General features: G+C 62.9%; 173 protein-coding genes, 1 tRNA gene and 10 pseudogenes (1 of these 184 running past the window's edge). 93 read left to right on the top strand and 91 right to left on the bottom strand.

The genetic code is table 11. The features are described 5' to 3' along the window. Positions 1-828 precede the first annotated feature (828 nt). From SKC41_RS28625 to SKC41_RS28615, 3 genes are all read left to right on the top strand, one after another. On the top strand, positions 829-1212 hold the full coding sequence (locus tag SKC41_RS28625) for a hypothetical protein (protein WP_330981065.1): 384 nt from the start codon (positions 829-831) through the stop codon (positions 1210-1212). Positions 1213-1615: 403 nt separating this feature from the next. Further along, complete coding sequence (locus SKC41_RS28620; protein WP_145010566.1) at positions 1616-1798, top strand: hypothetical protein; 183 nt, start codon at positions 1616-1618, stop codon at positions 1796-1798. An 11-nt stretch (positions 1799-1809) separates the two neighbouring features. Beyond that, the gene (locus SKC41_RS28615; RefSeq protein ID WP_330981064.1) at positions 1810-2448 is read left to right on the top strand and encodes a Fic/DOC family protein; all 639 of its coding nucleotides are present in this window, start codon (positions 1810-1812) and stop codon (positions 2446-2448) included. A gap of 1663 nt (positions 2449-4111) precedes the next feature. Here SKC41_RS28615 and SKC41_RS28610 read toward each other — a convergent pair. Next, complete coding sequence (locus tag SKC41_RS28610) at positions 4112-4702, bottom strand: nucleotidyltransferase domain-containing protein (RefSeq protein WP_330981063.1); 591 nt, start codon at positions 4700-4702, stop codon at positions 4112-4114. 264 nt (positions 4703-4966) lie between these two features. Further along, positions 4967-5107: a type II toxin-antitoxin system Phd/YefM family antitoxin gene (locus SKC41_RS28605; RefSeq protein ID WP_330981062.1), complete on the bottom strand. Its 141-nt coding sequence runs from the start codon at positions 5105-5107 to the stop codon at positions 4967-4969. A 436-nt stretch (positions 5108-5543) separates the two neighbouring features. On the opposite strand from SKC41_RS28605, the gene SKC41_RS28600 reads away from it, so the two are divergent. Both SKC41_RS28600 and SKC41_RS28595 read left to right on the top strand, forming a co-directional pair. Next, positions 5544-5738, top strand: a complete 195-nt coding sequence (locus tag SKC41_RS28600) for a helix-turn-helix transcriptional regulator (protein ID WP_442931854.1) — start codon at positions 5544-5546, stop codon at positions 5736-5738. A gap of 700 nt (positions 5739-6438) precedes the next feature. Beyond that, entirely contained in the window at positions 6439-6882 is a 444-nt protein-coding gene (locus SKC41_RS28595; RefSeq protein WP_330981060.1) for a hypothetical protein, read from the top strand. Positions 6883-6972: 90 nt separating this feature from the next. Here the strand turns inward: SKC41_RS28595 and SKC41_RS28590 are convergent, their stop codons facing one another. From SKC41_RS28590 to rpe, 7 genes and pseudogenes are all read right to left on the bottom strand, one after another. Next, a complete protein-coding gene (locus tag SKC41_RS28590; protein WP_330981059.1) occupies positions 6973-7284 on the bottom strand; it encodes a hypothetical protein in 312 nt (103 codons plus the stop codon). Then, positions 7281-7616 (bottom strand): AbrB/MazE/SpoVT family DNA-binding domain-containing protein, encoded by a 336-nt coding sequence (locus SKC41_RS28585; protein WP_330981058.1) that lies wholly within the window; start codon positions 7614-7616, stop codon positions 7281-7283. The genes SKC41_RS28590 and SKC41_RS28585 overlap by 4 nt, the downstream gene beginning before the upstream one ends. Positions 7617-8207: 591 nt before the next feature. Beyond that, a complete protein-coding gene (pyk, locus tag SKC41_RS28580) occupies positions 8208-9626 on the bottom strand; it encodes a pyruvate kinase (protein WP_330981082.1) in 1419 nt (472 codons plus the stop codon). Positions 9627-9821: 195 nt separating this feature from the next. After that, a pseudogene (locus SKC41_RS31945) lies at positions 9822-10418 on the bottom strand (HAD-IA family hydrolase); the annotation flags it as partial. Further along, positions 10405-11346 carry a phosphoribulokinase gene (locus SKC41_RS28575; RefSeq protein ID WP_330981057.1) on the bottom strand — a complete coding sequence of 314 codons (942 nt, stop codon included), beginning with the start codon at positions 11344-11346 and terminating at the stop codon, positions 10405-10407. The pseudogene SKC41_RS31945 and the gene SKC41_RS28575, both read right to left, overlap by 14 nt. 9 nt (positions 11347-11355) lie before the next feature. After that, on the bottom strand, positions 11356-13389 hold the full coding sequence (tkt, locus tag SKC41_RS28570; RefSeq protein WP_330981056.1) for a transketolase: 2034 nt from the start codon (positions 13387-13389) through the stop codon (positions 11356-11358). Beyond that, complete coding sequence (gene rpe / locus SKC41_RS28565; protein WP_330981055.1) at positions 13386-14072, bottom strand: ribulose-phosphate 3-epimerase; 687 nt, start codon at positions 14070-14072, stop codon at positions 13386-13388. Before rpe ends, tkt begins: the two co-directional genes overlap by 4 nt. A gap of 145 nt (positions 14073-14217) precedes the next feature. Between rpe and SKC41_RS28560 the strand changes: the two genes are divergently transcribed. Both SKC41_RS28560 and SKC41_RS28555 read left to right on the top strand, forming a co-directional pair. Next, positions 14218-14883 carry a response regulator transcription factor gene (locus SKC41_RS28560; protein ID WP_330981081.1) on the top strand — a complete coding sequence of 222 codons (666 nt, stop codon included), beginning with the start codon at positions 14218-14220 and terminating at the stop codon, positions 14881-14883. Between the two features lie 80 nt (positions 14884-14963). After that, complete coding sequence (locus tag SKC41_RS28555; RefSeq protein ID WP_330981080.1) at positions 14964-16124, top strand: GAF domain-containing sensor histidine kinase; 1161 nt, start codon at positions 14964-14966, stop codon at positions 16122-16124. Here the strand turns inward: SKC41_RS28555 and SKC41_RS28550 are convergent. Continuing rightward, positions 16087-16512: a BlaI/MecI/CopY family transcriptional regulator gene (locus tag SKC41_RS28550; protein ID WP_330981054.1), complete on the bottom strand. Its 426-nt coding sequence runs from the start codon at positions 16510-16512 to the stop codon at positions 16087-16089. The two genes, SKC41_RS28555 and SKC41_RS28550, sit on opposite strands and share 38 nt — an antisense overlap. Positions 16513-16844: 332 nt before the next feature. On the opposite strand from SKC41_RS28550, the gene cbbX reads away from it, so the two are divergent. The 17 genes from cbbX to nuoN all read left to right on the top strand — a co-directional run bounded on the left by cbbX (position 16845) and on the right by nuoN (position 34626). Beyond that, positions 16845-17723: a CbbX protein gene (cbbX, locus tag SKC41_RS28545; protein WP_330981053.1), complete on the top strand. Its 879-nt coding sequence runs from the start codon at positions 16845-16847 to the stop codon at positions 17721-17723. Then, complete coding sequence (locus SKC41_RS28540) at positions 17720-18601, top strand: LysR family transcriptional regulator (RefSeq protein WP_330981052.1); 882 nt, start codon at positions 17720-17722, stop codon at positions 18599-18601. Before cbbX ends, SKC41_RS28540 begins: the two co-directional genes overlap by 4 nt. A gap of 85 nt (positions 18602-18686) precedes the next feature. Then, positions 18687-19124 carry a protein UsfY gene (gene usfY, locus SKC41_RS28535; protein WP_330981051.1) on the top strand — a complete coding sequence of 146 codons (438 nt, stop codon included), beginning with the start codon at positions 18687-18689 and terminating at the stop codon, positions 19122-19124. A 429-nt stretch (positions 19125-19553) separates the two neighbouring features. After that, positions 19554-19916: an NADH-quinone oxidoreductase subunit A gene (locus SKC41_RS28530; protein ID WP_330981050.1), complete on the top strand. Its 363-nt coding sequence runs from the start codon at positions 19554-19556 to the stop codon at positions 19914-19916. A 9-nt stretch (positions 19917-19925) separates the two neighbouring features. After that, positions 19926-20483, top strand: coding sequence for a NuoB/complex I 20 kDa subunit family protein (locus SKC41_RS28525; protein WP_330981049.1), 558 nt, complete (start codon positions 19926-19928; stop codon positions 20481-20483). Further along, positions 20480-21130 (top strand): NADH-quinone oxidoreductase subunit C, encoded by a 651-nt coding sequence (locus tag SKC41_RS28520; RefSeq protein WP_330981048.1) that lies wholly within the window; start codon positions 20480-20482, stop codon positions 21128-21130. The genes SKC41_RS28525 and SKC41_RS28520 overlap by 4 nt, the downstream gene beginning before the upstream one ends. Next, positions 21130-22455 carry an NADH dehydrogenase (quinone) subunit D gene (gene nuoD, locus SKC41_RS28515; RefSeq protein WP_330981047.1) on the top strand — a complete coding sequence of 442 codons (1326 nt, stop codon included), beginning with the start codon at positions 21130-21132 and terminating at the stop codon, positions 22453-22455. Before SKC41_RS28520 ends, nuoD begins: the two co-directional genes overlap by 1 nt. After that, on the top strand, positions 22452-23174 hold the full coding sequence (gene nuoE, locus SKC41_RS28510) for an NADH-quinone oxidoreductase subunit NuoE (RefSeq protein ID WP_330981046.1): 723 nt from the start codon (positions 22452-22454) through the stop codon (positions 23172-23174). The genes nuoD and nuoE overlap by 4 nt, the downstream gene beginning before the upstream one ends. 1 nt (position 23175) lies before the next feature. After that, the gene (gene nuoF / locus SKC41_RS28505) at positions 23176-24495 is read left to right on the top strand and encodes an NADH-quinone oxidoreductase subunit NuoF (protein WP_330981045.1); all 1320 of its coding nucleotides are present in this window, start codon (positions 23176-23178) and stop codon (positions 24493-24495) included. Further along, positions 24441-26792 (top strand): NADH-quinone oxidoreductase subunit G, encoded by a 2352-nt coding sequence (locus SKC41_RS28500; RefSeq protein WP_442931853.1) that lies wholly within the window; start codon positions 24441-24443, stop codon positions 26790-26792. The genes nuoF and SKC41_RS28500 overlap by 55 nt, the downstream gene beginning before the upstream one ends. Then, positions 26789-28042, top strand: a complete 1254-nt coding sequence (gene nuoH / locus SKC41_RS28495; RefSeq protein WP_330981043.1) for an NADH-quinone oxidoreductase subunit NuoH — start codon at positions 26789-26791, stop codon at positions 28040-28042. Before SKC41_RS28500 ends, nuoH begins: the two co-directional genes overlap by 4 nt. Beyond that, the gene (gene nuoI, locus SKC41_RS28490; protein WP_330981042.1) at positions 28035-28559 is read left to right on the top strand and encodes an NADH-quinone oxidoreductase subunit NuoI; all 525 of its coding nucleotides are present in this window, start codon (positions 28035-28037) and stop codon (positions 28557-28559) included. Before nuoH ends, nuoI begins: the two co-directional genes overlap by 8 nt. Then, entirely contained in the window at positions 28556-29398 is an 843-nt protein-coding gene (locus SKC41_RS28485; protein WP_330981041.1) for an NADH-quinone oxidoreductase subunit J, read from the top strand. The genes nuoI and SKC41_RS28485 overlap by 4 nt, the downstream gene beginning before the upstream one ends. Further along, a complete protein-coding gene (gene nuoK, locus SKC41_RS28480; RefSeq protein WP_330981040.1) occupies positions 29395-29694 on the top strand; it encodes an NADH-quinone oxidoreductase subunit NuoK in 300 nt (99 codons plus the stop codon). Before SKC41_RS28485 ends, nuoK begins: the two co-directional genes overlap by 4 nt. An 8-nt stretch (positions 29695-29702) precedes the next feature. Next, the gene (gene nuoL, locus SKC41_RS28475; protein ID WP_330981039.1) at positions 29703-31580 is read left to right on the top strand and encodes an NADH-quinone oxidoreductase subunit L; all 1878 of its coding nucleotides are present in this window, start codon (positions 29703-29705) and stop codon (positions 31578-31580) included. Then, entirely contained in the window at positions 31574-33109 is a 1536-nt protein-coding gene (locus SKC41_RS28470) for an NADH-quinone oxidoreductase subunit M (protein WP_330981038.1), read from the top strand. The genes nuoL and SKC41_RS28470 overlap by 7 nt, the downstream gene beginning before the upstream one ends. Continuing rightward, positions 33106-34626, top strand: coding sequence for an NADH-quinone oxidoreductase subunit NuoN (gene nuoN, locus SKC41_RS28465; RefSeq protein ID WP_330981037.1), 1521 nt, complete (start codon positions 33106-33108; stop codon positions 34624-34626). Before SKC41_RS28470 ends, nuoN begins: the two co-directional genes overlap by 4 nt. 68 nt (positions 34627-34694) lie before the next feature. On the opposite strand, the pseudogene SKC41_RS28460 reads toward nuoN, so the two are convergent. From SKC41_RS28460 to gap, 3 genes and pseudogenes are all read right to left on the bottom strand, one after another. Then, positions 34695-34778: pseudogene (locus SKC41_RS28460) on the bottom strand (triose-phosphate isomerase); the annotation flags it as partial. Further along, a complete protein-coding gene (locus SKC41_RS28455) occupies positions 34775-36013 on the bottom strand; it encodes a phosphoglycerate kinase (protein WP_330981036.1) in 1239 nt (412 codons plus the stop codon). The gene SKC41_RS28455 and the pseudogene SKC41_RS28460, both read right to left, overlap by 4 nt. A 2-nt stretch (positions 36014-36015) precedes the next feature. After that, complete coding sequence (gene gap, locus SKC41_RS28450) at positions 36016-37035, bottom strand: type I glyceraldehyde-3-phosphate dehydrogenase (RefSeq protein ID WP_330981035.1); 1020 nt, start codon at positions 37033-37035, stop codon at positions 36016-36018. A gap of 445 nt (positions 37036-37480) precedes the next feature. Between gap and SKC41_RS28445 the strand changes: the two genes are divergently transcribed. Further along, on the top strand, positions 37481-38020 hold the full coding sequence (locus SKC41_RS28445; RefSeq protein ID WP_330981034.1) for a phosphate-starvation-inducible PsiE family protein: 540 nt from the start codon (positions 37481-37483) through the stop codon (positions 38018-38020). Between the two features lie 12 nt (positions 38021-38032). On the opposite strand, the gene SKC41_RS28440 is transcribed toward SKC41_RS28445, so the two are convergent. Beyond that, positions 38033-39031: a class I fructose-bisphosphate aldolase gene (locus SKC41_RS28440; protein ID WP_330981033.1), complete on the bottom strand. Its 999-nt coding sequence runs from the start codon at positions 39029-39031 to the stop codon at positions 38033-38035. 170 nt (positions 39032-39201) lie between these two features. Between SKC41_RS28440 and SKC41_RS28435 the strand changes: the two genes are divergently transcribed. From SKC41_RS28435 to SKC41_RS28425, 3 genes are read left to right on the top strand one after another with little or no spacing between them, the layout of a single operon-like run. Beyond that, entirely contained in the window at positions 39202-40632 is a 1431-nt protein-coding gene (locus tag SKC41_RS28435; protein ID WP_330981032.1) for a form I ribulose bisphosphate carboxylase large subunit, read from the top strand. A gap of 17 nt (positions 40633-40649) precedes the next feature. Then, a complete protein-coding gene (locus SKC41_RS28430) occupies positions 40650-41069 on the top strand; it encodes a ribulose bisphosphate carboxylase small subunit (protein WP_330981031.1) in 420 nt (139 codons plus the stop codon). A gap of 3 nt (positions 41070-41072) precedes the next feature. Beyond that, entirely contained in the window at positions 41073-41669 is a 597-nt protein-coding gene (locus SKC41_RS28425) for an alpha/beta hydrolase (RefSeq protein WP_330981030.1), read from the top strand. A 119-nt stretch (positions 41670-41788) separates the two neighbouring features. Here the strand turns inward: SKC41_RS28425 and SKC41_RS28420 are convergent, their stop codons facing one another. The 5 genes from SKC41_RS28420 to SKC41_RS28400 all read right to left on the bottom strand — a co-directional run bounded on the left by SKC41_RS28420 (position 41789) and on the right by SKC41_RS28400 (position 46150). Further along, positions 41789-42688 (bottom strand): phosphoribulokinase, encoded by a 900-nt coding sequence (locus tag SKC41_RS28420; RefSeq protein WP_330981029.1) that lies wholly within the window; start codon positions 42686-42688, stop codon positions 41789-41791. 5 nt (positions 42689-42693) lie between these two features. Beyond that, positions 42694-43767, bottom strand: coding sequence for a class 1 fructose-bisphosphatase (locus SKC41_RS28415; RefSeq protein ID WP_330981028.1), 1074 nt, complete (start codon positions 43765-43767; stop codon positions 42694-42696). 79 nt (positions 43768-43846) lie between these two features. Further along, positions 43847-44641 (bottom strand): hydrogenase nickel incorporation protein HypB, encoded by a 795-nt coding sequence (gene hypB / locus SKC41_RS28410; protein ID WP_330981027.1) that lies wholly within the window; start codon positions 44639-44641, stop codon positions 43847-43849. Between the two features lie 3 nt (positions 44642-44644). Next, entirely contained in the window at positions 44645-44983 is a 339-nt protein-coding gene (locus SKC41_RS28405; RefSeq protein ID WP_330981026.1) for a hydrogenase maturation nickel metallochaperone HypA, read from the bottom strand. A 45-nt stretch (positions 44984-45028) separates the two neighbouring features. Continuing rightward, a complete protein-coding gene (locus SKC41_RS28400) occupies positions 45029-46150 on the bottom strand; it encodes an AraC family transcriptional regulator (RefSeq protein WP_330981025.1) in 1122 nt (373 codons plus the stop codon). Positions 46151-46286: 136 nt separating this feature from the next. Between SKC41_RS28400 and SKC41_RS28395 the strand changes: the two genes are divergently transcribed. The 17 genes from SKC41_RS28395 (at position 46287) to SKC41_RS28315 (ending at position 62267) form a co-directional block, all read left to right on the top strand. Then, complete coding sequence (locus SKC41_RS28395; protein ID WP_330981024.1) at positions 46287-46895, top strand: DUF1641 domain-containing protein; 609 nt, start codon at positions 46287-46289, stop codon at positions 46893-46895. Between the two features lie 56 nt (positions 46896-46951). Further along, positions 46952-47923 (top strand): hydrogenase, encoded by a 972-nt coding sequence (locus SKC41_RS28390; RefSeq protein ID WP_330981023.1) that lies wholly within the window; start codon positions 46952-46954, stop codon positions 47921-47923. 49 nt (positions 47924-47972) lie between these two features. Continuing rightward, the gene (locus SKC41_RS28385; RefSeq protein ID WP_330981022.1) at positions 47973-49580 is read left to right on the top strand and encodes a nickel-dependent hydrogenase large subunit; all 1608 of its coding nucleotides are present in this window, start codon (positions 47973-47975) and stop codon (positions 49578-49580) included. After that, the gene (locus SKC41_RS28380; protein WP_330981021.1) at positions 49577-50434 is read left to right on the top strand and encodes a hydrogenase maturation protease; all 858 of its coding nucleotides are present in this window, start codon (positions 49577-49579) and stop codon (positions 50432-50434) included. Before SKC41_RS28385 ends, SKC41_RS28380 begins: the two co-directional genes overlap by 4 nt. Before the next feature lie 5 nt (positions 50435-50439). Continuing rightward, positions 50440-50706 carry a hypothetical protein gene (locus SKC41_RS28375; protein WP_330981020.1) on the top strand — a complete coding sequence of 89 codons (267 nt, stop codon included), beginning with the start codon at positions 50440-50442 and terminating at the stop codon, positions 50704-50706. 106 nt (positions 50707-50812) lie between these two features. Next, the gene (locus SKC41_RS28370; protein WP_330981019.1) at positions 50813-51985 is read left to right on the top strand and encodes a hypothetical protein; all 1173 of its coding nucleotides are present in this window, start codon (positions 50813-50815) and stop codon (positions 51983-51985) included. Further along, entirely contained in the window at positions 51985-52908 is a 924-nt protein-coding gene (locus SKC41_RS28365) for a NifU family protein (RefSeq protein WP_330981018.1), read from the top strand. Before SKC41_RS28370 ends, SKC41_RS28365 begins: the two co-directional genes overlap by 1 nt. Then, positions 52905-54098: an NHL repeat-containing protein gene (locus SKC41_RS28360; protein WP_330981017.1), complete on the top strand. Its 1194-nt coding sequence runs from the start codon at positions 52905-52907 to the stop codon at positions 54096-54098. The genes SKC41_RS28365 and SKC41_RS28360 overlap by 4 nt, the downstream gene beginning before the upstream one ends. Next, entirely contained in the window at positions 54095-56485 is a 2391-nt protein-coding gene (gene hypF / locus SKC41_RS28355; protein WP_330981016.1) for a carbamoyltransferase HypF, read from the top strand. Before SKC41_RS28360 ends, hypF begins: the two co-directional genes overlap by 4 nt. Next, the gene (locus SKC41_RS28350) at positions 56476-56727 is read left to right on the top strand and encodes a HypC/HybG/HupF family hydrogenase formation chaperone (protein WP_330981015.1); all 252 of its coding nucleotides are present in this window, start codon (positions 56476-56478) and stop codon (positions 56725-56727) included. The genes hypF and SKC41_RS28350 overlap by 10 nt, the downstream gene beginning before the upstream one ends. Further along, on the top strand, positions 56724-57434 hold the full coding sequence (locus tag SKC41_RS28345) for a HypC/HybG/HupF family hydrogenase formation chaperone (RefSeq protein WP_330981014.1): 711 nt from the start codon (positions 56724-56726) through the stop codon (positions 57432-57434). The genes SKC41_RS28350 and SKC41_RS28345 overlap by 4 nt, the downstream gene beginning before the upstream one ends. 5 nt (positions 57435-57439) lie before the next feature. Continuing rightward, on the top strand, positions 57440-58120 hold the full coding sequence (locus SKC41_RS28340) for a D-sedoheptulose-7-phosphate isomerase (RefSeq protein WP_330981079.1): 681 nt from the start codon (positions 57440-57442) through the stop codon (positions 58118-58120). A gap of 8 nt (positions 58121-58128) precedes the next feature. After that, complete coding sequence (gene hypE, locus SKC41_RS28335; RefSeq protein ID WP_330981013.1) at positions 58129-59241, top strand: hydrogenase expression/formation protein HypE; 1113 nt, start codon at positions 58129-58131, stop codon at positions 59239-59241. A 12-nt stretch (positions 59242-59253) separates the two neighbouring features. Continuing rightward, positions 59254-59526: a HypC/HybG/HupF family hydrogenase formation chaperone gene (locus tag SKC41_RS28330; RefSeq protein ID WP_330981012.1), complete on the top strand. Its 273-nt coding sequence runs from the start codon at positions 59254-59256 to the stop codon at positions 59524-59526. 13 nt (positions 59527-59539) lie between these two features. Then, the gene (gene hypD / locus SKC41_RS28325) at positions 59540-60685 is read left to right on the top strand and encodes a hydrogenase formation protein HypD (protein ID WP_330981011.1); all 1146 of its coding nucleotides are present in this window, start codon (positions 59540-59542) and stop codon (positions 60683-60685) included. Continuing rightward, on the top strand, positions 60682-61431 hold the full coding sequence (locus SKC41_RS28320; RefSeq protein WP_330981010.1) for a DUF6390 family protein: 750 nt from the start codon (positions 60682-60684) through the stop codon (positions 61429-61431). Before hypD ends, SKC41_RS28320 begins: the two co-directional genes overlap by 4 nt. Then, positions 61428-62267, top strand: a complete 840-nt coding sequence (locus SKC41_RS28315; RefSeq protein WP_330981009.1) for a hypothetical protein — start codon at positions 61428-61430, stop codon at positions 62265-62267. Before SKC41_RS28320 ends, SKC41_RS28315 begins: the two co-directional genes overlap by 4 nt. A gap of 4 nt (positions 62268-62271) precedes the next feature. Here SKC41_RS28315 and SKC41_RS28310 read toward each other — a convergent pair whose 3' ends face one another. Continuing rightward, positions 62272-63291 (bottom strand): HAD-IIA family hydrolase, encoded by a 1020-nt coding sequence (locus tag SKC41_RS28310; protein WP_442931852.1) that lies wholly within the window; start codon positions 63289-63291, stop codon positions 62272-62274. 292 nt (positions 63292-63583) lie between these two features. Here SKC41_RS28310 and SKC41_RS28305 point away from each other — a divergent pair, with 292 nt between their 5' ends. Further along, a complete protein-coding gene (locus SKC41_RS28305) occupies positions 63584-64642 on the top strand; it encodes a HoxN/HupN/NixA family nickel/cobalt transporter (protein WP_330981007.1) in 1059 nt (352 codons plus the stop codon). A gap of 521 nt (positions 64643-65163) precedes the next feature. Here the strand turns inward: SKC41_RS28305 and SKC41_RS28300 are convergent. The 3 genes from SKC41_RS28300 to SKC41_RS28290 form a co-directional block, all read right to left on the bottom strand. Continuing rightward, on the bottom strand, positions 65164-65430 hold the full coding sequence (locus tag SKC41_RS28300; RefSeq protein ID WP_330981006.1) for a hypothetical protein: 267 nt from the start codon (positions 65428-65430) through the stop codon (positions 65164-65166). A 296-nt stretch (positions 65431-65726) separates the two neighbouring features. Then, positions 65727-66566 carry a mycofactocin-coupled SDR family oxidoreductase gene (locus SKC41_RS28295; RefSeq protein ID WP_330981005.1) on the bottom strand — a complete coding sequence of 280 codons (840 nt, stop codon included), beginning with the start codon at positions 66564-66566 and terminating at the stop codon, positions 65727-65729. A 211-nt stretch (positions 66567-66777) separates the two neighbouring features. Continuing rightward, entirely contained in the window at positions 66778-67323 is a 546-nt protein-coding gene (locus SKC41_RS28290; protein ID WP_330981078.1) for a TetR/AcrR family transcriptional regulator, read from the bottom strand. Positions 67324-67548: 225 nt separating this feature from the next. Between SKC41_RS28290 and SKC41_RS28285 the strand changes: the two genes are divergently transcribed. Genes SKC41_RS28285 through SKC41_RS28275 form a run of 3 tightly spaced genes read left to right on the top strand, consistent with a single transcriptional unit; the run spans position 67549 to position 70586 of the window. After that, a complete protein-coding gene (locus tag SKC41_RS28285) occupies positions 67549-67755 on the top strand; it encodes a ferredoxin (protein ID WP_330981004.1) in 207 nt (68 codons plus the stop codon). Between the two features lie 55 nt (positions 67756-67810). Further along, the gene (locus SKC41_RS28280; RefSeq protein ID WP_330981003.1) at positions 67811-69091 is read left to right on the top strand and encodes a cytochrome P450; all 1281 of its coding nucleotides are present in this window, start codon (positions 67811-67813) and stop codon (positions 69089-69091) included. 40 nt (positions 69092-69131) lie between these two features. Beyond that, a complete protein-coding gene (locus tag SKC41_RS28275; protein ID WP_330981002.1) occupies positions 69132-70586 on the top strand; it encodes an aldehyde dehydrogenase family protein in 1455 nt (484 codons plus the stop codon). Positions 70587-70611: 25 nt separating this feature from the next. Here SKC41_RS28275 and SKC41_RS28270 read toward each other — a convergent pair whose 3' ends face one another. Genes SKC41_RS28270 through SKC41_RS28250 form a run of 5 tightly spaced genes read right to left on the bottom strand, consistent with a single transcriptional unit; the run spans position 70612 to position 75462 of the window. After that, the gene (locus tag SKC41_RS28270; protein WP_330981001.1) at positions 70612-71433 is read right to left on the bottom strand and encodes an NAD(P)-dependent oxidoreductase; all 822 of its coding nucleotides are present in this window, start codon (positions 71431-71433) and stop codon (positions 70612-70614) included. Between the two features lie 47 nt (positions 71434-71480). Further along, positions 71481-72956 (bottom strand): aldehyde dehydrogenase family protein, encoded by a 1476-nt coding sequence (locus tag SKC41_RS28265; protein WP_330981000.1) that lies wholly within the window; start codon positions 72954-72956, stop codon positions 71481-71483. Beyond that, positions 72953-73768, bottom strand: coding sequence for a carboxymuconolactone decarboxylase family protein (locus SKC41_RS28260; RefSeq protein ID WP_330980999.1), 816 nt, complete (start codon positions 73766-73768; stop codon positions 72953-72955). The genes SKC41_RS28265 and SKC41_RS28260 overlap by 4 nt, the downstream gene beginning before the upstream one ends. A gap of 30 nt (positions 73769-73798) precedes the next feature. Next, positions 73799-74635, bottom strand: coding sequence for a mycofactocin-coupled SDR family oxidoreductase (locus SKC41_RS28255; RefSeq protein ID WP_330980998.1), 837 nt, complete (start codon positions 74633-74635; stop codon positions 73799-73801). Then, positions 74632-75462, bottom strand: a complete 831-nt coding sequence (locus tag SKC41_RS28250) for a mycofactocin-coupled SDR family oxidoreductase (protein WP_330980997.1) — start codon at positions 75460-75462, stop codon at positions 74632-74634. The genes SKC41_RS28255 and SKC41_RS28250 overlap by 4 nt, the downstream gene beginning before the upstream one ends. Before the next feature lie 98 nt (positions 75463-75560). Between SKC41_RS28250 and SKC41_RS28245 the strand changes: the two genes are divergently transcribed. The 5 genes from SKC41_RS28245 to SKC41_RS28230 all read left to right on the top strand — a co-directional run bounded on the left by SKC41_RS28245 (position 75561) and on the right by SKC41_RS28230 (position 78306). Then, positions 75561-76259 carry a TetR family transcriptional regulator gene (locus tag SKC41_RS28245; protein WP_442931851.1) on the top strand — a complete coding sequence of 233 codons (699 nt, stop codon included), beginning with the start codon at positions 75561-75563 and terminating at the stop codon, positions 76257-76259. 25 nt (positions 76260-76284) lie between these two features. After that, positions 76285-76500, top strand: coding sequence for a carboxymuconolactone decarboxylase family protein (locus SKC41_RS28240; RefSeq protein ID WP_330980995.1), 216 nt, complete (start codon positions 76285-76287; stop codon positions 76498-76500). 748 nt (positions 76501-77248) lie between these two features. Next, positions 77249-77452, top strand: a complete 204-nt coding sequence (locus SKC41_RS28235) for a zinc transporter Slc39a7 (protein WP_330980994.1) — start codon at positions 77249-77251, stop codon at positions 77450-77452. A 301-nt stretch (positions 77453-77753) separates the two neighbouring features. After that, the gene (locus SKC41_RS31940) at positions 77754-78149 is read left to right on the top strand and encodes a DUF4440 domain-containing protein (RefSeq protein ID WP_442931843.1); all 396 of its coding nucleotides are present in this window, start codon (positions 77754-77756) and stop codon (positions 78147-78149) included. Continuing rightward, a complete protein-coding gene (locus SKC41_RS28230; protein ID WP_330980993.1) occupies positions 78058-78306 on the top strand; it encodes a hypothetical protein in 249 nt (82 codons plus the stop codon). The genes SKC41_RS31940 and SKC41_RS28230 overlap by 92 nt, the downstream gene beginning before the upstream one ends. 48 nt (positions 78307-78354) lie before the next feature. Here the strand turns inward: SKC41_RS28230 and SKC41_RS28225 are convergent. Next, a pseudogene (locus tag SKC41_RS28225) lies at positions 78355-79913 on the bottom strand (FAD-dependent monooxygenase). A 519-nt stretch (positions 79914-80432) separates the two neighbouring features. Here SKC41_RS28225 and SKC41_RS28220 point away from each other — a divergent pair. After that, positions 80433-80936, top strand: a complete 504-nt coding sequence (locus SKC41_RS28220) for a hypothetical protein (RefSeq protein ID WP_330980992.1) — start codon at positions 80433-80435, stop codon at positions 80934-80936. A gap of 106 nt (positions 80937-81042) precedes the next feature. Here SKC41_RS28220 and SKC41_RS28215 read toward each other — a convergent pair whose 3' ends face one another. Together SKC41_RS28215 and SKC41_RS28210 are read right to left on the bottom strand one after the other, a co-directional pair. Further along, positions 81043-81321, bottom strand: coding sequence for a DUF732 domain-containing protein (locus SKC41_RS28215; RefSeq protein ID WP_330980991.1), 279 nt, complete (start codon positions 81319-81321; stop codon positions 81043-81045). Positions 81322-81803: 482 nt separating this feature from the next. Beyond that, positions 81804-82421 (bottom strand): annotated as a pseudogene (locus SKC41_RS28210) (aldehyde dehydrogenase family protein); the annotation flags it as partial. Here SKC41_RS28210 and SKC41_RS28205 point away from each other — a divergent pair. Both SKC41_RS28205 and SKC41_RS31935 read left to right on the top strand, forming a co-directional pair. Continuing rightward, a pseudogene (locus tag SKC41_RS28205) lies at positions 82421-83374 on the top strand (hypothetical protein); the annotation flags it as partial. The pseudogenes SKC41_RS28210 and SKC41_RS28205 overlap by 1 nt on opposite strands. Before the next feature lie 23 nt (positions 83375-83397). After that, entirely contained in the window at positions 83398-83592 is a 195-nt protein-coding gene (locus SKC41_RS31935; protein ID WP_442931850.1) for a DMT family transporter, read from the top strand. Between the two features lie 189 nt (positions 83593-83781). On the opposite strand, the gene SKC41_RS28200 is transcribed toward SKC41_RS31935, so the two are convergent. Both SKC41_RS28200 and SKC41_RS28195 read right to left on the bottom strand, forming a co-directional pair. Further along, a complete protein-coding gene (locus tag SKC41_RS28200) occupies positions 83782-84381 on the bottom strand; it encodes a helix-turn-helix domain-containing protein (protein WP_330980990.1) in 600 nt (199 codons plus the stop codon). A 134-nt stretch (positions 84382-84515) separates the two neighbouring features. Next, complete coding sequence (locus SKC41_RS28195) at positions 84516-85727, bottom strand: trans-sulfuration enzyme family protein (protein ID WP_330980989.1); 1212 nt, start codon at positions 85725-85727, stop codon at positions 84516-84518. 181 nt (positions 85728-85908) lie between these two features. On the opposite strand from SKC41_RS28195, the pseudogene SKC41_RS31930 reads away from it, so the two are divergent. Further along, positions 85909-86591 (top strand): annotated as a pseudogene (locus SKC41_RS31930) (ATP-binding protein). A 10-nt stretch (positions 86592-86601) separates the two neighbouring features. Then, positions 86602-87390: a sulfite exporter TauE/SafE family protein gene (locus tag SKC41_RS28185; RefSeq protein WP_442931842.1), complete on the top strand. Its 789-nt coding sequence runs from the start codon at positions 86602-86604 to the stop codon at positions 87388-87390. A gap of 191 nt (positions 87391-87581) precedes the next feature. Here SKC41_RS28185 and SKC41_RS28180 read toward each other — a convergent pair whose 3' ends face one another. From SKC41_RS28180 to SKC41_RS28170, 3 genes are all read right to left on the bottom strand, one after another. Next, positions 87582-88631 (bottom strand): NAD(P)H-dependent amine dehydrogenase family protein, encoded by a 1050-nt coding sequence (locus SKC41_RS28180; RefSeq protein WP_330980987.1) that lies wholly within the window; start codon positions 88629-88631, stop codon positions 87582-87584. A gap of 631 nt (positions 88632-89262) precedes the next feature. Then, positions 89263-89613 carry a hypothetical protein gene (locus SKC41_RS28175; protein ID WP_330980986.1) on the bottom strand — a complete coding sequence of 117 codons (351 nt, stop codon included), beginning with the start codon at positions 89611-89613 and terminating at the stop codon, positions 89263-89265. A 30-nt stretch (positions 89614-89643) separates the two neighbouring features. Next, complete coding sequence (locus tag SKC41_RS28170; protein WP_330980985.1) at positions 89644-90207, bottom strand: nuclear transport factor 2 family protein; 564 nt, start codon at positions 90205-90207, stop codon at positions 89644-89646. Between the two features lie 142 nt (positions 90208-90349). Between SKC41_RS28170 and SKC41_RS28165 the strand changes: the two genes are divergently transcribed. Beyond that, positions 90350-90997 carry a TetR/AcrR family transcriptional regulator gene (locus SKC41_RS28165; RefSeq protein WP_330980984.1) on the top strand — a complete coding sequence of 216 codons (648 nt, stop codon included), beginning with the start codon at positions 90350-90352 and terminating at the stop codon, positions 90995-90997. Positions 90998-91134: 137 nt separating this feature from the next. Here SKC41_RS28165 and SKC41_RS28160 read toward each other — a convergent pair whose 3' ends face one another. From SKC41_RS28160 to SKC41_RS28120, 9 genes are all read right to left on the bottom strand, one after another. Further along, positions 91135-92511 carry an LLM class flavin-dependent oxidoreductase gene (locus SKC41_RS28160; protein WP_330980983.1) on the bottom strand — a complete coding sequence of 459 codons (1377 nt, stop codon included), beginning with the start codon at positions 92509-92511 and terminating at the stop codon, positions 91135-91137. A 69-nt stretch (positions 92512-92580) separates the two neighbouring features. Continuing rightward, on the bottom strand, positions 92581-93627 hold the full coding sequence (locus SKC41_RS28155) for a hypothetical protein (protein ID WP_330980982.1): 1047 nt from the start codon (positions 93625-93627) through the stop codon (positions 92581-92583). Next, positions 93624-94391, bottom strand: a complete 768-nt coding sequence (locus SKC41_RS28150) for an SDR family NAD(P)-dependent oxidoreductase (protein ID WP_330980981.1) — start codon at positions 94389-94391, stop codon at positions 93624-93626. The genes SKC41_RS28155 and SKC41_RS28150 overlap by 4 nt, the downstream gene beginning before the upstream one ends. Before the next feature lie 2 nt (positions 94392-94393). Next, complete coding sequence (locus SKC41_RS28145) at positions 94394-95449, bottom strand: sulfotransferase family protein (protein WP_330980980.1); 1056 nt, start codon at positions 95447-95449, stop codon at positions 94394-94396. 152 nt (positions 95450-95601) lie between these two features. Then, positions 95602-96465: an SDR family NAD(P)-dependent oxidoreductase gene (locus SKC41_RS28140; RefSeq protein ID WP_330980979.1), complete on the bottom strand. Its 864-nt coding sequence runs from the start codon at positions 96463-96465 to the stop codon at positions 95602-95604. A 41-nt stretch (positions 96466-96506) separates the two neighbouring features. Then, positions 96507-97874 carry a cytochrome P450 gene (locus SKC41_RS28135; RefSeq protein ID WP_330980978.1) on the bottom strand — a complete coding sequence of 456 codons (1368 nt, stop codon included), beginning with the start codon at positions 97872-97874 and terminating at the stop codon, positions 96507-96509. Continuing rightward, positions 97871-98110, bottom strand: coding sequence for a ferredoxin (locus SKC41_RS28130; protein ID WP_330980977.1), 240 nt, complete (start codon positions 98108-98110; stop codon positions 97871-97873). Before SKC41_RS28130 ends, SKC41_RS28135 begins: the two co-directional genes overlap by 4 nt. A 54-nt stretch (positions 98111-98164) precedes the next feature. Continuing rightward, on the bottom strand, positions 98165-98908 hold the full coding sequence (locus SKC41_RS28125) for an SDR family NAD(P)-dependent oxidoreductase (RefSeq protein ID WP_330980976.1): 744 nt from the start codon (positions 98906-98908) through the stop codon (positions 98165-98167). Positions 98909-98996: 88 nt separating this feature from the next. Continuing rightward, the gene (locus tag SKC41_RS28120) at positions 98997-99767 is read right to left on the bottom strand and encodes an SDR family NAD(P)-dependent oxidoreductase (RefSeq protein ID WP_330980975.1); all 771 of its coding nucleotides are present in this window, start codon (positions 99765-99767) and stop codon (positions 98997-98999) included. Between the two features lie 182 nt (positions 99768-99949). On the opposite strand from SKC41_RS28120, the gene SKC41_RS28115 reads away from it, so the two are divergent. Both SKC41_RS28115 and SKC41_RS28110 read left to right on the top strand, forming a co-directional pair. Next, positions 99950-101137 (top strand): cytochrome P450, encoded by a 1188-nt coding sequence (locus SKC41_RS28115; protein WP_330981077.1) that lies wholly within the window; start codon positions 99950-99952, stop codon positions 101135-101137. A 1-nt stretch (position 101138) separates the two neighbouring features. Then, positions 101139-101951 carry a mycofactocin-coupled SDR family oxidoreductase gene (locus tag SKC41_RS28110; RefSeq protein ID WP_330980974.1) on the top strand — a complete coding sequence of 271 codons (813 nt, stop codon included), beginning with the start codon at positions 101139-101141 and terminating at the stop codon, positions 101949-101951. Between the two features lie 111 nt (positions 101952-102062). Here SKC41_RS28110 and SKC41_RS28105 read toward each other — a convergent pair whose 3' ends face one another. Then, positions 102063-102692, bottom strand: a complete 630-nt coding sequence (locus SKC41_RS28105; RefSeq protein ID WP_330980973.1) for a carboxymuconolactone decarboxylase family protein — start codon at positions 102690-102692, stop codon at positions 102063-102065. Between the two features lie 44 nt (positions 102693-102736). On the opposite strand from SKC41_RS28105, the gene SKC41_RS28100 reads away from it, so the two are divergent. Further along, a complete protein-coding gene (locus SKC41_RS28100) occupies positions 102737-103552 on the top strand; it encodes an SDR family NAD(P)-dependent oxidoreductase (protein WP_330980972.1) in 816 nt (271 codons plus the stop codon). Positions 103553-103618: 66 nt separating this feature from the next. Here the strand turns inward: SKC41_RS28100 and SKC41_RS28095 are convergent, their stop codons facing one another. Further along, entirely contained in the window at positions 103619-104797 is a 1179-nt protein-coding gene (locus SKC41_RS28095; RefSeq protein WP_330980971.1) for an acyl-CoA dehydrogenase family protein, read from the bottom strand. A 346-nt stretch (positions 104798-105143) separates the two neighbouring features. On the opposite strand from SKC41_RS28095, the gene SKC41_RS28090 reads away from it, so the two are divergent. Continuing rightward, entirely contained in the window at positions 105144-105410 is a 267-nt protein-coding gene (locus tag SKC41_RS28090; RefSeq protein ID WP_330980970.1) for a hypothetical protein, read from the top strand. A gap of 626 nt (positions 105411-106036) precedes the next feature. On the opposite strand, the gene SKC41_RS28085 is transcribed toward SKC41_RS28090, so the two are convergent. Together SKC41_RS28085 and SKC41_RS28075 are read right to left on the bottom strand one after the other, a co-directional pair. Beyond that, positions 106037-106555, bottom strand: coding sequence for an AMP-binding enzyme (locus SKC41_RS28085; protein ID WP_442931841.1), 519 nt, complete (start codon positions 106553-106555; stop codon positions 106037-106039). A gap of 1182 nt (positions 106556-107737) precedes the next feature. After that, positions 107738-108910, bottom strand: a complete 1173-nt coding sequence (locus SKC41_RS28075) for a mandelate racemase/muconate lactonizing enzyme family protein (RefSeq protein WP_330980969.1) — start codon at positions 108908-108910, stop codon at positions 107738-107740. Between the two features lie 620 nt (positions 108911-109530). Here SKC41_RS28075 and SKC41_RS28070 point away from each other — a divergent pair. Next, positions 109531-110997, top strand: a complete 1467-nt coding sequence (locus SKC41_RS28070; RefSeq protein WP_330980968.1) for an aldehyde dehydrogenase — start codon at positions 109531-109533, stop codon at positions 110995-110997. Positions 110998-111045: 48 nt separating this feature from the next. Next, the gene (locus SKC41_RS28065; protein WP_330980967.1) at positions 111046-112335 is read left to right on the top strand and encodes an amidohydrolase family protein; all 1290 of its coding nucleotides are present in this window, start codon (positions 111046-111048) and stop codon (positions 112333-112335) included. 54 nt (positions 112336-112389) lie between these two features. Here SKC41_RS28065 and SKC41_RS28060 read toward each other — a convergent pair. The 5 genes and pseudogenes from SKC41_RS28060 to SKC41_RS28040 all read right to left on the bottom strand — a co-directional run bounded on the left by SKC41_RS28060 (position 112390) and on the right by SKC41_RS28040 (position 117334). Continuing rightward, positions 112390-112869, bottom strand: a pseudogene (locus SKC41_RS28060) (NADPH-dependent FMN reductase). A gap of 51 nt (positions 112870-112920) precedes the next feature. Then, complete coding sequence (locus tag SKC41_RS28055; RefSeq protein WP_330980966.1) at positions 112921-113406, bottom strand: hypothetical protein; 486 nt, start codon at positions 113404-113406, stop codon at positions 112921-112923. A gap of 333 nt (positions 113407-113739) precedes the next feature. Beyond that, a complete protein-coding gene (locus SKC41_RS31925; RefSeq protein ID WP_442931840.1) occupies positions 113740-114828 on the bottom strand; it encodes a Zn-dependent alcohol dehydrogenase in 1089 nt (362 codons plus the stop codon). A gap of 2 nt (positions 114829-114830) precedes the next feature. After that, entirely contained in the window at positions 114831-116048 is a 1218-nt protein-coding gene (locus SKC41_RS28045) for a cytochrome P450 (protein WP_330980964.1), read from the bottom strand. A 101-nt stretch (positions 116049-116149) separates the two neighbouring features. After that, on the bottom strand, positions 116150-117334 hold the full coding sequence (locus tag SKC41_RS28040) for an amidohydrolase family protein (RefSeq protein WP_330980963.1): 1185 nt from the start codon (positions 117332-117334) through the stop codon (positions 116150-116152). A gap of 164 nt (positions 117335-117498) precedes the next feature. Here SKC41_RS28040 and SKC41_RS28035 point away from each other — a divergent pair, with 164 nt between their 5' ends. Beyond that, a complete protein-coding gene (locus tag SKC41_RS28035) occupies positions 117499-119127 on the top strand; it encodes a thiamine pyrophosphate-binding protein (protein WP_330980962.1) in 1629 nt (542 codons plus the stop codon). Positions 119128-119272: 145 nt separating this feature from the next. On the opposite strand, the gene SKC41_RS28030 is transcribed toward SKC41_RS28035, so the two are convergent. The 6 genes from SKC41_RS28030 to SKC41_RS28005 are packed head-to-tail and all read right to left on the bottom strand — an operon-like array spanning position 119273 to position 125824. After that, positions 119273-120895, bottom strand: coding sequence for an AMP-binding protein (locus SKC41_RS28030; RefSeq protein WP_330980961.1), 1623 nt, complete (start codon positions 120893-120895; stop codon positions 119273-119275). Continuing rightward, a complete protein-coding gene (locus SKC41_RS28025) occupies positions 120888-121667 on the bottom strand; it encodes an enoyl-CoA hydratase/isomerase family protein (protein ID WP_330980960.1) in 780 nt (259 codons plus the stop codon). Before SKC41_RS28025 ends, SKC41_RS28030 begins: the two co-directional genes overlap by 8 nt. Beyond that, complete coding sequence (locus SKC41_RS28020; protein ID WP_330980959.1) at positions 121667-122821, bottom strand: acyl-CoA dehydrogenase family protein; 1155 nt, start codon at positions 122819-122821, stop codon at positions 121667-121669. The genes SKC41_RS28025 and SKC41_RS28020 overlap by 1 nt, the downstream gene beginning before the upstream one ends. A gap of 12 nt (positions 122822-122833) precedes the next feature. After that, positions 122834-123736, bottom strand: coding sequence for a TIGR03619 family F420-dependent LLM class oxidoreductase (locus tag SKC41_RS28015; RefSeq protein ID WP_330980958.1), 903 nt, complete (start codon positions 123734-123736; stop codon positions 122834-122836). After that, positions 123733-124956, bottom strand: coding sequence for an amidohydrolase family protein (locus SKC41_RS28010; protein WP_330980957.1), 1224 nt, complete (start codon positions 124954-124956; stop codon positions 123733-123735). The genes SKC41_RS28015 and SKC41_RS28010 overlap by 4 nt, the downstream gene beginning before the upstream one ends. 52 nt (positions 124957-125008) lie before the next feature. Continuing rightward, the gene (locus SKC41_RS28005; RefSeq protein ID WP_330980956.1) at positions 125009-125824 is read right to left on the bottom strand and encodes an enoyl-CoA hydratase/isomerase family protein; all 816 of its coding nucleotides are present in this window, start codon (positions 125822-125824) and stop codon (positions 125009-125011) included. Positions 125825-126091: 267 nt separating this feature from the next. On the opposite strand from SKC41_RS28005, the gene SKC41_RS28000 reads away from it, so the two are divergent. Both SKC41_RS28000 and SKC41_RS27995 read left to right on the top strand, forming a co-directional pair. Next, positions 126092-127258: a thiolase family protein gene (locus SKC41_RS28000; RefSeq protein WP_330980955.1), complete on the top strand. Its 1167-nt coding sequence runs from the start codon at positions 126092-126094 to the stop codon at positions 127256-127258. A 118-nt stretch (positions 127259-127376) separates the two neighbouring features. Further along, entirely contained in the window at positions 127377-127568 is a 192-nt protein-coding gene (locus tag SKC41_RS27995) for a ferredoxin (RefSeq protein ID WP_330980954.1), read from the top strand. Between the two features lie 26 nt (positions 127569-127594). Here the strand turns inward: SKC41_RS27995 and SKC41_RS27990 are convergent, their stop codons facing one another. Beyond that, positions 127595-128215 carry a TetR/AcrR family transcriptional regulator gene (locus tag SKC41_RS27990; RefSeq protein WP_330980953.1) on the bottom strand — a complete coding sequence of 207 codons (621 nt, stop codon included), beginning with the start codon at positions 128213-128215 and terminating at the stop codon, positions 127595-127597. Positions 128216-128456: 241 nt separating this feature from the next. Here SKC41_RS27990 and SKC41_RS27985 point away from each other — a divergent pair, with 241 nt between their 5' ends. Then, positions 128457-129389, top strand: coding sequence for a helix-turn-helix transcriptional regulator (locus SKC41_RS27985; protein WP_330980952.1), 933 nt, complete (start codon positions 128457-128459; stop codon positions 129387-129389). An 11-nt stretch (positions 129390-129400) separates the two neighbouring features. On the opposite strand, the gene SKC41_RS27980 is transcribed toward SKC41_RS27985, so the two are convergent. Together SKC41_RS27980 and SKC41_RS27975 are read right to left on the bottom strand one after the other, a co-directional pair. After that, complete coding sequence (locus SKC41_RS27980; RefSeq protein ID WP_330980951.1) at positions 129401-129817, bottom strand: Zn-ribbon domain-containing OB-fold protein; 417 nt, start codon at positions 129815-129817, stop codon at positions 129401-129403. Beyond that, positions 129814-130977 carry a thiolase C-terminal domain-containing protein gene (locus SKC41_RS27975; RefSeq protein ID WP_330980950.1) on the bottom strand — a complete coding sequence of 388 codons (1164 nt, stop codon included), beginning with the start codon at positions 130975-130977 and terminating at the stop codon, positions 129814-129816. The genes SKC41_RS27980 and SKC41_RS27975 overlap by 4 nt, the downstream gene beginning before the upstream one ends. Before the next feature lie 464 nt (positions 130978-131441). Here SKC41_RS27975 and SKC41_RS27970 point away from each other — a divergent pair, with 464 nt between their 5' ends. Continuing rightward, complete coding sequence (locus SKC41_RS27970; RefSeq protein WP_330980949.1) at positions 131442-132626, top strand: CaiB/BaiF CoA transferase family protein; 1185 nt, start codon at positions 131442-131444, stop codon at positions 132624-132626. 20 nt (positions 132627-132646) lie between these two features. Here the strand turns inward: SKC41_RS27970 and SKC41_RS27965 are convergent, their stop codons facing one another. The 6 genes and pseudogenes from SKC41_RS27965 to SKC41_RS27945 form a co-directional block, all read right to left on the bottom strand. Next, the gene (locus SKC41_RS27965) at positions 132647-133429 is read right to left on the bottom strand and encodes an enoyl-CoA hydratase/isomerase family protein (protein WP_330980948.1); all 783 of its coding nucleotides are present in this window, start codon (positions 133427-133429) and stop codon (positions 132647-132649) included. A gap of 43 nt (positions 133430-133472) precedes the next feature. After that, the gene (locus SKC41_RS27960; protein WP_330980947.1) at positions 133473-134558 is read right to left on the bottom strand and encodes an acyl-CoA dehydrogenase family protein; all 1086 of its coding nucleotides are present in this window, start codon (positions 134556-134558) and stop codon (positions 133473-133475) included. Continuing rightward, the gene (locus tag SKC41_RS27955) at positions 134555-135763 is read right to left on the bottom strand and encodes an acyl-CoA dehydrogenase family protein (RefSeq protein ID WP_330980946.1); all 1209 of its coding nucleotides are present in this window, start codon (positions 135761-135763) and stop codon (positions 134555-134557) included. The genes SKC41_RS27960 and SKC41_RS27955 overlap by 4 nt, the downstream gene beginning before the upstream one ends. Continuing rightward, positions 135760-136668, bottom strand: coding sequence for an SDR family NAD(P)-dependent oxidoreductase (locus SKC41_RS27950; RefSeq protein ID WP_330980945.1), 909 nt, complete (start codon positions 136666-136668; stop codon positions 135760-135762). Before SKC41_RS27950 ends, SKC41_RS27955 begins: the two co-directional genes overlap by 4 nt. A 71-nt stretch (positions 136669-136739) precedes the next feature. Then, positions 136740-137072: pseudogene (locus tag SKC41_RS31920) on the bottom strand (acetyl-CoA hydrolase/transferase C-terminal domain-containing protein); the annotation flags it as partial. Further along, positions 136961-137371, bottom strand: coding sequence for a hypothetical protein (locus SKC41_RS27945; protein ID WP_330980944.1), 411 nt, complete (start codon positions 137369-137371; stop codon positions 136961-136963). The gene SKC41_RS27945 and the pseudogene SKC41_RS31920, both read right to left, overlap by 112 nt. A 143-nt stretch (positions 137372-137514) precedes the next feature. On the opposite strand from SKC41_RS27945, the gene SKC41_RS27940 reads away from it, so the two are divergent. Beyond that, positions 137515-137760: a hypothetical protein gene (locus tag SKC41_RS27940; RefSeq protein WP_330980943.1), complete on the top strand. Its 246-nt coding sequence runs from the start codon at positions 137515-137517 to the stop codon at positions 137758-137760. A 91-nt stretch (positions 137761-137851) separates the two neighbouring features. Here SKC41_RS27940 and SKC41_RS27935 read toward each other — a convergent pair whose 3' ends face one another. The 4 genes from SKC41_RS27935 to SKC41_RS27920 all read right to left on the bottom strand — a co-directional run bounded on the left by SKC41_RS27935 (position 137852) and on the right by SKC41_RS27920 (position 141374). Next, complete coding sequence (locus tag SKC41_RS27935) at positions 137852-139039, bottom strand: acyl-CoA dehydrogenase family protein (RefSeq protein WP_330980942.1); 1188 nt, start codon at positions 139037-139039, stop codon at positions 137852-137854. Continuing rightward, positions 139017-140192 (bottom strand): acyl-CoA dehydrogenase family protein, encoded by a 1176-nt coding sequence (locus tag SKC41_RS27930; protein ID WP_330980941.1) that lies wholly within the window; start codon positions 140190-140192, stop codon positions 139017-139019. The genes SKC41_RS27935 and SKC41_RS27930 overlap by 23 nt, the downstream gene beginning before the upstream one ends. A 125-nt stretch (positions 140193-140317) precedes the next feature. Continuing rightward, the gene (locus SKC41_RS27925) at positions 140318-141088 is read right to left on the bottom strand and encodes an IclR family transcriptional regulator (RefSeq protein WP_330980940.1); all 771 of its coding nucleotides are present in this window, start codon (positions 141086-141088) and stop codon (positions 140318-140320) included. A 4-nt stretch (positions 141089-141092) separates the two neighbouring features. Then, positions 141093-141374: a helix-turn-helix domain-containing protein gene (locus SKC41_RS27920; protein WP_330980939.1), complete on the bottom strand. Its 282-nt coding sequence runs from the start codon at positions 141372-141374 to the stop codon at positions 141093-141095. Positions 141375-141842: 468 nt separating this feature from the next. Between SKC41_RS27920 and SKC41_RS27915 the strand changes: the two genes are divergently transcribed. Beyond that, a complete protein-coding gene (locus SKC41_RS27915) occupies positions 141843-142547 on the top strand; it encodes a TetR/AcrR family transcriptional regulator (protein WP_330980938.1) in 705 nt (234 codons plus the stop codon). A 36-nt stretch (positions 142548-142583) separates the two neighbouring features. Here SKC41_RS27915 and SKC41_RS27910 read toward each other — a convergent pair. The 3 genes and pseudogenes from SKC41_RS27910 to SKC41_RS27900 all read right to left on the bottom strand — a co-directional run. Then, positions 142584-143027 (bottom strand): annotated as a pseudogene (locus SKC41_RS27910) (CAP domain-containing protein); the annotation flags it as partial. A 63-nt stretch (positions 143028-143090) separates the two neighbouring features. After that, positions 143091-143762: a hypothetical protein gene (locus SKC41_RS27905; protein WP_330980937.1), complete on the bottom strand. Its 672-nt coding sequence runs from the start codon at positions 143760-143762 to the stop codon at positions 143091-143093. Further along, positions 143759-144226, bottom strand: a complete 468-nt coding sequence (locus SKC41_RS27900; protein WP_330980936.1) for a mammalian cell entry protein — start codon at positions 144224-144226, stop codon at positions 143759-143761. Before SKC41_RS27900 ends, SKC41_RS27905 begins: the two co-directional genes overlap by 4 nt. A gap of 596 nt (positions 144227-144822) precedes the next feature. Between SKC41_RS27900 and SKC41_RS27895 the strand changes: the two genes are divergently transcribed. From SKC41_RS27895 to SKC41_RS27845, 11 genes are all read left to right on the top strand, one after another. Then, positions 144823-145617 (top strand): MlaE family ABC transporter permease, encoded by a 795-nt coding sequence (locus tag SKC41_RS27895; RefSeq protein WP_330981075.1) that lies wholly within the window; start codon positions 144823-144825, stop codon positions 145615-145617. Beyond that, positions 145614-146468, top strand: a complete 855-nt coding sequence (locus tag SKC41_RS27890; RefSeq protein ID WP_330981074.1) for an ABC transporter permease — start codon at positions 145614-145616, stop codon at positions 146466-146468. Before SKC41_RS27895 ends, SKC41_RS27890 begins: the two co-directional genes overlap by 4 nt. A 6-nt stretch (positions 146469-146474) precedes the next feature. Beyond that, complete coding sequence (locus SKC41_RS27885) at positions 146475-147959, top strand: MCE family protein (protein WP_442931839.1); 1485 nt, start codon at positions 146475-146477, stop codon at positions 147957-147959. A gap of 46 nt (positions 147960-148005) precedes the next feature. After that, entirely contained in the window at positions 148006-149043 is a 1038-nt protein-coding gene (locus SKC41_RS27880; protein WP_330980935.1) for an MCE family protein, read from the top strand. Further along, on the top strand, positions 149040-150398 hold the full coding sequence (locus tag SKC41_RS27875) for an MCE family protein (RefSeq protein ID WP_330980934.1): 1359 nt from the start codon (positions 149040-149042) through the stop codon (positions 150396-150398). The genes SKC41_RS27880 and SKC41_RS27875 overlap by 4 nt, the downstream gene beginning before the upstream one ends. Next, positions 150395-151720 (top strand): MCE family protein, encoded by a 1326-nt coding sequence (locus SKC41_RS27870; protein ID WP_330980933.1) that lies wholly within the window; start codon positions 150395-150397, stop codon positions 151718-151720. Before SKC41_RS27875 ends, SKC41_RS27870 begins: the two co-directional genes overlap by 4 nt. Then, positions 151717-152850: a virulence factor Mce family protein gene (locus SKC41_RS27865; protein WP_330980932.1), complete on the top strand. Its 1134-nt coding sequence runs from the start codon at positions 151717-151719 to the stop codon at positions 152848-152850. Before SKC41_RS27870 ends, SKC41_RS27865 begins: the two co-directional genes overlap by 4 nt. A 1-nt stretch (position 152851) precedes the next feature. After that, positions 152852-154333, top strand: a complete 1482-nt coding sequence (locus SKC41_RS27860; protein WP_330980931.1) for an MlaD family protein — start codon at positions 152852-152854, stop codon at positions 154331-154333. A gap of 240 nt (positions 154334-154573) precedes the next feature. Beyond that, the gene (locus tag SKC41_RS27855; protein ID WP_330980930.1) at positions 154574-155761 is read left to right on the top strand and encodes a cytochrome P450; all 1188 of its coding nucleotides are present in this window, start codon (positions 154574-154576) and stop codon (positions 155759-155761) included. A 129-nt stretch (positions 155762-155890) separates the two neighbouring features. Then, positions 155891-156754, top strand: a complete 864-nt coding sequence (locus SKC41_RS27850) for a cysteine hydrolase (protein ID WP_330980929.1) — start codon at positions 155891-155893, stop codon at positions 156752-156754. Between the two features lie 46 nt (positions 156755-156800). Further along, entirely contained in the window at positions 156801-157169 is a 369-nt protein-coding gene (locus SKC41_RS27845; protein WP_330980928.1) for a DUF732 domain-containing protein, read from the top strand. A 392-nt stretch (positions 157170-157561) separates the two neighbouring features. Here SKC41_RS27845 and SKC41_RS27840 read toward each other — a convergent pair whose 3' ends face one another. The 4 genes from SKC41_RS27840 to SKC41_RS27825 all read right to left on the bottom strand — a co-directional run bounded on the left by SKC41_RS27840 (position 157562) and on the right by SKC41_RS27825 (position 163822). Continuing rightward, positions 157562-158653, bottom strand: coding sequence for a GGDEF domain-containing protein (locus SKC41_RS27840; protein WP_330980927.1), 1092 nt, complete (start codon positions 158651-158653; stop codon positions 157562-157564). A 510-nt stretch (positions 158654-159163) separates the two neighbouring features. Next, positions 159164-160399, bottom strand: a complete 1236-nt coding sequence (locus SKC41_RS27835; RefSeq protein WP_330980926.1) for a hypothetical protein — start codon at positions 160397-160399, stop codon at positions 159164-159166. A gap of 85 nt (positions 160400-160484) precedes the next feature. Next, on the bottom strand, positions 160485-163397 hold the full coding sequence (locus tag SKC41_RS27830; RefSeq protein WP_330980925.1) for an MMPL/RND family transporter: 2913 nt from the start codon (positions 163395-163397) through the stop codon (positions 160485-160487). Continuing rightward, on the bottom strand, positions 163394-163822 hold the full coding sequence (locus SKC41_RS27825) for an MmpS family transport accessory protein (protein ID WP_330980924.1): 429 nt from the start codon (positions 163820-163822) through the stop codon (positions 163394-163396). The genes SKC41_RS27830 and SKC41_RS27825 overlap by 4 nt, the downstream gene beginning before the upstream one ends. A 303-nt stretch (positions 163823-164125) precedes the next feature. On the opposite strand from SKC41_RS27825, the gene SKC41_RS27820 reads away from it, so the two are divergent. Then, positions 164126-164791 carry a TetR/AcrR family transcriptional regulator gene (locus SKC41_RS27820; RefSeq protein WP_330980923.1) on the top strand — a complete coding sequence of 222 codons (666 nt, stop codon included), beginning with the start codon at positions 164126-164128 and terminating at the stop codon, positions 164789-164791. A gap of 639 nt (positions 164792-165430) precedes the next feature. Here SKC41_RS27820 and SKC41_RS27815 read toward each other — a convergent pair. After that, positions 165431-166432, bottom strand: a complete 1002-nt coding sequence (locus SKC41_RS27815; protein WP_330980922.1) for a hypothetical protein — start codon at positions 166430-166432, stop codon at positions 165431-165433. Between the two features lie 1149 nt (positions 166433-167581). Here SKC41_RS27815 and SKC41_RS27810 point away from each other — a divergent pair. Further along, positions 167582-167770 (top strand): hypothetical protein, encoded by a 189-nt coding sequence (locus tag SKC41_RS27810; protein WP_330980921.1) that lies wholly within the window; start codon positions 167582-167584, stop codon positions 167768-167770. A gap of 613 nt (positions 167771-168383) precedes the next feature. Here the strand turns inward: SKC41_RS27810 and SKC41_RS27805 are convergent. Further along, positions 168384-168692, bottom strand: a complete 309-nt coding sequence (locus SKC41_RS27805; protein ID WP_330980920.1) for a hypothetical protein — start codon at positions 168690-168692, stop codon at positions 168384-168386. A gap of 389 nt (positions 168693-169081) precedes the next feature. Between SKC41_RS27805 and SKC41_RS27800 the strand changes: the two genes are divergently transcribed. Together SKC41_RS27800 and SKC41_RS27795 are read left to right on the top strand one after the other, a co-directional pair. Continuing rightward, the gene (locus tag SKC41_RS27800) at positions 169082-169297 is read left to right on the top strand and encodes a helix-turn-helix transcriptional regulator (RefSeq protein ID WP_442931836.1); all 216 of its coding nucleotides are present in this window, start codon (positions 169082-169084) and stop codon (positions 169295-169297) included. Positions 169298-169383: 86 nt separating this feature from the next. Continuing rightward, entirely contained in the window at positions 169384-170553 is a 1170-nt protein-coding gene (locus SKC41_RS27795) for a site-specific integrase (RefSeq protein WP_330980919.1), read from the top strand. Between the two features lie 44 nt (positions 170554-170597). Here SKC41_RS27795 and SKC41_RS27790 read toward each other — a convergent pair. Continuing rightward, positions 170598-170671, bottom strand: a tRNA-Ile gene (locus SKC41_RS27790). A gap of 223 nt (positions 170672-170894) precedes the next feature. Between SKC41_RS27790 and SKC41_RS27785 the strand changes: the two genes are divergently transcribed. Further along, a complete protein-coding gene (locus SKC41_RS27785; protein WP_330980918.1) occupies positions 170895-171056 on the top strand; it encodes a hypothetical protein in 162 nt (53 codons plus the stop codon). Between the two features lie 173 nt (positions 171057-171229). On the opposite strand, the gene SKC41_RS27780 is transcribed toward SKC41_RS27785, so the two are convergent. After that, a complete protein-coding gene (locus SKC41_RS27780; protein WP_330980917.1) occupies positions 171230-173590 on the bottom strand; it encodes an arylsulfatase in 2361 nt (786 codons plus the stop codon). 140 nt (positions 173591-173730) lie between these two features. Beyond that, positions 173731-174318 (bottom strand): DUF4232 domain-containing protein, encoded by a 588-nt coding sequence (locus SKC41_RS27775; protein ID WP_330981071.1) that lies wholly within the window; start codon positions 174316-174318, stop codon positions 173731-173733. An 886-nt stretch (positions 174319-175204) separates the two neighbouring features. Between SKC41_RS27775 and SKC41_RS27770 the strand changes: the two genes are divergently transcribed. The 3 genes from SKC41_RS27770 to SKC41_RS27760 all read left to right on the top strand — a co-directional run bounded on the left by SKC41_RS27770 (position 175205) and on the right by SKC41_RS27760 (position 180791). Beyond that, complete coding sequence (locus SKC41_RS27770) at positions 175205-177490, top strand: arylsulfatase (protein ID WP_330980916.1); 2286 nt, start codon at positions 175205-175207, stop codon at positions 177488-177490. 269 nt (positions 177491-177759) lie between these two features. Next, complete coding sequence (locus SKC41_RS27765) at positions 177760-180087, top strand: arylsulfatase (protein WP_330980915.1); 2328 nt, start codon at positions 177760-177762, stop codon at positions 180085-180087. A 32-nt stretch (positions 180088-180119) separates the two neighbouring features. Beyond that, positions 180120-180791 (top strand): GAP family protein, encoded by a 672-nt coding sequence (locus SKC41_RS27760; RefSeq protein WP_330980914.1) that lies wholly within the window; start codon positions 180120-180122, stop codon positions 180789-180791. A gap of 18 nt (positions 180792-180809) precedes the next feature. Here the strand turns inward: SKC41_RS27760 and SKC41_RS27755 are convergent, their stop codons facing one another. From SKC41_RS27755 to SKC41_RS27730, 6 genes and pseudogenes are all read right to left on the bottom strand, one after another. Continuing rightward, on the bottom strand, positions 180810-181340 hold the full coding sequence (locus SKC41_RS27755; RefSeq protein WP_330980913.1) for a nitroreductase family deazaflavin-dependent oxidoreductase: 531 nt from the start codon (positions 181338-181340) through the stop codon (positions 180810-180812). A gap of 77 nt (positions 181341-181417) precedes the next feature. After that, positions 181418-181624 (bottom strand): DUF3072 domain-containing protein, encoded by a 207-nt coding sequence (locus SKC41_RS27750; protein ID WP_330980912.1) that lies wholly within the window; start codon positions 181622-181624, stop codon positions 181418-181420. A gap of 82 nt (positions 181625-181706) precedes the next feature. Next, positions 181707-182081, bottom strand: a complete 375-nt coding sequence (locus tag SKC41_RS27745; RefSeq protein ID WP_330980911.1) for a hypothetical protein — start codon at positions 182079-182081, stop codon at positions 181707-181709. A 93-nt stretch (positions 182082-182174) separates the two neighbouring features. After that, positions 182175-183031: pseudogene (locus tag SKC41_RS27740) on the bottom strand (carboxymuconolactone decarboxylase family protein). A gap of 16 nt (positions 183032-183047) precedes the next feature. Further along, entirely contained in the window at positions 183048-184421 is a 1374-nt protein-coding gene (locus SKC41_RS27735) for a metallopeptidase TldD-related protein (protein ID WP_330980910.1), read from the bottom strand. After that, positions 184418-185935 (bottom strand): TldD/PmbA family protein, encoded by a 1518-nt coding sequence (locus tag SKC41_RS27730; RefSeq protein ID WP_330980909.1) that lies wholly within the window; start codon positions 185933-185935, stop codon positions 184418-184420. Before SKC41_RS27730 ends, SKC41_RS27735 begins: the two co-directional genes overlap by 4 nt. Positions 185936-185995: 60 nt before the next feature. Between SKC41_RS27730 and SKC41_RS27725 the strand changes: the two genes are divergently transcribed. Continuing rightward, positions 185996-186433 carry the start of a carbohydrate ABC transporter permease gene (locus tag SKC41_RS27725; RefSeq protein WP_330980908.1) on the top strand. It continues 438 nt past the right edge of the window, so 438 of the gene's 876 nt are visible here — the first part of the coding sequence; it begins with the start codon at positions 185996-185998; its stop codon lies beyond the right edge, outside the window.

The following is a 186433-nucleotide window of genomic DNA, read 5'->3' as shown; positions in this document are numbered from 1 at the left end:
CGTTCGAAGTAGATGCGGGACAGATCATCGGATGCCGCAGGAATGACTTTGACCGCGACAGTGCGACCGGCCTGCTGGATGTCGGCGGCCTGGAAAACGTCACCCTGGCCTCCGGCCCGCCGCGTGTTCGCGATCTCCACGTACCGCTCAGCAATCACCTGCATCCAAAGTCCCCGTCCGCTCGACCGGAGAGAGAATACTGGCTGCTGCCGACAGAGCTGGGCGAACGCGCAGCCACTGCCCGGCAAATGTCGATCCGCGTCTCCGCGGGAGCAGCGTTGCCTGGCACCGAGAGCGCGTGAGCAGACATCACGAAATGCGGGCTGGAGCGCGGCGTGCGCGCCCGCTGTCCCGATTCGTCGATGTAGGCGCGATAGCCAGGTTGGGCCACCTTGGTGAGGCTAGACCTCTCACCGGACAGTAGAAACCGGCTGCTGTGCGTGCCGTGTGGATCGTTTGGGGTAACTCCGTCTGTCGGCAGCAACAGCTTGTGGATGAATCACAAAGGTGTCATTTAGGCTGTGGATAAAGCCTAGGTCGGACGCCATCGCAGCACGTCAGGCCCTGTGGGCAGTTATGAACTCTCCGTTTGGTACAGAACCATCACGTTGTTTCGGCGCGTCGCGATGTCGTGCCTGTCGTCTTCTCGACCAGGAGGTCGGTGCGCTCACAGGCGGTTACCCCGAGAGAGCCGACATGGCTATCTGTTGCGCACCCCGAAGCCGCCAGAAGCCAACAGTTTTCGATGGTGTCTCAGCTGAACTCTTGCATCACGCCGCCGCCTGGACAGTGACAGTTGGTTGCACCCCGGTTTCCTACGCTTCTGACATGACATTCGAATGGACACCCGAACTCCAGCTCCAGGCCGCGCAAAACGCCCTCGCCTACGTCTCTATCGTCCAATTCAGTCGAGCGACCAATGACGCCGCCGGCCGCGACGCAGTGCTCACATCGGTGCTCAACGACTTCACCGACGCAGGCGTCTCGGAGGAAGACGCCATGTCCCAGCTGTTCTCGGGGCTGACTACGGTCGCGAACCTCGCCGTGGAGGTAGGGGCCAGGAGGTCCGGCGTGAGCCCAGGCCATTCTCGAAGAAATGGGTGCGCTTCTTGCCCAGGTGGGCTAAGCCCGCGCTGGCCACGAGAAACCGGCCAGGAGAACCTCGGCCACCACATTGCCGATGACTGCCGACTTGTCGGTGCCGAGCCATGAGCCCTATGTCTGTACACGCCCATTAACCGCTGGCCTTTGCAGCACAGGCGGACCAGTTAGTCGCCAGTGCGGAAATGACGACAGCATTGAGACGAACGAGCGGTCAAGCGTGCACGATCCCGAAGCCAGAGGACATCGATGCGGTCGATCCCGTCGGCCGACTCGTGACATGAACAGCAGAGCGTCGGTGAGCGCGCGGTCGCGCCGGCAACATGAAGGCTCAGGTATTCGATATAGACGACACCGGATAACCCGGACCCGCAGGCACGCCGTACGACATCAGCGCGCACCCGGTGCCAGCGTTGATGAACGCCGGCCACCTGCTCGCCGCGTATCCGCGCTTCCATCCGATGTCAGCCGCGTCGACTATCCTGGAGGGACTCCATTGAAGGTGGTGTTCCGAGTGACCGAGCTGCAGAAGGCCAAGCGCCGGGTGAAGGCCGTGCGGGCGATCCGCCGTAGCACCGAGCTTGAAGGTTCCCGCAGCACCAACGCCACGCGCGCCGACCAGGTTGCCTACGCCCGTGGAACCATCACCGCCGCTGAGCTGCGCGATCGCGTTCGGCGCCGGTACAACCTGACGTAACCGAGCCTGGAGTGCCGCATCCCTGGGATACCGGCGATCTCGAACAGAATTGGCGGGGCTATTTCATTCCTGGCACGAACGTTCTGAGGAATCGTGTCGGTGCCCAGACAATGGAGGCGCTGCGGGACGCGGAGAACGATCTCGTCGAGGCGCGGGTTATCGAACTTCGTGAGGCCCCCGAAATTCTGGGTGACCGTACATATGATTTGTCGTATCTGCGCGCGATCCACCGTCAGCTCTTTCAAGACGTGTACGTCTGGGCGGGTGATCTGCGGACAGTCGGCATCGAGAAGGGCGGCGAGTCATTCTGTCCCCCGGGCAGCATCAGCCAGCCGATGACTCATGTCGCCGCTGAGGTTCACCGGCTCGATCGGCTTAGGGATGTTCCCGAGGCTGAGCTCGCCCGCACCGTCGCCTACCTGTACGACTACACGAACTTTGCCCATCCCTTCCGCGAGGGCAACGGCCGCTCCACCCGCGAGTTCTTCGACCTCCTCCTCTCAGAACGCGGCGCCGGCCTCGACTGGCAGAAGACCGACTTGACCGAGTTGCACAGCGCGTGCCACGCCGCGCGAGCCGAATCCGACCTCGCAGGGCTGACAGCGATGTTCGCGAGAATCCTCGACGCTGACCCTGCATACGATTTCTGATCGGGCAGGGCGGCTGCCTGGCGTCTTGACTCGACCGCCGCTCGTGGACCTCGGCAATAGCCACGGGTCCTGCGGACGCGGCGGCCGTCGCTGAACGATGAAAAGTGTTGTCGCTATTAGTGTCCCTTCAGTTCACGGTCGAAGGGTGATCGTCGGGGTGGCAATGAGATGCCTCTGATCCGTGCTCGGCTCGGGCCGGGTAGCCCTGGACGGCCTGGTGGTGATGCGCAGGGCCGAGGAATTGCGGTCTTGGTCCTAGAACGCTGGGACACTCCCCTGCCCCCAGGCGACACGCCCCAAATTCATGGATAACCGCTGGTATCCACGAAGAGCTCCGATGGATCGCTGAGGCGCGCACCACGCAACTGGCGGAGCCAGAACCGACGACAAACGGACCCAGCCGACTTGACGAAGCTAAGCCGCACAACGCCCGCACGACGACTTGGCGGCACGTCTCGGCAATGTACAAACAGTGGTATCCAAGCTGGACATCTGGCCGGCGCGACACGATGCACTGACCCAGCTACCGACTGTCTCCGAACAAGAATTCGTCGATTGCCAGTTCGGTAGCGGTCTTCGTCACCTGACTATTGGGACTCGCTGGATGCGCATCGGGCGGTTCTTTCGGACCATGGTTCACAACAGCATCGAGTAGTCGGAACGCGGCGGCCCGTACCCGCTGATCGATCGTTTTGCGTCGCACACGCTCGGCTAACGCGTCGAGCAACTCCACACACGCATCGATATCGACAGCAGCCGTCGCATAACTCTGCGGCTCCGCGAGCGATGGCCAAGACGGCCACGCCAACGCCGAGCGCGGCACCTCAACTACGCGCACCGCCAGCCCCGCTCGGGCCGCTGCTTGACGTTCTGCATATGCGCGGCTACGGCAGTCATCCGAGCACCAGATGCGCCGCCGGCCTCGCCGTTGCGGATCGGTCTGCGGCGGCAGTGAGTCACCGCATCGAGGGCATTTTGGATTCTGCGACACCCCTCAATACTAATTGCGTCAAACGAAAATATATCGTTTTGTGACCTAAGTGCATGAGGTGTGTGGTGCGAAGGGGTCAAAGCGGGAAGCTCCTGGTGGACCTGATGCGGTAGGGACGGTGGGAGAAACGCAACGGTGGGAGAAAAGCAATAGTGAGCGCAGACACGACGAATCAGGACGACGACGTAGAACCGCGGTGAGCTCACAGCTGGGAGGCGTACGGGTTCGGCGGAGTGAGCGCGCCAACGCAGCAGACGCGGCGGCGGCTTGGGCGCCGAATAGCTCGAGAACGAGCGAGGGCGCTGCGGCACCGCACGGCTGCAGTTAAGGCATTGAACGCGATGCTAGTTAAGCGGCGAGAGCATCGGCGGTGCGCCGCAGATCTGATTGTCCCAAGCCCAGGCCCGTTAGCACTCAGGTGTAGCCGCGACAACAGAGGGCACCGCGCACGACGAGACGGAATTAGCGGTGGCGGAGGTCGTTGAGACGCCCAATCATGCGGGTGTTCCTTCTGATGGGCAGGTCCGGAGTGCGGCCGTCGCGGGCGCCCAGTAGTTCGTTCGGCGAGACAAGTTGGGCGTCGGGGAATCCGGGCCATATGACGCGCGACGACCTTTGGCTGTCAAACCAGTTGAACATCGTTGGGAGTGTCGTGCCCGTGGATCCCGCTGCTCATTGATTGTCCCGGGAGTACACCGTAAGGAAGGGGCGTTGCTTGATCTCGATCAACAAGCTCGAGTCACCTGGGTCTTCCCATCGGGCGGGTCTGGTCTGCACGGGATTGACGGGTCTGCCAAGGCGGCGCTCGGCGCGATCGGCAGCGTCGAAGACCTCCAGCCGACTGGTGTCGCCGATGACCAAAACGTCGATGTCGTTAGGCGGGGGTCCGGGCTGGCCGGCGTAGCGGGCTGCCCAAGATCCGAAGATGACGATCTGCTCGGCGCCGAGGAGGTCGGCAAATTCGTCGCCGATGATCTGGTGAGGTCCGAAGCTGAGCAATGCGAGCTGGGTTAGAGGTCCGGCCGCGGGATGATCGAGGTTAGCCGACACCAGTCGGTTCTTGCCCTGCCGTCGATCGGTCAGGAGGTCCGCGGCAATGAGGCGTTGGGCCTCGCCGTGGAGGCCGGCTTTAGATACACCGAGATCGTTGGCGAGATCGGTGAGCGTGAATTCCTCGCCGGGACGCAAAAGAACCCGGCTGAGCAGCTCGCCCTGCAGGCGGGAGCGGAAGATCGGAAGCAGCGCCGGCGCTTCAGTTCGCATTCTGCAATCAGATGTTCGCTAATACCGAACAGTCAAGGCAACGCGCGAACACGTGCCCACGAAATACGTACGATTTTGAGCGCCATCTAGCCACCGCAGACGGCAGATTCACCGCCTCGGCATCCTCAAAGGCGCACCGATCTCGTACAGCGAGCCGCAGAGAACATCGGGACCGGCTCGCGCCGAAAGCCTCGACGCTGGCCGCGACCGCCCGCGCCGACGCGTGGTTCACTTAGACGCTCAGGATCGCCATCACGACGCGGGTCACCCGCGTGCGCTCACGCGGCGGTACTTCTCGGCCGGGACGAGCAGCGCGATTTCGCGCCCGTGCCGGGTGATGACAAAGGTTTGTCCCTGTTCCACCTCATCGATGATCCGGCCGAAGTGGCGGCGTAGTTCGGTCACGCTGACTCGTGGCAACGAAGGATCGATCATCAGCCGCTACAACAGGTGGGATGCAGGGACGCGCGACGGTGGCGCGTTGCCGCGTCCCTTCTCGGGTGGACCTTCAATGTCGATCGCGTGCGTTGCGTGGAGACTGGACCTGACCAGAGCACCCACGCTCATTCCGAGCGCCTGGGCGGCAACCTCGAGGGCCGCTTTTTCCGCTGGCAGAAACCAGACGCCGACGAATTCAGTGCGGCGACGAACGCCCGACGAACCCATAGGACCACCCGCCTTTACAGTGCGTTTTATATAGCTGAACTATAAACGTTGGACTAGTACTGCAGACGTAATGCCTCGGCGCGCCGTAACTGTGTGCGTGCCCACGCGACCCAGTCAAAACGATCCTGAACGTGCCAGAGCCTGGGCGGCGGTCCGCGAGGCGGTTGGGCGCCGCATTCGGGATCTCCGTCTTGAGCGCGGAGTGACTCAGGAGGAGCTTGCTCTTTCCGCGGACATCGACCGGTCGCTGCTGATTGACCTTGAAAAAGGCCGCCGCAGTTTACTGTTCGAGCGCTTGTACGACCTAGCGGCGGCACTCGGTGTGCCGATCTCAGAGATCGTGCGAGATGATCCCGTACCGCCATCCTGAAATCAGGCCGAAAGCACCCAGCACACAAGCAGATTGAATTTCGACATTACCGAGTGGCCGGCTGCCTTAGCCTGGGCCGGCGCCTCGCGGCTAGGGATGCCGGCAAGCGTCTTTGGCGATTGCATCGCTTGCGCCGCTGGGGCTCCCGGGCACGATCGGCAACAGTTCTGGGGTGGAAGGCCCAAGCCCCGTCTCCGGTGTGCGTAGGTGGTCGACTGCAGAGCTGCACGTTCAGAGACGCCTTATGTGTCGACGTCCGAAGCTACAATTGACGAAAAGCGTTGCAAAATCTTGTAACTGAACAAGATGAGCAACATCAAGCAATAGGTGAACAGTAAGAAAGGCAGGCGGGTAATGACGTCGGAAGAGGAATTGCGCGCGATAGTGGATCCACCCGTTGACAGCCCTAGATGGCCTAGCGATGACGGCGAGCCGCTGGATCCGATCTCGGCAGCGGTGAAAGGCGCACTCGCGCATTGGCCAGCGGTCATGGATCACAGGCGGCGCGACCGTGCAGCAGCCGCTGAGGACTTGGCTATCGCGCTAGCGAAACATCGACAGGATGGCGATGATTGCCCAACAACGTCAGTTTGAAGACTGATAGCCCGTGCGTGATCATTGCCGGGTGGAGTGGGCATGCGTTGACCGCGGTGCATCGCATCCTGCCAAAGAGCTCTAATCACAACTGTTCCAGCAACCGATGACCACCGAACAGCATGGGGGCTCGGGCAGTGCCAATGAGTCTGCGTTTGAGGTCGCCGGTACGGTCTGTAGCGGAATTGACGAGTCGCTGTCAGCTGACGACGTCAGTGTGGATTCGTCGATTTCAACCGGATTCAGGGGATTGTCGCCCAGTTGGGCCAAGCCACAAAATCTCGAAGCTGAGGAGCGCCCCGGCGGCGATTTGATCGAGGCCGCGCGTAAACGCGCGGTGCTCGCCTCCCAAATCGCGTGCCACCACTTTCGGCTGCTAGCCGCGCTAAAAGCAGCAGCCGAGTATGCGCGCCGTAAGGACGACTTAAATGCCTTCGAGGATCTGGACTACCAGCGCACAGTGGTAGCCGCGTTCTCCCGACGGGTAAGCAGCGAGGCTGATAATGCCCATGCTGAGTGGCTGGGCCTGAGAGACAGCTGCAGGGCGTGACTTGAAGGCCAATTTGTTCGCCCCGTCACAGTGATCCAAGGCGGACCGGAAAAGGCCAACTGTGAAGATCGATGCCCTCCCAAGTCGGCCTTAGGGGGATTTGAAGACATCGTGGTCTCCGACACGACGCCATCGGCAGCGCAACTCGGCATCGACGGTAACCACTTCGAAAGTGGCTCGCCCGTCGGGACTGGCGAACGACCACGTCATTTCCAGGACACCTGGCGCGGCTTGCACGGACTTGACGCGCAGTGACCGCGGCCATGGGGTCGCCGGATCTGCCGCGTAGGCATCGCAGGCTGGAATGAACTTCGTCTTCACCACGTCACGGAAGGCTGTTCGGTGCTCGGCCTTGAGCTTGCGATAGTCCGCATCGAACGCCGGTGTGGTCTCGAACTTCACGACTCGAGCTCGGCGTCGGCCGCCGCTTCGTCGGCCTGGGCGTCGAGCTGATCGAGATGGTCCAGGAAGGCGTCACCGTCATCGTGAACGGTGACCCGTCCGGCCGCCACGTGCTCGTCGACCTCCTTTTCCCGCTGCTGCCAGCGGTCCTGCCAAAACCAGCGTTGATCAGCCGGGATCGGCAGCGCGGGCCGAAGCTCCAGAACCCCGTCCTCGCGTTCGGTGATCTCGACTTGTGCCCCCGCCTCATCGAGATGCAGACGCCGACGAACCTCGGCCGGCAGGGCCACCACACCGCGGCCCTGGACCGCCACGAAACCATGAAATGCCATAGCTCATTGTGCCGGACGGGCTGCTTAGCCGTAAAGCAGTAATGCCGCAAAACGGAATTACCGATAATCTGCGTATGGTCAACCGGTGAGGGACGCCTACCGACCAGATCGTTCGCGCATGATGGATCTCCACGCAGGGGTCGTGCCCGCGAGCGGCAGTACCGCGGGAAAATACACGCGTCGCCCGCGACGACAACAAGAACCAACAGCGAACCAGAAAGCCCGGATTTGCTGCGAAGGCCCAAGTGGCCTGGCAAGCAGTCGATACGTCACTGTGACGGTTTAGACGCCCAATCCGACTGTGCGCCAGTGTGTTTCGTCATGCTTCATGAACAATCTACATTATCCATGAGACAGCTACCCGGGATCTCTTTGGTTCAGCCGTCGGCCTCACCTACCACCTGACCGACGGCCGGGTGGTGCTATGCGATCGCATCGGCGACATCGGTGAAGAAACCCAACGTAGTTAAGGGGACGGATGCCCGACGTCACAGTCGCGGCCATGCGCCTCTACCTCCGTGACGACGGTATAGCCGTCCTAGCCGTCCAACTAGGCCTCTGCCATCGGGTGTTGTCGCACAACCTCGGGCGTTAGAGGTCGTCCTCCCCGATTCGGTGGACGTGGATCAAGTTGGTCGACCCTACTGTGCCAGGTGGCGCGCCGGCGACGATCACCACCAGGTCACCCCGCTTGTAACGGCCCAGCTCGAGCAGCGATTTGTCGGCCTGCCGGATCATCTCGTCGGTGGAATCCATGATCGGGACGATGAACGTCTCGGTGCCCCATGTCAGCGCCAGCTGGCTGCGCACCTCGGGCCAGGCGGTGAACGCCAGCAGCGGCAGCGGGGTGTGCAGGCGCGCCAGTCGCTTCACGGTGTCACCGGACTGAGTGAAGGCGACCAGCGCCTTGGCGTCGAGCCGCTCGCCGATATCGCGGGCGGCGTAGGAGATCACTCCGCGCTTGGTGCGCGGCACGTGGGTCAACGGCGGGGCGGCGGTGGAATTGTCCTCGACCGCGGTCACGATGCGCGCCATCGTCCGGACCGCGGCCAGCGGGTACTTCCCCACCGACGTTTCGCCGGACAACATCACCGCGTCGGCGCCGTCGAGCACGGCGTTGGCGACGTCGGAGGCCTCGGCCCGGGTCGGTCGCGAGCTTTCGATCATCGACTCGAGCATCTGGGTGGCGACGATGACGGGCTTGGCGTTCTCCCGGGCCATCTGAATGGCCCGCTTCTGCACCAAGGGGACCTCTTCCAGCGGCAGCTCCACACCCAGGTCGCCGCGGGCCACCATGATGGCGTCGAAGGCCAGGACGACGGCCTCGAGATTGTCGATCGCTTCGGGCTTTTCCAGTTTGGCGATCACCGGCACCCGGCGTCCGACGCGATCCATCACCTCGTGAACCAGCTCGACATCCGCCGGCGAGCGCACGAAAGACAGTGCGACCAGGTCGACGCCCAGGTCCAGGGCAAAGATGAGATCGTCGATGTCCTTTTCCGACAAGGCCGGTGCGGACACGTTCATCCCGGGCAACGACATGCCCTTGTTGTTGCTGACGGGGCCACCCTCGGTGACAGTGCAGATCACGTCGTCGCCATCGATGGCGTCGACGATTAACCCGACCTTGCCGTCGTCGACCAGAACCCGGTCACCGACCACGGCGTCCGTGGACAACCTCTTGTAGGTGGTCGACACCCGGTCGTGGGTGCCTTCGCAGGCCTCGACGGTGATCCGGATCGTTTCCCCGTCGGCCCAGTAGGTGGACCCCGTGGCGAAGCGCCCGAGCCGGATCTTCGGGCCTTGCAGGTCGGCGAGCACACCCACGGCGCGCCCGGTGGCGTCCGAGGCGGCACGCACCCGCTCGTACGCGGTTTTGTGATCGGCGTAGTCGCCGTGGCTGAAGTTCATTCGGGCGACGTCCATTCCGGCCTCAACCAGGGCCAAAATCAACTCGTCCGACTGAGTTGCAGGGCCAAGGGTGCAGACGATCTTCCCGCGTCGACGAATAGCCGACCGACTGTCACCTGTTTCGTGTGTCGCCGATGCCCGCAGCGCATCCTGCGCGGCGCATGCGTGGACCGCGCGATGGATCTGCCTGCATGTGCTGCCCCTCAATGGATCGGGACCGCCGAAGCCCGATCGCACCATTGACGCGCCGGTGAAATCCTGGCTCGCCGTGTAGTTGTTGCTGACAACGATGGTCGCCAACCCGGCGGCTGTGGCAGCGCGTAACCCGATTTCCGAATCCTCTACTGCTAAACCATTTTCGGGCTGAATCCCGAGCCTTTGCAACGCGATCTGATAAACCTCGGGGTCGGGCTTCAACCGACTAACGTCGTCGCCAGTCACGATCGTCTCCGCTACGTCGCTACCAAGGAGCCGACCTACTAGCGGTTCCACCCACGCCCTCCGCCCAGTGGTGGCGATGGCCACCCGAATCCCCTCATGGGCTAGGCTTCCTACCAGATCCACTAGTCCCGGGCGCGGCGTCAAATCGCCGGAAACGACTCGCTCCCGAAACAGCTCCGTCTTAGTCCGATGAATGTCGGCAGCCAAGTCATCGGCCAGTTCGCCAAAGCCATGCTCCCGCAGGGAAGCCGCGATACGGCGCCGACCACCGGTGATCTTCAGGAGCCGTCCGTATTCCTCAACACTCCAATTGATTTCAAGTCCGTGAACTGCAAACGCCTCATTGAATGCCGGCCGGTGGCCGTCGCGCTCCGTGTCGGACAGGGTGCCATCTACATCGAAGATCACCGCCGCCAAGGATTCGGCGCGTGCGACGCTATCGCGGTCCATGAATCACATGGTGTAGCAGGAGTATCTGCGTCATCGCCAACGGGGTGCTCCGGACCCCTGGGGAGATCAGGCCAAGGCAGGCCGGCACGTCGGTGCTCGGGTCCCCCAGCGCGTGCCAAAAGATCTTCTCAGCAGCCGCGTTTTCTTCCGGTGTGGCATACCCATGGATGTGCAGGCTGTCGACGGGTCTGCCATCGGTATCGCGGCCAAGTCGAAGATGAGCCGTATGAGTCAGGTCGGGCCGCAAGATATCAGTCAGGTCGGGCTGACGAATGGTTGGGCGCAACAACACCTCGACCGAAAGCGGCGTCTCCGGCGGATCCGCACGCGACGGGATCGGAGCGAAGCCAACGACGATGTCGGCGTGTGCTCGTTGCGGCTCGATGAATTGTACGTATTCGGCTTGGCTGGCTTCGATTTCGGCGGTCACCTGATCCGGACAGCATCCCCACAGCGCGGTGTCGCGCTTCATCTTCCAGTCACGTCGTACGTCCTCCGGCGTATCGAGGAACACCGCGACATCGAAACAGGCGCGCGCAAGCTTGCTGTGCAACGGCAGCACACCGTGCACGATGATGAAATCATTGGGCTCGACGAGCGCAGGGCGCATCCGGCGACCGGTCGAGTGCTCGTAAACCGGTTTTAGCACCGGTTGACCCGTGGCGAGCAATTGCAGATGCTGTTCGAGGATCGCGACGTAGCTGCAGTCGGGATGTAGCGACGTGAATGGCTTGTCTCTCCGCTCCTCGCGATCGAATCGTTGATAGTCGTCGGTGGATATCGAAACGCACCGATCTCGCCCCAGAGCCTCTACCACACCGGAGGTGACCGTGGTCTTGCCCGCCCCACTGTCACCGGCGACCGCCAACATGACGGGTCGGTGACGTTCACCAGACGCGCGACCTATCCGGAAGCTCTTCTCGGGCAACCTAACCAATCACTCCCAACTGGGCGTATAACCAAGGGCGGTGAAGGCGGCATTGGCGATCGCAGTCGGCGTCAAGCCCAGATGAGCAGCCACCTGCGGGCCTGGCCCGCTTTCGCCGAACCGACTCAACCCCACGACCTCGTCCCGGTCACGCGCGATCGCGCGCCACCCGGTTGCAACCCCGGCTTCGGCCCACACCACCGGGACGTCTTGCCACAAGCACGGATCACCAGATAGCGCCATTTGCAACCGTTCTCGCCACATAACCGAGATGACCGCGGCATCCACACCCCGAGCCGCCAGCAGCTCGGCCGCGTCCAGGGCGAGCGACACTTCTGACCCACTGGCGGCGATCAAGACAGCAGGGTCGTTCTTGGCATCGCGTACTACCCGGAATCCGCGCTCGCGAACGCTCGACAGATCACCACTGAGCGCTGGAAGGTTCTGCCTGGTCAAGACGAGAGCCGTGGGACCCGACAGGTTCCGTAGGGCGATGTCCCAGGCCAACGCGGTTTCGGCAGCGTCTGCGGGCCGCAGCACAGTCAGCCCGGGAATCAGGCGCATTGATTCGATCTGCTCGATCGGCTGATGCGTCGGGCCGTCTTCCCCCACGTAGATTGAATCGTGCGTAAAGACGTACACGACGGGCTGCTCCATAAGAGCGGACAACCGCAACGCAGGCCGCAGGTAATCGGAGAAGACGAGAAATGTGCTACCGAAGGGCCGTAGGCCGCCGTGTACCGACATGCCGTTCATGACCGCCGCCATTGCATGCTCACGGATGCCGAAATTGATTGTGCGACCGGCATAGTCGCCGGCGCTCACCTGCCCGCCGGGAATGGCTGTGTTGGTGGAAGCTGCCAGGTCCGCCGAACCCCCAACCAGGGCGGGGTATTCGGGGGCGAGAGCATTCAGCGCGGCACCCGACGCCTGGCGTGTGGCAAGCCGGCCCGTCGGCGCCGCATCGATCAGCGGCGCAAGGACTTCCGTGCCGGGCGGGGAGGGCACTCGATTAAGCGGGAAGTCGACGGCCAGCTGCGGGTGATCGGCAGCCCAGTTGGCGTATGCGCGAACCCATTCCGTCCGCGCCGCAGCGCCTTCCGCTGCCAGGACGGCCATCGCGGAGCGCAGGTTGCCCGGAACATAGAACGCCGTCGCGGGCCAGTCCGCGTTGTCGCGCATCGCGGCGATGGTCTCAACGCCCAGCGGACTGCCATGCACTTTCGAGGTTCCCTCGAGCCCGGGCGCACCGTACCCGATCGTCGTGCGCACCTTGATGAACGTGGGAGCCGACTCGACGGCACGAGCTTCGGCCAGCGCCCGATCAATGCTGGCGACGTCGTTGCCGTCGTCCACGGACAGCGTGTGCCACCCGTATGCGGCGAACCGGCCGATCGCGTCATCGGCACAACTGACGTCGGCCGGACCGTCGATCGTGACGTTGTTGTCGTCGAAGATGACGGTCAAGCGTCCAAGCCCAAGCCGTCCGGCCAGCGACGCGGCTTCGTGGCTGATGCCCTCCATCAAATCACCGTCACCGGCCAGCACCCAGGTGCGGTGGTCGACAACACGATGCTCACCGGTGTTGCAGCGCGCCGCGAGCATCCTCTCGGCAAGAGCCATCCCCACCGCGTTCGCCAGTCCCTGTCCCAGCGGTCCGGTCGTGGTTTCGACGCCCGGCGTCACCCCGTACTCCGGGTGCCCAGGTGTACGCGAGCCGAGTTGTCGGAACTGCTCGAGCTCGGCGAGCGACAGGTCATAACCGAACACGTGCAACAAGGCGTACAACAGCGCCGAACCGTGACCTGCAGACAGAACGAACCGATCCCGATCAGGCCACTGGGGATCTGCTGGGTCGTGGCGTAGGTGCCGCGACCAGAGCACCCACGCCGCCGGGGCGGCTCCAAGCGGCAGTCCCGGATGGCCACTGTTCGCGGACTGCACCGCGTCAGCAGCCAAGAACCGCAGTGTCGTGACTGCCAACCGGTCAACTTCCTCGGTCAATGCCTCAAGGCTGCCAGCTGCGCTCTGCGCCAAGCTCATCGCTTCTCCATTTCCGCCACCGCAGCGGCGCGCAGGGCTTCCGCGCGGTCGGCGAGGTCGCCTTGTCCGGTTAACAGCGCCGAGCCGGCGCAGAAGACATCCGACCCCGCTCGTGCCGCCGCACCTATGGTCGCGGCGGTGATACCGCCGTCGACCTCCAATTCGATATCCAGTCCGCGCCGGTCGATCTCGCTACGCGCGGCGGAGATCTTACTTTCCATGGTTGCCAGATACCGCTGTCCGCCGAATCCAGGGTTCACCGTCATCACCAGAAGGAGATCGACGAGATCGAGCACGTTGGTCACCGCTTCCAGTGGAGTGGCGGGGTTGAGAGCGACGCCGGCGCGCGCACCGAGGTCGGCTATGGCCGCGAGAGTTCGATGCAGGTGCCGAGTGGCCTCGGCGTGAACGATGACGAGTTCACAACCCGCTTCGATCCACCGGTGCAACATCGGGTCGGGGTCCTCCACCATCAAATGTGCCTCGAAACCCATCGACACATGGTCGCGATTGGCGGCGATGACGTCAGGGCCAAAGGTGAGATTTGGGACGAAACGGCCGTCCATCACGTCCCACTGAATTCGGTCCACCCCTGCCTTCTCCAACTGCCGGACTTCGTGTCCTAGATCCGAGAAGTCCGCAGGCAGAACTGACGCGACGAGGGTCGGCACGCGCGTGTTCATCCAACCTCCTAGTTGTTGGCAGCGATGCTAAAGCGGCGACTCCCACATCCGTTCCCCCTGCCAGGGGGATTGAGCGGGTTATCCGCGACCGCACTCAGGAAAAGCCATATGACTGCGCGGTGGTGGCCTCTATGGTGTAGCCATGATGTCGGCGGCCACGGGTCCAGTACGCCTTGTGCTGGTCGATGACCACGAGATGGTCATCGAAGGTCTCAAGGCGATGCTCGCCGGTTTTAGCAGCAGGGTGCGAGTCGTGGGACAGGCTGTCGGCGTAGAACAGGCGGTAAGCGTTGTCGACAGCCTCGATCCCGACGTTGTGCTCTGCGACGTACGTATGCAAGGTTCCAGCGGCCTCGATTTGTGTTTGCTGCTGCGCCAACAGGATCCCAACCGCAAAGTGGTGATGCTGTCGGTCTACGACGACGAGCAGTACCTCTTTCAGTCGTTGCGTGTGGGCGCATCGGGCTATCTTCTGAAAAGCATCAGCAGTGACGACCTGATTCGGCAGTTGGAGTCGGTGCGCAACGGCGAGACCGCCATCGATCCCGGGCTGGCCGCGCGCGCCGTGGATACCGCCTCCCGGTTGCAGCGCGACGAGTTCTGGCCGGGCGCCCGACAGGGTCTGACGCAGCGGGAAAGCGAGATCCTGTCATTCATGGTGACCGGGCTGTCGAACCGCGGCATCGCCAACAAACTGGTGATCGGCGACGAGACCGTCAAGAGCCACCTGAGGTCCATTTACCGCAAGCTCGGGGTGAGCGACCGGACCAGTGCCGTGGCCACAGCGCTCCGCGAAGGTATCTACCAGTGAGCAAAGTCGCGCCCACACCGGCGGCCGGCCGAAACGAACGAGCAAATGCCGTCCGCGATCTCGTCGAGGCAGACCGCGAGCTGGCGCTGCTGCGCGAACTGATCCAGGCGGCATCGAGCGGGCCTGGGGTCGAGCCACTGGCCGCTGCTGCGGCGCGCATGATCACCGACGCGACTGGCACCGATGTCTGTTTTGTGTACGTGCTCGACGACACCGACCGGTCTCTGACACTGGCAGGCGCCACCCCGCCGTTCGACCGTCAAGTCGGGCAGATCCGGCTGCCGCTGGGATCGGGCATCTCGGGGTGGGTGGCCAGCCATCGCGAACCGGTCGTGATCACCGAGCGCAAAGAGTCCGATCCGCGATACCTTCGCGTCGACGACTTGGACGATTCGAATTTCACATCCATGGTTTCGGTACCCATGGAAACCGACCCCGGCGGACTTGTCGGAGAGCTGACCGTACACACCGTAAAGCGTCGCGAATTCACGTCCGGCGATGTCGAGCTACTGCTGGTGATCGGGCGCCTAATCGCAGGTGCACTGCACCAGGCGAGGCTGCATCGCCAATTGGTAGTCAGAGAACGCACCCACGAAAACTTCGTCGAGCAGGTCATCGAGGCGCAAGAGATTGAGCGGCGGCGCCTGGCAGGCGACATCCACGACGGGATTTCGCAGCGACTCATCACCCTGTCTTACCGTCTGGATGCGGCGGCGCGGGCAGTGGGCAACGATCCGGCCGAGGCCTCCGTCCAGCTGGAGGCCGCACGTGAATTGGTCGTGCTAACCCTTCAGGAGGCTCGCGCCGCCATTGGCGGCCTACGGCCACCCGTGCTCGACGATCTCGGTCTTGCCGGCGGACTGGCTAGCCTCGCACGTGCGATCCCCCAAATCCAGCTCGACGTCGACCTGGCCGATACCCGGCTGCCCGAGCACATCGAACTCGCCCTCTACCGGATTGCGCAGGAGTGCCTGCAGAACGTCGTGAAGCACGCCAACGCCTCGCTGGCGCGACTTGTCTTCGCTGTAGACGACGACACCGCGCGACTCGAAATCATCGACGACGGAATCGGTTTCGATACATTTGAGCATCCGTTGGGGAACGACGAGACACGCGGGTACGGCCTGCTGTCTATGTCAGAACGCGCCGAACTCGTCGGCGGACGCCTCCATATTCGGTCCAGGCCCGGTTCGGGCACGTCGGTCACCGCGGCGATCCCGCTCCCGCCGATGCGTGCCTGATTTCCAGTTCATCGAGCGCGCTCTGCAGCGCATGCGCGTCCTCTGTCCGGACGCTTTCGACGAATTGAACCAGAACGGCGCGTCGGTCCCCCGAATCGGCAAGCTGGTCGAACACATCCAACATCAATTCGGCGACCAACTCATCGCGGCTTCGCACCGCCACGTAGCGGTGCGCGCGGTCATCGCGCTGCTGGAGGACAAGCCCCTTGTCGGCCAGCCGGCGCAAGACCGTCATAGCGGTGGTATAGGCGAGATCGCGACTCATTGAGAGGGCGGCGTGCACCTGACGTACTGTCTGCGGCTCTGAGCTGCTCCACAACTGCTCCATCACGCGGCGCTCAAGCTGTCCCAAGAGCTTCCAACGAGGCATCCAGTTGGGCACGACCATAACTCCCGCCCAGTGAGTCGCACGTCTGACCGCACAACGATAGAGACCAGCGCTGCCGTCAGGCCTCACCCATGGGGTGGATGCACGGGGTGAGGATGTTAAGTATTTGGTATAGTTTGCACGACTGATTCTCAATAGACATCTTCACATTTGAGTGGCAGCATGCGTGCTATGACTGAACGATTGGGCACGGCACTCCGGGGGGGTCGATGACACAGCAAGCGACCGAAATAGTCCGCCGTTCTTTCGGTTTCACCCCCGGTCAATCCGGTCCGTCACCGGATGCAGATCTTGATCTAGCGAAAACGGCCGTGCTGCCACCGCATTCGGTAGTGGACCTGGCAGCTGCGCGTCGTGACGCCGGGGTCGATGACGTGCTGGCTAAACTCGACACCGAGCTCGTGGGCCTTACACCGGTCAAGACCCGGATCGCGGAGATCGCTGCGTTGCTGCTCGTCGATCAGACGCGTGCGCGCTACGGTCTCACCGCACCACAGCCCACGTTGCACATGTGCTTCACCGGCAATCCCGGCACCGGAAAGACGACCGTGGCGCTCAGAATGGCCGACCTGCTTCACAGACTGGGATACCTACGCCGGGGACATCTCGTGAGCGTGACCCGCGACGATCTCGTAGGCGAATACATCGGACACACCGCGCCCAAGACCAAGGAAGTGATCAAACGAGCGATGGGCGGAGTGCTGTTCATCGACGAGGCATACTATTTGTTCAAGGCGGAGAACGAACGTGACTACGGGGCCGAAGCGATCGAAATCCTGCTTCAGGTCATGGAGAACAACCGCGACGACCTTGTCGTCATCTTGGCGGGCTATGCCGACAAAATGGATCAGTTCTTCTCTGCGAATCCCGGAATGCAAAGCCGCGTCGCCCACCACATCACCTTTCCCGACTACACCGTCGACGAACTCGCACAGATCGCAACCTTGATGACCGAGCAGCTCGACTACACCTTCTCCGACGACGGCCGCACCGCGCTGAACCAATATCTCGAACGGCGGATCGGTCAGCCCTGGTTCGCCAATGCCCGCAGCGTGCGTAACGCGATCGAACGGGCAAGACTGCGGCACGCACGACGCTTACTCGAAGATGCCGACCCGCGTGTCGATCTCGCGGCACTGACCACCATCCAGGCTGCGGACCTGCTGGCCAGCCGGGTATTCGACGACCCGGAACACACCGAGACACCATGACCACGAACGCCCGACTACGTGCACTCGTAGAGCTCGCCGACACCGGGTCGGTCCGCGGAGCAGCCGAGCGGCTGGTGGTCACCGAGTCAGCGATCTCCTCGGCAGTCGGCAGCCTCAGCGCCGAAATAGGCATCCAGCTGATCGACCGGCATGGCCGCGGCGTTCGGCTCACGCCAGCCGGACAACGCTACGTCGAGTATGCGCGAAAGATCCTGGGGCTGCACCGCGAGGCTGTGCTCGCAGCGCGCGGGGAGGCCGACCCAGAGCATGGATCGATCCGGCTGGCCGCGGTGACCACTGCGGGTGAACTTTTGTTGCCGGCATTGCTGGCCTCATTCACCGCCAAATATCCGGGAGTCGATTGCAAGCTCGAAGTAGCGTCTCGATCCGCAATCTGGCCCATGCTGGCCCGCCACGAAGTAGATGTCGTTGTCGCCGGGCGTCCACCGGCAGACCTCGAACAAGTCCAGGTGCGCGCAGTCAGTCCAAACACGCTGGTTGTCGTCGGCCCGCCCGAGACCGCACAGCGTTTCGACCCCGCGAACGCGACATGGCTTCTGCGCGAATCAGGTTCGGGCACCCGCGCGACGACGGCGGCGCTGCTCGAGGAACTCGAGGTTACTCCGCCACAGATGGTCCTGGGTTCACACGGCGCCGTAGTCGCCGCTGCCGTTGCGGGGTTAGGTGTAACGCTGGTGTCTCGCCAGGCAGTGCGCCGCGAGCTCGATTCCGGCGCGCTAGTCGAATTGGTTGCACCTGGAACACCTTTGGATCGGCCTTGGCACATTGTCACCCAATCACCCTGCACGGGTTCGACGGAGCTGCTGATCTCCCACCTACTCGCCCATCGCGAAGTCGGCTGGACTCCAGTGGAGTGACCCCACCCGGCCGGACACCTATGTGGGGGATGGCTCACGCGTGTTCCCGGACTAGTCCTCCAGGTAGATCTACCTAGGAGAAAACATGGCTGACAGCCGCGATCCGATTGACCATTTTCGCACAACCCAGCAACATGCTGGTGAAGCGTTCATCGATATCTATTGCTGGCCCGGTCTACTATCCATCGCGCTGGGGGTGATGTCGTTGATCGGCTGCGTCGCCGCTGCCGCCTACCGGCACCCCGAGTGGTTGCTCACCATGGGGATCGTCGGAGCGATGGCCATTGCCGGCGGCACCGCATGGCTCATGGTCGAGCATCATCGCGTGCTGCGAATTGAAGACCTTTGGCGCGCTGAGCATTCTGAAACTCCGCCAGCGCTCTCGCGGGTACCGTTTCGACCCACCTCAGCGGTCAGCCGCCCGTACAGCAGGGGCACAACCGCCTGCGTCAATGCCACAGGGTCGAGGCCTCGCGATACCACTGCGTCCGCTCCCGACCAGACGGCTAACCAGGTGTCGTGACTTCGCGCGGTAATGACTGCGATCGGCGGGCATTGCGGCAGTTCGTCTTTGAGTTGCTTGGCCAATCCGATTCCGCCCGCCGGCGACGCCTCGCCATCCGCGATGATCAGGTCGACCCTCCCCGACCTAATTTCACAAGCGACTGCAGAATGCGTTGCGAAATCAACGAAATCGATTGCTGGGAAACGGCTGTCAGGGGTAGCGGCGAGAGCATGGCGCACCCTCTTGCGGACGCTCACATTGCTGCTGTAAACCAGCACTCGTAGCCGAGCGCACTCATCTGTCCGGCTACCGTGTCGAATCACTCGGCCAATACTAACGATTGCCCCCATCGGAGTGAATCCCCTTACCCGTCCCCCAAATCGGGGTGCAATCCTGCCGTGTCATTCGTCAGCGTGGAACCCAGCTACGGCATGAAAGGCCCGACGGTTGAACGCGTACATACCCATCCTGGTTCTCGGAGGGATCGCCGCCGCCTTCGGCGTGGGTTCACTCGGCATCGCGGCATTCGTCGGACCAAAGCGCTATAACCGTGCCAAGTTGGAAGCCTACGAGTGCGGTATCGAGCCGCACAACCAAGGCGCAGGACCGTCTCAGCGGTTTCCGATCCGCTATTACCTGACCGCAATGCTTTTTATCGTGTTCGACATCGAAATCGTGTTCTTGTATCCCTGGGCAGTCGCCTTTGACAGCTTCGGCGTGTTCGCGTTGATAGAGATGGTGGTGTTCATGCTCACGGTCTTCGTGGCCTACGCCTACGTGTGGCGCCGCGGCGGCCTGACATGGGATTGAGGTAAAACCGTGGGCCTGGAAGAACAGCTACCCGCCGGCATCCTGCTCGGGACTGTCGAGAAGATCGCCGGGTACGTCCGCAAGAACTCGCTGTGGCCGGCAACATTCGGATTGGCCTGTTGCGCGATCGAGATGATGGCAACGGCCGGACCACGGTTCGACATCGCACGGTTTGGGATGGAGCGGTTTTCGGCGACACCGCGCCAGGCCGACCTGATGATCGTGGCCGGGCGGGTGAGCCAGAAGATGGCCCCGGTGCTGCGCCAGATCTACGACCAGATGGCAGAACCGAAATGGGTGCTGGCCATGGGTGTCTGCGCGTCGTCCGGCGGGATGTTCAACAACTATGCGATCGTTCAGGGCGTGGACCACGTGGTGCCGGTGGACATCTACCTGCCCGGCTGCCCGCCTCGTCCCGAGATGCTCTTGTACGCAATTCTCAAGCTGCACGAGAAGATTCAGGAAATGCCGCTCGGCGTAAACCGGGAGCAGGCCGTCGCTGAAGCCGAGCAGGCGGCACTGGGCGCCACGCCCACCAACGAGCTCAAAGGTCTGTTGCGACAATGATCAACGACGGCAGCCGGGGCATGTTCGGCGTGGCAGGTAGCGGCGACACCTCCGGATATGGTCGATTGCTACCTTCGAACCCACGGGCAGAAGACGCTTCTCGTCCCTACGGCGGCTATTTCGACAAGCTCGTCGATGCGCTGGCTACCGCGCTCGGCGAGCATGCCTATCCTGCCGCGATCGAACGCGTCGTCGTCGATCGCGGTGAACTCACCCTGCACGTGAGTCGGGATCGGTTGCTGCAGGTGGCCCAACGCCTGCGCGACGAACCGGAACTGCGCTTCGAACTGTGCCTGGGCGTCAACGGTGTGCACTACCCGCACGACACCGGCCGGGAGCTGCACGCCATCTACCCGCTGCAGTCGATCACCCACAACCGCAGGCTGCGGCTGGAAGTGTCTGCGCCAGACGAGGATCCGCACATCCCCTCACTGTTCGGGATCTACCCCACCAACGACTGGCACGAACGCGAGACATACGACTTCTTCGGGATCATCTTCGACGGCCACCCCGCGCTGACCCGAATCGAGATGCCCGACGACTGGCAGGGCCACCCGCAACGCAAGGACTACCCACTCGGCGGCATCCCGGTCGAATACAAGGGCGCGCAGATACCCCCGCCCGACGAGCGGAGGGCCTACCACTGATGACTACCTCCAAGATTCGAGTCTGTGACGGTGTCGACGAGGACACGATCGTCGCCGTCGCCGGTCACGATTGGGACGAAGTGGTGGCGGCATCCCAAGAACACGCCACCGGGCGGATTGTGGTCAACATGGGACCCCAACACCCTTCTACCCATGGGGTTTTGCGCCTGATCTTGGAAATCGAAGGCGAAACAATAATCGCGGCGCAATGTGGTATTGGCTACCTGCACACCGGCATTGAGAAGAACCTTGAGTTCCGAAGCTGGAATCAGGGTGTCACGTTTGTGACCCGGATGGATTACCTGTCACCGTTTTTCAACGAGACGGCGTACTGCCTGGGCGTGGAGAAGCTGCTCGGCATCACCGACGAAATACCCGAGCGCGCCAACATCATTCGCGTGATGATGATGGAGCTGAACCGAATATCGAGCCATCTGGTGGCACTGGCAACCGGCGGAATGGAACTAGGCGCGATGACTCCGATGTTTGTCGGGTTCCGGGGCCGCGAGATCGTGCTCACGCTGTTCGAATCGATCACTGGCCTGCGGATGAACAGCGCCTACATCCGGCCCGGCGGCGTGGCGCAAGACCTGCCGCCGGGTGCCAAGGACGAAATCGCCGAAGCGCTGGCGCAATTGCGGCAGCCGTTGCGCGAGATGGGCGACCTTCTCAACGAGAACGCCATCTGGAAGGCCCGCACCGACGGCGTGGGCTACCTGGACCTGGCGGGCTGCATGGCGCTGGGCATCACCGGTCCGATCCTGCGTTCCACGGGCTTGCCGTACGACCTACGCAAAAGCGAACCGTATTGCGGCTACGAGAACTGCGATTTCGACGTCATCACCGATGACGGCTGTGATGCCTACGGGCGCTACATGATTCGCGTCAAAGAGATGTGGGAGTCGGTCAAGATCGTGGAGCAGTGTCTGGACAAACTGCAGCCGGGTCCGACCATGGTCGAGGACTGCAAGATCGCCTGGCCCGCGGATTTGAAGGTGGGCCCGGATGGCATGGGTAATTCGCCGGAGCACATCGCCAAGATCATGGGCGGCTCGATGGAGGCGTTGATCCACCACTTCAAGCTGGTGACCGAGGGCATCCGGGTTCCGGCCGGCCAAGTCTACACGGCGGTGGAATCACCGCGCGGCGAGCTGGGCGTGCACATGGTCAGCGACGGCGGCACTCGGCCCTACCGGGTGCATTACCGCGATCCCTCCTTCACCAACCTGCAGGCGGTGGGAGCTGTGTGCGAGGGCGGCATGGTAGCCGACGCCATCGCCGCGCTGGCCTCCATTGACCCAGTGATGGGCGGGGTCGACCGATGACCGTATACCTGCAGCTGGGATCCAAACACCAAGAGCCACAACACCTCGACGGGCCCGACTCCTATCCACTCGAGACACAAACCCGCCTCGAGGCCGAAGCGCTCGAGATCAGCAAACGCTATCCACACAGGCGCTCGGCGTTGCTTCCGTTGCTGCACCTGGTTCAGGCCGAAGACGGCTACCTCACCCCCGCGGGCATCGAATTCTGTGCCGGTCAAATAGATTTGACCAGCGTCGAGGTCCTCTCGGTGGCCACGTTCTATTCGATGTACCGACGCAACCCGACCGGTGAATACGTCGTTGGTGTCTGCACCAACACGCTATGCGCAGTCATGGGCGGCGACGCGATACTGGACGCCCTGCAACACCACCTCGGCGTGCGCCCTGGACAAACCACCGGAGATGGTCAAGTCACCCTCGAACACATCGAATGCAATGCCGCATGTGACTACGCCCCCGTCATCATGGTCAACTGGGAGTTCTTCGACAATCAAACGCCCTCAACGGCCCGCAGCCTCGTCGACGCGCTGCGCGCAGGCGACCCCCCCAAGCCGACCCGCGGCGGACCCCTGTGCACCTTCCGGCAAACCGAGCGGCTCCTCGCGGGCACCGCGCCACCGAACACCGACACCACGACCGCCGGTGCTGCGACGGTCGCCGGGCTGCAAGCCGCTCGCCAAAACGGAATGGCCGCAGATGGTTTGGAAGGCGAAGACTGAGATGGCGCTTTCCCCGGTACTGACCCGCTACTGGGATCACCCGACATCGTGGACGCTCGACGTCTACCGCAAGCACGGTGGCTACCAGGCGCTACAGAAGGCGCTGGCCATGAACCCCGACGAGGTCATCCAGGCAGTGAAGAGCTCTGGCCTGCGCGGCCGCGGCGGTGCGGGCTTTCCAACTGGCGTGAAATGGTCGTTCATCCCACAAGGTGACACCGGCGCGGGAGCCAAACCGCACTACCTTGTCGTCAACGCCGACGAGTCCGAACCCGGTACGTGCAAAGACGTTCCGTTGATGATGGCGACGCCACACGTCCTGATCGAAGGCACCATCATTGGTGCCTATGCAATCCGGGCACAGCACGCGTTCATCTATATCCGCGGCGAAGTGGTTGCGGCGCTGCGGCGGCTGCAAACTGCGGTGTCTGAGGCCTATGCCGCAGGCTTGCTCGGTTCGAACATCATGGGCTCCGGCTACCGGCTCGACGTCGTGGTCCATGCGGGCGCGGGTGCTTACATCTGTGGCGAGGAAACCGCATTGCTGGATTCGCTGGAAGGTCGCCGCGGCCAGCCGCGCCTGCGGCCGCCATTCCCCGCCGAAGCCGGGTTGTACGGGTGTCCAACTGTGGTCAATAACGTCGAGTCGCTGGCATCGGTCCCGTCGATCATTCTCAACGGCACCGATTGGTTCCGGTCGATGGGTAGCGAAGACTCCCCCGGATTCACCTTGTATTCCCTGTCGGGACACATCAATCGTCCCGGCCAGTACGAGGCCCCATTGGGGACGACACTGCGCGAACTGCTCGAGTACGCCGGCGGTGTACGCGGCAATCATCGACTGAAGTTCTGGACGCCGGGCGGCTCATCCACGCCAATCCTGACCGCAGAACATCTTGACGTCCCCCTTGACTACGAGGGAGTGGGCGCTGCCGGATCGATGTTGGGCACCAAGGCACTACAGATCTTTGACGAGACGACCTGCGTGGTCCGCGCGGCACGGCGCTGGACACAGTTCTACGCCCACGAATCGTGCGGCAAGTGCACTCCGTGCCGGGAGGGCACGTACTGGCTAACCCAGATTTATGAGCAGCTGGAGACGGGTTCGGCAACTCCCGATGATCTCCAGCGACTGTTGGATGTCGCGAACAACATGAATGGAAAGTCGTTCTGCGCATTAGGAGATGGGGCGGCGAGTTCGATCCTCTCGTCCCTGCAACATTTCCCGGAAGAGTACGAGGCGCACATGTCCACCCGCGGGTGCCCATTCGACCCGCACGACTCGATGCTGCAGACCCCCGAACTGGCGGTCCGGCCTTGATAACTCTGACCATCGACGGCACCAAGATCACAGTGCCCAAGGGAACCCTGGTCATCCGGGCCGCCGAGCAAGCGGGAATCCAGATTCCACGATTCTGCGACCACCCGCTCCTGCAGCCGGTAGGCGCATGCCGCCAGTGCCTGGTGGAAATCGAAGGTCAGCGTAAGCCGATGGCGTCGTGCACCACCGCTGCCGCCGATGACATGGTGGTACACACCCAGCACACATCAGCCGCCGCGGCCTCCGCGCAGGAGGGCGTGATGGAGTTGCTGCTGATCAACCACCCACTCGACTGCCCAGTCTGCGACAAGGGTGGCGAATGCCCGTTGCAAAACCAAGCGATGTCGAACGGCCAGGCCGAATCCCGCTTCCTCGGCACCAAACGAACATTCGCGAAACCGGTTCCCATCTCGTCTCAGGTGCTGTTGGACCGGGAGAGATGTGTGCTGTGCGCGCGCTGCACCCGCTTTTCCGACCAGATCGCCGGCGACCCTTTCATCGAGCTGCTGGAGCGCGGCGCCAATCAACAAGTGGGGATCTATAGCGAAGAGCCTTTCACGTCATATTTCTCGGGCAACACAGTCCAGATTTGCCCGGTCGGCGCCTTGACTGGCACTTCTTACCGATTCAGAGCGCGCCCATTCGATCTGATATCCAGCCGCACAGTGTGCGAACACTGCGCGTCGGGGTGTGACCAACGCACCGATCACCGTCGCGGAAAAGTGTTGCGCCGCTTAGCCGGCGATGACCCTGAGGTCAACGAGGAGTGGAATTGCGACAAAGGCCGCTGGGCCTTCTCCTACGTCAATCAGCCCGACCGGATCACGACCCCACTGATCCGTGGATCCGATGGCGTGTTGCAGCCGGCGTCGTGGTCGCAGGCGTTCAGCGTTGCCGCCGCCGGACTCCGCGACGGGCACAGCCGAACCGGAGTACTGCTCGGTGGACGGCTCACCTACGAAGACGCGTACGCATACGCGAAGTTCACGCGACTTGCCCTGGATAGCAACGATATTGACTTTCGTGCTCGCCCGCACTCTGCCGAGGAGGCCGACTTCTTGGCTGCGCGCATCGCGGGCCGGTCGATGACAGTGACCTACAACGACCTCGAGGCGGCACCGGTCGTTGTGCTGGTGGGGTTTGAGCCCGAAGAGGAGTCGCCGATCGTCTTCCTCCGGTTGCGGAAAGCCGCCCGAACCCGAGGGTTGCCGGTGTTCTCGATCGGACCGTTCACCACCCGCGGGCTGACCAAGATGGCGGGCACCCTGGTACGGGCGGCACCGGGCGACGAGCCCTTCCGACTCGACGAACTACATCGCGGGCACGTGAGTACGCTGCTGCGCCAACCGGGCGCGGTAATCATGGTCGGTGAGCGGCTGGCATCCGTCGCCGGCGGGCTTTCGGCGGCGGCGCGGTTGGCCGATGCCACCGGGGCGAGGCTAGCGTGGGTGCCGCGGCGCGCCGGAGAGCGAGGCGCGATCGAGGCAGGCGCCCTACCAAACATTTTGCCCGGTGGCCGCCCGACTTCCCGACCCGGCCGCGACACCTCCGCGATCCTGGCCGACGCGTTCGGTGGCGCCTTGCACGCACTCGTGGTCGGCGGGGTCGAAATCACCGATCTTCCCGATCCGGTCACAGCCCAACACGCCCTGTCGAGGGTGCAGTTCCTTGTCAGCCTAGAACTGCGCCGAAGCGACGTGACAGAGCACGCCGACGTCGTCTTTCCGGTGGCCCCGGTCACCGAAAAGTCCGGCACGTTCATCAATTGGGAAGGGCGCGAGCGGATTTTCGAGGCCGCGCTGACGGGTTCAGATGCCCTTACCGATCTGCAGATACTCAACACGATCGCGACCGAAATGGGGTGTGGGCTCGGCCTCCCAGACGCAGCCGCCGCCCGCGACGAACTCCGCAGCCTTGGCCCCTGGACAGGCCAGCGCCGCAACGAATCCCCGACACCACCAGCCGAGCCGCCGACCCTCGTCAGGGGGCAAGCGATTCTTGCTGGGTGGCGGATGCTGCTCGACAACGGACGGTTACAAGACGGAGAACCCCACCTAGCCGGGACGGCGCGACCCGCCGTGGTGCGACTTTCGGCCACGACTGCGGCGGAGATCGGTGTGGCAGAAGGTGATCCGGTCACTGTCAGGACTGACCTCGGCGCAATTACGTTGCCGCTCAATATTTCCGACCTGCCATACCGAGTTGTGTGGCTGCCGATCAATTCCGGCCCATGCAGCGTGCACGACAGCCTCGGTGTCTGCAGCGGCGCCGTGGTGGCGATCAGAGCCTCGCGATGAACGCAACATGGTTGGTTGTCACCGTAAAGGCGATCGCGATATTCGGATTCTTGCTCGCGACCGTCTTGCTGGCAATTCTCGCTGAACGACGGATACTCGCCCGGATGCAATTGCGGTGCGGTCCGAACCGGGCGGGACCCGCCGGGCTCCTCCAAAGCCTAGTCGACGGCACAAAACTGGCACTCAAAGAAGGCATCATGCCCACGAGCGCAGACCGGGGACTGTACTTGCTCGCGCCGGTCATCTCCGTGGTTCCGGCCATCACGGCGTTCGCGGTCATCCCCTTCGGCCCGGAGGTTTCCATCTCCGGCTACCCCACACGGCTGCAACTAACCGACCTCCCGGTAGGCGTTCTTTACGTTCTCGCAGTCGCATCCATCGGCGCCTACGGATTGGTCCTAGGCGGTTGGGCGTCTGGCTCCACGTATCCGTTGCTCGGCGGCTTACGTTCGACCGCACAAGTGATCTCCTACGAGATCGCGATGGCGTTGTCGTTCACGGCGGTATTCCTGTTCGCCGGAACAATGTCGACCTCGGGCATCGTCGCCGCCCAACATCGCATTTGGTACGTGTTCCTGCTACTCCCATCGTTCCTGATCTACCTGACCGCCATGGTGGGCGAGACGAACAGGGCGCCGTTCGACCTGCCCGAGGCCGAAGGCGAACTGGTGGGCGGGTTTCACACCGAATATTCGTCGTTGACATTCGCAATGTTCATGCTCGCTGAATACGTAAATATGACAACGGCTTCGGCGCTTGCGGCTACGACGTTCTTGGGCGGCTGGCACGCGCCGTGGCCAATCAGCATGTGGGACGGCGCCAATACCGGCTGGTGGCCGGTGATTTGGCTCATTGGAAAGATATGGGGCTTCCTTTTCTTGTTCATCTGGCTTCGCGCGACCCTGCCGCGGATGCGTTACGACCAGTTCATGGCACTGGGCTGGAAGGCACTGATCCCAATCTCGCTTGTCTGGCTCATGATTGTCGCGGCGGCACGCAGTCTTGGGGCCAAGTCGCACACGGCGGAGTGGCCCGTCGGCATTGGTGAACTCTGCCTGATCATCGGTGTCCTACTCGCCGCGAAAACCTCCGGTGCCAAGGCGAGGCGACCGGGCACCGGGGTCAAACGACGCGCGTCTTCGGTCGACGAGATTGCCCATGCCAGCCGTGACTTTCCGCCCCCGACGTCGCCGGGCCGGACCGCACTCGATCCCGTGATCATCATCCGTCAGGAGGAAACCGATGCCTAGATGGTTCGATGGGATCGCCGGATTTGCAGTCACTTTCGGTGCCATGTTCAAGAGGCCGATCACCGAACAGTATCCCGAAGAGCCCGGTCCGGTCGCCTCGCGCTACCACGGACGACACCAGCTCAATCGCTATCCCGACGGGCTCGAGAAGTGCATCGGCTGTGAGCTGTGTGCGTGGGCCTGCCCGGCCGACGCAATATACGTCGAAGCTGCCGACAACACTGCGACCGAACGCTATTCCCCCGGTGAGCGTTACGGTCGGGTGTACCAGATCAATTACCTGCGCTGCATCGGATGTGGCCTGTGCATTGAAGCCTGCCCGACGCGGGCCCTGACAATGACCAACGAGTACGAGATGGCCGATGACAACCGCGCCGGTCTCATCTGGGACCGGGACAAGCTGTTGGTCCCGCTGCAACCCGCAATGCGGCCGCCGCCACACCCGATGGCGCCGAACACAACCGAAAAAGACTACTACCGCGGAACGATTGCAAGCGAGATGGAGGCAACTCAATGACCATTGTGCTTGCGACCGAAGGTATTACGAGAACATCGACCGGCGAAGCAGTGCTGTTCTGGGTCCTCGGCACGATTGCCGTGGCCGCCGCGCTGGGCGTGGTGATGGCCGCCAGGGCGGTGTACTCGGCGATGTTCCTGGCCACGACTATGGTCATCGTCGCTGTTTTCTACACCACTCAAGATGCTGTGTTCCTCGGTGTCGTGCAGATCGTGGTCTACACCGGTGCGGTGATGATGCTGTTCCTATTCGTGTTGATGCTTATCGGCGTCGACTCTGCAGAATCTCTGAAAGAGACCCTACGCGGGCAGCGCCTCGCGGCCGTCGCCATCGGCGTCGGCTTCGGAGTCATCCTCATCTGCGGGCTCGGCAACCTCGCAGGGACCCGGTTCGCCGGCTTGGCGCAGGCCAACGCGGGCGGCAACGTACAAGGTCTGGCCGCATTGATATTCACCCGCTACCTGTGGGCGTTCGAGCTGACAAGCGCGCTGCTCATCACGGCAGCAGCCGGCGCGATGGTGCTCGCCCACCGCGAACGATTCGAGCGCCGTAAGACCCAACGGGAGCTCTCCCGAGAACGGTTCCGGCCCGGTGGACACCCGACCACCTTGCCCGGCCCCGGCGTCTACGCCCGTCACAACGCCGTTGACACCGCTGCTTTGCTCCCAGACGGCTCTCCGGCCCCGCAATCGGTCTCCGCGACCTTGCGGCCGCGTCACGTCGGCGTTCACCCAACACTCACTGCCGCACAGACGCGTCAGCGACCGGTCAGCCCGCCGCTGACCGTCGACTGGGTCGACGCATGGGCGACCGGCTCCGGAGAGGACTCCCAGCCATGAGCCCGGCGAACTACGTCTACTTGTCCGCGTTGCTATTTACGATCGGCGCATCCGGAGTGTTGTTGCGCCGCAACGCCATCGTGATGTTCATGTGTGTCGAGCTGATGCTCAATGCAGCCAACTTGGCGTTAGTCGCATTTTCCCGAATGGATGGAAATCTGGACGGTCAGATGGTGGCCTTTTTCACCATGGTGGTAGCCGCAAGCGAAGTGGTGATCGGCCTGGCGATCATCATCACCATCTTCCGAGGCCGTCACTCTGTGTCCGTCGACGACGCGAGCCTGCTGAAGAACTAAGGCGCACAATGATTCCGATATGGCTGGTGATCGCGACACCGCTAACAGGCGCCGCGCTCTTGTTGCTGGGGGGCCCGCGCTGGAATGGCCGGCATCACCTGCTCGGGTGCGCAACCGCGGTCACATCGTTCGTCTTGTGCACAACACTATTCGTCGAGATGACGCACCGCGATTCCGAACACCGCGCCATAGACGAACCCCTGTTTTCCTGGCTGCCGGTTGCCGCGCTGCGGGTGAACTTCGGTCTAGAACTCGACCAGCTATCGATGTGCTTCGTGTTGCTGATCACCGGTGTCGGTTCACTAATCCAGATCTACTCGATCGGCTACATGGCCGAGGACCCGCGCCGTCGACAATTTTTCGCTTACCTGAACTTGTTTACGGCCGCGATGCTGCTGCTCGTACTCGCCGACAATTACATTGGTCTCTACGCCGGCTGGGAAGGCGTCGGCCTCGCCTCCTACCTGCTGATCGGGTTCTGGTCGCAAAGGCCCTCGGCAGCTGCGGCAGCGAAGAAGGCCTTCGTCATCAACCGCATCGGTGACCTCGGTCTCGCCATCGCGCTGATGCTGATGTTCGACTACATCGGATCAATGTCTTTCTCCGATGTGTTCGCAGCAGCGCCACAACTAAGCGAGCGCACACTCACCGCGATCGGCCTGCTGCTCCTCTTGGCTGCCTGCGGAAAGTCCGCGCAGGTTCCGCTGCAGTCGTGGTTAGGCGACGCCATGGAGGGCCCGACGCCGGTTTCGGCCCTAATCCACGCGGCGACCATGGTGACCGCGGGCGTGTACCTGATCGTGCGGTCGCATGCCGTCTTCGACCTCGCCCCAACCGCGCAACAGGGCGTCACGATCGTCGGCGCGGTGACGTTGTTGTTCGGAGCGGTCGTCGGCTGCGCGAAGGACGACATCAAGAAGGCGCTCGCGGCCAGCACCATGTCCCAAATCGGCTACATGATGCTAGCCGTCGGGCTGGGACCGGCCGGTTATGTTTTCGCGATCATGCATCTCTTGACGCATGGGTTCTTCAAGGCGGGGTTGTTTCTCGGTGCGGGATCGATCATGCACGCGATGAACGACGAGGTGAACATGCGCCGCTACGGCGGGTTGCGCAGGGAGCTGCCGGTCACCTACGCAACGTTCGTACTGGCATATCTGGCGATTATCGGCATGCCCCCGCTAGCGGGATTCTTCTCCAAGGACGCGATCATCGAGGCCGCGTTCAGTGCCGGCGGCGCAGAGGGTTTCGTGCTTGGCGCAGCAGCAATCCTGGGTGCCGGCCTCACTGCGTTCTACATGACGCGCGTGATGCTGATGACGTTCTTTGGAGACAAACGCTGGGCACACGACACCCAACCCCACGAGTCCCCGCCTGTGATGACGTGGCCGATGATCGTGCTCGCTCTAGGCTCAGTGGCGTCGGGAGGCGCATTGACGATCGACGGGACGCTGCAGCGTTGGCTGGAGCCCATCGTCGGCACCCATGCAATCGACCACACGACGACGGCATGGGCCGTCGCGGTGGGGACCCTGGCAGTCGTTGCCGCCGGAACCGCCATCGCCTACCTAAGGTATGCGATCAGTCCGTTGCCCACGCGGGCGCCGACCGCGTCTGCCCTGACCATCGCGGCCCGCAACGACCTCTACGGCGATGCGTTCAACGAGCGCATCGTCATACGTCCCGGTGCGCGCCTGGCGCGCGCATTGGTCGCGATCGACCACAAAGGCATCGACGGTGCAACGATCGCGGTCGCCGCCTTGATAGCGGAGGCCTCGGTTCGATTGCGACAGTTGCAGACCGGCTTCGCACGATCCTATGCCGCGTCGATGTTGGCGGGCACCGCGCTGGTGATCGCCGGCGTGTTCGTGGTGACGTCATGGTGACGGGTGTTCCATGGTTGACCATTCTGTGGCTGACACCAGTCATCGGTGCCGCGATTGTGCTACTTGTGCCTCCCGCACAGCGCAATGCCAAGTGGGTGGGTCTGGGTGTGGCGCTGGCCACGCTGGCCCTGGCGGTCGAGCTCATATCCGGGTTCAGTAGCGGCGCCACGCAATACCAATACGTCGAATCCCAGCGGTGGATACCAGCATTGGGCGCCGGGTACACGGTGGGACTCGACGGTATCGCATTCGTTTTGGTGCTGCTGACGGTCGTGTTAGTGCCACTGCTGATCATTGCCGGCTGGAGTGATCCCACCGATCGCCCACGGGCGGCCCAGACCTATGTCGCGCTGATCCTGACCGTCGAATCACTAGCCCTGCTCTCGTTTATCGCGCTCGATATCGTGCTCTTCTATGTCGTGCTGGAAGCGACATTGGTCCCGCTGTACTTCCTGATCGGTCGATTCGGAACGCCCGGTGGTCGACGGGCTTCCCTGAAGTTCCTGCTGTACAACCTGTTCGGTGGTCTGACCATGCTCGCGGCGGTAGTCGGGCTTTACGGGTTGGCGACGAAAGCCGGTGTAGCCAGCTTAGACATCCGCGACCTACTCGGTACCGCGCAGACTGCGAATCCCGTTGTCCAGCAACTATTGTTCCTCGGCTTCATGACGGCCTTCGCTATCAAGGCGCCGCTCTGGCCTTTCCATACCTGGTTGCCAGGCGTAGCGACATCGGCGACGCCTACGACCGCGGTCCTGATGGTGGCGGTCGTGGACAAGGTCGGCACCTTTGGCATGCTGCGCTACTGTCTGCAACTGTTTCCCGGCGCATCAACACATTTCAGGCCGCTGATCATCACCCTGGCGGTGATCGGAATCATCTACGGCGCGATCGTGGCGATCGGCCAGACCGACGTGATGCGCCTGATCGCTTATGTATCGGTAAGCCACTACGGGTTCATTATCTTGGGCATCTTCGCGATGACCAGTCAGGGTCAGTCCGGCGCTGTCCTCTACATGGTCAACCACGGCATCTCGACTGCCGCACTGTTCCTCATCGCCGGTTTCCTCGTCTCGCGCAAGGGCACTCGCGCAATAAATGATTACGGCGGCGTACAGAAGGTCGCGCCGCGGCTGGCGGGCACCTTCTTGGTGGCGGGGCTTTCGGCCCTCGCATTGCCCGGCCTGGCCCCGTTCATCAGCGAATTCCTCGTTCTGATCGGCACCTTTACGCGCTACCCCGCCGCCGCCGCAGCAGCCGCGACCGCGCTGGTGTTTTCGGCCATCTACATATTGTGGATGTATCAGCGAATGATGACTGGGCCTGTGAAGGTCAGCGACGAAAAGTTGCAGGACCTCGTGGCCGCCGAAATCTTCGTCGTCACACCGCTGATGGCGCTTTTAGTCGTGCTGGGTGTCTACCCGAGGGTGGCTCTGGACGCGATCAATCCAGCGGTGACACGCACCCTGACCATCATCGACCAATTCGATCCCACCCCCCGAGGCGTCCCGGAGGCGATAGCGAAATGACCCTTCCAGCACCGAGTGTCGAGTACGCCCGGCTCTCACCAATGCTGATCGTATTCAGTGCCGCCGTCATAGGCATCCTCATCGAGGCTGCTCTGCCGCGGCGCCATCGGTACACCGCGCAACTCACGCTGGCTGCGGGCTCCCTGGTCACCGCCCTCCTCGCCGTATTTTTGCTCAGCGGTGAGCACGGGGCTGCCGTTATGGGATCGATGATGGTTGACGGGCCCACCTTGTTCTTTCAGGGTGCCGTTGTAGTAATCGGCATGGTTGGGCTGGCGCCGATCGCCGAACGCCGCCTCTCGGCCTTCGCCCCGCAGGGGTCCACCGTTCCGGGCAGCAAAGACGAGCAGCTCTGCGCAGACCGCGGAATCATTCAGACCGAGGTCTTTCCGCTCTTCATGTTCACCCTTGGCGGCATGCTGGTGTTCTGTGCCGCCGCCGATCTGCTGACGATCTTTGTTGCTCTCGAAGTGTTTTCGCTGCCGCTATACCTGCTATGCGGCCTCGCGCGGAGTCGCCGACTCCTGTCCCAAGAAGCTGCGCTGAAGTATTTTCTGCTGGGCGCGTTCTCATCCGCACTATTCCTCTACGGTGCCGCGCTGCTCTACGGGTATGCCGGAACACTGTCGTTTTCTGGCGTCGCCGGCGCTCTGGGCGGCCACGGCGGTCCGGCGTCGCTGGCGATGACCGGAGTCGGATTGCTCTTGGCTGGTTTGCTATTCAAGATCGGCGCGGTCCCGTTCCACTCGTGGGTGCCTGATGTGTACCAGGGCGCGCCCACGCCGATCACCGGGCTTATGGCTGCAGCGACGAAGATTGCCGCATTCGCGGCCTTGGCGCGGATCTGCTATGTCGCCTTGCCCAGCCTACTGCGGGACTGGCGGCCGATACTTTGGGCGGTCGCCGCGCTCACGATGATGGTGGCCGCGACACTTACGGTTACTCAGACTGACATCAAGCGCTTGCTTGCGTATTCGTCGGTCGCCAATGTCGGATTCCTGCTGCTCGGATTATCCGGAACACCAGCCGGCCTGGCCTCGACCATGTTCTATCTGGTCACCTACGGCATCAGTACGGTCGGCGCCTTCGGCGTGGTTACCATGATCCGGCTGCCGAACGGCGAAGAAGATACCGACACCTCGCGATGGGCAGGGCTCGGCCGGAACTCGCCCGCTGTCGCTGCGGTGCTATCACTGTTCCTCTTTGGGATTGCCGGCATCCCGCTGACAAGCGGCTTTGTGAGCAAGTTCGCGATCTTTCAGGCCGCCGCAAATCAAGGGGCAATCGGACTCGTCGTCGTCGGTGCGGTGAGCAGCGCGATAGCGGCATTCGCCTATGCCCGGGTAATCATGACAATGTTTTTCCGCGAACCCGATTCATCGACGCCCCAAGCGATTTTCCCGATGCGAGCTACCGGGGCGGCCGTCGCGATAGCCGCATCGGCGACCATCCTGCTTGGCGTCGTGCCCCAGCCGTTGTTCGATCTTGCGTCTAAAGCCAACCAGTTTCAGCGATAACGCGGACTGCCAAGAGTTATGTTCGACAGCCGAGTCTTCGGGTCATCACGACTTGCCGACTAGCGCGACGCGATCTTCTGCACCAGCGCGATCGCCTCGAAGTGGTTGAGGTTCATCTTCCAGTTGCCGGCGATCAGTGGCTTGCGACTCACGACGCTCCTTCGCTCGCCTGCGGGCGGCCCAACACCTCGATGCCGGGCAGCTCCTTGCCTTCCAGGTATTCCAGTGACGCGCCACCGCCGGTGGAGATGTGCGAGAAGGCGTCTTCCGGGATCTTCAGCGCCCGCACGGCGGCGGCGGAATCCCCACCGCCCACCACACTGAACGCGCCCTTGGCCGTCGCCGCGACAATGGCCTCGGCGACACCTCGGGTGCCGGCGGCGTACGCCGGGAATTCGAAGACGCCCATCGGCCCGTTCCAGAAGACGGTCTTGGCGTTGGACAACAGCGTGGCGAACCGCTTGACCGAACCCGGGCCGATATCCAGACCTATCTGGTCGTCTGGAATCGCATTGGCGGCCACGAACTGCGGGGGCGAATCGGCGCTGAAGCGTTCGGTCACCACGATATCGCCGGGCAGGCGCAACACGTCGGCGTAGGTGTCCAGCAGGTTGCGACAGGTCTCGACCATGTCCTCTTCGAGTAGCGAATCGCCCACCGAATATCCCTGTGCGGCAAGGAATGTGAAGCACATCCCGCCGCCGATCACGATGCTGTCGGCCTTGGTTGCCAGCGACTCGATGACGCCGAGTTTGTCGGACACCTTGGATCCGCCGAGCACGACGGCGTAGGGCCGCTCGGTGGAGCTGCAGAGCCGTTCCAGCACCTCGATCTCGTCGGCCACCAGCGTGCCCGCGTAGTGCGGCAGCAGGGTGGCGACGTCGTACACCGAGGCCTGCTTGCGGTGCACCACGCCAAACCCGTCGGAGACGAAAGCCCCTCCCGGCGAGACCAATTCGGCCAGCTGCTTGGCCAACGCCAAGCGCTGACCGTCGTCCTTGCTGGTCTCGCGCGGGTCGAAGCGGATGTTCTCCAGCAGCAGGATGTCGCCGTCGGTCAGACCCTCAGCACGCGCCAGCGCATCGGTGCCGACAACGTCGCCGGCCAGCTGCACGTGCCGGCCCAGCTGCTCGCCCAGCGCGGCCGCGACCGGCGCCAGCGACAACATCGGATCCGGTCCTTCGGTGGGACGCCCCAGGTGCGCGGTCAGCACGACCTTGGCGCCGGCATCCAACAGCGCCTGCAACGTCGGCACCGACGCGGTGATCCGGCCGGGGTCGGTAATGACACCGTCGCCGTCGAGCGGCACATTCAGATCGGAACGCACCAGCACGCTGCGACCCGAAACACCTTCGGAGAGAAGGTCTTCGAGGTTTGGGACGCCCACGGCTACAGCGACTTGCCGACCAGCGAGACCAGGTCAACGAGCCGGTTGGAGTAACCCCACTCGTTGTCGTACCACGAGACCACCTTGGCCTGATTGTCGATCACCTTGGTCAAACCGGAGTCGAAGATCGAGCTGTGCGGGTCGGTGACGATGTCACTCGACACGATCGGCGCGTCGTAGTACTTCAGGATGCCCTTCATCGGCCCCTCGGCCGCGGCCTTCATCGCGGCGTTGATCTCGTCGGCCGTGCCGGATTTCTTCAGCTCCGCGGTCAGGTCGGTGACCGAACCGGTGGGAATCGGCACCCGCAGCGCATACCCGTCGAGCTTGCCCTTCAGCTCGGGCAGCACCAGACCGATGGCCTTGGCCGCCCCGGTGGAGGTCGGCACGATGTTCAGCCCGGCGGCGCGGGCGCGGCGCAAGTCCTTGTGCGGCCCGTCCTGCAGGTTCTGATCCTGCGTATAGGCGTGGATGGTCGTCATCAGGCCCTTGACGATGCCGAACTCGTCGTTGAGGACCTTCGCGATCGGCCCGAGGCAGTTCGTGGTGCACGACGCGTTGGAGATGATGTTCTGGCTGCCGTCGTACTTGTCGTCGTTGACGCCCAGCACGATGGTGATGTCCTCGTCGCTAGCGGGCGCCGAGATGATCACCTTCTTGGCGCCGGCATCCAGGTGGCCCTGCGCCTTGGCGCGGGCGGTGAAGATGCCGGTGGATTCGACGACGACGTCGACGCCCAGGTCACCCCACGGCAGTGCGGCCGGGCCCTCGCGGACCGCCAGCGCCTTGATCTTGGCCGGGCCCACCACGATGGTGTCCTCGCCTTCGAGGCTGACGTCGTGCGGCAGCCGGCCCAGGATGGAGTCGAATTTCAGCAGGTGCGCCAGGGTGCTGTTGTCGGTGATGTCGTTGACCGCCACCACTTCGATGTCAGCGCCGCCCTTCTCCTGCTGGACCAACAACGCACGGTAGAAATTGCGTCCGATCCGACCGAAGCCGTTGATGCCTACTCGGACAGTCACACACGCCTCCACTGGTGATTCATATTGTCGGAATCCCATGCTGCCCTGATACTCTCGCTGAAGTATCCCCCGATCAGGGGCAACGACGTGGGAGTGATCCACTCGGGATCGACGTCGTGGGCGTTACGCCGCGCCTCGCTCAACAACACCCCGACAACCCCCCATCGGGGCGTCCCCCATGGCCGGTAAACCCGAAACAATGGGGCCCAAACCTCCCCTTCCCGCGAAAGGAGCTGCGAAATGCCCCGGACTACTGGCGGTGTCAATGGTCTCGCCCCAGCGGGCCGTGTCCCCTCGGCCGGCGATCGGGTGCGAGTGGCCTCAGGTGTGTCCGGCCGACTCGCGCGAGTCCGCTCAACCTCACCCGGCCACGTGCTCGTCGAATACGAACAGGGTGGTCGCGACGTGGTCGATCCGACGCGACGCTCGGTGCGGATCATCGAACATGCTGCTGCACAGCCCCATTCCCCGCGAGTGGACCATGTCTGACTCCACGGACCACCCATCCAGGCGTCGACTCAATGATCGACTCGGCAGCCTGGTTACTCATTATTTCGAGACGCTGCTCAACGGCTTTGCCTTGTTGCTGTTGATCGCAGCGGCGGCGTTGGTAATCGTCGGCAGCGTGCAGGCCATCACCGAATCGGTGGCAACCAAACAGAACGCACTCGAGGGTGGAGTGCTGGTTCTTGACCGTATTCTGTTGGTACTCATCATCGCCGAGATTGCCTACACCTTGCGAACGGTTATCGAAAGCCATGAAATCGCCCCGGAACCGTTTCTGTTCATCGGTCTGATCGCCACCGTGCGCCGGATATTGATCGTAACGGCACGGTTCGAGCAACCCCAATCGAACGAGCGGCTCGACCAATTGATGGTGGAACTCGGGGTGCTTGGACTGCTAGTGCTCGCCATCGCCACAGCCATCTTGATTGTCCGCGTCAGCTCGTCCAAAGTCTCACATAGCCCGGAGGTAGGCAGCTAGCAAGGCCGCTCGTCAGACCGACTCAAGTTCGGCACGTCGGCGTGCCGCAGCGCCGTTGGCGGCAACGCGCTCGATCAGCGCAGCCTGCCCCTCAGCAACCCGGCTCGGCTCGCCGCGCCACGCAGAAAGAGCAGGCGTTACCAGCGCCCGGCCGAAGGAGAAGGTGAGGGGCCACGGTGTCCGATGGTCCTGCATCGCTTCGAGATTCGCGGTTGCTCGCTCAGGCGGCTGGCCTCCGGACAGGAAGGCGACACCGGCGAGATCGCCGGGCCATTGCCGCAGTACGCCGACAGTGAAGTCGGCGACTTCAGCTGGAATGGATTGTCGGGCGTAGCTCTCACCTTCGAGAACCATGTTCGGCTTGAGAACGATGCCAGCCAGATCGACATTAAGCAGCGCGAGTTCGGTCCGCACCGCCGTATGCACAGCACTAGTCACTTCCCTGCAGACGCCGCGGTTGTGTTTGCCGTCCATGAGTACCTCTGGCTCCACGATCGGCACGATTCCGGCTTCCTGGCAGGCGGCAGCGTAGCGCGCCAGGGCACTGGCATTGACCCGCATTGCGCCGCGGCTGGGGGTGTCGGTGGTTATCGTGAACACCGCCCGCCACTTGGCGAACGCCGCACCCATCTTCGCGTACTCGGCGAGGCGCGCCGGTAGCCCGTCGAGCCCCTCGGTGACGGTCTCGCCGGGCAGACCGGCGCATGGCTTGGCGCCAGTGTCCACCTTGATGCCCGGCAGTATGCCCAAGTCGCGCACCGCTTGCGCGAATGGCCTACCGTCGCTGAAGGTCTGGCGCAGAGTCTCGTCGCAGAAGATGATGCCCGACACGCTCTCGGCGAGGCCCGGCGCAGTGGCGAGGAGCTCGCGGTATAGGCGCCGGTTTTCGGCCGTCGGCTCGACGCCGGCCTCCTCAAGGCGTTTCGACATGGTGGCGATGCTTTCATCGGCGGCCAGAATGCCTTTGCCGAGCTCCATCATGCGTGCAGCGGTCTGTCGACAAATCGTCATTGAGTTGCATCCTTCGGTACGGGGTTGTCGAGTGGAACTTATCGGCCCCCAAAGCCCGGGGTCCTCACCAAAGTGGTGGATGCGCCGGGTGAAGTTATAAAGTGATAAGTTCAGAGTTCATGGCAGATTCTCAATAGACATGTTGATAATTCACTGGCAGCATTCGGGGCATGACAGATCGATGGAACGCTGGAGTTATCCCCTACGCCGAAATGGGTTACTGGCAGCCAGATTACGTCCCGAAGGACTCAGATGTTCTGTGCGCCTTCAGGATCACACCGCAACCGGGCGTCCCGCCCGAGGAAGCAGGAGCTGCGGTTGCCGGAGAATCCAGCACCGCCACATGGACCGTCGTCTGGACGGACCGGCTCACCACGTTCGAGCACTATCAAGCCAAGTGTTATCGCGTGGACGCGGTGCCCAATACGCCCGGGCAGTGGATCGCCTGGATCGCCTATGACCTGGACCTGTTCGAGGAAGGCTCGATCGCTAATCTCACCAGCTCCATTATCGGTAACGTCTTCGGCTTCAAACCGCTCAAAGCGCTTCGCCTGGAAGACATGCGCATCCCGACTCAGTACGTCAAGACTTTCCAAGGCCCTGCACACGGGGTGGTGATGGAACGCGAGCATCTGAACAAATTCGGGCGGCCCCTTTTGGGCGCGACCACCAAGCCCAAGCTTGGCCTTTCGGCACGCAATTATGGCCGCGTCGTCTATGAGGCTTTACGGGGCGGGCTCGATTTCACCAAGGACGACGAGAACATCAACTCCCAGCCGTTCATGCGCTGGCGCGATCGGTTCCTGTTCTGCATGGAGGCAGTCAATCGTGCGCAGGCGGCCACAGGTGAAATCAAGGGTCATTACCTCAACGTCACCGCCGGAACAATGGAGCAGATGTACGAGCGGGCCGATTTTGCCAAGGAACTCGGCTCGGTGATCGTGATGATCGATCTGACGATCGGATACACCGCAATCCAGTCGATGGCGAATTGGGCCCGCGCCAACGGTGTGTTACTGCACCTACACCGTGCCGGGCATGGCACCTACACTCGCCAGAAGAATCATGGCGTCAGCTTCCGGGTGATTTCCAAGTGGATGCGCCTCGCCGGTGTCGATCACATTCACGCTGGAACGGTCGTGGGTAAGTTGGAGGGGGACCCGCACGCGATCGCCGGCTTCTACGACACTCTGCGTCTGGATCAAATCGGAGCCGATCCGGTCAAAGGCCTTTACTTCGACCAGAATTGGGCCTCGATGCCCGGTGTCATGCCGGTCGCGTCGGGCGGCATCCACGCCGGCCAGATGCACCAGTTGCTCCACTACCTCGGCGAAGACGTCATCCTGCAGTTCGGCGGCGGCACCATCGGTCATCCCATGGGCATCGCCGCGGGCGCAGAAGCCAACCGGGTCGCTTTGGAGGCGATGATCAAAGCGCGCAACGAGGGTCGCGACTTCTACAAAGAGGGGCCCGAGATCTTGAAGAAAGCTGCATCCAGCAACCGAGCGCTCGATACTGCCCTGGCGACCTGGGGCGACATCTCGTTCAACTACGAATCGACCGACACCCCCGACGTCGTCGCGACGCCCACTCATTCCTGAACCGGATCGGAGTTCATATGCGTATCACCCAAGGCACCTTCTCGTACCTGCCAGAATTCACTGACGACGAGATCACAGCCCAGATCAACTACGCGCTAGACAATAATTGGCCGCTATCGGTCGAATTCACTGATGACCCTCATCCGCGGAATGTGTATTGGGAGATGTGGGGGTTGCCGATGTTCGACCTAAAAGACGCGGCCGGCGTACTTTTGGAAGTCAACGCATGCCGCAGCGCGTATCCGACGGCCTACATCCGTCTTAACGCCTACGACGCGCGCCTGGGGCGACAAACCACTGCCTTCTCCTTTATCGTGCAGCGCCCCGTCGAGGAGCCCGGTTTCCGGCTCGACCGCGCCGAAGGCTCAGACCGCCGTATTAGTTACACGACATTTGCGTACGCCACCCAACAGCCATCGGGCCACCGTTACGGATGACTCATGGTCGATGGGTACCCGCCCGTGTGCCGCGAGGACGTCTACATCGTTGAGACCGTCGACGGAGACCGGGTGTCGGTGGAACTGGATGGCCCGGAAAACGGTCGCCTCGTCATTATGTTGGACGAGGCGCGACGTCAGCTGAGCACTTTTGAGGTTGTTCGCAGCCGACTGCATGTCGCCATGTTCCGGACGCTGACTATCCGGGCGCATCGCGGTCTGAGCCCAAAGTCGGTGGTCGACATCTTGGGCCAGTTGAGAGTAGGCAGCGGGCTGCTCGTCGGTGACCGGACCGCAGGCCAGTTGGCCTGGGACCTTGCCGCGAGCCAACGCGGCAGGTTCACGGGCTTAGTTGTACTGGATTGCGGTCATCCCGGCGTGCCCGATGTCAACGGCTTGATCCGCGACAAGGATTGTGGGGCAGTGGAAGTCGATACGACTGCCCTAGTGAGTTCAAAGGCTGACGATTCCGTCGCCCGGTCAAGCCGGCGACACGTAAATGGCGAGTTTCGCTTGGTCGACTTCGCAGGCCCGCGCGGCTCGCGCCACTTCACCGCACAGCTAGTTGCTGAAATCGTCGTTCGCGCGCTCTCTCAATAGGCGGAGTTGGCCGCACGGATCCCAAAAAGCCGCAACGACCACTCGTTGGTGCCCGTCGCCTTACTGATGGTCTTGGCCCCAAGCTCCGGGGCTGCGGTTCATCGTGCCTTCCAACTTGATCATCGGCTGATCAGGTCGGAGTTGCGGAGTTCGGCGTTTCGCCGGTCTACCAGCCGCAGAATCATGGGCGTGAAGATTAGCTGCATCGCGAGATCCATCTTGCCACCCGGACACACGATCGTATTGGGCCGCGACATGAACGAATCATGCAGCATCGACAGCAGATACGGAAAGTCGATTCCGTGTGGATCACGGAATCTGATAATCAGCATCGACTCGTCCGCTGCTGGAATCGCCCTAGCTATAAACGGATTCGACGTATCGACCACTGGAACACGTTGAAAGTTGACATCGGTGTTGGAGAATTGCGGACAGATGTAATTCACGTAGTCGGGCATCCTGCGCAGGATTGTATCGGTGACCGCCTCGGAGGAATAGCCACGAACGTTCTTGTCGCGGTGCAGTTTTTGGATCCATTCGAGATTGATTACCGGTACCACGCCGATGCGCAAGTCCGCGTGACTGGCGACATCTACCGTTTCTGTGGTGATCGCACCGTGCAGGCCCTCGTAGAAGAGCAGGTCCGTGCCGTCGGTGATCTTCTCCCACGGTGTGAAGGTGCCGGGCGCCAGATCGTAGGGCTTGGCTTCCGCCTCGTCGTGCAGGTACTTGCGGAACATGCCGCTGCCTGTCTCTCCGTAGGTCCGAAACAACTCTTCGAGATCCTCGAAAAGGTTTGCCTCCGGACCGAAATGGCTGAACGAATGGTCCCCGCGAGCGTGGGCCTCGGCGATCGCCTCCTTCATGTCGAGCCGATCGAACCGATGGAAACTGTCACCCTCCACATAGGCAACGTGGACGCCTTCACGACGAAAGATTTGTTCGAATGTGCGCATCACAGATGTGGTGCCCGCTCCCGAGGAGCCCGTGACCGAGACGATGGGGTGTCTGCGTGACATGACGCTCAGCCCGCCGCTGTGCGGAACAAGCCGCGGGTGCCGTACAGGGGCAACGTGGGGGTCAGCTCGTAGCTCTCTTCGTGGTACTCCTCGATACGGCTGACTTCCTCGCGGGCCCCGAAGATGAGTGACACGCGTTGGTGCAGCTCGCTTGGAACCACGTCCAGCACCCGCTTTCTTCCGGTGCTGGCCGCGCCGCCGGCTTGCTCGATCAAAAACGCTACGGGATTTGCCTCGTAGAGCAGCCGTAAGCGGCCCGGCTTGACGGGCTCGCGCGAGTCACGCGGGTAGAGGAAAACTCCTCCACGGGTGAGAATCCGGTGTGTCTCAGCCACCAGCGACGCGACCCAGCGCATATTGAAATCCTTCTGCCGGGGCCCAGAACGGCCGGCGAGACACTCCTGAACATACCGCTGCACCGCCGGTTCCCAGAACCGCTGATTCGAAGCGTTGATCGCGAATTCCTTGGTAGTTTCTGGGATTTGGATCGACTGACGAGTCAGAATGAACTCTCCAAGATTCGGGTCCAGAGTAAAGGCATGGACACCGGTACCTACGGAAAGGACCAGCATCGTCGACGGACCGTAGATGGCGTACCCGGCGCAGACCTGGCGCGATCCTGGCTGCAAGAAATCCTGCGGTTCAGGGTCCGCACCGGGGCTCGCGGCCATGACAATCGAGAAGATGCTGCCAACCGAGACATTGACGTCAATATTCGACGAGCCATCGAGGGGATCGAACATCAGCAGGTACTTGCCTCTTGGATATTCGACCGGCAACGGGTAGGGCTCCTCGAGCTCCTCGGAGACCATCCCGGCCACGTGACCGCCCCACTCCGTGGCGCGCAAGAAGTAGTCGTTGGCCACGACGTCCAGCTTCTGCTGCACCTCGCCTTGGACGTTGGTGTTTTCACTCGAGCCAAGCACCCCGCCGAGAGCTCCTGCGGCCACACGCTTCGCGATCGCCTTGCAGGCCAACGCAACGTCGAGAATAAGGCCGTTGAGGTCCCCCGACGCGTCTGGGTGACGGCGTCGCTCCTCGATCAGAAACTGGACCAGGGTCGTGTGATCAGTAAGCATGCCCGCAGGGTGCCGGACCGGTTAGGACTAGCCATCCCCCTTTTAGGTGGGCGGCTGGGTGGCTGTCGGATGAGCCCGCTCAGGCGGTTGCCGTCGTCGCATGGGTCGCGCGGTGCAGGTCGGTTAGCCACTCGCACCACTTGTCGATCCCCGAGCCAGTCCGGGCGCTCGTCTCGATCACCGTCACGCCGGGGTTAACCGAGTTGAGGTTGGCGTAGAACGTCGGCAGGTCGTAGTCGAGGTGGGGATTCAAATCCAGTTTGTTGACGATCACGACATCTGCCGCGCGAAACATCACCGGGTACTTCAACGGCTTCTCTTCGCCCTCGGTGATGGAATACACCATCGCACTCGCGTGTGCTCCAACATCAAATTCCGCCGGGCACACAAGGTTTCCAACATTCTCAATGACAAGCAAGTCTAGGTCGGCTAACTGCAGTCGAGCCAGAGCTGAACGCACCATCGGCGCATCCAGATGGCATTCCCCACCGAATCCATTGGCGGTGTTGACAAGCGAAATCGCAGCCCCGAAGCCGCTGAGTCGGTCAGCGTCGATGCTGGTTTCAATGTCACCCTCAATGACACCAATCCGCAACTGGTTATGCAGCTGACGGAGAGTCTCTTGCAGCAGCGTCGTCTTGCCTGCGCCCGGGGAGGACATGAGGTTTACTGCTGTCAAACCCGCAGTGCCGAAGTCGCTGCGGTTGGCCGCCGCGGTCTTGTCGTTCTCGTCGAAGATTCGCTCGAGTACTATGAGCCGTTCGCTGCCGGTCGCGTAGCCGGTGTGGTCACCGTGGTCGTCCAACGCGACCGACTCATCGTGGTGCGGATGGTCGTGATTGTGGTCGTGGTCGTGCCGGTGGAATCTACCCATCTGTCAGACCTCCGCCAAATCGAGTGAAGTGATGAGGAATTCATCCCCCTCGACCAATTCGACTGCAGTCCCGGCGCAGGATGCACATGCCATGACGGCCACGTCGAGTACGGTTTCCCGACCGCAGGCGCTACACCGGATCTTGGCGGATATGCGTTCCACCCGTAACTTGACGCCCGCCAAATCGGAGTCTTCTGTGATCAGGGACCAGCAATAGACAAGGGTCTCAGGGACGATCTGACGCAGAGCCCCGATTCGCACATGCACCGTATCGATTCCCCGGCCCGCCGCGTGCTTGCGCACGATGCCGACCATCGAATTGCAAATGGAGAGTTCATGCATGGCCAGCCTCCTCGACTCAAACGAGACCATACACCCGTCGCCTGGCTACTGGCGCAACGTTTCTGACGGACTCATCCCCCAGCGCTTCCGGTATTCGACGGCGAAACTGCCGAGATGATTGAAACCCCAACGGGTTGCCACGTCAGTTACCGTCACGCCATCGCTCGGCAGTGCGTCGGCGAGCTCGGCATGCACACGCTCGAGTCTGCGGTCGCGGACGTAGGCCATCGGGGACACCCCCAATTCGTCCCGGAAGCCCTGCTGGATCGAGCGGACGCTCATGTGAACGTTGCGGGCGATGGACTGCATGCTGATGGGTTCGGCCAGATTTGCCTCGATGTATTTCATCGCTTCCTGCACGACCTTGCGGCCTGAATCCACTACCGGACGGATGAATTCCTCATGATAGTTCGACGGCTGGATGTACAGGAGGCTGTTCATGAGCAAATCCTCGATTCCGCTGATTCCATGCCCACGCTGCACGAGGGAGCCGGCGTGGTAAACCTCCGTGTGCAGCAACTGCACTGCGGCATGCCAGCGCACGGCGACATCGCTAGTCAGGTCAAATTCGGGGTGAAACACCAGCGCCTTGGGTAGTCGTCGGCCGCGAAGTCGCGTCAGGTAGTCGAGCAGCGCGGGTTCCTCGATGCGGATCATCAATTGAGGCGAATCGTCATCGAAACGCATGGTCAGCGCGGCTCCCGGGCTGGTGACCAGTGCCTTGATCGTGTTCGCTTCGAACTCGTGTCCGTCGTGTTGACACAACGCTCGCCCATTCATCGGCATGTGCACGGCGAAGTACCTACCGAGGACAGGGATTTGGAGTGTCGAATGTACGTGAAGATCCAGATAGAGCATGCTGACGTTGCGGAACCGAACCCCGTGCATGGTGGCGGCAAAACCGGATGTCTCCTCTCCCAAGGTAATCCATCCGGGTGCGAGCACTTTGCCGAGCAGTGCACCCGCCTGTCGGACGGATTCGGTGTAAAAGATCTCGTTGTCCGCCAAGGCCGGCGGCACACCACGGGAACGAACTTTGCGCCGGACCGGGTTACCAGTCCGCCGCGTGTCGATGAAGCCCAGTCTGGCGAGGCGCGACATTAGCGTGAGCCAGGCCTGGGGTGCGTGGATTGACGTTTCGTTAAACATTTCGCGGCGTTCATTCAAGACTCCTTGTCGTACTGAGCGCATTAGCGCGTGCAAGTTTGCGCAATTCTGACAGTCATTGCGCGAATGCGATAGGCCGATGCCCCTACCGGGGCTAGCGTGTGTGACCACCAACACATCGGCCTAGGAGGAATGGGTGACTTCACACGCTTCGCTGATCGAGAGTCTCGACACCGATGCCTTCGTCGCCGAATCCCCTGGGGACGAGGTAATCGCTCGGCTAGACGATCCTGCGATTGCTTCGTCGCTTTCACTGATCCTCGACCACGCCGACCTGTTGGCCACCATCGTCGTCGGCCTGGATGGGCTGCTGCGTCGCGCCGAGGTCATCGGTGACAGTGTGGCGTCGGGGGTCGCTGAAATCCGGGAAGTTGCCGTCGCCCGAGGCAGTCAGCAGACATGGCCGAGCATCGATTTGGCGGCGCTGAGCGATACCGCTACCCGACTGTCTGCGGCTGTCGTCGATGCAACGCCAGCGCTCGATCGGCTACTGCACTCGCCGCTGACTGACCCACAAACCGCGGAGATTCTCGCAGATGTCGGCGAGGCGCTGCTCGAAGGCAAGCGAGCCGCCGACGCCGACCCGCGCGGTCCAAAAGGCGTCTTCGCCCTCATGCGGGTGGCAAAAGATCCTGACGTCTCACGCGGTTTGGGTTTCATGATTCAGATCGCGCGGGCCTTCGGTCGGAGGCTGGCGCCACCCGAGCCGCCCAAAAAAGCCGCTGGCCGGCACGCCGCCGAATAGTCGCTACACACAACCAGCCCAACCTGCGTATTCCCGGGGAATTGAGAGGAGTTTTCATGGCGTCCGTGCTCTGGTTACAAGGAGGAGCGTGCAGCGGCAACACGATGTCGTTCCTCAACGCCGAGGAACCCAACGTCGTTGACCTCATCGTTGACTTTGGCCTGGACTTGCTATGGCATCCGTCGCTCGGTCTCGAGCTCGGCGAGAACGCCCAGAAGGTGTTCTGGGACTGCGCCCGAGGCGAGCGGCCCCTGGACATCTTCGTTTTCGAGGGCAGCGTCATCGAAGCGCCCAATGGCACCGGTCGCATGGACATGTTCGCCGACCGCCCAATGAAAGACTGGGTCACCGATCTGTGTGCGGCCGCTCAGATAGTCGTGGCGATCGGTGACTGTGCATGCTGGGGAGGCATCCCAGCCACTGAACCCAACCCGTCCGCTTCGACTGGCCTGCAATTCCACAAACGGCGCAAGGGCGGGTTCCTCGGTCCTGATTTCCGCTCCAAGATGGGCCTTCCCGTCATCAACATTCCCGGCTGTCCGGCACACCCCGACTGGATCACCCAGATCATCGTCGCGTTAGCCACTGGCCGCGCTGGCGACATCGCCCTGGACGAATTGCACAGGCCCGAAACCTTTTTCAAGACGTTTACCCAGACCGGCTGCACCCGAGTGCAGTTCTTCGAATACAAGCAATCAACCCTGTCCTTCGGCGAGGGCACCCGCACCGGATGCCTGTTCTATGAATTCGGTTGCCGTGGCCCAATGACCCACTCCCCATGCAACCGCATCCTGTGGAACCGCCAATCGTCGAAGACAAGAGCCGGCATGCCCTGCCTGGGCTGCACCGAGCCTGAATTCCCGCATTTCGACTTAGCGCCTGGAACCGTGTTCAAGACGCAGAAGGTCAGCGGGATGATCCCCAAGGAAGTTCCCGAGGGCAGTGATCACCTCACCTACATGGCCCACGCCGCGGCCGCACGCATTGCGGCGCCCCAGTGGTCCAAGGAAGACATGTTCGTCGTCTAGCCCAAGCCCTTTTCGACAACCCAGCCCAAGTCTTGAAAGGACTCACCGAATGACCTCGTTAGACCTATTTGTCAGCCCGCTGGGGCGAGTCGAGGGTGACCTCGATGTTCGCGTCACGATCGACGACGGGGTCGTCACCTCGGCATGGACCGAGGCCGCGATGTTCCGCGGCTTCGAAATCATTCTGCGCGGCAAGGACCCCCAGGCCGGACTGGTGGTCACCCCGAGGATCTGTGGCATCTGCGGCGGCAGTCACCTGTACAAGTCCGCCTACGCTTTGGACACCGCGTGGCGCACTCACGTGCCACCGAATGCGACGCTGGTGCGTAACATCTGCCAGGCCGCGGAGACGCTGCAGTCGATTCCGCGATACTTCTACGCGCTCTTCGCAATTGACTTCACCAACAAGAACTACGCGAAGTCGAAGCTTTACGCCGAAGCAGTACGTCGATTCGCGCCCTACGTGGGTACCAGCTACCAGCCGGGTGTCGTGCTGTCGGCCAAGCCCGTTGAGGTATACGCGATCTTCGGCGGTCAGTGGCCGCACTCGAGTTTCATGGTGCCAGGCGGCGTGATGTGCGCTCCGACCCTCTCAGACGTCACTCGGTCGATAGCGATCCTTGAGCACTGGAAGGACCAGTGGCTGGAGAAGCAATGGCTCGGCTGCTCGGTGGACCGCTGGCTGGCCAACAAGACGTGGCAGGACGTGCTGGAATGGGTCGACGAGAACGAAGCCCAGCACAATAGCGACTGCGGGTTCTTTATTCGCTACTGCCTGGATGTCGGCTTGGACAAATACGGTAGCGGCGTCGGCAATTACATTGCCACCGGTACCTATTTCGAGCCATCGCTGTACGAGAACCCGACGATCGACGGCCGCAACGCCGCGCTGATCGGGAGATCCGGAATCTTTGCTGGCGGCCAGTGGTCCGAATTCGACCAGGCCCGCGTTCGGGAGGACGTGACCCACTCCTTCTACGAGGGCACCGGAGCCCTACATCCCTTCGAGGGTGAGACCAACCCGATCGACCCCGAAGACGGACGCAAGCAGGGTAAGTACAGCTGGGCGAAGTCACCGCGCTACGACGTGCCGACGCTTGGGCACATTCCGCTGGAAGCCGGACCGTTGGCACGGCGGTTGGCTGCAGGCGGTCCCAATCCCGCGTCTCATCAGGACGACGACCCGCTGTTCGTCGATCTCTATAACGCAATCGGGCCAAGCGTTTTCGTGCGCCAGCTCGCCCGCATGCATGAGGCCCCGAAGTACTACAAGTGGACTCGCGAGTGGCTCAACCAGCTCGACCTCAAGGAGAGCTTCTACACCAAGCCCATCGAGCACGCCGAGGGCAAAGGTTTCGGATCGACCGAGGCTGCCCGTGGGTCGCTGTCGGACTGGATCGTGATCGAGGACAACAAGATCAAGAACTATCAGGTCGTGACTCCCACCGCGTGGAACATCGGACCTCGCGACGGCGCCGAGACCCTCGGCCCGATCGAGCGGGCCTTGGTGGGGTCACCGATCGTCGATCCTGAAGACCCCGTCGAACTCGGCCACGTGGCCCGCAGCTTTGACTCTTGCCTGGTCTGCACCGTCCACGCGTATGACGGAAAGACTGGGCGTGAGCTCTCGAAATTCGTCATCAACGGAATGGTGTGATCCCTACCTCGAGCAGCCGCGACGAGACGGCGCAGCCTGGCCGGTCCACTCCCACCCCGGACCCGCCGGGTTGCGCCGTCCTAGTGATCGGCTGCGGCAACCTGTTACGCGGTGACGATGGCGTGGGACCAATCCTGGTGCGCCACCTGTGGGAACGCGGCGTGCCCGATGGGCTAAGGCTTGTCGATGGCGGCACCGCGGGCATGGACGTGGCGTTTCAGATGCGAGGCGCCCAACGGGTCGTGATCGTTGACGCCTCGGCCACGGGCGCCCGTCCCGGGACCATCTACCGGGTGCCCGGTGCGGAGTTGGCCGAGTTACCGCCGTTGGAGGGTCTGCACACTCATTCCTTCCGCTGGGATCACGCGATAGCGTTCGCGCGGTGGGCGCTGGCTGAGGCATGCCCATCCGACATCACGGTCTTTCTTATCGAAGCGGCCAACATCGCCATGGGTGCCGACCTATCAACTGACGTGACCGCGGCGATGGAACAGGTCATCGAACTCATTGAGCGGGACTACATTTCGGCGCTTCGGCCGCCGGAACCCAGCGACGCCGAAGACCTCACAGTGCAGTTCACCGAGGACGGGTACCTCCGACTGGGCGCTGCGCTTGCCGCGGCGCATTTCCCCGCGCACGTCGCCGTCGGCGACGTGCGCGAACATCAGCTTTGGCTGCTACCCCTGCGCGGGCCACGCAACGGTGGACTACTCCTCAAGCAGCGTAACCCCGCCGGCGATCGCGCGGTCCTGATCCGCGAGCTACTGGCCGATATCATCCCAATCGGTGTCCGCCAAGCGTTCTGGGACGATGACCATGGCGCGCTCCGGATCCCGCTGGAGCAACAAAAGTGATACTTGTGGCCGAACAACCCGACTTAGATCCGGAACCGAATCGCCCGCACACGCAGCGGCGCCAGGACAGCTCAGCGGATGAAGCCCTAAGTGTCGACACCGTCGTGTCCGAAGAGCGAGGGCGCTGGGCAATGGACGTCGTGGTCATTTTTGCTGACGGCGTCGTGCGAAAGCGGATCGACACGCACCCGACCAAGGCCCGTGCCGAGTTATCGGCCCGGATGATCAAGCGGGCCGCCGAACGAGACATTAGGGGGCTGCTGAATGGCTGAGGCACTGACACCATCGACATCAGTTGTAGACGATGCCGTTACCGGTGCACCGCAGTTGACACTGCCACCGCAACCATTGGGCCTGTTTCCACTTCCATTGGGTTACATGCTGATTCCCGCTCATGCGGATACCGAGGCCGCGCGTCAGGCAATGTTGGCCGGGCAACTCCCTGAAATCTGGCCGCCGACCCTGCGCGCCCATGAGCTTGCCGCCGCAGGCCAGCGAGACGCTGCACTTGCTGTCCTGGACGGGCAAGCAGATCCGGTGGCTCGTTACAACCGCTTCGTATTAGATCCCGACGGCGTTGCCCCAGAAGAACTCCGGGCAACATTGGGCGAGTTCGCGATCCTCGTCGACGTAGTGCTTTTCACGCTTGGGCGCACCGACACGCCGCCGCGTTCCGAGACCACCGTGGGCGAGCTGGCCGCCACCTTACTGTCGGTGCAGGCGGGTCATGCGCTCGCGGAAGGAAGCCCCCAAACCGCAATCGAATTGCTCGACCGTGCCGCCGAGGCCGCCGAGCCGGTGTCGGCGCCGCTGGCCGGTAGCATGCTCGCCGCTGCCGGCGCGATCGGCCGGGACACCCACGACGCCAGCTGCGCGGTGCGACTGCAGAAGGCACTGACCGTTCTTGCGGATGCCGACGGCTTGCGTGTCGCGCGGGCGGAAATCCATTCATGCCTGGCAAGTCTGCTGCACGAACAGGCCGCAACTCGACCCGAGCTGCTTGCCACCGCTATCCCCCACTACCACTCGGCGCTGCAGCTGATTAAGTGCGCCGACGCGCCGCTGCAATGGGCGGCAGCGCATGCCGGGCTCGCTGCGGCATACCTGACCATGCCGATGGTTGAGGCATCCGGCCAGTTGCGCCTGGGCGTGGCGGCTCAGTCGTTGCGGTCGGCTCTGACGGTCTACACCCGCGAGGACCATCCCGACGAATGGGCCAGCGTGCAGCTCAATCTCGCCAACTCTCTGGTATATACGCCGTCGCGCCACCACAAAGAGAATCTTGTCGAGGCCGTCGAAATCTACGAAGCCATCCTGCAAACACGCGACCGCACAACCCAACCCCTCGGCCGGGCCCGAGTGCTGGCAAACCAGGGCAACGTTCTTGCGCACCTGGGAATGTTCGATGACGCCAAAGCCAAGCTATACGAGGCTCGGTTCTTATTCGAAGAGCTGGGCGATGACGACTCGGTGCGTACCGTGCGCGGAGTGCTCGACGAAATCGCCCGGCAGCGGGTGCTTTCCGCTACCGAGCAAGCTGGGAGGCCGTGATGCCCACAGCCGTGTCGGAGACCTCCCAGCCACAAACCACACCCACATCCGCACCGGACCCCACCTTCGAAGAACTCGCAACACGCGTCGACGATGCCGTCGCGGCATTAGCGGAACTGGAACCATCCGCACGCGCTGTCGCCGAGGAACTGAAGGCCGCGATCGAGGCGATTCACCGAGCGGGCTTGGTGACCATAGTGCGCCGGTTGCGCGTCGACAGCGCCGCGCAACCGGCCCTCTTCGAACTCGTCGACGATCCCATTGTCCACCTCCTGCTCTCACTGCACGAGATCGTGCGGCCCGACCCGCTGACACAGGCCACCAAGGCGCTCAACGAGGTACGACCACAACTGCAGGGTCACGGCGGTGACGTCACCCTCGTACGGATCGAGGACGGGACAGCGTTCGTACGCTTGCGGGGCGCATGCAACGGGTGCTCGATGTCGTCGGTCACGCTTCGCAACCTCGTCGAAAAGGCACTCGTCGAAGGTATCCCGTCAATAAACCAGGTCGAAGTACTGCCCAATGAGCCCGAACCGACGCTGATTTCGGCCGATTCACTGTTCCCTGCTCGCCATCCGCTCGATGAGGAGGGCTGGGCACCGGCCGGGGCGCTCGGCGAGGTGCCCGACAACGATTTCGTCACGGTGGACGTGACCGCACCGCACTCGGCGGAGCAGGTCTCGGTTCTCCTGGTCAGCCTCAATCAACAGCTCACCGCCTATGTCAACGAATGCGCCCACGAGGCCTTGCCGTTGGACAACGCGGTGCTCGATACCGACAACGGCACCTTGATCTGCCCCTGGCATGGCTTTTGTTACGACGCGGCATCCGGTGAGTGCCTCACCGCGCCGGCAGCCCAACTCGAGCAGCTGCCACTGCGGGTCGATGATGGGCAGATCTGGGTCCGGGTCGGCAGATGACCGGCCTGACCGTACGGACCAGCATCCTGCCGCGGCCCACCCGCATCGCCTCCCCCATCGGAACGGAAGCCTCCGGGGGATGGGTGCCCGACGTGTGGCTGGGTGCACCGGCACCCGGCGGCCTGGCATTACCGCCGGCCGCTCCGACACTGGCATGGATGTATTCGCCGCGCGGCGTGTTTTTTGACGAACGGCATCTCGTGGTGGCCGATTCCGGCAATCATCGAGTGCTGATCTGGCACGGATTGCCCACCCGCGATGAACAACCCGCCGATGTCGTGCTTGGTCAGGCCGACGCCACCACCGAGGGACGCGCCGCGGCCGGACGGGGCCCCGAGAATGGCATGAACCTGCCGACTGGCGTGCTCGTGCACGACGGGCGACTCATCGTTGCCGACGCCTGGCACCACCGAATCCTGGTGTGGGATACGGTGCCCGAAAACAGCTCGATCCCACCGGATCTGGTGATAGGTCAACACGACAGCACAGCGGCCGAGCCGAACGCCGGCGGCCAGTGTTCGGCGTCATCGCTTTACTGGCCATTCGGCATTGCGGTCGTCGGCTCGGTGTTCTGGGTAGCCGACACCGGCAACCGTCGAGTACTCGGATGGGAGTCCGGCCCGCCCGAACCAGGCAGGCCAGCCGACGTCGTGCTCGGCCAGCCTGACCCCGACAGCCGAGAAGAGAACCGCGGGGACTGCGTCGGACCCGCCAGCTTCCGTTGGCCGCACGACATCACCGGGCTCGACGATCTGCTGTTAATCGCCGACGCGGGTGATCACCGGGTGCTCGGTTGGTCACCACTGCCCGATCGCGATCGGCCGGCCGACCAGCTACTCGGTCAACCCGATTTCGCTACCGCACGTGAATGGCCATATGGGCCGCAGTGCGGCAACCGGTTCCGTTTCCCCTACTCAGTCTGCACCGACAGCGCCGGTCAAGGCGGCAACCGGCTGGCGGTCGCCGACACCGCCAACAACCGAATTCTGCTCTGGGATGGCGTACCGACCGATGATCGTCCCGCCGACCACGTCCTAGCCCAACCGACGTTCGAGTCCAACGGCGAAAACCGTTGGAGCGCAGTCACTCACGATTCGCTTTGTTGGCCGTACGGAGTCTGGCTGCGCGGTGATCGGCTGGCGGTGGCCGACTCGGGCAACAACCGCATTGTCATGTGGCGGTTCACGTGACGCGTCGGGGGGGTACTGCACCCGTCGCGTCCCACCGGCGGCGCTACACGGTGACAGGGGTGGTTCAGGGGGTGGGCTTCCGCCCGTTCGTTCATCGTGTGGCCACCGACCTCGGATTGGATGGCTTTGTAGGAAACGATGCGTCCGCAGTGTTCATTGAGGTGCAGGGAACGGCCCCGGCAGTCGCAGAATTCAGCCACCGGCTGGTCACCGAAGCTCCCCCGCTTGCGGTGATCACCGACGTGTCCTGCACGGTCCTGACCGTGCGGTCCGAGAAAAACGAGGGTTTCCACATCGTCGCCAGCCGTGCCGCCGGCGTCACGGCGACCACGGTCCCCCCCGATGTCGCAGTATGCGACGACTGTGTGGCCGAGCTATTCGATCCCTTAAACCGCCGATACGGCCATCCGTTTATCACGTGCACTAACTGTGGTCCGCGGTTCACCATCATTCGCGAACTGCCCTATGACCGGCCAGCAACCACTATGTCGGACTTCGCGATGTGCGACAACTGCTCCGCCGAGTATCGTGACCCGACCAATCGCCGATTCCACGCACAGCCCATAGCGTGCCCGGACTGTGGTCCGTCGATTTGGTTCGCCGACAGCGACATTCGCATCACTCAGGTCGACGCAGCGCTGGCCGCCACCCAGCAGGCCCTGGCCCACGGCCGCACCGTCGGGATCAAGGGTATCGGTGGCTACCATCTTGCCTGCGCGCCTAACAACGGCAAAGCAGTCGCGGAAATCAGACGGCGAAAGGCTAGGCGCGGCAAGGCTTTCGCGGTGATGGTCCGGGATCTCGATGTGGCGCGGCGATACGCGCACATCAGCCAATCCGAAGCAGCAGCGCTGTCCAGTCCGTCGCGCCCGGTGGTGCTACTTCAGCGCAGACGCGACGCCCCGCTCGCGGCGGGTGTGGCACCGGGCAATCCTCTGATCGGCCTGCTCCTGCCGTACTCACCGATCCATCACTTATTGCTGGCTGTCGTGCCGGGCTCGCCCACACCCCCGACCGAAGCGATCGTCTTGACCAGCGCCAACCGATCCGATGAACCCATCTGCTACACCGACGAAGACGCGGCCAAACGACTGCCCGCGCTCGCCGATGCGGTCCTCGACCACAACCGACCGATTCACGTGCCCTGCGACGACTCCGTCGTGCGCGTGATCGACCACAGCCGGGGGACTCAGCAACTGCCAATCCGTCGCTCCCGCGGCTACGCACCGCTCCCCGTCGACCTCGGCCGGAACGGCCCACCGGTGCTCGCGGTCGGCGGGGAGCTCAAAAACACCTTCTGCCTGACCGACGGCCGGCGCGCATACTGCTCGGCACATATCGGCGACATGGGTACCGTCGCCGCCCTGAGGGCGTTCACCCAGTCCGCGCAGCAGCTGTGCGACATGCGAACTCAGCCAACGCGGCTCGCCGCCGATCTGCATCCGCGCTACGTGACGCGTAACTGGGCCGAGCGCAACGCCGGTGACCGACCACTCGATCTCGTTCAACATCACCATGCCCACGTGGTATCACTCCTTGCCGAGCACGAGATGCTCAACGAACCCATCATCGGCGTCGCCTTCGACGGCACCGGCTACGGCTGCGACGGTGCCGTGTGGGGAGGCGAAATCCTGCGACTCGGCACACAAAGCCACCGGTTCACCCGGGTCGGACACCTCGCCGAGGTCCCCTTAGCCGGCGGTGACGCCGCGGTGCGAAACCCATGGCGGATGGCACTGGCCCACCTGTGGCACGCAGGTGTGCCGTGGCAGGCCGAATTGGCTCCGGTCAAAGCAGCCAGCTCCGCTGAATTACGTTTATTGCGAACGCAATTCACCACAAGGCGCGCCTGCACACCGACGACGAGCGTCGGTCGGCTGTTCGACGCGGTGGCCTCCATCCTCGGGGTCCGCCAACACGTCACCTACGAGGGTCAGGCTGCGATCGAAATGGAAATGCTGGCAGCATCCCTCGGCAACCGCAAACCAGACCTTCGATTTCGCATGGCGGTAAGTGCGGACGGCATCATAGATCCCGCGCCAATGATCGCCGCGTTGGTCAGCGCGTTGCAAGGAGGCGCCGAAACCCACGATCTGGCTTCGGCGTTCCACCACGCCCTAGCAGAGGCCGTCACTGAGGTGATTGGCCACGTTGCCGGCGGCATTTCAGCCGTCGGGTTGACTGGCGGAGTATTTCAAAATGTCCTGCTGCTAAATGCATGTCGTCAACGACTCGAAGATGCCGGTTACACCGTGCTCACCCACCGCCTGGTGCCCCCCAACGATGGCGGACTGGCACTCGGCCAGGCAGCGATCTCGGTATTGACCGCAGTCGAAGAAGCCCATATCGCCGAAGAGAAGATCGGAAGGACCGCCCAATGTGTTTAGGGATTCCCGGCCGGATCACCGAAATCTGGGACGCCGCTGACGGCGGTCGGTTTGCCTCGGTCGCGTACGGAGACCAAGTCAAGAAAGCATGCCTGGCTTACCTTCCCGATCTGGCCGTCGACGACTACACCATCGTGCACGCCGGCTTCGCGCTGACACGTATCGATGAACAGTCCGCACAGCTAATGCTCGCGACGATGCGTGAATACGGTGTGTTCGGCGACACGGAGGCATTGCCATGACGGCTGGCCCTGCCCTAACCACAGAGGTAGCGGCGGATCTTGCGAAGGCTTCTTTGGCCCTGGCACAGCGGTTCTCAGCAGGAGCAACCATGTGGTGCATCGCTCCCGCCTTGACTCCGCATGCCCAGCACATCGCCGTCGAATTCGTACACCCGGTGATCGTCGGGAAGCGGGCCTTGCCAGCCGTGGCGTTGACTGGGCATGACCTGGTGAGCCAAACGCGGGTATCGGCCCGCGCCGGCGACGTGATCATTGCCGTCGCCGGCGCTGCGGACCCCGATGTGCGTGCGATCATGCGCCGCGCTAGTGCCTGGGGCGTCACCACAATCTGGATCGGCAACGGCGAGCGGCCCGAGTTCGGGGCCGCCGATCATATTCTCTGGCTTGACAATTCCGATCCGCAGCTGCCGGCGACGGGTGAGTTCGTGTTGATGTATCACTTGCTGTGGGAGTTGACCCACGTGTGCTTCGAACATCCGGGCCTCTTGACGGCTCCGTGGCCGGACTGCACGGAGGATGTCTGCATTACCTGTAGCGACGAAGGCCGACCCGGCGAAGTCCTCGCCACCGTGGACCGCACGACGACTTCGGTACGCACCGCGAAGGGCACCGAGACAATCGCCACCGACTTGACCGGGCCTCTACAGCCCGGTGATCTCGTCCTCGTCCACGCCGGTATGGCGCTCAGCAAACTCAGTGACGACTAAAAGTGATGAACGAAAATCGTGTCGCCGAACCGACCAATTTCCTCTATCCGTTCATCGACGGTGATGAAAGCGATGCGGCCACACTGCTGACTGATTTGGCAGAGTCCGCGGCGGCGAAGGCTGTCGATAGCGCCGCGCTTCGCACCGCCACGCTCGATGCTTGCGCCGCCACCATCGCAAGCGCCGCCGCCGAGATGGCGCGCCGGTTCGCCGCGGGAGGTCGACTTTTCACCTTCGGCAATGGTGGAAGCTCCACCGACGCAGCCATTTTAGCGACGCTATTCGCCCAACCGGTTAGTGCCGAACCGTTGCCGGCGTGGTCGCTGACGTCTGATCAGGCGGTGTTGACTGCGCTCGGCAACGATGTCGGGTTTGAGTTGGTGTTCGTGCGGCAGCTGATCGCCAGGGCGAAGGACAACGACATCGCCATTGCAATGTCGACCAGCGGTAACTCGGCGGATCTGCTGCTGGCGATGCAGGAAGCCCATCGCCGGGGCCTCTACACGGTCGGGTTTACCGGATACGACGGAGGCGCCTTCGCGAACAACACGTGCGTCGACGTATGCTTCGCCGTTCGCTCCCAGAGTGTGCACCGAATCCAGGAATCACAAGCCGCGTTGGGCCACCGGCTGTGGGCCACGGTTCAAGCGGAAATGCGTCGGCTGAGCGCTTGCGCTGAAAGCTAAGGAGTTTGATGAGAGAGCACGTCACCGAATACTTGGCGTCCGGGCCTTCCTTTGCTGAGGGTGAGGTGATCGAACGGATTGAGGCGTTTCGCAAACGGCGACCTCGGTTGCGCGACGACTATGTGACATTGGCGCACGGTGCGGGGGGCAAGGCGTCGGCTGCGTTGGTGGACGCTGTCTTCGTCGAAGCGTTCCGCAATCCGCATCTGGAGTCGCTCGGCGATGGGGCGGTGATCGCATTGCCTGATGGGCAGCGCATCGCGATGTCTACCGATTCTTTTGTCGTACAACCGCTTCGCTTCCCGGGTGGATCAATCGGAGATCTCGCCGTCAACGGCACCTTGAACGATCTTGCGATGGCCGGCGCGGTGCCGTCGTGGATTACGGCGGCATTCATTCTCGAAGAAGGCTTTGCAGTAGACGAGCTCCGCAGCATCGTCGCAGACATGGCAGCCGCTGCGCTGGCTGGCGGTGTCCAGATTGTCACCGGGGACACCAAAGTCGTCCCGAGGGGGGCGGCCGACGGCCTGTTCATCACGACGGCCGGAGCGGGCGTCGTCCCACCCGGCCGGGAGCTGTCCGCGCAACGGGTACAGCCCGGTGACAAGCTGCTTACCTCGGGCACGATCGGTGATCACGGTATGGCGGTGATGCTGGCCCGCGGTGATCTGGCGATTGAGGCCGATATCCACTCCGACACCACCTGCCTGAGCCCATTGGTGGAACTCCTGTTGCAAGCGGCGCCGTCAACACGTTGGCTGCGCGACGCGACCCGCGGCGGGGTGGGCACGGTGTGCAACGAACTGGCCCAGGCGTGCGGGCTTGCGGTGGTGCTGGAGGAAAGTCGGCTGCCGGTGCGTTCCAACGTGGCGGGTGCTTGCGAGCTGCTTGGCATCGATCCGCTTTATGTCGCCAATGAGGGGAAGTTCATTGCCGTTGTCGCTTCGGGCGAGGCCGAGGCCGGGCTGGCTGCGCTGCGGTCGCATCCACTAGGGGCCCAGGCGGCTGAAGTCGGCGAGATCGTCGCCGAACCGCCGGAGACCGTCGTGCTGCGTACTGGGTTCGGGGGCACCCGCATTGTGGACATGCTCGTCGGCGACCCACTGCCCCGAATCTGCTGAGAGGATTGGATCATGTGCCTAGGAATTCCCGGACAGATCATCGAAATCACCGACGCTGCAAACTGTCTGGCCAAAGTGGAGGTCAGCGGTGTGCGCAGAATCATCAGCGTGCGCCTGCTCGAGGACGACATGCCCGAACCAGAAGACTGGGTGCTAGTGCACGTTGGCTTTGCGATGGCCAAAATTGACGAAACCGAGGCGTTGCTGACCCTGGCTGCGGTTAAGAATCTAGGCCAAGCCTATTCCGACGAGATTGAAGCGTTCGACAACTCGTCGATCGTCTGACCTGGAGTTGACAATGCGATTTGTAGACGAATTCCGTGATCCTGCGGCCGCCCGAAAACTGTTAACAGCCATTGGCACACTGGCCAATTCCGGTGGCGGGGACGAATCTTTCAAGTTCATGGAGGTGTGTGGAGGGCACACCCACACGATCTATCGGCATGGCATCGAACACCTGCTACCGGACAACGTCGAACTAGTACATGGCCCAGGTTGTCCGGTGTGTGTGATCCCGATGGGCCGCATCGATGACGCGATGTGGCTGGCGCGCCAGCCACATGTGATCTTCACCTGCTTCGGGGACATGATGCGGGTTCCTGGCTCGAATGGCAGTCTTCTCGACGCCAAGGCCGGCGGCGCCGACGTGCGGTTCGTCTACTCGCCACTGGACGCGCTGAAGATCGCAGTGGAAAACCCTGACAAGCAGATCGTCTTCTTCGCAATTGGGTTTGAAACGACTGCCCCGTCGACCGCGGTCACTCTCGTGCGCGCACGAGAGCTCGGGATCAACAACTTAACCGTGTTCTGCAACCACGTCACGATCGTGCCGCCGATAAAGGCGATCTTGGAGTCGCCTGATCTGCGGCTGTCCGGATTCATCGGCCCCGGGCACGTGTCGACCGTGGTCGGCAACCGGCCTTATCGGTTCGTGCCCGAGGTCTATCGAAAACCGTTGGTGGTAGCCGGATTCGAGCCGCTAGACATCTTGGCGTCGGTCGCGATGCTGCTGCGCCAGATCCGCGAGGGCCGCTGCGAAGTCGAGAACCAGTACAAGCGCGTAGTTCACGAAAACGGCAACCCTGCGGCACTGGCGCTAATGGGTGAAGTCTTCGCTCTCAGGCCGCACTTCGAGTGGCGGGGACTCGGGTTCATCTCGCAGAGTGCGTTGCGGCTACACGACGATTTCGCGGAGTTCGATTCAGAGCAGCGATTCGCGCTGCCCGGGGTACGGGTGGCCGATCCGAAAGCCTGCCAGTGCGGCGAGGTCCTCAAAGGTGTCCTCAAGCCGTGGGAGTGCAAAGTATTCGGGACGGCATGCACACCCGAAACCCCGATCGGCACCTGCATGGTCTCCCCTGAGGGCGCGTGCGCCGCCTACTACAACTTCGGCAGGCTGCATCGCGACGCAGCTACGCTGATCGGGCAGGGCACGCGGACATGACCGGGGGGGACATCACCCCCTGCGGTGCAGCAATGTTCGCGCGCTACGCCTATGCCCCCAACCAGCTCGGCTACTGCGGGCCACCGAACTCGCCCGGGCTCCGCGGCGGTACGCGGGACGAGATTGGCAAGGCGGCAAGGCAATTCACCGGGGCATGGCCCTACCTCCAAGTGATGTCGCGGATGACAGGAATCCCGGATCCTCTCGACTACCGCCTCGTTGATTCCTATTGGCTGGGAGGCGGAGTCTGCGCCGAACTGCATCCGCCGACGTTCACCAGGGAACTACTGGCGATTCTCGGTCCCCGGGCCGGTCACTACTGGGCCCACCTCACCGAGGATCTCGCCGGTGAAGCTGCACCGAATCACAGCTTTCACGTGTTCGGCGTCTATCCGTGGTCGCGGTTGCTCGGCAAAGGCCCAGAACAACATCCACTGGCCGTGCTCGATAACTGCCGAATAACCTGGGCCACAGTATTGTCGAGCGTTGGAGCGACTGCGCTGGTCGAGTCGCGGCGACTCGTTTGGACAGGAACCTCCTTGTCGTTATCAGCACCCGAAGTCCACCAAGTCGGCGTTGACGCAGAAGAGGCACGACAAGGCCCGCTGACGCGAGGTGCCATCGTCGCCACGCACTGGGGACGGGTGTGCGATCGCCTCAGGCCCGAACAGGTGGCCAGGCTCAAGGACAGCACCGACCGGCAGTTGGCAGCCACCAATCGCCGGCTCAAGGCGAACATGCCATGAGGCCACGAATCATCCAGTCCGAGGGGCAGATCGGGTTCTACTGGAACACCTCAGATGGTGCACCCACGACCCTGCCGGACCTCGTCATGGGAGATGACGAGGCCGACCGTTTGATGGCGACTCATCTCGAGGCCCTCGACGACGCATTGATCATTGCGGCGGGCCGATTCGGAGAACTACTTGGTGGGGGCAGGCGCCCCGACGCAGATGAACGTTCCCACTTGGTATTTCTGCACCGGAGTTTGGATCTGCTGATGCGGGATTACGCGTCGGCCGCAGAAGTCACCGGGATCGTCCCGGATACGCGGGCTGGCAAGATTATTGGCACTGCGGCCCTGCTCTCGATACGCGCTCGCTTCGCTGTCGGCCTCTTAGGGCCGGCCCCGTTCGACGGTGAGCTCGACGAGCCCTCGCTGGGAGTAACCAGTGGATTCGGGCAGATGGTTCTGGTCGACCCGGAGCAACCCTGGAGGGGCGGCCGCTGGATCCTCAAATCGGAGTCCGGCCAACGGTATCCGCTGACGCTGTCAATGATGCTGTTCGACAGCTCGGGGGTGAACAAGGACGCCGCCAGACGCGAGCATCGCGAGGCACTCGAAGCCTGCGTCACAGGCGTGGCAACCGACGAAGCGGACCCCAATACGGTGGCATGCGCGCTAGATTGGCTGCTCTACGACTGGCTGATGGCGCACCGGGAGAACCCCGACAGCGCAGCGATTCAGATACCGAAAGGCAGCGATTCCGATGCGCCAATGATCGTGCAGGCCTCGTGTGCATCCGTACGTGCGCGAGCTCGGATCGATCCCGCCCTAGCGGCCCGATTGCCGACAGAGTGATCTGCTATGTGCGATCCAATAGACACCACGCGTCAAGTGCGCGGCGGGCGCGCTCATCACCTGCGCGCAAAACGGGTGACCCACAAGCGAATTCGGCGCACCAGGCCGCGTGCGCGGCCGCGCGGACCACCGACAATCCGGGATCTTCACTGTCCCGAGTCGCCGAAGTGATAGTCACGGCATCACGGCCGATTTCGGTATGCCAACCGGGTTGGGGGCCGACACGCAGGGCGGCACCTGTCGTGGCAAGTGCACACAGGTCCTCCGCGATATACGTTGGTCGGCACTCAGATTCGGCACGGACGACATCGGCTGCGGTAGTGACGCCGCTCAACACGAGCAAGCTGGGCAAACCCGCAGCTGCCGCGCCGGCGATATCGGTGTCGAGGCGGTCACCGACGACTAGCGGCGATTCGAAACGCCCGCGCCCGAGGCCATCTCGCACCATATGTGGCTGCGGTTTTCCGACAACGAGCGGTTGGGCCCCGGTGGCGGCGCGCAGCGCGTCGACCATGGCGCCATTGCCCGGCACCAGGCCGCGTTCGGTGGGAAAAGTCACATCAATATTGCACGCAACCCACAGCGCACCCGCCCGGATGGCCAGGGCACCCTCGGCCAGCGCAGCCCAGTCCGTACGCGGTGAATGCCCCTGCACCACGGCGAGGGGCGCATCCTCCCACGACCGCACGGGGGTCAGTCCGACATCAGCCACCTCAGCGGCGAGTGCTTCAGTGCCAATCACCAAAACCCTGGAGCCGCAAGGTAGCATGTCTGCGATCAAGCGAGCAGCGGTATGTGCGCTGGTGACAACATCGCTCGGGTCAATCGCGAAGCCCAACTCACCCATATGGTTTACCACTTCGGCTGCCGACCGCGAAGCGTTGTTCGTCAAGAACAATTTCCGAATCACGATGCCTTGCAGTGTTTCAACCGCGCCGGCGATTGGGGCCAACCCACAATAAACCGTGCCGTCGAGATCTAGGAGTAGGCAGTCGTGTTCGGCTGCCAAAGTTGTCGTATCCAAATCCGAACTCACACAGCAACTCTACGCGGTGGCACGGCCAATGACGAACACCAAATATTTGCTTTGGACTCGGCCTCCGAGGCACGTTACAAGCGAATGGGTCGCTGTCCAGCGCGATCTTGCACTGGCCCAGCAACGATTTAGGCAACGCTTAACAGTCGATGGCGGATTCCCCGCATTCGTTATTGCAAATCAATTGCATCAGGCCGGGGTGGTTGTTAGCGTTTTCTTGACTTGGTTTTCGTGTCTCACACCCAAGGAGCGGAGACATGGACGACGGCGGCGAGCGCCCTTGACCCCGCCGGAGTGGCGGCGGCTCGGCGTGATGGCGGCCATCATCGTCGCGCTGCACCTGGCGGGTTGGGGCACCCTGGTCTACGTCGTCGATCCTGCCCAATTCAGCTTGGACGGCAAGGCCTTTGGCATCGGCGTCGGGGTGACGGCCTACACCCTGGGCCTGCGGCACGCGTTCGACGCCGACCACATCGCCGCCATCGACAACACCACCCGCAAGCTGATGAGCGACGGGCAGCGCCCGTTGGCCGTCGGATTCTTCTTCTCGCTGGGCCACTCAACGGTGGTGTTCGTATTGGCGGTGCTGCTGGCGACGGGTGTCAAGGCGATCGCCGGGCCGGTCGCAGACGATTCGTCGACGCTGCACCACTACACGGGACTGATCGGGACCAGCATCTCGGGCGTGTTCCTCTATGTGATCGCCCTCCTCAACATCATTGTGCTGGTGGGCATCCTGCGGGTGTTCGCCCGATTGCGCCGCGGCGACTACGACGAGACCGAGCTGGAACAGCAATTGGACAATCGCGGGCTGTTCAACCGGTTCCTCGGCCGGTTCACCACCTCGATCACCCGTTCCTGGCAGATGTACCCGATCGGGTTGCTGTTCGGTCTGGGGTTCGACACCGCCACCGAGATCGCACTGCTGGTACTGGCCGGCACCAGCGCCGCAGCGGGGTTGCCGTGGTACGCGATCCTGTGCCTGCCCGTGTTGTTCACCGCCGGCATGTGCCTGCTGGACACCATCGACGGCTCGTTCATGAACTTCGCCTACGGCTGGGCCTTTTCCAATCCGGTGCGCAAGATCTACTACAACATCACCATCACCGGGCTCTCGGTGGCCGTCGCCCTGCTGATCGGCAGCATCGAACTGCTCGGCCTATTCGCCACTCAATTCGGTTGGCAGGGCCCGTTCTGGGCTTGGCTCGGCGGCCTGGACCTCAACACGCTGGGCTTCGTGGTCGTCGGATTGTTCGTGGTCACCTGGGCGATCGCTTTGCTGGTGTGGCGCTACGGCCGGATCGAAGAGAAGTGGTCCCCCACCGGAAGCGTCCGATGAAATGCCTTAAGACAGCGCCGTGGATGGCCGCCAAGACACGATCACCACCGCAATAGAACCAGAAGGTGGACGAGTCGTCAGTCTCATATCAGCGCCTACGAACGTTTGAGCGCGCTGGGTAGCGCCGCGAAGGACACTTCTACGCGGATCAAGCGTCGACACGACCAATGGAAAGCCCGAAGCCAACCAGATTGACCATTTCAACGAGTTGAGTTCGCCTGTACTTGAACAGCTTTGGGTACAAGCCGCAGTAACGGCTTGTACCGGCGATTCCCAAAGTCCAAGCAGGACTATCCAATTGCAAGGAGCAATCCCATGGCAGTGCCCGCCAGTCCAACACCGGCGAATGCCGAACTCATCCGCAGCGCACCATCACATCGAGGCACCCCGCCTAATGCCGAGCGTCAAATCCATCGGGCTTGCGGGGATGTCCGCACGGCTCTTCTCTGCGCACTCGAGCTGCTGTCGGAGACGACACTCCCTGCGTAGGCCGCGATGACGTATTCCGGGCCTTCAGCAACTTAGGGCTTGTCCGGTACCACGTCGACCTGGCCCTGCATGCCACTAATCTCCTCGATCAGATGGTGGGCACTCCGGCCGAACATCGTCAACCGTGGTCGTACTATCGCATCCGCATCCGTACAGAAGCTGACCTCAGTAAGCGGACAGCCTGACTTGGCCCGCAGACCCGGCCGCCCCGATTCCGACACCTTACGGATTTTCCATGACACCGCTTCAAGTTCAAATAGGGCGAGCGTGGACATATTTCGGTTGGTCAGCAGGGTCACGTACCTCCACCAGCACCAAATACACGTCCGTAGCGGACGAGGGGTAAGCCAGCCGAGAACGCGGTCGGTGGTGAGTAAACGACGAGTGCCTTTGATGAGTCAGACGTCGCGGGTTGAGCCGCGACGCTCGTGCGGGTATGTCTGGTAACCCGGTTGCGTATGGCTCGACCCCTCGAGGAGCCATCGGCGCCGAACTCGCGGCACCAATACGCATTTCGAGACCCTCGTATGCCGTCTATTCCGAGACATCCAGGCCAACTCGCCCGACAGCGGTCTGTCGGATCGGTCTTCGTGGCCTACTTGAGCATGCTTCCTGCATCGACGGTGACGGGAAGTCCTGTGATGTAACGGGATTCGTCGGAGGCCAGGAACAGCACCGCGTTGCTGATGTCCACTGGTTCGACCCAGCCGACCGGGAGGACGTGCATGAACTGTGCTGCGACCTTGAGGTCCTCTGGGCCGGGGTTCTCCAGATCGGGCCGAAACATTTTCATCGTTCCCTCGTTCATGAACATCGGTGTGTTGACGTTGGTGGGGTGAACGGAATTGACGCGGATGAAGTGTTGGCCGAGTTCGACGGCGAAGGTCCGCATCAGGCCAACGACGCCGTGTTTGGCAGCGATGTAGTGGCCGGTGTGCGGGTAGGCCTTGAGGCCGCCAACCGAGCTGGTCAGGATAAGTGATCCACCTTGCCCTTGCGAAACCAGGTGTGGAACACCAGCTTTGACGGTTTTCCAGACTCCCGAGAGGTTGACGTCGATCATGTCTTGCCAGTCGCCTTCGCTGGTCTTGTCGAGGGTCTGGCCGCCGTTGCCGATTCCGGCGTTGGCGCAAATGATGTCCAAGCGGCCAAGCTGCTCGACACCGCTGTCGACTGCCGCCTTAAGAGCGTCGTAGTCGCGCACGTCGACTTCTGCGGTCACGATACGACGGTTGAGGCCCTTGATAAGATCTGCGGTCTGGGCCAGGTCATCGGTTGTCGACCGGGCGATCTGGCTGCTGCTGCTGATGGGTTTGCAGATATCGACCGCGATGATGTCGGCGCCTTCTTGGGCTAGACGCACCGCGTGGCTGCGTCCTTGGCCGCGGGCCGCGCCGGTGATAAACGCGACCTTGCCCTCAACTCGTCCACCCATGACTGCACCTCACTGCCTCCGGCGACCGGGATGGGTTAGTGACCCGACCCGCGCCTGCCTACCACCCAAACTATTTGGTCGTTCGAACAGGAAGCGTGACATCGTTGCGGTGCGGTTGTCAACAGATGGCCGTGAACGGAGTCCAGCAATGCTGTGGGCGGAACAAAATGCCACTGTCGCTGTGGACCGCCGCATACTGGGGCTAGCGGGGCTATGTCGATGCGGGCGCAGACGATTTCAGCAGGCTGATCTGGCGTTGGACGAATGCGCGCAATTCGTCGTGGCCTTGGGTGACGCCGACGGCGTTCTCGTTGCACAGGCTGCGCGCGGTTTGCGCGATCAGCATCGAGATCGCGACCGGTGGATACTTCTCGAGATCGACGTCGTTGGCGCGCAGCACCATCGTGACGGCCGCCGTCTCGATGTCGCGGACACGTTCGGCGTACGCTTTGAGCTCGGCTCCAATTGACTTGCGGTGGTTGGCTAATGCCATGAACTCGGCGTTGAGAGTCGTCAATGCGGGGTCGCTGTTCAGCAGCCACAGCGCCTGGAGCGGATCGTCATCGGCGAGCAGGGCTCGCATCCGCACCAGCGCAGCCTCCGCGCCGGCGCGCAGCACGTCCAGGAACAGGTCGTCCATCGTCGGAAAGTAGTAGTAAACCAGCGCCTGCTTGACGCCGGCCTCGGCGGCCACCCGCCGTGACGTGGCCGCGGCATAGCCTTCATCGCGCATGATCCGGGCGGTCGCCTCGATCAGCTTGCTGCGGGCCCCTGCATCACCGTTCCTTTTGCTGCGCGGAGTTGGCGCTGTGTTGGCCGGCTCCCAGTTGCTTGACCGGGCCGCGCGGGACGTGGTAGGCATACTGCATCCTAGCAATTTGGTCGATCGATCAGTTATGAAGCCGCGAAGTAGAGCCAAACGGGTTGGAGGCACCATGCCGACCGCGCCGAAGAGCGCCGCCGACGGTAAAGGTCGGCGACGATGACCGCGCGCTTCCGCGTGCGGGTTGATCCCGGTCTGTGTGAGGCGCATGCCCTGTGTATTGAGATCGCCCCCGAGGTCTTCGACCTCGGCGAGGACATCGCGACTTGCGATGAGACGCCGAAAGAGTCGTTGCAGCACAACGTGGAAGCCGCCGTCGCCGCCTGTCCCCGTCAAGCCATCAGCATGGTCGTCGAAGAGACGTGACCGTGATGCAGCTTGTCGCCCTGATTTCTTCGGCCCCGGAAAGGATCTGGACTAAATGACCGATCTCGCTGACGTCGACTACTTCACCGATGCCGACATCGCGCAGGGCCCCTATCAATATTGGGATTATCTGCGCGGCCAGGGTCCGGTGTTCCGTGAGCCGCACCATGGGGTGGTGGCAGTCACCGGCTACCAGGAGGTCCAGGCCGCATTCAAGGATGTCGAGTCGTTCTCGGCGGTCAACGCGATCGGCGGCCCGTTCCCGCCGCTGCCGTTCACCCCCGAAGGTGATGACATCAGTGACCAAATCGAAGCTCATCGTCACGAGTTCCCGATCTTCGAGCACATGGTGGTGATGGACCCGCCCGAACATGAGAAGGCGCGTTCGCTGTTGGGGCGACTGCTGACTCCGCGGCGGCTGCAGGAAAACAAGGATTACATCTGGCAGCTGGCCGACCGGCAGTTCGATGAATTCATCGCCAACGGCCACTGCGAGTTCCTCGGCGAGTACGGAAAACCTTTTGCGACATTGGCGATCGCGGACCTACTCGGGGTTCCCGACGAGGACCGCGCCGAGATCCGCCGCAATCTGGGTGCGGGTAGTGCGCCCGGCGCCAGGGTCGGCGCCTTGGATCACGAGCCGGTGGGCAGCAACCCGTTGCAGTATCTCGACGATCTGTTCGGCGGCTATATCGCCGAGCGGCGTCAACAACCTCGTGACGACGTGCTCACCGGCTTGGCCACCGCCACCTACCCCGACGGCTCGACCCCCCCGCTGTTGGAGGTGGTCCGCCCGGCGACCTTCTTGTTCGCAGCCGGACAGGAGACCGTGACCAAGCTGCTGAGCTCGGCAGTGCAGGTCCTTGGTGATCAGCCCGAACTCCAGGAGCGCCTGCGCGCTGATCGAGACCTGGTCGGCTCGTTCATCGAAGAGGCATTGCGGATGCAGAGCCCGACCAAAGTCGACTTCAGGCTGGCGCGCAAGACCACCAATTTGGGTGGGGTCCACATACCTGCGGGCACGGTCCTCATGCTGTGCCTGGGTGCGGCCAACCGCGATCCACGAAAGTTTGATAACCCCAACGAGTTTCGGGTCGACCGCAAGAACGTACGCGAGCACATCGCGTTTGGTCGCGGTATCCACACCTGCGCGGGTGCCCCGCTGGCCAGGGTGGAAGGACAGATCACCGTCAATCGCCTGCTTGACCGCACCCACGACATCGTGATCAGCGAGGCTAAACACGGGCCGGCGACCAACCGCCAGTACCGGTACGCACCCACGTTCTTGCTGCGTGGGCTGACTGAGTTGCACATCGAGTTCACCCCGGCGGACTGACCGCCGTCTGAGAGCCGCACTTTGACCGAGGGGCTTTGCCATGACCGTGCAGTCCATCCTTGACGAGATCCGCCACCGACCCGGGACCGGCGAGGTGATTCCGATCATCAATCCTGCGACCGAAGAACAGATCACCGAATTCCGCGACGGTGGCGCTGCAGCGGTCGACGAGGCCGTCGCCGCAGCGCGCGCAAGCGTCGATGCGGGCACCTGGTGCGGGCTACCCGGAAACGAGCGGGCCAAAGTCCTTTGGCGTGTAGCCGACTTGATCGACCAGTACGCCGATGAACTCGCCCAAATCGATTCGCTGAATACCGGGATGCCCTACAAGCAGGCGTCGATGATCATGTCCACCAGCGCCGAGACGTTCCGCTATTACGCGGGTTGGTGTACGAAGGTCAATGGCATCGCCCACGACGTGCAGCAGACCGGCGGCATCAGCGGCGCGTATTCGACCATGCACGCCTACACCCTCAAAGAACCCTACGGTGTGGTCGGACTGATCTTCCCGTGGAACGGCCCGGTATTCAACGCGTGCACCAAGCTCGCGCCCGCACTTGCCGCCGGTTGCAGCTGTGTGGTCAAACCCGCCGAGGAAACCCCTCTTTCGGCGCTACTGCTGGAAAAGATCCTCACCGAAGCCGGCATCCCCGACGGCGTGGTCAACCTGGTGACCGGCTATGGACACACCGCCGGCGCGGCGATCACCGCCCACCCCGGCATCGAGAAGGTCGCCTTCACCGGCTCGACCGAGGTCGGCAAACAGATCGTGCAGGCCGCCGGCGGCAACCTCAAAAGAGTCATGCTCGAACTCGGCGGCAAATCACCCGTACTGATCTACGACGACGCCGACGTCGACACCGCGATCACGATGGCCGCTATGGGCATCTTCATCCACTCCGGTCAGGGCTGCATCAGCGGATCACGCATGTTCGCCCAGCACGGCATCTATGAGCGGGTCGTCGAAGGCGTGGCGAACCTGGCGAACTCAGTCAAGCTGGGCGGGCCCACCGACGACAAGGCACTCATCGGTCCGATTATCAGCGAAAAGCAGCTCACCCGCGTGATGGGCTTCATCGACGAAGGCAAGCGCGACGGTATGCAAGTGGTAACCGGGGGTGACCGGCTCGACCGCAGCGGCTACTTCGTTCACCCGACCGTGCTCACCGACGTCGACCCCGCCATGCGGCTGTATCAGCAGGAGATTTTCGGTCCGGTGGTCGCGGTCCTGCCGTTCGGCGATGACGACGAGGTGATAGCGCTGGCCAACAACTCCGACTACGGGCTGGCCGCCACCGCGTGGACCAAAGACATCAGCCGCGCACACCGATTGGCCAAGCGTCTGCAGGCCGGCACCATCACCCTCAACTGCCAGATGGTGTTCGACCATTCGATGCCGTTCGGTGGACACAAACAGTCCGGCTGGGGCTACGAGTGGGGCCGCGACGGCATCGAAAGCTTCATGCAAACCAAGACCGTATACGCGCAGCTCTGAGGCACCCGGATACCCAGGCCGACGATCACCCCGACCGGGGATGACCCATCAGAGTCAGCGCGGCGTCGGCGGCGTCGAGCACCGCACCCCCGTGTGCGGACGCTGATTCGGCGAGGTCGGCGATCAGTCGCGCATCCTTCTGCAGTAGCGGTCCCGCGTATCCGGCAAGCTGGTCCAATCCGCCGGTACCGTTGATTACGTTGAGCGCGAAGCTATTTCCGCTACCGCGCGAGACAACTTCGCTGAGACGCTCCGGGGATACGCCGAGGGCCTTGGCGAGTGAAAGGGCGGTGGCAGCCGTTCCCAGGTTGGCGGTGAACATCAGATTGTTCAGTAGCTTCGCGGTCTGCCCGGACCCCAGTTCGCCAAGGTGCACGACCGGGTCGGCATATGTCTGCAAGACTGGTCGGCAGCGTTCGACGACGGCGGCGTCCCCACCGACCATCACCAGCAGACGCCCTTCGGCCGCCGCACCACCGCCGCCGCTCACCGGGGCATCGATAACCGAAACATTCTGTGCGCCAGCATGCTTGGCGAGCTGCCGGCAGGTGTCGGGATGCACGGTGCTATGCACCGCGATCACACCGCCCGGTTTAAGCCCCGCAAGCACTCCGTGCTCACCACCGGCGAGTTCTTCGATGTCGGCATCGCCAATGACGCACAAGCAGACCAGATCGCTTTCGGCGGCGAGTTCGGCCGGGGATCCGGCGACCTTCGCCGACGTGGCGGCAAACGGCTCCAACGTTGCCGCCCGGCGCGCCCACAGCGTCGTCGGGTAGTCGGCTTCGATGATCCGGCGCGCCATCGGCGCGCCCTGGCTGCCCAATCCGATGAATCCGACGCGCATCAACCGGCCTTCACAGCGCCGTGTCCGTGGTGGTCACCTGGTCACGCTCAGCCCATGCCGATGCGGATGTTCTTGGTCTGCTGAAACTCGCGCAGACCGTCGAGGCCGCCGGTGCGGCCGAACCCGCTTTGCTTGTAGCCGCCGTAAGGGCCTTGCGGGCAGATGTCGCTGAACTTGTTGACCCACACCGATCCGGCTTCGAGCTGACGGGCGACGCAATGGGCGCGAGTGAGATCCCGAGTGTGCACGAAGGCGTTCAACCCATACGGTGTGTCGTTGGCGATCCGCACCGCTTCGGCATCATCGCCGAACCTGATGAGAGACACGACGGGGCCGAAGGTTTCGGTCTGCGCCAGCTGCGAGCCGTTGTCGACATCGCCAAAAACCGTCGGTTGGATATAAAAGCCGCGAGCAAGTTCACCTCCGATGCGCTGTCCCCCGGTGAGTAGCTGACCGGCGTGCGCGCTGACCGCGTTGTCGATCGCGTGCAGGATGCGGTCCGCGGCGGCCTGACTAATGACGGGACCGAAAACCACTGTGGGATCAAACGGGTCCCCGACACTTGCGGCGTCGATGCAGGCCAACAACTTCTCGGCGAAGGCGTCATACACCGATTCGTGCACCAGCACGCGGCTGGCGCAGGCGCAGCTTTGACCGGATTGCACCAGTGGGCCCTGATGTGCGGAAAGCAGTGCGGCGGAATCCAGGTCGGCGTCGGCGAAGATGATGTTGGCTGACTTGCCGCCGAGTTCGGCGACGACGGGGGTGAGATTGATCGCCGCCGACTGGACAACTGCACGGGCGGTGGTGCCGCCGCCCGTAAAAAAGATCTTGCCAATGCGGGGATGCTCCACCAAGGCTTGTCCACCGTCAGCCCCGGCCGGGGCCACATTGACGAGTCCGGGTGGCAGTCCCGCTTCGACGCACAGTTCACCGAAGCGCAGCGAGGCGAGCGGTGCCAGTTCGGAGGGTTTGAAGACCACGGCGTTGCCCGCGGCCAGTGCCGGGGCCACGCAGGATCCCGCGACAACCAGCGCGCCATTCCAGGGTGCAATGACACCCACGACACCGTAGGGCTCGCGTTCGACGAGATTGACGTCGAACGACCCGTCGACGGGTGTGCTCGACCCGTGCGGCTTGTCGACGTATCCGGCGAAATAGCGCAGAAACCGCTCCAACAGTATGGCGTTGCCGGCCAATGAGATTGGGACCGCGTAGTCGTGGACATTGAGGCCGGCGAGCTCGTCGAGGTGTTCGTGCACGGCGTCGGCCAGATCGATCAGCAGATCGCGGCGACGATCAACGGTGAGCGCGACCCATTCCCGTTGAGCCTCGCGCGCCGACGTGATGGCATCGTCGATCTCTGCCGGCCCAGCCAGCACGATGGCCGTATTCGGCTCGCCGGTAGCCGGATAGATATGGCTGTGGGTTGCGCCAGATGATGCGGTGATCCGGTCACCGCCCACGAGCAGACCGACCGGCCCACCGGGTGGCGTGGATCGCACCGTCTGGGCGGTACTCATGAGGTTTGACTACTCTCTGCGGCCCACTCGTCGAGAACGCGCCGCTTTTGGTCGGCGATCACATCGCCCAGATGGGAGGCTTTCGGCCATCCGTAGTAGGCCGCGAAATGTAGTGCCAGCTCGTCGATTTCGTCGAACGACACATCACGGCTCTTCAGTGCGGCATAGACATGGCTCAGGATCGGGATGGGTGCATCCTGAATCGCCACACACGCCACGGTGATCAGCCGTCGCTCTTTGATTCCCAGCCCAGGACGCAGCCACATCTCGCCGAACACGAAGTTCAAGATGCCCGCCCCGGAATACGGGTTGTCCCGGATCGGCACATACGGCATGCAGTTGACGTCCCGAAACGACTGCTCCCCAACCAACAACCGGCGCTCCGGGTCGCTCGGGGTGAACAGCGGCAGCAACGGTTCGGGCTCCGGCACCGACTGACCGCGCTCCCGGTGGATCCGCTCCCACTGTTCGTCGACGGCCATATTGAACCGGGACGCCTTCGGCCAACCGGCGTACACCGCGAAATGCAGAACCGCTTCCCGCATTTCGGCGATCGACACGTCACCACTGTTGAGGGCTGCATAGACGTGGTCGCGCAGCGGCTGTTCGGCGTCAGCGGCGGCCACGCAGGCCAGCGTGACGAAACGTCGATCTCGTCGACTCAAAGCGGGTCGAGCCCAGATCTCGCCAAAGACAAACTCGATCAGACCACTGACGTTCGTGGGACTGTGATCCTCGGGTGGATCGAAGGTCATCACCTCGGCGAACAGGCGCCTACCGCGTTCGGAACGTTCGGTCTCGACTGCCGTCATCATTTCACTTTCTGCTTGAGGCACAGGCGATCACCGCAAAGTGACGCCGGCATCGACCTTGAACTCGAGTCCGGTGACAAATCTGGACTCGTCGGACACTAGGAACAGCACGGCGTTGCTGATGTCGATCGGCTCGGCCATCACCGCGGGCAAGGCGTTCAAGAAGATCGGGATCAAGTCCGAGCGAGTCCCGGCCAGTATTTCCTGCATCGACTCCGGACGCATACCCGTCTCGACCCCGGTGGGGTGGACGGTATTCACGCGAATACTTTGCGCTGCAAGCTCATTGGCCAGTGCCTTACTCAGCCCGACAACCCCATGCTTGGAGGCCGTGTAGGGCAGGTGCAAAGGGGTGCCCTTAATGCCGGCGGAGGAGCTGATGAGAATCAAGCTGCCGCCCCGGTCGACCAGATGCGGCAGCGCCGCCGCACACGTGTTCCAGGTGCCGATGAGATTGACGTCGAGCACCGTGCGCCACTGTTCGGATGTCGTTGAGTCCCACGTCCCGACGGTCAGCACACCGGCATTGGCCACCGCCGCATCCAACCCGCCCAGCTCTTGCACACCGTCTGCCACCGCCGCTGCCAACGCTTCAGCGTCGCGAATATCGACTACCCGGGTGATGGCGCGGCGATCGTGTTTTTCGACCAGGCGGGCGGTCTCGTCAAGGTCTTCACGCGACGCCAGCGGGTACTCCAACTCTGGCAGCGACGCACAGATGTCGACGAGGATGAGGTCGGCGCCCTCCTCGGCCAGTCGCACCGCATGGCTGCGGCCCATCCCGCGCGCAGCCCCGGTGACCAATACACGCTTGCCCGCAACCCGTCCGTTCAAACGCGCGTCGCCGTGAATCATGTTGCCGCTCATAGCTTGTTGCAGAAGCCGGCATCGACCGGAAAGGTCACGCCGGTCACATACTTCGCTTCATCGGAAACCAGGTACGCGATCGCCGCGCTAATGTCAGCAGGTTCGAGCAGCTCGACGGGCATGGGATTCTGCAAGTGTGCGCCAGAACCCGGATAGTTTTCCAAGAATTCGGTCATGGCGGGATTCACGGCCATCATGGTGTTGACCGCCGTCGGGTGCACCGTATTGACCCGAATACTCATCGGCGCAAGCGAATTGGCGAGCGTACGCATCAATCCGACGATGCCATGCTTGGATGCCGCGTAGCCCAGGCCACCACCTTGCAATCCGCCGAACCCTTTCAACCCCGCGGTGGAACTGGTGAAAATGATGACACCGCCGCGGTTGCCGGCGAGGAGATGTGGGATCGCCGCCCACGCGGCGTGGTATGCACCGTCGAGATTGACGGCGACCGCGGCCCTCCACTGTTCGAGCTCTTCTTCGATGCTCAACTCGCGAAAGGCCACCGGGGCGATTCCGGCGTTGGCCAGCACGATGTCGAGGCGCCCGAACTGCTCGACCCCGGTATCCACCGCCGTCTTGACCTGATGAAAGTCCCGCACATCGGCTACTAGTCCCAGGATCTTGCCGCCCTCGGCCTCAACCGAGGCCACCGTTTCGTCGAGTTCGTCCCGGCTGGCCATCGGGTAGTGGTTGGCCGGGATGTCGGCACAGATGTCCACGCCGACAATGCTTGCTCCCTCGCGGGCCAGACGAATCGCGTGACTGCGACCCTGACCGCGCGCCACCCCCGTAATGAATGCGACCTTGCCGTCCAGACGACTCATTAGTCCTCGCTTCATTGCGCCGGCACGCCGACCGGTGGGCTAGCAGTAACCGTGTTATCCCGAGTAGAGTAACCGCGTTACTCCAAGACGGCAAGGTGTTGTACACAGTGACGCGCTCCGATAGTCCCCGACGCGACGCGCCCCGCCGCGATGCCCGAATTCTCGACACAGTCGTGCAGATTCTCGAGGCGAAAGGCTATGACGCCGTCCAATTGCGCGAAGTTGCCCGCCGCTCGCAGACGTCATTGACCACCATTTACAAGCACTACTCGACCCGCGATGAGCTGATCGCCGCGGCCGTGCAGATGTGGATGGACGAGCATCGATTCGCCAAGCTCTCGGACCAGCCGCAGGAACCCGGCGAATCGCTCTACGCCGGGCTGATGCGCATGTTGCGCACGATCTTCCTACCTTGGGAAGAGCACCCGGGGTTGCTCACGGCCTACTTCCGTGCCCGGGCAGCACCGGGCGGGCAACAACTCGTTCGGCACGGCCTGGACATGGCTGTGCCCGCATTCTTCGAAGTGCTCGGCAACGTCGACGACAGTTTTATCGCCGACCTCGACACCATCATCTCCACTCTGGTGTACGGGCTGTTGGGCCGCTTCACCGCCGGAGAGATCACCGTCACCGATATCCTGCCGATCCTTGATCGCGCGGTGTTCCGCCTGACGAGCGGATACGAAGCACAAAACCCGCAGACCGTGGGCCAGTGCCTGACAAAGGCGACCTTCAACGCCAGCGAAACGGTTGAGTCCGAACACTTTAGAGACAGAAGGTCGCATGCAAGGCGATGATCAGAGGTCCCAGCACAATAGCGCCTTGTCCGCGAAAGATCTCAGCATGCTGAACATCGCCGGCGCTGCGGCTCTCCGGCGAACCGACGACCTGCGTGTCGAGATCAGAAAAGCTCTAGCCAATGGCGTCACCGCGGGCGAGGTCCGCGGCATCCTCGGTCAAGTAGCACTACACGCTGACTCGAGCCTCGCCGATTGCGTCCGCGCCGCCAAGCAAGTTCTGGCCGATCTGGGCAACTAGCCGCCCTCGCCGGGCGGACGTCCACGTGTGCAACGTCAAATCATGAGCCCTTTGCAGGCCACGACTACACCGTGTCCATGATCGTCGCCCCCACCACCCAGGGAAACGAGACATCGCACACGGGCTCACACTGCAACGTCTCGAAATAGCGATCCACCACTACTCTGGTCGAGCCTTTCAAACGAGTGGATGGTGGCTGACCGATCGCCGGGTTCGCATCGTAATCGGAAGTTGGAGAGCGACTTTCGCAGGGAAGACCCCTGGGCCACGCTCATGGCGGGCCACCGCAAGACGCCGATCGGCCGCCTCATCAGCGGTTCAGCAGATCACTAATTGCCCACTGTGCTAGTATCTGCGTATAAATGCAGATAGTCTTGGACGGCTGGGCTGGCAGCCGGAGGCCATCTGATGGTGACGTTTTAGTGGATGCTGGCAGGTGCGACACTGCGGCAAGTGTTGGGGTCGCTGATCACGGTGTCCCTAGTCGGCGCTGGCCGCGAGGGACGAGATCTCTCACGACCTGGCCGCGAAGCGTCTCCGCCAACTGGTGGATGCCTGTCCAACGCCGAGCGTGGCTGCCGCGGGGTACAAGGACATCAGTGTGACGACGCAGCGTTGCGTGCGTTGTTGGAGTCGGAGCTGGCGACGCGCCGAGGGCAGCACAGACCGGCCACAGGCGGGTCAGCGGCGGTACAGAAACTGTTAGTGGCCGAACTTGGTACGGCTTCCAGTGAAGGAGAAGATAATAATGACCAAGCAGCACTCCCATGATGACCCGCACGCGCGCGAGCACAATCACGGTTCGGTGACACACTCACACGCCCACACTGCCCACGACCACGGGCACATCGAGCACGAACATCCGCACAGCCATGACGGTGGGACTGAGCATACGCATTCGCATGTGCATCAGTCCGATCTCGAAGAATCGCACACTCACTCCCATGGGTGAGGCTCTCCATGTCCGGTAGCTGTCCCTGATCGCTGGCGAGTGCCAGCATGGCCGGAAGCTAGACAAGTTGGTTACATCGGCACTCTGGGCACGTCCCGTTTAACGTCGGGCCCACGTAGTGGGAGAGGATGAACCGACGGCGCTAGCCAAGACGGGGTTACGCCACGCGACCGCCTGCGCATCGTTTCACGGCAACCGGTGGTGGAGCGGCATGTGGCTAGGCAGCGGCAGTGTAATTGCCGTCGAGATGGCCAGGTCTGCGCGACGGTAACCTACACGGCGACCGTTCAGAGGCGGTGAGATGGTGGACGAGGACATCGACCGCGTGCTCGAACTCGAACATGAACTGCAACTAAAGGCTTTACGCGCCGACCCTGACCGGTTGCGGACCTTGCTGGCACCAGAATTCAGGGAGATTGATGCGTCGGGGCGCGTGAGGGATCGCGAAGCGACGATCGACCATCTTCAAACCGAGGAACCTGATGTCCTGGAAATCGGTGTGGGGAAGCCTAGCGTCAGACGAGTCAGCGGCGACCTGATTCTTGTCACCTGGGTATCAGAAAGATGGTCGCCGGGCCTGGCGCACGATGCTGGACGGAGAGTACATGAGAAGACAAACGCTCGATTTAACGATGCTCAGCCTTGCTGCTGCTTCGCGAGTGATCACGCCCCTGCTGGTCTTGGGAGCCGAGTGTGACGGCTGTTTCAGCCAAGACGAAATGCGCAAGACGGCACGCGCAAACGGGACGGAAGCTGAGTTCTTCCCTGGTATGGGTCACATCATGATGCTTGAGCCGGGCTGGCAGGCGGTCGCCGAACGAATCGATCACTGGCTGACCGGACAGGATCTGTGAGAACAATTCCCTGATGCAACCTCCGACCACAGCGACACCGCCGGTCAACTACAGGCAAATGAGGGTTGAAAGTACTTGGCGCAGTTCGGTGTCCGGGTCCGCGGGAAGTTCGTCGGCGCGCCACGCTATGAAGCCGTCTGGGCGGACCAACAGCGCCCCGTCGGGCTTGAGCCCGGTGACAGCCTCCCAGGAGCCGTCGGGATCGACGGTGTCGTCGATGCAATGGACGGTGATCGGCACACCCAACGCCTCCGACGTCGACGTCGCAGCGGCGGTCCACCGACTCCCGTCCGCCCCGGTGAGCAAGGTGAACCCCGCACCGAGCAGGTCGAGGGTCGAGATGCGCTGCCCGTCGCGACGTACCCAGACGTGCGGGATGCGGGTGCCGGGTTGTCCGTGCAAGTCCTCGACGGGGGACACCGCGTCGGGATCCGCCGCAGCGGCGTCGCCGTTCACGATCGCGGCCGACCTGTACTGGTAGCCGATCGCGACGGCGAAGTTCGACGCCTTTTCCTCCGGCGGCAACGTCACGCTGTCGTCTTCGAACCGCAGGGCTTCAAGCTGTGGTCCGGTGCATGACTGGCGGGCGGAGAAACGCCCGATGGGGTGCCGCTCGGTGTGGTAGGTGCTCAGCAGCTCCCGTCCGGCCATGCCGTTCACGACGGCGGCGAGCTTCCAGGCCAGGTTGTCTGCGCTCTGGATGGCGATGTTGGCTCCCCCGGCCCGAAACGGCGGTATGGTGTGCGCCGAGTCGCCGAGGAGAAAGATACGCCCACACTGGAATTGGTCGGTGACCCGTTCAGCTGGTTGCCAGCGCATGATGTCGATGTTTTCCACAGGAATCTGTTCACCGATGGCCTTGAGGAGCAGCTCGTGGCAATGGTCCGGGGTGAATTGCTCGGCGGTTTCCCCGCGATCAGGGAGATAGGTGATGATGAACACCCCAAGGTTACCTTCAACCGGGAGGAACATCCCATCCACCTCGGAATTCTTGACTTGCAGAACATCCCCATCGCCCAGGTGAGGGACGAATTTGCGCCACGGCGCCCGGAAGTAAATGAGGATGGAGTACAGCGGCCACCAACTCGACCCCGACGTGCCGATGCCCAGTGTGTCTCGGACCGGGCTATGGACACCGTCGGCGGCGACCAGGTAGTCGGCGCGCACCGTTTCGGACTTTCCCGAACCCGGTCGCGTAGCACCGCGGTGACACCGTTGTCGCCCTGTTCGAAGGACGACAACGGTGTCCCGTAGCGCACCTGGCTACCGAGCCGGCGGGCTTCTGCGAGCAGGATCGGCTCGGACTTGCTCTGCGGGCAGAACTGCACGGAAGGCTCCGGGCTCAGCCCCCCAAACTCGGAAACCAATTCGGAGACAAGGGCGTTCATAGCGACGGCCGGTTCTTCTACTGGGCTGTTCACGGTCGCCTTGACCACCGTGTCCGACGTGCGCTCGGCGACGGCGTGGATCGGATCCCCCACGCCGAGACGGCGAAGGATCTCCAAGGTGCGGAAGCCGATGTTGCGGGCTTTCGGGTAGACAAAGACCTCGGGCCGCCGTTCGACCAGCAGGGAATTAACTCTGTTCTTGGCCAGCAACGCCGACATGGCGAGCCCGCCGACGCCAGCATGATCGCGTGCACATCACCGCGGCAGGGTAAACCATTCGTTCCCTGAGCCTAGCCCTCGTCGCATCCACCGAGTGGGTCTCACACTCTGCTTCGGCTGTCCTTCTTATCGCCTATGGCGTTCTAGGGGCGTTCGGTTTCGCACTCGTGTCCGGATCACTCAGCGGCATCCTGCAGGCTCTCGTCCCGCCATCGCAACGGATGCGATTCGCTGTTCGGCTATCGCTTTTCAATCAGCTCGGTATCGCCATTGGGACAGGTACGGCCGGACTCGCCATCGACAGGCTCGGCGGGCGCGCATCAGCACTCGTATTTGCCTTGGCCGGGTTAGCAAGTCTTGCTGTGGTGCCGATGATTACTCCACAGGTGCGCGACGTCCCGTCCCCTGCTCAACGTCTTAACCTGCTGGCCGCCTCGCGAGAGGCACTCACATACCTAACTGCCGGCCGTCAAGCCCTCTCAGCGGCAGTGACTGTCGGCTTGGCTTTCGGCGATTCAGGTGACCAACCTGTTGCTCCCAGGATTTGTGACCCGATCACTTGGTGGTGACAGCGGGCTGTTCGGCGGGCTGGAAATGACGGCCGCAATTTGTGGCATGGTGGCATCGGCGATCGTCGGCATTTCGTCCGTCGCTCACCGCCTGCAAGAACTCACCCCCGCGGTCCTGATCGGTGCGGGCGGAGGACTTATCGTGTTCGCTCAGGCCAGGACGACGATCATCGCCGTGGTTCTCTACGCTGTATCTGGCATGTTGTGGAACGTGTCGCGGGCAGCGGCCAACGGCCATCTCTTGACCATCGTCGACACCGGAATGATTGGTCGAGTGCAAGCGTTCACAATCTTGCTGACCGGCGGATTCGGGCTTGCGATATACCTCGTGCCGACTATCACGCCAGGAGTGTCGGAGGCAACGCTCTATACAGCTTGCGGCGTCGTGATCGTGGTCTGCACCGTAGGGATGACCATATGGGCAAAAAGCAGTACTGGGACGAATGGAGCCTGAGCGTGCTACCTCGTTGTCCAAGTTGCTTTCTCAGCGTGCGCGCGACCTCTCGTCTTGACGGTCTGAGTGCGCTTTCGGGTGCAGGGGTATCAACACCTGTGCGTGGTCATGCTGGTGGTCGGTAGCCCTGAGCTGAGTTCCTCAGCTGCCAGATCTGGGCAGGGCACAGTAGGTTGACCGCATACGAGACAAGGTAATTCGCCGCAAACTCGTCGTTGGGGAGCACGTCACTTTTCACGTGGCCCATGATTTGGGCGTAGGGCTCACCATGGGTGATCTTGTCACAGATTCGGTAGCCATACTCGATGGCTTCGTCGGGGGTGGAGAAGCTGTAGTGCCTTCTGACCATTACGTCATTCCCGTACTCCACCTCCGGCGACGACATGGCGCGCGCACGTGGAGCGAACGCCTCCGTACCTCCGCCGACCGCACCAGCGGCGACGAGTACAGCGGCGAGCCACCCGCCACGCTGCGCAGCTGACGGATTGATGGGGTGAACCCTATTCAGCTACCTAGCCGGGACAGAAAAGTGCCCCCCGAACATGATGTCTGAGAAGGTCTTCGGGAACCCGGCCTTTGCGAGAGCATCGTTCTGTTGAACCAAGATCTGCGCGGTCGTGGAGACGTTGGTATATCGCACCCGTTGACCGACTGGTCGTCGCGCGATGTCGTTCTCTTGACTCATAAGTGTGGAAATCGCAGGTTTGCGATGGTTATTTGCAAGACTAGCTCTTGAGACACCCCGACCAACTCACCCAAGAGCCGTCTGTCAGATTGGGTCGTCGTGGCCGACACCGTCTAATACGGGCACATCAGAGTCTCCGGGCATGGGGCGGTTCGCCTGATTCTCAGACCGCTGCTATCGGATCACAGCTGGGCCCACACAGCCTTCGTTTGCAGGTACGCCTCGATCCCTTCTCTGCCGAACTCGTAGCCCCAACCGGACTGTTTGTAACCACCAAACGGCATCGAGTGGTCAAAGACCAACTGACAGTTGATGCTAATGGTTCCTGCTTGCATTCGGCGCGCGAGGCGATGGGCACGGCTCAGATCACGAGTCCACACAGTCGCGGCAAGTCCGTAGACGCTGTCATTCGCCAGCGCGACCACCTCATCGTCTTCATCGAACGGCATGATCGGGACCACGGGTCCGAATATCTCTTCCTGGTAGAGCCGCATACCTGGGTCGACACCGGTCAGCACAGTCGGATACACGAAGTATCCGGGTCGGTCAAGCCGGTGCCCTCCGGTGACTACTTCTGCGCCGTCACGTTTGCCTTCGTCGATGTAGCCTATGACGCGGGTGAGCTGCTTGGCACTGATGAGTGGGCCAATGTGTGAGTCCACGTCCTGCGGGCCGCCAAGGCGCACCGAGTTCCGTGACCCGCAGACGCATCCCTAACCGGAATGCACGAATATGCCCATCGCCGCCATCGTGATCGCCGCCGTGAGATCAGCATCGTCGTAGATCACGACCGGCGACTGAGAAGGCGGGTATCGACGCGGGCAGGCTCTGCGGCCGTTCCGAGACCGGAGTGCTGGCCACAACGGACATCGACGCCTTGATCGGGCTCGGTGCCGACACTGTTATATATACGCCGTTTATGGCCGACGTTGACCACGCCGTGCGCTTGCTTGAGAGCGGGCTCGACGTGATCAGCACCAACTTGTTCCTCAACGTCGGCGGCATCCAGGGCGAGACCAACGAGAGGCTCACGGCGGCGTGCGAGCGCGGTGAGAGCTCGCTCTATATCACGGGCGTCAACCCGGGCTGGATCAACACGATGGTCACGGCGATGACGGCCGTCTGCCGCGACGTCCAGCAGGTGTCGATCTTCGAGTCGGCCGACGTCTCGGTGTACGAATCGGCCGAGACGTGGCAGGCGCTGGGCTTCTCACTGCCCGAGGACCCACCCGCAGTCATCGAGATGGCCAAGATGTGGCTGAGCACCTTCTACGACTCGGTCCAGCGCATGGGGGCCGCACTGGGCTACGAGCTCGACGACATGGAGTTCTTCATCGAGCACGCGACGGCGTCGGAGAAGGTCGATCTCGGGTGGCTGTGCCTCGAGAACGACACCATCGCCGCCATCCGCGCCGGCTGGAACGGCAAGGTGAAGGGCAAGACGGTGCTCCAGTCGGACGTCGCCTGGTATCTCACCAAGAAGCTCAACGAAGACTGGAAATTCGACGACGACCACTACCACGTCGTCATCAAGGGCGAGCCCGACGTCGACGCCCGCATCCGTTTCATTCCGCCCGAGACCTGGGGCAACCACGAGTGGGACACCATGACCGCGATGCCCGCAGTCAGCGCCGCGTTTGACGTTGCCGCCGCCCCGGCAGGCATTCTCACCCTTAAGGACGTCGGATTGCCGCTCGCACCTGCAGGAATCTGGCTTCATGAACGGAGCGAGGCTCCGGCGGGTGGGTGTTAGTCACCAGTGCGGTGCTCGAGGTGATGTGGGCCAACGCCCTTGGCCAAACAGGCGGGTTTAATCACCTTGCGCCGAAGGCCATGCTTGTCGTTACCTTCGCCGCAAGCGTGTACGGACTAGCGGTCACCTTGCGCCAGAATCCCCTCAGTACCGGCTACGCCATATGGACTGTGCCCGGCCGGCATTCACGGTTGGTTACGTCACCGTGTTCGGGGTGAGGAGCTCTCGGTGTTGAAGGGTATGTTCCTCAGCGGCGTTGTCGTGGCAGTGGCGGGAAGCTAGCCACACCCGCCGCGTCGAGCGACTCATCAGAATATTGAAAGACCCCTTTCGACTAAAGACGCCTACAGATGCGGTCGACTGCGCGAGTCCAAATACGGTGCGAGATTCGTTAGCGCGCAGGACCTTTATGGTCTACGGCGGGCGTCGGGTTCGAGGTCGGGCTCGAACACACTCAGGATGAACCGCGCTGGAATGCGCGCACCAGCTGCGCATCCGTAGCTGTGCGCGACGTCGCCACGAAACGATATGGCGTCGCCCGCGCGCAATTCTGTGGTGGTATCCCCCACCCGCACATCGATCTTCCCCGAGATCACAACGAGCTCTTCGCGGGTGCCCACGGCGTGGGGTTCGCTGGCGTGGACATCGCCAGGTCCCAGCGACCAGTCCCACAGTTCAAGAACATCAGGGAGGCGGGTGCCGACAGTCAAGACGCCGGTGCCGCCTCCCTTCCCCTTCCATAGCTGCACCCCTTCGCCAGCGCGCACAACCTGCGATGGCGGCGCGGCGTCCGTCTCCACCAGCGCGGGAAGTCCGATTCCCAGCGCGTTGCTGATCCGCAGCAGCGTCGCGATACTGGGGTTCATCGCGCCTTGCTCGATGTTGATGATCATGCGCCGGCTCACACCCGAGCGGCTGGCGAGTTCGTCGAGCGTCCACCGACGAACATTGCGCGCATCGCGAACCCGCCGGCCGACCACCACAGCGATCGAGTCAACGTCAACCATGGCGATCCGCTCACTCAGCGTTCTCTGTGCAGGGGCACATTATTGCCTCACTTCGCTGCTGAACCAGCGCGGCGTCAGGGCCGATGTCACGCAGTCAAAGCAGGGCCGACAGAGCGGCATCGCCAGTACGGCCCTCATCGATCCGTCACTGCTAAGCGGATCGCGGTGCTGAGGTCGGCCCACAGGTCGTCGAGATGCTCACATCCCACGCTCAGGCGCACAAGCCCGGGCGGCACGTGTTCTTGACCAGGCAACTTCGCGCGACGCTCGATGGTGGATTCCACTGCGCCCAGGCTCGTTGCCGAAACGATCAATCGGACGTTGGCGCACACGGCATCTGCGGTATCAGCGTCGGCCAAGTCGAATGACAACACGGCCCCGAACCCACTCATCTGTTTGCACGCCCGGTCATGCCCGGGATCATTCGTGAGTCCGGGGTAGCGGACCCGCACCACCTGAGACAACGTCACAAGACCCTGCGCGATCTCGCCGGCGTTCTGTTCGGCACGCGCCAGTCGCATGTCCATCGTGCGTAGACCACGCAATGCCAAGAACACCTCCATCGCTCCGGGGGTCGCGCCGCCGACCTCGCGCCGACGGCGAAGCCGATCCCGCAGCTCAGGGTCCGCCGTGATCACCGCGCCCAGAAGCAAGTCCGAATGGCCACCGATGAACTTCGTCGCGCTGTGCACCACGATGTCGGCCCCCAATTCCAACGGCCTTTGCCGCAGAGCCGTGGCGAAGGTGTTGTCCACGGCGACCGTGACACCGCGCGCGCGGGCGGCATCGATCAGCACGGGTAGGTCGGCCACCTCCAGCATCGGATTGGTGGGTGTCTCAATCCAGAGCAGATCGGCATTGTCTAGCGCAGCGATGACTGATTCCGAATCGGCGATATCGACCAGGACGACATGCCAACGCCCTGCCGCCTGCCCGTCGGCAAGGGCCCCGAGTACGCCCGCATAGCAGTACTTGGGCGCCACGATCACCGCCCCGGCAGGCATCAGGTCGAGTACTGCAGTCGCTGCGGCCATGCCTGAGGAGAAGCTGACCCCGTGCCCCCCATCGAGCACACCCAGAGCGGTTTCCAACGCTTCCCATGCGTCGGTCGCATCATCGCGCGAGTACTCCCGCCCGGCACCCGAGGAAGCAGGGGCGGCACGAAAATTTGATGCCAGCACGATCGGAACGTTGAGCGGATCCCCCGGCCGACCCAACCCGCGCCCGGCACTGACAAGAATCGACTCCCGATGCAACGGACGAGCGCCCCAGGTCGCGTCGCCTTGTCCCGGTGCCTGCTGGGCATCCCCGATATCCATCAATACTCCGGTCTGAACGTCGAGCATCCACGAATGTAAAGTGCACGATACCATCATTTTAGTGCATGAAAATGCGCTATGGTTTGTCAGGTCCGTCGGTCACGGACTAATCGAGGGCCCTACCCGCAACACGGTGGTGGCGTGAACACGCGATAGCTCAACGGGTTTCGCTAACCACCAGCAACTACCACGCAGTCCCAAGACCTTGGTGTTGGACCGAGAAGCCGCTATCGGCGGCACCGGGCGGGTGAGCACACCGGCGAGGGCTTTCTCCGAAACGTTGGGCACCACGATCAAACTCGCCCCACCATCTTTACGGCGAGATGTGCTGGCCCACTGGGCAACCGGCACCTTGGTACCTAAAGCCGAGAACGTCACCCTCCTCGGGCTACCAGGTATCGGAAAATCACACTTGGTGATCGGTTTGGGCATCAAAGCCGCCCACGCCGGCTACTCGGTGCTCTTTGATACCGCCAGCAACTGGATCGCACGCCTTGGTAAGGCACATCACGCCAACCGGCTGGAAGCCGGACTGAAGAAGATCCGCAGATACAAGCTGATCGTCATCGACGAAGTCGGGTATATCTCGCTTGATCTAAATGCCGCGAACCTATTCTTCCAGCTCACCGGGTCGCGTTTCGAGATCGGCTCGGTTTGGTCACTTCGAATTTGCCGTTCGGGCGCTGGGAAGAGACCTTTTCCGACGACGTTGTCGCGGTGGCCATGATCCACCGGCTCGTTCACCATGCGAGGTTCTCACCCTCACCGGGGACTTCTACCACCGGCGCTCGCCGCGGACTGCTCGCCAAAGACCGCACGAACGGCGGAGGCAACTGCGGCTCCTTCGAGGCGGTTGATCGAAACCCTCGCCACTACAACACCGTGCCGTGATAGTGCAGGGGTGGATCTAGCCGAGGTTGTACTCCTGAGCTTCGTGGCAGGCTTGGGGGTGGCAGTCCTAACCGCTCCGGTGGGCGTATCTGGCGCGGTGTTCCTGCTGCCCGTCCAACTCACCGTTCTGCACGTTCCCAGCCCTGCGGTCACACCGACGAATCTGTTGTTCAACATCGTGGCGATCCCTGGTGCGCTCGCCCGCTATCACGCCCAGGCACCGTTAACCAGTCCACTAACCACGGTGCTGCTCATCGGCACGCTGCCCGGCGTCGTGATCGGTGCAGTCATCCGGGTACTCCTCATCCCCGGATCACAGGTCTTCCGTATCTTGGTGGCCGCATTCCTTCTGCCACTTGGGATCTGGCTTTGCCTCCCGAACAAGCAAAGGATCGCCCCGCCACCGACCACGCCACCACAGCGCTACTCCACGGCGGCGCTGGCAGCCGTCGTCGGCGTGATCAGCGGTATCTATGGCATCGGTGGCGGATCACTGGTCAGCCCCATCCTGGTAGGCCGCGGACTGCCGATCGCGACCGTGGCACCCGCCACCCTGGTCTCCACCTTCGTCACCTCGGTAGCCGGGGCGATCACCTACGTCATTCTGGCCCTCGCCACCGCAGGACAAGACATCACACCCAACTGGACTATCGGACTCGTCGCCGGCGCTGGCGGACTCATCGGCGGCTACCTCGGCGCACAGCTCCAGCCACGCCTACCTGAACGAACCCTCCAAGTCGGCCTAGGCCTATCAGCCATCGCTACCGCCACTCTTTACGCCATCCAAGCGCTCCACTAACCGGACGATGCGACAAAGGTGGGTCGATTTTGTGGCAACCCCACAGGGTCAAGTTTCGCCAACCGTCGATAGTCCAGGCTTGTTCACCACGCATCTTCTGATCTGCTCATCCAGGAGGGGCCACCACTCGCCCATGTTGACCACGAAAACTCACGCAAGTTTCAGCCCGCGCAGCTCCGTTCGACTCCTGATCAGCCCAACTCAGCTACCGGCGTCGGCAGCTTAGTGGTTGGCACGATCCCGGGCTGCGCGGCGACGACCGCAGGGATGACGTTTACGGGACGATGGGCGGTATACCTTCCCGAGGCGCGTACGTCTTGTTCGATCGGCATCGGTAAATCGATCAACATGTCCACCGGGGCGTCGCCCTCAACCCGAAGTCGCCAACCATCGGTACGCAGATCCCAGGCGGGTTCGACGTCCATCGTCACGAACCAGTTCGACCGAAAACGCATGAGGGGTTTGCCGTTCCGGTAGCCGTTGACCGCAACACGCTGGGCGCCGACCGAGCCAGCTGGAATGGTGCTCGAATGCAACTTGGTGTCGTGTAGACACGTGGCGAACTCCGTCGACGTCTCGAAGCGATCGATATCGAGCCCAAGCGCGGATGCGACCAGGCCGAGCGAATGCTCGAACACCTGGTCGCGATCCGCGACCTGACGCTGTGCGAACGCCTCCGGAAAATCACCGAACCCCATCAGCGCCGTGAGCATCTCTTCGGAACACCCTTCCAAGCAGTTTGCGTACTCCTCGATGCTCAGGAAGTCGAGCCGCCGAGACAACGAAGTGACGACGAGCGGAAGTGCCTCGGTGATGAAACCTGGGCTTGAACCCGTTGCATGGATTGACGAGTTGCCGCTTTGGCAGGCGGCCTCGACTCGCTCGCGCAATGCCGGCTTCATCATGTCGGGGTTGAAAAACTCCGCGCGAGTGGTGACGATGTTGATGCCGTTCTGCAGCAGGGCGCAGACGTCGTCGGGGTCGGTGCTCTGCGGCATGTAGATCACACAGTCTGGTTTCGCAGCCAGGATGGAGTCAAGGTCGCGTACCGCTTTAACACCGACCGCGGGCGCGCCACAGAGCTCACCCGCGTCTCGCCCCTCTTTGGCTGGTGAGTAGACCCGTACCGCGACCAGTTCCATCGAAGGGTGGTCGATGACTGCGCGCATAGCCAAGGCGCCAACGGTTCCAGTTGCCCACTGGGCGACTCGGATTCGAGTTTGAGCCTGATCATTGACCACCAAGTCTTCCTCCGCCGTTTAGTCGATCAATCGGTTAAATCCATATGCCCGCAGCGGGATGCGCTCGGCCCGCTCGTCCAAAGCCGCATTACTTCTGCCCACCGCGTCGCGTTCACGCGGAACGGTTCCGATGGACTCGATGCTTCGGCTGGCTCGCCGAGCGCCGCAAACGCACGAGACTTGAACGCGACCGCAGCAGCGCTGCATTCGTGGACTGCGGGAGCAATGCTTGAAAGGTGCGTCTGCAAATGATCCCCCCAGATCATCACGGATACATCACCTTGTGACACGAGATATTTCACCCAGTCTCGGGCTCGACGGTCCGATTCGTATAGGTGCCATGACATCGCCATTATGGACGGCTTGGGGCAATCTGGGCCCAGAGCCAAAGCACTCTCGAGGGCACCCGAACGGGCCCCGAGTACGCGTAGTGCGCGGTCCTCGACGATGCTGGCCTGATTCACAAAGACGGTGGTTTGCAAGCCGGCCCAGTTAGTGTCCAAGAGGAATCCAGCGATTGACTTGACGACGTCAGCGACGGTGATCGACGCCGCGTGAATTCGGTAACGCCGAAAGTCTGGAAGTCCATCAGCATAGTAGGTAGACGTTCCAAAGATCAGTTCGGCCTTCCTCATTCGGGCATGCCGATGGTCTTGGCCTCAAGGCATCCCCTGTATCCCTTTTCGCCGTCGCGGTACGCGAGTCTGCTCTGCTTAGTTCGCCCGCAGGTCCTGATAACGACGAAGTAGCCCTTGCCGTCCATCATGTCGTTGGCGGTGGGTGTGCGGGTGGCAGTGGCGCACGCGCAGTCGAGTCGCCGCCGGACGTCTCGGCGGATAGTCTGGTCGCTCGGCCAACGACCTGCTCGACGACGGGGTGGAACGTCGAATTTCGCAGCGGTGCCGGTGGTTTGCAACTCACCGTTGATCAACATCCGGTCACCACCGGCCGGCACACCAATATCGTCCTGCAGGCTCGTCATCGGTCGTCCTTAATCAGGTGGCGTTGTCTGCTACCACCGAGCCGGTGCGGGAGCGTCAATCGTCAATGGTCGTACGTAGGACAGGTCAGTGCGGTCTCGGGTCCCGACGAGGTATCCCTTCTCAGTGAAGAACGAAGACTGCAGGACTCTCGCGTCGGCGAGGAACATGCCCTCCACGGTCGATCGACGAACAGCTATGCGCCACTGGTTATCCCGTCGTTCGAGCCGGTCGATGTAACGTCCCGTGATGAACTGGGCACTCTTGCCGTCGAGGCCGATGAGCACGACGATGACGTAGCTTTCAGCGTGTGCGGTATCGCCGTCGAGCTCGCATGTATGGGTGGTGATGTTGTGGGTGTGCACGCGGGACGTCTCCGCGTGCGTGGCATTGGCCCACGCACCGTAGTCCGGTCCTGCGTTTGTGGCTGAGCCGTGCTCGTCGACACCATCATGGTGATAGGTCGCGGCAATCAGATCGACGTCATGACGGTCGCACCCGCGTGCATGGCGGGCGATGCAGTCGAGGATCTCCGTGCGATCCAGGAGGTAGCGCACGTCTTTGTGGAGCGCTTCCAAGCTCGTGTCGACGGTCATCGTGTTCCTGCCTCTCGTGCATGGACGCTGCCGGGCACTTCGGCGCCACGCTCGTTCCGCTCCATCGTGATAGCCGACACTATACGACTGTACAGCGTCGGGCCAGTGTCACAATACAAGAATCCGAATAAGTGAGGTGGCCATGGCAGCATCGTCGCGGCGTGTGGGCGCTGAAACGTCCAAGACGCGGGACGTCCTTCTCGACTGTGTCGAGACGTTGATGCTCGAAGAAGGGTATGCGAGCGTCACTTACCGTGTCCTGGCCACCAGGGCCGGCGTCACACCCAGCCTCGTGCAGTACTACTTTCCCAGTCTCGACGACATTTTCGTAGCCGCGATCCGACGCTACTCGGAACGCAATCTCGCCTTTCTCGCAGAAACCTTGGAGCGTCGCGCCGACGACCCTCTTCGGGCGGTGTGGGAGTACAGCTGGGACGAGGCAACGGGCGCACTAATGACGGAATTCATGGCGCTTGGCAACCACCGCAAGTCCATTCGAACCGAGATCGCCGCAGTCACCGAAAGCGTTCGTAAGGTGCAGTTGGACGCGCTCATTGCGAAGTTCGGCAATGATGCGCGGTTCCTTGGCGATCTATCCCTTCCAGCGTTGCAATTGTTGATGTCGGGCCTGCCGAAGTTCCTTAATCTCGAGGAGGGCATTGGCGTGAAGTCCGCTCACGCCGAGGTGACTGAGGCCTTCGAGCGCTACCTCGACACGTTGGGGCCAGCCCCTGCAATGAAGAAGCGCAAAACGTCGTCGACTAGACGACGCACACCAAGCAAGCGCTGATGGCAACGCGCCGTAATCCACGGCGGTGATGCGAGTCTGGCCGCTGATGCTAGTTCGGCGATGATGCGCCTATTGACCGAGGCCCGGCGCAGGGTTGCCGAGCAAAACCAGAACGGCTACTGGGTCAGGTGGCGAGGTCATCGGTCGCAGAACATCCCGCGGTACCCGTAGGCGGGATGGCGCTCGCTAATGTCGGCGCCCATCTTTCCAAACAACTTCTCACGCAAGGTGCCTGGTTGGTATTCCCGTTGCATCAGACCCTTGTCTTGAAGCACCGGGACGAGGTGTTCGAAGAAGTCTTCGTAGCTCTCCGGCAGCAGCGCATTCATCACCTGGACGCCATCGACGCCGGCGCCCTGATACTCGGTGAGCCGCTTCGCGATCGTCTCGGGGGACCCGACGACCATCTGTGGCAACGACAGTGAAGATAGGAAGTCCTTGACGGTCGGCTGCATACCTTCCGGCCAGGCGTTGATGATGGCGAGGAATGCCCCGCGAATGCCTGGGATCTCGTCGATGATGTCCTCCAGCGCCGTCGAGGGGTCGTAGCGGCCTAGGTCCATGCCGCTCAGGCTCGAGAAGTACGCCGTCTGGGCTTCCTGGCTGCGGAACTCCTCGAGCTCTCCCCACTTGCGGTAGGCCTCTTCGTCGGTCGACCCGATGATGAACATCATGCCCTGAAGGAAAAGAATGTCGCCGTCGCGGCGACCACGTTCACGGGCGAGGCCGCGGACGGTATTGATCTGCTGGGCAATGGTTTCCAGTGTCATCGCGGACAGGAACATGAGCTCGGCGTGGGCGCTAGCGAAATCTAAACCGGCTGGGGAGCCACCCGCCTGTGCCAACACGGGAGTGCGTTGCGGCGAGGGCTCCATGAGGTTGAATCCCTCGACGCTGTAACGCTTGCCCTCGTGGTTGATGTCGTGAATCTTCGTCGGGTCGGCGTACACGCCGGCGGCGGAATCGTTGACGACGGCGTCGAGGTCCCAGGATCCTTCCCACAGCTTGTAGGTAACATCGACGTACTCCTCGGCCCAGGCGTAGCGCTCCTCATGGGATGGGCTGGTGGGCAATCCGAGGTTGCGGAAGGCCTTCTCGTTGGCCGATGTGACGATGTTCCAGCCGATCCTTCCGTTGCTCAAATTGTCGAGCGTGGAGACAGCGCGCGCGAAGACGAATGGATGGTGCTGGATGACCGAACTGGTGTAGAGGAAGCCGAGATCGGTTGTCTGGTTTGCCATTGCGGGAATCACCATGGTGCAGTCCCCGATGGGTACGTTCATGGCCATCTGGAAGATCACGTCGCGCGAACCGTTGTATTCACCTTGTACACCGACAAGATCGGTGAAGAAGAAGGCGTCGACCTTGGCCTGTTCTGCCTTCTTGGCGAGGTCGACCCAGAGATCGAATCCTTTGAATTCGCGGTTGCGGGCGCGCGGGTGTCGCCAGATGCCGTGGAAGTTGTGACCGATCGAGTCCATCAAGAGCAGGGTGAAGATCAACCGCTTGGACATGGCGCCCCTTATCGATAATTCGGAGTTGCTGTACGATGGTATAGCACCTCTTGGATGCTCTGGTGCGAATCAGTGAGCGACTTCGGCTAGACCGGCGATTTCGCGTGGCGGGGTCGATCGTTCTAACGCCCCGGAGGCGGTTTCTCCGTCCCACCGATAGCGGACGCCCGCTTGGTGCAACGCGGCCAGGGCGTTGTCGGATCGCGGATCTCCGAGGTTGAACACCGACACGGTGGTGATTCCGTCCACTTCCATAGTGCCCAGGGCGGATTCGAGTACTAGTGAGACGTCGTCCCCAATGCGCGGCGGGGTCGATAACCATGGAGCGTGCGCCACCCGGGCCGGAACCAGCCCGCCGGCGCCAGTGAAGACGTATCCCTCGTTGTACGAACCGGTGCCATCGGGGCGTGGCCGGTAGGCGATGTAACCGAACCCTCGGCCGCTCGGGAATGTTGCCGATTGCTGGCAATGTCCCCAGAAGCCGGCCATGTCACGCGCTCCCTGACGGCGCACACGAGTACCGCTTCCGGCGAACCGGTGTTCCTCGTTTCCGACGCGCAGGGTGCCAACCGCGCGGAACAGTTGCTCGAAGCGAGCACCTCCCATGAACACGCCTTCGACGGACGAGTTCATGTGGTGCGCCGCCTCTTGCGACAGCGATCCGTTAACCCACGGGGGCGCGGCCATCGTCGCCTCGATGTGAAACTCGACGCTGGTGGGATCGCCCCCGCGTTCGCCGCGCAGCAGGGCGTCGGTTGTGGTCTGCAGGGCAACCCCGTCGAACGATGCCGTCGACAGCTCGAATGGTCGCACACAACGGAATTCGAGCGGCCCGGCACCGAGCACCGACGCGTTGCCTTCGAGCCCGATCGGCGAGTGCCGTGGACCGGTCTCCCGGATGCGCAATACCCGACCGTCGGCGAAGGCCACGTTCACTTGGTATTGAGGTTCGGTCCATTTCGAGCCGACCGCCTCAACACCGATGCGAGGAAAACCGATAATGCCCGCGTCGTCGTAGGCCCAGAAGCTTGCCGAGTCCCGCATCTCCGGATCCGGGGGATTGACCAGGAAGTACTCTCGGGCTGCATCAAGACCGCCGCTGAGGTCGGCTGTCATGCGCGTGGCTTGGATGCCGGCGTCGGCCAGGGGGCTCGGACGAAGAGACCGCCGTCGAGGTGGATCAGTTGACCAGTGATTGCGGCTGCACGGTCCGACAGGAGGAAGACCACGGCTTCACCGATTTCTTCGGCGGTCGGTGATCGGCCGATGCAGTTCAGTGACGCCGCAGCTGCACCGACAGCACCCTCGACGACGAACGGCAGCACGGCGTTGGCCCGAATGCCCTGCCTTCCATATTTTCCCGCAACAAATCGGGTGACGGCGTTCAAACCCGCCTTCGACACCTGGTAACCGAAACGTGTATCGCCGGCCACGACGGACGCCGCCGACGACGTGAACACGAAGGACCCGCCGCCGTGCTCGATCATCGCCGGCACCGTGCGCCGCGCGATCCGAACGGCCGCGTTCAGGTTGACGTCCATAGAGGTGTCCCATGCGTCATCGTCGATGTCGATGGATGCCTGTCGGTTGTCGTAGTACGCGGCATTGAAGAAGACTCGGTCGATGACGCCGAACTCGGACCTGGTGGCGTCGAGTGCGCTCTCCACGTCCTCGTCGGAGGTGACGTCGCATCGAACCGCGATGGCCTTGCCGTCGGCCGCCCTTACCGAATCTGCGATCTCCTCGGCAACCTCTAGGCGACGCGCGGCCAGCGCGACACACGCACCCTCCCGTGCCGCGATGTGGGCTGTCGCAGCACCAATCTGCGGTCCAGCCCCGGCGATGAAAAGGACACGGTTGCAGAGCGTCTCATTGGACATGATCAGTCCAGCCTCTCCGATGGCACGTCGAAGTATTCCTGGTATCGGCGGGCCCGTTCACGCCATTCCCCCGAATCCAGGCCTGTAGACGCGAACGTATAGCGGTGGCCGCCGTGCTTGTCCTGGCGATGATTGGTCAAGAAGTCGGCGACCCGCGCGCGAACGGCATCGGTGAACTCAAGTCCGAAGCGGTCGTAGACCTTCTCGACCGTTCCCACCTGATCATCCGCGAAATCTCGAAAGTTGACGTCAATCACGTTGGCGGAGCTCACAGTTCCGTTCGCACGGGCTGCCACCGACCGGTCGAGTCCGTCAAGGATGTACTCGCCCCATTCCGATGCGATCTGCTGGGGATTGACTACATCGCTGGTGACGCCACGCAACGTGGTGTACATCGACGTTACCGAAGCGATGATCCGCAGCGGGTCACGGTGCGTCTGCACGAGTAGAGCATCGGGGTAGGCGGCGGTCATTTCACCCAGTGTCCAAATGTGACCGGGCGACTTGAGAACCCACCGACCAGTGGGGTGGCGAGATTGCAAGTGCTGCAGGAATGTTCGGTGCCATCCGTAAACGGACTCGTGGTCGGCTTCATCGAAGAGCCATCGCGCGTAGGAGGGAATTCGGTATTCGGTGGCGAACAAGATGCTGCGGAAGTCGGATGCGGTGATGCACACACATTCCTGCCCTAACTGCGCACCCATCGGATGCATCCCGAAGAGGTCGGGCATTACGGTGCCCATCGCGGCGATCCGCCCGTCGACGGCCTCGATCCGCGGATCAGTCGTGTAACTGGCCGTCTCCGGCGGCGGGCACGGCCGCTCTACCTCCCAAGTGAGGGGTACGCGCGCGGCCGGGTCTTGGGCCAGCAGGTCGTGCAAGATGGTAGTGCCCGTCCGGGCTTGACCGATGATCACCACCGGCGGGACGACGTCGGCCGCCGCGATATTGGGATGAGCATTGCGGTACGCCACTACGCCTAGTCGGGCGATGAGCAGGTACTTCAGCTCCTTGCACGCCGCGGCCACACCGACGTCGTTGAGCGCCGCCTCCGTCACGAGGGCATCTACCAGCCGGTCGAGCCCTTCGCGCCAACCATCCTCCCCGAAGTTGTCCAAGCCGGTGGCATTTCTTGCCGCATCGATCAGGCGCTCACTCCTCAGCGTGTGTGCGCCTGATCGATGGGGTTGCACGGCAAGCCTTTCCGTGGTCATCGCATGATGTGCGGGAATTGCTGGCACGGGTGGACGTCGAACATGTCGCGATAGGACGGTGGCTGACGACCGCCCTCGTCTTGAATCCCGTACTTGACCGCCAGCTCTGCGCCGATCAGGGTCTGACCGCTTAGCGTCATCAACTCAGGGTCGTTGTACAGCGCCCAAATGACATGGCCGGTCAGTTCCGGTGTTTCGGCGGTGTCGAGGATGTGCCCGAACTTCTCTGGCTTGCTCGCGATGATTTTCCTGACTCGATCGGTCAGCAGCGAGCCCATCCAAATCGACACTGCGGCGATGCCGAACTCGCGGAAGTCGAAAGCCATGTCGGCGGCCATCTTGTCGGTGGCGGCCTTCGGCACGCCGTAGGCGGGTCCGAATGCGTAGTGGACCGAGCCCGACGACGAGGAGAAGGCGACGAGCCCTTTGCGTTGCGGAATCATCAGTGGCGCAGCGTAAACGGTGGCCACGTAGCTGCTGCGCACTCCGACGTCCAGGGTGTCTACGACGTTGAGTGGTTCCTCCCAGAATTTCGTTCGGCCCATCATCTCGTCGCGGATGATGGCGGCGTTATTCACCAGGATGTCCAGGCGGCCTTGCTCGTCGCGGATCCGGTCGAAGAGTTCCTTGACGTCGACGTCGTTGCCGTGGTCGACCCGTACGGCGACGCCTCGACCACCGGCCGCGGTCACCTGCGCGGCGGTCTCGTCGATGGTGCCATTCAGCGAGGATCCATCGCCGCTGCGGGTCCGGCCGGTGATGTACACCGTGCAGCCGTGGCTCCCCAGCGCCTTGGCGATGCCTGCGCCCGCTCCGCGGCTGGCTCCCGTCACCAAGGCCACGGTGCTGTGTTCGGACATCAATCTCTCCTTATGAGTGCGCGGTCGGCTTCGGGTTCGATTCACTCCGCGATCTTCGCGGACTCCTTGAGTTCGGTGATGGGACGGGCCAAACCCTGTTCGTCACAGGCACGTTGCAACCGCGGGATTGTCTCGGAAACCCCGGGGCCGCGGCGGCGGCCGGGGGTGAACGTGGCCGGAAGGTGCTTCATTCCTTGGATTACGCCGATGCTGTCGTAGTGCACGGTCCCCTCAGCCTCACACTGATAGTCCGGCAGCCGGTCGAGCACCGCGGTCAGCATCGACTTGAATACGGTCCGTGCGACGTTGGAACCTATGCATCGGTGCACGCCCAGGCCAAAGCTGAAGTGGCGGTTGCCCTTCCGATCAAGAATGACGGCATCGGGTTCGTTGAATAAGGCCGGGTCGCGGTTGGCCATCGCCCAGGACAGCCACAATCGGTCACCTTCCTTGAACGCGATGCCGCCGAGTTCGATGTCCTGGGCGACGGTGCGACCATCGCCCGGCGCGGGAGTGAAATAGCGCAGGAACTCCTCGGTGGCCGGGTTCAGCAGGGTTTCGCGGTCACGGCTGAGCCGTGCACGTTCGTCGGGATGCTGGGAAAGCCATTCCAACGCGTGTGCGGTCAGGGCGGTGGTGGTGTCGAATCCGCCACCGATCAATAGGTTCAACATCCCGATCAACTCGATGTCGGGCGGCGCCTGACCGTCGAGGCGCAACTTGGCCAACGCGTCAATGATCCCAGGGCGAGGCTGTTCCCGGATCTCCACCAGGTTGGCGAATAGGTCCATGCCCATCGCCGTGTATTGCTCGCGGACGCGCGCCGCATCGGGTGAATCGGGCGGCGTATAGATCGATGCGTGGGCCGGCTCGTTGTACATGGTCCACTTGTCGAGCGGCACCCCGAGCATGGCGAGCGTGAGCACCGCAGGAACGACGTTGGCAAGGTCGTCGACGAAATCGATGCTGCCCGAATCGATGTGGTCGTCGATGCAGGCGCGCACGATCTCGTCGACGAACGGTCCCCAGCGCTTGACCGCGGCCGGCGAGAGATAGGGGTTGAGCGCCGTACGGTAGTCGCGGTGTTCGGGATCGTCCATTTCGAGCATTCCGCCGCGGAAGTTTTCGGCCTCCACCATGAGCGGGATGGAGATACCCTTGTACCCGCGCCGCTCATGGTTGACGTCGTGGTCGTTGGACACATGCGGACAACGAGCGAGCTCGAAGACCTCGTCGCTGCCCGCCGCCACCCAGTGCCCGTCGTAGGTGTCCGTCCATGCGACCGGGCATCTGCGATGCATCTCATGGGTGATGTCGAGGAAGTTGATCCGGTAGTCAGGGGCATGCCGGTCGAAGTGATAGCGCGCGGCCGACGACGGGGTGCGGGAATCGTCGTGGTCGGGGGTCATTGCGCCGCGCCGTTTCTCACCGCACGGCTGCGATCCGACGCCTCCACGACGATTTCGATGGCCTGTTCGGGGCACGACTTCGCGGCCTCTGCGACCGCGTCGTGCTGCTCGCCGGCGACGACGTCGGTCGCGGCGTGGGCGTGCCCATCGACGTCATCAAGTTCGAAGGAGTCCGGGGCTATCATCGCGCACAGCGTGTGTCCTTGGCAGCGCGAGCCGTCTACTCGTACTCTCACGTCATTCCTCCACGTACTCCATTGTCGTGTGCGCGCATTCGGTCGCCGCGGCCCTCAGATGATGGCGCCGCCGTTGACACCGATGACCTGTCCGTTGACGTAACCCGCCGCCTCCGAACACAAGAACGAACACACGGCGGCAACGTCGTCACCAGACCCCAGCCGGCGTGCGGGAATCGCCTTGGCGAGATGCTCGGCCGGCGGTAACTTTCCTTCGCGCTGCTGTTCACGCAGCATCGGCGAATCGATCACAAACGGCGGGACCGTATTCGCCGTAATGCCCTTGGCCGCATAGTCCAGGGCGAGTGTCTTGGTCATTGCGATGACACCGCCCTTCGTGGCCGCGTAGTGGCCCTGTGCGGGGGCGCCTCTCTGACCGGCTGCTGACGAGATGGTGACGATGCGGCCCCACCCGGCGGCGACCATGTCCGACAACGCGGCTCTGACGCACAAGAAAGTGCCCGTGAGGTTGACCGCGAGGTACCGGTTCCATTCGGTGAGGGTGATCTTGTCGAAGCGTGTAAAGCCCGCGATCGCCGCACTCGTCACGAGGATCGCCACTGGGCCGAGGGAGCCTCGGACCGTACCGAAGGCCGAGTCCACGGCGGTTTCATCGGAGACGTCGACACCCACAGCTAGCGCGTTGCCGCCGGCTGCCCGTACCTCCGCGGCCACCTTGTCCGCCGCTTCGACATTGACGTCCATGACGGCCACCCGGTGACCATCTGCGGCGAGCTTGGTGCTGATCGCCTGCCCCAGGCCCGATCCGCCACCGGTCACCACCGCTACTCGGCTCACATCCACACCATCCCGTCGGTTTGTGGTCACCATCCCGGTGCATGCTGTACGTCTGTATAGCGTACGTGGTACCCAGCGCACAAGGCGGTCAGACGCCAGCGGGTCCGGGCGCGCCGTGCATGTAGAGGGTCTGACCCGAGCAGAAGCTCGACGCGTCGGAAGCGAAAAAAAGCACGCCGTAGCCGATTTCGTCTGGTTCGCCGAGGCGACCAAGCCCATTACTGAGCGCAATAGCCTCGGGATCCAATCCGTAGCGCGCCGCGTCGTCGGTCAATGTGGCCGCCCGGACGGCGCCGACGGCGATGGCGTTCACGCGAATGCCTTTCTTCGCCCATGCCGCCGCCATGGATCCAGTCAGGTTGTTCACCGCAGCCTTGGCGGCGCCGTAGGGAGCGGCTTGCGGCATGGCCAGAAGGCTTGCGCCCGAGGATATATTGACTATCGCGCCCTTGCCCTGATCCATCATCGGCTTCGCAGCCGCCTTCGAAAGATGCCACACGGCCTTGAAGTTCAAGGCGAGGACGTTCTCGAAGTCGTCGTCCGGCCACTTCAGGATCGACTTGGTCTCGGCGCCGCCAGCGCAATTCACCAGCACATCGAGCCGGCCAAACTCGGCCACAGTGGCGTCGACCAGCTTACGACAAGCCTCGGCGGTGGTGACATCCGTCGAAACAGGCAAGGCGCGTCGCCCCCACGCGGCTACCTCCTTGGCGGTGGACTCAAGCGGGTCGGGACGGCGGCCGGCCAACACAACGTCAGCCCCGTGTTCGGCGAGCACCAGAGCCGCGGCTCGGCCAATGCCCGTACCACCGCCAGTTATGAGCGCAACGCGTCCATCGAGCGAGAACCGACTGCTCATTACACTCCTCGAGTTCGTATCCAGCCGACTTCAATGGTCACCAACTGGGTTGTACGATCGTATAGCATATGCCGAGTTCCACGTGGCGATATCGCATGGTTGCCCGCCGAAGACCGGCTCCTGTACGGTCGTATAGCATACGCCCGGTGCACGCATGCCAAACCAGCCCCGAGGAGCCGACGTTGAGCGATCTGTACTACGACCCATGGGACTTCGACATCGACCTCGATCCTTATCCCACCTACCGTCGCCTTCGAGATGAATGTCCGGTCTACTACAACGATCGGCATGACTTCTGGGGCGTGAGCCGCTACGCCGACGTAGATTCCGCGCTCAAGGACACGGCGCGACTCAGCTCTGCTAAGGGCGACATCCTCGAAGTGGTCATGGCGGATCCCGTGATGCCGCCGGGCATCTTCATCAACGAGGACCCACCGCTTCACACCATTCACCGCGCCATCGTGTCCCGTGCGTTCACCCCGAAGAAGATGCGCGCGATCGAGGACAAGGTCCGAAACTTCTGCATCGCGTGCCTCGATCCCCTCGTCGGCGGGGGTCGATTCGACTTCGTACAAGACCTTGGCGCCGAACTTCCCATGCGCACCATCGGCATGCTGGCCGGGATTCCCGATGCCGAACAGCCCGCGGTCCGCGAGCACGCAAACCAGGTGCTCCGCAACGAGCCAGGCAAGCCCATGGAAATCAAAAAGGATCGCTACTTCACTGGTGAGATGTTCGGCGAATACGTCGAGTGGCGCGAGAAGAACCCATCCGATGATCTGATCACCGAACTGCTCAACGTCGAATTCGAAGACGAGACGGGAACGACCCGCAAACTGACCAAGCAGGAACTCATCGTGTTCCTGGCCGTCGTTGCCGGCGCGGGTGTGGAAACGACCGGTCGCCTCTTCGGCTGGATGGGCAAGGTATTGGCCGAACATCCCGACCAGCGCAAGGAATTGGCCCAGGATCACGGGTTGATCCCGACGGCCATTGAGGAACTGCTGCGCTACGAACCGCCCGGCCCGCACGTCGCGCGCTACGTCACGACCGACGACGTCACCTTCCAAGACCAGGTGGTTCCGGCTGGCAGCGCCCTGTTACTGATGCTGGCATCGGCCAACCGCGACGAACGGCACTTCGAGGAGCCAGACAAGTTCGACATCCACCGCAAGCCGGGCGGACACCTCACCTTCGGCCGCGGGGCGCACTTCTGCGTCGGTTCTCCGCTGGCCCGCCTGGAGGGTCGAGTGGCCCTCGAAGAGGTGCTCAAGCGGTGGCCAGAATGGGACATCGACATGGCCGGGGCGCGACGCTCGCGCACCTCGACGGTGCGCGGCTGGGACAGCATGCCGGCGATCATCGCCTGACATGAGCGCGACGAAGAACCGTGTCGCGGTCGTCACCGGCGCCGCCCGTGGGCAGGGCCGCAGTCATGCCGTTGCTCTCGCCGCCGAGGGTATCGATGTCATTGCCGTCGACAGGTGTGCCGACATCGACGCAATCCCCTACCCGCTGGCCACTTCCGAAGACCTCGACGAGACCGCCCGATTGGTCCGCGAGGCCGGCGGGCGGATCAAGGCCGTGGTCGCCGACGTCCGCGACCTGGCCGCGTTGCAGGCCGGGATCAATTCGGGCATTGACGAATTCGGAGAGCTCGACGTCGTGGTGGCCAACGCCGGCGTTGTCGGAATGGGTCTGACCGATCCGCTCGACGAGGAAGTGTTCCACGCTGTCGTCGACACCAATCTCCTCGGCGTGTGGCACACCATCGCCGCGACGGCACCGTCAATGATCCGCGGGGGCAACGGCGGAACGATGGTTCTGATCAGCTCGGTGCAGGGCCTGGTCGGCCGTGGCGGCGACGGGAGCGCCGCCGCTTTTGCGTACGCGGCATCTAAAAACGGGGTGGTCGGGCTGATGCGGTCTGCTTCCTACGCCTATGCCGAGCACAACATCCGGGTAAATTCGGTGGATCCCACCGGCGACGCCACCACACCCGTGATCTTCGACGAGCGCATGACGCGCATCGTCGACCCGAGCCCGACGGCGGGCAATCCATTGACGGTGCCCGACGTCGAACACAGCGACGTCACTAACGCCGTGTTGTTTCTGATCAGTCACACGGCGCGCTACATCACAGGAGCAACGCTGCCGGTGGGCGCCGGCGTCGCCGCCAAATAGCTCCGTCAGCTTTGGATCGTCCGAAAGCAGTTTGGCCAGTACGCTTTCGGCCCCATCCAGCTCCGTCGATGAAGTAGTCGAATCTCACCTGCCGCCCTTTTTCCCGTGCTTTCAAGGCGACGGCATGAAGGGGGAAGTTGGCAGTGGCGGCACGCCGCTCGTGTCGACGCCGTCCTCGACTTGCAGACCCCAGCTGTTGAATGCCATGGCCAGGCACGTATAGGTGCCGACAATGAAAGGCAATTCGACGAGTTGGCGCTCATCGAGCACTTCGGCAAGACGGCTCCAGGTATCCGCCTCGATGCGGTAGTGGTCCAGAAGTTCGTCGGCTGCCGCGACCAGGTCGCGTTCCAGAGGTGTCCACGATTCGGAGGTACCTGACGCGATCGCGGCGATATCGCCTGGTGTCAGGCCGTAGCGTTCGGCAAGCCGGACGTGATGCACCCACTCGTACTGGGCGCGGGTACGCCACGCGACCCGCAACAGCATCAATTCACGAGCGCGGTGGCCGATAGCGGGTTGTTGCAACAGCACGTTGCCGAACCGATTGAACGGACCAGCCAGCGCAGGGTGGTGCAGCATCGTGGCCAGCACGTTGGGTGTAAGACCCGGCTGCTGGAACGCGGCAATGGCCTTGTCCGGGAAGGCATCGCGCAATGCGTCCACATGTTCAGCCCCCCACTGATCGTTCGAGAGGGGCGCCAGGCGGGAGCCGTCGCCAGTGCGAGCATCCACAGTCATATAACGACTGTACAGATGTACAGCATCGGTGCTACGTTCGGCCTATGACCCTTGCTCCCGAATCAGCTGGCACTGCTGCTGGGCGTGGGCGCCTCCAGGGCCGGCGCATCATCGTGGTCGGCGCGGGAACGCGGCCATCGCCCGACCCTGAGGTCACCATCGGCAATGGTCGCGCAATCGCCGTGCTATGCGCCCGGGAAGGCGCACGCGTCGCCTGTGTCGACGTCGACGCGGATGCCGCGGCTCACACCGCGGATCTCATTGAGCAGGAGGGCAATTCCCCGGCAGTGACTGTCGTCGCAGATGTTCGCGATGCCAGCGCGTGCAAGCGACTCGTCGAGGAAGCAAACGAGAAGCTGGCCGGCATTGACGGCGTGGTTGCCAACGTCGGGTACGGAGAAGGCAAAGGACTAGAGGGCACAACACCCGAACTGTGGGACGACATCTTCGCAGTCAACGTGCGGTCGCACTTCCTGATAGCCCGGGCCGCGATGCCCCTGCTCGACGACGACGGGGCATTCGTGTTCATCGGCTCGGCCGCCGGACTGAAGGCAGGCACCCGATTTCCCGCCTACGACTCCAGTAAGGCGGCCCTGTTCGGACTCACTCGTCATGTGGCCCTCGAAGGAGCACAGCGGCGCATCCGGGCGAACTACGTCATTCCCGGTCCAGTCGACACCCCGCTCGGCCGCGTCGGCGATAGCACTGTAACCGGGAGGACGAAGATCCGTTGGCCGCTCGGCCGCCAGGCCAGTGCGTGGGACATCGCTTACGCAACAGTCTTCATGCTGAGCGCGGAGTCCGCCTACATCACCGCGCAGTCACTCGTCGTCGACGGTGGGATCACACAGTTCGGCTAAGCGCCAGTGGCCGAACTCAAAAAGCACCAAACACATTCGCACACCCGGTCACTGGAGCAATTGCATCTATCCGCGCGGCAATCCGAGGACGCGCTGGGCGATGATGTTGCGCTGAATCTCGGAGGTACCGCCAGCGATGGTGGCACCAAAGCTGCGCAGGTACCGGTCGAACCAGTTGCTGGTGTAGGCCTCCAGATGATAAGGCGAGAACGGACTGGTTTGGCCCGAATGACGCAGCCCCTCGACGCCAGCGGTCGTGAGCGCCGCATGTGCCGCTGTTTGAATAGCCTCCGAGCCAAGCAGTTTGAGAACCGACATCGACGCGGGGTCGGCAGCCCCGCGGGCATCGCGCGCCAGCTCTGCGGATCCGAGAAGGAGTAGCGACCACGTGTCCATGGCGAGAGTTGCGTAGGCGTCACGGTCGACGGCGCTGCTCGGTGTCCAGTCATCGAGAAACTCCTGCAGCCGATCGGCGTAGCTGAGCCACAACAAGGTCCGTTCGTGACCGAGTGAGGAATTGGCGACCGTCCAGCCCTCGTTCAAGTTGCCCACAAGATTGTCGGCGGGCACCCGTGCGTCGGAGAAGAACACCTCGTTGAAGTCAACATCGTCGAGCCCACACGCCGAGGCGAACGGACGTCGCGTCACCCCCGGCGTGTCAGTCGGAATCAACAGGACGCTGATCCCCTTGTGCTTGGGCGCGGAAGCGTCGGTGCGGACCAAGGTGAACAGAACGTCTGCGTCGTGTGCTCCCGACGTCCACACCTTCTGCCCGTTGACCACGAAATGGTCCCCTTCGCGCACCGCTCGCGTACGCAGCGACGCGAGATCCGAACCAGCTCCGGGTTCGCTCATCCCCAGGGCGGCAACGATCTCGGCCCGCAAAATGGGCACCGCCCAGCGTGCATGCTGATCGGTGGTGCCGTGCTGGATCAGCGATGCGGCGATGATCCCGACACCCTGCGGGTTGAATGTTTGATAGATGCGCCTTCTTGACAACTCCTGGAAGTACACGTACTGCTCGACAACCGTCGCATTCCGACCGCCAAAGGCAGGCGGATAACCGGGCTGCAGCCACCCGTTGTCGAATAGGAGGCGTTGCCACCGACGGGCCCACGGCGGAACGTCGGCACTAGAGCGAGGGCGCTGCCCCGCGGCTTCGGCTTCGTTAGGCAGGTGCTCGGTCAAGAAGTCCACAAATTCAGCCCGAAAGGCTTCGACATCGGCATCGAAGTGCAGCTGCACGGCACCTCCTCATGGTGGTCAGCCCGGGGGTGACAAGACACTGTACGACTGTATAGCACAGATGCGGGAGCTGTCGCTCCACACCCGGCGACCAGCACACCGGCGCCTAGCGGGTGGACAGCGCCACCTGCTGGCCGTGGGCCAACAACAAGTTGGACTTCGGCGTGGCCGACCACAACTTCGACTACGACCGCGGCTGGTTGACCTGGTCATCAACACCGATGACTCCGAGGGCAACATGCCGGCACCGGCGGATTGGATGGTATGGCCTAACTGGTCAGCGGTCTCGGTTTCCCGCCACCGATGAGGGGTCAGACGCCAAGGCCGAGAGGCTACTGTGCGCGACTTGCCGAAGGATGTCGGTAGCCAGTGGGACAATCGCCGAATTGCAATCCGCAGACCCGCGCCGACCATTGGATACCAACGCGACCGTGAGCGATACTTTGCCGCGCACTACTTTCCGCCAATCGACAAGCTGCTGGCGGCGGGCAATACGTACACATTCGTGGCGGGTTACGTTGTCGCACTTGGTATTGACGGCATGAACGCTGATATAGCTCTCAAGCGCATCTACGTCCCACCAACAAGCGGGCGTCGTTCAAGGCGCTTCTAGCGCATTCAAACCCAAGGTGGAGAACCAAAGCACCAAGATGACCGAAGACCATGACTTGCGACCCGCAGATGGCCAGAGCTGGACTACATCAACTCTGCCTTGCGCCTGTCGATCTCGACGGTCAACGGGTGAAGAGATAGGCATGAATACCAAGGCGTACCGCAGACTCTTTGGGCCACCCGATGGAGGCAATCGCGGTCACCGCCAGCAGCCGAAGCGGACAACGAACCGACAGCGCCGAAAGATGTGACCGCTCATCCTGGACCAAGGCGACCCACCCCCGGTTGGGGGCATATGCGAAACGCCGCGCCAACCGCCGCGGGTCGGGCTTATTCGGCGATCCTCAGCCCGCCAGCTTTGACGAGTACGGAGCCCTAGCGCTTTCCTGCGGTGTATCGGGCTGCAATCCGCAGGGGGCGGGCACGCTCGTCAGAGATGACGGCCGAGGAAACCAAATGGCCAGGGGTTGCGCTGTGCGCCAAGCACTTTCGGTACTCGTAGCGGCCACACAGCTGCCAGGTCCATGACTATCCTTTCGGCGTCGCAGACAAACGCACGCCCATGGCCAATTCGGCCTGCTCAGTCATAGCGGCAGCCTTCTTTCGTGATGTGGCCCCCTGTCCTTCTCAAGTATCCGTCAGCTGAGCCCTCAGAAGTTTCCCGGTCTCGTTGCGTGGCAACGCGTCCACGAACAGCACATCGCGCGGCACCTTGTGCCGGGCAAGACGAGACCGAACATAGGATTTCAGCTCTTCATCGTTCAGGCTCGGGGTTGAGCGCGCAACGACGAAGGCGCGCAGTCGTTTTCCCAACTCGGCGTCGTTGACGCCGATGACCGCGGCCTCGACGATATCCGGGTGGCCGTCGAGAAGGTTCTCGACTTCGAGTGGGAAGACATTCTCTCCGCCGAAAACGATCATGTCATCGTCGCGCCCGTCGATGGACCACATGCCCGTTTCGTCGAAGTGTCCGGTGTCTCCGGTGGAGAGCATTCCCTCGACGACTTCCTTGCTCTGCCCATCGGTGTAACCAGTGAAGCTCAAACCGCTCGACACGAACAGGGTCCCGTTTGTCCGGCGACCGTGACCTTTCGACGCATCTCGTCGTAGGCCGTAAGCTGGCGACCGACGGGCGGTGTCTCCCACCAATTGCACACCTTTGGCACGTATTATGAGAGAAGCGGCGTCGTCCAGTCAGGTGAGAGAGCGGTAACACGAAGCGCGCGGCGTACGCAAGCCGAGCGCACGCTCGTCCTTCGCCCGCATCGCTTGCAGGACTGATTCCCGGGTGATGTCGGACAGCGCCACGTTCGCAATGTAGCGAAGAGGAGCAGATTATTTGGCGAAGTCGGGTGGTCCTCCGGGGAAGAAGTCGGGTGGCTTCCGGAGAACTGGTACCCGCGCTGAGGAACCGATGGTCACCGGTATTCGTCCAAGCCGGCATGGACAACACTGAACGCGAGGCGATTCGAGCCGAAGGCCTTGAACCTGACGACCCGGCCGTGATCATAGGTATCGATTTGGTCCGGTGGGAGCTGTTGATGCTGGAGGCTGAAGCGGTGACTCCGCCTGCTCTAGCCACTTTTCGACATCGGCACGGCGGTACATCACCCGTCGACCAAGCTTGAATGAGGGGGGACCGCGCCCGCTCCCACATGCCGCCAGTGCCGCAGGGTAGTGGTCGCCCTGCCCTAATGGGACACAGTGGTCCGCGGGCGGAGGCCGCCACGACGGGGCTGAAGTCCCCTCGCGCAGGGGACGGGACCGCAGAGGTCCAGGCGACCATTGGGGAGTGTCCTCTGCGGAGTCTCATTCCGGCGGGTGCGTTGGTGGCGGATAGACCCCACGCAGAGTCCACGGGAACCAGTTCATGACGTATTCCAGTTCATCACTGATGTCATAGTCGGGGCCAAAATCCATATACTCACTCCTCACACCACTGATGCGATGCCGGCACGGGCCGGACATTGCAATGAATCATCCTGCGGTCCAGCAGTTTCGATTGTGGGTCCGGAAGTCCGCACCTTGGAGCGCAGTGTCGGCCGGACATGATAACCCGTCGGTGAGGTCGATCCGATGGATCGGCTTCACTTCACCGACTCGACACTTCTCCTCCATCGGCTACCACGAAAGGTGTTGCCATCATTCGATTGCACCGTCCTGGCGAGCGCACTGTCAAAAGAATTAGCACTGTTTGACGTGGTAGTGCTACCACCATTTAGCGGTTGGGCTGAACGTGCGCAATGACCGTTAGAACCGCGAAATCCAGTTCACTGCAGAGTGTTTCGTTCATCGCGATACTCGATCCGACCTGTGGCGCCAGGCCGGCTAGCAGGTCAGCCGGTGCCACGATCCGCACGCGAACCGCTCTAGCCCGTCTGGACACGGCGTGAACCCGGATCCGGCGGCTGATCCCACTTCGAAAGTGCCATCAGCAGACAATGCCAACTCCTCGACGACCAGCGCATCGAACCAAGGCACGTATTCCAGCCAAACCTCCTCCTGTCGAAGCGTAGCAAGCAATTGCGCCGACACATGCGGATACAGATGCGGCAACATGGCGGCGCCGGAGTCATGTGCGGCTTCGGCGATGTTCTTCCACGCGCACAATCCCCCAACACGTTCGGGCTCACCGACGAGGTAACGAATGCCGTCAACGAGAAGTCCGTCGAGATCCGCACGCGTGAAGAGCGCTTCGCCAGTCGCGATCGGGACCGGGGATCGTTGAGCCAGCGAGCGGTAACCCAGACGGTCGCCGTGCGCCAGCGGGTCCTCGATCCATCGCAGATCGAAGTCGGAGAATCGCTCGGCAGCCAGCAAGGCGGTGTCGGCACAGTGCCAGCGCTGCAACGCGTCCACCATCAACGTCGTGTCGGCGGGCAGGCTACTTCTCACCGCCTGGATCCTATCGACGTCTTCGTCGATCGTGGGCTTGCCGACGATCATCTTCATTGCGCGGACACCTCGAGCGTGACTGGCCGCGGCTTCTTCGATCAGTTCGTCGACCGAGGCGTCCAGCATGAGTCCGGTCCGGTAGGCGCGCACACGGTCGCGTGTGCGCCCGAGGATGTCGGCCAAGCTGGCGTTGCGACGACGGCACACCAGGTCCTCGACGGCCATCTTGAGACCGGAGGCGGCGAAGGCGTTCACGCCCTGAGTGCCGAGAAAGGTCGTCGCACCGCGGATAGCACGGTCGATTCCCGCCAGGTCGCTCAACACGTGATTAGACACCTCGTTGGCGATGTTCCGTAAGGCCGCCTCGACTGGGAGTGCTTGGACCGAACGCTGAAACCACAGCAGGGAGAATCCCTGCACGCCGTCGTCGTCGGTAACGCGGATCACCACGGCGGGGAGATCCGTGGGAGTCCAACGTCCGTCCGGAAGCAGAAAGGACCGGACTCCGGTGGGGATAGCCAGGTGTCGTGATTCCACCAGCACCACGTGTGACGCCAGTAACGCAGGCTCGGTCGTGAGCGAGACTGTCGCGTCTGTCACTGTCACGCCGCGCCAGCCTGCCATCGAGCTTTGGTTTCACCCCGGTCGAGACGTACGAACACCATGCTGCACCTCCGTTGCGTTCACCTTGTACGCCATGGCCGTGGCCGCCTGCGAGCAGACGAGCGGGATATCGATGGCGGTCTCATGGCGACGCTATCCACCGCGAACTCCACCATCGTGGTTGCGTTAGCACCTGCTTCACCCGGCATGCGTGTGGATTGGACACTCGACAGCCACGATGGCGCCCGTGCTCCTGGACGATCGGCCCGGCCTCCCGAACACGTTATCTTGCATATCTTTTCGTAGCCAAGGATCGCGCTCGATCCTTTACCCGCCGGGTGTTGGCTATCCCACCTGCGGCCACTAAGCAGAGCAGTACCGCCACCACCCATCTGTCTTGACCATGCTTGTCCGCGCGGTGAAGCTAGTGATCACATCGCGCAAAGGCGAGGCGCCGACCGTCGACGCGAGCCACATGTCGTAACGGCCAACAAGACAACCGCACCAGCAGTGACCATTCGGCTCGGGGGCAGCGCATTCGCTACCTGGCGGCTCGCGATGCGACTACAGGCGGCGGACGTCGACATCGCGTGACCTAATCGATCTGGTGAGGTAGGTAAGAAATGTCAACTCGTCGCCCTGAGCGCGGTGAGCGTCAGCGCGACGCGATCTTCGTCGACGGCCAGTGGGTCGCGTCGACCGGCGCACCGCGCGACATCGTCTCGCCGGCCTCGCTCAAGGTCGTCGGACATGCGCCGGACGGAACACCGGAGGACATGGATCGTGCGGTAGCGGCCGCCCGACGCACCTTCGATGACGGCGCGTGGTCTGGGCTGCCGATCACCGAACGCGCCAGATATCTACAACGCGCGGGCGAGATCTTCGCCGAACGAGCCAGCGAACTCGCGTACCTCATCACGGATGAGATGGGCAGTCCGATCACCTTCTCGCATAACGCTCAAGGGCCGATAGCGCAACACATCCTGGCGTACTTCACCGCTCTCGCCGGGCGGTTTGAGATCGAGCAGCAGCGCACGGAACTCAGCCTGCCGGCCACGGTGATCCATGACCCGGCCGGCGTGGTAGCGGCGATCGCTCCGTGGAACTATCCGCAGGCGTTAATGCTGATGAAGATCGCGCCGGCGTTGGCCGCTGGATGCACCGTGGTCGCCAAGCCGTCACCGGAGACGGCGATCGACGGACTCGTGCTCGCGGAGGTCTTCGACGAGGCGGGCCTTCCGCCGGGCGTGCTCAACGTCGTCCCTGGTGACCGGGGAGCCGGGGAGCACCTGATCAGTCACCGCGACGTCGACCGGGTGGCTTTTACCGGGTCCACCGCGGCGGGACGGCGCGTCGCCGAGATCTGCGGGCGCGACCTGCGACGCTGCACGCTCGAGCTGGGCGGCAAGTCGGCGGCACTGATCCTGGACGACGCCGACGTCGAAGCGACCATGGCAGGCTTGCGTGACGCGGCCTTCCGCAACAGCGGTCAAACGTGTACCAATCAGACCCGCATTCTTGTGCCACGTACGCGGCTAGATGAATTCACCGATGCATTGTGCGACATGGTGGCCTCCCTGAAAGTTGGCGACCCGACTGACCCTGCCACCGAGATCGGCCCCATGGTGTCGCAGCGCCAACGAGAGCGGGTCGAGGGCTACGTCGCGCTCGGCCAGGACGAAGGGGCCAAGCTGACCGTCGGTGGCGGACGCCCGCCTGGCCTTGCCACCGGGTGGTACGTCGAACCCACCGTGTTCACCGGAGTGGACAACGGGATGCGGATTGCTCGTGAAGAAATCTTCGGACCGGTGGTGTGCGTCATTCCTTATGACGGCGACGCCGAAGGCCTGGCCATCGCGAACGACTCGGAATACGGCCTCGCAGGTAGCATTTGGAGCGCCAATTCGCAACGAGCGCTGGGCATCGCCAAGGGCCTGCGAACCGGGATGGTGCTCGTCAACGGCGAGGGCGGAAGCTTCGATGCGCCGTTCGGCGGCTTCCGTCACAGCGGCATAGGTCGCGAGTGCGGCATCGAAGGGTTGCTGACCTACACCGAGCCCAAACAAGTGCCATTGATCGAATCGCATTGAATTTCATGGAAAGCCGCGGCCAAGGCTACGAAAGGAAAAGGGGTCACCATGCCTAGCGATCTCGAAGATTCGCTGTCGGATTCGAGTATCTTCACGCTCGGTCCCGACGCCGAGTTGTCGTTCCTTCCGGAGCCGGAGCCGAGGGCGGTGTGGTGCCCAGTGATCTCCGTCGACGATCACGCGTTCGAACCAGCGACGTTGTTCGACGGGCTGCCGGCCAAGTTCCGCGATGCCGCGCCGAGGATGGTTGACGTCGACGGCCGGCCGGCCTGGCAAATTGGCGAGAAGCTCTACTTCTTCAGCGGTATGGACGGCGCCGCCAACCGTCCGATCAACGAGTGGCGCTCGATGAAGATGCGGCTCAAGGACTACCGCGCGTCGGTGTACGACACCAGCGCTCGTGTCAAGGACATGGACCTAGCCGGGGTGTGGGCGTCGCTGTGCTTTCCGTCGATCACGTGGGGCTTCGCAGGAACGACTCTGTCTCGGATGCCCGATAAGGAGCTCGGTTTCGCGTGCGTGCAGGCCTACAACGACTGGGTGGTCGAGGAATGGGTCGCTGGACATCCCGATCGCTTCATTCCCTGCCAGCTAGCCTTCCTGGCCGACGCCGAGTTCGCCGCCAAGGAGATCTACCGCAATGCGGAACGCGGTGTACACGCGGTGAGCTTCACGGAAAACCCTGCGCAGCTAGGATTTCCCAGTGTTCACTCTAACCACTGGGAGCCATTCTGGCGTGCTTGCGCAGACACTGAAACGGCGATCAATCTCCACATCGGGTCATCGGGCCGGATCAGTTGTCCGTCACCGGACACCCCCGTGCCCGCACAGGTTGCGCTGTTCCCGCTCAACGGCATCGAGACTGTGGTCGACTGGATCTTCTCGGGGGTACCGCAGCGCTATCCCGACATTCACATCATTCTGTCGGAAGCGGGTATCTCCTGGGTTCCCATGGTCGTGGAGCGACTCCACAGGGCCTACCGGCAGAAGAATGCCGAGCCTGAGGCGTGGCGGGGTGCGACCACGCATCCCGTGGAAGTGCTACATCGCAACTTCTGGTTCACCTCGATCGAGGACCCTTCGGCGTTCCGTCGACTCGACGTGATCAGCGAGGACCGGATGATGCTGGAAGTCGACTTCCCACACACCGACAGTTCGTGGCCCGACAGCCAAGAGCTCTTCCGGTCGGAGTTGGAGTCGCTGCCTACCGACACGATCAAAAAGATCTGCTATGGCAACGCCGCAGCGCTCTACCACCATCCGGAACCACCGCAGTCGATGCTCGCCGAATCGATGTTGCTCGCCGCCCCATCGGTCGGCCTCAAGATGCCGCAGTGACCGTCCGTCGCACCTCGGGCGTCGCGTCATCTGAGCTGGCATGCGATCACAGCATCAGGCGACCCTGCCGACAGGATTGATCAGTTCCTGCGCGAGCAGATCGAGTTGGGAGATAAGGTCTCGTCCACGAGTGTCCGCTCCTCGTTCCAGACAGCCAGGGGCCGAGTTGATAGCCACACCGAGCGGAGTAGGCCACGCGCGCAGCGCGTGACCAATCCTCCGCAGCTAGTCGAGTCGAGCGTAGCGACCGCCGCCTGCCACCCATAGGCGCAACCGATGCATCCCCACGGCGTTGTTATTCAGGTATACACCCGCCGATCGACACGCATGTCTTCCACATAGTCCAGCGCGTTCTTCACCAAACCCGACACCGCGCCGTCATATCCAGGTCGATATCTCGTCGCCGCCGAATAGCACGGTGCTGCCGCCTCGGCGTTCGACCGCGGAAAGGCAATCTCGCAGCGCACGTTCAGTAGACGAATTCGCTTGCAACGTCCTGCCCAAGCCAACTATCAATGGCTGCTTCTGGGTCACCACGCACGCCTTGCTGGCTGGCGAGAAACGGTTCCGCTAGGGGTGCTGCGGTTAGGTGGTGGAGGTCGAGGGCTGACCCTGCAGTCGCGAAGTCGCTTCGTGAACCCTAGTTGCGACATCATCGGCGTACGCGTCGTTCGCGTCGCTGATCGGCAGCATGCCGCGCGCCGAGGAGAAGATCTCAACGGACAGGCATCCCGAGTCGCCGGCCACGTGGGGGCCGTAGTACTCGCACGGGCTCGACGTCATGATATCGCCTGGTCGCAGTAGGTCGCCGTCGGGCAACGTGATCGACCCTTGAATGACGACCTCAACGCGGTAGCAGTCATGGGCGTGGCGTGGAAGGGTGTCGCCGGGGGCGATCTTCAGCATCGAGACGACGGGTGCTTCGGGATCGGTGGGTTCGTCACCCATAACGACCGACCCGAGATCCCAGCCCGGCATTACCTCTCGGGTGGCCTCACCAGCGAACCGCAACTGCGGGGGCGTAATGGCATCGAAGAAGCCAGGGTCGCCAACCTTGTAGTACTTCGGCATCGAGGGGACTTCCTCTCTGTGGGCTGGACGGTGGCGCCTCGACCGCCAGACAGGCCAGGCAACCTGCTGGCTCAAGGCGCATTCCGACGCTTCGAGTCTGACGCTACGGCTGCCCACAACGCTCGCCAAGTGCTGGCTGGTGATAGTGCCTGCGGTACCACTTTCGTGTGGTGAGTCGGCGGTGCAGGATCTCATCCAATTTATCCGGCGCATCACCGTGCAGTGGCCGTCGAGGGACGATTTGCGCAAGAGGCAGGAAACACGGCGACCCCGGCGCGGCGCCACGAAGCATCTGCTCTGTGCCAGCGGATGTCACGACCGACCTGGGTTTGATCAGAACGTCGTGATCACACTGCGCACGACATCGCCCGACAACATCGCCTTCATCGCCAGGTTGATGTCATCGAGCGAAACCTCCTGGGAGACAAGATCATCGGTCTTGAGCCGACCGTGTTCGATCAGATCGACAAATTTCTGGAAATCGCGCCGAACTTGCGCCGACCCGGCAACGCAGCCCTTCACCGTCTTCTCCTGAGACTGGAGATCGAAAGCAGGCAGCCGTATTTCACTATCCATTGGCCCATAACCGACCAGCACGACGATTCCCCCCTTGTCAATCATGCCGTAGGTCGCGGCAACCGTGTCCGGCCCGCCGACGACGTCGAAGGCGAAGTCGACCCCGCGACCGCGCAGCAGGTCCCTGACCTGTTCGACGGCCGGCTCCGTTGTCGGGTCGATCGCGTCGGTGGCGCCAATTCGCAGGGCGATCTCCCGCTTGGATGCCACCGGGTCCACGGCGATGATGCGCGCAGCGCCCGCGACAGCCGCACCTTGGATGACCGATTGTCCGACGCCACCACAGCCGACAATGGCTACGGTGGATCCCGGCTGCACACGGGCGGTGAACAGAGCCGCCCCGACTCCCGTAGTCATCCCGCAGCCCAAAAGCGCCAGATGTGCATCGGGAAGCTCGGACTCGATACGGACCACCGACGCCTCGTCACAGATCAAGGTGTCACTGAAGGTGCCGATTCCACTCATCGCCACTACCTGCGAGCCGTCAGGCCGTGTGCCCCTTGGCCGACGGAGAAACGCACCGAGTGCGTCGCACAGGTGACTGCGGCCGGATATGCAGTACGGGCAGGTGCCGCACGCGGGGCGAAAAGAAGCCACGACACGGTCGCCTACCGCGACTCGCGACACTTGCGGCCCGATCTCGGCCACCACCCCAGCGCCCTCGTGCCCACCGATCATCGGTCCGGAGAACATCGTCGGAAACAGTCCGTTGCGCATCGACAGGTCCGTGTGGCAGATGCCGCTCGCGCGCACCTCCACGATCACGTCCCGCGGGCCCGGCGGCAACGGATCGACCGACTCCACCGATAGATCGGACCCCAGTGTGTGCAGCACCGCCGAGCGCATCGCTAGTTCGCCGTCCGGAAACGCACGGGCAGATAGTCGACGCCCATCATCTGCCCCATCATGAGCTGCGGATTGTGACGCGGAGTTCCGACCAGCTCGAGCTCCGGCCGCTTGGCAAGTGCTTCGAGGAGAACGTGGATTTCCGCGCGCGCCAAGGTCGCTCCTGCGCAGTAGTGCGGCCCGATTCCGAACGCAACATGCTGCCGCGGATTGACTCTCCTGGGGCAGAACAACTCCGGATCATCGAAACGTTCGGGGTCGCGATTAGCGGCGGCATATAGCAGTACCAGCCGTTCTCCTTCGGACAGCTCGCAGCCGTTCAGTGTCGTCGGGTTGGTGACGGTGCGGAACATGGTATGCACGGGCGGAAGCAGCCGCAGGCCCTCCTCCACGATTCCCTCGAACGTCACGTCGCCCGAACGTATTTCGGCCTGCAGTTCAGGCCGAACCACAAGCTGGTGAACCAGGCTTCCGATCGCATGTGCCGTGGTCTCGAATCCGGCGAAGACGAACGTCCGGAAGATGTTCTTCAGTTCGTCATCGGTTAGCGGGCGACCGCCAAAGTCCATCTGCACCAGCGTAGTCAGGTAGTCCGATCCGGGATGTTCACGACGCTGATTGCAGTGCACGACGGCTAGGCCGTCGAGTTCTTGGAGCGCTTCGACCATCTTCGGCGTTCCCGCGTGCTCGAGCACCTTGGTGGCAAACGCCTGCATTTGTTCGTTGGCGTCCTCGCCGAGCCCCAGCAGATGTCCGACCGCGCGAACCGGTATCTGTACCGCCACGTTCTGCACGAAGTCCACGTCATCGCCTGCGGCGAAGGCGTTGAGCATGCGATGGGTGAGATCCTCCAGGTACGGCACGAGTTTCCGGACACGAGGCGCACTGAGCACCTCCATGAACAGCTTTCGGTACGCGATGTGCTCGGGACCGTCGAATTCGATGGGGATACTCGGTGGCCGGCCCTCGTGCGTGGGGTGCATGACGCCGTCGCGTGCCGAGGAGAACGTCTTGGTGTCCTTCTCTACCTCGACCACATCGTTGTAGCGGGTGACGAGTGCATAGCCGCCGTGCGCGTCCGTCTTCGGCACCGGGCACCCGTGGCTCAGGCGAGCGTATACCTGTTGCAGCACCGTGTAGTTCATCCCGACGTCGAGATGATCAAAGTTCGAGGAGAGTCGTTCGACGTCCCCGATGTTCGGTACGTCGGTATCCGTCATTCGTGTCATATCAGCCTTGAATTTTGTTGTTAGTGGGGTATTTGCGCTTCGCCAAACGGCAGCCGGCGTTTCGCCGTACCGGTCAACTCACCTTCATCCGATCAGTCCGGCAGCAGCAGCTCTCCGTTAGTGGTGAAGAACTGTTCGCTGGCGATCGCCGGCGCGGTGGCCAATGCGTCGGCGAGCACGGTCCGAGAATCTTTGCCGCCCTCAACGTGGGGGTAGTCGGTGGCGTAGCAGAACATCGACCACACGTTGGGGTGTTGTTCGTAGTAACGTGCCAGCGGCTCGAAGTAGAACGGCGTGACCCGTATGTTGCGAGCTAAGTACTCTGAGGGCCGCATGCTCAGGGTGTCCTTCAGCCGGGACCGGAACATCGTTGCGGCCCAGATGTCCAGCCGGTCGGCGAGCGGACCGGCCCATCCGGCCGCCAATTCGATGGCGCCGAAACGCAACGTGGGATGGCGCTCGAACACTCCTCCGAGCACCATCGTGGACACCATGTTCTCCGCGCAGTAGTGGATATTGGTGGCGCGGTATGGCTCGATAGGCAGTTCGATACTCGACTTGTCCGAGGGGTGGAATACCTCAACGCCCTTCGACCAAGCCGAAGTGGTGATGAATCCGTTGTCGGTGCCTAGGTGGATGGTAACTGGGACATCGGCCTCTGCCGCCAATCGCCAAAACGGGTCGAGCTGGGGGTGTGCCGGCGACGCACCGGCAGGCGGCACATTGGCCGGGATCATCAGAGCCCTGATGCCGCGGTCGATCGCACTGCGCGCTTGGTCGATGATCGATTCCACCGAGGTATCAGTCATCACGATCCCGACGGGCCGCACGCGATCGGAGGTGGACCGCGTGATCTCGGCCGCCCACTCGTTGTGCGCAGCAACTGCGAGTCGGCCGATCTCGCGACCGTCGAACTTATCGGCGTCGAAACCCAACCACACCTGTGCATTTGGATCATTGACCAAGATCAGCGCGAACAGCCCGAACGTGGGAAACACTAGCTGACGCGAGATGCCCATTTCGTCGAGCACCGCGGGCCGTCGACGCAGGTCGATTGCCGACGGGGCGCTGGCCCCCTTGAGCTGCCACACCGTCTCCTGATTGATCGGAGTGATGTCGCCGACCAGACCGGGAACCGACAGCGGGTTGGCCCGCGTCCGAGTCAGGATGTCGAACCCGACTTCGTTGATGCGACTTGCGATCTCGTCACCGAACACCTCTCCCCAAAGTTCCAGCGGCGCCATCTCGTGGCTGTCGACATCGAGAACCGTTGACACGTCTTCCTCCTCGTGGGACCTGCCTACCTTCACCGTGATGCTGCGCTGGTGGAGCGACGCGCACAAGTCGCTGCTCATGCTGGTATCAGCTCAACCCCTGTAGCGGTGAAAAAGCAGCCGATGGAACCATTTCCGCGCTGCCTGCGTGTGGTTTCATGGCCCCAATGTCCAACGAAGTCCTCGGCCACGTCGCGCTCGCCTGCGCGCTCGCCGACCAGCATGTCACCATCGTCTTCGGAGTCCTCGGCGAAGGCAACATCCACGTGCTCGCCGAGTTGAGCGAGTCTCACGGTGTGCATTATGTGAAGGCCGCCCGTGAAGACGGCGCCGTCTTGATGGCCGGGGGTTACACCGCGGTGACCGGTTCGGTCGGCGTCGCCACAGTGACACACGGACCCGGTCTGACCAACGCTATCACCGCTCTGACGCACCTCGCGCGTGGACGCGTTCCCGTCGTGGTGTTCGCCGGTGACACCGACGCCCGGATACCGCACGGCCGTCAACACATCGATCAGCCCGCACTCGTCGCCACCACCGGGGCGGGCTTCGAGCACGTGACTTCGGCCGACGGGATAGCGGACGGCGTCGCGCGAGCGATGGGACGTGCGCGATCCGAGAGCCGACCGATCGTGCTAAACGTCTCCGTCGACGTGCAACGATGCGCCACGAAGTACACGCCGTCCCGCATCAAGATCACCGAACCACAAGCCATAGCACCGGATCTCGCTGCACTCGACCTGGCCGCCGGCGCGATCGCGGCCGCGCGGAAGCCGGTGATTCTCGCCGGGAGAGGCGCCGTGCGCTCCAACGCACGAAAGTCGATTCTGACGCTGGCGGAAAGAATCGGCGCACCGGTCGCGACCACACTGCGCGCCAAGGACTTCTTCCGCGGAGAGCCGTTCGATCTCGGGATCTGCGGGACACTTTCGCACAGCGCAGCATTGAGCGCGCTCATGGCCTCGGATTGTCTGATTGCCTTCGGCGCCAGCCTAAATCCCGACACCACCGCCAACGGTTCGCTGCTGGACGGCAAACGCATCGTCCACGTCGACCTCGAGCCGGCTCACTTGGGACGCTACGCGGACGCCTCAGTCGCGGTGCACGCCGACGCCGAACGCACCGCCGCAACCCTCGTCGAGTGGTTTGACGAACTGGAACTCACCTGCTCAGGCGGACTGTGCACGGACACCCTTCGCACTCAATTGGCCGACTTCGACCCGCGTGACGAATACCTGCCCTACAAAACCGATCTCATCGATGGTCGGGACTTGACCCTGATGCTCGACCAGGTGTTCCCCGGCGAGCGCACCTACGTCTCGGACTCTGGCCTGTTCATGCTGCCGGGATACGCGTGGCTTCGCGTGACCGAACCGTCAGCGTTCATCGAAACGGTGGACTTCGGATCCATCGGTCTCGGACTGGCGACCGCGATCGGTGCGGCGGTGGGTCGCCCGGACCGCCCCGTCCTGCTCACCGTCGGGGACGGTGGAATGACAATGGAACTCCAGGAACTGCTGACCGCCGCCCGCTATGGTCTCGACGTCGTGGTCGTCGTGTTCAACGACAGCGCGTACGGGGCAGAACTGGCGATCACCGACAGAATCGGCAAAGGCCACGACCTCGCCCAACTCGGCCATGTGAACTTCGCCGACATCGCCGAGGCAATCGGTGTCGCCGGCCTGCGCATCGAGGGTCCCGGCGACATGGGAGCGATCTCCGACGCCATAGCACGACGCCGCGGTCCCCTGCTGATCGACGTCAAGACAGACTCCCGCACGCCTGTGCCCCATTAGTAGCCAGTGGCGCGCCGGTCAGGGGCGCCGCGGCTTGCGGAAGAGCGATCTCAACGCCTGCTCTCGGATGCGGTGATGCTCGACGAATACGCCGTTGGCGATCACCGCGGCCGCGCCGCCGTAGGAGTCGGGCAGCACTGCAGCTCTACCGTCGGTCCCAGCTCACATCCGCCTGCTCCCTGTCCCATGTTGCGGGTGTGCAGCCCTCGTCACGCAATTGGTACTTATGTATCCGACCAACTGCGCTGACTGGCAACGCATCCCGAAATTCGATGTAGCGTGGTAGCGCGAAGTAGGGCATACGCTCCTTGAGCCACTCGAAGAGCTCAATCTCCGAGATCCGTGCGTTGGGCTTGAGTACCGCCGTTATCTTGAGATCGTCCTCCGTCACGTCCGACTTCACCGCATGTACGGCGGCCTCGGCCAGGGCGTCATGGCCGAGAATGACCTGCTCGACTTCCTGACTGGAGATGTTCTCACCGCGCCGCCTCAGGTAGTCCTTCTTGCGGTCGGCGAAGTAGAAGAACCCATCGTCGTCGATACGGCCCAGATCGCCGCAATGAAACCACAGGTTGTTCATCGCCGCGGCGAATGCCTCTGGGCGGCGCCAGTATCCGTCGAACATCACTCCGGGGCGTCGTGGCCGACACACCACCTCACCGACCTCACCCACGGGTACTTCACAGTCGTCGTCGTCGAAGATCCGGACGTCGAAGCTCTCGATGTTTACCTTGCCTGAACTGCCGGGCGGTGCAGGCGAGCCGGCCGCCAGTGTGGTCAGCGGAAAGGCTTCGGTCAGCCCGTAGGTGTTGCCGCCGACCATCTGTACCCCAAACCGGGATCGCCAGATCTCTTGGAGCTCAGCGGGAAAAGGTGCGCCGTGCACCACGCGGATCTGCCCTAGGCACGCCGCCATCTCTGGCACCTCGTCCATCCGCGCGATCAGCGAACCCATCGACCCGAGCAGATTGACCACCGTGGCACCAGTGCGGCGCATCTCCGGCCAGAACCCCGACACCGAGAATCGGCCTGCGATCGATGCCGAGCTGCGAAGGAGCATGGTTCCAAGGATCGTGCCGCTGGCCAGGTTGAAGTGGAAAATGGGCAGCGGGCTCCAGTTCAGTTCACCCTCAGCGCGACCGCATTGTTCGATGAACCCGCGCGCGGAACTGAACACGTAGCCATTGGAGATGACGCAGCCTTTGGACGGACCGGTCGTTCCTCCGGTGTAGATGATGAGCGCCGTGGCACGGCTGGCCCGCCAGACGTGCACGGTCTCGTCGGGTTCCAGCAGATAATCAGACAGCGGCTCTACCGACACCGTGCCGATCTGGCTCGCCTCGACCAACCCGCGCACCAGAATCCGCTCCAACGTCGGAAGGTTGCCAAGTTCGGCACGTATCCGTTGGAGGAAGTCCAACTCGCACACCACGATACGCGCGCCGGAGTCCGAAACCACGTGAGCCAGAAAGCTGCCCTTCAGGGCGGTGTTGACCGGCACCCAGATCCCGCCGAGGAGGTTCACCGCGAACCACAGCGTCACGGCGTCGACGTTGTTGTCGAGCATCGTCACCACGGTGTGATCGGGTTGCACGCCAGCCTTGCCAAGTCCGGTCGCGTAGCCCGCGGCACGGTCCCAGATCTGGCTGTACGTGTACTGCTCGCCGCTGAAATCAAGGAACGTGCGATCCCCCAACTCGTCGGCGCGTTGGCGCAGCAGTCCCACAACGCTCAGATCGTCGTTGGATCCATACCAAACATCAACCATTGACCCGTCCTTCCTCACGTCCGTTGTGCCGCAGCGACCACGATGCGGGCCGACGGTCGGCATATGCGGCGAATCCTTCCTTCGCCTCGGCGGTCTTGATCGACGCCTCCACCAAGTGCTCGCCCACAGGTGAGATGTGTTCGTGGGCGGCCGCCTTCCAAGCCGCACGCGCTGCCGGTGCTGCTTCGAGGAGATCGGCGACTATGCCAGCCGCTGCGTCGTGCAGCTCGTCGTGTGGCACCACGCGCGCGATCAATCCCATTGCCATTGCCTCGCCGGCCGAGAACGGGCGCGACGTAAGAGCCAGCTCCTTGGCTCGGGCCAATCCGATGACAGGGGGCAGCAGCGTCGAGCTCCATGGTGCAGCGACGCCCAATCGAAGTTCCGGCAGGCGGAACCGGGCCCGGTCACTAGCGACAGCGACATCTGCGAGCACGGCGAACCAGACTCCGCTGGCCTGGCAGTGTCCGTTGATCGCGGCGACCACCGGCATGCCAGTGCGGTGTAACAGCCCAAACGGCAGGTCGTCTTCGCCAAGCGAAGTTTCATCGTTGGCGTGTGACGCGGGGTCCCCCCCGACGATGAATACGTCGTCGACGCCGGTCACGACGAGCGCGTCGAGATCGGAGTCATCCTCGACCATGCGGATAGCACGTCCTAGTCCGGCATACATCGCATCCGATAGCGCGTTGCGCTGCAACGGATTGTCGACTACGCACCACGCCGTTCGGTCGCGGCAGTCGATACGCAGGTGCTGAGTGCCCAGATCCACTACACGCTCAGCATCCTGCGGCCGATGATGTCCTTCATGATCTCGTTGGTACCGCCGTAGATCGACATCGCCCGACCGTCGCGCCATGCGCGTCCAACTGCGCACTCCTCCATGTAGCCGTAGGCGCCGTGCAGCTGAACGCAGGTCTGGAGTAGTCGGTTATTCAGGTCGGCACACCACCACTTCGCTTGCGCGGCTTCCTCTCCCGTCAATTCGCCGGCGAGATAAGCGATCAACTGCGCGTCGACGAATGCCTGGGCGACGTCGAGTTCGGTCCGCATCGTTGCGAGTTGGAATCGCGAGTTCTGGAACGACCCAATGGGTTGACCGAACGCGTGGCGCACCTTGCAGTAGGCCAGAGTGTCGTCGAAGGCGGCGCGGGCGTGTGCCAACGCCATCACCGCGATCGACAGCCGTTCCTGCGGCAGCATTGCCATCAACTGGTAAAATCCGCGGTCCTGCTCGCCGAGCAGGTTGTGCGCGGGCACCTCCACGTTCTCGAAGAACAATTCGGCTGTGTCAGCGGCGTGCTGTCCCAGTTTGTCGAGGTTGCGCCCCCTCGAGAATCCCGCCCGATCGGCTTCGACGACGAGAAGGCTTAGGTTTCGCCGTGCGGTGCCGTCGTTACCGCTGCGACAGACCACGATCACGAGATCGCAGTTGATCCCGTTGGAGATGAAGACCTTGGCGCCGTTCACGATATAGGTGTCGCCTTCAAGCCTTGCAGTTGTGGATATAGCTGCCAGGTCGGAGCCGGTGTTGGGTTCGGTCATCGCGATCGCGCCGACCAGTTCCCCCGAGGTAAGCCCTGGTAGCCAGCATTCCTGCTGGGCGGGAGTCCCGTACTTCAAGAAGTACGGGAGCACGACGTCAACATGGTTGGAGATGCCTAGACCTGCGCTCATCACCCCTTCTCGACATACCTCTTCGAGGAAGACAGCGTTGAACCGGAAGTCGTGCTGACCGCCACCGCCGAACTGCTCCGGGACGGACACCCCCAGGATTCCCGCCTCGCCCGCCCTCGCGAACACAGCCTTGTCGACGATCCCGGTGCGCTCCCATTGTTCGAATTTCGTTGTGAGCTCACGCTGGACGAACGTTCGCACCGAGTCTCGGAACATGTCGTGCTCGTCTTCGAAAATCGTCCGCTTCACGTCGAATCGCTCCTATGCGCTCGTGATCATGTCGACCAAATTTGGCAGCGCGTCGGCGATCGCACTGACGTCGACGTCGTGGATGGACTCGTGCCGCTCACCAACCTGCCACGGGGACAGCAGCAGTGAGTCCGCGCCCAGCTCGCGCAACTGGGCGACCTTCACTGGCGTGACCGAGCCGCGCAGACCCGTGCGTATCACGAATGGGCCGCAGTCGGCACCAACGGCGGTGCGCGCCTCCCGTAGCCGCGCGACCACCTCAGCGACCTCGTTCACCGAGTGATTCGCTCCCACCCAACCGTCTGCGAACGCGGCGCAACGGCGGGCGGCCGTCTTGGAAGTGCCACCGACGAAGATCGGAAGGGGTTGCGGTGGAGTCGGGTTCACCGCGACTGCGGCGAACTCGAAGAATTCGCCGCGATGCGCCACCGGTGCTCCGGTCCACAGCTTCGGTAGCAGTCCCAACATCTCGTCGAGCACCACGCCACGCGTGTCGAACCACACATTGCCCAGCGCCTCGAACTCCTCGCGCAGCCAGCCGACACCGACTCCCAGGTCGATGCGACCACCCGATATCGCTGCTGCAGTGGCGACCTCCTTGGCCAGCATCACCGGATGCCGCAACGGAGCAATAAGCACAGCGGTCATGAACCGGATCGTCGTTGTCGCAGCTGCCAGGCCGGTGATGGTGATGATCGGGTCGGGTAGCAACGTATCGGTCGGCAGATCAACCGGTTTGCCGTCACCGTAGGGATATGGCGACGAGAAATCAGCAGGCACAGCAGGGTGTTCGGACAGCGCAACCCCGCTCACCCCGGCCTTTTCCGCTGCCGTGGTGAGCATGGCCATGCCCTCCGTGGAGAGGAACGGCAACGACAGCCACACGTCCATCCCGCCGCGGCGGGGCTTGCTCACTCGCGTGTCGCTGGCGGCTCGGGCAGTTCGAAGTTGAACACCCGCGCAGCGTTGGTCTGCATGACTTTTCGCTTGACGTCGTCCGGTAGGCCGGCGAGTTCCTTGTGCGCCACCTCGATGCAATTAGGCCACGTCGAGTCGGTATGCGGGTAGTCCGTCTCGATCATCACGTTGTCGACACCGATCTTCTCGATCGACGCCACGCCGAAGGGATCCTCGATGAAGCATCCAAAGATGTGCTTACGAAACAACTCCGACGGCATGACCGATAGATCGAGGCCGCCGGTCTCACTGTGCTCCCCGACCTCACCGGTGGTCATATCGCCGCCGCCGAAGCTGCCTTTCGACGCCCAGGCACGCTGTACCTCAACGACGTGGTCACAGCGCTCGAGCACGTAGGGAATCCAACCGATACCGCCTTCAGACAGGCACAACTTGAGATTCTTGTACTTGGGCAGCCACGGGCTGAACAGCCAGTCGATGCACGCCGCGGCAGTGCTGGCGACCGGCGTTAGCGCGATGATGCCGATCATCGGCATATCCGGTGACGTCGACGGCAGCTGCGACGATGAGCCGAGGTGCATGCAGAGCGGCATCCCGGTGTCATTGGCGGCAGCGATCATTGGCTCCCAATATCCGCTGGGATCGTGAATGGACGGCAGTCCCAGCAGGTAAGGATTCTCGCTGAAGGCGATCGCCTTGGCGCCCATAGCCGCCGTGCGCTCGATCTCCTGGGCGGCCAGCTTGGGATCCCACAGTGGCAAGATGACCATGGGGATGAGTCGGTCCGGGGCCGCGCCGCACCACTCCTCAATCATCCAGTCGTTGTACGCCTTTACGCACAGCAGCCCTAGCTCGCGATCCTCGGCCTCGGTGAATTCCTGTCCGCAGAAGCGCGGAAACGACGGAAACGACAGGGACGCAAGCACACCGGCCCGGTTCATGTCCTCGATCCGGGCGTTGGGTTCGTAGCATCCCGGTCGCATGTCGTCATACGTCACCGGCTCCGGACTGAACTCCTCGCGCTTCTTGCCGGCCGCGGCAGCCAGACCCGTCGTGGCCTTGCGTTTGCCCTCGAACATCCAGGCCTCGCCGTTGGCGTCCCGCGTGATTCGCGGTCCGGCCTCCTTGAATTTCTGAGGCAGTCTCTCCTGCCAGACGTGCGGCGGCTCGAGCACGTGGTCGTCGACAGAAACCAGCCAGTTGAGTGAGTTGTCCATGATGGTCCTTCGTTGGTAGTCGGCCGTGCTTGTGACGTGATCGCGTCGCGCGTCATGACCTCGCGGCGGCAGTACTCGGGGTGCTGATGTTTCGGTCGGTCGTGTAAACCGCGAGCTGAGCCTTAAGCTGCGGTAGGGCGAACGTCTCGCTCTCCGCTGCGAACGCGAAGTCGACCACTTTCTCGACAGCAGCTTTGACATGCATGTTGAGGGCGCGCTTCGTGTCCCAAAGTGCCTGTTTTGGTTGATCTGCCAACCGCTCGGCGAGGCCGTACGCCCTGGTTAACAGATCCTCAGAAGGAACGACGTGATTGGCGAGACCAATGCGCTCGGCCTCCACGGCGTCGATGCGATCACCGGTGAACAAGTACTCTTTGGCTCGCAGCATGCTCGTCACCAGCGGCCAGGCCAACACGCCGCCATCGGCGGCCACGACCCCCAGGGTCACGTGCGGATCAGCCATGAAGGCGCCTTCGCTGATGAACACCACATCGGCCAAAACCGCCAGACTGCAACCTAATCCGACGGCCGGCCCATTTACCGCGGCGATCACCGGCTTGGGGAAGGCGAGCATCTCGGAGACGATCCGACGGGCCTCGGCCATGGTGCGGTACCGGAACTCGTCATCGTGAGACACTTTGGCGAGATACTCCATATCTCCGCCGGCCGAGAACGCCTTACCCGCGCCGGTAAGCACCACGGCCCGCACCTCGTCGTCGTCGCGCAGTGCAGCCCACACGTTGGCCAGCGCACCGTGCAACTCCTCGTTGACGGCGTTCATCCGCTCTGGGCGGTTCAGTGTCACCGTGCGCACGCTGCCTGTACCCCCAACGACGAGCACATTGGAATTGCCGTTGTTCGTTTCCACGCAGCATCCTCTCTCCCCGCATACTCCGTCTTGGTCACGTCGAACGTTCGCACCAATACGGGCTCCGGAACAGATTCAGACCATGCCATTAGTGGTACTGCCACCCTCGATGCACAACGCACCGGGGGGTACTGGCGCCACCCGATTGCTCCACGCGGGCTGGCGTAGCATCGCCACACGCGGGCCTGTCGCGGCGAAACCCGGCCAGCGACAGGACATTCGACGGTACTGCGCACCGTCCTCCCACCCCGACCCTGGAGGAAAACCATGCCTGAAGCTGTCATCGTCGATGCCGTACGCACGCCCATTGGCAAGCGCAACGGATCATTGGCTGACGTACACCCCGTCGACCTGTCCGCTCAAGTACTGCGCGCACTGCAGCGCCGCACGGGAATCGACGCCTCCGTCGTCGACGACGTCATTTGGGGATGCGTCAATCAGGTCGGTGATCAGGCCGCACAGATCGGCCGATACTCGGTGCTGGCGGCCGGCTGGCCTGAGGCCATCCCCGCGCTGACGGTTAACCGCGCATGCGGTTCCAGTCAGTCCGCGGTCGACTTCGCGGCCGGGTTGATACGCAGCGGTCACTATGACGTCGTCGTTGCTGGTGGTGTGGAGTCGATGAATCGAGTCCCGTTGGGAGCCGGCCGCGAACTCGGTCGCCCGTTCGGCCCGTTGGTGCGTAGCCGTTACAAGTCCGACCTGGAATCGGGGATCTTTCCCAACGGCGACTTCAACCAAGGTGTCGGCGCTGAATTGATCGCGAAGCAGTGGGGGTTGAGCCGCCGTGCACTCGATGATTACTCGGTGCGGTCCCATGAACTTGCCGCCGCCGCCATTGATCGCGGCGCCTTCGCTAGTCAGTTGGCCGTGCTCCCGGACAAGCCGGACTTTGTCACCGATGAAGGCGTGCGCCGTGGGACGTCGGTCGAGACACTTGCCGGGCTGAAGCCGTCGTTCCAAGCCGACGGGGTGATTCACGCTGGAAACGCGTCGCAAATCTCCGACGGCGCATCGGCCACTCTGATCACTACACCGCAGAAGGCCCGCGAGCTCGGGTTGATTCCGATCGTCCGCTACCACGCAGGCGCAGTGGCCGGCTCGGACCCGGTGCAGATGCTGACCGCACCGATTCCCGCGACCGAGAAGCTATTGCGCAGAACTGGATTGACCATTTCCGACATCGGCGTCTTCGAGGTAAACGAAGCGTTCGCCTCGGTGCCGCTCGCCTGGCAGGCGAACTTCGGGGTTAATGACAGGGTGCTGAATCCACTGGGCGGAGCCATCGCCGTAGGGCACCCCCTCGGGGCATCGGGCACCGTGTTGATGACCAAGATGATTCATCACATGCGCGACAAGGGAATCCGTTACGGCCTTCAGACGATGTGCGAGGGTGGGGGCACGGCCAATGCAACTCTTGTCGAGTTGGTCTAGGCCACGCTCGCGACTGTGCCACTGGCGTAGTTGACACTTCTACATCCAAAAGTAGTGGCCTACATGCTCTCATCGGTACGGTCTCGTAGCGCACCACGATTTCCGACACGATGACGGTATGAAGATCGTCGTGAATTTCGACCTCTGCGAATCGAATGCGTTATGCTGCTTCGCGGCGCCGGAGCTGTTCGAGGTTCGGGAGGATGAGTACTTGTACGTGCTCAACGAGAATCCATCGGAGAACCTGCGCGACAAGCTACAAGACGCCGTGAACGCCTGCCCGAAACGGGCGATCAGCATCGACAGCTGAAAGCCGAGCGGTCGCCGGGCGTGCAGTTACGTGTAAGCCCGTATGAAGGCGTCCACTCCATCGACGAGAATCGAATCGACTGCGTCCCAGCTCGATTCGTCGGTGATTGCGACGATGTCCTGCGCGAGGAGCATCGTCAGCGCGATGAAATGCTCGGCCGCCCGAGACGGGTTGTCAGTTCGAATCGCGCCCTGAGCGGCGAATTTTTCCATCCGTTCGATGAAGAGTTCCTTGGGCTTGTTGCGTATCGACCCCGGCACGCGCCGCCGAGCCGCGCCAGAGTTCACCAGACTTCGGAATTCGACGTAAGCAGACGATGCGAACGTGTCGGTTGCGACGCGGCGCACGAAGGCCAGCAGTCCGTCACGCAGATCGCAACCTGAGGGCAGTTCGTCTTCCAGCGCAGCCACGACGGTGACCAGCACCTTCTCCGCCGACCGTTCAACCACCGTGGTGTAGATGTTCTCCTTATCGCCGAAGTGGTCGTAGACCGTTCGCTTCGAGACCTCGGCGCGGGCCGAGATCGCATCGACGCTCGCGACGTCGAACCCGTGTGCAACGAAGAGTTCCTGCGCTGCGTCGAGAATCGCAAGTCGCTTGGTCTCAGAGCGCCCTCGCCCGCGCCTCCCGGAGTCGGCGGTGGTCATTCCGCGCATCCTTTCAAAACTGTGACGAATCTCAAACTACACTAGTCGGTGTAGTGTAGTCTTCACCTTGTGGACAGCGATGCTTGCACGTTGACACCGCAGCGTACGCCGCGGTGTCATGGCCCGACCGTCCCCGCCGCCCGCAGCTCGCCCGCGTATTTCTGGCATCACCGCCCGCTCACGACCAGTCCGCCGTTCAAGTCCGCTCGACGACCCCGCTACTGCGACAAGGAGTTGATCCATGCCCAACGCCAGCCTGACCATGCCCAGCCGCGTGCCACAGGTCCAGTGCGGCGACCCTCGCCCTCCCGACTTCGCCCCGATGACCGAGCGCAGCCGTGCGACATTGTCAGAGGACCGGGCCCGTCGCGAAGCGCTGGCGGCCTTCTTGCGCGCGCGTCGAGAATCGCTGCAGCCCGAGGACATCGGCATACCGCGTCGCGGTCGACGACGGGTAAAAGGACTGCGGCGCCACGAAGTGGCCGACATCGCCGCGGTGAGCGTCACCTGGTACACGTGGCTGGAACAGGGCAGAGACATCCACACCACGCCGCAGGTCATCGAAGCCTTGGCGCGTGCGCTCAGGCTCGACGACAAGGGGCACAGCTACCTGCGACGCTTGGCCGGCCTGACACCGCGCACGATCTACCTCGATCGCCGTCAGGTCGGCGGCGGCCTGGTCGCCCTCGTCGACAGCCTGTTGCCCAACCCGGCACACCTCATGTTGCCCGCTACCGATCTGGTGACCTGGAACCAGTCCTACGCGCGACTGTTCATCGACCCGTCGACGCTGCCGCCCGAACAACGAAACGGGCTGTGGATTCAGGTGATGTGCCCCGAGTTGCGGGAACGCCTGGTGAACTGGGAGGTCGAGACAGAGCGGGCGACGGGACGCTTTCGCGCGGAAGCCGCCAAATATCCGGGTGATGCACACTTCGCAACTGTCGTCGACCACCTCATAGCCGAAAGCGAGTTCTTCCGCGATGTGTGGGAACGACACGAAGTGCAGGGCGTCGCCGACCACGTAGAGACCATCAACCACCCCGACGTCGGTGAAGTCCGTGCCCGGCTCGTTCAACTTCGTCCGCTCGACCATCCGAATATGCTGTTGATGGTGCACATGCTCGACGACGAGGATTCCCACAGACGCGTGCAGGGCCTCCTAGGGAGCTGACACGTTGCGGATCAGCGGCGGCGCCACCGAAGTACCGCCACTCGCCTTCCCGCTCCTCCGAACTCGACTTCGTCGAATCCTACGTCGACCGGAAGGCCGATGCCCAACCCGCAGCCGTCGGAGGGACCGTCGACGTAGCCGGGCATGAAGATGTCGTCCTGGTCATCCAGGCGGACCATCACCACGGTGGTCGACTGCCCGGCGGGATCGGCCGGCTGATGACTGACGGTCCACGACGCTATGGTGCCGCGTCCACTCGCCGGAACCCACGTCGACTCGAACGAGCCGCAGTCGTTGCATACAGCCCGAGCCGGCCAGCGCAGTCGGCGGCAGGAGGTGCAGCGCTGGATCAGCAGTTCATGCCGCGCCAGTGCATCCCACCACGTCGCCGAGTCCGCATCAGCCAAAGAATGATTCACAACACTCATGCTGCCTTCTTGAGAAGGACGGCCCCGGTGAGGCCGCTGTTTATTCCGGGTTGAGCGGTCGACAGCGCCACTTCGGCGCCGGCGACCTGACGTGCACCGCATTCGTGGCGAAGCTGCCGGACCGCTTCGACCACGTGATTGAGCCCGTGAACGTAGCCCTCGGACAGATGACCCCCGTGGGTGTTGACGGGCAGCCGACCACCGGTCCGTGTGCCGCCCTCCGCGATCATCGACGCCCCCTCACCAGCAGCGCAGAAACCGTAGGCTTCCAGTTGCACCGGCACGAGCGGGGAGAACGCGTCGTAGAACTCGGCGACGTCGATGTCATCAGGGCCGAGCCCGGCTGCCTTGTACAGACGCGGCGCCATCTCGGCTGCACCCGATGCGATCAGATCGCGATGATGGTTGGAAGCTAGCTGATTTCCGCCGCCGGAAGCGGCGGCAGAGATCGTAACCGGTGGCCGTCGGAGATCTCGGCTACGGGCCGTCGAGGTCACGACCAGTGCCACGGCGGCGTCGGTCTCCAGGCAGCAATCGAGGAGCCGCAATGGCTCGGCAATCCACCGCGAGGCGAGGTAGTCGTCCATCGTGATCGGTCGGCGCATAATCGCTCTCGGGTTGAGTACGGCGTAATCACGTTGCACGATCGCCACACGTCCGAGGTCTTCCGCTTTGACGCCATACGCGTGCATGTAGGCGCGCGTGAACATGGCGAACTGCTGGGGCGCGGACACGTGCCGATACGGCATCCAATACTGAGCGTCGGACGACAATCCGGTCATCGCCGATGCGCCGGACATCCGCGGACCGGAGCGCCCGTTGAGCGCCCGCCATACGACCACGCAGCGGGCCTGCCCGCTGGCGACCGCGATTGCCGCCGCACTAAGCGGTGCGATGCAGGAACTACCACCCCCGAAGAAATCTTGGATGAAGCGCAGATTGGCGACCCCAATCGCCTGGGCCACCAGCGCCGGATCCGCGGAGTCCCCGACGCGGTGGCACGCCACTCCGTCGACGTCGCCACGGTTGAGGCCGGCATCGGCCAGCGCATCGTTGATCGCCCGCACGGCGAGCGTGAGCGTTGAAACACCGGATCGCTTGGTAATTTCGGTACTCCCGACGCCTACGATCGCCGCCGCATCGCGAAAGGGGTTGTCCACCTTGGATAATGTATCGGTGTACGCGCCCATTAACGTGGTGCGCTGACCACTAGCACCGTACGCGCTACACCCGGAAGCGGTCGTCGCTGCAGCGCACGCGAAACGCAGGCAGTCATCGGTGTTCCTCGGCCGGCCTCGGGCTCGGCCGCCTCGAAGCTGGGGCCCCATGCTGTGGGTGGTCGAACACGGCGACAGAGATCTTCATCGGCATGGTTCCTTCTCGGTGAGCCGGTGGAGACAGCTTGCCCGCGCCTCGGCGGACGAGTGGGGTTCAACTGCTGCTAGTAGCCGTCCTACCCTGCCTACCGGTGTCAAACGCAACGCTTGGGTCCCCGTCCGGCGTCAACATGGTGGCAAGTCAACCATTTTCGCCGCCTCCGGCCGCGGCTAGCGTGGTCGGCATGCGACGAGTGCTCCTTTGGCCGCTCGCCACGCCAGGGGACGTTCACGGAGAAAGAGAGTCCATGACGACATACGACCACAGACCGGAAGCGCGTGGCCCGCTGGTGGGCCTCCGGGTGCTCGACGTGGGTCAGCTCGTAGCCGGCCCGATGATCGGAACCTATCTCGCGGACTGGGGCGCCGACGTCGTCAAGGTCGAGCAACCTCGGATCGGCGATCCCATCCGCAAGCTCGGCTCCCACTCCGGGGCTCCGTTGTGGTGGAAGATCAACGGCCGCGGAAAACGTTCGATCGCCCTAGATCTACACCTGGAAGATGACCGCAGGCTGCTGCGAAACCTGGCAAGGTCGGCCGACGTCTTCGTGGAGAACTTCACTCCGGGAACCATGGAGCGCTGGGGATTCGACTACGCCACACTGCAATCGGAGAACCCCGGCTTGATCATGTTGAGAGTCAGCGGCTTTGGCCAAACGGGGCCGAACCGGGGCAATCGGGCCTTCGGCCGTATCGCGCAGTCCTTCAGTGGATTCTCATCCGTCAACGGGTTTCCCGACCGGCCCCCGATCCATCCCGGAATTCCGGTCGGCGACTACTTCGGCGCGCTCACCGGTACCGCTGCCGTGCTCGCCGCTTACATCGAGCGGCAGCGGTCCGGACTCGGCCAGGAGATCGACCTCGCACTTTACGAGGCCTCTTTCCGACTGATGGAACTCATGACCGCCACATACGACCAGGAGGGCACGGTGATCGGCCGCGAAGGCACCTCCAACACCTATGTCGCGCCGGTCGGCACCTGGCAGACCGCCGACGGTAAATGGTTCTCGCTGACAGCCAGCACGCAACCTGTGGCCGAGCGACTGCTGGAAACCGTGGGCGGACCCGAACTCGTCACCGATGTTCGGTTCGCGAGCAACTCGGCACGAGTGACCAATCGCGTGGAACTCGACGAGTTGCTCGCCAAGTGGGTCAGCAGCCACACCACCGGGGAGTTGCAACAGATCTGCGACCAAAACGACGTCGCCTACTGTGTCGAGTACGACGCGGCTGACATCTTCGCCGACGCACACTACCGCGCCAGAGGCACCATCGAAACAGTGACCGACCCCGTGTACGGGCCGATGCGGATGCCCGCGGTAGTACCACGATTCGGCCGCACCCCCGGCTCGATCCGTTGGACCGGTGAGGAACTCGACGCGAGCCACGATGACGTGCTCTCCGATCCCGCATGGACCGGCGGACTGCACTAGCGCTGGGTGGTGCCCGCTTACTACCGACCCGTGTAGTTGCCCACTCGCTTCCCCATCATCGCGGCAAGCGCTTCGGTGACGTCGTCGGTGGTTGCCAGCACCGCCACATGGGATGACACCAAGTCCAGTGCGGGCCGCAGCTCGAGGCTGGCCGATTGACGCGTGACGCGCCGGATCATCCGAACGCTGGCCGGCGGATTGTCTGCAATGGTCCGCGCCAGCGCGGTGGTCACCGGCAGGAGTTGTTCGGCTGCGACGACTCTGTTGACCAGCCCGATGCGTAGCGCCTCTTCTGCGTCGACGACGTCGCCCGTGAGCAGCATTTCGAGCGCCTTGGCGAGTCCGACCAGCCGAGGCAGGAAGTAGGCGCCGCCCCCGCCCGGCGCCAGCCCGAGCTTGACGTAGCCCTCCGAGACGCGCGCGTTGCTCGACATGACGCGCAGGTCGCACATCAACGCCATGTCGAGACCGGCTCCGACGGCGACGCCGTTGATCGCCGCGATGATCGGCTTGTCGAGATCCTCGACCGCAAGCGCGATGCGTTGGATGCCGGCGTGCAGGTCGGTCTTGCGCTCGAGCGGGGTGTGCGCATCGGTCAGCCACGACAGGTCGATACCGGCGCAGAACGCCTTGTCGCCGGCGCCGGTCAGGATCACGACGCGCACGTCGTCGTCGGTGCGGCACGCCCGCAACAGCTCCTCCCACTCCTGGATCATGGGCAACGTGAACGCGTTTCGCGCTTCCGGCCGATTGAGCACGATCATGCCGACGCCATCGTCGACCGTCCAATCGAAGTGATCCATGTGAGTCAAGCCCTTTCGTCGACGTTGCTGATCAGTGCACGTCTCAGAATCTGCCGGTGACGCAGTCCCAGACGTTGTTACAGCTCAGAGCCAAATGACCGACCCGACGTGCGTGGTGGCCAGCGCTGCCGAATTCGTCGGTCCAACTGCGGGCGCGCAACGTCGAGGCCCACAGCGGGTGCTCGACGCTGGTGCCGATCGCTCCGTGCAGCTGATGTGCGGCAGTGGTCACCGCGGCGACTACCGGGCCGAGCACTGCTTTGGCGACGGCCACGGCGTATTCGGTTCGGCCGCTGCCGAATCCGAAGTCGATGGCTGCTGCGACGGCCAGTGTGACTGCAGCGCGGCCGCGTTCGATGTCTCCGGCCATGGTCGCCAGCGCCTGCTGCACACTCTGGATGCGACTCAGCGGTCGGCCGAACTGCACGCGCTCGCGGCAGTGGGTCACCGCGGATGCGGCGGCGGCGTCGAGGGCACCGACGATCTGGATGCAGCGGGCCCACGCTCCCCGGCAGTCGAATTCGTCGGCAAGGGCTGCACCGACCGACGTTAATCGCGCCAGCGGCAGTCCGAATCCGACGTCGTCGCGCGGTTCCCCCGCAAGGTTCATCGCGTCGGTGACAAGACCGTCGACGCCGAAGGCGCCGACGTAGTGCGACGCACCGGTGTCGATCAGCAACACCAGTGCGTCGGCGGCGCGTGCCCACGGCACCCCGGTGGCGGTGCCGGTGACGATGCCGTCGCGGACCGCCCCGGTTGTGCGGGCGGCGGTCAGCGGACCGGCGATTGGCACGTCGACGCCAGCCTGCTGTCCCAGCCACGCCGCCAGCAGGTCCGTCTCGGCCACCGGTACCGCAGCGCTGCGACGGGCCAACCCATACAGCACCACCGCGAGGTCGGCGGGTCCGGCACCGTTCTCCGCGTCGCTGGTGAGCCGGGCAAGGCCGGTGTCCTGCAACGCATTCCAGAGTGGACCATCGAAGGCTTCTGGACGTCGGCGGCGGCCCAGGCGGGCGTCGAAGGAGCGTTGGCTGAGCTCGTCGACGAGTGCACGGACGTCGGCGAACTCGTCGGCGCTGGATACCGCCCCGAGTAACCCGCCGGCCAATACGTTGTCGAGGTCGGTCATCGCAGTCCCATTCCCCGAGCTACCACGTCGCGTAGGACCTCGTTGGTTCCGCCCCTCAAGGTGAACAGCGGCCGGTGCAGCCAGGCTGTGGTCAACATCGTCTTCAACTCGTGGTCAAGAGCCGCGTCTGGGCCCGCGCGGTCGAGCAGGTCGGCGATGATGTCGACGGATTCCTGCTCGAAACGAGTGCCGAGGTCCTTGACCAGCGCGGCTTGGTTGGCTGCGGGTCGGCCGGCCACCAGCCCACGGGCGACCGCGATCGAGAGTTGGCGTATCGATGTCAGCCGCGCGATCAGGTGTCCCACCTCGGCGGCGATCGACTCGTCGGTGTGCTGGCGGAGGGCAAGTCGCCCTATGGCTGCTGTGATGAGGGGCATCGTGGTCAGGATGCGCTCGGGACCGCTGCGTTCGAAGGAGAGTTCGGACGTGACCTGGTGCCAGCCGTTGCCTACCTCGCCGAGCAGGTCGGTGTCTGAAAGTTCGACGTCGTCGAGGAGCACCTCGTTGAAGTGGTGCTCGCCGGACATCAGAGCGATGGGGCTGATGATCACTCTGGGGGCGTCGCACGGCACCAGGAACTGGCTGAAACCGGCGTGACGATGCTCGGGATCCGGCGCGCTAGTTCGGGCGAGCACCACCACCTGGTGGGCATGGTGGGCCCCGCTGGTCCACACCTTGGTTCCCGACAGCGTCCACCCGCGTTCCGTCTTGGTGGCGCGGGTCTGCACGGCGGCGAGGTCGGAGCCCGCGCCGTGTTCGCTCATGCCGATCGCGGAGTAGAACCGGCCAGATGCAATCCTCGGCAGGATGCGCTCGCGTTGCGCCTCAGTGCCGTAGGCGAGCAGCGCCGGCGCGACCTGCCGATCGGCGATCCAGTGGGCCGCGACCGGTGCGCCGTGGGCCAGCAGCTCCTCGGTGACGACGTAGCGGTGTAGGTGGCCGAGTCCGGCGCCGCCGTACACGCGGGGAATGGCGATTCCGAGGAAGCCGGCTTCCCCAAGGCGTGCGCTGAACTCCTCGTCCCAGCACGATAACCACGAGTCGACGTGAGGCTGCCACCCGTGCAATTCGCGATCGGAGTCGAGGAACTCCCGGATCGACGACCGCAGCGCTGCGAGTTCGAGGTCGTTGGCGCACAGCTTCGCGAAGTTCGTTGTCGCCGAGACGCTGTCGGCGCTCGCTGTGGGATCGGTCGACGTGGTCATCGGCGGGTCGGCAAGGGTCCGGCGAGGCCCCGTGGCGCCGCATCCCACAGCCAGTTGACTGCCTGTCCCAGTTCGGCGAATTCGAGCCGCTCGCCGTTGCGGGCCACGTAATGGCGCGGTGCCTCAGAATAGCCCTCGATGCGGATGAGGCGTTTGCCGTCGATGCGAAGGATCTGTCCTGTGAGCCAGGAGGCTTGGGGCGACTGGAGCCAGGCCACGACTGCCGAACTGGCCGCAGGATCGAGTTCCGGGTCGGCGGCGCGCTGGTCGCCGAAATACTCCGCGCTCATCCGGGTCACGGCCAGCGGAGAGATTGCGTTGACCGCGACACCGTAGCGCTGCATCTCCATCGCGGTCACCAGAGTGAGCGCGGCGATCCCGGCCTTGGCTGCACTGTAGGCGCCCTGACTGATGTTGCCCCACAAGCCGGCGCCCGAGACCGTATTGACGACGTGAGCGGCCACGGGATGGTCCTGCTTGGCGCGGGCCCGCCAGTAGTCGCACGCGTGCTTAGTCACGGCGAACGTGCCCTTGAGGTGGACGTCGATCACGGCGTCCCACGCACCTTCGGTGGCGCTGGTGATCATCTCGTCACGCAGGATGCCGGCGTTGTTCACCACACCGGTGAGGGTTCCGAACTCAGTCACTGCCCGCTGGACCATGTCGTGCGCGTCGTGCCAATTGGTGACCGAGCCGGTGTGGGCGACCGCGGTCCCGCCGGCGCGGGTGATCTCGGTGACGACGGCATCGGCTGGCCCGTATCCGCCTCCGCTCCCGTCACGGTCGACACCGGGATCGTTGACCACGACTGCGGCGCCGCCGGCGGCAAGTTCGAGGCAGTGCGCGCGGCCGAGACCGCGTCCACCGCCGGTGACGAGGACAACGTGACCGTCAAGTAGTGACATACAGGGCCTTTCTCGATCAGACGCCGAACAGTGTGGCTATGCGGCAGCGACCAGTCGGCGTCGCGCAGGTCTGCGTAACCGGATTCGGTGACGACCACGTCGACGTCGTAGGCAGGAGTGGACGCCGGCCGACTCGGCCGATCCACCAGCGGGCTGCGACCGTTGACCGTCGACGGGGCGGCGATGATCGACAGTCCGCGCCGGTGCATGCGGGCGGCCGCGCAGAAGTCGGGATGCCCGCCGATCCCCCGATGAGCTTGCCGCCGCGGCCCTCCACGTTGGCCTGGCCTACCTAGTGGATCTCGACCGCGGTGTTCACCGCTACGAACGGAGCCCCGCGCGACAGCTGTGTGAGATCGTGGGTGTGCTGCACACCGCGCAGAAACGGACGCCCGTCGGCCCAGTCGAAGAGCACATCGGTGCCGGTCAGATAGGTGGCCGAAGGGTTCCCGTACAGCAGGCCGCGTCGAACCAGGTCGATGACAGCGCTGGTGAGTATGCCGGTGTCGATGCTCAGCGGCACTGTTGCACGGCGCAGCAGGGCCGTGCCCAGTTGGCTTGGGCCGTACTGGATCCGCGCCCCGGCGGGGACGAAACGCAATACCGCGTCGGCGAGTTGATCGTGCAGCGGCTCGGGTTCGCGGTGATACTGCACGGGACCGGTGGTGCTGCGACCGATGACGCGGACCTGTGCCGAGAACACCGGGGGGTTCGGCGGAAGCCATCGGGGTGGCGTCGTCGATGACGGCCAGTACCGGAACGCCGGAGTCTACCAGCGCCTGCTGGTAGGACACCTCGCTGCCGAAATGTATTGCACTGGAACGCGCGAAGAGTCGGGTGATCGGTATGTCCGGCTGCAGCCCTCCGGACAACAACTTCGGCCACGCCGAGAAGCGCGCCGGCACGAATCCGGTCGCCGCGCTGCGCAGCAATGGTCGCGCACCGGCCGCGGGCATCGGCACTGTCACCTGTTCGCAGGCGTCGGCATCGAGTCCCTCGGCGGGTGTGGGCAGCCAGCCGACTACCCGCCGGAGCCGGCCCAGATCCCTTGCGACCGAGCACAACACTTCGCACACCGACGTTCCGTCGTGAACACGATTCGCGATGCCGACGCCGTCGCCGAGCGCGACGGTCATACCGGGGCGCAGATCCGCCTCGAGCGCGGTGCGCAGCGCATCCGCTGTCAATGCGGTTCCTTGGGTAAGCACAGCACGCGCTCGGCCAGGATGTTGCGTTGAATCTCGCTCGTGCCGCCCAGGATGGTCTGCGCGCGACCGACGAGCATGTGCCGTACGAGATCGTCGTCTCCGGGGTCGGCACACACGTCCTCACCCAGCACGTCGGTGGCCAGGTCGGACAGGTCGCGGTCGGTCTCGGAGGTGACGAGCTTGAGTACCGAGAACTCCGGAGAGGTCACGTCCCCTGACTCGACTGCACGCTGCCAGGTGTAGCGCAGCAACCACATTCGCGCCCAGAGCCGCGTCATCGAGCGGGCGAGCACCGGGTCCAGCACGCCGCGCTCACGCGCCGCGATGAGCAGAGCGCTGTGCCTCCGGAACATTGCTACGGCGTGCGTACCGAGCGTCAGTCGCTCGCGGCCGAGCATCGCGAGCGCCAATGCCCACCCCTGTCCTCGTCGGCCGACGAGCGATTCGCCAGGAAGCTCGACTGCGTCGAAAAACACCTCATTGAACTTCGACTCGCCGTCGATCTGGCGCAGCGGTCGTACAGTGATGCCCAGCGTGTTCATCGGAGCGATGAACATCGACAAGCCACCGTGCTTGTCATTATCAGTGCGCGCCAACAGGATTCCGAAGTCTGCTGCAGCGGCGCCCGAGCTCCAGACCTTCTGGCCGTCGATCCGCCATCCCGTCCCGGTCGGTACCGCGCGCGTGCGAAGCGAGGCGAGGTCCGATCCCGCTTCCGGCTCGGAGAACAACTGGCACCAGATGTGCGCCCCGGTGCGGATCGGTTCCAGATAGGTGGCCTTCTGCTCGTCGGAGCCGGACTTGATCAGCACCGGTCCGACCAAGTCCGGCCCGAAAATGCTGAACTGCCGCGGAACGTCGGCGTGGGCGCATTCCTCGGCGAACATCGCCTGGAATGTCACCGGCGCATCAATTCCGCCGAACTCGCGCGGCCAGTGCAGACACGTGTAGTGGTGCCCGGCGAGGTACGCGTGCCACTGCGAACCCGGCTCGACGTCGTCGGCGGCAGGGGTGGGCCCATAGTCGCGCAACCCCCGTGGTTTCGGCGCCGACCGTAGAAACGCACGCAGCTGGTCACGGGTGATCACCGCCGTCTTTGCCTGCGTCGCCGCACACCCGGTCGCGGCAGCGTCGATATCGTCATCGTGACTCGGCAAGCACATCGTTGGCACCCCGTTCGTCGTCCTGTGTTTCCGCGACGAGCGCAGCTGCGTCGGCCAGCAAGTTCCAGTGCTCCGCGGGGCGGCCGAACAGCACTTCATCGGTACGCGCCCGCTTCACGTACAGACCTGCGGCATGCTCCCAGGTGAACCCGATGCCGCCGTGGATCTGCAGGTTGGCGTGCGCAGCGTTGCGCAGCGCTTCCGAGCAGATCGCCTTCGCCATGCTGGTCCGCCACGTCGCGTCGGGATTTGCTTCGTCCACAGCCTGCACGGCGGCCATCGACGCCGAGCGTGCCAGCTCTAGATCCACCAACATGTCCGCGCACCGATGCTTGACGGCTTGAAACGATCCGATGGCTCGATCGAATTGCCTTCGGGTACGCGCATATTGGACGGCGTTCTGCAGTACCCGTTCGGTCGCGCCCACCTGCTCAGCGGTGAGCACGGCAATAGTGCGCAGCAAGCTGTCGTCGACTACCTCCACTACCGCGCGATTGGGGGTCAGGCGTTGGGCCGCTGCGGCGTCGAACGTGACCGACGCCATCGGGCGGGTGGCGTCCAAGACGCGCTCTGCCGCAACGACCACATTCGGCTGATCGCGGTCCACGACGAAAATCTCTGGCTGCCCGTCGTTGTCTGCTACGACGAGGATGTACGCGGCGCTGGCTGCACCGAGGACGTGGCGCACCGATCCCGACAACCGCCAGAGCGACCCGTTGCAAGTGGCCGCGGGTGTCGCCGCCATCCGATCCAGCCGTCCCTGCCGGGTTCGCACGGCGACTGCTGCAGTGCAGTTTCCGGCACTCACATCCGCGAGGAGGTTGGCTGGATCTCCGCCTGCGGCGAGCAGTGCCGTGGCCAACACTGCGGAGGACAGGAACGGAACGGGCGCCAGGACACGGCCCAGTTCGTGCGCGATCGCGGCTTGTTCCGTTACGCCGTATCCATACACGCCGTAGCCCTCTGACACGGCGACCGAGGCCACGCCGACCTGTTGGCACAGTGCACGCCACAGTTCACGGTCGAAGCCTCGATCGTCGGCACCGGCGTCGTCGATGATGTAGCGCAGCCGCTCCTCGGAAAGCAGCCGTCCGCATGCGGCGCGTACGGATGCCCCTAGCGCGGCTCGTTCAACGGCGGAAAGTACTGGCATCGGGACTCTTTCGCGGGTGGACGTGACCTCATGGATGATCAACGGTCGACAGCGTTAGTTATACATTTCGGTCTCAAAATCGAGAAGGGCCGACGAGGGTATCGACGACACCACCACCAAGCCCGCTAGGCGACGAACTGCTGATTAACTTGGCTATGGCACAACAGGTTTGAAATCACCGCCGCGGCTCGCAACAGATGCTCATCGAGCTCGGCCCGCGCGCGTCGGGACCGATTCGCTGCATACGAGATGCCCACCGACGCCAGCCAATCGACGTCGACCATCGGCGTGGCCGCACAGGCGACCCCATAGCAGAATTCCTGCTCGCTGGTTGACAAGAGGCCGTCTGCCCACCCGCCCTCCAAACGAGATAGGTTCGTTACAGTGTGAGACGTGCAGGCGTTCAGAGGGTTCCGCCGGAAATAGTCGTCGCGTTCAGCGTCCGGCATTCTAGACAAAATGCTCTTCCCGATCGCAGTAGCGTGACCCGGCAGCCTCATTCCTGGCCAGCACTCGATGCGCGGGGCACAAGGATGCTCGATGACGCTCCATACCTTGACTTCGCCGTGGTTCAGACGCCCGATCAGGACGTGGGACCGGGTCGCGCCCGACAGCTGTGCCATCGCCTCTCGAACCAGACGGTAGTCGCGAGCGCGGCCCTCGAGTTGCGCGACAGACATGAACTGGGGACCCAACGCGTAGCATCCGGCCTCCGAGCGACACAGATAGCCCTCATGAATCAGAGTGCGCAGCAGATGATAAGCGGTGGGGAGCACGATTCCCGTTGAATCGCTGATCGACTTCGCAGTGAGCGGACCACGCTCTGCGATGGTTTCAATGAACCTCATGCCTCGCTGAAGACTTTGAATCAGCGTGGGCCCCATCGACGCGTCCATCGCCTCAATCTCCGCTCGCAGCGGCGAACAGGGACTGCCCCTCCACGTTGGACATCGGAAGCGCCGTCCAGTCCAAACGACCTCCGAGCACATAGGAACCGTCGTCAAGCCGGGCGAGGTAGCCATCGTGGACCAGGGTCCGGAGCAAATGGTAGGCCGTGGGCAACGGGAGACCCACGCAGCGCGCGACGGGTTTAGCACGAAGCGGCCCGCTTTCGGCGACGACGTTGATAATTCGCAACCCACGCTGCAGCGATCGAACCAGCGGCTTGTCGGTGTACGCCACTGTACCTCCCGAAACTCAAGGCCGAGTGAGTGTTTCTAACATTGCCTTGGCACTGTAGGCAGCACGTGAATCGGGGTACAAGAGGCAGCAAGTTGCTAGCACCAGGGCTAACACGCACCGGGCCAGAGCCTCGTCGGACGCGTCAAGAGCCCGCGGTGGCTGGCGCGAATCAGCCTGGGCAAGCTCTGTGGCAGAGCCAGAAGTGTCTAATGTCCGGGGTTAAGCCTGACCTCTTGAGCGCCCAGCATTGCAGGGTCGAACGTTGCGCTAACATCGCCGACATTGACGGCTCAAGGCGAGGGTGTAATTCCTACCAGTGCAACAGGATACCCGTGCTCGCCAAGCAGCGTCGTGTCTCACCGCTCTAAGTAGGCATGTATCCGAGGTCACTGAATCGGCCAGAATCGTTGTCCTGCGGAATAATTCGCACTAAAATCGCATGATGAACACCACCTTGCGCTGGACACCATGAACTGCGGCTACCATCATGGCGACCTGAGTCGGGAGCTAGTCGACGTTGCAGTCGAACTCATCGACCGGGAGGGATTTGCATCCTTTTCCATCGCCGAAGCATGTCGCAGACTGAACGTCAGCACCGCTGCACCATATCGACATTTCACGGACCGAACGGACCTCCTAGCCGCGATAGCCATTCGGTGTGTCGAAATGCTAGCCGAACACGTTGCGGTGAGCAGCACGATATGCCCGGACCCCGTCGAGCGGCTGGCTCGTTCGGTGAGTGGTTACGTTATGTTTGCCGCGCGGCACCCGGCCCTCTTCGATGTTGTCTTCAGTGGAAGGATTCTCATCGGATCGAATCCCCAGATGGCAGAGGCCATGCGTCCGGTCGTCGAGTCCTTCGTCGTCCCGACCTATGAGATACCTGGCATCACTGATCACGACGCGACGAGTCTAGTAATCACTGCTGGCGCGATCGCACACGGATACGGTGCCTTCACGGCAACCGGGAGCTTCGACACGGTGGACGACACGGGCGCATTCGTAGCGCAGGTGGCCGCAGAGGTCGTTCAGGCGTTGGTGCGCGGGCGCGACGAATTCCTCGGACGGCTCGACGAACTACCGATCATTGTGGCCGGAAAGCCATTTCAGGCATGGGTTGACATCGTCGGCGCAAGACTCCCCCGCATGGGCGTCGATGCAATCAGCGAATAAGAAGCCGAACGTTTGCCCAAGCCGCCCGCGTCAGACGGGGTGGCCATACACTGCCACTAAGACCGTTCTATCGAGGCTGTTCTCCGACCACACCCCGACTTCGGTGTTGGCACAGTTCCGCATGATCGCGAATTGTTCAGGGTCGTAATACCATTGGTTGATAACCTCAAGACTGGTGATGGACAGCGCCGGATTGATCGCCACCGTCTCTTGGACCTGGCCGTGGTAACCGGCAGCGATTGCGCGGTCCTGCGGTGACGATCCGTCCGAGCCGATATCGGCATCCAGCGCCCGGTTATCGCGCAGGTCTACGGAATGCCACTGCGCAGCGAGCTGCAAGCGTGGATCGATCCGCACATTATTGGTGCACCCGGCTTGGTGCTGGACGATGTAGACCATCTTGACCACGCTCAGGTTGAGCCGGTTGTTGTCTGCGTGTGCTGGTGTCGCAATGACGGTGGGTGCAACCAGCGCAAGCATCACCGACCACGCCAGTCGGATCGAGTGCACATACACCTTCAAGGTCGTCGTCCTATTGCAGACTTAGATGGGGCTGAAGTCGGAGATCAGCCAGCGGCCCTGGACCTTCTCCAAGGTCACCTTGATGCAGGTAGCGGTCTGAGTCGGCGGATCGGTACCGACGGCGGTCGTCTGGTTCACCATCACCAGCACCACGGCGTGGCTTTCGGTCGCCGACACCGCTGCCGCACCCGGAACTGTGGTGACTGCCGAGATGTGTTTTTGCTTCGCGCCGGGGATCACCACATCGTTGATCAGCGACGAATACGAATCACGGATAGTGCCGGTCAACCGATCACGGGCGCTAACAAGCTCCTTGTCCACCGTGTCGGGCTGATACGAGAGCATCGCAATTGTGCTATCGGTGGCAGCTTTGACCGACTCGGCGGAGGCCGCCCAGGCCGCGCGATTTGCGCTCTCCCACCATTTAAGCCATCCGACCCCGCACGCCAGCAGCAGCGCAATGGCCGGAAGAAGCCCGAAGACCACTGCCCGCGCCGCATTGGCTCGGAGCCCGCGTCGGCGGTTATCGGTTGTGCTCGCTGGTCCGTCAGCCGACGGGGAACCGCTGCCGCCGACGACCTCGCCATCATCGCCGTGTGCGAGCTCCGGAGATGGCGTCTCATCCTCGACAGCTTCAGTACTTGTGTTCGCTGGCATTTTTTGCTCTGCCCCTACGGCTGACGTCGCGATCACGCTACGAACTCGACATTCGACACCTTCGTCTCGTTACCGATCTTCTGCACGTCGATACGCATCCGCCAAACGCGCACTGGCTGTTCGCCGCCGGCGGCCAGCGTCGTCTTTACCGTCACCGCTACCAAGATCCGGGCTTTGTCGTTGTCGACAGATTCAATCCCCGCCTGCGCGATAGTGCCCACCGTCGTGGACCGAATCTGCTTGACCATGGCGACGAACGGTTGTGATCGTGTCCGGAAGTCATCAGAGAACCGACCTGTCGCCGAATCCAAGATTCGCTGCACATCGGCGTCAGCATCAGCGTAGCTGATCGTCGTCAGCTTGACCGCTGCATCCTTGCCAGCATCAAGCAATCTCACGTGTTGCCTTTGGGTCTGCCAACTCTCGTATGCCTGGAACCCCAACCAGCCGCCTACCGCCGCGATCACTGCGATCACTGCGATCATGATCAGCACGGACACCAGTGCCATCCGCAGACCGAGCGTGCGGGTCGTCCTGGCAGCCGTCTCGCCGACTCCGATCTGGGTCTCGTTGTCCGCCTCCGCGTCGTAGCCACCGGTATCGTCGGCTGCCGCATCTGTGACCTCCGAATCGCCGGGCGGTTCGTGTTCGATGGCCGCGGCACGATCGAGAGCTGACCGGGGCGCGCCGGCGCGGCCTCGGCTGAAATACTTAAACCTTCTGCGCGGTTGTTGAGGGACTTTCGACGAAGCTATGTCGTCGGAGCCCTCCGCGGCGGGATCGGCGATGCGGACGAGGGCCGTGCGCTCACCCATGCGCTCGCCAGCCGCGGTCAATGTGGCGTCGCGCGCCGATCGTGTCAACTTTGCTTTGCACCCTTTGAACCTGTGGTTTCCGTTGGCATCTGGTCAATGAGGGAAAGTTCAGATGGTGGAAACCACGCTGTCCGTCCATGGAGACCCTAGGGTTTTCCTGCCGCTACTCACTATCTGAAATCACAAGTGTTGAGGGCGATCTGCTGGCCGTGCTGGACTCAGCCGGCGGAACGTTGGCCGACCTTTGTCACGACCGAATGTTCTCGACCGAACGAGATGGCATGACTCTCGACCGAAAGGAGCAGTCCTTGGCCACCATTGACGCGCTTGCTAAGCCCATGCGGTCGGTCGGCGGGTTTTTTGCTACCGCCGTCGACACGCTGATGCTCGCTCCGCGCCCGCCCTATGCGTGGCGTGAATTTATCTTTCAGATGTGGTTCGTGGCCCGCGTATCCATCTTTCCAACAATCATGCTGTCGATCCCGTTCACGGTTCTCTCAGTCTTCATCTTCAACATTCTGCTTGTCGAGTTCGGCGCAGCCGACTACGCGGGGAGCGGGGCAGCCTTTGGAGCAGTCACCCAGATCGGCCCGCTTGTAACGGTTCTCGTCGTCGCGGGCGCCGCGGCCACCGCCATGTGCGCCGATCTCGGCGCACGCACAATCCGCGAGGAACTCGACGCTATGCGCGTAATGGGCATCAACCCGCTCCAGGCGCTCGTCGTACCGCGTGTGCTCGCCACCGTTATGGTTGCGCTGCTGCTCAATTCGGTGGTCTCGGTCGTTGGCATCGTCGGCGGGTTCTTCTTCTCAGTCTTCGTCCAACACGTCACCCCTGGGGCATTCGTCGCCGGCATGACCCTGTTCACCGGGCTGCCCGAGGTAGTTATCTCATTGACAAAAGCGGGACTGTTCGGCCTCGTCGCGGCGCTCATCGGCTGCTACAAAGGTATTTCTGTGGGCGGTGGTCCCGCCGGTGTCGGCACCGCGGTCAATGAGACGGTGATCTTCTCGTTCATGGCGCTGTTCGTCATCAACGTGATCGTCACCGCCGTGGGTGTCAAGGCGACGATCTGACCGTGAGCATCCCGAGCACACGCACGCCTCGAATGCGGAAGGCCGCGATGGGGTTCATCGCTGGCTGGAACCGCATCGGCGAACAGACTCAGTTCTACGGTAGGACCATTGTCTCCATCGGGAACGCGGTCATGCACTACCGCACTGAAATCGCCACCCAGATCGCCACTATGAGCCTAGGGACGGGGGCGCTAGCCGTCGTGGGTGGCACGATCGTGATCGTCGCCTTCCTGACCCTGTCGGCCGGTGCCCTCATCGCCGTCCAGGGTTACAACACGCTGGCCGGCGTCGGAGTTGAGGCGTTGACCGGCTTCACTTCGGCGTACCTCAACGTGCGCATCATCGGACCGCTTGTAACCGGCATCGGGTTGGCCGCCACGGTGGGGGCCGGCGCGACCGCCAGGCTCGGTGCGATGCGTATCGCGGAGGAAATCGATGCACTGGAGGTCATGGGAGTCCGTGCTATCGCCTATCTGGCCTCGACGCGCGTGCTGGCCGGCATAGTCGTGGTCGTGCCGCTCTACTGCGTCGCGGTGCTGATGTCGTTCGTCGCAGCTCGTGTCGGTACGACCTTCATTTACGGGCAGTCCACTGGCGTCTACGACCACTACTTCACAACCTTTCTCAACCCCTTCGACCTTTTGTGGTCCTTCTTGCAAGCCATCTCGATGGCCATAGCCGTCATGGTGATTCACACCTACTACGGATTCAACGCCTCGGGTGGACCTGCTGGCGTCGGCGAAGCCGTAGGGCGTGCCGTGCGTGCCTCACTGATCGTCGTGGTGCTCGTGACCCTGGTTATCTCGCTGTCCGTCTACGGGCAGTCTGGCAACTTCCACCTGTCTGCGTAGCCGAGCATGCGCCACAACGACACACGACCCAGCGAACGCGCGTGGTGGATGCACCCCGCCTGGGGTACGGCGGCACTGTTTATCGCACTCGTCGTCGTATGCCTGCTGACGGCAACTCTGTTCAGTGGCGCGATTCGCCCCCATGTGGATGTGACCCTGAGATCGGATCGCGCCGGGCTCATCATGGAACCCGGCGGAAAGGTGCGCATGCGCGGTCTGGAGGTCGGTCGCGTCGCGAAGATCGGCGCCAGCCCCGTCCAAGTGGAACTGCAGATCGATCCCGACATGATCCGATACATCCCCGCCAACGTCGGCGCACAGATCAAAGCGACGACTGCCTTCGGCGCAAAATATGTGGACCTGATCTATCCCACCGATCCATCCCCGCAGCGGCTGTCAGCCGGGCAGGTCCTGCAGTCGAAAAACGTGACAAGCGAAGTCAATTCGGTCTTTGAAAATATTGTTGCCTTGCTCGACAAAGTCGACCCGACCAAGCTTCACGGTATCCTCACCGCACTTGCCGAAGGCTTGCGCGGACAGGGTGGCGCGATTGGCGACGCCGCCAGCGACGCGAACCAAGTCCTGTTAGCGCTCAATCCCCGCAGTGAGACGTTGCGCGCCAACTGGCAGGCGTTCAAGGAATTCAACGACGCGTACGGCGCAGCGGCACAAGACATCTTGACAATTCTCAACGCTGCCACGACTACCGCGACGACGATCACCGATCAGGCGAAGACATTAGATGCCTTGCTGCTCAATGTTATCGGGTTCGCGCACAGCGGCGTCAACCTCTTGGGCCCGAGCAAGGCCAACCTAACTCACACGCTCAATGCTCTTGAACCGACCACCTCGCTGCTCTTGAAGTACAACCCGTCACTGACGTGTCTTCTGGAGGGAGCGAAATGGTTCATCGACAACGGTGGCGCACTTGCAGAAGGCGGTAACGGATACTCAATCATGCTGGACTCTGGATTGGCTTGGGGCCAAGACAACTACCATTATCCTGACAACCTGCCGATCGTGGGCGCCAAGGGGGGACCGGGCGGAAAGCCCGGCTGCGGATCGCTTCCCGACCCCACCAAACAATTCCCGCAGCGAATGTTGGTCACCAACACCGGATGGGGCACCGGCAACGATATTCGTATCAATCCGGGAATCGGCTTCCCCGGCTGGGCCAACTACTTCCCTGTGACGCGAGCAGTACCCGAACCTCCGAGTGTGCGCAATCTCTACGGCGGTCCCGCACCCGGACCGATTCCTCCTTACCCCGGCGCACCGCCCTACGGTGCCCAGCAGTACGGGCCGAACGGCACACCACTGTACCCCGGTCTGCCGCCAGCGCCGCCGCCCGGAGCGCTACGGGATCCGGGTCCGACCCCAGGATCGGAGCCGTTCGTTCCCACGGCCCCCGCACAGGTGATTCCGACCCCGCGAGCGCCGGCGCCTTCGGAGTCCGTACCCCCTGTGGACGCTACGCCGCCAGCACCATGACCCCGTCGGCGAAGACACCGCTCATGATGCTAGGAGACGACATAGGATGAAAGATCTTCTCATAGCCACGCTTTGGCGTCTGGCGATCTTCACCTCCGTGTGTCTGCTGGGACTGATTGCGCTTCTTGCGGTCTTCGCGCAGCTCCGTTTCGAACCGCAGCGGAGCTTCAGTGCTGTATTCACGAATGTGGGGGGACTCAAGAGCGGCAGCTTCGTGCGAATCGCCGGAGTTGAAGTCGGGAAAGTAAAGACCATCAAAATTCAACCCGATGCGACAGCGCGCGTCGACTTCAAGATTGAAGACTCGGTGGCGCTCACCGGCAGCAGTCGGGCGATCATCCGTTACGACAACCTGTATGGCGATCGTTACCTGCAGTTGGAGCAGGGTGACGGTGCGGCCAGCGGCCACAGACTCAATCCCGGCGCGACGATTCCGTTGTCGCGCACCGCACCAGCGCTCGATCTGGACACGCTGATCGGCGGGTTTCGCCCGCTGTTCCAGGCGTTGGATCCTGACCAAGTCAATGCGCTGTCGTCACAACTGATCCTGGCATTCCAGGGAGAAGGTGACACCATCGGGTCACTCCTGGCACAGACCGCCGTATTGACGAATACTCTGGCCGACCGAGACGATTTGATCGGCCACGTCATCAATAACCTCGACACCGTCCTGGGGTCTTTTGATGATAACAACAAGCAGTTCGCCCAAGCGATCGACAACATCGCGTCTCTCACCCAGACATTAGCCGGACGCAAGCAAGACATCACCAACTCGGTCGCGTACACCAATGCCGCGTCGGACTCATTGGCTCAACTGCTCCAACGCTCGCGGCCCCCGATCAAAAAGGTCGTCCATGAAACCGACCGAACGTCCACGCTGGTACTCAATGATGCCGCCTATTTGGACGATCTCATCAACACACTTCCGGACGCCTACAAGATGCTGGGCCGCCAGGGTCTTTATGGAGACTGGTTCGCGTTCTACATTTGCGAGGCAATCCTGAAGGTGAACGGGCACGGCGGTCAGCCGGTCTACATCAAGCTGATCGGTCAGCCGTCGGGTCGGTGCACACCAAAATCATGAGAGAGATGACGGAACGCGGCCCGATCAAGGTCGGCGTGATAGGAACCCTGGTCACCGCCACCCTGGTAGTGGGTGTGCTCAATTACAACAAGTTGCCCTTCATCAACGGGACACACGATTACTCAGCGTATTTCGGCGACGCCGCGGGCTTGCGTCCCGACTCGGCGGTCGAGGTCGCTGGCCTGCGCGTGGGCAAAGTCTCCAGCATCGACCTCGATGGCGACCAAGTGTTGGTGAAATTCCATATCGACGGCGATGTCCAGGTCGGCGATCGGTCCGAAGCCGCGATCAAGACAAAGACCGTTCTCGGCGCCAAATTCGTCGAAGTCACGCCCCGCGGCGGCGGGCATCAGTCGATCCCCATACCGATAGGCCGGACCACGTCGCCTTACCAGCTCGCGGACGCTCTGGGCGACCTGTCGACAACGGTCAACGGACTCAACACAAACGAGCTGTCCGCCTCGCTAGCGACCCTGGCTCAGACGTTTTCGGAAACTCCACCCGATGTGCGAGCCGCGGTGCAAGGCGCGTCCCGGTTCGCTGACACCATTGCCCAACGTGACGAGCAGGTGCGATCGTTGCTGTCGCACGCCAGCAAGGTCTCCCGGGTGTTGTCGGAACGCAGCGATCAAATCGTCAACCTCGTTGGCGACACCAACGCACTACTGGCAGCACTGCGCTCGCAAAGCAATGCCCTTGACACTATCGCCGGAAACATCTCGGCCGTCAGCCGACAGGTGCATGACTTCGTCGCCGAAAACCGGCAGACGTTCAAGCCCGCACTGGACAAACTCAACGGTGTACTGAAGATCCTTGAGCACCGCAAAGCGTCGTTACAAGACGCGATCAAGCGTCTCAACACCTATTCGATGACCCTGGGCGAATCGATTTCGTCTGGACCTTTTTTTAAAGGGTATGTGTCCAACATCTTGCCGGGGCAGTTCCTCCAGCCCTTCATTGATGCTGCCTTCTCCGACTTGGGCTTGGACCCCAATGTGCTTGCTCCGTCACAACTGGTGGATCCGCAAGTGGGCCAACCGGGGACGCCGGGGCTTCCGATGCCGTACCCGCGCACCGGCCAAGGCGGCCCACCTAGCATGCATCTGCCTGACGCCATCACCGGTAATCCGGGCGACCTACCTTGTGGTCCAATAGGATTGGTGTTACCCGGTCCCGGTTGCTACCCGTACCGCGAACCGCTGCCAGCGCCCGCGCCAGGCGGCCCGCCACCGGGACCACCCGCAGACGTCAGACAGGCGCCAACCACACCGCCGGTGTACGTCAACGATCCGCTTCAGCGCCCGGCCGACTCGTCACCACCGGGCAGCCCCGCGCCGGCAGGAGGGCACCAATGACAAAGCGTAAGTGGCAAATAGCGGCGGCGCTCGGGCTCGTGTTGGCGCTCGTCGGCGGCACGCTGGCAACGGTACGTGCCTGGGACGTCGCCCACCGCACCCGTATCACCGGCTACTTCGCGAACGCCATGGGTATCTACGCCGGCGACGATGTGCGCATCCTCGGCGTGCGAGTCGGCGCGATCGAGACGATCGAAGCTCAGCCCCAACAGGTCAAAATTAACTTTTGGGTCGACGGCAAGTACAAAGTCCCGGCCGAAGCCAAGGCAGTAATCCTTTCGCCCTCCCTAATCTCCGCGCGCGCTGTCCAGCTCGTGCCGGCCTACACCAAGGGCCCGGTCATGGCCAATGACGCGGTGATCCCGAGCGAGCGCACCGCCGTACCCGTCGAGTGGGACGACCTGCGGACGCAGCTGCAAAAACTTGTCAAGTCGCTACAACCGACAGAACCAGGCGGCGTCAGCCCGCTGGGATCGCTGGTCAACACTGCGGCCGACAACCTGCGCGGTGAGGGCCTCAACATCCACAGCACGATCGTCAAACTCTCCCAAGCTTTTTCAGCGCTCGGCGACCATAGCCGAGATGTGTTCGGCACCGTTAAGGATCTGTCGACCCTGCTATCGGCATTGCGAGATAGCCGAGACCTCATGCGCGCGCTCAATCAGAACTTGGCTGCTACCACCGCGCTCCTCGATAATCAACCTGACGAGGTCGGCGAGGCAATAGGCGATATCAACGATGTGGTCACCGATGTACAGAGCTTCGTCACTGAGAATCGGGAACCGATCGGCCTCGCCAGCGACAAACTCTCTTCGATCAGCGTGGCCTTGAATCAAAGCCTCGATGACATCAAGCAAACGCTGCATACCGCGCCGACGGAAATCGCGAACTTCGCCGATATCTATCCCGTGGCACAGGGCGGATTTCGTGGCGCGTTCTCGTTGAACAACTTCCAGAATCCGATCCAGTTCCTGTGCGGAGCGATCCAAGCAGCCTCACGCCTGGGCGCTGATCAGGCCTCGAAGCTATGTGTGCAGTACCTTGCTCCGATCATCAAGAACCGGCAGTACAACTTCCTTCCTTTTGGCGCGAACCCCATTGTCGGAGCCGGAGCGCGGCCCAATGAAATCACGTACAGCGAAGACTGGCTGCGCCCGGATTATGTTCCACCGGCGCCCTCGCAGGTCACAACAGCCCAACCGCCGCAAGGCATTGCGGCACCTTCGCCCGCCGCGGATACCCACCCTCTGCCCTCCGAAGCAACGCCGGTGGCAACTGGCAGTCTGCACGACTTGATGGTCCCGGCGGGGGCCGGATCATGACCGCCGGCACTGGCGCACGCATCAGCGCGATAGTGGCTACCGTCCTCGTCGGTACGTCTGGATGCGGATGGAGGGGCGCCAATTCCCTGCCGCTGCCCGGTACGCAAGGGCACGGACCGGGATCCTTCATCGTCCAGGCACAGATGCCAGATGTCGGCAATATTCAGCAGAACTCAAGAGTCCGTGTCGGCGACGTCAACGTCGGAACAGTCACGAAGATCGAACGGCAGGGATGGAACGCGCTGCTGACGATGACGATTAACGGTGACGTAGATCTACCCGCCAACGCCACGGCGACCATCGGTCAAACCAGTCTGCTTGGATCACTCCACATTGAGCTGGCACCGCCGAAAAATGCTGCACGACAGGGCAAGCTGCACGCCGGATCACTCATTCCGCTATCAGCGGGCAAGGCATACCCGACAACTGAGCAGACGCTTGCAACGGTGTCCATGCTTCTCAACGGCGGTGGGATCGGTCAAATTCAAGACATCACAAAGTCGCTGAGCACGGCGTTCGCTGGTCGTGAAACCGATGTCAGGAGTCTGATCGAACAGCTCAACATCTTCATCGACAAGGTCAAGGACCAGACTCAAGACATCATCGCGGCGACGGATAGCCTTAACAGGCTGCTCGAGCAGATCGTGAATCAGAAGCCCGTTGTTGATAAGGCACTCAAGACGATTCCGCAAGCACTTTCAGTGCTCAATGACCAACGACAGCATCTGGCCGACGCGCTCGACGAACTCGGTAAGTTCAGCGCTCTGACCGCCGATACGGTCAACCAGACAAAGGACAACCTCGTGAAGGAACTTGATGCCATTGGACCCGTGCTGGAGTCCGTGGCCAACGCGGGCCCGGCAGCGGTCAGATCACTGAGTTTCCTTACAACCTTCCCCTTCGTCAAAGAAAATATCGGCAACTTCTTCCGCGGCGACTACGTCAATCTCACCGGCATCTTCGATCTGACCCTGAGCCGTCTCGACGCGGGATTCTTCACCGGAACCCGCTGGGAAGGAAACCTGACCGAACTCGAGATGCAGTGGGGCCGCACGATCGGACAGATGCCCAGCCCCTATACGGCTGGCAACCCGCTCACAGCCCCGTACATCGCAGATCAGGGCCGCTGACATGCGACTGACTCGACGGCTCAAGATCCAGTTGTTCGTATTCGCGATAGTCTCGACCATCGCGGGACTAGTGATGGCCTTCGGCTACATGGGGTTGCCTAGCCTACTTTTCGGCATCGGCAGGTACACGGTCACCATCCAACTGCCGAGTACAGGCGGCCTGTACAAGTCGGGTCAAGTTACCTATCGGGGGCTCGAAGTGGGCCGAGTCGCCGACGTGCGGATGACCAACACGGGCATTGAGGCCGATCTTTCGCTTGACTCCAACTCCAAAATCCCGGCCAGTGTCGATGCGCGGGTGCATAGCCGCTCGGCCGTCGGAGAGCAGTTCGTCGATCTCATCCCCCGCGCCGATGCCGGTACAACGGCACTAAAAGACGGCGATGTGATCCCGCTGGCTAGAACATCGGTGCCACCGGACATCGGCACCTTGTTGGACGACACGAACCGCGGCCTCGAGGCGATCCCACGTGAGAACCTCAAGACCGTCGTTGACGAGGGGGACGCGGCCCTCACCGGGCTCGGGCCAGACTTGAGACGGCTGATAAAGGGGTCGACAGCCCTGGCGATTGACGCCCGCGCCAACCTCGAACCTCTCACCAACTTGATCGACCAAGCCAAGCCAGTATTGGATACACAAAGCGAGACATCAGGTTCCATTCAGGCCTGGGCCGCACATCTGGCTGCCATCAGTTCACAGGTCAACCAGAAGGATGCTGCGGTTCGAGGTATACTTCAAAACGGACCCGGCGTCGTGGACGAGGGCAGGCAGTTGTTCGAGCGGCTACAGCCGACGTTGCCCATCCTGATGGCCAATCTCGTAAGCATTGCCGACGTCGCAGTCACTTATCATCCCGGCATCGAACAACTGCTTGTCCTTGTGCCCCAAGCGGTCGGCATCCTCGACAGCCTATTGGTTCCCAACCTGCACAACCCGACTGCTTACCGCGGCGCGTTCGTCACCTTTGGCCTTAACATCAACGTGCCACCGCCTTGTCAGACCGGCTATCTACCGGCGAGCCAACAGCGGCCACCGACTGACGTGGACTATCCAGAGCGTCACGCAGGCGACCTGTATTGCCGGGTTCCTCAGGACTCCCCGTTTAATGTGCGCGGAGCGCGCAACCTACCGTGCGTGGGTAAGTCGGGTAAGCGGGCACCCACCGCGAAGATGTGTGAAAGCGACGAGCAGTACGTGCCACTTAACGACGGCTACAACTGGAAGGGCGATCCGAACGCGACGCTGTCGGGACAAGGCGTCCCGCAACTTCGTCCGGGGGAGGTGCCGCCTCCGCCCCACACGACGCCTCCGGACGCAACAACGCCGGCGGCGCCCGTACCGCCGCCCATAGCCGTGGCCCAGTACGACCCGGCCACCGGTAACTACATCGGGCCGGATGGAATGCCCCATACCCAATCTAACCTCGCCCGAGATCGCCCTGCCCAAACATGGCAGTCAATGCTGCTACCGCCCGAGCGCTGAAACCAGTCAAAGCGACGGGCACGGATCACGCTGTACACCGGCATGATTCGTTGATCGAAAACACCGTTACAGATGTGGACGCACAACGACGGCATCGCACACCGGTGTCCTCGGGGCCGGCAGCGGAGTAGTGACAGCACCACACACCGTCCTTCCCATCGCTGCCCCGGTGAGAAAGAGTGATCGGTGGTGTGCTGGGTCACGCCGATGCGTCTTCTTCCGCGAAAAGGAGTCCCCAACATGGTTCAGCCGGTTACCGATCGGCGCCCCACAGTAGACTTCGACCACCACGACCAGACCATCGCCCGCCGTATTCACGACGTGTATCGGGATTTGCGCGATGAGCACCCCATGCAGTGGAGCGACCACCATGGTGGATTCTGGGTCGCGACAGGCTACGAACCGATTCACGCCATCGCGTCGGCACCCAATGACTTCACCTCCGGTGAGGCACTCATCCCAGACATGACGGGCGGCAACCCGCTGATTCCCCAGATGCTGGAAGACCCCGAGCACCGCACGTATCGCATCCTGCTGCGCGATTGGTTCACGCCGCGTCGCACTGCGGGTTTCGAGCCGGCACTGCGCAAGTTGGCGGCCGATACCCTGGCGACGCTCACGTCTCCGGTCGACCTGGCTTCGGAGTTCGCGCTGCCCATCCCGATGGAGATGATCCTGCAGGTGATCGGCGTGCAACGGCAGAACATGGACGTCATTCGAGACGGTGTTCGCTACATAGTGGACCAGGGCGGGCAGGACATCAGTGGCGCGATCGATGCGTGGCGTACGGCGCTGACCTTCGTCCAAGACGTCATCGTCGCCCCCCTACGCGAGACACCCGGTGACGACCTGATCAGCTATCTACTCAAGAAGCAGCCCGACATGCCGGAACTCACCGACGACGTGATCGCCACGATCGGCTTCAGCATGATCGGTGCAGGGTTCGATACGACCTACAAGACTCTGTCCACCACCCTCGCCTATTTCGCGGCCAATCCGGAGGTCCAGGCGCAAGCCCGTCAGACGCCGTCCGCGCAAGTCGTGGAGGAGGCCCTGCGCCTGTTCGCTCCCGTCGTGACCGGGCGTACCGTCCAGGCCGACACAACGGTGGCCGGCCAGCGGCTCAGGGCCGGCGAACGGGTGTTACTGGCACTGCCGGCGGCGAATCGCGATCCCGCCGAGTTCTCCGAGCCCGATCAGCCCCAGTTCGATCGAAACAACATTCGCCACCTAACTTTCGGAAGCGGCATCCACAAATGCCTTGGTATGCATTTGGCCCGTCTGGAGCTTCGCGTGGCTATCGAGGAGGTGTTCCGCGCGTTCGACGAATTTAGTGTCGCGCCGAACCAGGACACCCGATTCGTGCAGGGCCTGGTATGGGGCGCGGTCTCGGTACCAGTCGTCTTCACCCGCGCGGTGCACGACTAGCCAATGTTGTACGACCGTCGCTACAGCCGGGCACGCTTCGGAATGTCGTGCGTTGAAATGCGGTTGCTCGCTGCTAATTGCGATCCACCCCCACTGCCGCGCAAACGGTCTTGACATGACGGGAGGCACGTGAGCCCACGTGATTTCAAAAACTGTGGAAGCTATTTAGCTCGGCGAATCCGGGTACTCGATGAAGCGGTGCTGCGCCGATTGACCCGATTGAATCGCCGACTCCGCAGCGGCCCGGTTGACGAATCAACCGTGAACGAAGAAACCCCACAAGACGTAGGGGGGCCTACCCGCCTCCCGTCGTCAGCTCCGGCACGCGGCCGCTCGCCCATTCCCGCAGGAAGTCTCGAGCCGAATGAATGTGCGTTGCTGCTACTCGGGTGTCAGCCAGGCGTCCTCGCTGCCGTGCCCGATCACAGCGCCTTCGTCACGAAGATCAACACGGCGATCGACGTCATCCGCCTGCACGACGGCCACGTCATCCACGCGCGTATGGCATTTGATCCTTCGGACAACAGGTTTCCCCCGATGACCAACAAGCAGTTCTCTGCCCTCGTTCGAGCGCGACAGTTGCAGAACGGAACTCCGGACGCGGAGCTCCATCCCGCTTTGGCCGTGCGCCCGCACGACATCCAAGTTCGCACGACGCGTCTGGGAGGCTTCTCCACCACGAATCTAGACGAACAGCTGACTAACCACGGCGTCACCACGTTGATTGTCGCCGGCGCTCACACCAGCGGCGCCCTGCTGACCACCGTCAGGGAAGCAGCTGACCGCGACTACCGGTTGATCGTTCTGGTCGACTGCGCCGCTGACCCCGACCCCGAGGTCCACTCCCTACTGTTTCAGAGGATTTTTCCAAGGCAGGCCGACATCCTTAGGGTCCCGCAACTTTATACCGCGATGGCGCGAACAACGCAGCCATCGCGGTATATCCCACCTGATCCCCTGGTCAGTGACAAACCGCAACCGGCAAACTGGTAGCGACGCTGACTGTTAGCACACTGGCTCTACGTGAGACCCTCAGACGATGAGTGGAATCCGGCAGCGGATATTTGCCATCGCGGCAATCGCCGTCACCGCGGGATGGACAAGCGTTAGTGTTGCTGCACAAGCCGCTGCCGCCCCGGCGCCTGAAGTCGAATACACGTATAACGTCGTCGTGCGCCGCCATTTCAGCTTTGTGAACAACGACGCCATCGGCTACGGGTTCGGAATCTGCGGCAAGATCGCCAACGGCGTCATGTACGCCAACGTCATGAACGACGTGAAACGCGATGTTTTGCCAAACGACGAAGCGTCTGCCAACTACGTCGTCTCATACGCGGCCGGCATCCTGTGCCCGGACCTGATCTGGCAACTACGGAATTCGGCTGCCGGCTATCGGCCCCCAGCCTGATCGTCGCGAATCCCGCGCCGCACCGGCGAGCCGCGGCAGGGTCAGCCGAAGGTGCAAAGGCGGTCCGCGCTCGCTATGTGGCGAGTGCACGCCCGATGGGGCCCAGGGCGGGCGTACCTGGTACGCCAGCACTGTCCTGAAGATACTTGGCGGCCAGCAGGCGAGTGAAGATCCCCAGCGGCGCCCGTAGACGTACAGGGACAGCGCTAGTTGCGGGTTTGATCGTATTCAGAGCACGCCGATGACTCGATAACTTGGTCGAAAGACTCTGCTATCCCAAGTGGATATTTACCTGCACTCTAGATTGCCCGATTGTCGCTCGTACTGCAGCGGGAAGTCAGTTTCCAAGTGACGAACGGCATCGGTGAGGGCGTCTCCACCTCTTCCATCCGTCATTCCACCCGTCGATTGCACAGATCGTGGTGGTGACATTGGTTGCCTCCCAGGCGTTTAGCCCGATACATTGCGGCATCCGAGGCGGCAATTAGGGCCTCGAGAAGCGGCTGGTGTGCGCGGGGTGTGGTGTCATCGAGACGTGCGCATGAGGTGCCGATGCTGGCGGTAACTCCTGCCGTTAGGGCTGCGATGGCCCGGCACGTTTGGGTAGCCAACGACTCGGCGTTACAGGCCGATGAGACACCGGTTAAGAGGAATTCCTCACCGCCACTTCGCGCTGCCACCGTCTCACTGTCCGCGGCGACCCGCAGCGCCTGGGCCACCTCGACTAGCGCGCGATCGCCCGCGGGGTGGCCCCAGGCGTCGTTGAGGGCCTTGAAGTTGTCGAGATCAATCGTCATCACCACGAGATGGGTATCGACGTCGCGGCGGGCCAGCATTATTCCGAGGGCTCTGTGCCGAAACGCACGTCTGTTGAGCAGGCCGGTCAGCGGGTCGCGGTCGGCACGCAACAAATCGCCCGCCAAGGCGCGGACTAGGATTCGGATCGCCAACGGCAGGGCGATGTTGACTTCGATCACCAGCCACAAATCGACCCCAGCTAAGCCGGGGTGTCCGGATACCGCGAGCCGCACCGCCTCGATGAGACCGACAGTGCCCGCCACCGCGAAGTTGTATAGCACGAGCCCGGTCGTGTGGAAGAACGCGAGGTAGGCGCCAAAGGTGGCAAAAGCGATACATCCGATCAACGCTGCGAGCGGGTTGGGGTGTGCCAGACACGCCAAGCCGACCGCGGTATTACACGTCACCGCGAAGGCCACCGACTGTGCGCGGCTGGGCCATCGCCACGCCCACAACGACACCCCCGCCAACCCACCACCGACAGCAATCCAGGTCATCGTGATCGGGACTGCTCCCGTTGGGCCGTCTGTGCTAGCCAACAACACGACAAGACACACCACCATCGACGCAGCGATAAACGCGGTCAGGGCCCGAGTGGCACCGCTGAACCCACGCGCCGCCAGGTAACCGGAGAGCCAGTCATAGTGGTCGGGGGGCTGGCGCCACTGACTAAAGATCGCCGTCACCGTTGATGTCCAGTCCCGTCCCCACCGATCTCGAGATCGACTTGCTAGCTGCGGTTCAGAGCTTCTTCTGACGCGGACCGAGCCGAGCCGATTATCGCTGAGCTGCCCGCTTAGATAGATGCATATGCGAAATTCGAGCTAATTCATAATGCGCGGCGTAGTCGTTCAAACGCCCACCGGCCGTGTCGTGTGGTGGTGGGATCAGGCGACTTAAAGATGTGGCCCAAGCCCAAGCCCAAGCCAACAGGAAACCGAGCGTGTGTTCTCTAACGGCGAACGCGCACGGGGCAATATCTATAGGTCCACCATCGACCCGGATCTCCTAGCTGCCTACATCCACGCCAAATTCTGTAGCGGTGAGTGCGAGTTTGTCGTGGACGAAGGCGGCTTGGATATAGATGCAATCGAGCTGGTTGCCCACGGCGACGAAGTATGGCCTTGAGAATCATTCACTCGACTGCTCTGCCCTCGTTGAACAGCTCGGCCTCCAGCGCCTCGGGGGGCCCGCCACTACGGGCCGACGATGCTGGTCGAAGCCCTGGCTCCATGACGGATAGCGCCGGCCCGGCGCAGCATCAACGCAGTGGCCGCATGATCTTGGTCGTATTCCTGGCCGCAGCCATCACAGTGCACCGTCGCGGACTGGTACCGCGCATCAGCGGGGTTCTCGTAGCCGCAGCCGTCCCCGTGGATGCGGGAGAGCCCAAAGCGACCGACCTCCCTGACGGCGCAGCCCTCGCGCAGCGCCGCGGTGGTCACGAGCGTACGCAGCCGACCGGGTGCCGCCAGGGTCCGCGCGGCGGCGATGCCTTTGTGAGCTGCACGTGGTCGCGGGACGGATGCGGCGGTGAGTTCAGGCAGCAACAAATCGTCCAGCACAAGGGTTTTGGCCTGGGTGGCGAGGATGGCGGCGAACCGGCGGTAGAGGTCGTCGCGGGAAGCGACGGCGTGACGCCTCTGGCCGAGGTCGGGGCCTCGCCGCAGTGTGAGATCGCGGCGCTGCCAGCGTAGAAGTAGAGCCGCGATCGACTTGGCATCCGCCGGCGGGGCGATTTCCCAAGCGCGAGCCAATGCGTGGAATTTCGCTGCGCCGCGCCAATGTTCGACGGTCGCGGCATCGAGGACTCCGCCGGGCGTGCGCGGATCGTCGATCGGCCCGTGTTCGGCCAGCCAGGTCACGAGGGATAGCTGTAGTGCGCGAGTGGCTTGCCCGCGCTGGGCCCGGATTTGATCCGCACGGGCGAACGCATCGTTGAGTGTCGCGGGCACGACGAGTCGCCCGGTCCGCGTGGTCTCGGCGACCACGACACCGCAAAGATCGGCCGGGATGTTCAGTGCCCGAGTCGATCTCCAGGTGGCCGCGATAATCCCGTCGCCGCCGCGGCGCCAACCCAGATGCACTGCCACCGCCGGCCCGGTGCGCCGGGTGTCGGGATCGCGCACAGTGGCTGAGACATTGAGAGTGGCGCGCGGCCCTGCTGGTGTGTGCCGGATGGTCAGTCGCGCACCGGTGATGTCGGCATCAGCGGGCAGTTGACGATGCTGCTGGACGGGCAGCTCCACCAGCAGCATCTGCCCGTCGACGCTGCGGCCGTAACGGAACCGGGCGACAACTCGCCCGGCACGCCGTTGTTGGCTCGCGGACATCTGGTTCCACACCTCGGGATCGATCCACGGAAGCTGAAAGTCGTCGTGTGCGCCGACTAAGGCCGATCGGAACAAGCCGTCGATGAGCTGTTCGGACATAGTGAAGAGAACAACACCTAAGCCGGCTCAACAATCTTGTTCACGGGTCCTCCTATCGTTGGGTCTGCCGACCTGAATCGAACTGCTAATGCGTCCCTGCTGGCAGGCGCTCTGTCTTTTGGCTTTCCAGGGCTGCGTGGCGCGCCGGCTCTGGCCAAGGCAGTGGTCGCGGTCGGGGACGGACGTGCTGGGGCCACCAGAACCAGCGCCCGAGCAGCGTCGCGATGGATGGCGTCATGAACGACCGCACCACGAGGGAGTCGAAGAGCAGCCCTAAGCCGATTGTCGTGCCGACTTGGCCGATCACGATCAAGTTGCTGACCGCCATCGACATCATGGTGAAGGCGAACACCAATCCAGCGGAGGTCACGACCAAGCCGGTACCGGCCATGGCGCGAATGATGCCGGTGTTCAGGCCCGCATGGATCTCTTCCTTCATTCGCGAGACAAGCAGCAGGTTGTAGTCCGCACCGACGGCCAAAAGGACGATCACTGACATCGGTAAGACCATCCAGTGCAGCGGGATCCCGACGATGTGCTGCCATAGCAGCACCGCAAGCCCAAAGGAGGCACCCAGGCTTAGAACCACGGTGCCGACAATGACGGCGGCAGCCACGATGGCCCGGGTCAGGACGACCATGATGATGAAGACCAGGATCAGCGCGGCGACGGCGGCGATCACCAAGTCGTAGTTGGCACCTTCCTGCATGTCCTTGTACAAGGCAGCGCTGCCGCCGAAATAAACGGTGGAGCCCTCCAGCGGCGTTCCCTTAATCGCGTCTTCGGCTGCGGTTTTGAGTGGAGCGACGCGAGAGGTCCCTTGCTCGGTCAGCGGATCGCCTTGGTGAAAGATGGTGAACCGCACCGCATGACCGTCCGGGGATAGGAACAACTTGATGCCACGCTTGAAATCTGCGTTATTGAATGCTTCCGGCGGCAGGTAGAACGAGTCGTCGTTCTTGGCGGCATCGAACGCATGGCCCATCGCCGTGGCATTGTCCTGCATGGCCATCGTTTGGTCTTGCTGGGCCTTCTGGGCCTGATACTGGTTCAGCATCATCTGCTTTTGGTCTTTCATCGACTGAATCATCGGCGGCATCAGGGCCACCATCTGCGGCATCAACGCGTCGAGGCGCTCCAAATCCGGCACGATGTCCTGGATGTCCTCGCTCATGACGTCGATGCCGTCAAGTGCGTCGAACACTGAACGCAAGGCCCAACAGGCCGGGATATCGAAGCAGTGTCTTTCCCAATAGAAGTAGCTGCGGATCGGACGGAAGAAGTCGTCGAAATCGGCCATATGGTCACGCAACGCCTCGACGTCCACGCTTGTTTTTCTCATCTTGGCGGCCATGCTGTGGGTGACCTCGGCCATCTGCTGCGTGATGCTTTGCATCTTTTCCATCGAGTCGATGGTGACCTGCATGTCGTCGGCCTGTTTGAGGGTGTTCGCCAACGTGGTCTGCGTGTAGTCGTTCGTCATGACTTGGCCGGTGCTGTTCATGCTGATCGTGAATGGGATCGACGTGTGCTGAATCGGCCTGCCCTCGGGGCGCGTAATGGTTTGCACTTGGGCGATTCCGTGCACCCGGACCAGCGCTTTGGCGATCTTGTCGATCACCAGGAAATCGGCGGGGTTTCGCAGATCGTGATCACTTTCGACCATTAGCAGGTCTGGGTTCATCTTGGCTTTCGAGAAATGCCGGTCAGCGGCCGCGTACCCGACGTTCGCGGCGACGTCATCGGGTAGGTAGATACGGTCGTTGTAGGTGGTGTGGTAGCCGGGCAGGGTGAGCAGACCGATCAGGGACACCACGACGGCCGCGACCAGGATCGCGCCGGGCCACCGGACGGCTGCGCTGCCGACGCGGCGCCATCCCCGGGACCGTGTCATGCGTTTGGGTTCGAGCACCTGACCGAAGCGACTGGCAAGCGCGATGAGTGCGGGTCCCAGGGTGAGGGCCGCAGCGACCACGATCGCCATGCCGATCGACAATGGGATACCCATCGTCTGGAAGTACGGGAGCCGGGTGAAGTGTAGGCAGAAGGTCGCGCCGGCGATGGTCAGGCCCGAAGCCAGCACGACGTGTGCTGTTCCGTGGAACATGGTGTAGTACGCCGATTCTCGGTCTTCGCCGGTCCTGCGCGCCTCCTGGTAGCGACCTATCAGAAAGATCGCGTAATCAGTGGCTGCGGCGATGGCCAGGGTCACCACCATATTGGTCGAGAAAGTAGTGAGGCCAAACGCGTTGTGGTAGCCCAGGAATGCCACCACTCCCCGGGCTCCGGCCAACTCCAAGGCCACCATCGCTAGCACGATGAGCATCGTGACGATCGATCGGTAGACCACAAGCAGCATCACGATGATGACGGCGAACGTGACCAGTTCAATCGTCTGCATGCTCTTGTCGCCGACGGTGTTCTGATCCGCCGACGTTGCCGCGGGCCCCGTCACATACGCCTTCACCCCCGGTGGCGCCGCTGTGCGGGTAGCGATCCGTTGCACAGCCTCCACCGATTCGTTGGCCAGGGCTTCTCCTTGATCGCCGGCGATGTAGACCTGGACGTAGGCGGCCTTGCCGTCGCTGCTTTGTGCAGCAGAAGCGGTGAACGTATCCCCCCAGAAGTCCTGGACGTGTTGGACGTGTTGGGTGTCGGCCCTGAGGTCGCGAACCACTTGGTCATAGAAGCGATGTGCGTCCGGACCCAACGGCCGCTCGCCCTCCAGCACGATCATCACTGAGCTACTCGTGGTGAACTCCTGGAACACCTTGCCGACGCGTTTGGTCGCGATCATCGACGGTGCATCATTGGGGCTCATCGACACCGCCCGCATCTTCCCCACCGTTTCCAGTTGGGGCACAACGGTATTGAGGACAGCGATGAGTCCAATCCAGGCCACTATGATGGGCACGGCAAACCGACGGATCATCTGCGGTATCCGCGCCCGGATGGGCGGACGAGCGTCGGTCGGGGCCGCTATCGCGGGTGCGCTCATGCTGACTTCACCAAGCAGAAGGTCTCGGCATTGACGCCAGTGGCGACCCTTTCGTCTTTGACCTGGTCGTTCACAGTGATCCTGCAGCTGATGCTGTCACCGTCGCCTTGGGCAAGGATGTTGGGAGTGGCCGCGGGCGCTGTAGTGCGCAGCGTCAAAGACCACGGCAGGGTCGCTTCGACGACCCGCTGCGGCGTAGCGTCCAGGTCGAGGTAATTGATTACGGCGGTGCCGGCTGAGCCGAACACCTCGTAGGTCACCACCTTGGGGTTGAACGACTCAGCGGTGTCGGAGGATCCCCTCGGAGTCACCATGATGGCATCCGAACCGAAGATGGAACGCGCTTTCATTACGGTGACCGCGGCGACCGCGGCTGCTACCACGATGAGGATTGGAAGCCACACGCGTCCGAGCAGGCGGGTCATCGCAGTCGCCCGATCGCTTGCTTCGCGGTTGTACGCATCAAACCCGGCTGCGAGCCAGCGCTTTTCGCATTCACCGTTTCCCGCCCGGGCGGGAAAGGGTCCCGGGTTGGTTCGGCGGTCCGACAACGAAGCGGCCTGGCGTGCGCTGCGGCACTGCCAGGAAAGGCGGTCACTGTGCAAGCCCTTCTGCGATTCGTGGTCCCCCACCAGAGATCGGCGGCCGGGAAGGTCTGGTAGACAACCTAACCAAAAAAGTGGATAGAGTCAATCCGTTTTGTCGCTTCGCGCTCTAGACTCGACAGAATGAGCGCTTGTGAGATGCAGAGTCCGCGGCTGAGGAAAGATGCCGAGCGCAATCGTCAGCGAGTGATCGAGGCTGCCCGCGAACTGTTCGCTTCGCGCGGCCTGGAGGCGACCCTCAACGAGGTTGCCCACCACGCAGGCCTCGGGGTCGGTACGGTGTATCGGCGGTTTCCGACGAAGCAGGAATTGTTCGAGGCGATCTTCGAAGATGGCATCGATGAACTCACTGCATTGGCCGAATCGGCGTTGCGCCATGATGATTCATGGCAGGGCTTCGTATGGTTCGTCGAACAGATGTGTGAGATGACAGCGACCGATCGGGGGATGCGCGAGGTCGTGTTCAGCAAGGCCTACGGTGGGGTTCGGGTGGACGCGGCTCGGGTGAGGCTCGATCCTCCGCTGTCCAAGCTCGTTGAGCGGGCCAAGGATGATGGCTATCTGCGACCCGAACTGTCATCCACCGACATGCCAATCTTTGGACTACTGGCAGGCACGGTGAGCGAATACGCGGGCCACGTCGACGCCGAGCTGTGGCGACGTTATATGTCCATCCTCCTCGATGGCATGCGCCACCGCAGCGACCAAGCGCCGTTGACAGTGGACGCGCTTGGACAAGAACAGCTCGAGGTGGCGATGCAAACCTGGCACCCCGCCGGCCCCCGCTGAAGCCAAGCCGGCAGCCGGCCAACCTTACGCGCAGCCGAAACGCTGGCCCATATCGGCGGGAAGCGCCTCCTCAAGAACGTCGGGTCCGACGAAGTGGGCGGCTCACATCCTGGTAGCGATGATCCGCGTGGCAGCCTCCACTGCGGCGGTGCGGCGGCGATCGATGAGGGCGGCGTCGTCAGTCACGGCGTCGGGGTGGGGCATGTGCGCCCAGGAGAGGCCGCTCCCCCTTCACCGACATCGTTTCATCGCACCCAGCTTCCCTGTGTGACTCGGTGTTTGGCCAGTTGCGCACGTGATGCCTCCAATCACACTGCTCTCCGACTTCGTGATTCGGCGTTGAGGAAACGGCAGCCTTCTGGTGAGCACGAGAGATCTGTGCTGTGCACCAATCGACAGTTTGGTGCACGCTCGCCGGTGAAAATGCCGAGTAACCACGGTGTGATGTATCTGCGACGGGCGACATGCTAAATGCGGTCGAAACTTAATCGCCCGACGCTCTCCCACACCCCCGATATGTTCATGGATAGCTGCTGTTATCCGCGAATCAGCGCGACCATTGCTTCATGACACCGCCGCGTCGTACCCGCGACGATGGGAATCGGACTGGCGTGCGCCAATGAAAAATCGGCCACCGCGTTACCTCACACCTAGTTGCTGTTCCATGGCGCCAATCGCGTTCACCACAGTGGGGCCGAAGCCGGCCGTGATGCCGCAATAGGCGACCTCGACCAGGCGCGGCGGGCGAGCCTTCCAGCACTTGATCAGCTCGATCATCCGGCCGATCCGGTAGTAATGCAGGTACCACAGGATGGAGGCCTGCGCGAGGTCGGAGCCGTCGCTATCGCTGGGTGCATGCTGTTGGGGCCACATCACTGCGCTGCCGTGGCGCTGATCGACTTCGCGGTCATAGGTAGCCCAGGTGTCCGGATTGACTGTCCCGTTGCTGACCGCCTGAAGGATGTCGGCATCGGCTTTCTCCAGCAAAGGTGCGCCGGTGCCATCCGCCTTGGTCGCTGCCTCGAACAGAACTCCGGTGAGAACGGCTGCGCACCGTGCCGAGACGTCGCCGCCGCGATCCAGACTATTGACTCGTTGAGCGAGTCCCGGATCGATGACAGCGAGCCGATGTTGATGGGCTGCATCAAGTTTCGGAGCGTCGATCACCAGGCGAAGCGCGTTTCGATGCTCGATCCCCTGGAAATCGCCGGCGAAGTCTTGCGGCGGCTCTGCCCACAATTCGGTCGTCACCAACGCCGAAACAGATACCCCAGCAATGACTTTCCGTAACCGGTCAAAATAATCGAGCAAAATCTTTGACGGCTTCTGGCATCCCATCCACTGATCAGCCCATCCCACGGGCAGCGATGGGTCACTGACAGCAAGGCGCACCGTGGTCGGCAAGTACACCTTCTGAGGCAGATATCCGCCTCCACCAACGTTATTGGCCACCACGATGTGCAAACCGACCGGCGAGCGAAGGACCGCAACCGCCCACAAGATCAATGCCGAGGAATCCTCGCTACCGTGCACCAACTCGCCCAGAACCCGTTGGGCAGTCAACAGATCCGGATTGACATCGATTGACGAACCAGCCAGCGCCGACATGGCCGCCGACAACCCCGGATTGCCGGTGAGCATGGGAGGTGCGGCCGGGCCGCCGCTGGCAGTCCCCGCTCCACCTGTCGCGGCCTGGCCAGCGTTACCTCCGCCAGCCGCCGTCGTGGGCGCCGACGGAGATCCCCCTCCGGGAGCGCCAGCGCCCGGCGGACTATAAGGCGCGAGCGGCTGAGCGGCCATCCCAGCAGGCGGCATCATGCCACCGCCGCTTAACTCGCCCGCGCTGCTAGCACCGTGACCACCGCCCGACGCGGCCGCCGAATCCACAGGCCCAGACCAACTCGACCCTGCGGGTACACCGGCGGGGCCGATTCCAGCTCCCGAACTGGTTGGAGCTGCCACCGGCGGTTGAGTCGCCGCAATCGGAGCTGCTGGGTGCTGCGCGGGATTGGTGACGGGTGTCGTCATTCCGCCCGTGGCGCCCATTCCCGAGGCTAAGCCGGACTGAAAACTCGAACCGGCATTAGCCAACGGCGACGCCGATCCTGCAGACGAAGGAGCCTGCGGCATCGCCGAAGCAGGCGAGGTCGGTGTGCCCATCCCCGACATGCCCCCCATAGGCGACCTCAGACCCGAACTCAAGCCACTCAACCCGCCTCCACCTGATCCGAGGCCACTACCCATTTGTGTAGCAGGCGTAGGCATTTGGGGTATTTGGGGCAGCTGGACCGGACCCGGGAACTGCGGTCCATCAGTTTTCTTGTCCCGCAACGGGACTGCCGGGTCGCCTGGAGCGCTCAGGTCTCCCGGGTTGCCGTCGATCGGGGTTTTATCATCGTGTGGGGCAGGACCGGAGACAGCGCCATCCTCGGCTGCCTTTGGTGGATTTAGATCCGTTTTCTTGCCGTGTTTTCCGCCCTCCGAGTTCTGGACCCCGGCAGGAGCAGGGCTGAGAGGAGCCGTGAAATTCACCGCTCTGATGTGGCTCTCGGCGGTGCCCGTGTGTTCGGTGACCATGCCGTCTGCCTCGCCTCTAGCGGCGGTCAAAATTGATTGCGCTCCAACATGATCACCGCGCTGTAGGGCCGCATTGTACTGTGGCTCGGTCACCTCGACGAGGTCCTGCAGCATGTTCTGCAGGCGACGAAGCTCTCCGAGCGCGTTGGTCACCGCGTCGGCGGCGGGCCCGTACAGGTCCTCGTGTGCTTCCCACAACTTCCGGTTGCCATCGTGAGCGGCTATCGCTGCATCGCCTGCCTGGCCCTGCAGGGCGGACTTCAGCCGATCACGAAAATAAGGATGTTGATCTATCGCGGCACTCAGAAGCCCGCGCTGCTCCGCCAGCGCAGCGCCCGAATCCTCCAGCGCAGCGAGCGTCGACGAGCTCGGGAATCGGCCGGCTTTGATCGCCGCTGCTAGCGCGCTTTCAGACCCGGTCCCATTGGCATCCATCGCTTATCACCCCTGGTATCCATTGCACGCCGACCAGACAGCGTCATCCGCCGCGTTTGATGCGGCGGCAGTCCAGTCGGCGGGAGGCTGCACGGCGCCTTTTGCCGGTTCGCGGCTCAACGCCGCAGCCTGGGACCGGAAGAGGCGTAGCGATTCGGTGACTGCAGAGCGCACGACTGGATCAGCAATCATGTTGTCGCGCAATGCATCTGAGATATAGTTGGCCGCAGGAACAACGTCCGCGGCGGACTTTTGCGGGGAGGGCACCGCCGCGTACCCTGCGGCGAACCGCGTGCATAGATCAATGGTCTGGGCGCGGACTTGGGTCGGGCTCGGCGCTACAGGAGGCGGCCCTGAGGGTGGCGCTGCAGCTGGCGGGCTCGCGGTGGGCGAGGGCGTGATCTGGGCTCCGACGATGACGCCGGCGAGCCCAGCAACGAACACCAGCACAGTAGCGCCCGCAACCATTCCGACTCGTAGCCCAGCGTTGCCGCGGCGCGAATCCTGAACCGCGCCAGGAGCCGAGGCGGGCCCGTAAGCCGGCGGCGCGGGATGGGCGGGCTGCGACGGTGCGGACATGTCACGTCTCCTGGCTGGCAATGATTCCGGCAGCGGCAACGTCGTCGGCGTTGGCCAAGATGGCCGAGGTTGCCGTGGTCGCCGCGTGTAATGCCGAAGCGCAGGATTCCCGATGCTCCCCCATCACCTGGTGCTCGACGCGCCAGTCGGCCATGCCCGCCAGCACGGCCGTGGTGGCCGCGTCGTCGGCCGCCACCGGCGGCACGAACGCCACGGCAGACGGGACAGATGCCCGCCACTCGTTCATCGTCGCTGCCACGTCGTCGGTCTCGTCGTGGATCGCGTCTCCCATCTCCGCCCCCAACTTCATCGGCCATTCACTAATTCCATTGTGTTGCTCTTGTTATTAAGTTCGGAAGTACTGCACGATCTTGGATAGCCTACCGCCCAGCACCGACAAATTCGGTCGCGCTGAATTGCCGCCGTCGTCGATAGGCTCACCCCATTGAACTGCGCGATCTACCGCTCCCGCAAGGAACGTTGCGTCGCAGAACGTTTGGGGGCCAGTGCACCCACGCACCTTGACAGAAAACTGCAATCTGTGAACACCAAGTGTTCACGGATTGCATGAATTCAGTAGTCACTACTTCAAATGAAGCAATTCAAACATCGAGAGCAATCCGCGAACGTTTAGATGCCCAAGAAGCGTCACGTTCAGGGTTTACCCTTCATTCAATAAGCGCTGAGCACTGAAAGGGGATGACCACCATGGAGACAACCGCGTACGACAGGTGGCTGAGTCGACAGGAACTCGCTGACCGGTATGGCCTGCCGGTCAAGACGCCCGCGGGGTGGGCATCAAAAGGTAAGGGGCCGCGCTACGCGAAGTTCGGTAAACATGTCCGCTACCGCCTGAGTGATGTCCTAGCCTGGGAGAGAGAACAGTTCGCTGATCGTGATCGGAATTCTGCATGACGACGTCTAGCGCGACAAGAGACGAGCTGTGAGGCACAAACATTCTGCCGTGATCCCTGGCTACGCAGTCCCTCGCAAGGAGCGCTGTGGCCGGTAGACCTCCTCTTCGAATCGGGCAACACGGGAAGATCACCCGGGAGTACCTCGGCAGCGGCGTGTGGGTAGCGCGATGCAAGGTCCGAGATGCCGACGGCGTCACCCGGCGAATTGAGCGCCGCGGCCCTGCCGATGAGCACGACAAGCACGGAAAACTCGCCGAGGATGCGCTTATCGAGGCATTGCTCATGCGACGTGCGCCGGGTGATGCCGACCAGATCGCCCTCGATACCAAGATCACCGTTCTCATCGAACAACATCTCGCCAGGCTGGCCGAGGACGGCCGCTCCCCTGTCACGATATCCACATATCGATTCGCGGCCGCGAAGCTAGCGAAGTTTGTTGGAAGCGTTCGAGTTAGTGAGGCAACACCTGCCCGGATCGACGCGGCGATTCGTTCCATGCGCACGGCCCACGGCCCAACGATGGCCCGCCAGGCGAAGACGATTCTGCGTGGCGGATTGCAGCTAGCGGTGATGGCTAACACGTTGAGCGCCAACCCGGTCCGCGATGTTCAGCCGATCGGGCTAAAGCGACGACCAAAGGGCGCGACGGCGCTCAGCGCCGACGAGCTGCGAGACCTGCTGGTACGGCTGCGGGCCGACGTCTACTGCCAACAAAACGATCTCGTCGACCCCATCACCGTCCTAATCGCCACTGGACTTCGCCGCTCCGAGCTGCTTGCGCTGCGGTGGACCGACTTCGACGAGACAAAAGCGACGATTGCGGTCACCGGGAAGGTGGTGCGCGTGGCCGGAGTGGGTCTACAACGGATTGACGATATGAAGACTGACGCCGGACGGCGGACGATACCTTTGCCACACTTCGCCGTCACCGCACTTCAGGACCGCCGCACCCACCCGTACTTTGGCGAATCGACTGTGATCTTTCCGTCGACGGCAGGCACCCTTCGCGACCCCAACAACCTTGGCAAGCAATGGCGAAAAGTCCGCGATGAGCTCGGCGTGCCAGGTGTTACCACGCACTCGTTCCGCAAGACGGTGGCGACGCTGATTGACGAGGAGGGCCTGTCGGCTCGAGTGGGCGCCGATCACCTCGGGCATTCCAAAGTCTCGATGACACAGGATCGCTACATGTCTCGCGGGCGTGTTCACACTGAGGTCGCTGCCCTGTTGGACCGCGCCATAAAGTACGAATAAAGGTCGGATCCTAAGACTAGGTGAGCTAATTACCTGCTCTGACGTGGGGCGGGCGGGGCTCGAACCCGCGACCAACGGATTATGAGTCCGCGGCTCTAACCAACTGAGCTACCGCCCCTTGTGCTGACGAGCCGCGGACACTTCTCCACCGCACCTGCCCTGGCCGTGCCGAATCAAATGGCACGCCCGCCGGATCGTCACTGAGGAGGGTACCAAGTCCGTCATGCCGCCCCGCTGCAATTAGCCAGGCGGCCGATCCTCCCGGAAACGGTGTACGTGCAGTAGGACTGCCCAAATTCACCTACAACTAGGTCGGCGCGACATAAACCCCCATCACCGCATTGGAAATTCTGCCTGCCGGTGAAGCCACCGTCGCGATCGAATTCGACTACGACGGTTGCGGATTGGGCAAAGGCGGCGTGGCCAGGCTGCTGCTGGACAGTCGCCACGTCGGCGCGTCGCGCATCGAATACACCGCGCCACTCGGATTCAGCGCCGACTAGGGCGTCGACATCGGCATGGACAGCGGAACACCGGCGGCCGACACCTACGAGGGCACCTTCCCGTTCAACGGCTCCATCGACGAGGTCACGATCCAGCTGCGATGACCAAGGTCGCCAACCTGACAGGCACGACCCCTGCAACGCTCCGAGCACGCGACTCCGATCGTGACGAGTCAGTCACGCGAAAATGCAAGCGCCAGTTCTTTTTCCAGGTCTATGTATGGTTTTCCGGATATGTCGACAGTGGCCTGTGCGATGGTGCCGCCGGTGAATGTGAACGGCGCCTTGTAGCGGCTGGACACCCCCGAACCGCTGTTGCGTCCAACGCTGATCGTGGCACCGGCCAACCCGAACGTCCCCGGGTGTGTCATCACGTTCTGCAGTGTGGCGACCGCGGTGTCATCGATGAACAGGGCAGCGTCGCCAACCGGCGTGTGGCTGTTTTGCACCGTTCCCGTTCCGGTGTATCTGACACCCAAAAAGTGCCTACCGAGCGGGACTGCGCCGGGCGAAGAGACCATTTGCTCCCGTTCGCCCAAGAAGTTGTAGACGTAGTGCAGCCGCCCGTCCTGGATAAACAGGACATGCCCGCCGTGGGCGCCGCCGTGCTTATACAACACGCCTTCGGCGCCGGTGGTGTCCACAGTTACATCGACCAGCACGGCGAACGACTGACCGCGTAACTCGACGGCGGCGCCCAAACCCACGTCGGCGGCATCGGGGTAATAGACATAACTGGACCGTTGGCCGGTCACATAGGGCCGCCAGCTGGCCAGCATGTCCATGATGTTCAGGTCGCCCAGCGGTAAGCCGTTGTACTTAGCGGCCTCGGAAAACCATAACGCTTTGAGTTCTTCGAGCCTATCGGGGTGCTCGGCGGCCAGGTCGTGACACTGGCTGCGATCGGCCTCGATGTGGAACAACTCCCACCGGTCTTTGTCGAAGTGCGACCAGCCCGCCGGGGTGGCGGCGTGAATGGTGTTAGCGAACCATCCTTTGTGCCAGATCGCGCGCGTGCCAAGCATGCTGTAGAACTGGGTATCTTTCCCGGTGTCAACGGTCGGATCGGCAAGGGCTGCTTTGAAACTCACACCCTCGAGCGGCTTCTGCGGAATACCCTTTACGGTGTTCGGCGGTGTCATGCCCAACAGGTCATAGACCGTCGGGGTGATGTCGCAGACATTGACGTAGTTGTCCCGGACCTCGCCGTGCGCCGCAATACCGTTGGGCCAGGAGATGATTGCGGTGTCGGCAATACCGCCCTCATGCGAGGCGTACCGCTTGAACAGCTTGTAGGGCGTGTTGAAGGCCATCGCCCAGCCGATCGGGTAGTGGTTGTAGGTCTGCGGCCCACCGAGATTGTCGAAGAGCTTCATGCTCTCTTCGACGGTGTCGATGTAACCGTTGAAGAACTTCAACTCGTTGACCGACCCGTTGGGTCCGCCCTCACCGCTGGCCCCGTTGTCGGAGATCACCACGATGATGGTGTTGTCCAGTTGTCCAGATTCCTCGAGATAGTCCAGGATTCGGCCGATCTGCGAATCAGTGTAGCTGAGGAACCCGGCGAACACCTCCGCCATCCGGCAGAACAATTTTTTCTCTTCGTCGTTGAGCGAGTCCCACGGCCGCACCGTGTCCTGCAGCGGCCAGGCTTCGCCGTTGGGGCCCTTGACATCCAGATACGGGTTGATCGGGGAGAGCTCGGTGTCCTGCGGAACGACGCCCAGTGCCTTCTGCTTTTCCAGCACGATCTCGCGATAGCGCTCATACCCCATGTCGAACTTGCCGGCGTACTTGTCCGCCCACTCTTTGAAGACGTGATGCGGTGCGTGCCCGGCGCCCGGGCACACGTAGCTGAACCAGGGCTTGTCCGGGGCGATCACTTTGGCGTCGCGGATGAACTCGATCGTCTTATCGGCAATGTCCTTCGAAAGGTGGTAACCGTCCTCCGGGGTGCCGGGCGGGTTCACTGGGTGGTTGTCGTAGACCAGGTCGGGGTACCACTGGTCGGTCTCGCCGCCCAAAAATCCGTAGAACCGTTCGAACCCTCGCGACAGCGGCCAATGCCGCTTCGTCGCCGCCAGGTTGGACTCTTCCAGCGGCGCCAAGTGCCACTTGCCGATGCAGTAGGTGTTGTACCCAACCTCAGCGAGAACCTCGGGGAGCAGGGCAGTGTCGGCGGGGATGCGCCCGTTGCAGTTCGGAAAACCATAGGTGCTCTCTTCGACCGTGGCCATGCCGACGGTGGTGGCGTTGCGACCGGTCAGCAACGACGCCCTTGTCGGCGAGCACAGCGCGGTGGTGTGAAACTGCGACAGCCGCACCCCCCGCTCGGCGATCCGATTCATGGCCGGCATCTCGACCAGCCCGCCGAAGCAATCCCAGGTCGCAATGCCGGTGTCATCCCACACCAGGTACAGCACATTCGGCGAATTCTCCGGCGCTGTCGGCGCCGCATACGGGCCCCAATCCGGTTGGGAATCACGGATATCCAGCTCGATCTTGCCTTTGAACTCTCTCGACTCAGTGGCCACTGCTCGTCTCAACTCTCATCGTGGACATAACCGCCGAACATCGGCACGGACTACTACTCGCGGAACAAGAAACCCGCGGTTCGGGCGCTCCGACACCAATGGCGGCTTGGCGCCATTACGCGCACCGGCTCAGCTACGCGTCATCCATTGGTCACCGGATGTACGGACAGACTGCAGACGCTGATCGAGGTGGGGAAAGTGAATTCCATCGATGTTGCTGGCGGTTTCACGCGGATGTCGGTGTAGGTGGGGCAGCCGTTTCCGGCGCTGTCAACGGCAGGACCTTCGACGATCGCTCGGGCGCTTCCGCCGGGGCCAAGCGTGACGTTGGGGGGCGAATCGACCCCCGTGGGCAGACCGCCCAGGTATCCACGGGGTGTCTCGTCGGCGGTCAGAATCGAGCCGCCCTGTGCGACATTGACGGCGGGGTAACCAGCCAGCACGCAGGGCGCGGCACCGGGTTTGAGCGCGAAGCTGAGCTGTACCGAACGGTGCGACATCGCCGCGGAAGGCGGGTCGGCGGTCACGGTGAGATCTTGAGCCCCGCATCTGTCGCCCGGTGTGACAGTCGCACTACTCGGTGCCGCGACTGCGCTTGATGCCGTTGTGCTGTGAGACGGCGTGGCGTTGTTGGACGTGGTCTCCGAACATGCCGCAGCGCCAAGAAGAACGGTGGTTAACACGACCGGCTGGTATGCGGCAAACCCGCATTTGGGTTTCGTGCACATGCGAACCGATAATGCCGCGTCGCTGGACCGCGGCTGACGTGAGGGTTTTGAAGGCATTTCTTCGACGTCTCTTTTTGCGGCATTCTCGATTGTTTTTGACCTCGGTCCGAAACGTGTCACCGCGGCGAGCACCCCGACTCCCGAACCAACGGCCATTGCTGACACAAGAAACGTCGACGGGATCCAGTTGACTCCATTGTTAACTCCTTCTCGTCGACCCGACCGACGCATGTGAGGAATTGACGCTCTGACTGGTTCGGGAGCATACGCGGTCGTCCGAGCCAGTGCTGGTTTCTATAGAAGGCGCGATCATGACGATTTGGAAAACCGCAGAATCAGGATCGTCTTCGAAGCAGGCCCATCGGCCAATTCCCCGCGGCCAAACAATATCGCGGCGCAGGTGCGCGGTGCGAGGGCGAAGACGCCCAAGCCGCGGCCTTACGCCTTTGCAATGCGCTATGTCTTTTCAGGACCTTACGCTGGTGCGGGCGCCGGCGGGCGTCGACGAACCACGCCAACAGTCGAGGAGAAACGTGATAAAGCATGGGTTTCCAGTCGCGTTTGCTGGCGCGACTGTCATGGTTGCCACTCTGGCGGGTTGGTCACCAATTCCGCCCAGCGCAAGCCCTGGCCAGGCGTCGCCGCCGCCGGTTACCCGCCGCGTGCAAACCGCCTGGTTCGCCGGCGATTAGGGTTAAACATCCCGTGAGACCGGTTGCTTCGAACGCGGCAAACACCGCCGGGAGGCCGGAGCGCCAACCTACCGGCGCACCCCGAGTGCACGGTCGAGCTAAACCTCGGATAGTTCATATCGGCGAGCGACAACACCTAGCGGTAACGGGGTGTTCAGGTTGACAAGCTCAAACGGTTGTAGGGTGCGGTACCCATGACGCACGACGCGACAGGGAACCTCGATCGCACGACGCTGCCGCTTCCTGAAACACCGAGCGGTGGCCGGGTGGGCCGGACGATTGCTGAGTCGGTGATGCCCGTCATCGCGCCTATCCGGCCGCCGCAGGGTGCACCGAATGTGGTGATTGTGCTGCTTGACGATGTGGGGTTCGGGGCCACCGCGACATTTGGTGGTCCGGTTCCATCGCCAACCGGTGACGCGTTGGCACGGGAAGGTTTGCGGTACAACCGCTTCCACACCACCGCGCTGTGTTCGCCGACGCGGGCAGCATTGCTCACGGGCCGCAATCATCATGTGGTGAACACCGGCAATATCACCGAGTGGGCGACTGGATACGACGGCTATAACAGCATTATCCCGAGATCGGCCGCCACGGTTGCTGAGACGTTGCGGCTCAACGGCTACAGCACCGCGGCGTTCGGAAAGTGGCATAACACCCCGGTCTGGGAAGTGAGCCCGAGCGGCCCGTTCGATCGGTGGCCGACGAGCATGGGTTTCGAAGAGTTCTACGGGTTCATGGGTGGCGAAGCGCATCAATACAATCCCGGTCTCTATCACGGGACGACGCCGATCGAGCGTCCCGAAAACGTCGAGAACTACCACCTGACAACCGATCTCGCCGACCGGATGATCGAATGGGTGCACCGGCAGCGGTCCATCTCACCGGACCGGCCCTTTTTCGCCTACTGGGCTCCCGGCGCGACCCACGCACCGCACCATGTCGCACCCGAGTGGAGCGAGCCCTTCCGCGGCCAGTTCGACCAAGGCTGGGACACGCTGCGAGAGGAGATCTTCGCGCGCCAGAAGCAGCTGGGGGTGATCCCCGCGGACGCGGAGTTGACACCTCGCCACGAGTCCATTCCGGCATGGGACACGATCTCGCCGGATCGCCGGCGCATCGCCTCCCGGCTCATGGAGGTCTACGCGGGGTTCTTGGCCCACACCGATTTTGAGATCGGGCGCATCGTCACCGCGCTCAAAGATATGTCCGAATGGGACAACACGCTGTTCTTCTACATCATCGGCGACAACGGAGCCGCGCCGGCCGGCGGAATCGATGGTGTCTTCAACGAAATGGTGGCACTGAACGGACTCCAGGAGGACGTCGCGGTGGTGCTGTCGAAGATGGACGAATTCGGCGGGCCGAAGGCGAGCAACGAGTATCCGGTCGGATTCGCGTGGGCGACGTGCACGCCCTTCCAATTCACCAAGCAATTCGCCAGCCACTTCGGCGGCACCCGCAACCCGATGATCGTGACCTGGCCCGAGCGCATCACCGACAGGGGCGGGCTGCGTTCCCAGTTCCACCACGTCATCGACATCGCCCCCACCATCCTGGAAGCCGCCGGCATGCCGGCACCAACAACGGTCAACGGTGTGGCCCAAAAGCCCCACGACGGCCTCAGTATCGCGTACACCTTCGACGATGCCGCGGCCGAAGACCGTCGCCGCACCCAATACTTCGAGATCCAAGGCACCCGCGGGATCTATCACGAGGATTGGATCGCATGCACCTACCACGGGAAAATCCAGTGGAAGAAAAGCCCACTGCCCGAGTTCAGCGATGACCGGTGGGAACTCTACGACCTAAGCCGCGACTACAGCCAAGCCGTCGACCTATCCGCCGAACACCCCGCCAAGCTCGCCGAACTACAGGCATTATTCGACGCCGAAGCCGAGCAGAACCACGTGTTTCCGCTCGATGACCGCGGACCGATCCGCGCGATGGGTGCCCGTCCCACCATTCTCGGCGAGCGGTCGTCCATCTCGTTCGCACAGGGCGCTATCCGCATGCCCGAGGACATCATTCGCAGCACGTTCAACCGGTCCTATTCGATCACCGCGACGATCGACACGCCGGGCGGCACAGCCGTGGAAGGGGTTCTGCTCGCAGCCGGGGGCTATTTCGCGGGACTGTCGCTGTATGTGCAGAACGGGCGGCCCAGGTTCACCTACAACTATTTCGGCTCGACGTATACCACCGTCACCGCATCGGAAACCCTGCCCGCCGGCGAAGCGACCGTCTCGATCGAATTCGACTACGACGGCGGCGGTTTAGGCAAAGGCGGCGTCGCCAAGCTGCTACTCAACGGTCGCCTTGTCGGTGACGCGCGCATCGAACGCACCGTGCCATTCGGGTTCAGCGCCGACGAGGGAGTCGACATCGGCATCGATGGCGGAACACCAGCCGCCGATACCTACGACGGCACCTTCCCGTTCAACAGCACCATCAACGAGGTCACGATCCAGCTGCGATGAATGTTCCGTGGGATCTGCTGAGAGTAAGGAATGCGGGCGGCCTGTCCGTGATCCGCGATTCTAATAGCGGGAAGAAGTAAGCCGCCAGTCACGCAGTGTTTAACCCGCGGTGAGCCGCCGGGTAGCACGATTTGGTGCCATTGACGAGAATGTTTGTCCGCCATATCATCCAAGGCGCTCAGCCCCAACTTAATCCTTAGCTACGCGATAATTACTGAACTTCTTGCCCGGAGCAAATCCGGCTGAGTACGGAGAGCACAGGAGGCAAGATGGTTGAGCTACCACACGACACCGACGAATTCGGCGGAATCATCAATCCCTCGCTGGCCGATTCCACTCCGGTTGTGCCGTCGATCGCCTACCCGCGGCCGGGTGCTCCCAACGTTGTCGTCGTCCTCCTCGACGACGTCGGCTTTGGCGCCGCCTCCACGTTCGGGGGGCCGGTTCCGACGCCGGCGCTGGACCGTGTCGCCGGTGCGGGCCTGCGCTACAACCAATTTCACACGACCGCGCTGTGCTCACCGACGCGCGCCGCACTGTTGACCGGGCGCAACCACCACAGTGCGCACATGGGCACCATCTGTGAGATCGCTTACGGATTCCCGGGTTACGACAGCGTGATACCGCTGAGCACGGCCACCATCGCACAGGTCCTGCGGATGAACGGTTACAGCACAGCGTTGTTCGGCAAGGCGCACCTCACCCCCACTTGGGAGCTGGGTCCGGCCGGTCCGTTCGATCGTTGGCCGACCGGACTCGGGTTCGAACGCTTTTACGGTTTCCTGGGCGGCGACACGTCGCAGTACGAGCCGGCGCTCTTCGACCAGACGACCCCCATCGAGCCCTTCGTGGGTCGCGACGATTACCACCTCACCGAGGACCTCGCCGACAAGGCGATCGACTGGATTCGGCTGCAGAAGACGTCGGCGCCGGACAAGCCGTTCTTCACTTACTTCGCGCCCGGCGCAACACACAGCCCCCACCAGGTGTGGCCGGAATGGTCGGACCGTTTCGCCGGGCAGTTCGATGACGGATGGGACGCGCTGCGGGAACGAATCTATGCGCGCCAGATTGAGATCGGCATCATTCCCTCCGACGCCCGGCTGACACCACGGCCCGAGCAGATCCCCGCATGGACCGACTACGACGAGCGCTACCGGCCGGTCGCCCGGCGCCTGATGGAGGTCTACGCCGGCTTTTTGGCGCACACCGACGCTCAGATCGGGCGGGTCATCGACGCCATCGACGAGTTGGGTCAGTGGGACAACACGCTGTTCATCTACGTCTGCGGCGACAACGGCGCGTCTGCCGAGGGAACGGTGCACGGCGCATGGAGCGCGCCGGCGTTTCAAAACGGGCTGCCCGAGGACCCCGAATGGCTCTTGGCCCATATCGCCGACTTCGGCACCGCGCGCGCTGAGAACCACTACAACGTCGGCTGGGCCTGGGCGCTCGACGCACCATTTCAGTGGATGAAGCAGATCGCCTCGCACTTCGGCGGGACCCGCAACGGGCTGGCCATCTCGTGGCCGCAAGGCATCGACGCAGCGGGCGAGCAGCGCAGTCAGTTCCACCATGTCATCGACATCGCACCGACCATCCTGGACGCCGCCGGCATCGAGATGCCCACACGCGTCAACGGCATCGAACAGAAGCCGGTCGAGGGCGTCAGCATGCGGTACTCGTTCGACGACGCCGCCGCCGAAAGCCGCCGCACCACGCAATATTTCGAGATTTTCGGCAATCGCGCTGTCTACCACGAGGGTTGGATCGCGTCCTGCTTCCATGGGCGGCTGCCCTGGGTGCGCACCCAGAAGACCAACCCGTTCGGCGCAAGTGAGCGCTGGGAGCTCTACCACCTGGCCGACGACTTCAGCCAGGGCCTCGACCTGGCGGAGCAATACCCGGACAAGCTGACCGAGTTGCAGGCGGTCTTCGACGCCGAAGCACGCAAATACAACGTCTACCCGCTCAGCGATGCGACGGTGCTGCGCGCGCTACCCGCCAACCGGCCAAGCCCGCTCACCGATCGCACCACGGTCACCTACTACGCCGGCCACGTGCGCATCCCCGAAACGGCGACGCTGAGCTACACCAGCACGTCATTCGAGCTGCGGGCACAGGCTCAGATACCGCCGGGAGGCGCGCAGGGCGTGATCATCTGCATCGGCGGGTCGATGGCCGGCTGGTCGCTGTACGTCCAAGAGGGCGTTCCACGCTTTGCCTATAACTACCTGGGTCACGAACTCACCACGGTTGCGGGTGCCGAGCCGCTCCCGGAAGGTCCTGTCCTGGTTGGCCTTTCGTTTGATTACGACGGCGGCGGGCTGGGCAAGGGCGCGTCAATTACCCTGCGCGTCAACGAAACCCGGGTGGCCACCGGGCGCATCGAGCGGACGGTTCCGTTCCGCTTCTCGATGAGCGGAGAAACGTTGGACGTCGGCACCGACACGGGTTCACCCGTCGCGCCCTACGGTCACGATTTCCGGTTCACGGGCCGTATCGATCGAATCGATGCCACCGTCGACCCCCAACCCGCCGATCTCGCTGCGGCCCTCGCCGAGGCCGAACTGCACGCCGTCATGGGCGCGCAGTAGTTACGGCAGCTGGTCACCAACCGATGCTCGACATGTGGAGCAGTCTGGTCCCGTTGCTTCTCGGGTGCGCACTCGAACCGATCGAACTCGTGATCACGATCATGCTGCTGGGTACGCCTTCGCGCGTTCGCACTGCGAGCGCCTGGGTGGGTGGGCATGTCACGACGCGTCTGCTTCAGGGTCTGGTTTTTGGAACGATTCTGCATTGGGGAGCGCGCGGCGCCGACTCGAACCACGAACACCACTGGATTGTGTCGACCGTTCTTTTGGTGGTGGCGCTGCTGTTTCTCGTCACCGCCGCACGAGCATTGCTCACCGATGACGACCCGGATGCCCCGCCGTCGAAATGGATGACCACCGTGACGTCAGCCTCACCCCCCAAGGCGTTTTTGATCGGCACCGGCCTCATGACGGTCTCGGTGAAGGCCTGGGTGTTCACGCTGGCCGCCATCGGGGTGATCGGCAACGCCGGGATGGGCCACGTCGCCAACGTCGTCTCCTACATCATTTTTGTGTTGCTCGCCGCGAGCGGAAATCTTCTCATCATCGGCCTCGCCGCGTTCTTCCCGCAGCGGTCACGTTCGCTCCTGGACCCGACGTTGAGCTGGCTGCAAAAGCACGAGCGGCCCATCATGGTCGCGACGGGTCTGGTGTTCGGCATCTGGTTCGGAATCAAAGCCCTGCGCGGCTTCGGGATTCTGTAAAAGTCCCCTAGCTGAGCGTCAGCTTCCACTGCCAGAGTCGCCGGCCGCCGGGCGAAGCCGGAAGATCCGGATCTGCCGGGGCGCACAATTCTTGCGGTAGTTCTCGTATCCGGCGTAGACGTCGTTGGCCGTCGCCCAAGCGGCGGCGCGCTCGTCGCCCTCCAGCAGTTCGGCCCGGTATGGCCTCGGCGGGCCGTTGAGCTCGACCGTGCACTCAGGGTGCGCCAACAGGTTGGCGCTCCACCCCGGATGCTTCTCCTGCCCGTAATTCGACCCGATCGCGAGCAGCCCGTCGCCGTCGTTCAGCAACGCCAGCGGCTGCGAGCGGGGCTGACCCGACTTGGCGCCAGTGGTCGTGACGAGTCCGACCTTGTCGATCCCCATCGTGCTGAAGCGTCCGTTGGTCAGCGGAATCACGACCTTGTCGAAGCGCGGCGCCAGATGCTTGCCGAGCGCAGATCCGACGCGGGTCATGGCCGCGCGCTCGAAGATGGCCTCGTCCCACCGGAGACGCCGACCGCGATAGGGGCTGAACCGTCGTAGCGACACGGCTAAAGCGTAGTCAGTGTGCCGTCGATTGCGGGATCAGCCAGGGCGGGCAGTCCGCGACGATGGGGCGCTGCTCGCTAGTCGGCGCCGCGCCCCGTCTGTTGCTGCAACGCGTCGATGAGCTCCGAAGCCTGCGCCTTCGTCAGGTCGTCGGGAACCTCGCGATCGGCCTCCTGCGCCAGCGTGTGCAGGTAACTGCGCTGCGGGCCGGTCATCGGCTCGTCGCCGGTAACCCAATCGGACCTGTCTTTTTCGGGATTTTCCTGCGGTGCTTCGTTCGTCATTCCCACCGAGTATCCATCGCACACACGTTCGAAACTTCGATTCGCGTCAACCGTTTTCCGATGGGCATGATCGCTACTCGCGCTACGGCGTCCCGGAGCACATGAAGGGGAATCCGCACCACGGCTTGCGCGTCGCCTCCGGCGGCGGCGGACCGCCCTCCCAAATACCGGGCGCGACGTTGCCATGACCCCAGACAACGCCGTACCAGGTGTGGCAAGCGTTCGCATCCCAGTTGACGTCCGTCCCGGGGCAACCGCGACCGGTCTGGGGGTGCAACCCGCCGGCGCGGTCCTGCGGGCAGCAGGTGTAGGGCCCGCTTGCGCCGGGCGGCACCGGGCCGTCTGCCGGCAGCAGGCCGGGCTGGGCGTGCGCGGTTCCTGCTCCGAGGCCGAGAAGGGCCGCCGCGACGCCGCCCGACAGCAGCGCGCTGGCAATGATCCCGCGATGATTCGACATAGGTTCAGCCCCTCCTGGTCCGAATGCTTTGCATAGGTGCGTGCTTCTCGGAGCAGTACAGACGGGCCGGTCGGCTACCGATCCCAAGAAAGATCAGCTGAAAACGGTCTGACCGTCGACATCGAGCAGGTAAGTCTCGGTACCTTCGGTGACCCGGGGAGCATCCCCACCCAGCGACACGGCGATTTTGTTGCTGGCATTGCGCATGACGTCGAGGGTGATCTCGACGGCCTCGGCCTCGGAAAACCGGGCGCGCACCTCGGCGACAACGTCGGCGTCGAGGTGCGCCGGCGTCCAAATTAACCCATCTACATATCTCAGCGCTGCTTTTGCGCGATCGTCGATCAGCGTTGACTGCTCGAATTGCGCGATGTCGTCGTACAGCGTCTCCGAGCCGCCGGCATCCAGAGCCCTGCTCTCCCGCACCGACTTGCACAGCCGACAGTTGTGCGCGGCGGCCCCGCGCAGCCGAACCAGCTCGGACGTCACCGCATCAAGCGAGCGCATCCGCCCCACCGATGGCAGGAACTCGTTGAACACCTCCGCGGACGGGTCCGTGGCGCGATCCACTCGATCGGCTCGCGCGTCCACCCGAGAAAACTGTCGCCGACGCCCAACGCTTCCAGCCCGGCCCGCACCCGCGGCACGAGGTCGGCGATGTACATCGCCACCACGACACCAAAGGTGTTGTCCCCCATGGCCTTGAACAACCGCGACCGCTGCTCGACGGTGATCGCGGACACGTCGGCACTGAATTGCTCGGCGAACTCGGCGACGACGGCCTCGACGTCGGACATCGGCTCGGAAACCGAGACCTCGACGGGCAGCGGCTGCAGCGACATCGTCTGTGCACACACCCGCCGCACCAGGCCCACCAGACGGCCGTCGGGCGACGCCAGAGAAACCAACCGCGTCAGCTGACCGTCTCGAAGCGTAGCCGGAACCACCATTCCCGATACGTTACGACTACTGCGCCTGGCTCACCGAAGACATATGGAAATCCGGGATCCGTAGCGTCGGCATCGCCGCCCGGGTCACCCAATCCCCCCACTCGCGCGGCAGGGTTTTCTCACTGACGCCGGCCTCGGTCGCCCGCCGCAGCAGATCCAGCGGGCTCTCGTTGAACCGGAAGTTGTTGACCGCCGCGGTGACCTCGCCATCCTCGATCAGGTACACCCCGTCGCGGGTCAGCCCGGTGAGTAACAGCGTGGTGGGATCGACCTCGCGGATGTACCAGAGCGTGGTCAGCAGCAGGCCGCGCTCGGTGCCCGCGATCATGTCGGCGAGATCGTTCGACCCGCCGGTCATCACCAGGTTGTCCGCGGCGACGGCGACCTTGGCGTCGAACTTGGCGGCGGCGGCCCGCGGATAGGCCAGTGCGTTGATCACCCCGTTGCGGATCCAGTCGATCTGGCTGATCTCCATGCCGTTGTCGAACACCGACACGGTCTCCGTGGAACTGCTCGCCGCCACGAACGGCGTGCACGCCAGCCCCGGCGCCATCGGGTCGGAGAACAACGTCAACGGCAGATCGGTGAGCCGCTCCCCCACCCGGGTCCCGCCGCCGGGTGCCGAGAACGCGGTGCGCCCCTCCTGCGCTCCCCGACCGGCCATCGACCAGCCCAGGTAGATCATCATGTCGGCCACCGTCGACGGCGGCATGATCGTCTCGTAGCGCCCGGGCGGCAGCGCAACGGTGCGCTCGGCCCAGCCCAATCGCAGCGACAGATCCTCGAGCAGCGAATCGGTGGGCACAGCAACGAAATCGGGCGTCCCGAGACCGGCCCAGGCGCTGGCGTCGCCACGCTTGCCGTTGATCTCCACCGCCCCGGCGGGCTGGGTGAAACGCCGGCGCAGCCCGGTCGAGGACGCCAGGAAAGTCGTCGAAACACTATGGTGCGCAAAGCCATACAGCCGGTCGGTACCGGCGAACGCACGGCTCAGCGAACCGGCCACGTCGGCGAACACCTCGGCCCCGGTGCCGGGCACCGGCGCATCCCAATCGGCGGGCACCCCGGTGTCGGCCAGCAACGGCGCGGCATCCCCGGCTTCCGGGGCGGCCGCGGCCGCATCTTGCGAGGCCGCCACCAGACCCGGGATCACCCGCGGGTCCACCTCGGCGGACGTCACCGTGCCCAGAGACGCGCTATCGCCTTTGCGGACAATAGAAATGACGGTGACGGTGCGGCTGTGCGAAAGCCCGTTGGTGGTCATCGAATTGCCGGCCCACCGCAGCGTTGCCTCGACCTTGTCGGTGACCAGCACCATGGTCTCGTCGGCGCGGCCCAGTTTGGCCGCCTCGTCCAAAACGATGTTGACGACATGCTGCGGGGTGATCATCGGCCGCCCTCGGTCCGGGTGTTGAGCACGTTGATGCCCCGGAACAGCGCCGACGGGCAGCCGTGGCTGACCGCCGCGACCTGGCCGGGCTGCGCCTTGCCGCAGTTGAACGCGCCGCCGAGCCGCCATGTCGATTGCCCGCCCACGGCTTCCATCGAATTCCAGAAATCCGTCGTGGTGGCCTGATAGGCCACGTCGCGCAACTGACCGTCCAGGCGGCCGTCGCGAATTTTGAAGAAACGCTGGCCGGTGAACTGAAAGTTGTAGCGCTGCATGTCAATCGACCAGGACTTGTCGCCGACGATGTAGATGCCGTCCTGAACCCGGCCGATCAGGTCATCGGTGGAAAGGTCGTCGGTGCCGGGCTGCAGCGACACGTTGGCCATCCGCTGGATGGGCACGTGATGCGGCGAGTCGGCGTACGAGCAGCCGTTGGAACGCGACTGCCCCAGCCGCGGCGCGAACACCCGATCGAGCTGGTAGCCGACGAACATGCCGTCGCGGACCAGGTCCCAGCTTTGCGCGGCCACGCCCTCGTCGTCGTAACCGATAGTGGCCAAACCGAATTCGACAGTACGGTCGGCGGTCACGTTCATCACCGACGAGCCGTAGCGCATGGTGCCGAGTTTGTCCGGAGTGGCGAACGACGTGCCGGCGTAGGCGGCCTCGTAGCCGATCGCGCGGTCGTATTCGGTTGCGTGGCCGATGGATTCGTGAATGGTCAGCCACAGGTTGGTCGGGTCGATCACCAGGTCGGTGGGCCCCGCCGTCACACTGGGTGACTTGACCTTCTCGGCCAGCAACACCGGCAGCTGCGCGAGTTCGTCGGTCCAGTTCCACACCTCGTCGCCAACCAGCACCTCCCAGCCGCGTCCCATCGGCGGTGCCAGCGTGCGCATCGAATCGAAACTGCCCGCCGCGGGGTCGACGGTCACCGCCTCGAGCGACGGCATCACCCGCACCCGCTGCTGGGTGATCGCCGACCCGAAGGTGTCGGCGTAGAACGTCTGCTCCTTGACGGCAGTCAAACCGGCCGAGACGTGGTCGATGCCGTCGGCGCTCAGCAGCCGCCCGGAGTACTCCTCGAGCACGGCGATCTTGTCGGCGGCGGGGATGTCGAACGGGTCGATCCGGTAGTTCGACACCCAGGTGGCGTCGGCGTACACCGGCTCGGCCGCCAGCTCGACGCGCTCGCTGTTCAGCGCCGCCAGCGTGGTGGCCACGTGCACCGCGCGGCGCGCCGTTTCGGCCGCGACCGAGGGCGCCAGCTCCGCGTGCGAGGCGAAACCCCAGGTGCCGTCGACGATGACCCGCACCGCCAAGCCGACCTCGCGGCTTACGACGGCGGTCTCGAGCTCACCGTCGCGCAGCTGGATGATCTCGGTGTTGATGCGATGAATTCGCAGGTCCGCGTAGCTGGCCCCGGCCGACGTGGCCGCCGACAACGCGGCCTCGGCCAGCTCGTGTCGCGGCAGGCCCAGGAAGTCGGCATCGATCCCCCGATTCGGTGTCACGGCTCCCACCGTAACGACTGTGCACTCCAAACCCCTGCGGCGCCCGCTTTAATTAGCTGCATGGCCAGCCGGAGTCAGCCGCGATCCAGCGTGCTGGCCTATGGGCTGCTGGCGCCGAGCCTGTTCGGTGTCGTCACCTTCCTGCTACTGCCCATCCTTGTGGTGATCTGGCTCAGCCTCTATCGGTGGGACTTGCTGGGTCCGCTGCGTTTCGTGGGCCTCGAGAACTGGCGCTCGGTACTGACCGACTCCGACTTCGGGCACTCGCTGTTCGTCACAGCGATCTTCGTGGCGATCGTCGTCCCGACGCAGACCGTGCTGGGATTGGCGGCCGCCGCGATGCTGGCCCGGCTGCTTCCGGGCACCGGCTTTTTCCGGACGGTGTTCGTGCTGCCGTGGATCTGCGCGCCGCTGGCCATCGCGGTGTTGTGGCGCTGGATCCTGGCGCCCACCGATGGCGCGATCGCGACCCTGCTGGGCCACAGTATCGAGTGGCTC

Source organism: Mycobacterium sp. 050128, from assembly GCF_036409155.1.
GTDB lineage: Bacteria > Actinomycetota > Actinomycetes > Mycobacteriales > Mycobacteriaceae > Mycobacterium.
This window is presented reverse-complemented; position numbering and strand designations above follow the sequence as displayed.

Coding starts and splice junctions, on each gene's coding strand:
- nuoH (WP_330981043.1), top strand. CDS start 26,789: ATGAACGCAACATGGTTGGTTGTCACCGTAAAGGCGATCGCGATATTC.
- SKC41_RS28195 (WP_330980989.1), bottom strand. CDS start 85,727: ATGCTCGACGTTCAGACCGGAGTATTGATGGATATCGGGGATGCCCAG.
- SKC41_RS27930 (WP_330980941.1), bottom strand. CDS start 140,192: ATGCCAGTACTTTCCGCCGTTGAACGAGCCGCGCTAGGGGCATCCGTA.
- SKC41_RS27935 (WP_330980942.1), bottom strand. CDS start 139,039: ATGTGCTTGCCGAGTCACGATGACGATATCGACGCTGCCGCGACCGGG.
- SKC41_RS28165 (WP_330980984.1), top strand. CDS start 90,350: ATGGCAGCATCGTCGCGGCGTGTGGGCGCTGAAACGTCCAAGACGCGG.
- SKC41_RS28320 (WP_330981010.1), top strand. CDS start 60,682: ATGACCGGGGGGGACATCACCCCCTGCGGTGCAGCAATGTTCGCGCGC.
- SKC41_RS27925 (WP_330980940.1), bottom strand. CDS start 141,088: ATGGACGCGTCGATGGGGCCCACGCTGATTCAAAGTCTTCAGCGAGGC.
- SKC41_RS28275 (WP_330981002.1), top strand. CDS start 69,132: ATGACCGTGCAGTCCATCCTTGACGAGATCCGCCACCGACCCGGGACC.
- SKC41_RS28160 (WP_330980983.1), bottom strand. CDS start 92,511: ATGTCCAAGCGGTTGATCTTCACCCTGCTCTTGATGGACTCGATCGGT.
- SKC41_RS27880 (WP_330980935.1), top strand. CDS start 148,006: ATGAAAGATCTTCTCATAGCCACGCTTTGGCGTCTGGCGATCTTCACC.
- SKC41_RS28035 (WP_330980962.1), top strand. CDS start 117,499: ATGTCCAACGAAGTCCTCGGCCACGTCGCGCTCGCCTGCGCGCTCGCC.
- SKC41_RS28030 (WP_330980961.1), bottom strand. CDS start 120,895: ATGGTTGATGTTTGGTATGGATCCAACGACGATCTGAGCGTTGTGGGA.
- SKC41_RS27775 (WP_330981071.1), bottom strand. CDS start 174,318: ATGTGCACGAAACCCAAATGCGGGTTTGCCGCATACCAGCCGGTCGTG.
- SKC41_RS27855 (WP_330980930.1), top strand. CDS start 154,574: ATGGTTCAGCCGGTTACCGATCGGCGCCCCACAGTAGACTTCGACCAC.
- SKC41_RS27745 (WP_330980911.1), bottom strand. CDS start 182,081: ATGTCGAATCATCGCGGGATCATTGCCAGCGCGCTGCTGTCGGGCGGC.
- SKC41_RS28235 (WP_330980994.1), top strand. CDS start 77,249: ATGACCAAGCAGCACTCCCATGATGACCCGCACGCGCGCGAGCACAAT.
- SKC41_RS28280 (WP_330981003.1), top strand. CDS start 67,811: ATGACCGATCTCGCTGACGTCGACTACTTCACCGATGCCGACATCGCG.
- SKC41_RS27800 (WP_442931836.1), top strand. CDS start 169,082: ATGACCACCATGGAGACAACCGCGTACGACAGGTGGCTGAGTCGACAG.
- SKC41_RS27955 (WP_330980946.1), bottom strand. CDS start 135,763: ATGACCACGTCGACCGATCCCACAGCGAGCGCCGACAGCGTCTCGGCG.
- SKC41_RS28100 (WP_330980972.1), top strand. CDS start 102,737: ATGACCCTTGCTCCCGAATCAGCTGGCACTGCTGCTGGGCGTGGGCGC.
- SKC41_RS28150 (WP_330980981.1), bottom strand. CDS start 94,391: ATGTCCAATGAGACGCTCTGCAACCGTGTCCTTTTCATCGCCGGGGCT.
- SKC41_RS27870 (WP_330980933.1), top strand. CDS start 150,395: ATGACAAAGCGTAAGTGGCAAATAGCGGCGGCGCTCGGGCTCGTGTTG.
- SKC41_RS27825 (WP_330980924.1), bottom strand. CDS start 163,822: ATGACCCGCCTGCTCGGACGCGTGTGGCTTCCAATCCTCATCGTGGTA.
- SKC41_RS28365 (WP_330981018.1), top strand. CDS start 51,985: ATGCCCACAGCCGTGTCGGAGACCTCCCAGCCACAAACCACACCCACA.
- SKC41_RS27765 (WP_330980915.1), top strand. CDS start 177,760: ATGGTTGAGCTACCACACGACACCGACGAATTCGGCGGAATCATCAAT.
- SKC41_RS28155 (WP_330980982.1), bottom strand. CDS start 93,627: ATGACAGCCGACCTCAGCGGCGGTCTTGATGCAGCCCGAGAGTACTTC.
- nuoE (WP_330981046.1), top strand. CDS start 22,452: ATGACCGTATACCTGCAGCTGGGATCCAAACACCAAGAGCCACAACAC.
- SKC41_RS28215 (WP_330980991.1), bottom strand. CDS start 81,321: ATGTCGTCGCCGGAGGTGGAGTACGGGAATGACGTAATGGTCAGAAGG.
- SKC41_RS27980 (WP_330980951.1), bottom strand. CDS start 129,817: ATGAGTGTTGTGAATCATTCTTTGGCTGATGCGGACTCGGCGACGTGG.
- SKC41_RS28285 (WP_330981004.1), top strand. CDS start 67,549: ATGACCGCGCGCTTCCGCGTGCGGGTTGATCCCGGTCTGTGTGAGGCG.
- SKC41_RS28340 (WP_330981079.1), top strand. CDS start 57,440: ATGAACGAAAATCGTGTCGCCGAACCGACCAATTTCCTCTATCCGTTC.
- SKC41_RS27875 (WP_330980934.1), top strand. CDS start 149,040: ATGAGAGAGATGACGGAACGCGGCCCGATCAAGGTCGGCGTGATAGGA.
- SKC41_RS28520 (WP_330981048.1), top strand. CDS start 20,480: ATGATCAACGACGGCAGCCGGGGCATGTTCGGCGTGGCAGGTAGCGGC.
- SKC41_RS27915 (WP_330980938.1), top strand. CDS start 141,843: ATGAACTGCGGCTACCATCATGGCGACCTGAGTCGGGAGCTAGTCGAC.
- SKC41_RS28250 (WP_330980997.1), bottom strand. CDS start 75,462: ATGAGTCGTCTGGACGGCAAGGTCGCATTCATTACGGGGGTGGCGCGC.
- nuoF (WP_330981045.1), top strand. CDS start 23,176: ATGGCGCTTTCCCCGGTACTGACCCGCTACTGGGATCACCCGACATCG.
- usfY (WP_330981051.1), top strand. CDS start 18,687: ATGGCTGACAGCCGCGATCCGATTGACCATTTTCGCACAACCCAGCAA.
- SKC41_RS28330 (WP_330981012.1), top strand. CDS start 59,254: ATGTGCCTAGGAATTCCCGGACAGATCATCGAAATCACCGACGCTGCA.
- SKC41_RS28430 (WP_330981031.1), top strand. CDS start 40,650: ATGCGTATCACCCAAGGCACCTTCTCGTACCTGCCAGAATTCACTGAC.
- hypD (WP_330981011.1), top strand. CDS start 59,540: ATGCGATTTGTAGACGAATTCCGTGATCCTGCGGCCGCCCGAAAACTG.
- SKC41_RS28105 (WP_330980973.1), bottom strand. CDS start 102,692: ATGACTGTGGATGCTCGCACTGGCGACGGCTCCCGCCTGGCGCCCCTC.
- SKC41_RS28055 (WP_330980966.1), bottom strand. CDS start 113,406: ATGCCGAAGTACTACAAGGTTGGCGACCCTGGCTTCTTCGATGCCATT.
- SKC41_RS28560 (WP_330981081.1), top strand. CDS start 14,218: ATGTCGGCGGCCACGGGTCCAGTACGCCTTGTGCTGGTCGATGACCAC.
- SKC41_RS27965 (WP_330980948.1), bottom strand. CDS start 133,429: ATGGATCACTTCGATTGGACGGTCGACGATGGCGTCGGCATGATCGTG.
- SKC41_RS31935 (WP_442931850.1), top strand. CDS start 83,398: ATGTGGGCCAACGCCCTTGGCCAAACAGGCGGGTTTAATCACCTTGCG.
- SKC41_RS28120 (WP_330980975.1), bottom strand. CDS start 99,767: ATGAGCAGTCGGTTCTCGCTCGATGGACGCGTTGCGCTCATAACTGGC.
- SKC41_RS27865 (WP_330980932.1), top strand. CDS start 151,717: ATGACCGCCGGCACTGGCGCACGCATCAGCGCGATAGTGGCTACCGTC.
- SKC41_RS28065 (WP_330980967.1), top strand. CDS start 111,046: ATGCCTAGCGATCTCGAAGATTCGCTGTCGGATTCGAGTATCTTCACG.
- SKC41_RS28070 (WP_330980968.1), top strand. CDS start 109,531: ATGTCAACTCGTCGCCCTGAGCGCGGTGAGCGTCAGCGCGACGCGATC.
- SKC41_RS28390 (WP_330981023.1), top strand. CDS start 46,952: ATGGCGTCCGTGCTCTGGTTACAAGGAGGAGCGTGCAGCGGCAACACG.
- SKC41_RS28625 (WP_330981065.1), top strand. CDS start 829: ATGACATTCGAATGGACACCCGAACTCCAGCTCCAGGCCGCGCAAAAC.
- SKC41_RS28135 (WP_330980978.1), bottom strand. CDS start 97,874: ATGACCCCCGACCACGACGATTCCCGCACCCCGTCGTCGGCCGCGCGC.
- SKC41_RS28175 (WP_330980986.1), bottom strand. CDS start 89,613: ATGACGAGCCTGCAGGACGATATTGGTGTGCCGGCCGGTGGTGACCGG.
- SKC41_RS27885 (WP_442931839.1), top strand. CDS start 146,475: ATGCGCCACAACGACACACGACCCAGCGAACGCGCGTGGTGGATGCAC.
- SKC41_RS28370 (WP_330981019.1), top strand. CDS start 50,813: ATGCTGATTCCCGCTCATGCGGATACCGAGGCCGCGCGTCAGGCAATG.
- SKC41_RS27940 (WP_330980943.1), top strand. CDS start 137,515: ATGTCCGGCTGCAGCCCTCCGGACAACAACTTCGGCCACGCCGAGAAG.
- SKC41_RS27960 (WP_330980947.1), bottom strand. CDS start 134,558: ATGACCGACCTCGACAACGTATTGGCCGGCGGGTTACTCGGGGCGGTA.
- SKC41_RS27835 (WP_330980926.1), bottom strand. CDS start 160,399: ATGTCCGAACAGCTCATCGACGGCTTGTTCCGATCGGCCTTAGTCGGC.
- SKC41_RS28350 (WP_330981015.1), top strand. CDS start 56,476: ATGTGTTTAGGGATTCCCGGCCGGATCACCGAAATCTGGGACGCCGCT.
- hypE (WP_330981013.1), top strand. CDS start 58,129: ATGAGAGAGCACGTCACCGAATACTTGGCGTCCGGGCCTTCCTTTGCT.
- SKC41_RS27860 (WP_330980931.1), top strand. CDS start 152,852: ATGCGACTGACTCGACGGCTCAAGATCCAGTTGTTCGTATTCGCGATA.
- rpe (WP_330981055.1), bottom strand. CDS start 14,072: ATGAACACGCGCGTGCCGACCCTCGTCGCGTCAGTTCTGCCTGCGGAC.
- SKC41_RS28540 (WP_330981052.1), top strand. CDS start 17,720: ATGACCACGAACGCCCGACTACGTGCACTCGTAGAGCTCGCCGACACC.
- SKC41_RS27815 (WP_330980922.1), bottom strand. CDS start 166,432: ATGCTCACCGGCAATCCGGGGTTGTCGGCGGCCATGTCGGCGCTGGCT.
- SKC41_RS28360 (WP_330981017.1), top strand. CDS start 52,905: ATGACCGGCCTGACCGTACGGACCAGCATCCTGCCGCGGCCCACCCGC.
- SKC41_RS28315 (WP_330981009.1), top strand. CDS start 61,428: ATGAGGCCACGAATCATCCAGTCCGAGGGGCAGATCGGGTTCTACTGG.
- SKC41_RS28435 (WP_330981032.1), top strand. CDS start 39,202: ATGACAGATCGATGGAACGCTGGAGTTATCCCCTACGCCGAAATGGGT.
- SKC41_RS28000 (WP_330980955.1), top strand. CDS start 126,092: ATGCCTGAAGCTGTCATCGTCGATGCCGTACGCACGCCCATTGGCAAG.
- SKC41_RS27995 (WP_330980954.1), top strand. CDS start 127,377: ATGAAGATCGTCGTGAATTTCGACCTCTGCGAATCGAATGCGTTATGC.
- SKC41_RS27970 (WP_330980949.1), top strand. CDS start 131,442: ATGACGACATACGACCACAGACCGGAAGCGCGTGGCCCGCTGGTGGGC.
- nuoI (WP_330981042.1), top strand. CDS start 28,035: ATGCCTAGATGGTTCGATGGGATCGCCGGATTTGCAGTCACTTTCGGT.
- SKC41_RS27845 (WP_330980928.1), top strand. CDS start 156,801: ATGAGTGGAATCCGGCAGCGGATATTTGCCATCGCGGCAATCGCCGTC.
- SKC41_RS28445 (WP_330981034.1), top strand. CDS start 37,481: ATGCTGCTGCACAGCCCCATTCCCCGCGAGTGGACCATGTCTGACTCC.
- SKC41_RS28295 (WP_330981005.1), bottom strand. CDS start 66,566: ATGGGTGGACGAGTTGAGGGCAAGGTCGCGTTTATCACCGGCGCGGCC.
- SKC41_RS28595 (WP_330981060.1), top strand. CDS start 6,439: ATGACCACCGAACAGCATGGGGGCTCGGGCAGTGCCAATGAGTCTGCG.
- SKC41_RS28440 (WP_330981033.1), bottom strand. CDS start 39,031: ATGACGATTTGTCGACAGACCGCTGCACGCATGATGGAGCTCGGCAAA.
- SKC41_RS28265 (WP_330981000.1), bottom strand. CDS start 72,956: ATGAGTACCGCCCAGACGGTGCGATCCACGCCACCCGGTGGGCCGGTC.
- SKC41_RS28045 (WP_330980964.1), bottom strand. CDS start 116,048: ATGACGGATACCGACGTACCGAACATCGGGGACGTCGAACGACTCTCC.
- SKC41_RS28270 (WP_330981001.1), bottom strand. CDS start 71,433: ATGCGCGTCGGATTCATCGGATTGGGCAGCCAGGGCGCGCCGATGGCG.
- SKC41_RS27985 (WP_330980952.1), top strand. CDS start 128,457: ATGCCCAACGCCAGCCTGACCATGCCCAGCCGCGTGCCACAGGTCCAG.
- SKC41_RS28425 (WP_330981030.1), top strand. CDS start 41,073: ATGGTCGATGGGTACCCGCCCGTGTGCCGCGAGGACGTCTACATCGTT.
- SKC41_RS28415 (WP_330981028.1), bottom strand. CDS start 43,767: ATGCTTACTGATCACACGACCCTGGTCCAGTTTCTGATCGAGGAGCGA.
- SKC41_RS28255 (WP_330980998.1), bottom strand. CDS start 74,635: ATGAGCGGCAACATGATTCACGGCGACGCGCGTTTGAACGGACGGGTT.
- SKC41_RS28405 (WP_330981026.1), bottom strand. CDS start 44,983: ATGCATGAACTCTCCATTTGCAATTCGATGGTCGGCATCGTGCGCAAG.
- SKC41_RS28110 (WP_330980974.1), top strand. CDS start 101,139: ATGAGCGCGACGAAGAACCGTGTCGCGGTCGTCACCGGCGCCGCCCGT.
- SKC41_RS27950 (WP_330980945.1), bottom strand. CDS start 136,668: ATGTCACTACTTGACGGTCACGTTGTCCTCGTCACCGGCGGTGGACGC.
- SKC41_RS28230 (WP_330980993.1), top strand. CDS start 78,058: ATGAGAAGACAAACGCTCGATTTAACGATGCTCAGCCTTGCTGCTGCT.
- SKC41_RS28010 (WP_330980957.1), bottom strand. CDS start 124,956: ATGGACAACTCACTCAACTGGCTGGTTTCTGTCGACGACCACGTGCTC.
- hypB (WP_330981027.1), bottom strand. CDS start 44,641: ATGGGTAGATTCCACCGGCACGACCACGACCACAATCACGACCATCCG.
- SKC41_RS27770 (WP_330980916.1), top strand. CDS start 175,205: ATGACGCACGACGCGACAGGGAACCTCGATCGCACGACGCTGCCGCTT.
- SKC41_RS27735 (WP_330980910.1), bottom strand. CDS start 184,421: ATGATCACCCCGCAGCATGTCGTCAACATCGTTTTGGACGAGGCGGCC.
- SKC41_RS31925 (WP_442931840.1), bottom strand. CDS start 114,828: ATGCGCTCGGCGGTGCTGCACACACTGGGGTCCGATCTATCGGTGGAG.
- nuoK (WP_330981040.1), top strand. CDS start 29,395: ATGAGCCCGGCGAACTACGTCTACTTGTCCGCGTTGCTATTTACGATC.
- SKC41_RS27830 (WP_330980925.1), bottom strand. CDS start 163,397: ATGAGCGCACCCGCGATAGCGGCCCCGACCGACGCTCGTCCGCCCATC.
- SKC41_RS28585 (WP_330981058.1), bottom strand. CDS start 7,616: ATGGCATTTCATGGTTTCGTGGCGGTCCAGGGCCGCGGTGTGGTGGCC.
- SKC41_RS27990 (WP_330980953.1), bottom strand. CDS start 128,215: ATGACCACCGCCGACTCCGGGAGGCGCGGGCGAGGGCGCTCTGAGACC.
- nuoN (WP_330981037.1), top strand. CDS start 33,106: ATGACCCTTCCAGCACCGAGTGTCGAGTACGCCCGGCTCTCACCAATG.
- SKC41_RS28470 (WP_330981038.1), top strand. CDS start 31,574: ATGGTGACGGGTGTTCCATGGTTGACCATTCTGTGGCTGACACCAGTC.
- SKC41_RS27750 (WP_330980912.1), bottom strand. CDS start 181,624: ATGACGAACGAAGCACCGCAGGAAAATCCCGAAAAAGACAGGTCCGAT.
- SKC41_RS27760 (WP_330980914.1), top strand. CDS start 180,120: ATGTGGAGCAGTCTGGTCCCGTTGCTTCTCGGGTGCGCACTCGAACCG.
- SKC41_RS28200 (WP_330980990.1), bottom strand. CDS start 84,381: ATGGTTGACGTTGACTCGATCGCTGTGGTGGTCGGCCGGCGGGTTCGC.
- SKC41_RS27895 (WP_330981075.1), top strand. CDS start 144,823: ATGACTCTCGACCGAAAGGAGCAGTCCTTGGCCACCATTGACGCGCTT.
- SKC41_RS28385 (WP_330981022.1), top strand. CDS start 47,973: ATGACCTCGTTAGACCTATTTGTCAGCCCGCTGGGGCGAGTCGAGGGT.
- SKC41_RS27820 (WP_330980923.1), top strand. CDS start 164,126: ATGAGCGCTTGTGAGATGCAGAGTCCGCGGCTGAGGAAAGATGCCGAG.
- SKC41_RS28345 (WP_330981014.1), top strand. CDS start 56,724: ATGACGGCTGGCCCTGCCCTAACCACAGAGGTAGCGGCGGATCTTGCG.
- SKC41_RS28420 (WP_330981029.1), bottom strand. CDS start 42,688: ATGTCACGCAGACACCCCATCGTCTCGGTCACGGGCTCCTCGGGAGCG.
- nuoL (WP_330981039.1), top strand. CDS start 29,703: ATGATTCCGATATGGCTGGTGATCGCGACACCGCTAACAGGCGCCGCG.
- SKC41_RS28610 (WP_330981063.1), bottom strand. CDS start 4,702: ATGCGAACTGAAGCGCCGGCGCTGCTTCCGATCTTCCGCTCCCGCCTG.
- tkt (WP_330981056.1), bottom strand. CDS start 13,389: ATGAGCTTGGCGCAGAGCGCAGCTGGCAGCCTTGAGGCATTGACCGAG.
- nuoD (WP_330981047.1), top strand. CDS start 21,130: ATGACTACCTCCAAGATTCGAGTCTGTGACGGTGTCGACGAGGACACG.
- SKC41_RS27805 (WP_330980920.1), bottom strand. CDS start 168,692: ATGAAGTTGGGGGCGGAGATGGGAGACGCGATCCACGACGAGACCGAC.
- SKC41_RS28550 (WP_330981054.1), bottom strand. CDS start 16,512: ATGGTCGTGCCCAACTGGATGCCTCGTTGGAAGCTCTTGGGACAGCTT.
- SKC41_RS28485 (WP_330981041.1), top strand. CDS start 28,556: ATGACCATTGTGCTTGCGACCGAAGGTATTACGAGAACATCGACCGGC.
- SKC41_RS31940 (WP_442931843.1), top strand. CDS start 77,754: ATGGTGGACGAGGACATCGACCGCGTGCTCGAACTCGAACATGAACTG.
- SKC41_RS28260 (WP_330980999.1), bottom strand. CDS start 73,768: ATGACGGCAGTCGAGACCGAACGTTCCGAACGCGGTAGGCGCCTGTTC.
- SKC41_RS28140 (WP_330980979.1), bottom strand. CDS start 96,465: ATGTCCGAACACAGCACCGTGGCCTTGGTGACGGGAGCCAGCCGCGGA.
- SKC41_RS28170 (WP_330980985.1), bottom strand. CDS start 90,207: ATGACCGTCGACACGAGCTTGGAAGCGCTCCACAAAGACGTGCGCTAC.